At 60.1% G+C, this 183,068-nt stretch carries 167 protein-coding genes, 1 tRNA gene and 1 pseudogene; 93 read left to right on the top strand and 76 right to left on the bottom strand.

Annotation, left to right across the window (positions count from 1 at the left end; all coding sequences use genetic code 11):
* A partial coding sequence (locus JJQ76_RS12510; protein WP_210397199.1) for a hypothetical protein occupies positions 1-183 on the top strand: 183 nt, incomplete at its 5' end.
* Positions 184-397: 214 nt separating this feature from the next.
* On the opposite strand, the gene JJQ76_RS12515 is transcribed toward JJQ76_RS12510, so the two are convergent.
* From JJQ76_RS12515 to hexR, 5 genes are all read right to left on the bottom strand, one after another.
* Positions 398-1,036, bottom strand: a complete 639-nt coding sequence (locus JJQ76_RS12515) for a hypothetical protein (protein ID WP_210397200.1) — start codon at positions 1,034-1,036, stop codon at positions 398-400.
* Positions 1,037-1,880: 844 nt separating this feature from the next.
* Positions 1,881-2,678, bottom strand: a complete 798-nt coding sequence (locus JJQ76_RS12520; RefSeq protein ID WP_210397201.1) for a phosphotransferase family protein — start codon at positions 2,676-2,678, stop codon at positions 1,881-1,883.
* On the bottom strand, positions 2,675-3,694 hold the full coding sequence (locus JJQ76_RS12525) for a hypothetical protein (RefSeq protein WP_210397202.1): 1,020 nt from the start codon (positions 3,692-3,694) through the stop codon (positions 2,675-2,677). Before JJQ76_RS12525 ends, JJQ76_RS12520 begins: the two co-directional genes overlap by 4 nt.
* An 85-nt stretch (positions 3,695-3,779) precedes the next feature.
* A complete protein-coding gene (locus tag JJQ76_RS12530; RefSeq protein WP_210397203.1) occupies positions 3,780-3,974 on the bottom strand; it encodes a PA3496 family putative envelope integrity protein in 195 nt (64 codons plus the stop codon).
* 141 nt (positions 3,975-4,115) lie between these two features.
* Positions 4,116-4,991 (bottom strand): transcriptional regulator HexR, encoded by an 876-nt coding sequence (gene hexR, locus JJQ76_RS12535; protein WP_210397204.1) that lies wholly within the window; start codon positions 4,989-4,991, stop codon positions 4,116-4,118.
* A 218-nt stretch (positions 4,992-5,209) separates the two neighbouring features.
* Between hexR and JJQ76_RS12540 the strand changes: the two genes are divergently transcribed.
* Entirely contained in the window at positions 5,210-6,313 is a 1,104-nt protein-coding gene (locus tag JJQ76_RS12540) for a TRAP transporter substrate-binding protein (protein ID WP_343232534.1), read from the top strand.
* 57 nt (positions 6,314-6,370) lie between these two features.
* Here JJQ76_RS12540 and JJQ76_RS12545 read toward each other — a convergent pair whose 3' ends face one another.
* The 6 genes from JJQ76_RS12545 to elbB form a co-directional block, all read right to left on the bottom strand.
* Positions 6,371-9,028 (bottom strand): ATP-binding protein, encoded by a 2,658-nt coding sequence (locus JJQ76_RS12545; protein ID WP_210397205.1) that lies wholly within the window; start codon positions 9,026-9,028, stop codon positions 6,371-6,373.
* A complete protein-coding gene (locus JJQ76_RS12550; protein WP_210397206.1) occupies positions 9,025-9,990 on the bottom strand; it encodes a hypothetical protein in 966 nt (321 codons plus the stop codon). The genes JJQ76_RS12545 and JJQ76_RS12550 overlap by 4 nt, the downstream gene beginning before the upstream one ends.
* 32 nt (positions 9,991-10,022) lie before the next feature.
* A complete protein-coding gene (locus JJQ76_RS12555) occupies positions 10,023-12,077 on the bottom strand; it encodes a TonB-dependent receptor plug domain-containing protein (protein ID WP_210397207.1) in 2,055 nt (684 codons plus the stop codon).
* 146 nt (positions 12,078-12,223) lie between these two features.
* Complete coding sequence (locus JJQ76_RS12560; protein WP_210397208.1) at positions 12,224-14,356, bottom strand: TonB-dependent receptor plug domain-containing protein; 2,133 nt, start codon at positions 14,354-14,356, stop codon at positions 12,224-12,226.
* A 51-nt stretch (positions 14,357-14,407) separates the two neighbouring features.
* A complete protein-coding gene (locus JJQ76_RS12565; protein ID WP_210397209.1) occupies positions 14,408-16,474 on the bottom strand; it encodes a TonB-dependent receptor plug domain-containing protein in 2,067 nt (688 codons plus the stop codon).
* Between the two features lie 74 nt (positions 16,475-16,548).
* Positions 16,549-17,202 (bottom strand): isoprenoid biosynthesis glyoxalase ElbB, encoded by a 654-nt coding sequence (gene elbB / locus JJQ76_RS12570; protein ID WP_210397210.1) that lies wholly within the window; start codon positions 17,200-17,202, stop codon positions 16,549-16,551.
* Positions 17,203-17,353: 151 nt separating this feature from the next.
* Here elbB and hemB point away from each other — a divergent pair, with 151 nt between their 5' ends.
* Complete coding sequence (hemB, locus tag JJQ76_RS12575; protein WP_210397211.1) at positions 17,354-18,361, top strand: porphobilinogen synthase; 1,008 nt, start codon at positions 17,354-17,356, stop codon at positions 18,359-18,361.
* 43 nt (positions 18,362-18,404) lie between these two features.
* Here hemB and JJQ76_RS12580 read toward each other — a convergent pair whose 3' ends face one another.
* Positions 18,405-19,271 carry an SDR family oxidoreductase gene (locus tag JJQ76_RS12580; RefSeq protein ID WP_210397212.1) on the bottom strand — a complete coding sequence of 289 codons (867 nt, stop codon included), beginning with the start codon at positions 19,269-19,271 and terminating at the stop codon, positions 18,405-18,407.
* 80 nt (positions 19,272-19,351) lie between these two features.
* Here JJQ76_RS12580 and JJQ76_RS12585 point away from each other — a divergent pair, with 80 nt between their 5' ends.
* The 3 genes from JJQ76_RS12585 (at position 19,352) to JJQ76_RS12595 (ending at position 22,953) form a co-directional block, all read left to right on the top strand.
* Positions 19,352-20,263, top strand: coding sequence for a hydrogen peroxide-inducible genes activator (locus JJQ76_RS12585; RefSeq protein WP_210397213.1), 912 nt, complete (start codon positions 19,352-19,354; stop codon positions 20,261-20,263).
* Between the two features lies 1 nt (position 20,264).
* Positions 20,265-22,355, top strand: coding sequence for an ATP-dependent DNA helicase RecG (gene recG / locus JJQ76_RS12590; RefSeq protein WP_246480710.1), 2,091 nt, complete (start codon positions 20,265-20,267; stop codon positions 22,353-22,355).
* An 82-nt stretch (positions 22,356-22,437) separates the two neighbouring features.
* The gene (locus JJQ76_RS12595; RefSeq protein ID WP_343232535.1) at positions 22,438-22,953 is read left to right on the top strand and encodes a DUF501 domain-containing protein; all 516 of its coding nucleotides are present in this window, start codon (positions 22,438-22,440) and stop codon (positions 22,951-22,953) included.
* 53 nt (positions 22,954-23,006) lie between these two features.
* Here JJQ76_RS12595 and JJQ76_RS12600 read toward each other — a convergent pair whose 3' ends face one another.
* Entirely contained in the window at positions 23,007-23,771 is a 765-nt protein-coding gene (locus tag JJQ76_RS12600) for an HNH endonuclease (protein ID WP_210397214.1), read from the bottom strand.
* Positions 23,772-24,569: 798 nt separating this feature from the next.
* Here JJQ76_RS12600 and JJQ76_RS12605 point away from each other — a divergent pair.
* Positions 24,570-24,905, top strand: a complete 336-nt coding sequence (locus JJQ76_RS12605) for a DUF2956 domain-containing protein (RefSeq protein WP_210397215.1) — start codon at positions 24,570-24,572, stop codon at positions 24,903-24,905.
* 117 nt (positions 24,906-25,022) lie between these two features.
* Here JJQ76_RS12605 and JJQ76_RS12610 read toward each other — a convergent pair whose 3' ends face one another.
* Positions 25,023-25,268, bottom strand: a complete 246-nt coding sequence (locus tag JJQ76_RS12610; protein ID WP_210397216.1) for a YfhL family 4Fe-4S dicluster ferredoxin — start codon at positions 25,266-25,268, stop codon at positions 25,023-25,025.
* A gap of 24 nt (positions 25,269-25,292) precedes the next feature.
* Complete coding sequence (coaD, locus tag JJQ76_RS12615) at positions 25,293-25,781, bottom strand: pantetheine-phosphate adenylyltransferase (protein ID WP_210397217.1); 489 nt, start codon at positions 25,779-25,781, stop codon at positions 25,293-25,295.
* A gap of 140 nt (positions 25,782-25,921) precedes the next feature.
* Between coaD and JJQ76_RS12620 the strand changes: the two genes are divergently transcribed.
* Complete coding sequence (locus JJQ76_RS12620) at positions 25,922-27,202, top strand: M48 family metallopeptidase (protein WP_210397218.1); 1,281 nt, start codon at positions 25,922-25,924, stop codon at positions 27,200-27,202.
* A gap of 793 nt (positions 27,203-27,995) precedes the next feature.
* On the opposite strand, the gene rsmD is transcribed toward JJQ76_RS12620, so the two are convergent.
* Together rsmD and JJQ76_RS12630 are read right to left on the bottom strand one after the other, a co-directional pair.
* A complete protein-coding gene (gene rsmD / locus JJQ76_RS12625) occupies positions 27,996-28,601 on the bottom strand; it encodes a 16S rRNA (guanine(966)-N(2))-methyltransferase RsmD (RefSeq protein WP_210397219.1) in 606 nt (201 codons plus the stop codon).
* Between the two features lie 4 nt (positions 28,602-28,605).
* Complete coding sequence (locus JJQ76_RS12630) at positions 28,606-29,769, bottom strand: hypothetical protein (RefSeq protein WP_210397220.1); 1,164 nt, start codon at positions 29,767-29,769, stop codon at positions 28,606-28,608.
* A 158-nt stretch (positions 29,770-29,927) separates the two neighbouring features.
* Here JJQ76_RS12630 and ftsY point away from each other — a divergent pair, with 158 nt between their 5' ends.
* The 10 genes and pseudogenes from ftsY (at position 29,928) to gshA (ending at position 38,271) form a co-directional block, all read left to right on the top strand.
* Complete coding sequence (gene ftsY, locus JJQ76_RS12635) at positions 29,928-31,331, top strand: signal recognition particle-docking protein FtsY (RefSeq protein ID WP_246480733.1); 1,404 nt, start codon at positions 29,928-29,930, stop codon at positions 31,329-31,331.
* Between the two features lie 17 nt (positions 31,332-31,348).
* A complete protein-coding gene (gene ftsE, locus JJQ76_RS12640) occupies positions 31,349-32,008 on the top strand; it encodes a cell division ATP-binding protein FtsE (protein ID WP_210397221.1) in 660 nt (219 codons plus the stop codon).
* Positions 32,001-32,987, top strand: coding sequence for a permease-like cell division protein FtsX (gene ftsX, locus JJQ76_RS12645; RefSeq protein WP_210397222.1), 987 nt, complete (start codon positions 32,001-32,003; stop codon positions 32,985-32,987). Before ftsE ends, ftsX begins: the two co-directional genes overlap by 8 nt.
* Before the next feature lie 459 nt (positions 32,988-33,446).
* Positions 33,447-33,698: pseudogene (locus JJQ76_RS18340) on the top strand (methyl-accepting chemotaxis protein); the annotation flags it as partial.
* A gap of 45 nt (positions 33,699-33,743) precedes the next feature.
* Positions 33,744-34,124 (top strand): CZB domain-containing protein, encoded by a 381-nt coding sequence (locus JJQ76_RS18345; protein ID WP_425515235.1) that lies wholly within the window; start codon positions 33,744-33,746, stop codon positions 34,122-34,124.
* Positions 34,125-34,260: 136 nt separating this feature from the next.
* On the top strand, positions 34,261-35,115 hold the full coding sequence (gene rpoH / locus JJQ76_RS12655; protein WP_210397224.1) for an RNA polymerase sigma factor RpoH: 855 nt from the start codon (positions 34,261-34,263) through the stop codon (positions 35,113-35,115).
* Positions 35,116-35,207: 92 nt separating this feature from the next.
* Complete coding sequence (locus JJQ76_RS12660; RefSeq protein ID WP_210397225.1) at positions 35,208-35,594, top strand: DUF423 domain-containing protein; 387 nt, start codon at positions 35,208-35,210, stop codon at positions 35,592-35,594.
* Between the two features lie 2 nt (positions 35,595-35,596).
* Complete coding sequence (thiS, locus tag JJQ76_RS12665) at positions 35,597-35,800, top strand: sulfur carrier protein ThiS (RefSeq protein WP_343232536.1); 204 nt, start codon at positions 35,597-35,599, stop codon at positions 35,798-35,800.
* Positions 35,801-35,830: 30 nt separating this feature from the next.
* Positions 35,831-36,625: a thiazole synthase gene (locus tag JJQ76_RS12670; protein WP_210397226.1), complete on the top strand. Its 795-nt coding sequence runs from the start codon at positions 35,831-35,833 to the stop codon at positions 36,623-36,625.
* Positions 36,626-36,705: 80 nt separating this feature from the next.
* A complete protein-coding gene (gene gshA, locus JJQ76_RS12675; protein WP_210397227.1) occupies positions 36,706-38,271 on the top strand; it encodes a glutamate--cysteine ligase in 1,566 nt (521 codons plus the stop codon).
* 10 nt (positions 38,272-38,281) lie between these two features.
* On the opposite strand, the gene JJQ76_RS12680 is transcribed toward gshA, so the two are convergent.
* On the bottom strand, positions 38,282-38,701 hold the full coding sequence (locus tag JJQ76_RS12680; RefSeq protein WP_210397228.1) for a flagellar basal body-associated FliL family protein: 420 nt from the start codon (positions 38,699-38,701) through the stop codon (positions 38,282-38,284).
* 159 nt (positions 38,702-38,860) lie between these two features.
* Between JJQ76_RS12680 and rsd the strand changes: the two genes are divergently transcribed.
* Together rsd and JJQ76_RS12690 are read left to right on the top strand one after the other, a co-directional pair.
* Positions 38,861-39,325: a sigma D regulator gene (gene rsd, locus JJQ76_RS12685; RefSeq protein ID WP_210397229.1), complete on the top strand. Its 465-nt coding sequence runs from the start codon at positions 38,861-38,863 to the stop codon at positions 39,323-39,325.
* A gap of 19 nt (positions 39,326-39,344) precedes the next feature.
* On the top strand, positions 39,345-40,319 hold the full coding sequence (locus JJQ76_RS12690) for a WD40 repeat domain-containing protein (RefSeq protein WP_210397230.1): 975 nt from the start codon (positions 39,345-39,347) through the stop codon (positions 40,317-40,319).
* A gap of 59 nt (positions 40,320-40,378) precedes the next feature.
* On the opposite strand, the gene bamJ is transcribed toward JJQ76_RS12690, so the two are convergent.
* Positions 40,379-41,068 (bottom strand): BamJ family beta-barrel-assembly machinery protein, encoded by a 690-nt coding sequence (gene bamJ, locus JJQ76_RS12695; protein ID WP_210397231.1) that lies wholly within the window; start codon positions 41,066-41,068, stop codon positions 40,379-40,381.
* Positions 41,069-41,226: 158 nt separating this feature from the next.
* Here bamJ and JJQ76_RS12700 point away from each other — a divergent pair, with 158 nt between their 5' ends.
* Complete coding sequence (locus JJQ76_RS12700; protein WP_210397232.1) at positions 41,227-43,155, top strand: ATP-binding cassette domain-containing protein; 1,929 nt, start codon at positions 41,227-41,229, stop codon at positions 43,153-43,155.
* Positions 43,156-43,167: 12 nt separating this feature from the next.
* Here the strand turns inward: JJQ76_RS12700 and JJQ76_RS12705 are convergent, their stop codons facing one another.
* Complete coding sequence (locus tag JJQ76_RS12705) at positions 43,168-44,442, bottom strand: HDOD domain-containing protein (RefSeq protein WP_210397233.1); 1,275 nt, start codon at positions 44,440-44,442, stop codon at positions 43,168-43,170.
* A gap of 175 nt (positions 44,443-44,617) precedes the next feature.
* Here JJQ76_RS12705 and ggt point away from each other — a divergent pair, with 175 nt between their 5' ends.
* The gene (ggt, locus tag JJQ76_RS12710) at positions 44,618-46,348 is read left to right on the top strand and encodes a gamma-glutamyltransferase (RefSeq protein ID WP_210397234.1); all 1,731 of its coding nucleotides are present in this window, start codon (positions 44,618-44,620) and stop codon (positions 46,346-46,348) included.
* Between the two features lie 6 nt (positions 46,349-46,354).
* Here ggt and JJQ76_RS12715 read toward each other — a convergent pair whose 3' ends face one another.
* From JJQ76_RS12715 to JJQ76_RS12735, 5 genes are all read right to left on the bottom strand, one after another.
* The gene (locus JJQ76_RS12715) at positions 46,355-46,741 is read right to left on the bottom strand and encodes a RidA family protein (RefSeq protein ID WP_210397235.1); all 387 of its coding nucleotides are present in this window, start codon (positions 46,739-46,741) and stop codon (positions 46,355-46,357) included.
* Between the two features lie 38 nt (positions 46,742-46,779).
* A complete protein-coding gene (gene spoT / locus JJQ76_RS12720) occupies positions 46,780-48,900 on the bottom strand; it encodes a bifunctional GTP diphosphokinase/guanosine-3',5'-bis pyrophosphate 3'-pyrophosphohydrolase (protein ID WP_210397236.1) in 2,121 nt (706 codons plus the stop codon).
* A gap of 79 nt (positions 48,901-48,979) precedes the next feature.
* Positions 48,980-49,231, bottom strand: a complete 252-nt coding sequence (gene rpoZ, locus JJQ76_RS12725; protein ID WP_210397237.1) for a DNA-directed RNA polymerase subunit omega — start codon at positions 49,229-49,231, stop codon at positions 48,980-48,982.
* Between the two features lie 50 nt (positions 49,232-49,281).
* Positions 49,282-49,914 carry a guanylate kinase gene (gene gmk / locus JJQ76_RS12730; RefSeq protein WP_210397238.1) on the bottom strand — a complete coding sequence of 211 codons (633 nt, stop codon included), beginning with the start codon at positions 49,912-49,914 and terminating at the stop codon, positions 49,282-49,284.
* Positions 49,915-49,922: 8 nt separating this feature from the next.
* Positions 49,923-50,789 (bottom strand): YicC/YloC family endoribonuclease, encoded by an 867-nt coding sequence (locus JJQ76_RS12735; protein ID WP_210397239.1) that lies wholly within the window; start codon positions 50,787-50,789, stop codon positions 49,923-49,925.
* Positions 50,790-50,877: 88 nt separating this feature from the next.
* On the opposite strand from JJQ76_RS12735, the gene rph reads away from it, so the two are divergent.
* A complete protein-coding gene (gene rph, locus JJQ76_RS12740; protein ID WP_281412003.1) occupies positions 50,878-51,648 on the top strand; it encodes a ribonuclease PH in 771 nt (256 codons plus the stop codon).
* Positions 51,649-51,712: 64 nt separating this feature from the next.
* Here the strand turns inward: rph and JJQ76_RS12745 are convergent, their stop codons facing one another.
* On the bottom strand, positions 51,713-52,486 hold the full coding sequence (locus JJQ76_RS12745; RefSeq protein WP_210397240.1) for an exodeoxyribonuclease III: 774 nt from the start codon (positions 52,484-52,486) through the stop codon (positions 51,713-51,715).
* A 180-nt stretch (positions 52,487-52,666) separates the two neighbouring features.
* On the opposite strand from JJQ76_RS12745, the gene pyrE reads away from it, so the two are divergent.
* A complete protein-coding gene (pyrE, locus tag JJQ76_RS12750) occupies positions 52,667-53,314 on the top strand; it encodes an orotate phosphoribosyltransferase (RefSeq protein ID WP_210397241.1) in 648 nt (215 codons plus the stop codon).
* Between the two features lie 69 nt (positions 53,315-53,383).
* On the top strand, positions 53,384-53,752 hold the full coding sequence (locus JJQ76_RS12755; protein WP_210397242.1) for a hypothetical protein: 369 nt from the start codon (positions 53,384-53,386) through the stop codon (positions 53,750-53,752).
* A gap of 7 nt (positions 53,753-53,759) precedes the next feature.
* Here the strand turns inward: JJQ76_RS12755 and JJQ76_RS12760 are convergent, their stop codons facing one another.
* From JJQ76_RS12760 to hisB, 4 genes are read right to left on the bottom strand one after another with little or no spacing between them, the layout of a single operon-like run.
* Entirely contained in the window at positions 53,760-54,890 is a 1,131-nt protein-coding gene (locus JJQ76_RS12760) for a beta-ketoacyl-ACP synthase III (protein WP_210397243.1), read from the bottom strand.
* 37 nt (positions 54,891-54,927) lie between these two features.
* Positions 54,928-55,701, bottom strand: coding sequence for an imidazole glycerol phosphate synthase subunit HisF (gene hisF / locus JJQ76_RS12765; RefSeq protein WP_210397244.1), 774 nt, complete (start codon positions 55,699-55,701; stop codon positions 54,928-54,930).
* A 14-nt stretch (positions 55,702-55,715) separates the two neighbouring features.
* Complete coding sequence (gene hisH, locus JJQ76_RS12770; RefSeq protein ID WP_210397245.1) at positions 55,716-56,366, bottom strand: imidazole glycerol phosphate synthase subunit HisH; 651 nt, start codon at positions 56,364-56,366, stop codon at positions 55,716-55,718.
* Positions 56,367-56,383: 17 nt separating this feature from the next.
* Positions 56,384-56,977: an imidazoleglycerol-phosphate dehydratase HisB gene (hisB, locus tag JJQ76_RS12775; protein WP_210397246.1), complete on the bottom strand. Its 594-nt coding sequence runs from the start codon at positions 56,975-56,977 to the stop codon at positions 56,384-56,386.
* Between the two features lie 177 nt (positions 56,978-57,154).
* Between hisB and JJQ76_RS12780 the strand changes: the two genes are divergently transcribed.
* The 18 genes from JJQ76_RS12780 (at position 57,155) to JJQ76_RS12865 (ending at position 78,628) form a co-directional block, all read left to right on the top strand.
* A complete protein-coding gene (locus tag JJQ76_RS12780) occupies positions 57,155-59,362 on the top strand; it encodes an AsmA family protein (protein WP_210397247.1) in 2,208 nt (735 codons plus the stop codon).
* 2 nt (positions 59,363-59,364) lie between these two features.
* Positions 59,365-60,438, top strand: coding sequence for an A/G-specific adenine glycosylase (gene mutY / locus JJQ76_RS12785; protein ID WP_210397248.1), 1,074 nt, complete (start codon positions 59,365-59,367; stop codon positions 60,436-60,438).
* A 69-nt stretch (positions 60,439-60,507) separates the two neighbouring features.
* Positions 60,508-60,780, top strand: coding sequence for an oxidative damage protection protein (locus tag JJQ76_RS12790; protein WP_210397249.1), 273 nt, complete (start codon positions 60,508-60,510; stop codon positions 60,778-60,780).
* Positions 60,781-60,878: 98 nt separating this feature from the next.
* On the top strand, positions 60,879-63,134 hold the full coding sequence (locus tag JJQ76_RS12795) for an ATP-binding protein (RefSeq protein ID WP_210397250.1): 2,256 nt from the start codon (positions 60,879-60,881) through the stop codon (positions 63,132-63,134).
* 176 nt (positions 63,135-63,310) lie between these two features.
* A complete protein-coding gene (locus JJQ76_RS12800; protein WP_210397251.1) occupies positions 63,311-64,471 on the top strand; it encodes a methyl-accepting chemotaxis protein in 1,161 nt (386 codons plus the stop codon).
* Between the two features lie 10 nt (positions 64,472-64,481).
* The gene (locus tag JJQ76_RS12805; RefSeq protein ID WP_210397252.1) at positions 64,482-64,853 is read left to right on the top strand and encodes a response regulator; all 372 of its coding nucleotides are present in this window, start codon (positions 64,482-64,484) and stop codon (positions 64,851-64,853) included.
* A 27-nt stretch (positions 64,854-64,880) separates the two neighbouring features.
* Positions 64,881-65,201 carry an STAS domain-containing protein gene (locus JJQ76_RS12810; RefSeq protein WP_210397253.1) on the top strand — a complete coding sequence of 107 codons (321 nt, stop codon included), beginning with the start codon at positions 64,881-64,883 and terminating at the stop codon, positions 65,199-65,201.
* A gap of 24 nt (positions 65,202-65,225) precedes the next feature.
* Positions 65,226-67,415: a chemotaxis protein CheA gene (locus tag JJQ76_RS12815; RefSeq protein WP_210397254.1), complete on the top strand. Its 2,190-nt coding sequence runs from the start codon at positions 65,226-65,228 to the stop codon at positions 67,413-67,415.
* 42 nt (positions 67,416-67,457) lie between these two features.
* Positions 67,458-69,602, top strand: a complete 2,145-nt coding sequence (locus JJQ76_RS12820; protein ID WP_210397255.1) for a methyl-accepting chemotaxis protein — start codon at positions 67,458-67,460, stop codon at positions 69,600-69,602.
* Positions 69,603-69,613: 11 nt separating this feature from the next.
* Positions 69,614-70,165 (top strand): chemotaxis protein CheW, encoded by a 552-nt coding sequence (locus tag JJQ76_RS12825; protein ID WP_210397256.1) that lies wholly within the window; start codon positions 69,614-69,616, stop codon positions 70,163-70,165.
* Between the two features lie 17 nt (positions 70,166-70,182).
* Positions 70,183-71,013 carry a CheR family methyltransferase gene (locus JJQ76_RS12830; protein ID WP_210397257.1) on the top strand — a complete coding sequence of 277 codons (831 nt, stop codon included), beginning with the start codon at positions 70,183-70,185 and terminating at the stop codon, positions 71,011-71,013.
* A gap of 1 nt (position 71,014) precedes the next feature.
* Positions 71,015-71,467 (top strand): chemotaxis protein CheD, encoded by a 453-nt coding sequence (locus JJQ76_RS12835; RefSeq protein ID WP_210397258.1) that lies wholly within the window; start codon positions 71,015-71,017, stop codon positions 71,465-71,467.
* Between the two features lie 10 nt (positions 71,468-71,477).
* A complete protein-coding gene (locus JJQ76_RS12840) occupies positions 71,478-72,578 on the top strand; it encodes a protein-glutamate methylesterase/protein-glutamine glutaminase (protein ID WP_210397259.1) in 1,101 nt (366 codons plus the stop codon).
* 132 nt (positions 72,579-72,710) lie between these two features.
* Positions 72,711-73,694 (top strand): HD-GYP domain-containing protein, encoded by a 984-nt coding sequence (locus JJQ76_RS12845; RefSeq protein WP_210397260.1) that lies wholly within the window; start codon positions 72,711-72,713, stop codon positions 73,692-73,694.
* 75 nt (positions 73,695-73,769) lie between these two features.
* Positions 73,770-75,131: a sigma-54-dependent transcriptional regulator gene (locus JJQ76_RS12850; protein WP_210397261.1), complete on the top strand. Its 1,362-nt coding sequence runs from the start codon at positions 73,770-73,772 to the stop codon at positions 75,129-75,131.
* A gap of 360 nt (positions 75,132-75,491) precedes the next feature.
* Positions 75,492-76,475: a TRAP transporter substrate-binding protein gene (locus tag JJQ76_RS12855; protein WP_210397262.1), complete on the top strand. Its 984-nt coding sequence runs from the start codon at positions 75,492-75,494 to the stop codon at positions 76,473-76,475.
* Between the two features lie 189 nt (positions 76,476-76,664).
* A complete protein-coding gene (locus JJQ76_RS12860; RefSeq protein WP_210397263.1) occupies positions 76,665-77,231 on the top strand; it encodes a TRAP transporter small permease in 567 nt (188 codons plus the stop codon).
* The gene (locus JJQ76_RS12865) at positions 77,231-78,628 is read left to right on the top strand and encodes a TRAP transporter large permease (protein WP_210397264.1); all 1,398 of its coding nucleotides are present in this window, start codon (positions 77,231-77,233) and stop codon (positions 78,626-78,628) included. Before JJQ76_RS12860 ends, JJQ76_RS12865 begins: the two co-directional genes overlap by 1 nt.
* A gap of 415 nt (positions 78,629-79,043) precedes the next feature.
* On the opposite strand, the gene JJQ76_RS12870 is transcribed toward JJQ76_RS12865, so the two are convergent.
* A complete protein-coding gene (locus tag JJQ76_RS12870; RefSeq protein ID WP_210397265.1) occupies positions 79,044-81,449 on the bottom strand; it encodes a penicillin-binding protein 1A in 2,406 nt (801 codons plus the stop codon).
* Positions 81,450-81,593: 144 nt separating this feature from the next.
* On the opposite strand from JJQ76_RS12870, the gene pilM reads away from it, so the two are divergent.
* The 13 genes from pilM to JJQ76_RS12935 all read left to right on the top strand — a co-directional run bounded on the left by pilM (position 81,594) and on the right by JJQ76_RS12935 (position 98,371).
* A complete protein-coding gene (pilM, locus tag JJQ76_RS12875) occupies positions 81,594-82,655 on the top strand; it encodes a type IV pilus assembly protein PilM (RefSeq protein WP_210397266.1) in 1,062 nt (353 codons plus the stop codon).
* A gap of 2 nt (positions 82,656-82,657) precedes the next feature.
* Positions 82,658-83,215: a PilN domain-containing protein gene (locus tag JJQ76_RS12880; protein ID WP_210397267.1), complete on the top strand. Its 558-nt coding sequence runs from the start codon at positions 82,658-82,660 to the stop codon at positions 83,213-83,215.
* On the top strand, positions 83,215-83,820 hold the full coding sequence (locus tag JJQ76_RS12885; RefSeq protein ID WP_210397268.1) for a type IV pilus inner membrane component PilO: 606 nt from the start codon (positions 83,215-83,217) through the stop codon (positions 83,818-83,820). The genes JJQ76_RS12880 and JJQ76_RS12885 overlap by 1 nt, the downstream gene beginning before the upstream one ends.
* Complete coding sequence (locus JJQ76_RS12890; RefSeq protein WP_210397269.1) at positions 83,804-84,352, top strand: pilus assembly protein PilP; 549 nt, start codon at positions 83,804-83,806, stop codon at positions 84,350-84,352. Before JJQ76_RS12885 ends, JJQ76_RS12890 begins: the two co-directional genes overlap by 17 nt.
* Positions 84,353-84,384: 32 nt before the next feature.
* Entirely contained in the window at positions 84,385-86,478 is a 2,094-nt protein-coding gene (locus tag JJQ76_RS12895; RefSeq protein WP_246480735.1) for a type IV pilus secretin PilQ, read from the top strand.
* Positions 86,479-86,495: 17 nt separating this feature from the next.
* Positions 86,496-87,014 (top strand): shikimate kinase AroK, encoded by a 519-nt coding sequence (gene aroK / locus JJQ76_RS12900; RefSeq protein WP_281412004.1) that lies wholly within the window; start codon positions 86,496-86,498, stop codon positions 87,012-87,014.
* Between the two features lie 9 nt (positions 87,015-87,023).
* Positions 87,024-88,112: a 3-dehydroquinate synthase gene (aroB, locus tag JJQ76_RS12905; protein WP_210397270.1), complete on the top strand. Its 1,089-nt coding sequence runs from the start codon at positions 87,024-87,026 to the stop codon at positions 88,110-88,112.
* The gene (locus tag JJQ76_RS12910) at positions 88,112-89,689 is read left to right on the top strand and encodes an AAA family ATPase (RefSeq protein WP_210397271.1); all 1,578 of its coding nucleotides are present in this window, start codon (positions 88,112-88,114) and stop codon (positions 89,687-89,689) included. The genes aroB and JJQ76_RS12910 overlap by 1 nt, the downstream gene beginning before the upstream one ends.
* 179 nt (positions 89,690-89,868) lie before the next feature.
* Positions 89,869-94,317 carry a glutamate synthase large subunit gene (gene gltB, locus JJQ76_RS12915; protein ID WP_210397272.1) on the top strand — a complete coding sequence of 1,483 codons (4,449 nt, stop codon included), beginning with the start codon at positions 89,869-89,871 and terminating at the stop codon, positions 94,315-94,317.
* Positions 94,318-94,402: 85 nt separating this feature from the next.
* Complete coding sequence (locus tag JJQ76_RS12920) at positions 94,403-95,827, top strand: FAD-dependent oxidoreductase (protein WP_210397273.1); 1,425 nt, start codon at positions 94,403-94,405, stop codon at positions 95,825-95,827.
* 116 nt (positions 95,828-95,943) lie between these two features.
* Complete coding sequence (gene hemE / locus JJQ76_RS12925) at positions 95,944-97,008, top strand: uroporphyrinogen decarboxylase (RefSeq protein WP_210397274.1); 1,065 nt, start codon at positions 95,944-95,946, stop codon at positions 97,006-97,008.
* Between the two features lie 41 nt (positions 97,009-97,049).
* Complete coding sequence (locus tag JJQ76_RS12930; RefSeq protein WP_210397275.1) at positions 97,050-97,667, top strand: transglycosylase SLT domain-containing protein; 618 nt, start codon at positions 97,050-97,052, stop codon at positions 97,665-97,667.
* A 104-nt stretch (positions 97,668-97,771) separates the two neighbouring features.
* Entirely contained in the window at positions 97,772-98,371 is a 600-nt protein-coding gene (locus JJQ76_RS12935) for a YjaG family protein (RefSeq protein WP_210397276.1), read from the top strand.
* A 6-nt stretch (positions 98,372-98,377) separates the two neighbouring features.
* Here JJQ76_RS12935 and JJQ76_RS12940 read toward each other — a convergent pair whose 3' ends face one another.
* A complete protein-coding gene (locus JJQ76_RS12940) occupies positions 98,378-99,316 on the bottom strand; it encodes an NADP-dependent oxidoreductase (protein WP_210397277.1) in 939 nt (312 codons plus the stop codon).
* Positions 99,317-99,444: 128 nt separating this feature from the next.
* On the opposite strand from JJQ76_RS12940, the gene cysZ reads away from it, so the two are divergent.
* Positions 99,445-100,206 (top strand): sulfate transporter CysZ, encoded by a 762-nt coding sequence (cysZ, locus tag JJQ76_RS12945; RefSeq protein WP_210397278.1) that lies wholly within the window; start codon positions 99,445-99,447, stop codon positions 100,204-100,206.
* Here cysZ and phoR read toward each other — a convergent pair.
* The 4 genes from phoR to JJQ76_RS12965 form a co-directional block, all read right to left on the bottom strand.
* Positions 100,193-101,497 (bottom strand): phosphate regulon sensor histidine kinase PhoR, encoded by a 1,305-nt coding sequence (gene phoR / locus JJQ76_RS12950; RefSeq protein ID WP_343232537.1) that lies wholly within the window; start codon positions 101,495-101,497, stop codon positions 100,193-100,195. The genes cysZ and phoR overlap by 14 nt on opposite strands.
* Before the next feature lie 12 nt (positions 101,498-101,509).
* Positions 101,510-102,202: a phosphate regulon transcriptional regulator PhoB gene (gene phoB, locus JJQ76_RS12955; protein WP_210397279.1), complete on the bottom strand. Its 693-nt coding sequence runs from the start codon at positions 102,200-102,202 to the stop codon at positions 101,510-101,512.
* Between the two features lie 79 nt (positions 102,203-102,281).
* Positions 102,282-103,163 (bottom strand): 4-hydroxybenzoate octaprenyltransferase, encoded by an 882-nt coding sequence (ubiA, locus tag JJQ76_RS12960; RefSeq protein WP_210397280.1) that lies wholly within the window; start codon positions 103,161-103,163, stop codon positions 102,282-102,284.
* A gap of 30 nt (positions 103,164-103,193) precedes the next feature.
* Positions 103,194-103,733, bottom strand: coding sequence for a chorismate--pyruvate lyase family protein (locus JJQ76_RS12965; protein WP_210397281.1), 540 nt, complete (start codon positions 103,731-103,733; stop codon positions 103,194-103,196).
* 165 nt (positions 103,734-103,898) lie between these two features.
* On the opposite strand from JJQ76_RS12965, the gene JJQ76_RS12970 reads away from it, so the two are divergent.
* Complete coding sequence (locus tag JJQ76_RS12970; protein ID WP_210397282.1) at positions 103,899-104,171, top strand: HU family DNA-binding protein; 273 nt, start codon at positions 103,899-103,901, stop codon at positions 104,169-104,171.
* 67 nt (positions 104,172-104,238) lie between these two features.
* Here JJQ76_RS12970 and phoU read toward each other — a convergent pair whose 3' ends face one another.
* From phoU to JJQ76_RS12995, 5 genes are all read right to left on the bottom strand, one after another.
* Complete coding sequence (gene phoU / locus JJQ76_RS12975) at positions 104,239-104,958, bottom strand: phosphate signaling complex protein PhoU (RefSeq protein WP_210397283.1); 720 nt, start codon at positions 104,956-104,958, stop codon at positions 104,239-104,241.
* 14 nt (positions 104,959-104,972) lie between these two features.
* Positions 104,973-105,737, bottom strand: a complete 765-nt coding sequence (pstB, locus tag JJQ76_RS12980) for a phosphate ABC transporter ATP-binding protein PstB (RefSeq protein WP_246480801.1) — start codon at positions 105,735-105,737, stop codon at positions 104,973-104,975.
* Positions 105,738-105,881: 144 nt separating this feature from the next.
* Positions 105,882-107,570: a phosphate ABC transporter permease PstA gene (gene pstA, locus JJQ76_RS12985; RefSeq protein ID WP_210397285.1), complete on the bottom strand. Its 1,689-nt coding sequence runs from the start codon at positions 107,568-107,570 to the stop codon at positions 105,882-105,884.
* An 18-nt stretch (positions 107,571-107,588) separates the two neighbouring features.
* The gene (locus tag JJQ76_RS12990; RefSeq protein WP_210397286.1) at positions 107,589-109,883 is read right to left on the bottom strand and encodes an ABC transporter permease subunit; all 2,295 of its coding nucleotides are present in this window, start codon (positions 109,881-109,883) and stop codon (positions 107,589-107,591) included.
* Between the two features lie 173 nt (positions 109,884-110,056).
* Positions 110,057-111,031 carry a PstS family phosphate ABC transporter substrate-binding protein gene (locus tag JJQ76_RS12995; protein WP_210397287.1) on the bottom strand — a complete coding sequence of 325 codons (975 nt, stop codon included), beginning with the start codon at positions 111,029-111,031 and terminating at the stop codon, positions 110,057-110,059.
* 198 nt (positions 111,032-111,229) lie between these two features.
* Here JJQ76_RS12995 and JJQ76_RS13000 point away from each other — a divergent pair, with 198 nt between their 5' ends.
* Positions 111,230-111,631 carry an acyl-CoA thioesterase gene (locus tag JJQ76_RS13000; RefSeq protein ID WP_210397288.1) on the top strand — a complete coding sequence of 134 codons (402 nt, stop codon included), beginning with the start codon at positions 111,230-111,232 and terminating at the stop codon, positions 111,629-111,631.
* A gap of 855 nt (positions 111,632-112,486) precedes the next feature.
* Here the strand turns inward: JJQ76_RS13000 and JJQ76_RS13005 are convergent.
* Both JJQ76_RS13005 and JJQ76_RS13010 read right to left on the bottom strand, forming a co-directional pair.
* Positions 112,487-113,140, bottom strand: a complete 654-nt coding sequence (locus JJQ76_RS13005) for a TorF family putative porin (RefSeq protein ID WP_210397289.1) — start codon at positions 113,138-113,140, stop codon at positions 112,487-112,489.
* A 257-nt stretch (positions 113,141-113,397) separates the two neighbouring features.
* Entirely contained in the window at positions 113,398-113,958 is a 561-nt protein-coding gene (locus JJQ76_RS13010; RefSeq protein WP_210397290.1) for a Tll0287-like domain-containing protein, read from the bottom strand.
* 161 nt (positions 113,959-114,119) lie between these two features.
* On the opposite strand from JJQ76_RS13010, the gene JJQ76_RS13015 reads away from it, so the two are divergent.
* Positions 114,120-114,764: a hypothetical protein gene (locus tag JJQ76_RS13015; protein ID WP_210397291.1), complete on the top strand. Its 645-nt coding sequence runs from the start codon at positions 114,120-114,122 to the stop codon at positions 114,762-114,764.
* Positions 114,765-116,069, top strand: coding sequence for a phage exclusion protein Lit family protein (locus JJQ76_RS13020; RefSeq protein WP_210397292.1), 1,305 nt, complete (start codon positions 114,765-114,767; stop codon positions 116,067-116,069).
* Positions 116,070-116,117: 48 nt separating this feature from the next.
* Here the strand turns inward: JJQ76_RS13020 and uvrD are convergent, their stop codons facing one another.
* The 3 genes from uvrD to JJQ76_RS13035 form a co-directional block, all read right to left on the bottom strand.
* Complete coding sequence (gene uvrD, locus JJQ76_RS13025) at positions 116,118-118,310, bottom strand: DNA helicase II (RefSeq protein WP_210397293.1); 2,193 nt, start codon at positions 118,308-118,310, stop codon at positions 116,118-116,120.
* Between the two features lie 63 nt (positions 118,311-118,373).
* On the bottom strand, positions 118,374-119,339 hold the full coding sequence (locus tag JJQ76_RS13030; RefSeq protein ID WP_210397294.1) for a homoserine kinase: 966 nt from the start codon (positions 119,337-119,339) through the stop codon (positions 118,374-118,376).
* A gap of 3 nt (positions 119,340-119,342) precedes the next feature.
* Complete coding sequence (locus JJQ76_RS13035; RefSeq protein WP_210397295.1) at positions 119,343-119,627, bottom strand: DUF2782 domain-containing protein; 285 nt, start codon at positions 119,625-119,627, stop codon at positions 119,343-119,345.
* Between the two features lie 137 nt (positions 119,628-119,764).
* On the opposite strand from JJQ76_RS13035, the gene polA reads away from it, so the two are divergent.
* Positions 119,765-122,503 (top strand): DNA polymerase I, encoded by a 2,739-nt coding sequence (gene polA / locus JJQ76_RS13040; RefSeq protein ID WP_210397296.1) that lies wholly within the window; start codon positions 119,765-119,767, stop codon positions 122,501-122,503.
* Positions 122,504-122,728: 225 nt separating this feature from the next.
* Here the strand turns inward: polA and JJQ76_RS13045 are convergent, their stop codons facing one another.
* Positions 122,729-122,941 carry a hypothetical protein gene (locus JJQ76_RS13045; protein ID WP_210397297.1) on the bottom strand — a complete coding sequence of 71 codons (213 nt, stop codon included), beginning with the start codon at positions 122,939-122,941 and terminating at the stop codon, positions 122,729-122,731.
* Complete coding sequence (yihA, locus tag JJQ76_RS13050) at positions 122,938-123,597, bottom strand: ribosome biogenesis GTP-binding protein YihA/YsxC (protein WP_210397298.1); 660 nt, start codon at positions 123,595-123,597, stop codon at positions 122,938-122,940. The genes JJQ76_RS13045 and yihA overlap by 4 nt, the downstream gene beginning before the upstream one ends.
* A 209-nt stretch (positions 123,598-123,806) precedes the next feature.
* Here yihA and JJQ76_RS13055 point away from each other — a divergent pair, with 209 nt between their 5' ends.
* Both JJQ76_RS13055 and JJQ76_RS13060 read left to right on the top strand, forming a co-directional pair.
* On the top strand, positions 123,807-124,409 hold the full coding sequence (locus JJQ76_RS13055) for a c-type cytochrome (protein WP_210397299.1): 603 nt from the start codon (positions 123,807-123,809) through the stop codon (positions 124,407-124,409).
* Between the two features lie 125 nt (positions 124,410-124,534).
* Positions 124,535-125,788: a hypothetical protein gene (locus tag JJQ76_RS13060; protein ID WP_210397300.1), complete on the top strand. Its 1,254-nt coding sequence runs from the start codon at positions 124,535-124,537 to the stop codon at positions 125,786-125,788.
* A 6-nt stretch (positions 125,789-125,794) separates the two neighbouring features.
* On the opposite strand, the gene JJQ76_RS13065 is transcribed toward JJQ76_RS13060, so the two are convergent.
* Positions 125,795-126,196, bottom strand: coding sequence for a bacteriohemerythrin (locus JJQ76_RS13065; protein WP_210397301.1), 402 nt, complete (start codon positions 126,194-126,196; stop codon positions 125,795-125,797).
* Positions 126,197-126,385: 189 nt separating this feature from the next.
* Here JJQ76_RS13065 and JJQ76_RS13070 point away from each other — a divergent pair, with 189 nt between their 5' ends.
* The 6 genes from JJQ76_RS13070 (at position 126,386) to JJQ76_RS13095 (ending at position 132,115) form a co-directional block, all read left to right on the top strand.
* Positions 126,386-126,979: a hypothetical protein gene (locus JJQ76_RS13070; protein WP_210397302.1), complete on the top strand. Its 594-nt coding sequence runs from the start codon at positions 126,386-126,388 to the stop codon at positions 126,977-126,979.
* 503 nt (positions 126,980-127,482) lie between these two features.
* Complete coding sequence (locus JJQ76_RS13075; RefSeq protein WP_210397303.1) at positions 127,483-128,592, top strand: acyltransferase family protein; 1,110 nt, start codon at positions 127,483-127,485, stop codon at positions 128,590-128,592.
* A 110-nt stretch (positions 128,593-128,702) separates the two neighbouring features.
* Positions 128,703-129,494, top strand: coding sequence for a hypothetical protein (locus JJQ76_RS13080; protein WP_210397304.1), 792 nt, complete (start codon positions 128,703-128,705; stop codon positions 129,492-129,494).
* A gap of 264 nt (positions 129,495-129,758) precedes the next feature.
* Entirely contained in the window at positions 129,759-130,868 is a 1,110-nt protein-coding gene (locus JJQ76_RS13085; RefSeq protein WP_210397305.1) for a hypothetical protein, read from the top strand.
* Positions 130,869-130,871: 3 nt separating this feature from the next.
* The gene (locus tag JJQ76_RS13090; protein WP_210397306.1) at positions 130,872-131,180 is read left to right on the top strand and encodes a helix-turn-helix domain-containing protein; all 309 of its coding nucleotides are present in this window, start codon (positions 130,872-130,874) and stop codon (positions 131,178-131,180) included.
* Positions 131,181-131,227: 47 nt separating this feature from the next.
* Complete coding sequence (locus JJQ76_RS13095; RefSeq protein ID WP_210397307.1) at positions 131,228-132,115, top strand: tyrosine-type recombinase/integrase; 888 nt, start codon at positions 131,228-131,230, stop codon at positions 132,113-132,115.
* 6 nt (positions 132,116-132,121) lie between these two features.
* Here the strand turns inward: JJQ76_RS13095 and JJQ76_RS13100 are convergent.
* Positions 132,122-132,197, bottom strand: a tRNA-Phe gene (locus JJQ76_RS13100).
* Between the two features lie 125 nt (positions 132,198-132,322).
* Here JJQ76_RS13100 and JJQ76_RS13105 point away from each other — a divergent pair.
* From JJQ76_RS13105 to waaF, 4 genes are read left to right on the top strand one after another with little or no spacing between them, the layout of a single operon-like run.
* Positions 132,323-132,895, top strand: coding sequence for a D-sedoheptulose-7-phosphate isomerase (locus JJQ76_RS13105; RefSeq protein WP_210397308.1), 573 nt, complete (start codon positions 132,323-132,325; stop codon positions 132,893-132,895).
* 5 nt (positions 132,896-132,900) lie between these two features.
* On the top strand, positions 132,901-134,352 hold the full coding sequence (gene hldE / locus JJQ76_RS13110) for a bifunctional D-glycero-beta-D-manno-heptose-7-phosphate kinase/D-glycero-beta-D-manno-heptose 1-phosphate adenylyltransferase HldE (protein WP_210397309.1): 1,452 nt from the start codon (positions 132,901-132,903) through the stop codon (positions 134,350-134,352).
* The gene (gene rfaD / locus JJQ76_RS13115) at positions 134,349-135,302 is read left to right on the top strand and encodes an ADP-glyceromanno-heptose 6-epimerase (protein ID WP_210397310.1); all 954 of its coding nucleotides are present in this window, start codon (positions 134,349-134,351) and stop codon (positions 135,300-135,302) included. The genes hldE and rfaD overlap by 4 nt, the downstream gene beginning before the upstream one ends.
* A 3-nt stretch (positions 135,303-135,305) precedes the next feature.
* Positions 135,306-136,316, top strand: a complete 1,011-nt coding sequence (gene waaF, locus JJQ76_RS13120; protein ID WP_343232539.1) for a lipopolysaccharide heptosyltransferase II — start codon at positions 135,306-135,308, stop codon at positions 136,314-136,316.
* Here the strand turns inward: waaF and JJQ76_RS13125 are convergent.
* On the bottom strand, positions 136,313-137,353 hold the full coding sequence (locus JJQ76_RS13125; RefSeq protein WP_210397311.1) for a glycosyltransferase family 4 protein: 1,041 nt from the start codon (positions 137,351-137,353) through the stop codon (positions 136,313-136,315). The two genes, waaF and JJQ76_RS13125, sit on opposite strands and share 4 nt — an antisense overlap.
* A gap of 117 nt (positions 137,354-137,470) precedes the next feature.
* On the opposite strand from JJQ76_RS13125, the gene JJQ76_RS13130 reads away from it, so the two are divergent.
* The 5 genes from JJQ76_RS13130 to JJQ76_RS13150 are packed head-to-tail and all read left to right on the top strand — an operon-like array spanning position 137,471 to position 142,299.
* Positions 137,471-138,565, top strand: coding sequence for a glycosyltransferase family 4 protein (locus tag JJQ76_RS13130; RefSeq protein WP_210397312.1), 1,095 nt, complete (start codon positions 137,471-137,473; stop codon positions 138,563-138,565).
* Positions 138,566-138,583: 18 nt separating this feature from the next.
* Positions 138,584-138,976: an HAD hydrolase family protein gene (locus JJQ76_RS13135; protein ID WP_210397313.1), complete on the top strand. Its 393-nt coding sequence runs from the start codon at positions 138,584-138,586 to the stop codon at positions 138,974-138,976.
* 1 nt (position 138,977) lies between these two features.
* Positions 138,978-140,561, top strand: a complete 1,584-nt coding sequence (locus JJQ76_RS13140; RefSeq protein ID WP_210397314.1) for a hypothetical protein — start codon at positions 138,978-138,980, stop codon at positions 140,559-140,561.
* The gene (locus tag JJQ76_RS13145; RefSeq protein ID WP_246480752.1) at positions 140,561-141,280 is read left to right on the top strand and encodes a glycosyltransferase family 2 protein; all 720 of its coding nucleotides are present in this window, start codon (positions 140,561-140,563) and stop codon (positions 141,278-141,280) included. Before JJQ76_RS13140 ends, JJQ76_RS13145 begins: the two co-directional genes overlap by 1 nt.
* Positions 141,281-141,294: 14 nt before the next feature.
* Positions 141,295-142,299 (top strand): WavE lipopolysaccharide synthesis family protein, encoded by a 1,005-nt coding sequence (locus JJQ76_RS13150; protein ID WP_210397315.1) that lies wholly within the window; start codon positions 141,295-141,297, stop codon positions 142,297-142,299.
* Here the strand turns inward: JJQ76_RS13150 and JJQ76_RS13155 are convergent.
* The 5 genes from JJQ76_RS13155 to JJQ76_RS13175 form a co-directional block, all read right to left on the bottom strand.
* Entirely contained in the window at positions 142,296-143,075 is a 780-nt protein-coding gene (locus JJQ76_RS13155) for a glycosyltransferase family 2 protein (RefSeq protein WP_210397316.1), read from the bottom strand. The genes JJQ76_RS13150 and JJQ76_RS13155 overlap by 4 nt on opposite strands.
* A 46-nt stretch (positions 143,076-143,121) precedes the next feature.
* On the bottom strand, positions 143,122-144,027 hold the full coding sequence (gene lpxL, locus JJQ76_RS13160; protein WP_210397317.1) for an LpxL/LpxP family Kdo(2)-lipid IV(A) lauroyl/palmitoleoyl acyltransferase: 906 nt from the start codon (positions 144,025-144,027) through the stop codon (positions 143,122-143,124).
* Positions 144,027-145,751 carry a lipid A export permease/ATP-binding protein MsbA gene (gene msbA / locus JJQ76_RS13165; RefSeq protein WP_210397318.1) on the bottom strand — a complete coding sequence of 575 codons (1,725 nt, stop codon included), beginning with the start codon at positions 145,749-145,751 and terminating at the stop codon, positions 144,027-144,029. The genes lpxL and msbA overlap by 1 nt, the downstream gene beginning before the upstream one ends.
* A gap of 110 nt (positions 145,752-145,861) precedes the next feature.
* The gene (locus JJQ76_RS13170) at positions 145,862-147,127 is read right to left on the bottom strand and encodes a 3-deoxy-D-manno-octulosonic acid transferase (RefSeq protein WP_210397319.1); all 1,266 of its coding nucleotides are present in this window, start codon (positions 147,125-147,127) and stop codon (positions 145,862-145,864) included.
* Entirely contained in the window at positions 147,124-148,197 is a 1,074-nt protein-coding gene (locus JJQ76_RS13175) for a glycosyltransferase family 9 protein (RefSeq protein WP_210397320.1), read from the bottom strand. The genes JJQ76_RS13170 and JJQ76_RS13175 overlap by 4 nt, the downstream gene beginning before the upstream one ends.
* Positions 148,198-148,202: 5 nt before the next feature.
* Between JJQ76_RS13175 and JJQ76_RS13180 the strand changes: the two genes are divergently transcribed.
* Both JJQ76_RS13180 and JJQ76_RS13185 read left to right on the top strand, forming a co-directional pair.
* Entirely contained in the window at positions 148,203-148,898 is a 696-nt protein-coding gene (locus JJQ76_RS13180) for a 3-deoxy-D-manno-octulosonic acid kinase (protein ID WP_210397321.1), read from the top strand.
* Between the two features lie 196 nt (positions 148,899-149,094).
* Positions 149,095-150,087 (top strand): branched-chain amino acid aminotransferase, encoded by a 993-nt coding sequence (locus JJQ76_RS13185; protein WP_210397322.1) that lies wholly within the window; start codon positions 149,095-149,097, stop codon positions 150,085-150,087.
* A gap of 318 nt (positions 150,088-150,405) precedes the next feature.
* Here JJQ76_RS13185 and glnE read toward each other — a convergent pair whose 3' ends face one another.
* Positions 150,406-153,315: a bifunctional [glutamate--ammonia ligase]-adenylyl-L-tyrosine phosphorylase/[glutamate--ammonia-ligase] adenylyltransferase gene (gene glnE / locus JJQ76_RS13190; protein ID WP_210397323.1), complete on the bottom strand. Its 2,910-nt coding sequence runs from the start codon at positions 153,313-153,315 to the stop codon at positions 150,406-150,408.
* A 56-nt stretch (positions 153,316-153,371) separates the two neighbouring features.
* On the bottom strand, positions 153,372-154,439 hold the full coding sequence (locus tag JJQ76_RS13195) for a CYTH domain-containing protein (RefSeq protein WP_210397324.1): 1,068 nt from the start codon (positions 154,437-154,439) through the stop codon (positions 153,372-153,374).
* A gap of 176 nt (positions 154,440-154,615) precedes the next feature.
* Between JJQ76_RS13195 and JJQ76_RS13200 the strand changes: the two genes are divergently transcribed.
* The 3 genes from JJQ76_RS13200 (at position 154,616) to argA (ending at position 158,081) form a co-directional block, all read left to right on the top strand.
* Positions 154,616-155,296, top strand: a complete 681-nt coding sequence (locus JJQ76_RS13200) for a TIGR00153 family protein (protein ID WP_210397325.1) — start codon at positions 154,616-154,618, stop codon at positions 155,294-155,296.
* A gap of 24 nt (positions 155,297-155,320) precedes the next feature.
* Positions 155,321-156,586 (top strand): inorganic phosphate transporter, encoded by a 1,266-nt coding sequence (locus JJQ76_RS13205; RefSeq protein ID WP_210397326.1) that lies wholly within the window; start codon positions 155,321-155,323, stop codon positions 156,584-156,586.
* Positions 156,587-156,743: 157 nt separating this feature from the next.
* On the top strand, positions 156,744-158,081 hold the full coding sequence (gene argA / locus JJQ76_RS13210) for an amino-acid N-acetyltransferase (protein ID WP_210397327.1): 1,338 nt from the start codon (positions 156,744-156,746) through the stop codon (positions 158,079-158,081).
* A gap of 9 nt (positions 158,082-158,090) precedes the next feature.
* Here the strand turns inward: argA and JJQ76_RS13215 are convergent, their stop codons facing one another.
* The 12 genes from JJQ76_RS13215 to JJQ76_RS13270 all read right to left on the bottom strand — a co-directional run bounded on the left by JJQ76_RS13215 (position 158,091) and on the right by JJQ76_RS13270 (position 168,785).
* Positions 158,091-159,461: an NAD-dependent succinate-semialdehyde dehydrogenase gene (locus tag JJQ76_RS13215; RefSeq protein WP_210397328.1), complete on the bottom strand. Its 1,371-nt coding sequence runs from the start codon at positions 159,459-159,461 to the stop codon at positions 158,091-158,093.
* The gene (gene doeA, locus JJQ76_RS13220) at positions 159,455-160,723 is read right to left on the bottom strand and encodes an ectoine hydrolase (RefSeq protein ID WP_210397329.1); all 1,269 of its coding nucleotides are present in this window, start codon (positions 160,721-160,723) and stop codon (positions 159,455-159,457) included. Before doeA ends, JJQ76_RS13215 begins: the two co-directional genes overlap by 7 nt.
* A 3-nt stretch (positions 160,724-160,726) precedes the next feature.
* Positions 160,727-161,974, bottom strand: coding sequence for an aspartate aminotransferase family protein (locus tag JJQ76_RS13225; RefSeq protein ID WP_210397330.1), 1,248 nt, complete (start codon positions 161,972-161,974; stop codon positions 160,727-160,729).
* Positions 161,975-162,168: 194 nt separating this feature from the next.
* Positions 162,169-163,335, bottom strand: a complete 1,167-nt coding sequence (gene doeB2, locus JJQ76_RS13230; RefSeq protein WP_210397331.1) for a N(2)-acetyl-L-2,4-diaminobutanoate deacetylase DoeB2 — start codon at positions 163,333-163,335, stop codon at positions 162,169-162,171.
* Between the two features lie 72 nt (positions 163,336-163,407).
* The gene (locus JJQ76_RS13235; RefSeq protein ID WP_210397332.1) at positions 163,408-164,751 is read right to left on the bottom strand and encodes an ATP-binding protein; all 1,344 of its coding nucleotides are present in this window, start codon (positions 164,749-164,751) and stop codon (positions 163,408-163,410) included.
* A 30-nt stretch (positions 164,752-164,781) separates the two neighbouring features.
* Positions 164,782-165,462 (bottom strand): response regulator transcription factor, encoded by a 681-nt coding sequence (locus tag JJQ76_RS13240; protein WP_210397333.1) that lies wholly within the window; start codon positions 165,460-165,462, stop codon positions 164,782-164,784.
* The gene (locus JJQ76_RS13245; protein ID WP_210397334.1) at positions 165,462-165,764 is read right to left on the bottom strand and encodes a PepSY domain-containing protein; all 303 of its coding nucleotides are present in this window, start codon (positions 165,762-165,764) and stop codon (positions 165,462-165,464) included. The genes JJQ76_RS13240 and JJQ76_RS13245 overlap by 1 nt, the downstream gene beginning before the upstream one ends.
* 58 nt (positions 165,765-165,822) lie before the next feature.
* Positions 165,823-166,389: a glycine zipper 2TM domain-containing protein gene (locus tag JJQ76_RS13250; protein WP_210397335.1), complete on the bottom strand. Its 567-nt coding sequence runs from the start codon at positions 166,387-166,389 to the stop codon at positions 165,823-165,825.
* A gap of 176 nt (positions 166,390-166,565) precedes the next feature.
* Positions 166,566-166,760 (bottom strand): YgaP family membrane protein, encoded by a 195-nt coding sequence (locus JJQ76_RS13255; RefSeq protein ID WP_210397336.1) that lies wholly within the window; start codon positions 166,758-166,760, stop codon positions 166,566-166,568.
* Positions 166,761-166,917: 157 nt separating this feature from the next.
* Complete coding sequence (locus tag JJQ76_RS13260; RefSeq protein ID WP_210397337.1) at positions 166,918-167,715, bottom strand: PEP-CTERM sorting domain-containing protein; 798 nt, start codon at positions 167,713-167,715, stop codon at positions 166,918-166,920.
* 156 nt (positions 167,716-167,871) lie between these two features.
* A complete protein-coding gene (locus tag JJQ76_RS13265) occupies positions 167,872-168,540 on the bottom strand; it encodes a Crp/Fnr family transcriptional regulator (RefSeq protein ID WP_210397338.1) in 669 nt (222 codons plus the stop codon).
* 2 nt (positions 168,541-168,542) lie between these two features.
* Positions 168,543-168,785 carry a hypothetical protein gene (locus JJQ76_RS13270; protein WP_210397339.1) on the bottom strand — a complete coding sequence of 81 codons (243 nt, stop codon included), beginning with the start codon at positions 168,783-168,785 and terminating at the stop codon, positions 168,543-168,545.
* Positions 168,786-168,939: 154 nt separating this feature from the next.
* Here JJQ76_RS13270 and ilvD point away from each other — a divergent pair, with 154 nt between their 5' ends.
* Together ilvD and trmB are read left to right on the top strand one after the other, a co-directional pair.
* Positions 168,940-170,778, top strand: a complete 1,839-nt coding sequence (gene ilvD / locus JJQ76_RS13275; protein WP_210397340.1) for a dihydroxy-acid dehydratase — start codon at positions 168,940-168,942, stop codon at positions 170,776-170,778.
* Positions 170,779-170,880: 102 nt separating this feature from the next.
* Positions 170,881-171,573, top strand: a complete 693-nt coding sequence (gene trmB, locus JJQ76_RS13280; protein ID WP_246480757.1) for a tRNA (guanosine(46)-N7)-methyltransferase TrmB — start codon at positions 170,881-170,883, stop codon at positions 171,571-171,573.
* A gap of 97 nt (positions 171,574-171,670) precedes the next feature.
* Here the strand turns inward: trmB and JJQ76_RS13285 are convergent, their stop codons facing one another.
* The 6 genes from JJQ76_RS13285 to JJQ76_RS13310 form a co-directional block, all read right to left on the bottom strand.
* A complete protein-coding gene (locus JJQ76_RS13285) occupies positions 171,671-171,910 on the bottom strand; it encodes an HP1242/YdcH family protein (RefSeq protein WP_210397342.1) in 240 nt (79 codons plus the stop codon).
* Between the two features lie 101 nt (positions 171,911-172,011).
* Complete coding sequence (locus JJQ76_RS13290; RefSeq protein WP_210397343.1) at positions 172,012-172,509, bottom strand: NfeD family protein; 498 nt, start codon at positions 172,507-172,509, stop codon at positions 172,012-172,014.
* A gap of 55 nt (positions 172,510-172,564) precedes the next feature.
* Positions 172,565-173,524 (bottom strand): SPFH domain-containing protein, encoded by a 960-nt coding sequence (locus JJQ76_RS13295; RefSeq protein ID WP_210397344.1) that lies wholly within the window; start codon positions 173,522-173,524, stop codon positions 172,565-172,567.
* A 240-nt stretch (positions 173,525-173,764) separates the two neighbouring features.
* Complete coding sequence (locus JJQ76_RS13300; RefSeq protein ID WP_210397345.1) at positions 173,765-174,550, bottom strand: TSUP family transporter; 786 nt, start codon at positions 174,548-174,550, stop codon at positions 173,765-173,767.
* Between the two features lie 150 nt (positions 174,551-174,700).
* Positions 174,701-174,904 (bottom strand): hypothetical protein, encoded by a 204-nt coding sequence (locus JJQ76_RS13305; RefSeq protein WP_210397346.1) that lies wholly within the window; start codon positions 174,902-174,904, stop codon positions 174,701-174,703.
* Positions 174,905-175,132: 228 nt separating this feature from the next.
* On the bottom strand, positions 175,133-176,443 hold the full coding sequence (locus JJQ76_RS13310; RefSeq protein ID WP_210397347.1) for an MFS transporter: 1,311 nt from the start codon (positions 176,441-176,443) through the stop codon (positions 175,133-175,135).
* Positions 176,444-176,613: 170 nt separating this feature from the next.
* On the opposite strand from JJQ76_RS13310, the gene JJQ76_RS13315 reads away from it, so the two are divergent.
* Genes JJQ76_RS13315 through JJQ76_RS13345 form a run of 7 tightly spaced genes read left to right on the top strand, consistent with a single transcriptional unit; the run spans position 176,614 to position 182,852 of the window.
* On the top strand, positions 176,614-176,823 hold the full coding sequence (locus tag JJQ76_RS13315; protein ID WP_210397348.1) for a hypothetical protein: 210 nt from the start codon (positions 176,614-176,616) through the stop codon (positions 176,821-176,823).
* A gap of 2 nt (positions 176,824-176,825) precedes the next feature.
* Positions 176,826-177,080 carry a hypothetical protein gene (locus JJQ76_RS13320; RefSeq protein WP_210397349.1) on the top strand — a complete coding sequence of 85 codons (255 nt, stop codon included), beginning with the start codon at positions 176,826-176,828 and terminating at the stop codon, positions 177,078-177,080.
* Positions 177,064-177,651, top strand: coding sequence for a sigma-70 family RNA polymerase sigma factor (locus JJQ76_RS13325; RefSeq protein WP_210397350.1), 588 nt, complete (start codon positions 177,064-177,066; stop codon positions 177,649-177,651). Before JJQ76_RS13320 ends, JJQ76_RS13325 begins: the two co-directional genes overlap by 17 nt.
* Positions 177,648-178,301, top strand: a complete 654-nt coding sequence (locus JJQ76_RS13330) for an anti-sigma factor family protein (RefSeq protein WP_210397351.1) — start codon at positions 177,648-177,650, stop codon at positions 178,299-178,301. The genes JJQ76_RS13325 and JJQ76_RS13330 overlap by 4 nt, the downstream gene beginning before the upstream one ends.
* Positions 178,298-179,863: a S8 family peptidase gene (locus tag JJQ76_RS13335; protein ID WP_210397352.1), complete on the top strand. Its 1,566-nt coding sequence runs from the start codon at positions 178,298-178,300 to the stop codon at positions 179,861-179,863. Before JJQ76_RS13330 ends, JJQ76_RS13335 begins: the two co-directional genes overlap by 4 nt.
* Entirely contained in the window at positions 179,860-181,590 is a 1,731-nt protein-coding gene (locus JJQ76_RS13340) for a S8 family peptidase (RefSeq protein ID WP_210397353.1), read from the top strand. The genes JJQ76_RS13335 and JJQ76_RS13340 overlap by 4 nt, the downstream gene beginning before the upstream one ends.
* Positions 181,587-182,852, top strand: a complete 1,266-nt coding sequence (locus JJQ76_RS13345; RefSeq protein ID WP_210397354.1) for a hypothetical protein — start codon at positions 181,587-181,589, stop codon at positions 182,850-182,852. Before JJQ76_RS13340 ends, JJQ76_RS13345 begins: the two co-directional genes overlap by 4 nt.
* The last annotated feature ends 216 nt before the right edge of the window (positions 182,853-183,068 follow it).

The following is a 183,068-nucleotide window of genomic DNA, read 5'->3' on the forward strand; positions in this document are numbered from 1 at the left end:
AATCTCCTTTACCGGAATCCCGGCATCACCTTCTTTCAGGATGTTGATGATCTGTTCGTCAGTGAACCGCTTTTTCATATCCGCTTTCCTCTGCTAAAGCGGACTTTACTAGATTCGGAATGGACCGGAAATCGGGGAGCAGGTCATACCCATTATACTGAGCCAATATTAAAAGAACCTTAAAAAGACAATACCGGTACAGACGCCAATTGGGCTCTCGGGCGAGTAGATACTCTGTGCCACGGGGGCTTTGCTAAAAGCCGCTACCGTCATCGGAGGTATCCTGATAGTTTCAGTTGAAGGGCCAATCCAACTTCCATAACGACCTATCTGCTGTATCCGAACAGGACAAAGCCCCCAACCGGGGGCTTTGTCGTTTCTAGCAGCTGAATTCCACTTACTTAGCCACGTTGTTGCTCACTACATCAGAGCTGGCGACCGCAGAGGTCGCATCCTGCGCCTGGGTGTTCTGCTGCAGGTTGGTCACATCACCCACCTGCATACCAGACTGAATACCGCCGATCTGGCTACCGCTCATATTGCCCTTGGCCACGTCACCGCTGTGGATGCTGTAGCTCGGAGAGAGCACACGGTGGCCGCGGTTGTTGCTGGTGGCGGTGTCGCTAACCAGGCTGCCGACGCTGGTACTGCCCTGGCTTTGGTTCATGCTGTGACCGGTGGCGGCGCCGGCATTGAACGCGTTCTGGTTTACCCCGCTGGAGTAGTTGCGGAAGGAGTTCAGGTCCTGCTTGGCGTTCAGGCGATCGTTGCGGATGTCGTACTTGAGGTCGATACGGGTGTCGGTATCGATCTTGGTGCGACGGCTGTTATCCAGCTTGTAGTCCAGGCGGTAGTCGCGCTTGAAGCGCTGGCTGTTATCGACCCGGGTGTCGATGTTGTTGGTGTTGTTGTAGCTGTTGGTATAGCCGATCTTGTTGCCTTTGTAGCCGACCCAGGGGTTGGCTTCAGCCACGGATACGTTGAGGGCGAACAGGGTAACGGCGGTGGCCAGTGCGGCTTTGTTGAAAATTTTCATGGTCAGATCCTCGATTTCGTTTGGGGGGTTCGGGGTGTTACAGCCGGTAGGTAACGCCCCCGCGAGGATCGGTTCTAAAAAAATGAAAAAATAGGTTAGGGCTGGAAACGGCGCGGAGCGGACGTTTTTGCTCGGCTGAGAAGCGACTCAATCAATGGCGTTTGAAGCTCATTTGCTGTGTTGCTTGAAAGCCTTTGTTCCGCCCACCCGGGCGGCCCTATTCTTTGGCAAACGTTCCAAAGAACAGGGGAAGAAAGAACTACTTGTGCCTTATGCTCCCCTGGTTCCGCCGCCCTACGGGTCCACTGCACGCGGCAACGGTGATTCTGGCGGATCGGACGGCACATGCCTGTGCCGCAATCCGGCTCGGCGTCCATGCCTCGCCCCGCGCTTTGCGCGGGCCTGATCGAATCCCCGTCGCCGTGCTCGTCGGCTCCAAAGGGGTTAAGTCGCAGCCGGATTACCGCATTCTTACTCAAGCGCGAAAAACAGGTAAGGGCACCCGGAGTGCGGCTGGCACCCCCGGCCCTCCGAAAGCCGACGAGCACTGGACGCCCTTGAGGGTTTCAGCCCGTTAGGGGCAAGGCCCGGATGGCCGCCGCCACAACAGTATGGCCAGGGACGGCCATTCTGTTGTGCCCCTCAAGGGTGTTCAGCGCGCAGGTCCCGTAGGGCGGCTTTTGCGGGCGAGTGCTTTCTTGCCTACTTCTTTATCACGACTGATAAAGAAGTAGGTCGCCGGGAGGCGAAACAGGGAATATCAAACCACCATGAAAACGAGCTTTGAAGCACCGACTTGCCGCAGCTAAGTATGTCCGCTCCGCGCCGATATGAGTCATGCTCTCTAACCCGCGAAGAACTCGATAACTGGCGTTTCCAGCAGCCAGCGCCGCAGGGTCAGCGGCGGCGTGTCTGGCTGCGCGGCGCGCTGCTTGAGGTAGCGGCGCAGCAGACAGATCTGGCCACAATAAGCCAGCCGTTGCTGATTCACATGCCGGCCACCGGCTTGCTGGTAGGCGGCGCTGACACGGGTCAACAGCTGCTGGTAGCGCTCGGGGTTAAAGGTGGTGGCGGCGGTCGCCAGATGGGCGGCAAAGTTGCCCAGATCAAACTCGGGTGGGCCCGAGGCGCAATCTTCCAGATCGATCAGTTGCACACCGTGCCGGGGCGGCTGCAGGAGCAGCAGTTGGCCCAGATGAAAGTCGCCGTGCACCACGGCATCGACCCAGGGCTGCCACGCCGCACGTAATCTTTGCCAGCAGCGATCTAACTCGTCGTCGCGGGTGTCTGCCAGCCGCTCGTCGATGCGCCATCCCGGATCCAGCAGTGGCGGCGCAGGATCGGTGCGGGCGCGGTGCAGCGCCACCAGCGGCGGCAATAGTTCGGCCAGGGTCGCTGATGGTGGCCAGTGGAGATCACCACCAGCGACCTCATCGCTATACTCTGTCCGGGCCGACACCGCATCAATCCAGCGGTAGCGTAGCCGCCGCTCTCCATCGGCGTGACAGCGCGGTGTGGGTACGCCCTCGGCCTGCAGTTGTGCGCTGAGCCGGGCCAGGGAGGGTGCGTCCAGGCGTGATTCAGGGCGCAGCTGTTTGCGGGCCTCGCCATGCTGCCGCTGTAGTCGTGGCGCGTCGTTCACGGGCCAGCCTGCAGCAGTTCCAGCAGCGCTTTGGCGGCGACCGGCGCGCCGCTCTCGGCCAGCGCCACCGGGGGGCGCCGCCGGCGCTGGTGCAGGGTATCGATCAGCCAATTGAGCGCCGCCTCGGGCGGGTGCAGATCGTAGGCCCAGCCGACGCGTCCGTGCCAGCGGGCGGCGCGGGCCTGTTGATCATCGTAGGTGGTGGGCTTGGCCATCATCAGTACCGGCACATCGCTGGCGGCCAGCTCCAGTGCGGAGTTGTAGCCCATGGTGCTGATCACCAGATCAGCCTGGGGGAACAGTTCGTTGAGGCGCGGGCCGGGCTGAATCCGCCGGTCAGCAAGGGCCAGATGCTCGGCAGGGGTGGCACGCGGACCGATCACCTGAATTACCTCAAGCCCTTGGGATAGCCCTTGTCTGACCGCAGGTATCAGCTGGGTCAGGGCCTGATTGAATGCTTCCCAGCGGTCACCGCCGCCGCCGGCACCGGCGGCGATCAGCAGCTGGGGCATACCGGCCGCGGGCGGTGCACCCAGAGGGAGCGGATCAGTGGTCCTGTCCTCGCGGCGGTAGATCCACCCCACCGAGCGTTGCTGCCGACAGGCGATGGTCGCGGCGGGTGGGCGCCAGTCATCGGCGGCGTGAGGGAGCAGCAGCAGGTCCCAGGGACGCTCGGGCAGGACGAAATCGCTGAGTTTGTCGGCACGGGTCTCGCGCAGGATCAGGGCCAGGCGTGAAGGCAGCTGCTCCAGCTCGGGTACGACCGCGGTGTCCACTACCACCAGCGAGGGGGGCTGCGGCTGCAGCAGACTCGCCATTTGGGAACGCTCGGCGTGAACAATGCGGCGGTAGAGTTGCCGTTCGTCATCGCCCAGTCCTTCAACGCTGGCGTTGGTCAGCAACTGGAGGTCGACATCGGGGGCGCACTGACGGAGTGCGGAGGCGATATTGGTGACTCGGCGCAGGTGTCCAAGGCCGGTCTTTCCGGTAGCGCAGAAGCAGAGTGATGGGCGCATAAGCGTCTGTCGGCGATGAGTTCAGCCGAAGTATAGCTTCTGCACGGGCCCGCACTGGCGAGCCGTTCGGGGGCTGATCCGACGACTATTCGAAGTCGAATTCGGTCAGCTCACGTTGCAGCCGTTTTTTCTCGAAGTGATCTTCGATCCCGCGACGTGCGCGCAGCGAGCGGGCGCTTGCGGCTTGCCGTTCGGCTTGCTGGTCTTCTGAACTCAGTTCCATGAAAACATCGAAGATCTGAGTCTGAAGTTCGTTCAGTTCCTGATCGTTTTGCATCATGGGCGACGCTCCCTTCGACAGACAATCCGGTCAGGGCCGCATGTTATGGACCCTGGATGACAGCTTGGTGACAGTGGAACCCACCTGTTTTTTTTCGCACAGGTCGAAGGGGATTGCAACTTTTGCTGCCGGATCGGCGAATCAGGAGCGCCGCAGAGGGGGGCGTTTTTCGTTCTGGCGCAGCGAGCGCAGGCCGCGTTTGATCGACTTGAGGTGATCGATCACGCCGGGGCCCAGTTTCATCGCCAGGCCGACGGCAAGCACATCGATCACCACCAGATGCACCACGCGGGAGGACATCAATGCGCTGAGGTCCTTGTCCTCGTCGAGGTCGATATGGATCGGAATGGTGGCCAGCTCCGCCAGCGGGGTGTTGCTGGGACAGAGGGCGATCACCTGTGCGTTCTGCTCTTTAGCCAGGCGGACCGAGTGCAACAGGTCTTTGGTACGGCCGGTCTGGGAGATCGCCACCACCACGTCGTTCTCGGACAGGGTGAGGGCCGCGATGGCCTGCAGGTGGGGATCGGAATAGGCTACCGCGGTCACCTTGAGGCGATAGAATTTGTGCTGTGCGTCGGTACACACCGCTGACGACGCGCCAAAGCCGTAGAACTCGATCCGCTTGGCTTTGGACAGTGCATCGATGGCGTGTTCCAGGGTATCGGCATCCAGCACCTCGCGGACCTTGATCAGGTTGCCGACGGTGGAGTCGAAGATCTTCTGCTTGAAGTCGTTAACGCTATCCTTGCGGTCGATGGCGAACTGTTCAAAGTTGGGACTGGTGGCCAGTACTTGCGCCAGCTTGAGTTTAAAATCCTGGAACCCGTCGTATTCGAGTGCGCGACAGAAGCGTACCACGGTGGGTTCGCTGACCTGTGCCTCACTGGCCAGATCGACGATGCGCATATGGATTACGTCGTGGGGCTGAGCCAGCACAAAGTCCGCCACCTTCTGCTCCGATTTACGTAGCGTAGGGAGTGCGTCGGAGATCGCTTTGAGCAGATTGGGCGTGTTCAAGCGTGAACTTCTCGTGGTGGCGGAGTGAACCAGAGCAGAGAATATTCAAATTTGCCTACCTAAGCCAGCTTTTTGCCGATTTTGGGCGCTAATTGGCCAACATTAGTAAAAATATAGGTTGTTGATTCAGGCCACCTTTTTAGACTATAAACAGGGGTTGGGACCGCCCGTGGGCCGGTTAAAGCGCACCCAAGAGAGACCTCCAAGGGGAACTGTCCGTGAAACGCCGTCAGGTCATACAAGCACTCGGGATGGGTGCGTTGACAGCCGGCACGCTGGGCGCCTGTAGTGGCGAGCGTGCCGGAACTGCTAATGGACAGCAGCGCCGTGAAGTTATTGATTGGACCATGGTGACCACCTGGCCGAAGAATTTCCCCGGACTGGGTACGGGCGCCAATTTTCTTGCCCAGCTGATCAACGACATGAGTGGTGGCCGCCTGCGGGTCAAGGTTTATGGCGCCAATGAGCGGGTGGCGCCGCTGGAGGCCTTTGATACGGTTGCCCGTGGCGATGCGCAGATGGGGCACGGAGCGGCGTACTACTGGCGTGAGAAAAGCCGGGCCGCGTCATTCTTTGCCGCCGTGCCCTTCGGCCTTACCGCGCAGGAGATGAATGCCTGGCTATACCACGGCGGTGGTATGGCGCTGTGGCGGGAGGTTTACGCGCCCTTTGGGCTGATCCCCTTTGCAGCCGGCAATACCGGGGTGCAGATGGGGGGCTGGTTCAATCGCGAAATCAACCGCATCGACGACCTTATCGGACTGAAGATGCGTATTCCCGGCTTGGGGGGCGAGGTGCTCAAGCGCGCCGGCGGTGAGCCGGTGTTGTTGCCCGGCGGCGAGATCTTCCCGGCTTTACAGTCGGGTGCCATCGACGCCTCCGAGTGGGTCGGTCCCTACAACGATCTGGCATTCGGGCTGCACAAGGCGGCCAAATACTACTATTCGCCCGGTTGGCATGAGCCGGGCACGACACTGGAATGTTTTATCAACCAGCAGGCGTTTGACGCCCTGCCGACGGAACTGCAACGGATTGTCGAGGCTGCCTGCCGGGTTGCCAATCAGGATATGCTGGCCAACTTTACCGCCCGTAACAATGCAGCTCTCAAGCAACTGGTGGACGAGCAGCGGGTGGAGCTGCGGCAGTTTCCGGACGAGGTACTCGCATACCTACGCCGCTTGTCCGACGAAGTGGTCGCCGCCGAGGGGGCTGCTGATCCGCAGGCGGCCAAGGTGTACGAGTCGTTTTCCCGTTTCCGCGCTCAGGCCAGCAGCTGGCATGCGCTGTCGGAGCAGGCCTATCTGCGGGCACGTACGCTCTAGCGCCGGCGAGGCGTTCCCCACGCTACGATCGGTCAAGCCCGACAGGCTGCCCGCCGACTATCCGGCGAGCGCTTGCTTGATCAGCTCCGCCATCTGTTGCAGTTCTGTGGCCATCTGTTGCCGCTGTTCCGCCTTGACTGCGCGGTTAAATCGCTCTGCGGCGGCGTCCAGTTCACTCATTCCCAGCAGCCCGGCCAGCCCCATCAGTTGATGAGAATGGTCGCGCATGGTGGTGCTGTCGTGGTTGTCATAGGCGGCTTGCATCGCCGCTAGCTGGTGCTTGAGCTCGTGCCCCAGCTCACCGGCGGCGATGCCGTAGCGGCTGAGGCGCGGGCGTTGGAGCACGGGCTCCGCTGCGCTGTCGCTGGGCAGATGACAGGCGCTGTTGATAGCGTTGATCAGTTGCGGCTCATTGATCGGTTTGCCCAGCGCCGCGGCGATATTCAGCCCCCGCAGGGCTCGGGCCTCCTGTTCCGCCTGGCCGGCAGTCAGGGTAATAATCGGGATTCCGGACTCCGGTCCGGGCAGGGCGCGGATCGCGCGGGTGGCTTCGATGCCATCCATCTCCGGCATGTGGATATCCATCAGAATCAGGTCGACAGCCTCATCCTGAAGCCGCTGCAGCGCTTCCCGGCCGGTGGCCGCGATCAGGGGGTGGGCGCCGTGCAGCTCCAGCATGCGGCTGATCAGCAACTGGTTGAAGTGGTTGTCTTCGGCGACCAGCACGGTGATGCCCTCAAGGTCGCGGCTGGTTGGCGCGGTGGTGCTGACGGTAATCGGCTGCGCGCTGGCAAGCGATTGCGCCAGTGCCGCGCCGGTGAACGGTTTGCTTAGTAAGCGCAGTGGCGCCAGTTCGCGTTTCAGTTCCTCCGCCAGGTCATCGCGGTTGAGATTGGCGATCAGCACCACCGGGTGGGGGTAGCGAGCCCGGATCGGTTGCAGAAACTCGGCGCCTTTAAGGGCTTTCAGTTCACGCCGCGAGAGGCTGAGCAACAGGCGCTGGTAATGGTCGCCCCGTTCCGCCAGCTCGCTCAGCAGCTGGCGTCGATTGCGCATCAGCGTGACCTCGCAGCCCAGATATTCCAGCCGCCGCATCAGCGCCCGGCGGGACAGCGGGCGGCGATCGTACAGCAGCACCGGAAGTTGCGGGTAAAGGCGCGCCGCCGGGGGAGCGGCGACCGCTTCGAAGCTCAGCTCAAGGCATACACTGGTGCCCACTCCTGCGGTACTTTCAAGGCGTAACTGGCCGCCCATCAGCTCGGTCAGGCGACGGCTGATGACCAGCCCCAGACCGGTACCGCCGAAGCGGCGGGTGATGCTGGAGTCCGCTTGCGAAAAGGGCTGGAACAGATGCTGTTGCTGCTGTTCGCTAATGCCGATCCCGGTGTCACGCACCTCCAGTTGGATATCCACCCGGCTCTGTGCACAGCGGGCACTGAGGGTGACCGCAACCTCCCCCTGCTGGGTGAACTTGATCGCGTTACCGACCAGGTTGGAGAGCACCTGACTCAGACGGGTGGGGTCGCCGATCACCCGCTCCGGCAGTGCCGGGTCGGGGACGAACACCAGATCAATCCCCTTCTGGCGGGCGCTGGGCAGGTGCAGCTCCAGAATCTCCTCGATACAGGCATCGAGATTGAACGGCAACTGCTCCAGCCGAATGGCGTTGGAGGACAACTTGGAGAAGTCCAGCAGGTCGTCGATCAGACTCAGCAGCAGTTTGGAGGTGCGGCCGATAACTTTGGTGTATTCCTGCTGGGTGTTGTCCAGCATGGTCTTGCGCAGCAGGTCGACAAAGCCCAGTACCGAGGTCAGCGGTGTGCGTAACTCATGGCTCATGCGCGCCAGAAATTCGTCCTTGGTTCGGTTGGCCTGTTCCGCTTTGTTGCGCGCCAGCTCCAACTGGTTGTTTTGTGCCTCCAGCGCGTCGAGGGTGATCTGCAGGTCGCGGGTGGCTTTGTTGACCTCCGCTTCGAGGTGATCCTGAGTCTGCTGCACCTGGAACGCCAGATTGTTGATGCCGCGGGCCAGCTCACCCAATTCGCCACTATCGCTGACTTCAGTGCGGGCACCCAGCTGGCCCTGATGCAGCTGATCCACGGTGGCACTGATGCGGCGGATCGGCAGGGTGATGGTACGGCCGATCGCCAGCGCCAGCAGAATGGCGATCAACGCGCCACCACAGGCGATCAGCAGGCCCACCATCCAGATGGTTCGCTCGCGTTGCTGGAGCTCCGTATCGTCCAGCTGGAGCAGCACCCAGCCCAATATTACCGGCTGGTTGGTGTCGGCATTGGCGGTGGAGAAATCCTCCACGGTGACCGCAGTCAGGTGGATCGGTGTGGCCAGCATCAACGACCGCGGATCGGCTCGGGCAGCATCGATCTGCTCCGCTGCCAGCAGCTGTTCACCCACCAGCGGCTGGCCTTCCGCATCGACGAACGCGACCCTGTCAATCCATGGATTGGTCAGCGCCGGCTGGGCCAGTTGGCGCAGGGCATCGCGGTTGCCGGAGAGCAGACCGTACTCGGCGCTGGCGGCGAGATAACTGGCCAGCAATTCGCCGTCATGACGAAGGTCCTCGCGGGCGTCGATGAGGCGCTCCTGGGTATAGAACGCGAACATCAGCAGCGTGGCCAGCAGGGTAGGAATCAGTGCCAGTAACAGAACCCGCTGGTTAATGCCGGCGCGGCGTAAAAAGCCTGGCAGCTTCATGGCGCGTCCTCCTGCTGCAGGGCCTGCTCAAGGGATGTGGGCGATGGCAGATCCAGTCCCAGTCGTGCCGCGATGCCGGGGTTGAGGCTGATATCGAAGCGCTGCGGGAAGGCTGGCGGCGGCAGCCGGCGGGCTTCGTCCTGCAGCCAGGCTGCTGCGATGGCGGCCGTTTCGGCGGCGATAGTCGCGGGGCTGCTGAAGACCGACGCGGTTGCGCCCGCCTCGACATAGCGGCGTGAGAATCCGATCAGCGGTATGCGTTCGCGCAGCGACAGGGTGAGCAGCCAGCGCGCGGTGTTGCGGTTAAAGTCGGCCCGGTCGGGGATCGCCAGCAGCAGGTCGTTGGCGCTCACCAGCTGCCGGATCACCGCGAGCGGGTTGTCGTTCTCGCCCAGCGGATAAAGCTTCGGGGTCCAGCCGCTGCGGTTGAGCTGGTCCGCCAGCCTGGCCTGATGGGGGCTGTGGTGTGGTCCGAGCAGCACGCCCAGGTGCTGCCCCGCAGGGGCGATCAACCGGGCCAGTTTGAGCTGCCGCCAGTAGGGCTGCTCCAGATACAGCGCGCTTAACTGGCGCCGCTCGATGGCGGTGCTTTGCTCCGGCAGGCCGCGGGTGAGGGTCTGAAAGCTTTCGCGCGGGACCATGGCGGCGAGCACCGCGGTGCGGGTTTCCAGGCTGAGGACCTGATCAAGAGCGTCTACCCCCAGCGGAATCACCAGCTGCGCCTGCTGTAGCCGCTGCCGGCTGAGGGCCGCTGCCGGCATGATGTCGATCTCAAAGGCGCTATCCTGCAGTGCTCCTACGAGGCGATCGATGACCTCCAGATAGGGCTGCGCGCTCTGGCTGGGAACGATCAACAGCCCGGCGGCAAAGGTGCGCAGGGGCAGCAGCAGCGTCGCCACCAACAGCCACAGTCGCACGCGGCGGTGGTGTTTCTGTCGGCCGATGTTCCTTATCCTGATCACCTGTTTCTGCGGTCCTTCGCCGGGTGGCTGGTTTAGTCGAGCGTGAGGTTAAAGGTTAGCAAGGTCCGGGTATCAAACAGGTTGCGCTGCTGATACTCGCGGTAGCTGCTTCCCAGGTTCTGAACCACCAGTGCCAGGGTGGCCGCCTGTCCCCCCAGGTCAAATTGGCGTGCCAGGCGCAGATCCAGGCGGGTGTACCCCGGCAGTGCCGAACCACTGATCCAGTGGGATTCTGACTGGTGATACGCTACTCCGCTGAGCTGATAGCCCCGCGCAAAGCGGTGACTGGCCAACAGGCTGGCGGTATGGCGCGGACCAAAGAGATCAAGGTTCAGATAGTCGGCGTCTGGCGCGTCCCGGTCACCGCCGTTCATGGCCCCATCAATATCCAGATAACTATAGTTGAGGGCGATCAGCGAGCGATGGCTGGGCTGAAAGCGCAGCTCCGCTTCCAGCCCTTGACCCACCCAGTTGGCATTATTGGTGTTGGTGGTGCGCAGCTGGGGCGGCAGTGCCTGCGGCTCGCTGAAACTGTTGCGCTGACGACCGATACCGTTGCGAATATCTTCGCGATAGAGGCGCAGGTCCAGCTCGGAGCGCTGGCGCGGGAACTCCGCCAGGTAGCCTATTTCAAGGGTGCGGTTCTCTTCGCTCTCGATGTCGGGGTCGGTGTTCTTGGCCCACAGAATCAGACTGCCGTTGCTGTGCATCAGGCGGGTATCCTGATGGGCTTCCAGCAATGATGGCGTGTGGTAGGTCAGGCTGTAGCCGCCCCGCAGGGTATGCCCCGGCGCGAGCTGGTGGCTTAGGGTCAGGCGGGGTGAGGTATGGGTACCGGCGATGCTGTTATGGTCCAGCAGCGCGCCTGCGTTCAGGGTCCAGCCCGCGGCCGGCTTCCATTCGCTGTTGGCGAACAGCCGCCAGAAGTTTTCTGTCAGGGTATCGCTGCGGTTAAGCAGTAACGGCGAATAGCCGTCTTCCTGGCGAGCGCCCAGGCCCCAGAGTATCCGCCAGCCGGAGCCGGTTTCGATCTGGTGCTGCAGTTCGAGGTCGTAGCGATGGGTGGTGACCTCTTCAAAGTAGGCCGGAATCGGTTCGTCGGGAATACCCAGCGCGCTCAGGTCGGCGACGGTCAAGCCAAACTGTTGCCCGAACAGTTCCGACATCAGGCGCCGCTCCATCCGGTAATCGAGATAATTGTGGTAGGCGCGCAGCTGCAGTTCGTTGCCGCTGGAAAGGCTGCGGGTCCAGGTCAGCGACTGAAAGTGGCTACGAAAGTCGCGCCGGGCAACGCTGGCGACACTCTCTTCGCCCACGCCGCCGTAGCCATCGCTGAAACCGAGCTGCACCTCGATCCGGTCTGCAAGGGTGGGCGTGCTGATGCTGCGCAGGTTGGCATAGCCGGCACTGCCCTGGTCGTTATCGGAAAACCCATCCTGGCGCCGATAGCCCATGCCGCCGCGCAGCAGCGACTCGCCCAGCAGTGTTTCGGCGCTGGCTTCGATCCGCCGCGACCCGGGGTCGCCGGCTGCGGCGTCAAGAGTCGCTCGCGTCAGCCCGGTGGGCGCGCGGGTGATGAGGTTGATCGTGCCCTGGAAGGCGTTGGCGCCCCAACTGGAGGCGCTCGGAGCGCGCACCACCTCGATCCGTTCGATATCGCTGAGGCCGATGCCGAGTGCGCGCCAATCGGGGCTGGAGAAACCCAGCATATAGACCGAGCGGCCATCCATCAGCACTTCAAAGCGGCCGGGAAAGGGATTGCCCATGCCGTGCGCGGCGACGCCAAACTTGTTGCCGTTGACGTGGAATGCCTGCAATCCGGGCACCAGCCGGAACAGGTCCGCGATCTCCTGCGCACCGGAGGCCTCGATCATGGTGCGGTCGATCAGGGTCATGGCCACGCCGGCCTCGGCTCGGGTCTGGTCCATGCGCGCGGCGGTGCTGATCAGTGGCACACTGGTGAGCAGGTCGCCTTCGTCGAGCACGCCGGCGGCGTCGTTGGCCAGCGCCTGTGAGGGCGTCAACAACAACCATGTGGCTAGAGCGGCGCCGCAGTAGCGGTTATGGCAACCGGAGCTTATCTGCAATGTCCTTTGTCCTCCAGGACCTGGCTTTTTGAACGACGGCCTGATGCCGTTTGGCGCCATCATATCATCCCCGCCGACCGCGAAGTACGGCTAATAAACGCTCGTTTGATCCGGGGCAAATAAGGCGTTCCGATAGCGCCGAAAGATTACTGATGCTCGAGCCTGAAGCGGAGGAACAGGCGGGTATCGAAGGTGCCGTTTCGTTCGAACTCCAGATAGTCGTCGAGCAGGTTTTGCGCGATCAGCTCAACCCGGAGCCGGTGGGCGCCGAGCTGCTGGGTATTGGCCAGACGCAGATCGAGGCGGCTGTAATCGAGCTCGTCGCCGCGGAAATACTGTGCCTTGCTGATCCGGTAAAAGGTGCCGCTGAGGGCCCAGCCCTGCGGCAGGGTTTTACTGGCCAGCAGCGCCAGGGTGTGGCGCGGGGCCAGCGCATGGGGTTGTTCAATGGTGGTGTCCAGGCCGCGATCAAAGCTGCCATCGGTGGAGAGATAGCTGTAGGCCAGATGCAGGCGGGTGGTGGTGGTGGGGCGGAGCTGCCACTGCATATCCACGCCGCGATTGCGCCACTCCATGGAGTTGGCGTTGACGAAGATATCCTGATCCGGGCTGACTTCGCTGAGGCCGAACTCACTGACGGTGCGTTTCTGGTCCGCCAGCGCGTCGTCGATATCTTCGTAGAACAGGCGCAGGTCAAAGGCGGAACGCCAGGCCGGCCACTGGTAGAGCAGCCCCAGATCCAGGCTGCGCACCCGCTCCGGTTTGAGTTCGTCGAGGGTGGCGGAAATGATGTCCAGGGTAGCGCCGTTACTGGGCAGCACAATCTGCTCGTACTGATTCCAGTCCAGCAGCGACGGCGTGCGGTAGGCCTGCGCAGCACTGGTGCGCAGGGTGGTATAGCGGCTCAGATGCCAGTTGGCCCCCAGCCGCGGCGACAGCCGACCGCCAACCAGATCGTTGTACTCCAGCATGGCACCGCCGTTGAAGGTCCAGCGATCACTGGGTTGCCACTCCAGGTTGCCGTAGCTGCGGTAGAAGGGTTCGCTGATGTAGTCGGGGCGATTGAGCTGTGGCTGCGACTTGATCCGGTCGAGGCGCCAGCCAGCCCCCAGAATGGCTCGCGTGGTCGGAGTCAGCCGTCCGCTGTACTCCGCCGACAGGTCATAGCGGTGGGTGCTGCCCTCTTCGCTGTCGAGGCTGACCTGCTGGGTGGCCGATTCGCCGGCGATGCTGTCGGTCAGGCCGGGAATCAAGGGTACCGTGGTCAAGGCCAGCAGGTTGGGGTCGTCGAAGGCATCGGCGAACAGATAGGCCATGCTGCGGCTGACATCCTGACTGTAACGGGTGTAGTTGTGGTAACCCTGCAAGCGCAGTTGGTTGCCATCCTGAAGGGTGTGAGTCCAGCTCAGGTTCTGAAAGTGAGTGTCCACTTCGCGGTCGGCCATCTCCAGCGGGTGAAGCATATTACCCATGCCGAACTGGCCCCGCCCGATCCCCAGATGAAAGTCGAGGGTGTCGTTGAGGTTGGGGGTGTAGAGCCCGCGGGCTGACAGCTGGCTCATCTCGCCGCCATCGGGAATGGTGAGGGTGACCGGTGCTTGAGTAACGGGGTCGGTATCAGCGCCGACCCCGGTGCCGTCGTTGGTCATGAAGTTGGCGTTGAGGCGGATCGCCAGATCACCCCAGCTGGTAGTGCCCGCGAGGGCATAATCGCGCGTTTGCAGGTCACCACCCAACAGCCGCAGCTCTCCCTTGGGAGCTTCCAGCGGATTACGGGTGATGATGTTGACCGCCCCCAGAAAGGCGTTGGACCCGTGGCTCACGACGCTGGGACCGCGGGCCACTTCGATATGGTCAATATCCTCAAGGGTGATCCCCATTGTCCGCCAGTCCACAGTAGAGACCACGGCGGAATAGACCGAGCGGCCGTCGATCATCACCTCCAGTCGCCCCGGGTGCAGCTCTCCCTGGCCGTGGCTGACTACGCCATGCTTGTTTGCCAGCGGGTGGTAGGACTGAAAACCGGGCACCAGCCGCAGGATATCGGCGATGTTAATCGCCCCCGAGGCTTCGATCAGCTCCCGGTCGATCAGGGTCACCGCGGCTGGCAGGTCGCGCTGCTGCTGTTCCAGCCGGGTGGCGGCGGTGACGGTGGGTAGCGACTGAAAGTACTCCTCTTCACTGAGCAGGTTGTCGGCAGCGGCAGCGGGGCTGCCCAGCAGCGCGGTCAGCAGTAGCTGTGACGACAGACTACTGAATCGGGTGGGACAAGATGGCAAAGGTAACTTCCTGTTCAGGCTCGAATAATAAGCTAAAACCTAGCGTTGTGGTCAGATAAAGTCCAGCCGAAAGCGCAGATAGGCTCGGGTTTCAAACTCGTTGTTCTGTTCGAACTCGGTGTAATCGTCACCGATGTTCTGCAGGATCAGTTCGACCTGGCCGCGACGGTCGCCCTCAAACAGGCGATAGGCGGCGCGCAGGTCCAGGCGGTTGTAATGGGGCAGACGGCTGCCGCTGCGCCAAACCATGCCGCTCAGGTGATAGTAGGCCGCACCGACATGGAGGCGCGCGGTGAGGGCGTAGTCGGTTAAAGCGGACAGCGTGTGTTGCGGGGTCAGGTCATCGCGTTCAAAGGTGCCACGGCCAAAACCGCGATCAAAGCTGCCGTCGGTGTCGGCATAGGCATAGGCCAGATGGCTCCACCAGCGCTCGGTGATGGCGTAGCGCCACTGCAGTTCGGCACCCTTGGTGCGCCAGCCGTCGACGTTGCGGTTCTCAAAGGCAATATTGTCAGCCAGATCGAAACCGGCACCGTAATTGACCCGCACATCATCTACCACGTGCTCCAGCTCCTCGACATAGAGGCGCAGATCGAGGCTGGCGTTGCCGCTATCCGAGCGGATCAGCCACCCGGCCTCGTAGTTTGTCGCCTGCTCCTCTTGCAGCGCCGCGGGGCTGTACTTGGTGATGTCATAAGGCAGGCTGGTGAAGGGCGGGCCGTTGAAGGGGGCGATATCCGGCAGCTCCACCTGGATCCACATATTCTGCTCCAGCAGCGAAGGGGTCCGGTACGCCTTGCTGGCGGCCAGCCGCAGGCTGTGGTGCCGGTCAAGGTGATGGTTGAGCGCCAGCCGCGGCGACAGGTGGCTGCCGGAGATCTGGTCCGACTCCCACATGGCGCCGGCATTAAGCGTCCAGCGTGCTGACGGGCGCCACTCCAGATTGCCGAAGGCGCGCAGGGTTTCTTTGTCCAGAGTATCGTTGTTGCGCAGCAGGGGATCGCTCTGCAGGCTTTCCCAGCGGTAGCCGAGCCCGGAAACCAGCCGCACCTGGTCGCTGGCTTGCAGGCTGTGCTCCAGCTCGATGTCATAGCGTTCGGTCCTGCCCTCCTGCACGCCGATATCGAGCTCGAAGCCGGGATGGGCAAATCCCAGCCCATTGGCGGGTACCTCGAACGGGAAGTTGTGATCCCAGCGCAGGTAGTTGTGATAGGCGTTCAGTTTCAACCGCTGGTTGTCGCTGGTGCGCGTCCACACCAGCTGTTGAAAGTGGCTGCGCAGCGCCTGCGGGTGGATCTCATCCGGCTCGGCGGCGTTGCCGACACCGAAGCGCCCGTCGCTATAACCGGCCAACAGCTCCAGCGAATCATTCAGGCTGGGGGTGAAATCGGCCCGCCAGTTGAAGCTGCCGACCTGACCGCCGTCGTTCATGGGCTGCGGGCCTGCGGGGTCGCTGGGGTCACTGCCGGCATAGCCCTGCTTGAAGCCGTCATTCTCGCGGTACTGCAGCGACAGGCGCTGCTGCAGCGGTCCCAGTTCGCCATGATGGCGCAGGTGGATAAGGCGGTGCTGGCGGTCGCCGGTTTCTGCAGTGAGGGTGGTGCCGCGCTCCGCCAGCGGTTCCCGGGTATGGATATGCACCGAGCCGAGAAAGGCGTTGGAGCCGTGGGTGGGTACGTTGGGGCCGCGGACCACCTCGATGAAGGCGATGTCGTCAAGGTCGATGCCGAGGCTGTTCCAGTCCACCGACGACAGCAGCGGCGAGTAGACCGAGCGCCCGTCGAGGGTCACCTCTAGTCGTCCCGGGTGTTCGTCGCCCTGGCCGTGACTGACTACACCGAACTTGTTGCCGTTGACATGGTAGACCTGAAATCCGGGCACCAGCCGCAGCAGATCGGCGATATTGACCGCGCCGGAGGCTTCGATCATGGCACGATCGATCAGGGTGACCGGCGCCGGCAGATCGCGCTGTTGCTGCTCCAGCCGGGTGGCCGCGGTGACGCTCGGCAGCGGGTGGAAAAATGCGCCTTCGCCCAGCAGGGCGAGTTCGGTCGCATGCGCCAGAGGGGTTGCCAGCAGGGCAAGGGGTAACGCGCAATAAGGGGCAGAGGGCTGCATGGATTTTCCATCACTCGAAGTTGCCGCCTGCCGCCGGGACCACACCACTCCGGCGGCGCTTGATTAACCGGCGCTCAGGCCATCCGCACCACTTCGGCGACCAGTTTGCTGATGCCGCTGTCCGCTTCGCTGATAGAACCGGCGAGCATATAGGCCGGGGTGGTGACGATCTTGCGATCGGTATCGATCACCACTTCATCCACGTCGCAGCGCTCGTGCTGGCCGCCCATGGCACTGATGGCCGCGGCGGTATCCTGATCATGGCCGATGGTGCAGATGGTACCCTCACCGAACAGCCGTGGGGTCATCGCCGGTGCAATACAGATCAGCCCCACCGGTTTGTCCGCTGCTGCCATGGCGCGGGCGAAGCTCGCCACCTGGGCGTTCACCTGACACGCGCTGCCCTCGAGAGCAAAGTCGGACAGGTTCTTGGCGGCGCCAAACCCGCCGGGGATAATCAGCGCGTCGTAGTCGTCGGGATTGGCGTCGGCCAGATCAATGATGTTGCCGCGCGCCAGACGGGCGGCTTCGGTGAGTACGTTACGGGTTTCGCCCTCCGCGACCTCGCCGGTACGGTGGTCGATCACGTGCAGTTGATCGATGTTGGGAGCCATGCACTGGTAGCTGGCCCCCTGCTGTTCGAGATTGAACAGGGTGAGGACAGACTCGTAGATCTCCGAGCCGTCGTAGACGCCGCATCCTGCCAATATGACCGCGACCTTTTTCATCGGTTTGCTCCTGTGGTTCTGTACCCTTCTTCCTTGCTGCGGGACTTTGGCGGCCCGCCTCCGGTTGCGCTAAGATGCGCCGATACCGCTATAACTGCCATAGTCGGCCATTACCCTTACGAGGGCAAGGGCTACCTCAGAGGAAGGATACGTGACCTTTATTAACAACCGCCTGTTTCCCGAAACCCGCATGCGCCGCATGCGCCGTGACGATTTCTCCCGCCGTCTGATGCGTGAAAACGTGCTCACCCCTAACGACCTGATTTTCCCGGTGTTCGTGCTTGAAGGTGAAAACCAGCGCGAAGCGGTTCCCTCCATGCCGGGGGTGGAGCGGTTGAGTATCGACCTGCTGCTGAAAGAGGCCGGCGAGCTGGTCAGCCTGGGAGTGCCGGCGGTGGCGCTGTTCCCGGTAACCCCGCTGTCGGCCAAGTCACTGCTGGCTGAAGAGGCCTATAATCCGGACGGCCTGGCACAGCGTGCGGTCAAGGCGCTCAAGGATGCCTACCCCGAGCTTGGTGTGATCACCGACGTGGCGCTGGATCCGTTCACCACCCACGGCCAGGACGGCATCATCGACGAGCAGGGCTATGTGCTCAATGACATCACGGTCGAGACGCTGGTCAAGCAGGCGCTGTCCCATGCCGAAGCCGGTGCCGATGTGGTGGCTCCGAGCGACATGATGGACGGCCGTATCGGCGCGGTGCGCGATATTCTTGAGGATGGCGGCCATATCAACACCCGCATTCTGGCTTACGCCGCCAAGTATGCCTCCAGTTACTACGGCCCCTTCCGTGACGCGGTGGGCTCGGCCGGCAATCTCGGCAAGGGCAACAAATTCAGCTACCAGATGGATCCGGCCAACAGCGACGAAGCACTGCACGAAGTGGCGATGGATCTGGCTGAAGGCGCCGACATGGTGATGGTCAAACCGGGGATGCCCTACCTCGACATCGTGCGGCGGGTGAAGAGCGAGCTGATGGTGCCCACCTTTGTCTATCAGGTTAGCGGCGAGTACGCCATGCACATGGCGGCGGCACAGAACGGCTGGCTGGACGAAGAGGCGGTGATGATGGAATCACTGCTCTGCATCAAGCGCGCGGGTGCTGACGGCATTCTGACCTACTTTGCCAAGCGCGCGGCGCAGGTGCTGAATCGCTAGCAGTTGCCTTCATCGGGCCGGCTGGTAGCCGGCCCGCTACGTCCTAGTTGTTGCTCCCTTCCGCCTCCAGCATCGCCGCGAAGCCTTCGCGGTAACTCGGATACTTGAAGCGATAGCCCTCCACCAGCAAACGCGCCGGCTGGCAGCGTTTGCTGCCGGTGCGCAGCCGCAGACTGAAATCCTCACGCTGGGTGGGCTCGGGTAGCTCCAGCTGCTGTCGCAGCCACTCCAGTACCTCGTGGTAGGGCGCGGGGTTGGGGTCGGAGGCCAGATAGAGATCGGCGACCGGTTCGCCGGCCAGATCGCGGTCGATTAGAAACTTGAGTACCCCGATGCAATCCTCGCGGTGGATGCGATTGCCGTAATGGCAGGGCGATTCGCTGGCACCAACGCCGGCCTTGACCCAGTTGATGATCCGCTCCCGCCCGGGGCCGTAAATACCGGAAAAGCGGACCGCGGTGGACGGGTATCCCCCCGCATGCAGCACCCGCTCCGCCGCCAGCATCGCTTTGCCGGAGAAACTCTGCGGCGTGGTGTCTGAAGCTTCGTTAACCCATTCCCCCTGCTGCTGGTGGTAGACCGCACTGCTGGAGATGAACAGCACCCGCTTGAGGGCGGCGTCCTGAACGTTCAATGCCGTGAGCAGGTGGCGCAGGCCGTCAACGTAGGCGGCCTGATAGGTGGCGGCGTCAAAGGCACCGGCGGCCACCGCGTAGACCAGATAATCGATACCCGCGGGCAGCCCTTTGAGCTGTTCCGGTTGCGACAGGTCGGCGGCAATCCCTTGGATTGGCGCAGGCAGTTGACTAATATCTCGTTTTAACCCGTAACAACGGTGGCCGTCGGCGCACAGCGCCAGTGCCAGCCCGCTGCCGATATCACCGCAACCGGCGATCAGAAAGGTAGCCATGGAGGCCCTCCGTCAGAGGTGTCGTTGTTGCAGTGTAACAGCGGATGCGCCCGAAGGGGCCGCCGCCGGCAGGAGCCCGCATGACCCTTACCGAACTGCGTTACATCGTCACCCTCGCCCAGGAGCGCCATTTCGGCCGTGCCGCCGAACGCTGCTTTGTCAGCCAGCCCACCCTCAGCATCGCGGTCAAAAAGCTGGAGGGGGAGCTGGGGGTGGCGCTGTTCGAACGCAGCAAGAGCGCGGTGCAACTGACTCCGGTGGGCGAGCGGGTGGTGGCGCAGGCGCAGAAGGTGCTGGAGGAAGCGCGCGCGGTGGAGGAGTTGGCCCACGAGGGGCGTGACCAGCTGAAAAGCCCGCTGCGCCTCGGCGCCATCTACACCGTCGGCCCCTATCTGTTCCCCCATCTGGTGCCCCGGATTCGCGACTTTGCCCCGGATATGCCGCTCTATCTGGAGGAAAACTTCACCGAAGTGCTGCGCGGCAAGCTGCGCCGCGGCGAGCTGGACGCCATCGTCATTGCGCTGCCCTTCAGCGAGCCGGACGTACTGACCCGGGCACTGTTCGATGAACCTTTCATGCTGCTGCTGCCTAGGGATCACCCCTGGGCGGATCTGCCCCAAGTGGCGCCCGCCGAGGTCAAGGAGACCCGCCTGCTGATGTTGGGCGAGGGGCACTGCTTCCGCGATCAGGTGTTGGAATCCTGCCCCGGCCTCGGCACCGCCCGCGAGGGCAATCATCTGGTGACCGAGGGCAGCTCGCTGGAAACCATTCGGCTGATGGTGGCCTCCGGCCTCGGTGCCAGCGTGGTACCGCTGTCGGCGGTGGAGCATATGCCTGCTGATGGCCCGGTGCAGGTTAAACCGTTCAGCGCCCCGCAGCCGATGCGCACCCTGGCGATCGCCTGGCGCGCCAGCTTCCCGCGTCCCAAGGCGATCGACGTGCTGATCGACAGCATCCGCCTCTGTCAGGTGCGCGCAGAGGGGGCCGCCTGAGTTGAATAGCCAGCAGCTGCGCGGCCTCGACCAGATTGCCGTCACCCGCCTCAAGGGGGTGGGGGCGGCGCTGGAGGAAAAACTCACACGCCTTGGCCTTGCCACCCTGCAGGACCTGCTGTTTCACCTGCCGCTGCGCTATCAGGACCGCACCCGCATTCAGCCCATCGGCACCCTGCGCCCCGGCGACGAATGCGTGATTCAGGGCTTTGTGGTCAGCGCCGATATCGTCCCCGGCAAGCGCCGCAGTCTGGCGGTCAGGCTCCGCGACGGCAGTGGCCAGGTGACCCTGCGTTTCTACCATTTCAGCGCGGCGCAGAAGAACGCCCTCAAGCCCGGTACCGAACTGCGCTGCTTTGGCGAGGCCCGTGCGGGGCGCACCGGGCTGGAGTTCTACCACCCGGAATACCGCGCCGTGGCCGACCCGGAGGCACCGGTGGAGGAGCGGCTGACACCAATCTACCCCGCCACTGAGGGGCTGACCCAGACCCGCATCCGCGGCCTCTGTGAACAGGCGGTGGAGATTCTGGCCCAGCAGGGCGGGCTGCGCGACTGGCTGCCGGAGGGGTTGCAGCAGCGCTACCAGTTGATGCCCCTTAACGATGCGGTGCTCTACCTGCACCGGCCACCTACCGACGCCGACCTGCACCAGTTGAGCGAAAGCCGCCACCCCGCCCAGCAGCGGCTGGCGTTTGAGGAGTTGCTGGCTCATCACCTCAGCCTGCAGCGCCTGCGTCATCTACAGCAGCGTCAGGGCGCGCCGGCCCTTAAGGGCGACGGCAAGCTGATCCGGCGATTTATGGAACAACTGCCCTTTGCCCTCACCGGGGCCCAGCAGCGGGTGGTGGACGAAGTGGCGCGGGATATCCACCAACCCACGCCGATGCTGCGGCTGGTGCAGGGCGATGTCGGCTCCGGCAAGACGGTGGTGGCGGCGCTGGCGGCGCTGCAGGCGATCGAAGCCGGCTACCAGGCGGCGGTGATGGCACCCACCGAAATCCTGGCCGAGCAGCACCTGATCAACTTCGGCAACTGGCTGGAACCGCTCGGAATCGAGATCGAATGGCTGGCCGGACGGGTCAAGGGCAAGAAGCGCGACGAAGCGCTGGCACGGATCGGTGATGGCAGCGCGCGGCTGGTGGTGGGCACCCACGCCCTGTTTCAGGACGACGTGCATTTTGCCGAGCTGGGGCTGGTGGTGGTGGACGAACAGCACCGCTTCGGCGTCCACCAGCGCTTGGCGCTGCGTGAAAAGGGCCGCCACGACGGCCGCCTGCCACACCAGCTGATCATGACCGCCACCCCGATCCCACGCACCCTCACCATGAGCGCCTACGCCGACCTCGACTGCTCGGTGATTGACGAACTGCCACCGGGGCGCACCCCGGTCAACACCGTGCTGGTGGCCGACAGCCGCCGTCCGGAGGTGGTGGAGCGGGTGCGCGCCGCCTGCGGCGAGGGCCGGCAGGCCTACTGGGTCTGCACCCTGATCGAGGAATCCGAGGCGCTGCAGTGTCAGGCCGCCGAGGGCACCGCCGCCGAGCTGGCCGAACAGCTGCCGGAGCTCAAGGTGGGGCTGGTGCACGGGCGGATGAAGCCGAAAGAGAAAGCGGCGGTAATGGAGGCCTTCAAGGCCCACCAGTTGGACCTGCTGGTGGCCACCACCGTGATCGAGGTGGGGGTGGATGTGCCCAACGCCAGTCTGATGATCATCGAAAACCCGGAACGGCTGGGGCTGGCGCAACTGCACCAGCTGCGCGGTCGGGTTGGGCGTGGCACCGCGGTCAGCCACTGCGTGCTGATGTACCAGAACCCGCTGGGCCAGCAGAGCAAGGAGCGCCTGCGGGTGATGCGCGAAACCACCGACGGTTTCAGGATCGCCGAAAAGGATCTGGAGATCCGCGGCCCCGGCGAGGTGCTTGGCACCCGCCAGACCGGTATGATGCAGTTCCGCGTGGCCGATCTGGAACGCGACGCCGACCTGCTCTACCCGATCCGCGGCGTCGCCAGCGAGATGCAGAGCCACACCGAGGCCTGCGATGCCATCATCCGCCGCTGGCTCGGCCACGGGGTGCAGTACGGTTCAGTTTGATCTGTCAAAAATAGATATTGACAGATCAATAGTATTCTTAGTGTTTTCTTCTTAGTAATCTGATTCTTCTTTTTGGTGATTTGTGTCCTCAGAAATATCCCCGCAGCAGCTTGAGATCATCCAGTCCCAGTTGGGTCGCACTCCGCGCGGCATCGTCCGCATCGCCCACCAGACCAGCGACGGCGTGCCGGTGGTGCTGCAGATGCGCTCGCTGGTGGATGACCAACCCTTCCCCACCCTCTACTGGCTCTGCTCGCAGGATCTCTATCAGGCCATCGCCCGCATCGAAACGGTTGGCTGGGTCAAGGAGATCGAGGCGGATCTGCAGGCCGACGAGGCGCTACGGGAACGCTATCTCGAGGACCAACGGGGTTACGTGGCTCAGCGCTGGCAGTTGATGGCGGACGCAGATCGCGCCCGCATCGCCGAATTGGGGTTCACCGAGCTGTTTGAGCAGTACGGGATCGGCGGGATACGCCACTGGGATAAGGTGCGTTGTCTGCATATGCAGTACGCGCATCACCTGTGTGGGCGGAATGTGATTGGGGAGAGGATGGATGCGGAGTTTGGGTTGGATAAGGTGGTGATTGGGTGGTAACGCTCCGGTTCGCGCATAGCAAAGCTTACTGCACGGATATTCTGTTGGGTCGCTTATTCGAAATTTTTCAGCATGCCGCGAAGTTGCTCTACATCATAGGGCGGATTTCTGCGATGTAACATCGCATGGCAGTTTGGACAAACTGGCACTAAGTCCTTTTGGGGATTTACCTTGTATTCATCGCCCAACACAGATAGCGGCCGCTTGTGGTGCACATGGATAAACCCGCGGCCGATTTCCCCGTAACGGTCTTCGAAATTAAGGCGACAAACAGCACAGACTGTTCCGTGATGCCTTATGCATGCATCCCTCGCTCGGGGATCTCTCTCATACGCATTTACTGTAATTTTGCATACTCGGCCCTCCAGAAATTCGAGAGCTTCTTCGTCAATGTCAGAAGATGGAGTTTTTAGCTTCGGGAACGCTTCTTCATTTACGGAACTCAAGCGATCCTTGGCCACTTCAAGTTCTTGCTTGGTGAATAGGTGCGAGAATCTTGGCTCCAGTGCGATGCTCTCTACTGAGAGATCCATCCTTTTCGCTTCAATCAATCTGTCAAAACCGGCGCTAACCTTCCCTGGCCCTAAAAGCTTTTTGGCAACAGATAACCCCCCTTCAGTGCGAACGGTGCGTAAGAAATAGTTGGGCCAATAATTTGTGGCCTCACCAGTACGTCGGTATAGGCTTAATAGCTCTTCATGCAGATCTTTCTCTGACGCCACAACTATCTCCATATGTTCAAAAATCATTATCGTGCTCAATGTTAATGACGCTTTCACCAGCGGAGCAATAGTTAATCGACTTTGTTGCCTTGCCATCTGTATTGCGCCCCTCGGCGCGTCACTTTTCTTTGAGCGCTCAAAGAAAAGTAACCAAAAGAAAACCGCCCCTGGTTACTTGCCGGCTGCGCCGATTCCCTGCGCGTGGAACGAAGAATCCGGGGCCGTCAGAATGGCCGTCCCTGGCCATACTGCCGCCGCGTCGCGCATCCAGCGCTCGCCCCTGCGGGCCTTAATCGGATTCTCCGCTCCATGCTCGGCTGCGTAAAAGGGGAATGAGCGTGGCCGGCGTGTTGGGTAGTAATCGGCTGCTTTTTCTCGGGTTTGTTTAGCTGGGTGCAGGGACATCGGTAACAGTGTTGTCCTCGCTCAGTGGTTACACCGGTCTGTGGATAACTATTCCAGAGGTGCGGCTGGCACCCCTGGCCCTTCGAAAGCCGACGAGCACTGGGCTCCCTTGAGGGTTTAAGCCCGCAGGGGCAAGGCCGGGATGGCCGCCGCCGCAACAGCATGGCCAAGGATGGCCATTCTGTTGTGCCCCTCAAGGGCGTTCAGCGCGCAGGTCCCGAAGGCCGCTTTTGTGGGCGAGTGTTTTTTGGTTACTTTTTGTCACGACGGACAAAAAGTGACCCGTCTGGGTGGGCGGAACAGAAGCTATCCAGCAATATCGATAGGCAGATGCCGCCACTCAGCGACCATCAAGCCACGAAGCCACGAAGCCACGAAGCCACGAAGCCACGAAGCCACGAAGCCACGAAGCCACGAAGCAAGCCCGCGGTTTGCCAGCGGCTCAACGACCGGCGAGAATACCCCCACTCCACCACCCGAGAATCCCCCATGGCCCGCTACAACAAATCCAATCCTCCCTCCGAACAAACCCAGGCCGAGGCGATGGCCATCGCCCGCAGCACCCAGAAACCGGGGCAAACCAAAGAGCAGACCAAACTGATCGCACAGGGGATTGAGAAAGGGATCGCGGCGTATAAAAAGCAGCAGAAGGCGGTCGCCCGCGAGCGGGATAAACAGCGGAAACGCGAGGCCTCACCGGCCGCGGAGAGCGCCATCACCGCCGATACCACCACGGATGACCGCGTGCGTTCCGGGCGGCTGCCCTGGCTGCTGCTGGTGATTTCCTGGGGCCTGTTCGCGGCCTACGTTGCCGTCAACGGATAAGCCGTACCAGCAATCAATCGCTCGTCTGCCCAAAACAAAACCGGCCGCTAGATGCGGCCGGTCGGTGGTTACTCGCAGACGAGTAACGGGCTGTGGATAACCACGGGTCAGATGGGCTTAGCCCTGCAGACGGTGGTACTTCTCCATCAGCTGCTCTTCGGTCTCTTCGTGATCCGGATCCTTGGGGATACAGTCTACCGGACACACTTCCACGCACTGCGGGGTGTCGTAGTGGCCCACACACTCGGTGCACTTGGCCGGGTCGATCTCGTAGATTTCGTCGCCGGGAGCGATCGCTTCGTTAGGACACTCCGGCTCACACACGTCGCAGTTGATGCATTCGTCGGTAATAATCAAAGCCATGCTCGGCTACCTCTTTTCTATCGCTTAGCTGGCGCTGGACGCCAGATGTGTTTTCAACGCGTTTTCCACCAGCGGGTGGACAAACTGGGATACGTCTCCGCCCAGCGTCGCGATTTCGCGGATCAGGGTGGAGCTGATAAAACTGTGCTTCTCGGCCGGGGTCAGAAACAGGGTTTCCAGATCCGGCGACTGGGCCCGGTTCATGTTGGCCAGCTGGAACTCGTACTCAAAGTCCGACACCGCGCGCAGGCCGCGTAGCAGATAGCGGGCGTTGTTGTCGGCCATAAACTGAGTCATCAGTCCGGTAAAACCGACCACTTCAACCTGCGGCAGGTGGCTGAGCACATCGCGGCAGAGTTGCTCACGGATTGCCAGCGGCAGCATCGGCGCCTTGTTGGGGCTGGCGGCGATGGCCACGATCACCTTGTCGAACAGCCGCGCGGCGCGCTCCACCAGGTCGGTGTGGCCGTTGGTAATCGGGTCAAAGGTGCCCGGATAAACGACGATGTTCACGGTTTTCGCTCCAGGCCGCTCGGCGGCGACGGTGCTACAGCTCGAAATGGCCGCCATACTAACGGAATCGCCCTAGCGGCACAAATAGAATCAGGTACTATGGATATAGCCCGATGCCTGCACGTTCGAAGGATATCCCCATGTTTTCTCTGCTTAAGATTCCCTTTTTCCGTTTTGGTTCGATTGTCCCGCTAGCCTTGCTGGCGCTGCTCGGTGGTTGTTCGGTGATGCAGGACGTTGACCGCGGTCTCTACCAACTGGCGGATCAGGTTTCCGAGACCGACCGTGTCACCGGCGAGCGCAGCCTCAGTCTGGCCTCGCGCAGTGAGCAGATCGCCACCGGCAACCGGGTGGTGGAGCAGCTGCTGGCGGCCGAAAAGGAAGCCGGCCGCCCCGTGGACCTGGCCCTGGACCGGGTGCAGTACCAGCGCCTGATCCGCATCTTCGACCGGGTTCACAGCGTCAGCCATCTGCGCAATGAACGCTGGAATGCGGTGCTGATCGACCGTGACAGCTTCAACGCCTTTACCACCGGGGGCACCTATATCGTGGTGCATCTGGGGTTGATGCAGCAGCTCAGTGACGACAGTGAGGTGGCCGCGGTGGTGGCGCACGAGATCGCCCATACCGTGGCCAACCATGTGTTCGAGGCGCAGAGTCTGACCCAGGCCGCGACTCTGGCCAACTCGGGCTCGGTCAAGCGTGACGGTTACCGCGCCGCCTTTACCCACGAGAACGAGCGTGAGGCGGACCGGGTCGGCATTCTGTATATGGCGCTGGCCGGCTATGACCCGATGGCTGCCAGCCGCATCTGGCAACGGCAGTACCAGGCGGAGGGCAACCGCCGGGCGCTGTTCGCCCACTCCCACCCGGTCAACAGCGAACGTGAAGCCGAAACTCGGGCTGTTGGCGAGAAAGTAACTGCTTACTATCAGCAGGGGCGCATCAATCCAGAGGCTGCAGCGTTACTGGCCAACAATGTGCTGTGGCAAAAGCGTTCCAGCGAGGGCGTGGCTGCGGCCGGTGAAGGCGGCGGTCTGCAGGCGTTGGGCAGCACCTTGTTAGGCGCTTTGGTACAGCATGAGCAGGCCAAAACCGAGGAGCGTCGGCAGCAGCAGCACGCGGCGTTTGTGCGTTATGTGCAGGCGCAGTTGAATCTGGTCAGTGACGAGCGACCGGCCTCGGATCGTTGGCGGTTGCGGTTCGAATACATGGGCGAGGTAGAGCTGGCGTCGCTCTCTCTGGGCGGCCAGGTAAAGCAGACCGATGGCGCGCCGGCGACACTGGTGGCGCACATCAAGGGGCCGATTCGCCGGGGGCAGAGTTTTGTGATCGAGCTGCGCGGTGACATTCTCAAGCCGCTGGATAACCCACGCCAGCAGGTGCAGCTCTATCTGGATGATGCGCTGCCGGTGCAGTAGGGCCTGAATTTGGTTGTGTGCGGGTCCATGGGATGGCTTAGATCGGCGCGAAGCGGACGTTTTTGCTCGGCTGAGAAGCGACTCAATCAATGGCGTTTGAAGCTCATTTGCTGTGTTGCTTGAAAGCCTTTGTTCCGCCCACTCGGGCGGCCCTATTCTTTGGCAAACGTTCCAAAGAACAGGGGAAGAAAGAACTACTTGTGCCTTATGTTCCCCTGGTTCCGCCGCCCAACGGGTCCACTGCGCGCGGCAACGGTGATTCTGGCGGATCGGACGGCACATACCTGTGCCGCAATCCGGCTCGGCGTCCATGCCTCGCCCCGCGCTTTGCGCGGGCCTGATCGAATCCCCGTCACCGTGCTCATCGGCTCCAAAGGGGCTAACTCGCAGCCGGATTACCGCATTCTTACTCGAGCCCGAAAAGCAGCTAACGGCACCCGGAGTGCGGCTGGCACCCCCGGCCCTCCGAAAGACGACGAGCACTGGGCGCTCTTGAGGGTTTCAGCCCGTCAGGGGCAAGGCCCGGATGGCCGCAGCCACAACAGTATGGCCAGGGACGGCCATTCTGTTGTGCCCCTCAAGGGCGTTCAGCGCGCCGGTCCCGTAGGGCGGCTTTTGTGGGCGAGTGTTTTTTGGTTACTTTTTGTCACGACGGACAAAAAGTGACCCGCCCGGGTGGGCGGAACAAAGACCATCTGATTGCAGTGGAAGGAGATTGAAACACCGTTTATAGAAGCAATCTCAGATGTCCGCTCCGCGCCGATATGAGCCATTCCACCTGTCGGCACAAACCTTAACCGTCAACCTCTCCGCCGCGGCGATAGAGATAGCAGCTGACCTGACCCGCGCTCTTCTGCCGATGCTGGATCCAGTTGGCCGGCACAGGCAGCTGGCGCAGCTCTTTTTCCGCTTCGATATAGATCATCGCGTTATCACTGAGCAGACCACCTTGCTCCAGCAACGCACAGCAGGGCTCCAGCATCCCCTGCCGGAACGGCGGATCGAGAAACACCAGATCGAATTGAGTACCGCTCTGCTGGTGGCGCTCCAGCCAGCGCTGGGCTGCATCTTGCTCCACGCGAACCCGCTTCGCTTTCAGCAGTGCCAGATTGACTTCCAGCTGCCGCACCACCTCCCCCGAGCGATCCACCAACACCGTTTCGCCAGCTCCGCGTGACAGCGCTTCCAGCCCCAGTGCGCCGCTGCCGCTGAACAGGTCGAGGCAGCGGGCACCGGGCAGATCCAGTTGCAGCCAGTTGAACAGGGTCTCGCGGATCCGGTCCGGGGTCGGGCGCAGGCCGTCGATGGTGGGAAAGCTCAGCTTTCTGCCGCGCCATTCGCCACCGATGATACGCAGTTGATTGCTGGCGGCGGGTCGGCGGGCGGGTTTACGGGGCATGATTCTATGGCTCCTGGGACAGCGGGCTGAGTCGATAGGTTTGATACGCCGCCGGGTTCAGCAGTTCACCGAGTTGGCGTTGAAGGCTGGCGTCGTCGAAGCGTTCTATTGTAGCGGCAAAGCGCGGTAGTGCGTCCAATGGCAGTTCGTAGGTGGCGATGGTTTCCAGCAGGTCGAGATAGCCCAGCGGCTGGCTGAGACTGGCATGCAGACGCTGCTGCAGTTTGTCGGTCATCGCTGCAACGTCGCTGTCGTTACTCCGGGCGACCTGTGCCAGCTGTTGCAGCAGCCGGTCAGGTTCGATGGCGGTGTCGCCGCGATAGCTCAGGGTCAGGCGGCTGCGCTCGCGCCGGGGCTGCCAATCCAGTGTCACCCCCGCACGGGCGGCGTGCTGCTGCAACCACTGTACTGCCAGCAGGGTCGGATCGTAGTCCGGCGCATGGCGGCCCGGCAGGTCACGCTGCACTTGCAGCAGGTGTTCGGTTTGCGGCGCGCTACGCTGGGTTGATGCTGGCAGGCGTGGTGGGGTTGACGGCCAGGGGGTACCGATCGCCAGTCGCTGCAGCCCCTGTTGCCAGTGGTTGCGCTCCTGTTCTGTCAGCGGGCGTGCCGCGATCAGGCGTAGCTGGGCGCGGCTGATCCAGTTGCCGTAGAGTTGCTCCAGGCTGTCCTCGTTGGCCGGGTGATCAGGCCAGGCGCCGGGCAGTGGCTGGTGGTCGGCCAGACGGCGGGCGGCGGTCAGCCGGCGCTGCGCCTCGGCCAGGGTGGCGGGATCGGGGCGGCGGGCCAGCGCGTCGAGCAGGGCATCGATTGCGTTGTCCGGTTGCAGCCGCAGGGTCAGGCGCAGCCGATCCGGCAGCCGGTGGCGCTGGATCAGTCCCGGCAGCGGCTGGGCGCTTAGTTGCGTGGCCAGCAGCTGTTCGAGGCTGGCGGCCAGCGGTGCGTCGGCGTCGAGATAGGGGGGCAGCAGCAGAACCAGCCGCAGCAGATCCGGATGTTCGGCGGGTTCGGCCGGACTCAGTAGCGGCACCTCCGCCAGCGTCTGGCGCTGCAGGGTCGGCCAGCTGACTGACGGCGAGGAGAGCGACAGCAGGGCGATGACGATGGTCAGGATGATGATGATCCAGTTCAGTTGTTGGCGGCTGAACAGGGGCTTGCGCGAACTCATGGGGGTGACTCCTTGGTTGGCCAGAGTGTAACCCTCAAGGGCCCCTTCATGCTAAGATCTGCGGCTGTTTTGTCGGTGTGGCCATGGAGCGTTGGCGCGATCCCTTTGGCCACCGGTCGCCGGCGTTAATGCAATTTCAGTAACGGATTCTTGAGTCGATGAATGAGCTGATTCAGGCCCTCGGCGGGCCCGAAGTGTTTCCCTACGTGATGGGCGGTCTGGCCCTGTTGATTGTGCTGCTGGGTGGCTGGTGGCTGACCTCGGGCGGCAAGGCCGATACCGAGCTCTCCGAGCAACCGGAGTCTCAGCCTGAAACGCCCAAGGCCGACGCTTCGTCCGCGGCAAGGCCCGCGGCTGAGCCCGCGCCGGAAACCCCGCAATCACTAGCTGAAGCCGAACCGCAGCCCGAACCTGCGAAGGACACAGAGGCCGACGCTGAGCCGGAATCCGAACCGACCGCTGAGCCGGTCGCCGAGGTTGCCGAACAACCGGCGGTGGAGCAGGCTACTATAGAGCCTGAGCCTGAGCCTGAGCCTGAGCCTGAGCCTGAGCCTGAGCCTGAGCCTGAGCCTGAGCCTGAGCCTGAGCCTGAGCCTGAGCCTGAGCCTGAGCCTGAGCCGGCAGAGGCGCCGGAGGAGCGCAAAGTGCGGCTGTTCGGGCGGATCAAGCAGGGGCTTAGCCGGACCAAGGCCAACCTGACCGGTGGACTGGCGGAACTGTTCGGGGTCAGCAAAGCGATCGACGAAGACCTGCTGGAAGAGATCGAAACCCAGTTGCTGATGGCTGACGTGGGTGTCGACGCTACCACCGCCATCATCGACAGTCTCACCGAACGCTTGCAGCGTAACCAGCTCAAGGACGGTGAAGCGCTCAAAGCGGCGCTGAAAGAGGAGCTGGCCAATCTGCTCGACGGTCGCAGCGGTGCGCTGGAGATCGACGGTAGCAAACAGCCCTACGTGATTCTGATGGTCGGCGTGAACGGCGTTGGCAAGACCACCACCATCGGCAAGCTGGCCAAGCGCTTCCAGGCCGAGGGTCGCTCAGTGATGCTGGCCGCCGGCGATACCTTCCGTGCGGCAGCGGTGGAGCAGTTGCAGGTGTGGGGTGAGCGTAACCAGGTGCCGGTGGTGGCCCAGCACACCGGTGCCGACAGCGCCTCGGTGATCTTTGACGCGGTGCAGTCGGCGCAGGCCAAAGGGATCGATGTGGTGATCGCCGACACCGCCGGCCGGCTGCAGAACAAGGCCAACCTGATGGCGGAACTGGAAAAGGTGGTGCGGGTGATGCAAAAGCTCGACGCGACCGCCCCCCACGAGGTGATGCTGGTGCTGGATGCCGGCACCGGTCAGAACGCCCTCAGCCAGGCGCAGCTGTTCCGCGAATCGGTAGGTGTTACCGGCATCAGCCTGACCAAGCTGGACGGTACCGCCAAGGGCGGCATCATCTTTGCGATCGCCAAGTCGCAGGGGATTCCGATCCGCTTCATCGGCGTGGGTGAGCAGATCGACGATCTGCGTCCGTTCGACGCAGGCGAGTTTATCGAAGCGCTGTTCGCCGACTAGGCGAACGGGGAGGCCGCATGATCAGCTTCGACAACGTCAGCATGCGTTACCACACCGGATTCGAGGCGCTGAAGCAGGTCAGCTTCCGCCTCGGTGCGGGCGAGATGGCGTTCCTGACCGGTCACTCGGGGGCCGGTAAAAGCACGCTGCTGAAACTGATCATCCTGATGGAGCGTGCCAGTCAGGGCCAGGTGTGGGTCGACGAACAGAACCTCAATCGCATGGTCTCGCGCCAGATCCCCTTTCACCGGCGCAAGATCGGGGTGGTGTTTCAGAACCACCAGTTGCTGTTTGACCGCTCGGTATACGAAAACGTGGCACTGCCGCTGAAGATCGGTGGCTTCGATGGTGACGATATCGGCCGCCGGGTGCGTGCCGCACTGGATAAGGTGGGGCTGTTGAGCAAAGAGAAGCTCAACCCGATTCGGCTCTCCAGCGGTGAGCAGCAGCGGGTGGGTATCGCCCGCGCCATCGTCAACAAACCCAAGCTGTTGCTGGCCGACGAGCCTACCGGCAACCTCGACCCGGAGTTGTCGGCCGACATCATGGGGCTGTTTCATCAGTTCAATCAGGTGGGGGTGTCGGTGTTGGTGGCCAGCCACGATCTCGACCTGATATCGCGGCTACCCTACCGCCGTCTGGTGCTGGACCAGGGGAGGTTGCTGACCCATGGCTAAGCAACCGCTACGCAACTCTGGCCGGGGCAGCGCCGAACGTCACAAGGTGGCCGTGGGTGACCGCGGACGTGGCTATCTGGCTCACCATCGCGAGGTGCTGGTCAGTTCGCTGCAGCGACTGCTGGCGGAGCCGCTGGCCACGCTAATGACACTGATGGTGATGGCGATTGCGCTGACCCTGCCGTCGGTGATGCTGGTGGGGCTGCAGGACGCCCAGGGGCTGAGCGAGCAATGGCGTGGGGCCGGTGAAATGACGCTGTTTCTCGATGCCGGCCTGAGTGAGGCCGAGGGTCAGGCGTTGTCGGCGCAGCTGGTGGATAATTCGCAGATAGCGTCCACGCTGTACCTGTCCAAGGCCGACGCGCTGGCGGAGTTCAAGCAGTACTCGGGCCTCGGCGATACCCTTGGCCTGCTTGATCACAATCCGTTGCCTGCGGTGATTCTGGTGGAGCCGGACGCCGGTTACCGCCAGCCACAGCAGTTGCAGCAACTGGCGACCTTGCTGGAAGCGGTCGATGGCGTTGCCGAGGTGGTGCTGGACCTTGCCTGGGTGGATCGTCTGCGCGCAATCATCGCCTTTGCCCGCAGTCTGGCCTGGGTACTGGGCGGGCTGCTGGGTCTGGGGATGCTGCTGGTGGTGGGTAATACCATTCGGCTTGAGATCGAGAACCGTCGCGACGAGATCGTGGTGGTCAAACTGGTGGGCGCCACCGACGCTTTTGTACGCCGGCCTTTCCTTTATACCGGCTTCTGGTACGGGCTGGGCGCAGGCTTGCTGGCATGGTGCTTAATTCAGTTGATTCTGTTATATCTCGGCACTACTCTGAGTGAATTGATCGGTCTCTATCCCGGCAGCTTCGAACTGTCGGGACTAGGGATAGCAGGGGCGTTGTCGATGCTGCTGTTCGCCATTCTGCTCGGGGTTGCTGGTGCCTGGCTGGCGGTGGTGCGTCATCTGGCGGCCATTGAGCCCCGCTAACATCTCTCTTTTCATTTGTTGTCAGCTACCAAGGAGCTTGCTGTGTTCGGAACGTCGAAGTTGAAGCAGGAGATCGCCGAACTACGTGACCGGCTGGCCGCCGCGGAACAGGAGAATGCCGCCAGAAGCGCTGAAATAGCGCGTCTGGAGCAACAGGCGTTGACCCAACAGGCGCAACTTGACGCCGACCATGAGACACGCCAGAGACGGGTGCACAAACTCTGGTTTTCCGGTTCAGAGGCGGTGTTCGACGTGCGCGAAAGCATGGCACATACCGCCGGCGAGCTGCAGGAGGAACGCCACCAGCTCAAGGATGCCCAGGCGATGTTCGACCGCAGCTCCACGGTGCTCTCCACCATCGAGGGCAGCCTGCAGGGAATTGCAGCGGACGCCGAGCGTAATAGCGAACATCTGCAGCAGCTGCAGGGACCGGCCGGGGAAATTTCACGCTTCGTCGGAGTGATTTCGGAGATCTCCGAGCAGACCAATCTACTGGCTCTGAATGCGGCAATTGAAGCCGCCCGCGCCGGTGAGCAGGGGCGCGGTTTTGCGGTGGTGGCGGATGAGGTTCGATCATTGGCGCAGAAAGCGAGCAGCGCCAGCGCCGAGATCTCACGTCTGGTCACCAGCATCAGCGAACGCACCACCGTGGCCAACTCGGATATCAGCGGCATGGCCGAACAGAGCGCGGAGCTGGTTAAATCCACCGCCGAGGTCAACCAGACCGTTGACCAGGTACTGGAGCTGTCGCGCCGGATGCACGCCATCGTCGGCCGCAGCGCGGCCAACTCCTTTATTGAAACCGTCAAGCTGGACCACGTGGTGTGGAAGACCGAGGTCTACAAGGTGCTGATGGACGAGAGCCAGAAGAGCATCAGCGACTTTGCCGACCACACCCAGTGTCGCCTGGGCAAATGGTATTTCGACGGCGACGGCGGTGCGCTGTATGCCGATATCGCCGCGTTCCAGTCCCTCGACGAGCCTCACCGGATGGTGCATCAGCACGGTTTGGAGGCGCTGCGCCTGATGGCGGACAACGATGCGAACGGTGCGGTGGACGCGTTGTCGCGCATGGAGGATGCCAGCCGGGTGGTGATCGATCTGTTGGGCAGACTGGAGGCTGAAATCAGTCGCTAAAACCGAGTGGTTGCCTGGGGTAAGTTAGGTCGCTAAACTATTCGGTCCGATGCAGCAGCCGGATCGTTGAATGGAACTCGGAATCGTGCCGACGGTCCATATCATCGGTCCACAAAGTGAGTAATACGGAGAGACGATGGGTACCTCGTTACAACCTGTAGATCTGATGAGTCCTGGCCGTAACCTTGAAGGTTACATCCAAACTGTCAGTGCTATTCCGGTGCTTACCGTTGAGCAGGAGCGCGAACTGGCTGAGCGGCTGTTTTATCAGGAAGACCTGGAGGCAGCGCGGCAGCTGGTTATGGCGCACCTGCGTTTTGTCGTGCATATCGCCAAGAGCTACTCCGGCTATGGCCTGTCCCAGGCAGACCTGATTCAGGAGGGCAACGTGGGCCTGATGAAGGCGGTCAAGCGCTTTGACCCCCGAGTCGGCGTGCGGCTGGTCTCCTTTGCGGTGCACTGGATCAAGGCCGAAATGCACGAGTTTATTCTGCGCAACTGGCGGATCGTCAAGGTGGCGACCACCAAGGCCCAGCGCAAGATGTTCTTCAACCTGCGCAGCGCCAAGAAAACCCTGGGCTGGTTCACCAACGACGAAGTGCATGCAGTGGCCGAAGATCTCGGCGTCGAGCCCAAGGTGGTGCGCGAGATGGAACGCCGTCTGAGTGCGCAGGATGCCGCCTTCGACGCGGGTGTTGACGACGACAGCGACGAAGCTTACAAGGCGCCGGCTTACTATCTGGAAGATCAGCGCGCCGACCCGGCACGACTGCTGGAAGACGCCCAATGGGGTCAGCAGTCCAACGACAAGCTGCAAAGCGCGATCGAAACCCTCGATGACCGCAGCCGCAATATTCTGGTTCAGCGCTGGTTGTCGGAAGAGAAGGCAACCCTGCATGAACTGGCGGCGGAGTACCAGGTGTCTGCCGAGCGGATCCGCCAGTTGGAGAAAAGCGCGATGAAGAAAGTGAAAGCGCTGATGGTGATCTGATCACCCCTACCCTGATCCACGCCGGGCTTGTCCCGGCGTGTTTGTTTTTGCACCGGCTCTTCCCTGCCGGCGATGCAGCGAGCAGCCAGCTGATGACCACCCCCGTTACCCCGTTCCGTTTCGCCCTGATAGCCGGTGCCTTGATGGCGGCGCTGTCGGTGGGGCTGGGGGCGTTTGGCGCCCATGCCCTCAAGGGCGTGCTGTCGCCCAGCGAGGCCACCACCTTTGCCACCGCGACCCGCTATCTGGGTTATCACGGACTGGGGCTGCTGCTGGTGGCGACACTGACCCGGCAATGGGTGTCGCTGTGCGCGGTGACGCTTTTGTTGACTGTGGGAGTCGGTATTTTTAGTGGCAGTTTGTATATACTCTGCCTGACCGAGCTGCGCTGGGTGGCGTGGCTCACTCCGCTGGGCGGTTTGTTGATGCTGGCGGGATGGTTGTGGTTGGCCTGGATCGGCTTCAGGCAGGCGAGGTGAACGTGATCAAGATTGAACTGAACGGCGAGCCCTACGAGGCCGAAGCAGGGCTGACCATCAGCGCCCTGCTGGTGGATCTGGGGCTGGCCGACAAGCGGGTAGCGGTGGAGTACAACCTGGAAATTCTGCCCAAGAGTGAGCATCCGCAAACCGAATTAAGAGCGGCCGACCGGGTGGAAATCGTCCATGCCATCGGCGGTGGTTGAGTATTTAGTACGGACAGAGTGACCTGATTGATGACTGAGCAGCGACAAGACTCTCCGCTGGTAATTGCCGGCACAACCTATTCTTCCCGACTGTTGGTGGGTACCGGTAAATACAAGGACCTGGATGAGACCCGCGAGGCGATCGAAACCAGTGGGGCGGAAATCGTCACCGTGGCGGTGCGTCGAACCAACATCGGCCAGAATCCGGACGAGCCCAACCTGCTTGACGTGATTTCACCCGACAAGTACACCATCCTGCCCAATACTGCAGGCTGCTTTAATGCTAAGGATGCGGTACGTACCTGTAAGCTGGCCCGCGAGCTGATGGATGGTCATGATCTGGTCAAGCTGGAGGTTCTGGCTGACCAGAAAACCCTGTTTCCCCATGTGACCGAAACCCTGAAGGCGGCGCGTGAGTTGATCGATGACGGCTTCAAGGTGATGGTCTACACCAGTGATGATCCGGTGATCGCCAAAGAGCTGGAAGATATGGGCTGCGTAGCGGTGATGCCCCTGGGATCGTTGATCGGCTCCGGGCTGGGTATTCGTAATCCCTATAACCTGATGTTGATACTCGAAAACGCCAGAGTGCCGATTCTGGTGGATGCCGGGGTGGGTACAGCCTCCGATGCCGCCATCGCCATGGAGCTCGGTTGTGACGCGATATTGATGAATACGGCGATTGCGGCGGCAGGGAACCCGGTGTTGATGGCCTCGGCGATGAAAAAAGCGGTGGAGGCGGGTCGTGAGGCCTATCTGGCCGGGCGGATGCCGCGCAAGCTTTATGCCAGCGCTTCCTCTCCCATTGACGGCACCATTGTTTGAGCCGTTGAATTTGATCGCGGCCTGCTGCAGTGCCGCCCAACCGGCCCCTTTGCGGGCCGGTGTTGATTAAGTGGTAGCTTATGTCTCAACAGTTGCAACGCAGCCTGCAGCATCTGGCCGATAGTGGCCAGATCGATCTGTTGGCCTCGATCCGGCATGGGGTCGAGAAAGAGGGATTACGGGTGTCGCCGGAGGGGCGCATCTCATCTCAGCCCCATCCGCAGGCGTTGGGTTCGGCACTGACCCATCCGCGGATCACGACCGATTATTCCGAGGCGTTGCTGGAGTTCATTACCCCGGTTTATCGCGATATCGATGCGATGCTGAACTACCTTGACGACCTCCACCGCTATACCTATCAGCACCTGGGCAGCGAAACCATCTGGGGTGGCAGCATGCCCTGTCGGATCGATGACCCGGCCGAGGTGACTATCGCCGACTACGGCCGCTCCCATATCGGCAGACTCAAGCATATCTACCGCGTGGGGCTGGAGTATCGTTATGGCCGGGTGATGCAATCGATCGCCGGGATCCACTACAATTTTTCCGCCCCCGAAGAGTTATGGCCGCTGCTGAAGCAGATGGATGGTAGTCCGCTTAGCAATCAGGCATACCGCTCGGCGCGGTACTTCGGCCTGATTCGTAACTTTCGCCGCCACTCCTGGCTGCTGATCTATCTGTTCGGTGCCTCGCCGGCACTGGATCGCCGTTTTGTCGCTGATCGCCCCCATGGGCTGGAGCAGTTTGACGACGATACCCTGTACGGCCCCTACGCTACCAGTTTGCGGATGAGCGACCTGGGCTATTCGAACCGTGCCCAGTCGACCCTGAACGTCTGTTACAACACTCTGGATAATTACGTTCACACCCTGTCCGATGCCATCGCACGGCCCTACCCCCAGTATCAGCAGATCGGGGTCAAGGTGGATGGCCACTATCGCCAGTTGAACACCAATCTGTTGCAGATCGAAAACGAGTACTACAGCGATATTCGCCCCAAGCGGGTGGCCGCCAGCGGCGAGCGCCCGTTGCAGGCGATCCGTGCCCGCGGGGTGGAATACGTGGAAGTGCGCAACGTCGATATCAACCCGTTCATTGCCGGAGGCATCGACGCCGCCCAGGCACGTTTCACCGATTGCTTTCTGCTGCATTGCCTGCTGACTGACGCCCCCTACATCGAAGGTGAGGAGTGCGATCAGGTCAAGGACAACCTGCTGCGGGTGGTGCGCCGGGGCCGGGAACCCGGTCTGACGCTGATGCGGGGGGCGGGCACCGAGCCGATGCAGCAATGGGCGCACCGACTGCTGGAGGAGATGGTGCCTGTGGCTGAAGCCCTGGATGCGGCTCACGGAGGCGGTGCCTACCGTGACGCACTGACGGTTCAGCGGGCCAAGGTAGACGACAGCGCGCTGACGCCATCGGCGCGCCTGCTGGCTTACATGCGCGAGCATGGCCAGAGCTATAACCAAGCGATGCTGGATCTGTCACGGCAGCACCGCGAACGACTCGAGGGGGCTGCGCTGGGGGATGAGGTTGCCGCCGAGTTGACCCAGATGGCGGCCGAGTCGCTGGCCGAACAGAGAGCCCTCGAACAAGAGTCCGAGGGCGACTTCGACCAGTTTCTGGCCGCGTATATCAGTCGTTGACGCGGTCGACTCAGTTCTGGATCACGAAGCTGGTGAACAGCAGATCGCCGATCATGTCGTAACCGGTTTCACCGTACTCCTGCACCATGATCTGGCGCACGGCTTCCAGCGCTTGAATACGAATGCGCTCGCGCCCGGCGGCGGTGGATACCGTATCGTCGGTTTGTGAGCTCAGCAGCATCACGATGGCGTTGCGGATCTGCGCCTGATGATGCTTGGTGTTGACCTCACCGTCACGGCTGACCACTTTGATCGACACCTCGGCCTTGACGTACTTGAGTGGCCCGGGCCCGCCGTAATTGGCGATAAAGGGCGGGTTGAGCTCAACATATTCCACATAACGGTCAGGTGCGCTTTCTGCGGCCAGTGCCTGAGCGGCCCCTGTCAGCAGAGCCAGCGTCAGAAAAAGATGTTGTAACGCGCGATTCATCGATCGGTTTCCTTGCTGTTGATTCGATGGAAACTCAGTATATAGCGGCGTAACTGCTTGTCCATGATACGTGTTCGGTTGCTAACGCATTTGTGATGGCGCTAGTATTGGGCTTCAGCCACCGTCCTTCGTCGGGGCGCAAACCATGGAGCTGTAATCATGCTGGAAAAATGCTTGGATGCCCGCGAGCGCTGGGGCGGCGTCAGTGAATTGATCGACCGCTGGTTGCACGAACGTCAGGACCTGCTGAGTCGGTTCATTGGCTTGCCACAGCTCACTCTGGATAAGGATGTTGCTCCGTCGTTACAGGGCTTTTGCGAAGTGCTGGTGGACTATGTGTCGTCCTGGCACTTTGGGGTGTATGAACACCTGCTGGCAGAAGCCGACAGTTTTAATGATGGCGGCATCGAGCTGGCCCGCGAGCTCGATCCGAAACTGCAGGCAACCACCGACGAGGTGCTGAGCTTTAACGACCAGTTCTCCGAGGTTGACTCACTGACGCTGCAGGATGCTTCTCACCTTGGCGAGCGCCTTTCCCGCCTTGGAGAGGTGCTGGCCGAGCGTTTCGAACTGGAAGACAACCTGATCGAGCGCCTTCACACCGCGCACAAGGATCGCCTCTAACCCCACCGGAGATGCGTTGATGCGGGCATGGAGTGCACTGCTGTTCTCACCGCTGCTGTTGGCCGGCTGTGGTCAGGGCGATGACCCGCTCGGCTATGCCGAATACGCGGTGCAGGGTACTTATACCGCCGCCCTTTCGCCCGATGCCAGTTACGGCGTAGTGGGCTCGATCCAGCATGGCGGCAGCCTCTGGGACATCAATCGGAACGAACGACTCTACAACTGGAACCATCAGCAGGGCGATTACACCAATCTGGTGGCGACAGCGTTCTCACCCGAAGGTGACTTTGCTGTGACTGCCGGCCCCCAGGACCTGGTGCTGTGGCAGGTCAACGATGGTCAGCCGGTGTGGTACTGGAATGCGCCGGCGGAGATACTGGCGGCGGATCTGGGCCCTGGCGGCAATCTGGCGCTGTTGGGGCTTGCCGACCATACGGCGGTGTTGTTCGACATTAAAAATGGCGGCGTACGCCAGACGGTTCGCCATCAGGGTCGGGTGCGTGCAGTGGCGATCAGCGATGACGGCACCCTGGCGTTGACTGGTGGCGACGACAACCATGCGCGGTTATGGAGTCTGGCCAGCGGCGAGATGCTCCAGCAGCAGCCTCATGGCAACGGGGTGAATACGGTGGCGCTCTCTCCCAGCGGTGATTACGCCTTCAGCGCGGGTCAGCTGGACAAGGCGTTGATCTGGCGTACCGACAGTGGCCAGATAACCCAGACCCTGACTACCGACGAGTCACTGCTGCCGCAACGGATTACCTACACCGCGGCTGTATTTTCGCCCAACAGTGATCGCCTGCTTACCGGCACCAGCGCCGGACTGGTGCAGTTGTGGAATGTCAGTGACGGGCGTGAGCTCAAGCGCTGGACACTGCACAAACGCGATCCCTTCCGACCTACCAGTGCCACCGTCTATGCGGTTGGCTTCGGCGGCGGCAATCGCTATTTTGCGCTGGGGTCCAATGGCTTTGTGAATCAGCTAGGTAACTGAATCTGGGATATGGCGGGAACAGACCCGGTTCAGGCGGCGCTGAACCGGGATCGCAGATCTTACTGGGCCGGATTGATTTCCAGCAGTTCAACTTCAAAGATCAGGGTAGCGTTAGGACCGATCAGTTGCCCCATGCCGTGATTGCCGTAGGCCAGTTCGGCCGGAATATAGAACTCTGCCTTGGAGCCCTGTTTGATCAGCTGAAGGCCCTCGGTCCAGCCGGGGATGACGCCGTTCAGCGGGAAGGTGGCCGGGCCGCCGTGCTTGTATGAGCTGTCGAACTCGGTGCCGTCCACCAGCGTGCCGCGGTAGTGAACCCGCACGGTGTCGGTCGCTGCCGGCATCGGCCCGCTGCCTTCACTGATTACCTTGTACTGCAGGCCGCTGTCCGTGGTGACGACACCCTCTTTGCTGGCATTGCTGGCCAGGAACTCGGCGCCGAGTTTCTGGTTAGCCTCAGCGCGTTCCAGCACCATTGCCTGCTGGCGCTCCTGATAACGCTCCTGGGCTGCCTGCATCGCCTGCTGAATGATGTCATCAGACAGGCTGCGATCACCGTCCAGTTCTTTCAGGCCCTGCTTGAATGCGTCAATGTCGAGATTAAAGCCGATGCCGTCCATACGTGTGGCAACGTCAAGGCCCATGATGTAGCTGATTTTCTGATCGAGAGTGTCCAGCTCGGCAGCCTGGACCAGAGGAGAGGAAAGCAGAGCACCGGTGATGGCGCCTACCAACAGATGTTTTTTCATTGGAGGTCCTTAATTGCATGCATTTGATGCCTCAACTGCCGCTAACGGCAGCGAACTCATTACCTTAGAGTTGAGGCCAGTGTAACCGTAAAGTTCCGTTGAGGGCCAGCCTGCAAAGCCGCGCTGAGGGCCATTGCACTGTGGTAGACTTGCGCGCCATGATCGAACTCATTCAACTCTCGTTACAACGGGGCAAGAACCTATTGCTGGAACGGGTGGACTTGCGTGTTCACCCGGGGCAGAAGGTTGGCCTCATCGGCGCCAACGGTTGTGGTAAGTCGAGCCTGTTTCAACTGCTGCTGAGCGGTTTGCACGTCGATGGCGGCGACCTGCGCATTCCGGCAGGCTGGCAGATCGCCCATATGGCCCAGGAAGTCGCCGTGCTCGATCGCTCGGCGGTGGATTACGTGCTCGACGGCGATGCGGAACTGCGTCAGCTGCAGCAGGCGATCAGCGTGGCCGAACAAAGCGATGATCCGGCCCGGCTGGGGGAGCTGCATGCCCAACTGGATAATATCGGCGGCTACAGTGCCGATGCCCGCGCGCGCCAGCTTCTGCACGGGCTCGGGTTCAGTGATGCGGAGCTGGGCCGGCCGGTGGCCGATTTTTCCGGTGGCTGGCGGATTCGCCTGAATCTGGCTCAGGCGCTGATGTGCCGCTCCGACCTGCTGTTGCTGGATGAACCGACTAACCACCTCGACCTTGACGCCACCTTGTGGCTGGAGCAGTGGCTGATCAGCTATCCCGGCACTCTGATGCTGATCTCTCACGATCGGGATTTCCTCGATCGGGTGGTGACCCACATCGCCCACCTGGAGCAGCGCCAGCTGACTCTCTATCGGGGTAACTACAGCGCCTTTGAGCGCGCGCGGGCCGAGCGGTTGGCGCAGCAGCAATCGGCGTTTCAGAAGCAGCAGCAGCGAGTCGCCGAGATCGAGTCTTTCGTCCGCCGGTTCAAGGCCAAGGCCTCCAAGGCGAAGCAGGCGCAGAGCCGGATCAAGGAGCTGGAGCGGATGGAGCTGATTGCGCCGGCTCACGTTGATTCGCCGTTCAGCTTCCGTTTTAGTGCTGCCGACAAGGTGTCAACGCCGCTGCTCAGTTTGCGTCATGCAGCACTGGGATACGCGGGTGCGACGGTGATCGACAGCTGCACCCTTAGCTTGCAGCCGGATCAGCGAATTGGCTTGCTGGGCCCGAACGGTGCCGGCAAATCGACGCTGATCAAGACCTTGATGGGGGAACTGGCGCTGCTGAGCGGCGAGCGCAACGAAGGGGCCAATCTGCGGGTCGGTTACTTTGCCCAGCACCAGTTGGAGGCGCTCGATCTGGACGCCTCGCCGCTGCTGCATTTGCAGCGCATGGCACCAAATGTCAGTGATCAGCAGCTGCGGGATTTCGTCGGCAGTTTCGGTTTTCATGGTGATGATGCGCTGGATCCGGTGCGCCATTTCTCCGGCGGAGAGAAGGCGCGTCTTGCGTTAGCCCTGATCGCCTGGCAGAAGCCGAACCTGCTGTTGATGGACGAACCCACCAACCACCTGGATCTGGAGGTCCGCCACGCGTTGACGCTGGCGCTGCAAGGGTTCCCCGGCACGCTGATTCTGGTGTCCCACGATCGCCACCTGTTGCGCAACTGTGTCGACGAGTTTCTGCTGGTATGCGACGGTCAGGTACAGCCCTTTGACGGTGATCTGGATGATTATGCCCGCTGGTTGAGTGAGCGTAATCGCCAACTGGATGCAGCCAGTGCTTCGGATAACGGAGAGGAGCAGCGTCAGGGGGAATCGGCGCAGGCACGCAAAGAGCGTAAACGTCAGGATGCGGAACGGCGTAAACAACTCAGTCCGCTACGCAAGCGGGTGACCACACTGGAATCCCGGCTGGACCAATTGCATCAACAGCAGTCGGCGTTGGAGCAGCGATTGGCAGATAGCGCGTTGTACAGTGACGAGCAAAAACACACCCTGCGTCAGCTACTCGACGAACAAACCCGGCTAAGCCGTGAGGCCGAGCAGGTTGAGGAGCAGTGGCTGGCGGGTTGCGAGGAGTTGGAACTGCTGGAGGCGGCGCTCAAGGAATCGCCCTGAGCGCTGCCCGTATCAGCTGACTTTCATCAGCTGGGTGATCTCTTTCAGTTCGTCGCCCCGGTTGTGGATCTGGTCAAATGCCGCCTGCAGCTGTTGCGGCTCAAGACTCAGCTCTTCCAGCAACTGGGGCGGAATCTCACCGACCGGGCCGTCACCGATACCGTTCTGACGCATCACCCGTTGGGCCAGGTTGACGATCATTGCATACTGGCGGTGCTCGCCGGTGTAGCTGAGATCGCTCTGATAGCGAATGGCGCGGCAGACTTCGTCCGGCAACTTCCAGATCTCCATCAGCCAGGCACCGACCTGCTCCCGGGTCACGTTGATCACCTGCTTCTCCACGTATTCATGAGGCAGGTGGGGATTGGCTTCCACGTAGCGAGATACCAGCGAGAAATGGGGTGGGAAGATGTGTGCCAGCGCCAGATAGCCGAAGTTGTGCAGCAAGCCTGACAGGTAGGCCAGACCACCGCGAGGGCGGATATCGACCGGCATCATTTTGACCAGTCGTTCCGACAGAGTGGCGCAGTACACCGCCTGAACCCAGTAAGGCGTAGCACCGCGGGGTGTATCCTCCGGTATTTTGAGGGTTTTGCCCATGGCGATACCGAGCGCCAGATTGACTACCAGGTCGAATCCCAGCACCCGCACGATGGCATCCTGGATCGAATTGATCCCGCCGGGTGCGGCGTAGAAGGGCGATGCCGCCCAGCTCATTACCTGTGCCGACAGACTGGGATCGAACTTGACGATCGGGATCAGATCATCGACTCCGCTGTTGGGGTCGCTGCGCAGCATGATCACCTTTTGCGCGGTCGGCGGCAGTGTTGGCAGGCCGAGAGTGTCCTCCAGTCGCTGTTTGATCCGCAGTGCGGTGAACTTTTCTACCGCGCGGGTGATAACGGTGACGTCGTCGCCCTCGGGCTGTTTGGCATCAATGCTTTCGGTGGTCAGTCCCAGGCGCAGGGTTTCGGCGTGATCGATCAGTTCTACCGGAATCTCCGCTTCCCAACCGCTGGATGATTCCCAGATATGCAGCGACTGACCCACTTGGGAGTCGGCATCCAGAAAGACCGGCAGGCCGAACAGTTTCTTCAGGCCGCTGTCGGTGTTGAGCCCGCTCTGGGCAAAGAACTTCTGCGCGTCATGCGCGGACAGTGGGTGCAGGTGGCGGTTGCTGTGCTTCCAGATGCTCGCAAGGTTGAGCAGGCGATCACGGGGCAGCAAAACCAGCACCCGGCCTTCGTTGTCGCTAAGCATTGCCAGACGAAAGGAGTGGTCTGCCATGATGGGGCTCTCGGTTAAATCGGGTTGAGCTTATGTAGCAATCCTAGTTGCTGCTGATTTGCAGCGTCAAGTTAGCCTCGGCGTTCGGGGCTGACTATGCTACATCGGTTGCGATTCAGGTCATGGTACAAGATATCGGCGACGCTGTCGCAAGCTTGAGTGGAGAGGTCGGACAATGAAGTGGTTGGTTGGACTGTGGCTACTGATGTGGGCGCTGCGCGCGACGGCGGTGGTAGAGGATCTGGCACCGGAGGGTGGCAGCGGCGTGTTCCGGCCGGCCGAAGTGGTGGCGGATAAGATGCTGGTGGTGAGCGCGCATCCGCTCGCTTCGGATGCGGGGTTGCGGGTGCTGGAAGCCGGTGGCAGTGCGCTCGATGCGGCGGTTGCGGTGCAGGCGATGCTGACCCTGGTGGAGCCGCAATCATCGGGGTTGGGCGGCGGCGCGTTTTTACTTTACTGGGACGCCAGGCAGCGCCGTGCTCACGCTTATGATGGTCGCGAGACCGCGCCCATGGCTGCGAACGAAGCACTGTTCGTGCGAGGGGACGGCGAGCCGATGGATTTTTGGCAGGCGCTGGTCGGTGGTCGTGCGGTGGGGGTCCCCGGGGTGGTGCGTATGCTGGAGGTGGCTCAGCGGCAGTTTGGCCGCTTACCCTGGGAGTCCTTGTTCGCCGATGCCATTGAGCGCTCGCGGCTGGGTTTCGAAGTGACACCCCGGCTGCACCAGTCGATTGCCAGCGGTATCAATCCGGGGCTGGCGAACACCCCCTCCAGCCGCAACTATTTTTTTCTCGACAATGGCGAGCCGCTACCGGTCGGTCACCTGCTGCGCAATGAGGCGTTGGCGAGAACGCTGGAGTTGATCGCCCGTGAAGGCGCGGACGCTTTTTATACCGGCCCTCTGGCTGAAGATATGGTCGCAGCGGTGCGATCGGCGGAGAATCCCGGCCTGCTCAGTCTGGCTGATCTGGCCGCCTATGAGGCGCGTGAGCGCGAACCGTTGTGCCGTGATTTTCGCCAGTACGAAGTGTGCAGTATGCCGCCACCGACCTCTGGCGGCGTCGCGCTGCTGCAGATGCTGGGGCTCCTCAGCCGGTTTGGCCTCATCGATCTGGCGCCCGAGAGTGCGGCCTATGCCCACCTGCTGACCCAGGCCGCACGGCTGGCCTATGCCGACCGGGCCCGCTACCTGGCCGATCGGGATCATGTGCGGGTGCCGGTAACGGCACTGTTGGACAGCGCCTATCTGCGCGAGCGGGGGCGGTTGATCAACCGTGAGCGTGATATGGGCACCGCAGTGGCCGGAGAACTGCCGGGGCTGGCCGGGCAAGTTGGCCGTTCGCCGGAGCGGCCCTCCACCACCCATCTGGTGATCGTAGACGCTGAAGGAAATGCGCTATCGATGACCAGCAGTATCGAGATGGCGTTTGGTTCAACCCTGATGGTTGGCGGCTTTCTGCTCAACAACCAACTGACCGATTTTAGCTTCGTAGCTGAGCGCGATGGCGCACCGGTGGCCAACCGGGTGCAGCCGGGTAAGCGGCCGCGCAGCTCAATGACACCAGTGATTGTGCTCGATAGTGATCGCCGTCTGAAGCTGTTGCTGGGCTCTCCCGGGGGTAGTCGGATCATCAACTACGTGACCCAGGCCCTGCTGGCCAATCTGGTGGCCGGGGAGTCGGTTCAGGATGCGGTGTCGCTCCCGCACGTCAGCAACCGCAACGGCGTCACCGAGCTGGAACAGGGAACGGCGGCCGAAGGGTTGGCCGATGCCCTGCAGGCGCGTGGGCATGAGATCAAAGTGCGCGACCTCAACAGCGGTCTGCACGGCATTGAGCGGCTGCGTGACGGGCGCTTTCGCAGCGGGGTAGACCCGCGCCGGGAGGGCGCGGCGCGGGGGCGGTAGCGGGCGTTACTGGGTCACCAGTACGCCGTCCATCTCGACGGCGGCTCCGCGGGGTAACTCAGCCACGCCGATGGCGGCGCGGGCGGGGTAGGGTTGGGTGAAGTAGCGTGACATCACCTCGTTGACAGTGCCGAAGTGGCTGAGATCGGTGAGGAAAATGTTCAGTTTGACGATCTGCTGCAGCGTGCCGCCGGCAGCTTCACACACCGCGGCAAGGTTCTCGAATACCTGTACCACCTGGGCCTCAAAATCGCCTTCGACCATCTCCATGGTGCTCGGCACCAGCGGGATCTGCCCCGACAGGTAGGTGGTTTCGCCGATTTTGACCGCTTGGGAATAGGTACCGATCGCTTGCGGCGCCTGTTCGGTTTGGATAATGGCGCGATTGCTCATGATGATCCTCTGTAACCAGTGGTGGATAGGGCGCGCGATCAGGCGCGCAGAATGCGGTTGACCGATTTGATGGCGCGAATGCGCTTCATCACCCGGGCCAGGTGGACCCGGCTGCGCACCGAAATGTCCAGATGAACGGTGCTGAGGCGGGCTTCTTTCTCGTCAATGTCGATGCGACGGATGTTAGCCCCCGCCGCTGATACCTTGGTGGCCAACGAGGCGATGATGCCGCGCTGGCTGGCCAGCTCGATCCGCAGGCTGACCTCAAAGTCGTCGTCAACGTCACGGTCCCAGTCCAGGTACACGCATTTTTTTGGATCTTGGCGGAATTCGTGAATATTGCGGCAGTCTTCCCGGTGAACCACGATGCCGCGGCCGGAACTGATATGCCCCAGAATGTGATCGCCCGGAATCGGGTGGCAGCAGCGGGCATAGGTCATCACCACCCCTTCGCTGCCACTGATGGAGAGCGGACGTTTGGGCGACTCGGCGTCCTGTTCCGCTTCCTCTTCGTTGGCTGGCTGCAACCGCTGGGCGACCATGAACGCCATCCGGTTACCGAGGCCGATCTCCATCAACAGCTCGTCGAGGTCATGCAGGCTGTTTTCCTCGAGATAGCTGGCCAGCGACTGAGCGCGGATCTCCTCCACTGAGCTACCGAAGCTAGCCATGAATTGGTTCAGTAGCCGGCGTCCGAGGGCGATCGATTCGTCGCGCTGCTTGTTCTTGAGGAAGTGGCGAATGTTGGTGCGGGCCTTGCCGGTAATAACGAAGTTCAGCCAGGCGGTATTGGGCTGCGCGCCGGGGGCAGTGATGATCTCCACCGTCTGTCCACTCTCCAGGGGGGTGCTCAGGGGGGCCAGGCGGCGGTTGATGCGACAGGATACGCAGCTGTTGCCGATATCGGTGTGCACTGCATAGGCGAAGTCCACCGGGGTGGCTCCCTTAGGTAGCTCAAAAATGCGTCCTTTGGGAGTGAACAGGTAGACTTCGTCGGGGAACAGGTCGATCTTGACGTTCTCAATAAACTCCATTGAACTGCCGGCCTGTTTCTGCATCTCCAGCAGTCCCTGCACCCATTGGCGGGCGCGGTTGTAACTGCCTTCGATCCGCGATGCCTTGTTATCGCTGGCCTTGTAGCTGCTGTGTGAGGCGATGCCGGCGTTGGCGATTTCGTCCATCTCCTGGGTGCGGATCTGTACCTCGATGGTGATATCACGGGCACCAAACAGATCGGTGTGCAACGACTGATAGCCGTTAGCCTTGGGGATCGCGATATAATCCTTGAAGCGGCCGGGAACAGGCTTGTATATGTTATGAACGGCGCCCAAAATCCGATAGCAGGTGTCGATCTTGTCGGTCACGATGCGGAACGCGAACACATCCATGATCTCTGCGAACGACTTCTTCTGGGTCACCATCTTGCGGTAGATGCTGTACAGGTGCTTTTGGCGCCCACTGACCTTGGCTGGCAGTCCCTCCCGCTCGAGGGCTTCGGTCAGTGTGTTCTCGATCCGTTCAATCATGTCGCGCCGGTTGCCGCGCGCCTGTTTTACCGCCCGTCCGATATGCTTGTAGCGCATCGGGTAGTACGCGCGGAAGGCGAGATCTTCGAGTTCGACATGCACGTCGTGCATCCCCAGGCGGCTGGCGATGGGGGCGTAGATATCCAAAGTTTCACGGGCGATACGGCGCTGTTTTTCCGGTGCCATAACGCCGAGGGTGCGCATGTTGTGCAGCCGGTCGCCGAGTTTGACCAGGATGACGCGGATATCCTCCGCCATCGCCATCACCATTTTCTGGAAGTTTTCTGCCTGGGCTTCGGCCTTGGTTTCAAAGTGCAGGTGGGTCAGCTTGCTGACCCCGTCGACAATACCGGTAACGGTGTCACCGAACTGGTCGCTGAGAGCCTGCTTGTCAACCAGAGTATCTTCGATCACATCATGGAGCATCGCCGCCATCAGGCTTTGATAGTCCATGTTCATCTCGGCCAGAATTGAGGCAACGGCTAGCGGGTGGGTGACATAGGGCTCACCGCTTTTGCGCCGCTGACCATCGTGCGCTTGCTCGGCATAAAAGTAGGCGCGGCGGACCTGGTTGATCTGCTCTTCGCCGAGATAGTCGGTCAGACGTTCGGCCAATTCACGAATGGCGGCCATCAGGTCTTACCGTAGTGCGGGTGTGAGAAAGCCGGCCCGAAGGTTGGGGTGGGCCGGCGGTACTGCAGGAGTGCCGAGATTAAGCTTCAACCTCAAGCGTCTCCTCCATCAGCTCATCCAGATCGGCAGGGCGCTCGATCAGGATGCTGGCGTCGACGTGGCCTTCAGCGATTTCGCGCAGTGCGACTACGGTCGGCTTGTCGTTCTCCCAGCCAACGTGGGGCTCTTTGCCGCCAGTGGCCAATTGGCGAGCACGTTTGGCGGATACCATGATCAGCTCAAAGCGGTTCTCAACGTTTTCCAGACAATCTTCAACGGTAACGCGGGCCATGAATAACCTCAGTCAATTGCAGTTCGGGGGATTCGGAGTAGCACGACAGTTTACTCGCTCTTACCGCTACTGCACAAGAGCGCGTCGATCATTTGCTGGTGGCGTGGGCGCTGCACTTCCAGCCGTTGGCGCCGCGCCAGAAACACGGCGGCCAGCTCCTGCAGCGACTGCTCGAACTGATCATTGATGATCAGAAAATCGTATTCGGCGTAGTGGGACATTTCGCTGATTGCCTGGCTCATGCGCTGGGCAATGATCTCGTCGCTGTCCTGGCCGCGGTTTTGCAGTCGCTGCTCCAGCGCCTCCCGCGATGGCGGCAGGATAAAGACCGATACCGATTCCGGCATCAGTTGGCGTACCTGCTGTGCGCCTTGCCAGTCGATCTCGAGAATCACGTCCCGCCCCTGGGCCAGCGTGTTCTCCACCCAGGCGCGAGAGGTGCCGTAGCAGTTGGTGAATACCTCGGCGTGTTCGAGAAAGGCATTGTCGGCCACCATCTGGTCGAAGCTTTGGCGGTCGATAAAGTTGTAATCCCAGCCGTCCACTTCGCCGGGACGGGGCGCGCGGGTGGTGTGTGATACCGACACGCAGACCTGCTTGTCGCGGTCGAGCAACGCCTTGACCAGACTGGTTTTGCCGGCACCGGAGGGGGCGGAGATGATGTAAAGGGTTCCTTGGCTCATGGGGTTCGTTACTCGATATTCTGGATCTGTTCGCGCATCTGTTCGATCAGGACTTTCAGTTCGACCGCGCATTGGGTGGTGTCGGCGACCACCGACTTGGATGACAGGGTGTTGGCTTCGCGGTTGAGTTCCTGCATCAGGAAGTCCAGCCGGCGGCCAACGGCGCCGCTCTGCCCCAGCACCCGGCGTACTTCGTTGACGTGGGTGTGAAGGCGATCCAGCTCTTCGTCGACATCGGCTTTCTGGGCCAGCAGCACCAGTTCCTGTTCTACCCGACCGGGGTCGAGTTCGCCCTGGATCTCGTTGAGTCTGGCTTGGAGGTTGTCACGTTGGCGCTGCAGGATCTCCGGCATCCGTCCGCGCACCTGCACCACCACCGCGTCGATCGCGTCCAGGCGCTGGTTGATCAGTGCTGCCAGCTCCTGACCTTCGCGGGCGCGGCTGTCGATCAGTTCATCTACGGCGGTATCGAAGGTCTGGAGTGCCGCGGCGAGCAGGGCTTTCATGTCGATGCTGGGCTCGCTGAGCACGCCCGGCCAGCGGAGTAGTTCGAGTGGGTTGATCGAGGCCGGGTTGCTGAGCATGGCTGCAACCTGCTCGGCTGCAGTTTTTAATTGCGCCACCAGTGCGGTATTGACGCTCAGGTCGCCGCTCTGCTGCTCCGCAGGCTGAAAGCGCAGGGTGCACTCTACTTTGCCGCGCTGCAGTTTGCTGCGTAACCGTTCCCGCACGGTGCCCTCCAGTTCCCGGAAACTTTCCGGCAGGCGCAGGTGGGGCTCGAGGTAGCGGTGGTTGACCGAGCGGATCTCCCATACCAGGGTACCCCAGGGGTGTTCGCTCTGCTGACGCGCGAAGGCGGTCATACTGCGTGTCATAGGCTTGGATCTCGATTAAAATGGGCGGCTGAAAGGCGTTATTCTATCAGACCGTCACCGAATTGATCTTCCAGCAACAGGAATCCTCATGAATTCAACCATCGCTGATCAGCTTAAGAATCTCGGCGTGGACGCGATGCGTCCCAGCGGCCGCGAGCCGAACCAGCTGCGCGACGTTCGCATTGCCCGCCACTATACCAAGCATGCCGAAGGTTCGGTGCTGGTGGAGTTTGGCGACACCAAGGTGCTGTGCACCGCATCGGTAGAGCGTGGCGTACCCCGGTTTCTGCGCGGTAGCGGTACCGGCTGGGTGACGGCGGAGTACGGTATGTTGCCCCGCTCTACCGGTAGTCGTATGGCGCGGGAAGCAGCGCGTGGCGGTCAGGGCGGACGGACGGTGGAGATTCAGCGTCTGATCGGCCGTTCGTTGCGGGCGATCATGGATCTGGAGCGGCTGGGCGAGAATACCATCACCATTGATTGCGATGTGTTGCAGGCCGACGGCGGTACCCGCACCGCGGCGATCACCGGGGCCTGCGTAGCGCTGCGTGACGCGGTCAGCCAGCTGGCCAAGAACGGCAATGGTGCGATGAAGGGCAATCCGTTCAAGGAGTTGTTGGCGGCGGTTTCGGTGGGCGTCTACAAGGGGATGCCGGTGCTGGACCTCGACTATGCCGAGGATTCCAAGGCGGAAACCGATATGAACGTGGTGATGACTGCGAGCGGTGGCCTGGTTGAAGTTCAGGGCACCGCCGAGGGCGCGCCGTTCAGTCGTGACGAACTGAATAAAATGCTGGATCTGGCGGGCACCGGTATCGCCGAGCTGGTGAAGTTGCAGCAGGCCGCGCTGGACGCCTGACCGTCATCGCCAGAGCGAATCAAAAAGCCCCTCGCTGAGGGGCTTTTTTGTGCCGGGCTGGTTGTTACAGCGGCTGGTTGTAGTCGATCAGCAGTGGCGCGTGTTCGGAAAAACGCACGCCTTTCAGAATGCGGGCGTCGCGTATGGTCTTGCGCAGCCCGGGTGTGGTGACCTGATAATCGATGCGGGCGCCTTCGTTGAGGGAGTAGGCGCGATTATACGGCGGCCACCAGGTGTACTGATGATCAGCGTGGTTCACTTCGCGGAAGGCGTCGATATAACCCAGTTCGCCAAAAACCACGTCCAGCCACTGACGCTCTTCCGGCAGGAAGCCGGAATTCTTCTGGTTAACGTACCAGTTGCTGAGGTCCAGGGTCTTGTGGGCGATGCTCCAGGTGCCACAGAAGATAAACTGGCGCCGCTTGCGCAGGGTCTTTTTCAGATGACCCAGCACGTTCTCCATGTAGTGGAATTTCTGCGACTGGGCGGCATCGTCCTTGAGCCCCGAGGGGATCACCATGGAGGCGATGCTGACCTTGTCGTAGTCGGCCTGGATAAAGCGCCCATGAAAATCGCACTCTTCAAAGCCGAGGCCGGTCATGATCGCCTTGGGGGGCTGCTTGCAGTAGATCGCCACACCGCTGTAGCCGTCTTCAAAGGCATCGAAGAAATAGGGGTAATAACCGTTGGGATGGTAGAGGGCGTCGTCCAGCTCGTACTCTTTAGCCCGCAGATCCTGCAGGCAGTAGACGTCGGCGTCTTCGGCGATCATCCAGTCGAACAAGCCCTTCTCGGCAGCTTCTTTAATGCCTTGTACGTTGAGCGTGATTACGCGCATCCGGGACTACCTTCATACCATTCTTATTAGGTGGCTACCTGAACGAGCAGGCAGGCGCCGATTGTATCGCTTTGATAAGGAAACTGAAACATACAGGCCGCCTTTGCCGTGGGAGCGGTGGGCGGTTCGTTGTATTATAGGCAGCCATTTTTCATCGGTTAGAGTTGCAGGGGAGTCGGCATGCAGGCGTATCAACGTGAATTTATCGAGTTTGCCATCGAACGGGGCGTCCTTCGCTTTGGCGAGTTCACGTTAAAGTCGGGTCGGATCAGCCCCTACTTTTTCAATGCGGGCCTGTTTAACAGCGGCGAAGCGTTGGCCCGCCTGGGGCGCTATTATGCGGCGGCAATCGAGAACGCTGGGGTTGAGTTTGACGTGATGTTGGGCCCCGCCTACAAAGGGATCCCGCTGGCAACCACCACCTGTGTGGCGCTGGCCAACGATCACGGTCGCGATGTCCCCTATGTGTTCAACCGCAAAGAAGCCAAAGACCACGGTGAAGGCGGTAATCTGGTGGGAGCCGAGCTCAAGGGCCGGGTGCTGATCGTCGATGACGTGATCTCTGCCGGTACCGCCATTCGTGAGGTCATGACTCTGATTGAGCAAGCCGGGGCCACTCCGGCGGGAGTGGTAATCGCGCTCAATCGGCAGGAGCGAGGCCAGGGTGAACTGTCGGCGATTCAGGAAGTGGAGCGCGACTACGCCATGCCTGTTATCAGTATCATTAATCTGGATGATCTGGTGACTTTCCTCGAAGAAAAGGGCGGCTCTGAGGCAGAACTGGCGGCGATTCGCAGCTATCGTGATAGCTACGGCGTCACTGCTTGAGGCCGGGAGCACGGAACTAACCGCCGTGGCTACGTCCTAATGCTGTTGTAACTCACGGAGGTGCTCAGCATGAGAACGCTCGCGATGGCGGCCCTTGGGGTCTGCCTAATGGTACCGGGGTTGGCCGCAGCAGACGGTACCTACCGACTCTATCAAGGTCAGCCGTTCAGTGGCCTGACCACCAAAGACGGACATCAGGTTCGTTCCAATGATACGGTCTGCCGCGACCGCGACTGTTATCAGGTCTATCGTTCCCAGCCGGTCGATCGCAGCACCCTGCGTCAGTTGGGGATTGAAAGCTACAGTTTCGATGCGGTGGCCAGTGCCGATGGCGTGAGCCAGGATGGCAAGGCGCTGCTGTTGCCGGCAGCGTTCGGTTGGGAGCTTTATCGCAACGCCCGTAACGACGAGTGGGCGACCAAGACCCCCAACAGTTGATTCCGGCTCAGATCTTTTGCAGCAGTACGCTACCGACTGAATAGCCGGCGCCGAAGGAACTCAGAAGGCCGCGGTCGCCACTGCTGAGGTCGTCGCTGTGCAAGTGAAAGGCGATAATCGACCCCGCCGAGCTGGTATTCGCGTAGCGGTCCAGCACGATCGGCACCTCGGCGGCGCTCGGCTCCCTTCCCAACAGCTTCTTGGCCGCGAACATGTTCATGGTCAGGTTGGCTTGATGGAGCCAGAAGCGCTTGAAGTCTGAAGCCTGCAGTCCGCTCTGGTCCAGATGCTCACCGATGGTATTGGTCACCAGCGGCAGCAGTTCCTTGAACACTTTGCGTCCTTCCTGGCGGAACAGCTTGTCGCGCGCGTCGCGACTTTGTGGCGCGGTGCGATTGAGAAAGCCGAAGTTGTTGCGGATGTTGTTGGAGAACCGGGTCTTGAAGTGAGTGCCAAGCACCCGAAAAGCGGAGGCTGAGCGGCTCTGTTCTTCGGGCTCTAGCAGCACTGCGGTGGCCACATCGCCGAAGATGAAGTGACAGTCACGGTCGCGGAATTCCAGGTGTCCGGAGCAGATCTCCGGGTTGATCACCAGTGCACGACTGGCGCTGCCGGAGCGGATGGCATCGGCGGCGGCGCCGATACCAAAGGTAGCCGAGGAGCAGGCGACGTTCATGTCGTAACCAAACCCCTGGCAGCCCAGCGCCTGCTGAATCTCGATGGCGATGGCGGGGTAGGCGCGCTGCAGGTTGGAACAGGCGACGATCACCAGGTCGACCTCGCCGGCGCTGCGGCCGGCGCGTTCCAGTGCCTGACGGGCGGCTTTGACGCCCATTTCGGCGAGGATGGAGAGCTCGTCATCGGCCCGCTCCGGCAGCTGTGGCGCCATCACTTCGGGGTCAAGTATCCCCTGTTTGTCGATCACGTAGCGACTGTGAATACCTGAAGCCTTGACAATAAACTCGCTGCTGGACGGCTGCAGCGGCTCCAGGGTTCCGGCTTCAATCTCGGCCGCGTGAGCTTGGTTGTATCGCTCCACGTAGGCGTTGAAGGCTTTGACCAGTTCGTCGTTGCTGATGCTCTGCTCAGGGGTAAACAGTCCGCTGCCGCTGATCACCACATTGATGGGCGCGTTCATATCTGCTCCGTGATTGAAAAGGGGAGTTGGCCGGGGGTCAGAGGCGAACCTCGACCCCCTTGCTCTGCATGTAGGCCTTGGCTTCGGGAATCGAGTATTCGCCGAAGTGGAAAATGCTGGCGGCCAGTACGGCGTCGGCTTTGCCGAGGGTGACGCCGTCCACCAGGTGGTCAAGGTTGCCGGCCCCGCCGGAGGCGATTACCGGTACCGACACCGCTTCTGAGATGGCGCGGGTAACCCCCAGATCGTAGCCGTTCTTGACGCCGTCCTGATCCATGCTGGTGAGCAGGATCTCGCCGGCGCCCAGTTCGACCATCTTCCGGGCCCACTCGACCGCATCCAGCCCGGTCGGCTTGCGCCCGCCGTGGGTGAAGATCTCCCAGCGGTCGGGCTCGCCGGGTTGGCTGACTTTCTTGGCGTCGATGGCGACCACGATGCACTGGCTACCGAAGCGCTCGGCCGCCTCGCGCACGAACTCGGGGTTGAACACCGCCGCGGTGTTGATGCTGACCTTGTCGGCACCAGCGTTGAGCATGGTGCGGATATCGTCGCAGGTACGGATGCCGCCACCTACGGTCAGAGGAATAAATACCTGGCTGGCCATCTTTTCGACCGTGTGCACCATGGTGTCGCGGTCTTCATGGCTGGCGGTGATGTCGAGGAAGGTGATCTCGTCGGCACCCTGTTCGTCGTAGCGCTTGGCCACTTCGACCGGGTCGCCGGCGTCACGGATATCAACAAACTGAACGCCCTTGACGACGCGGCCATTGTCCACGTCCAGGCAGGGAATGATGCGTTTGGCCAGTGCCATGCTGAAAGCCTCTGTTAGTGTGCCTGACCGTTCCAGTTCAGGAAGTTCTTGAGCAGCTGCAGCCCCGGCTTTTGGCTCTTTTCCGGGTGGAACTGCACCGCGAAGACGTTGTTGTCCGCCAGTGCCACATCAAAGCCGACACCGTAGTCAGAGCGGGCCGCGACCTGGCCCTGCTGCTCCGCTTTAACGTAATAGCTGTGGACAAAATAGAACCGGGCGCCGTCGTCGATATCGGCCCACAGCGGGTGGGACTTTGCCTGCCACACCTGGTTCCAGCCCATGTGCGGTACCTTAAGCTTGGCGCCCTGCTCGTCGATGAGGCTTGTGCCGAAGAACAGGGCGTTGCCGGCAAAGTGGCCGATGCAATCGACGCCGCCATTCTCTTCGCTATGGTTCATCAACGCCTGGATGCCGACGCAGATCGCCAGAAAAGGTTTGCCGGAGGCGATGGCGTCACGCACTACGGTGTCGATACCCAGTCGGCGGATCTCGCCCATGCAATCACGGATGGCGCCGACGCCGGGCAGGATCACCCGGTCGGCGCTGGCGATCAGGGTCGGATCGGCGGTGACTCGCACCTCGATGCCAGGCACCACGTGCTCCAGCGCCTTGGCAACCGAGTGCAGGTTGCCCATGCCGTAGTCGATGACCGCTACACTACTCATCGTTTCTCTCCGTCCGCTTACAGGCAGCCTTTGGTAGACGGCATCTGGCCGGCCATCCGCGGGTCCTCTTCCAGCGCCATGCGCAGCGCGCGACCAAAGGCTTTGAATACGGTCTCTGCCTGGTGATGAGCGTTCTTGCCCTTGAGGTTGTCGATGTGCAGGGTCACTCCAGCGTGGTTGACAAAACCCTGGAAAAATTCACCAAACAGCTCGACGTCAAAGCGCCCGATGTTGCCGCGGGTAAAGGGAATATCCATGGCCAGCCCCGGGCGACCGGAAAAGTCCACCACCACCCGTGACAAGGCTTCGTCCAGCGGCACATAGGCGTGGCCGTAGCGGCGAATGCCCTTCTTGTCGCCGACCGCTTGAGCGAATGCCTGGCCGAGAGTAATGCCGATATCTTCCACCGTGTGGTGGTCGTCGATATGGAGATCACCCTTAGCCTGGATATCCAAATCGATCAGCCCGTGACGGGCGATCTGGTCCATCATGTGCTCCAGAAAGGGAACGCCGGTGTCGGCGTTGAAACTGCCACTACCATCCAGATTCACGCTGACGGTGATCTGGGTTTCCAGAGTGTTGCGGGTAACGCTGGCTTGGCGGTCGGCCATGGTGTTCTCCGATAGACAAAAGCAAGCTCGCGATTATAGCGCCAAAGGCGGAATCATTGCATCCGAGGCGGGTCAATAGCCTGACAACAAACGGATTGTGCCGGGTTGGCTGTTTCTGGCCGCTAGGGGCAGCTAAGCTTGGCACTATAGATCCACGGCATCGGAATGGAGATAACGATGAAGATCCTGCTCAAGGTGGTGTTGGCGCTGGTTTTTTTGCTGGTGTTAGCGGTCGGAGCGTTACTGCTGTTTTTCGATCCCAATGCCTACAAAGAGGAGCTGGTGACTCTTGCTCGGGACAAGGGGCAGGTGGTGCTGACTCTGGATGGCGACATCGGTTGGTCGCTCTACCCCAATCTGGCGTTGGCGCTGCCGACCTTGAGTGTCGACGACCTTGAGGGTAAGCGCATGGCTGCGGTGGATAGTGCCGAGGTGTCGGTGGCATTGCTGCCGTTACTCGGCGGTCGGCTGGAAATGAGCGGTCTTACCTTGAGTGGCTTGACGCTTGAACTGAGCGCGGCTGACGCGGATCCATCTGCTGCACCGGCGGGGGCTGCGGCTAGCGGTGCCGCTTCAACTTCCGCGGGAGCGGCCACCGCGCCTGCCAACCAGGGCGATGCTTCCCAGCCCGCGGCCAAACCGCTGGAGCTGGATATCGCACGCATCACGATCCGCGATGCCAATATTCGCTACCGTTTGCCGGATCAGACTCTGGAACTGTCCCGGTTCAATTTCGAGGGCACCAATATCGTTAGCGGACAGGCGTTCCCGGCCAGCAGCGACTTTGCCCTGCGGGTGCTGAGTCCGCGCGGCGATACCCAACTGAGCGTTGATGCCGCGCTGACCGCCGAGGTGCTGCTCGATCTTGCCGCCCAGCGCTACGGCGCCAGTGGTTTGGCGATGAAGCTCAATCTAGGCGGCGCGGCTTTCGGCGGTAATACCCTACCGCTGCTGCTGGGTGGTGACCTGTTGGCGGAACTGGCTGGCGACCAGGCCAGCGTTCGCAAGCTGCAACTGGACCTGGCCGGGATGCAGCTGCGTGGTGAACTCGAAGTGACGCAGTTGAGTGGTCAACCGGTTATTGCAGGTATGTTGCGTGCGGCCCCCTTTGATTTAAATCAGTTGCTGCAGGCGTTGGGTCAACCCGCGGTGGTGACCAGTGATTCGCAGGCGTTGAGCCGGGTTGGGTTTGAGGCGACGCTGTCAGGGCCTGCAAACACGGTTGGCCTGAAACCGCTGAAACTGCAGTTGGATGATACCCGCTTCGAGGGTGAGCTGGCGTTGGATCTGGCTACCGGTCGTCAGCGCGTACGTTTGCAGGGGGATAGCCTAAACGTTGATCGTTATCTGCCACCCCCGGCAGCCGCAGAGGGTGATAATAACCAACCGGCCAAGAGTTCCACTGCGCAGTCGGGCAGCACTAATGGCGGCAGCACCGGTGGCGTAGCTGGCGGTAACCAGGCCGCTAGCGCTCCCAGCCCGTACTCCAAGGAGCCGCTGCTGCCGCTGGAGGTGCTACGGGCGCTTAACTTTGACCTGGGTATCGGTCTCAAGGAGATGATCGTTGCCGGCATCAAGGTGACCCAGTTGAAGGCCAGCGCCACCGCACGCGACGGGCTGATTCGTGCCGACAAGCTGCAGGGCCAGTTGTATGGCGGTGGCTTTGATAACAGTGCGGTTATCGATGCCAGCACGGCACCGTTGCGCACGGATGTGCGCAAGAAGATCAGCGGCATCCAGCTGGGAGGGCTACTTAAGGATCTGGCCCAGATCGATAACTTCAGTGGTAGTTTCTCGATGGAGGGACGCTACCAGACAAGTGGCAATTCGGTTCACGCGGTGGTCAACAGCCTGACAGGCAACAGCGTGATTAGCCTCAAGGATGGCCGTGTCAGCGGCGTCAATCTGATCGACAACCTGTGCCAGGGCATCCGCCAGGTAAAAGGGCTGCCGGACAGTGGCGACACCGCTGCGGATTACACCGAGTTCAGCAATCTGGGCGCGACGCTCAAGGTTACAAACGGGGTGGTCGATACCCGCGATCTCAACGCCAGTCTGGTGGCGGTAGGATTGGGTGGTGCCGGTCAGGTGAACTTGCCGCAGCAGAGTCTCGATATGGCGTTGGATCTCACCGTACTGCAGCAGCTGCAGGGCGAAAGTTGCCAGATCGAAGAGAAACTTCATAATCTCGCCTTCCCGGTGCGCTGCAAGGGCGGTTTCTTTGACGAGCCCACCAAGCTGTGTCGACCCGATACGGCGCGGATGAAGAAAGTGCTGTCGGAGCTGACCAAACGTGAAGCGGGCGACAAGCTGCAGAAGAAGCTAGACGAAAAATTGAAAGACAATGACGAAGTGAAAAGCCTGATTAAGGGGTTGTTCAAGTAACGATGACCCCCACGCAGTTTCAGCAGGCGGTACTGGCTTGGTTTGATCACCACGGTCGCAAAAATCTGCCCTGGCAGCACAACCCCACGCCCTACCGGGTATGGGTGTCCGAGGTGATGCTGCAGCAGACCCAGGTGGCAACGGTGATCCCTTACTACCAGCGCTTTATGGCGGCATTTCCTGATGTGGTGAGCTTGGCTGCGGCACCGATTGATCAGGTGCTGCATCTCTGGACAGGGCTTGGCTACTACGCGCGTGCGCGCAATTTGCACCGGGCAGCGCAGCAACTGGTGGCGGATCATGGTGGCGAATTTCCTCGCTCGGTGGCAGAGCTTGAAACGCTTCCCGGCATCGGCCGCTCTACCGCCGGCGCCATCGTGGCGCTCTCCACCGGGCAATGGGCGCCGATACTCGATGGCAACGTCAAGCGGGTGCTGAGCCGCTGTTTCGCGGTCGACGGCTGGCCGGGGCAGAGTGCGGTGTTGAAGCGGCTTTGGGCGCTGGCCGAAACCCATACGCCGGCGCAGCGAGTGGCGGATTATACCCAGGCGATGATGGACCTCGGGGCTACGCTCTGTACCCGTTCGCGCCCTGACTGCCCGCGTTGTCCGTTGCAGCAAGCCTGTAAAGCCAATGCTGTTGGCGAGCCGCAGCGGTTTCCGGGAGCCAAACCGCGCAAAGTCCTGCCGCGGCGGCAGGGGTGGTTGTTGGTGGCGACGGACAGCGAGGGCGGGGTTTTGATCGAGCAACGCCCGCCCGCCGGCATCTGGGGAGGGCTGTGGTCGTTACCCCAGTACGAGTCCGAAGCGGCGCTGCGTCAGGCATGGGGACTGTCGGAATCCAGCGGTGAACCGCTGGAGCCGATCCGCCACACCTTCAGTCACTTTCAGCTGGAACTGTTTCCGCTGCGGGTTGCGTCCACTCAGCTGGCCCCGGGCGAGGTGCGGGAAGCATCGCAGTGCTGGTATCGCGTCGATCAACCTGCGGCGATAGGCCTGGCTGCGCCGATCAAAGCTTTCCTTGAGCGCACCCAGGCGACGCTCGCGGCTGGTGAGTGCGCGACTGAAGTGGTATAACCCAGCCCAGCAGTCTGACATCGGCCCCGTGCCTGTCGGTGAAATGTTCCATCCGCCGAGGAGAGACCCGTGACACGTAGCGTATTCTGCAAAAAGTATCAGCAAGAGATGGAAGGTCTGGCGCGTCCGCCCTACCCCGGACCGCGTGGACAAGAGGTGTTTGATAACGTCTCCAGGCAGGCGTGGGAGGAGTGGCTGCAGCACCAGACCCGGTTGATCAACGAAAAACACCTCAACATGATGGATGCCGACGCGCGCAAGTATCTGGCCGAGCAGATGGACAAGTTCTTCAGCGGCGATGACTACGACAAAGCCGAAGGTTATGTGCCGGAGAAAAGCTGATCCAGGCGGGCGCCGCCGAGGTGCATGCGCGTGCCCAAGGCTGTAATTTGTGCCCCGGCGGCATAGAATCAGGGAATAGCTAGCTGGATTCCCGCACCATGTCCGATTATTCCGATAACAAGCATCTGCGCCTGCCGGTAACTCTGGTGTTGCTGGTAGGGCTGCTGTTGCTGCTGTGGCAGGTGGCTGCGTTCACCCGCTCTTCGGAGATGGATAAGCTGCAGGCGCATATCGATACCAACCTTGCCCGCTATACCCTGAGCCTTAAAAACGAACTGGAAAAGTATCGCAGCCTGCCAGCGCTGCTGGCGACCAACGACTCGATGCAGCAAGTGCTGGCTGCCCCGGACGATCTTCTGATCCGGCACCACCTGAACACTTACCTGGAGCGTGTCAGCTTGCTGACGGGGGCCTCCGATATCTACCTGATGGCACCTACGGGGGATACGTTGGCTGCCAGTAACTGGCAGCAGGCCAACTCGTTCGTCGGGCGGAACTTCCACTACCGTCCCTACTTTCAGCAAGCGATGGGGGGCGAAGCCGGCCATTACTTTGCCTTGGGTACCACGTCGCGCAAGCGCGGTTACTACTTCAGCCATCCGGTCGTTCGCAACGACGAGATCATCGGTGTCATCGTGGTCAAGATCGATCTCAACGATATAGAGGATCAGTGGAACGATCCGCTGATGGATCTGCTGGTGACTGACATCGATGACATTATCTTTATCAGCACCCGCAGCGAGTGGAAGTTCAAGTCGCTGCAGCCGCTGTCACAGACTGATCTGCAGCGAATCGAAGAGAGTCTGCGCTATGTCGACCAGAAGCTGGTATCGCTGCCGGTGGTCAAACGTCAACCGCTGGAAGGCGGCGCCGAGCTGATCACCCTGCTGGAAAACGGTGAAGCCTCCGGTGTTGGCCGCACCCTGTCGGCCAGTCAGTACCTGGCGTTGCGCCAACGGCTGCCGGAAGCGGAGTTGAATATCGTCGCTCTCGCTACCCTGTCGCCGGTACAGCAACAGGTTTGGAAGGCAGTGATCGGTACCGCGATAACCTTTGTGGTGGTGGTGTTGGGAGTGCTGTTTCTGCTGTTACGGCGGCGTATCCACCATGAGCGCCAGCGGTTCAAGTTGCAGGCCACTCGCGCGCTGGAAGCCAACGAAGCGCGTGTTCGTGCAATCATAGACAACACTCAGGCAGGCCTCATTACCCTCGATGCCCAGGGACGGATCGAGACGGTCAATCCCACCGCGCTGATGCAGTTCGGCTACCCTGCCGAGCAGCTGGTGGGGCGGTACTTCAGCATGCTGGTGTGTGACCGTGACCGGCCATTGTGCTGGCGGATGATCACCGAGCCGGCAGATCCGGTCGCCGGCCAGCAGGTGCCGGTGATCGAAGCCCAGGGTAAGCGGGTGGCCGGTGCTCTGTTTCCGATTGAGTTGACCATCGTACAGATGTCACCTCAGGGAGAGCGCAAGTTTCTGGTGACGGTGCACGACATCACCGTGCGCAAGGAGTACGAAGAACATCTGCGTCAGGCGCGTGACCTGCTGGAAACGCGGGTGACCGAGCGGACCCAGGATCTGCAGCATGCCAACGATCGCCTGCGGGAGGAGATCGAAGAGCACCATCGCACCCAGGAGGAGCTGATCCAGACCGCTAAGCTGGCCGTATTGGGGCAGTTGTCAGCGGGGATCAACCACGAGTTGAACCAGCCGCTGACTGCCATTCGCGCCTATGCCGACAACGCGCGCTCGTTTTTGGAGCGCGAGCGGTACCAGCGTGTCGGCGAGAATCTGGAAGAGATCTCCGGGCTGACGGCGCGAATGGCCAAGATTATTTCGCCATTGAAGGTGTTTTCGCGCAAAACCTCGGGACAGGCTGAACCGGTATCACTGCGCTCGGTGCGTGATGGCGCCATGTCGATACTCTATGGCCGCCTGCAGGGTGAGCAGGTTGAAGTACAGTGGCCCTCGCACCTCGATGAGTTGTACGTGATGGGCGATATGGTGCGGCTGGAGCAGGTAGTGGTTAATCTGATCAGCAATGCGATCCAGGCGATGCAGAGCAGTCCCGAGCGCCGTATCGAAATCACGGCTGAGTGCGAGGGTGCGGAGGTTGTACTGCGTTTTCGCGATACCGGGCCCGGCATCGCCGCAGCCGATCTCAAGAAAGTGTTCGAACCTTTCTACACCACCAAAACGGCGGATGAAGGATTGGGTCTTGGCTTGTCTATCTCCCACCGGATTGTCGAGAGTCTGGGGGGCGCGCTGGTGGCCGGCAATGCGCCTGATGGTGGTGCTCTGTTTACCTTGCGGCTGCGCGCGGTGGCGCAGGTAGTAGGGGCTGATGCCTGAGAATCAGGCAAATTCCTATAGACCTTTCCGAACCTCATTTTTAGTATAAAAGTCAATTTTTGCGCGAGCGTATTCTTCTGATACAGGTCAAACGGCCGTATGGCGATTTTGAGCTATATTAGAAGCCTATTGAGATGGACAGAACCGTCTCGTCGTAAGGTCTAAAGGATTAGTAGATGCGTTTGACACCCTTTGTTATAGCCCCCACTGTGCTTGGTTTCTGTGCTGGCCTGTTGCTGGTGTTGGTCGGCGGTTTCTCATTGTTAGCCGTTGTGGTTGCGCTGTTGTTGCCGCTGGCCGGACTGATAGCCGGGCGTTATATCGAACAACAGCATCAGTCGGAACTGGCAGCTGCTCGCCAGCAGTTTGTCGCGGAGAGTCAGGCCACGGAGTCCCGGATCGAGCACATGGGGCAGGTGCGCGAGCTGATGTCGCGGGCACTACCGATCCTCAATCGACACGTTGGCACTGTGCGTACCCAGACCGAGACCGAAGTTGTGTCCATGAGCGAGCGCTTTGCTGACATGTCGCAGCAGCTGACTGACTCGGTCGCACTGGCGCAGGGTAGTGATCATCAACAGCTGCTTAGTGTTATCAGCCGCAGTGAAGAGCGCCTTAACGACGTGGTTGCCAACCTGCGCGAGATGATGGATACCAAGGACCAGGTGCTAACCCAGGTCAATACCCTGACCAGCTACACCGCTGAGCTCGATCGCATGGCTCAGGATGTGGCCAAGATAGCCGAACAAACCAACCTGCTGGCCCTGAACGCGGCGATCGAGGCGGCGCGAGCCGGCGAGCAGGGGCGCGGTTTCGCGGTGGTTGCGGACGAGGTGCGAAACCTCTCGCAGATGTCCGGCCAGACCGCCCAGCAGATTCGCGCCACCGTCGAAGAGGTCGCGTCAGCCATGGGGCAGGCCCGCACTATTGCCGAGACCAGCAGCGAGAAAGAAGCCGTTGCGGAGGAGCAGTCGCGCAGCAACATCAACGGTGTTCTCAGCGAATTCCAGCAAACTGCCGCCAGTTTGCATGAAGGCAGCGAGCTACTGCAGCAGCGCAGCATGGAGGTCCAGCAAAGTATCGGCGAGGTGATCATGGCCTTGCAGTTCCAGGATCGTACCAGTCAGATCCTGACCCAGGTCGAACAGAGTCTGGAGCGGTTGTCGAATGAGGTCGAGCATTGCAACGAGCGGCTGGCCGCCGGCGAAGCACCGATTGATATCGAGGCTTGGCTGAAAGAGATGGAAGTGATCTACGTGACCCGCGAGCAACGGCAGAATCACGGTTCGCAGGGTACCGAAGAAGAGATGGCTGACGGCGAAATTACTTTTTTCTGAGGATGTAGTTATGTCAGGAAAGACAATTCTGGTAGTAGACGATTCGGCATCGATTCGTCAGGTGATCGGAATGACCCTCAAGGGGGCTGGCTACGACGTGATCGAAGCCTGTGATGGCAAGGATGCGTTGTCCAAGCTCAATGGCGACAAACTCAACCTGATTATCACTGACGTCAACATGCCCAACATGGACGGCATCACCTTTATCAAAGAGGCTAAAAAGCTGCCGCGCTACAAGTTTACCCCGATCATGGTACTGACCACCGAGTCGCAGGATACGAAGAAGAAAGAGGGGCAGGCAGCGGGGGCCAAGGCGTGGGTGGTTAAACCTTTCCAGCCCCCACAGTTACTGGCTGCAGTATCGAAGCTGGTGCTGCCCTAATCGATTGCTGTTTAACAGGGAGGAGCCATGGACGCTACCCTCACGAGCGAACGCGACGGTGATACCTGCCGGCTGAAGATCAGCGGCGAACTGAGTATCTATTGCGCGGCGGAGCTGAAACCGCAGTTACTGGGATTGCTGGGCGGTTGTCAGGAGCTGGAGATCAATTTGGCGGAGGTGGCGGAGCTCGATTCCGCCGGATTCCAGTTGCTCTATCTTCTCAAGCGCGAAGCCCGCCAGGCGGGTAAGGAGCTGCGGCTGGTGGCACATAGTTCAGCGACGCTGGAAGTGCTCGAGATGCTCCGTATGGAAGCGTATTTTGGTGATCCGGTGGTACTGGCATCGTAAGCGAATAGCAAGGAGGCTGCGGCCATGACAGATTTTATGGAACAGGCGCAGGAGACTTTCGTCAACGAGAGCCTCGACCTGCTCCAGGATATGGAGAGTTCGCTCAATCAGCTGGTGGATGATCCCGCTAATGACGAACTGATCAATTCTGTTTTTCGCGCTGCGCACACCATCAAGGGCTCGGCCGGCTTGTTTGGCCAGGATGCCATCGTTGCTTTTACCCACAAAGTCGAGAACGTACTCGATCGCGTCCGCGATGGCGAGGTGGCTATCACGGCGCCGCTGGTAGAGGTGTTGCTGGAATGCCGTGACCATATCGAAGTGCTGATCGAAGCGCTGGGCGAAGAGCCCGACCCCACGCTGCATCAGCAGGGAGAGGCATTGTTGGCTGCACTGATGCAGCAGGCAGGCGGAGACGGCGCTGCTACCGCGGTTGAGTCCACCACCCAGCTTGCGCAAACCGACGACAGCGTCGTGGTCAGCCGCGAGGAAGGTCCACAGGTCGAGAACGATAATTGGCACATCTCGCTGCGGTTTCATGCGGACGTGCTTCGCAACGGCATGGATCCCCTCGCCTTCCTGCGCTACCTCGCCACTCTGGGAGAGATCGTCAATGTGGCGACCTTGGTGGATCAGATGCCAAATGTCGAGGAGATGGACCCGGAAAGCTGCTACCTGGGGATGGAGGTCTCGTTCCGCAGCGAAGCCGACAAGCAGACCATCATGGATGTGTTCGAATTCGTGATGGAAGATTCCTCCGTGGTAGTGCTGCCACCGCGCTCGAAACTGTCCGAATACACCGACCTGATCGAAACCCTGAGTGAATCCGAAGACGAGCGGCGCCTGGGTGAGCTGCTGGTGTCGGTTGGGGCGTTATCGACTCATGAACTCGAAAAAGCACTCAGCCGCCAACAGCTCGACCAGCTGCAGCATCCTGAACAGCATCCGCGGCTGGGTGAAATTCTGGTGGAGCAGCATGCGGTCGACTCCAACACCGTGACCGCAGCGCTGAAAAAACAGCAGGCCCAGCACGAGCGCAAGATGAAAGAGAGCCGCTCGATCCGGGTCGATGCCGAGCGCCTGGACCAGCTGATCAACCTGGTGGGGGAACTGGTAATTGCCGGTGCCGGTACCGGGCTGAAAGCACAGCAACTGGGCGATGAAGACCTGCTGGAGTCGGTCTCGCTTATCTCGCGTCTGGTGGAAGAGATTCGCGACCGTTCGTTGCGGCTACGCATGGTGCAGATCGGTGAGACCTTCAATCGTTTCAATCGGGTGGTACGCGATGTATCCAAGGAGTTGGGCAAGTCGATCAAGCTGGTGATCGAAGGCGCCGATACCGAGCTGGATAAAAGCGTGGTCGAGAAGATCGGCGACCCTCTGACCCACTTGGTGCGCAACAGTATTGATCACGGTATCGAGAGTGCTGAAGAGCGATTAGCCAAGGGCAAGCCTGAGCAGGGTACGGTTACTCTCAATGCCTATCATGACTCCGGCAACATCGTGATTGAAGTATCTGATGATGGTGGCGGGATTGATCCTGACAAAGTGCTGGCCAAGGCTCGCGCCAACGGACTGGTCGCGCCCGAACAGCACCTCAGCCGTGCCGAGGTGTTGCGTCTGATTCTGGAGGCGGGGCTCAGTACCAAAGAGGCGGTCAGCAATCTGTCAGGGCGCGGCGTCGGTATGGATGTGGTCAAGCGTAACGTTGAGTCGTTGCGGGGGCAGATTGAGGTCGACAGCGAGCTGGGTGCGGGTACCTCTATTCGGGTGCGATTGCCGCTGACCCTTTCCATTATCGATGGTTTTCTGGTCGGCGTTGGCGATGCCTCCTACGTTATTCCCCTCGACTCGGTCGAGGAGTGTATCGAGTACGAACAACTGGAAAAGGTCCGTGATCACGGCGGCGATTACATCAGCCTGCGCGGTGAGGTGCTGCCGTTCCTTGATCTGCGCACCCTGTTTGGTGAGCGCAAGGATCGCGATAACCGCGAGAATATCGTGGTGGTGCGAAGCGGAGGTGCCAAGGCGGGCTTGGTGGTGGACGAGCTGCTGGGCGAATATCAGACGGTTATCAAGCCGCTCAGCCAGATCTTTTCCAAACTCAGCGGCATCAGCGGTTCTACCATCCTCGGCTCCGGCGAGGTGGCAATGATTCTGGAAGTGAATTCACTGGTCTCTGAAGCGGAGCAGCGCACACTGCATCTCAGCTGACCCTAACGGTTTAAATGGCGAAATACCCAAAAGGAGAGAGTCATGAAATGGCGTGACTTATTGATCGGACGGAAGCTGGCGATCGGTTTCGGTAGCATGTTGGTGCTTATGGTTGTGGCCAGTGTGGTGGGATATGTGGGGATCAACTCGGTATCCCATGAGCTGCATGTGATCGGCAACGAAGAAGCACCGGTTGTCGAAGCTGCCAACGAGATGAAAATCAGCTTGTTGGTGGCGCGCAACGCGATGGAGGAGTTCAAGGGGGCTACATCGGTATTGGCCACCGATGACGAATCCCAGCTGGATGCTATCACCGCTGCCTATCAGCAGTCGCTGCAGGACTTTGATCTGCTCAACGGCGCCATTGTCGATGGGGGAACGCTTGACGACGGCACCGTGGTGATCAAGACCGACAACGCTGAGCTGGCCGGTCTGGTGGCAGAATCCGATCGCATTCACAATGAACGCTTTCAGAGCGCAGCCGCCAACATGATGGCCAGTGGCAAGAACATGCTGGCGTTGAAGGCCAAGGCTGATGCGGCCATGGAAGAGATGGAAGCGGCCTTCGACAAGGTTGTTGCCGATGCCGATAAGGCCGAGACCGTAGTCAAGGAGGCCACCGAGGCCGGCCTTGCCAACGCGCGCTCGATGGCGGCACTGAAGCGGGTCCTGACCCACGAGGTGCCGATGATTGACGCCGCCATGGAGGTCAAACTGAGCATCCAGTCGGCGCGGGTGGCGCTGGAAGAGGTGGCGCAGCAGACTGATAAAGCGGTGGTTGAAGAGCTGGCGGCGGAATATCGGGGCACCATTGTTGAATTTGATGAGCTGGTGACTGCCATGCTCAACGGGGGGGAAATCGATGGTACCCAGGCTTTTGCGCTGGAAGCTCCGGCCGCGCGCCAAGCGGTAGCGGATCTTGATAAGGCCCACGGCGCCTTCCAGCAGGCAGCCGACAAGGTAATTGAAGAGCGTTTGCTGCTGATCGCTGCGATGGCTACCGCGGAACAGGCGATGGCCAATCTCGACGCCGCCGGCGAAGAAGCTGCTGCTAAGCTGGGGCAGGTTGAAGCGATGGCGGGTGCCGAAATGGACGCCGCCAAGCTGAACGGTGCCGCCGCACAGCAACAGGCGGTTATGGTGCTGGTGGTGGTAGCGCTGGTGGCACTGGCAATCGGTTTGTTCCTGGGAATGGTTATTACCCGCTCCATAGCGATGCCGCTCAAAATTGCAGTCAATGCGTGCAACGCGATCGCCGAGGGGGATTTGACCAAGGAGGTTAGGTCCGACAGTCGCGATGAACCGGGTCAACTGCTGCAGGCGATGGCTGAAATGAGTCAGCGTCTTTCCGATGTGGTCGGTGATGTGCGCAGTGGTGCCGACGCCCTGGCCAGCGCCGCAGAAGAGGTAAGTGCGACCTCGCAGTCGCTGAGTCAGGCTTCCAGCGAGCAAGCCGCCAGTGTTGAGGAAACCAGCGCCTCGCTGGAGCAGATTACCGCCTCAATTCGCCAGAATGCGGAGAACGCCCAGGTGACCGACGATATGGCCACCAAAGCGGCATCCCAGGGCAAAGAGGGTGGCGTTGCGGTCGAGAACACCGTCGATGCGATGAAGAATATCGCTGAGAAGATCGCCATCATCGAAGATATCGCCTATCAAACCAACCTGCTGGCTCTCAACGCGGCTATCGAGGCGGCGAGGGCCGGTGAGCATGGTAAGGGCTTTGCGGTTGTGGCTGCTGAAGTGCGCAAGCTGGCCGAGCGCAGCCAGAAGTCTTCGCAAGAGATCAGTGATCTGGCCTCGCGCAGTGTGAGCGTGGCGGAGACCGCGGGCAAGCTGATCGATGATATTGTTCCCAGTATTGCCAAGACTGCTGATCTGGTTCAGGAGATCGCCGCGGCATCCGGTGAGCAGTCCACCGGTGTTGGCCAGATCAACGCCGCGGTCAGTCAGATGGATCAGGTCACCCAGCAGAACGCGTCAGCATCGGAAGAGCTGGCGGCGACCGCAGAAGAGATGAGCGGTCAGGCGGTGCAACTGCAGGAGCGGATGGCGTACTTCCGTATTCGCGGTGGGGCAGACAGCGTTCCATCCAGTGTACGCGCACCCCAGGCTGCAGTGCGCCGGGCTCCGGCCAAGAGCGTGGACGCGGATGCACCGCTTGAAAGCGACTTCGAGCGCTTCTAGGAGGCAATGTCATGGGGCAGCTCGTGAAAGCACAGGGTGGCCAGCAACCAGCCACCAAAGAGGAGCCAGTGATCCAGCAATTTCTCACCTTCGATCTGCAAGGCGAGATGTTCGGGATCAACATTCTGCCGATCAAGGAGATCATCGAGTACGGCAAGATTACTGCCGTACCGATGGTGCCGTCCTATGTTCGCGGGGTGATCAACCTGCGTGGCAATGTGGTGCCGGTGATCGACCTTCCGGTTCGCTTCGGGTGGCAGAGTTCCGCAGTGAATAAACGCACCTGTATCGTGATCATCGAGGTTGAACATGGTGACGAAGCGATGGATATCGGGGTGGTGATCGACAGCGTCAGCGAGGTACTGGATATCGAAGAGAAGGATATCGGTGCCTCACCCAGCTTTGGCGCCAAAATCCGGACCGACTTTATCGCCGGCATGGGGCGGGTACATGATGACTTTATTGTGTTGCTGAACCCGTCCAAGGTGCTGTCGGTGGAGGAGTTGGCTGATCTGCAACAGATGCCGCAACGCCAAGCTGCGGATGGTGGGGCTGAGCCCTGATTGAATAGGCGCGGTTAATGCAGCACTCACCGACAGATGGTGTGATCACGGCGGCGGAATTCGAGCAATTCCGCCGTTTTATCTTTGAACGCGCCGGGATTACCCTGTCCGATGCCAAGCAGCGCCTGGTCACCGGAAGATTAGCCAAGCGGTTGCGTCATTTCGGTATTAGCCGCTACGGCGACTACTTTGAGCGGATGATGCGCGGCGAGCTCGGCGGCGATGAGTTGCAGGTGGTAGTCGATCTGCTGACTACCAACGAAACTCACTTCTTCCGTGAGCCCGCCCATTTCGACTTTCTGCGCCAGACGGTGCTGCCCCAGGTCCGCAGTGGTTGCACCTTCCGGGTGTGGAGTGCTGCCAGCTCTACCGGTGAAGAGGCGTACAGTACGGCAATGTGCTGTGCTGATCTGTTGGGAGACGGGCCGTGGGAGGTGTTCGGGTCGGATATCAACACTCAGGTGCTGAACAAGGCTCGCAACGGTCACTACAGCATGGATGTCGCGCATGAGATCCCCAAGGAGTATCTCAGGGCCTATTGTCTCAAGGGCAAGGGCTCTCAGGAGGGGACGTTTCTGATCGGGCCGGAGCTGCGCCGGCGGGTGCGTTTCAATCAGGTCAACCTGAACGCGCCGCTGCCTGATCTGGGCGCATTTGATCTGATATTCCTGCGCAACGTAATGATCTATTTTTCGCTGGAAACCAAACGCTCGGTGGTGGCGCGGATGCTTCCGCTGCTCAAGCCCGGTGGCTATTTTGTGGTTGGCCATTCGGAAAGCTTGAACGGCGTGACCTCGCGGCTTCAACTGTTACGCTCGACCATTTACCGTAAGCCTCTGGATGACTGACATGGTGGTGTTGAAGCCGGGCGAATTTTTCTTCGGAACCGACAACGAGCGCATTCGCACGCTGTTGGGTTCCTGCATTGCGATCACCATCTGGCACCCGCAGCGATCCATCGGTGGCATGTGCCACTATCTGCTGCCGGCGAGTCCCCGAGGTGCGGAGCCGCCTTATGACGGCCGGTATGCCGACCACGCGATGGCCATGTTTCGCCAGGCTCTGGCCCGCACCAAAACTCAGGCGGCTGATTACGAGGTTAAACTGTTCGGCGGCGCCAATATGTTTCCTCATCTGCCCGCCAGTGGCGGCGACGTGGGGCGACGTAATATTGAGGCGGCCCACGAGTTATTGGAATTAAACGGCTTTCGGGTTAAAGATCAGCATGTTGGATTGACCGGCCACCGGACCGTCATTCTTGAGCTGGCGACGGGCCACACCTGGATTAAGTGGCAGGGCTGAGGGAAAACAGATGTCGTCTGGAAAAATTAAAGTGATGGTTGTCGATGATTCAGCCGTGGTGCGACAAGTGGTGAGCGAAGTCTTGTCGAAAGATCCCGGAATCGAAATCATTGCGGTGGCTTCCGATCCTATTTTTGCCATGAGCCGTATGGAAAAGCAGTGGCCCGATGTCATTTTGCTCGACATCGAAATGCCGCGCATGGACGGGATAAGCTTTCTTGCCAAGATCATGGCTGAGCGTCCGACGCCGGTGGTGATCTGCTCATCGTTGGCCGAGAGTAATAGCGAAACCATGCAGCGGGCGCTGGCTGCCGGTGCGGTAGAGATCATCACCAAGCCCAAGGTTGGGCTCAAGGGGTTTTTGCACGAGTCCGCCAAGGTGATGATCGACGCGGTAAAGGCCGCCGGCCAAGCGCGCCTGAGGACGGGAGCCCGGCCCCTTCGCCCCGCGAAACCAGTACAGGTGAGCCCGAAGTTGAGCGCTGATGCGGTGATCAGCGCCGGACAGGCTCTTGGTGGGGTTAAAACGACCGAGGTGATAATCGCCATCGGTACTTCTACCGGCGGTACTCAGGCTCTGGAAGCGGTGCTGACCAAGTTGCCCCGGGTGACCCCCGGGATCGTCATTGTGCAGCATATGCCGGAAAAGTTTACCGAAGCCTTTGCCCAGCGGCTGGACAGTCTGTGTGAGATCAACGTTCGTGAGGCGCGCAACCAGGATCGGGTGCTGCCCGGTCAGGCGCTGATCGCTCCGGGCGGCAAGCATATGCTGGTCAAGCGCAACGGTGCCCAGTTTCATGTCGAGGTGGTGGATGGTCCGCTGGTGAACCGCCATCGGCCCTCGGTGGATGTGTTGTTTCGTTCGGTGGCTAAATGCGCCGGCCCGAGTGCGCTTGGCATCATTATGACCGGCATGGGTGACGACGGCGCGCGGGGATTGCTGGAGATGCGTCACGCCGGCGGCCAGACTCTGGGACAGGATGAGCAAAGCTGTGTGGTTTTTGGCATGCCCAAAGAGGCGATCAAACTGGGCGCCGTAGAGAAGACGGTGTCGCTAGAGGGGATTCCTGCGGCTATCGCTGATTTTCAGCGCCGTTCCAGTAGCATTTAAACCATCAATCAATAGGTTAAGTGTTTGCTGCCGGCGTGTGATTCCGCTATCGTGGGCTGGTAGAGATATCACTACAAGCTTATATGATCAGAGGCTATCCAGGGGATCAGGGCCCCTATGCCGGAGAGCTGAATGAATCCAGAATCCCCTCGGCCCGCCGCAGATGGCGGTGCGCAGTCCGAGTCAGTTTCGGTGTTAACCTGGGCGGATGAGCAACATCTCTTTCTGACCCAGACCTTCGACGCCCTTTTGGTCAGTCCTGACCGAAAGCACGTTTCTCGCTGTCTTTATCTCGCCCACAAGATCCAGAGTGGCTGCAAGCATAGCCCGGAGGGCGTGCTGGCAGCACTGCATCTGAATCGTACCGCCCGTTATCAGCATGTTAAGGAACTGTTTGCCGGCGTGCTGTGTGAGCTGCTGGGGCAAAAGGTGGGGATGACGCCCTCCGCTCGTTTGCTGCTGATCTGCGCAGCGTTGACCCAGGATATCGGAATGCTCGACCTGCAGGACGAGAAACTCGATAAACAGGTGACCGCGCTTACGGATCAGCAAAAAAGGATTATCACCAAGCATCCCCATAATGGCCGCCAGATTCTGGAGCGCGCCGGGGTCAAAGACAGCGTCTGGTTGAGTGCGGTTGAGCAGCACCACGAGCGCCCGGACGGCAACGGCTACCCGCAAGCGTTGACCGCTGAGGCCATATCGCAGCCGGCCAAGTTGTTGTCTGTCGCCGATATTTATGTGGCGATGATGCGACCACGCGGTGATCGGCCGGCGATGTTTCCCCGCGAGGCGATGAAACAGGTGTTTTTGGCTCGAGGCCACCAGGTTGATAATGACATTGCGCGCCAGCTCATCGAGGTGATCGGCATGCACCCGCCGGGAATCTGGGTAAAGCTGATTAATGGCGAGGTCGGGGTGGTGGTGGCTCAGGGGTCGACACCTGCTTTTCCCCGGGTGGCCACGGTGTTATCCCACGACGGCGAACATCTCGGCGCCGCCGTTATCCGTGACACCAGCCAGCGAAGCTATACCTTGGTCGAGGCGGTAACCGCTCCCTTCCATTTCAATTTGTCCGCCATATTGGCTGATCTCTGGCCTCGTCTGCCGGCCTGAAGGTGTCGCGGGTGAGCACCGGCGCTGATTGGGCTATCATAGGTCAGCTTTATCCCCACTGACGGAATCCTAGTTATGGTTGACGCCGTTCGCCCGGTCATCTTAGTCGACGACGAAAAACATATTCGTACCGCCGGTAGCCAAACGCTGGAACTGGCCGGCTACGACGTCGTTGCGCTGGACCATGCGGATCGCGTGCTGCCGTTATTGACTCCGGCCTGGCCCGGGGTGGTGGTGACCGATATCAATATGCCGGGCACTGACGGCCTGGAACTGATGAAGCAGGTGATGAGTATCGATCCGGATATCCCGGTGATTCTGATTACCGGTCACGGTGACATTTCCATGGCGGTGAATGCCATGCGTAGCGGCGCCTATGACTTTATTGAAAAGCCATTTCCCGCCGATCTGCTGACCGATGTGGTGCGTCGTGGTATGGAAAAACGGGCGCTGACACTGGAGGTCAGGGACCTGCGCCATGAGCTGCAGGTGCAAAGTGCGCCGGGCCCGCGGATTATCGGACGAACCCCGGCCATCCAGCGGATGCGCCAGTTGCTCTCTCAGGTGGCGGATACGCCGGCTGATATTTTGATCATGGGGGAAACCGGAACCGGCAAGGATCTGGTGGCGCGCTATATCCACGAGACCAGCCGCCGCAAGGATCGTAACTTTGTTGCGATCAACTGCGGTGGGGTGCCGGAAAACCTGATCGAAAGCGAGCTGTTCGGGCATGAAAAAGGTGCGTTCACCGATGCCAAGGCGCAGCGCATCGGCAAGCTGGAACACGCCAATGGCGGCACTTTGTTTCTCGATGAGATCGAGAGTATGCCGATGTCGCTGCAGATCAAGTTGCTGCGTGTACTGGAAGAGCGCTGTATCGAGCGTCTGGGCGCCAACGACTCCATACCGCTGGACCTGCGAATCATCGCTGCCTCCAAGGCCGATCTCAAAGAGCTCAGCGCAGAGGGGCAGTTTCGCGAGGATCTTTATTATCGTCTCAACGTGGTGCGGGTGGATATTCCGGCGTTGCGTGAGCGGCGGGATGATGTGCCGCTGCTGTTCCAGCATTTTGCGTTGATCGCGTCGGCTCAATATCAACGCGAAGTCCCCGCCCTGAGTCCGGAGCGTGTGCACAGCCTGATGAGCTACGACTGGCCCGGTAACGTGCGGGAACTGCGAAATGTGGCTGAGCGCTACGTGCTGTTGGGCGAGGCCTGCACCTTTGAGTTCGACCAGTTGATTCCCCAGTTTGATGCTGTTGCCGGTGAGACTTTGCCAGACAAGGTCGATCGCTTCGAGAAAATGCTGATCGAAGAGGAGTTAGCGCGCCATCAGGGGCGGATCAAGGATACGCTGGCAAGCCTGGGTCTGCCGCGTAAAACCCTGTATGACAAAATGCGCAAATACAACCTCGACAAGCGTGACTTCAAAGCCTGAGTTGATACTGACCGGCATCGTTGGCTGCAGGCCGCGTCGGTTCAATTGCTCTGGCCCACCCGATGCCGGCGTTCAGCCTGGCTCATGCCGTACGCCGGCCTTCTCGCGATCCCCGCAGCGACCTAAAGTGGCGGATTTTCAGCCATGCTGATGGTGAAAATGGGTGGAAATCCGCCAGTTTTGGTTTGGTAAAGAGCCCGCGCTCCTTGTCTAAACCTTCAACTTTTTGAATTAAAAGTAATTTTCCTATTTCTGGGCTTTTTGGCACGGTACCTGCTACATGTGGTCGCCCGGCCCGAAAGAGAAGCACGGGCCATGGATAACAATTACACAACGAGAAAAATCACGAGGAAAAAGCATATGCGTCTTATCTCTGCGGCAGTTGCCACTCTCGCTCTGACTGTTGGTGCCCAAGTTGCCACCGCAGCCCCCGTCGAGCTGAAGTTCTCTCACGTAGTAGCGGAAAACACCCCCAAGGGGCAGATGGCCACTAAGTTCCGTGATCTGGTTGCCGAGCGTCTGGGCGGCAAGGTTGAGGTGAAGGTCTACCCCAACTCGCAGCTGTTCGGGGACAACAAGGTTCTGGAAGCGATGCTGCTGGGTGACGTGCAGATGGCTGCACCTTCTCTGTCCAAGTTCAACAAGTACACCACTGCGCTGCAGATCTTCGACCTGCCCTTCCTGTTCAAGGATATGGCGGCGGTAGAAAAGTTCCAGCAGGGCCCTGCGGGTCAGAAGCTGCTGGGCTCTCTCGAGAAGAAAGGTCTGGTTGGTCTGGGTTACCTGCATAACGGTATGAAGCAGCTGTCCGCCAGCGATCCGCTGCGTGTACCTGCAGATGCTGCGGGTAAGAAGTTCCGTATCATGGCATCCGACGTGCTGTCCGCTCAATTTGAAGCACTCGATGCAGTTCCGCTGAAGAAACCGTTCTCTGAAGTATTTACCCTGCTGCAGACCCGCGCCATCGACGGTCAGGAAAACACTTGGTCCAACATCTACTCCAAGAAGTTCTTCGAAGTTCAGCCTTTCATCACCGAGTCTAACCACGGTGTGCTGGACTACCTGGTGGTAACCTCCAAGGAGTTCTGGATGGGTCTGGACGACAGCACCCGTACCGAGCTGAAGAAAGCGCTGGATGAAGCCATCGCCTACGGCAACAAGGTTGCTGGCGACAAGGCCGAAGAAGACAAGAAAGCGATCGCCGAATCTGGCCGTTCTGAAGTGCTGTCCCTGACCGACGCCGAGCGTCAGCAGTGGGTTGAAGCGATGAAGCCGGTTTGGAAGCAGTTTGAAGGCGAAATCGGTGCCGACCTGATCGAAGCCGCGGTTCAGTCTAACAACTAAGCGCTTCGCCGATGGGGCTTTGGCCCCGTTATCTGACAGGGGCTTCGGCCCCTGTTCTATCCTTCTACAGCAAACATAAGGTTCCAGAGGAGAGTGCGCTCGGGTGGCTTCTCCTGTGGGACGGCTTTGTGCGACTACAGACCATATCGTGCAGTAGGCGGGCTGCTGCGCAATCAGGGGTTGTGAGACATGATTGTCAAACTGACGAATAAGATAGAAGAAGCGATTCTGTCGCTGCTGCTGGTGTCGATGACACTGCTGGTTTTTGTCGAGGTGGTATTGCGCTTCGGCTTCAATACCGGCATCCACTGGGCTCAGGAGGTCACCTTGACTCTGGCGGCCTGGTTTGTGCTTTTTGGTGCCTCCTACGGGGTGAAGGTCGGCTGTCACATCGGTGTTGATGTGTTCGTCAAGCTGCTACCCCGCAATATTCACCGCGGATTCACCATCCTGGCGGTGTTGCTCTGCCTCACCTACTGCGGTCTGATTCTTTACGGATCGCTGATCTATCTCGACAAGATGATGATGATCGGCATTGAGATGGAAGACCTACCGGTGCCGAAGTGGATTCCCATGAGTATCTTGGTGGTCGGTTTTGTGTTGTTGATCATTCGCTTTTTGCAGCTGCTGTGGAAAGTGGTCACCGGCCAGGAGGAGGGCTTCCATCTGGCGGATGAAGCGGAAGAGAGCATGCATATCGCCAAGGAGCTTGAAGAAGCAATGCACAACAAAGAGAACAAGGGGGATAACCACTAATGGCTACAGCAACGCTTTTTATCCTGCTGTTTGCGTGCATGTTCATGGGCATGCCGATCGCCATCGCGCTCGGTTTCTCCAGTGTCAGCACCATCCTGTTGTTCTCTAACGACTCGGTCGCCTCTATCGCGCTGAAGCTGTTTGAAGCAACATCCGAGCACTACACCCTGATGGCGATACCGTTCTTCATCCTGTCCTCGGCTTTCTTGTCCACGGGCGGTGTGGCGCGGCGCTTGATCGATTTCGCTATCGATACCGTTGGCCACGTTAAAGGTGGCCTGGCGATGGCGTCGGTCATGGCCTGTATGCTGTTTGCGGCGGTGTCTGGTTCGTCACCGGCGACGGTGGCGGCCATCGGCACTATCGTTATCGCCGGTATGGTGCGTTCCGGTTACCCGCAGAGCTTTGCGGCCGGTGTCATCACCACCTCCGGCACTCTGGGTATCCTGATCCCGCCATCAATCGTGATGCTGGTTTACGCAGCGGCCACTGAAGTGTCCGCTTCGCGCATGTTCATGGCCGGTTTTATCCCGGGGCTGATGATGGGTGGTCTGCTGATGCTGGCAATCTATATTGTCGCGCGGATCAAAAACCTGCCGGCACAGCCGTTCCCGGGCTTTGGCGCATTGTCACGCTCGTTCATTATCGCCATGGGCGGTCTGATGCTGATCGTGATCGTACTGGGTTCCATTTACGGCGGTATCGCCAGCCCCACCGAAGCGGCCGCTGCAGCGGCGGTTTATGCCTATCTGGTATCGGTGATGGGCTATCGCGATATCGGTCCGCTTAAAGGCATTCCCTGGCGCAAAGAGGGTGAAAACCCGGGATCCGTGCTGGTGCGAAACAGCTATCAGATCTTGCTCGCATTCCCCCGTACCATCTGGTGCAAGGATGTACAGAAGGTGATTCTGGACGCGGCCAAGGTGAGCATGATGCTGCTGTTCATCATCGCCAACGCCATGCTGTTTGCCCATGTACTGACCACTGAGCGTATTCCGCACGCGATTGCTGAGGTGATCATTGACTGGGGTCTGCCGGCATGGGGCTTCCTGATCGTGGTGAACATTCTGCTGCTGATCGCCGGTAACTTCATGGAGCCGTCGGCGATTCTGCTGATCATGGCGCCGATCCTGTTCCCGATCGCCACCCAGCTGGGGATCGATCCTATCCATCTGGGTATCATCATGGTGGTGAATATGGAGATCGGCATGTTGACCCCGCCGGTGGGGCTCAACCTGTTTGTGACGGCGGGGATAACCGGTCAGAACATGATCTGGGTAATCCGCTCGGTACTGCCCTGGTTGGTACTGATGCTGTTCTTCCTGCTGTTGATCACCTACATTCCGCAGATCTCGCTGTTCCTGCCGGAGTATATTGATCACCTGAAAGGCTACTAAGCCTCGCTGGACATGACCAAGCCGCCCCACGGGGCGGCTTTTTTGTGTTTGACCCCTTTGCCGTTGACGCTTGTCGATAGCCAATAGCCAATAGCCAATAGCCAATAGCCAATAGCCAATAGCCAATAGCCAATAGCCAATAGCCAATAGCCAATGGTCAATGGTCAAAGCAACGGGTGTTGATGGTGCATTCCTGGCACTCCCCTCCCCGTGGTGGGTAATGCGTCCTTGACCGCTTGAGCCTTTGGTCGACGACTGCAGGGATGATTGGCGCCGGCAATGATGGGGGCTGTGTGCGGCCAGATCCGGTCAGCGCGGCGCGGGTTCGCATCGCGATATGGCTCAGGGCTGTGTCACAACAACCGCTGCGGCTAGCGTAGGCGTGAGCCGCAGCAGGGGGCGGGCGGTATGCGGGTTAGAACAGCTCTTCCGGCGTTATGCTGTCGGTTGTCGCTGCGGGTCCAGCCATCTGCGCCATGTCGGTGGGCACATCCTCCTGGCGGAAGAACTCAAAGATGGCGTCGGCCTGGCCGGGATATGCAAGGAGCCCGGTTTTGGGGTCGATGCGCACGCTGACGATGCCTTGCGGCGGAATCAATGGTGTTTCCGGAACATCCGCCAGTGCTTCGCTCATAAAGTCGATCCAGATCGGGAGGGCTGCGGTGCTGCCATACTCCCTGCGGCCAAGGGTTTGTGGTTGGTCGAAGCCGACCCATACCGACGCCACCAGAGCCTGGTTGAAGCCCGAGAACCAGGCGTCTTTCTGGTCGTTGGTGGTGCCTGTTTTGCCGGCCAGGTCGGTACGCCCCAGTTTTTTGGCTTTGGCGCCGGTACCGCGCTTGATGACGTCCTGCATGATGTTGTTAATCAGATAGACCGAACGCTGGTCGATAATCTGCTCCGCAAGAGGCAAGCTGGTAAGGGGACCTTCGGTGTTCTCTGCCGGTAGGGGCGTATCGGCCTCCATGTAGATGCAGTCGGGGCAGACGGTGGCCGGTTGGGCTTCGAACAGGATGTCGTCGTCGGGACCGATGACGCGGCTCACCAGATAGGGGGTTATTTTGTAGCCCTGGTTGGCGAACGCAGCGTAGCCGGTGGCGAGCTCGAGCGGGGTGACATCCGCAGTGCCAAGGGCCAGAGACAGGTTGTTGGGCAGGCGTTCGGGGGCAAAGCCAAAGCGTTTGACGTACTCCAGTGTCGGGCGTACACCGAGTTGGCGCAGAATCCGGATCGATACCAGGTTGCGCGAGGTGTAGAGAGCCTCGCGCAGTCGGGTGGGGCCATAGAACTTACGGCTGTAGTTCTCCGGTCGCCAGTTGCTCTCCAGATTGCTGTCCTCAAACACCACCGGTGCATCGTTAATCACGCTGGCCGGAGTGAAGCCGCGTTCCAGGGCGGCGGTGTAGACGAAGGGTTTGAAGTTGGAGCCGGGTTGGCGGGTGCCTTGTGCCACACGGTTGAACTTGCTCTGGGCGAAGCTGAAACCGCCCACCAGTGCGCGTATGGCACCGTCTTGTGGGTCAAGCGCCACCAGTGCGCCCTGTACTTCCGGTATCTGGTTGAGCTGCCAGCTGCCGTCCTGCAGTTCTACAACGCGCACCTGATCCCCCGGCTGCAGTATATCGGCCGGACGCTCGGGCTTGGGCCCCTGGTTGTTGGCGTCGATGTAGGGCCAGGCCCATTTCATCTGCTCCCAGTCAACCCTGATGGACTGGCCGCTGATGTGCAGCAGTTCGGCGCCAAGTTCGTCGACGGCAAGCACTACCGCCGGTTCAAGATTGGCGTATTTCGTCGTACCGCGCATGGCATCGATCAGCAGATCGGGGTCGTCAATGCGGTCAAATCGGCGTTCCGGTCCCCGGTATCCGTGGCGGCGATCATAGGTCAACAGGCCGTCGACGACAGCGCGGTTGGCCGCGTCCTGCTCGCCACTGTTGATGGTGGTGTAGGCGCTGAAGCCGTCCGTGTAGATGCGGTCGCCATAGCTCTGCTGTAGTTCAGCTCTGACCATCTCTGCCACGTAGGGAGCACCAAGCTCGATATCGGAGCCATGATACTTAGCGGTGATGGGGGCTTGCAGGGCGGCGGTGAACGCCGCATCGCTGATGTAATTCAGGCCGCGCATACGCGACAGAATCCAGTTTCGGCGCTCCAGCGCGCGGCTCGGATTGGCGAGCGGGTTGTAGGCTGATGGTGCTTTGGGAAGGCCGGCGATCATCGCCAGTTCGGCAAGGGTGAGCTGATCGATATCGCGCCCGTAGTAGACATTGGCAGCAGCTTGGATCCCGTAAGCTCGGTTGCCAAGGTAGATTTTGTTGACGTAGAGCTCAAGAATCTCCTCTTTGCTGAGCTCCTGCTCGATCTGCAGCGCCAGCAGTATCTCGTTAAACTTGCGAATAAAGGTCCGCTCGCGGGTCAGGAAGTAGTTTTTGGCTACCTGCATGGTGATGGTACTGCCACCGGTTTGAATGCGGCCGCTGGTAGCCAGTTGGAATGCGGCACGTGCCAGACCCTTAAAATCGATTCCGATATGTTCTTGGAAGCGACTGTCTTCCGCAGACAGTATTGCCTGGACGAACTGTTCCGGTATCTGTTCGTAGCTAATCGGCGTGCGTCGCATTTCACCGAATTCGGCGATCAATTTATGGTCACGGGAATAAATTCGAAGCGGTGTTTGTAGGCGGACGTCGCGTAATTGGTCGACCTCCGGCAGCCCGGGCTTGAGATAGAGATATGCGCCGCCGAGAGCGGCGGCTCCGATAAATGCACAGATAATCGCGGTTTTAACGCAAAAGCCGAGCAGAGTTTTGACTTTGATCATGTTAACCTAAAGCCGGAATGATAAGTGGCGATATATAATGATGCCGTTTTTAGAACGAAATCGAAATGGGCGGTAATTAATTCTATACTTGCGGCAATCGACAAAAGTTCGGTGCTTATGTTCACCTGGTTCAAGGACTAATCAGTGATAAGTCTCTTTAAGACAAAATCCAAAGCGTTGCTCGGTGTGGACATTGGGTCCTCGTACGTCAAGCTTCTGGGTTTATCGCAGCAAGCCGGTGGTTACAAAGTTGATGCCTTTTCTGTTGTTCACCTGCCCGAAGGCGCAGTAATCGACAATAACGTACAAGACGTACCCGTCGTTGCTGAGGCTTTGGAAAAGGCCCTTCGCCTTTCCGGGGCCCGGGTTAAGAGCGCTGCGACTTCCGTACCCACATCCTTGGTCATCTTGAAAACGCTAGAGTTCAGTACGGCGTTTACGGAAGATGAGCTGGAAGACCAGATCAAGGTCGAAGCAGATCAATTCATCCCCTACCCCCTCGACGAAGTTTCTATCGATTTCCATATTCAAGGGCCATCGGATAGCAATCCCGACCTGAACGAGGTGTTGCTGGTTGCCTGTCGCCAAGACAGCGTCCAGTCCCGTGAAGATGCAGTTAACGGTGCGGGCATGATCTGTGATGTGATTGATGTGGATACCTACGCGATTGAGCGGGCATGTGAGGTTCTGACCCCTATTCATGAACTCGAGGGACGCACTGTTGGGTTGGTGGATATCGGTGCCAGCAGCATGACGCTGTACGTGCTTGAGGATGGTCAGGTGGTCTACAGCCGGGAACAGGCGTTCGGCGGCAACGATCTGACCCACAATCTCAGCCAGGTGGCCGATATGTCCGCCGACGACGTTGAGCGTGCCAAAAAGAGTGGCGAGCTGCCGGACGATCTGGTGCGCGACTACATCGAGCCGTTTAAGCAGACAACGGCGCAGCAGATTTCGCGCTCCCTGCAGTTTTACTATTCATCCGGTGCCCACGGAGAGTTGGAGAAACTGCTGCTGATGGGGGGCGTGGCAGCATTGCCGGGTATTGCCGACACCGTGGCTCAGGAACTTGGCATCAGCACTGAGGTGGCGGATCCATTTAGTGCAATGGCTATCGACGCCAAAATCAATCGAACCAAATTCGATATCGAGGCGGCATCTTTGGTGCTCGCCTGCGGTCTCGCACTGCGGGGCTTTGCGGGGTAACTATGGCTACAACCTTGATCAACCTCAGAGCCTGGCGTGACGATCGACGTCGTGACCGCCAGCAGCGATTTGTGGCTACCAGTCTGGCCATGGCGATTCTGGCCGGCGCTCTGGTCTGGGGGGCGGGATTCTATATCGAGACCCAGATAAAGAATCAGCAGCAGCGTAACGAATATCTGCGCCAGGAGATGACCAAACTGGATAGCAAAATAGCCGAGATTCGCGAGTTGCGCGCCAAGCGGGAGCGTCTGCTGGAGCGTCTGCGTGCGATTCAGGACCTGCAGGGTAACCGGCCGGTAATCGTGCGGGTGTTTGACGAGCTGGTGCGGGTGTTGCCGGACGACGTTTACTACAACAGCCTGACCCGCACCGGGGAATCGATGCATATCACCGGTAATGCTCGTGGCAACCGTGATGTGTCGATGCTGATGCGTAATATGGATCGCTCGGCATGGTTCAAGGAGCCGAATCTTAGCACGGTTAATCGGGCCGAAAACTCGCGCAGTTTCGACATGCGTGTCGAGCTCTCGCGGCCGAAACCGACGGAGGAGGGATCCTGATGTTGGACAAGTTTAAAGGCGCGTTTCGTGGCTTTGATATCAATAACCTGGATTTCAATACCGCCGGCTCATGGCCTATTGGCGTCAAGGCGGTGTTCTATCTTATCGTCGTGATCGCCCTGTCGGCCGCCGGTTATCATTTCTATATCAAAGATCTGCAAACCAAGTTCGAGCAGGAAGTTGCCAAGGAACCTGACTTGAAGCAGCAGTATCAGGTCAAGGCGTTCCAGGTCGCGAACCTGGAGGCGCTGAAGCGCCAGATGGAAGATGTAGAGGAAACCTTCTCCGAACTGCTCAAGCAGCTGCCAACCGACACAGAGGTGCCGGGATTGCTGGAAGATATTACCGAGATCGGCCAGAACAGCGGTTTGTCGTTTGACCTGATCTCACTGGCGGCCGAAAAGAAGGTGAAGTTCTATATCGAGCTGCCGATCAATATTCAGGTCAAGGGTAGTTACCACCAGCTCGGGGAGTTCGTCAGCGGGATGGCCGCTCTGCCCCGGATTGTGACGGTGCACGATTTTGCGATCAAACCGCTTAGTGCGACGGGTGATCTCAGTATGACGTTATCAGCAAGGACCTATCGCTATGACGATACCAACTAAAGCCGGCCTGATTGCCGTCGGGTTGGCGGCGATGGGGTTGCAGGGCTGCATGCAGGTTGAAGGTACTGCGGACCTGCAACGCTATGTTCAGGAAACCCAGTCCCGCCCGGTGGGTAAGATTGACCCGCTGCCGGAGTTTGAACCCTACGAAAGCTTTCTTTATCGGGCGACCAGTCTGCGCGGACCGTTTCAGCCTTTGGTTCGGGTAGAGCTGACCGAAGAGGAAGAGGCCGGTCCAAGAAATGACCTGAAGCCCGATTTTGAGCGCCCCAAAGAACCGCTTGAAGCTTTCAAGCTGGAAAGCCTGAGCATGGTCGGCACCATTCATATGCTGGATTTCGGCTCGCTGACCGCGCTTATTCGTGACGCTAACGGAGAAATCCACCGTATTCATGCCGGGAACTTTATCGGTCGCAACTACGGTGAGATTATCGATGTGAGTGAAACACAGATCGATATTGTAGAAATCGTTCCCAACGGCAGAGACGGCTGGATGAAGCGTCCCCGCAACTTGGTGTTGGTGGAAAATTGATGAAGACGTTTATGGATATGACGGTGATTGCTATGCCAAGAGTTAAGCGGACTACCAGCCGATGGACCGGGGCCTTGATGGCGATGGTGGCTTCGATGCTGTTGAGCGTTGTGGCGCATGCTGAGGTCAAGATCGTCGATACTTCCTTCGTCAGTCTGCCCGGAAACCGGATGGAAGTGCGGATCGATTTTGATCAGCCGCCACCCTTGCCGCGCACCTACATGATCGAGAACCCCGCACGTGTTGTGCTTGACCTGTTTGATGTGGTCAATGGCCTCAGTACCAAAAGCGTGGATATCAAGAGTGGGCAGGTGGACAGCCTCAATATCGCCGAGGTTAAGGGGCGCGTGAGAATGATCGCCAACCTCTACGAGTCCGCCGAGTATGATACCTATGTTGAGGGTAACAGCCTGTTTGTGGTCTTCGGCTCCGGGGCGACCGCGGCAATGGCGTCAGTCCATCCTCAGGTCGAAGAAGCCGCTCCGGCTGCGCCGATGGGTGCGCCCAAACGTACTCAGGTTCAGGGGATCGATTTTCGCCGCATTGAAGGTGATTTGGGGCGGGTGATCATCTCGATGACCGATGCCAAAGCCGGTGTCGATATCGTTGAGGAGGGTGCCAATGTTGTCGTCAATCTGATCGGTGCACAGCTGCCGGTCGACCTGGAGCAGCGGATCGACGTCCAGGACTTTTCCACCCCGGTGCTGTTTGTTGATGCTCTCGGCGATGGCAACAACGCCAGTATCTTGATCAAACCGACGGCACAGCCCTACGATTACCTGGCTTATCAGTCCGATAACCAGCTGGTGGTGGACTTCAAGCCGGTGAGCGATTTTGATGCCGCCGAGCGTCAGCGTGAGCGCTTCCCCTATACCGGCGAGAAGCTGAGCCTCAACTTCCAGGATATTGATATTCGGTCGGTGCTGCAGATTATCGCTGACGTAACCGATATGAACCTGGTGGTCAGTGATACCGTCGCCGGCAATATTACCCTGCGACTCAAGAATGTCCCTTGGGACCAGGCGTTGGAGCTGGTGCTCAAAACCAAGAGTCTGGACAAGCGCGTTGTCGGTAACGTGATGATGGTCGCGCCAGCCTCGGAGATTGCGGAGCGCGAGCGGTTCGAGATCGAAACCAACAAGCAGGTCCAGGAGTTGGCGCCGCTGCAGACCGAATTCCTGCAGGTCAACTACGCCAAAGCGTCTGACATCGTGGCGATGCTGGGGGCGGAGCAGGGGCTGCTGTCAGAGCGCGGGTCGGTCAAGGCGGATCCGCGGACCAACCTGCTGTTGATCAAGGACACCGATAACAACATCTCCAAAGTGCGCCGCGCGTTGAAGAAGCTGGACGTGGCGGTCCGCCAGGTGATGATCGAAGCGCGTATCGTTACCATCAACTCCGACTTCACCAAGGATCTAGGGGTGAAATGGGGCGCGGGCTATATCAATGATCGCAGCAATAACCGTAGCTTGGTTATTGGTGGTAACGCGCCCGGTGACACTGCCCAGGCGGGCGGTGGCGGTGCGTTGACCCTGCCTGCAGGTTTGAATGTGGATCTGGGTGCGACTACGGTTGGAGCGTCCAACTTTGCTATCGGCATCGGCACCAACTCGGCGCTGCTGCAGATGGAGTTGTCAGCGCTGGAAAGCGACGGCAAGGGTGAGGTTGTTTCCCAGCCCAAGATTATTACCGCCAATGGCAAGCAGGCACGGATCCAGTCGGGTGAGGAGATTCCTTTCCAGACGGTTGAGGATGGTGAGGTTAACGTTGAGTTCAAGGAGGTGGTACTGGCGCTCGATGTGACGCCGCAGATCACCCCGGATAACCGCTTGATTCTGGATCTCAAGGTGAATCAGGACACCCGTGGCGAGGCGTTGCCCAACGGTGAGGTGGGGATAAACACCAACGAGCTGGAAACCCAGGTGCTGGTGGATAACGGCGAAACCGTAGTGTTGGGTGGCGTGTTCGAAAAAACGTCCACCAGCCAGGTGACCAAAGTGCCGCTCCTCGGTGATATCCCGTTCATCGGTAAGCTGTTCCGTCGCACGCTGAATATCGATAGTAAGGACGAACTGCTGATCTTCATTACTCCCCGTATTATTGAGGAGTCGGTTACCGCACGGTAAGCGAGAGAGCTGTTCGTTTGAATGTTTTTCTGATCGGGCCTATGGGCGCTGGCAAGAGCACCATAGGCCGTCTTCTTTCTCAAGAGCTCAAGCTTGAGTTTGTCGATTCCGACAAGGAGATCGAATCTCGTGCCGGGGCGGACATTCCTTGGATTTTCGACGTCGAGGGCGAGGCCGGTTTTCGTAAGCGTGAAGCGGCCATGATCGCGGACCTTACCCAGCGTGATGATATCGTCCTCGCCACCGGTGGGGGGGCGGTACTGGATCCGGCCAACCAGCGTTGTTTGCAAGCTCATGGTGTGGTGGTCTATTTGCATGCCACCCTGGAGCAGCAGGTAGAACGGACCGCAAAAGACCGCAATCGGCCTTTGCTTCAGGCTGAGAATCCCTCTAAAGTGTTGGCGGACCTGATGGAGGTGCGCGATCCCATTTACCGTCACTGCTGCGATCATATGGTGGAAACTGATGGTCGCCGCCCAAAGGCGGTAGCGAAGGAGATTGTGGCTTACCTTCATGATGCTGGCATTTTGAGGTAAGCGGATACAATGCACAGGCTTGACGTTGCGCTGGGCGCGCGATCCTATCCCATTTTCATCGGTGCCGGGCTGCTCGATCAGCCGGAGATCTGGCGTGATCATATTCATGGCCAGCAGCTGATGGTGGTGAGCAACGAGACGGTTGCGCCAATCTACCTTGAACGTCTGCAGCGCAGCCTTGCCGCGTCAGGGAGTGATAGCGTTGTGCTTCCCGACGGCGAACGCTTCAAAAACCTCGACACGCTCAATCTTATCTTTGATCAGCTACTGGCTCAGCGGCACAACCGGACGACGACCTTGGTTGCCCTTGGCGGTGGGGTTGTTGGCGATATGACCGGTTTTGCGGCCGCCTGTTACCAGCGCGGAGTCGACTTTGTCCAGGTGCCTACCACGCTGTTGTCCCAGGTCGACTCCTCGGTGGGTGGCAAGACCGGTGTTAACCATCCCCTGGGGAAAAACATGATCGGTGCGTTCCATCAGCCCCAGGTGGTGATCATTGATACTGATACCCTGTCTACCCTGCCAGACAATGAATTGTCCGCGGGAATGGCTGAGGTGATCAAGTACGGCCTTATTCTGGACCTTGAATTTCTGGACTGGTTGGAGCTGCATATTGAGGCTCTGATGGCTCGCGATGCTGACCTTTTGGCCGAGGCGATTCGCCGTTGTTGTACCATCAAGGCGGAGGTGGTGGCGGCGGATGAGCGAGAGTCCGGCCAGCGTGCTCTGCTGAATCTGGGGCACACCTTTGGCCATGCGATTGAATCACACCAGGGCTACGGAAGCTGGCTGCACGGAGAGGCTGTAGCGGTAGGCACGGTGTTGGCGGCCGATCTGTCGCGGCGCTTGGGCTGGCTTGACAGCGCCGATGTAAGCCGGGTGCGAACGCTGCTGGAAAGAGCCGGGCTACCGGTACAGGTGCCTGCAGGTATGGATGAGGACGCATTCATGCAGCTGATGGCGGTGGACAAAAAGGTGATCGACGGTCAGCTGCGACTGGTGCTTCTACGGCAATTGGGTGACGCCGTCGTCACCGCCGACTTCTCTCCGGGTCTGCTACAGGAAACGCTGCAGGATGCGGTCGCGCGGGGGCGCTGATGGAGCGCGATAGCTTCGAATCACTATTGGATGAGGCGCCAGTGCTGCAGGAGCCAACCACTCGTGGTGAGCTTTTTCTGCCTGCTTCCCATATGCGGCTGCTGGAGAAGCTTGAGCACCTGAGCCGCTACAGTCACTTCGTCCAGGTTGTCGTGGGCCTCCCGGGAAGCGGCAAAAGCACCCTGATCAAGCAGTTTCTCCCTAGTGCTGACGATTCCGATATTCAGGCATGTTTGGTTTCAGCCAAAGACGGACTGACCGTTGCCGCCCTGCTGCGCCAGTTGGGTGAGCAGCTGCATCTTGAGCAGGCGGCCGCTGGCGGCAACGCGGAGCTGTTCAAGGCGTTGGTCGCGCGTGCCAGAGAGCTGGCCCAGATTCCCCGCTTGTTTCTGATCGTGGTTGACGACGCCGACGAGCTGTCTGACGCAGCGCTGGCGTTGTTGTTCAAGCTGCAGGAGCAGTTTGCCGATCCCGATGCCCGTCCTCATCTGGTGATGTTTGGTGGCCCCCGACTGAAAGACCAGCTCAAGGCCGAGGTGTTTAAAGAGGTCATGGCGCAATCCGCCCATGTGATGGAGTTGGAGCCACTAAGCTTCGATGAGATGCAGGGGTTTGTTGTGCATCGCTTCGGCGCTGATGCCGAAGCCTTGGGCGAGCGGGAGCTGAAGCAGCTCTATAACGATACGTTCGGATTGCCGGGGAGGATTCCGGCGGTGCTTGAGCAGATGCTAGAGCAGGAGTTGGCGGAAAAGCCGCCGGCCTCTGAGCGCTCGGCCGGCTCGCTGCCGGTGCGGTTGCTTTTGATCGGTGTGGTGCTAATGCTGCCGATGGTTGGCGGCTGGTTCTGGCTGACTCAGCAAGCGGGTAGCAGCGGGGAGCGATTGAGAGTGGAGCTGCCTGCACCGGCGTTGGCGGAACGCCCGGTCGTGCCCGAGCCTGAAGTAGTTGAGGAGACGTTGGAGCAGCGTCTGGAGAAAGTGCGCCAGGCGTTGGAGCAGGAACGCATCGCTCAGGCGTTAGCGGAACGCGCCGAAGCGCCGTCAGCGGCCGCGGCTTCGAATGTCACTGACGAGCCCACTGCAGTGGCGGCGCAGCTGCCTTTGGCGCCGGTCAAAATGGAGTCGGTGCCAGACGCCCCCCCTAAGCGAGTGTTGACCTTGCCGCCACCTGATGCCACGCCAGAGGGGGAAGCTGCTGTGGCCGCGGTATCGCCACCGGCTTCGACCCCGATCCTCGCTGCACCGGCGGCCAAGAGTCTTGCGCCGCAGACCCATGAGTTGTTACGAGAGCGCGAGCTGCTGGCGTGGGATCCTGCGGGCTATACCCTGCAAGTCCTCGGAGCGCGTCGCGAGTCCAGCGTTGCGGGGTTCATCCGTCAGCAGCGCAACCCCGAACAGTTCTTTTACTTCAGCACTCTGTTCAAGGATAAGCCTTGGTTCGTGGTGGTTTACGGTAACTACCCCGATCGTGCTGCCGCGATCGCCGCGATCGCTGATCTGCCGGTTGAGCTGCGCAAGCGCCGCCCTTGGGCGCGCAGCATTGAGGGCGTCCATAAGGATATTCGGCGTAAAGAATAATCAACGCAAAAAGCGTGCCTGATTGCCCCGAAATCATCTCATTGCAGCGCAACATTTGTTCTTGCCCCCGTTCGCGGGTAAAATGCTTGTCCCTTTTTCTCAGACGTTAGTCGATGGCACGCGGGTGGTGTCTTTCTATTTGTCTGATTTCAAAGCAATTTTTTGAGCGGGATTTGTGTATGAAGACAGGACTGTATCGCCCTGGCGAGTTCAAAGACAACTGCGGCTTCGGCTTAATGGCGCACATTAAGGGAGAAAGCAGTCACGACCTGTTGCTGAAGGCGATTGAGTCCCTGACCTGCATGACCCACCGCGGCGGCATTGCGGCGGATGGAAAAACCGGTGACGGTTGCGGTCTGTTGTTGCAAAAACCTGACAGTTTTCTACGCACTCTGGCTAAAGAGCTGTTTGCCAGCGAGCTGGCGCCGCAGTACGGCGTTGGCATGGTGTTCCTGTCCCGCGACGATGCTAAAGCGGATGCGGCGCGTGACCGCCTCAGTGCCGAACTCAACGCCCAGGGGCTGGATGTACTGGGCTGGCGCGTGGTTCCCACCGATCCGTCCTCGTGCGGCCCTATCGCGCTGGAAACTCTGCCGCAGATTGAGCAGGTGTTTGTAAATGCGCCGGCTGATCTGCAACCGGAACAGTTGGCGGTCAAGCTCTACGTTGCCCGTCGCAAGGCAGAGATCGCGCTGGCCGACGACGCCGACTTCTATGTCTGTAGCCTGTCCAGCACGGTCCTGTCCTACAAGGGTCTGGTGATGCCGGCGGACCTCACCAGCTTCTACAAGGACCTGGCTGACGAGCGGCTGGAAACGGCCATCTGCGTATTTCATCAGCGCTTCTCCACCAATACGGCACCGCGCTGGCCGCTGGCCCAGCCGTTCCGCAATATCGCCCATAACGGCGAGATCAACACCATTGAAGGTAACCGTAACTGGGCCAACGCGCGGGCCAGCAAGTTCGAGACCGAACTGCTGCCGAACCTGCAGGAGCTGCAGCCGATCGTCAACACCACCGGCTCCGACTCCTCCAGTCTCGACAACATGGTGGAGCTGATGCTGACCGGCGGCATGGAGCTGTATCGGGCCGTGCGGATGTTGATTCCGCCGGCGTGGCAGAACGTCGAGACCATGGACCCGGATCTGCGCGCGTTCTACGAGTACAACTCGATGCATATGGAGCCTTGGGACGGCCCTGCCGGCCTGGTTATGACCGATGGTCGCACCGCGGTTTGTATGCTTGATCGTAACGGTTTACGTCCGTCACGCTGGGTGATGACCAAAGACGGCATTATCTGCACTGCGTCCGAGATCGGTACCTACGATTACAAGCCGGAAGATGTGGTCGCCAAGGGGCGTGTCGGTCCGGGCCAGATTCTGGCAATTGATACCGCCACCGGTGAGGTGCTGCACACGGACGATGTGGATAACCGGCTCAAGAGCGCGTTCCCCTACAAGCAGTGGTTGAAAGAGAAGTCCTACCGCCTGGAAGCGCAGCTGCGTGACCATGATCTGGAGTTCAAGGAGTTCTCGCCGGATCAGCTCAAGACCCACCAGAAGCTCTATCAGGTCTCCTTTGAAGAGCGTGATCAGGTCATCCGTCCGTTGGCAGAAACCGCACAGGAAGCGGTCGGTTCCATGGGTGACGATACCCCGATGGCGGTGTTGTCGCAGCGGGTTCGTCCGCTGTATGACTACTTCCGCCAGCAGTTTGCCCAAGTCACCAATCCGCCGATCGATCCCCTGCGCGAAGCGATCGTGATGTCGCTGGAAACCTGTCTCGGGAACGAGCGCAATGTGTTCGAAGACACCGCCGGCCATGCCGAGCGGATTATTCTGGCGTCGCCGGTACTGGCACCGCGGATGTATCAGAAGCTGTGGGCCAACGAGATTCCGGGATTCGAGTCTCACTACATCAATCTCAACTACGATCCGCAGCTGGGACTGGAAGGTGCCATCAACGCGGTCTGTGACAACGCCGAGCAGGCGGTCCGTGACGGCAAGGTGCTGATCATCCTCTCCGATCGCGGCATCAAGGAAGGCCTGTTGCCGATTCATGCAGCGATGGCGACCGGTGCTGTTCACCACCGCCTGGTGCAGCAGGGTATCCGGACCAACTGCAACATCGTGGTCGATACTGGCACCGCGCGCGATTCGCATCAACTGGCGGTGCTGTTTGGCTTCGGTGCTACCGCTGTTTACCCTTATCTGGCTTACCGGGTGATCAACGACATGATCGCCACTGGCGAGATTCAGGACGACCAGATCACCTGCCACAGCAACTACCGCAAAGGGGTCAACAAGGGGCTGTTGAAGATCCTGTCAAAGATGGGGATCTCCACTATCGCCTCCTATCGCGGCGCGCAACTGTTCGAAGCGGTCGGTCTCGGTTCCGATGTGGTTGACCTCTGCTTCCGTGGCGTCGCCAGCCGCATAGAGGGCGCATCCTTCTATGACTTCCAGCGCGAGCAGGAGCTGCTGGCGAACCACGCCTGGAAGCTGCGCAAGCCGATCGATCAGGGCGGGATGCTGAAGTTCGTCCATGGCAAGGAGTATCACGCCTACAACCCCGACGTTGTTGGCACCGTGCAGCAGGCGGTCAAAGGTGGCGGTTACGGAGTGTATAAAGAGTACGCGGCGCTGGTTAACGAGCGCCCGGTCGCGACTCTGCGTGATCTGTTCAAGCTCAAGGATGTGGCCCCCGTCGCGCTGGACGAAGTGGAACCGATTGAGGCGATCTTCCCGCGCTTTGACTCGGCAGCTATGTCGCTCGGCGCCCTGTCGCCGGAGGCGCACGAGGCGCTGGCGATGGCGATGAACGAGCTGGGCGGGCGCTCCAACTCCGGTGAGGGTGGTGAAGATCCGGCCCGTTACGGTACCAATCGCCGCTCCAAGATCAAGCAGATCGCCTCCGGCCGCTTTGGGGTGACGCCGCACTATCTGGCCAACGCCGATGTATTGCAGATCAAGGTCGCTCAGGGTGCCAAGCCGGGCGAGGGTGGTCAGCTGCCGGGTGGCAAGGTCAATGGCCTGATCGCCAAGCTGCGCTACTCGGTGCCGGGAGTAACCCTGATCTCGCCGCCGCCGCACCACGATATCTATTCCATCGAGGATCTGGCGCAGCTGATTTTCGACCTCAAGCAGGTCAACCCGCAGGCGCTGGTATCAGTCAAGCTGGTGTCCCGTCCGGGTGTGGGGACCATCGCTGCCGGTGTGGCCAAGGCCTACGCGGACCTGATCACCATCTCCGGCTATGACGGCGGCACCGCAGCCAGTCCGATCACCTCGATTCGCCATGCCGGATCACCTTGGGAGATCGGTCTGTCCGAGGCGCATCAGGCGCTGCGCATCAATCACCTGCGCGACAAGGTTCGCCTGCAAACGGACGGCGGCCTGAAGACCGGTCTGGATGTGGTGAAGGCGGCCATTCTGGGTGCCGAGAGTTTCGGCTTTGGTACCCTGCCGATGGTGGCGCTGGGTTGTAAGTACTTGCGTATCTGTCACCTCAACAACTGTGCTACCGGTGTCGCTACCCAGCAGGACTATCTGCGCTCCAAGCACTTCATCGGTACCGTGGAGATGGTGAAGAACCTGTTCACCTTCATCGCCATGGAAACCCGTGAGTGGATGGCCAAACTGGGAGTTCGCACCCTGGAAGAACTGGTGGGTCGTACCGACCTGCTGGAGATTCTGCCGGGTGAAACCGACAAGCAGAAGCGACTGGATCTGACGCCTATCCTCAGCAACGATTTTGTGGAAGCGGATGCGCCGCAGACTTGCCAGAGTGCCCGCAACGAGCCCTATGATCGTGGCGACCTCAATCTGCAACTGCTGGCGGCGGCACGTGACGCGGTCAAGAACAAGTCCGGTATCGAGCTCAACTTCGGGATCACTAACTGTGACCGCTCCGTGGGCGCGACCCTCTCCGGCGAGATCGCCAAGCAATACGGCAACCTCGGTATGGAAGACAGCCCGGTGCGCGTGAACCTGACCGGTGTCGCCGGCCAGAGCTTCGGGGTCTGGAACGCCGGCGGTCTGGAACTGTATCTTGAAGGTGATGCTAACGACTATGTCGGTAAAGGCATGGCCGGTGGCAAGATCGTTATCCGCCCGCCTGCCGGCAGCGAGTTTGAAACCCAGAAAACCTCCATTGTCGGTAACACCTGTCTGTACGGTGCGACCGGAGGGCGGTTGTTCGCCGCCGGCTGTGCCGGTGAGCGTTTCGGGGTGCGTAACTCCGGTGCTCATGCGGTGATTGAAGGCGCGGGTGACCACTGCTGTGAATACATGACCGGCGGCTTGATCACCGTGCTGGGTAACACCGGCTACAACTTCGGTGCCGGTATGACCGGTGGCTTTGCCTATGTGCTGGATATCGACCGTACCTTCGTGGACAAGTACAACCACGAGCTGGTCGAGATCCACCGTATCAGCAACTACCACATGGAGGAGTACCGTAACCACCTCCGCTCCGTGATAACCGAGTACGTGGATGAAACCCAGAGCGCCTGGGGTCAGCAGATTCTCGATAACTTCGACGACTACATCACCAAGTTCTGGCTGGTGAAGCCGAAAGCGGCGAGCCTTGGCGAGATGCTGGAAAGCATGCGCAAGAGCCCTGAATAAGCGGTGAGCTTGTAACGGTTATCAAGGTGTTATGGACCCTTGTCCCCCAAGGTGGCAAGGGTCGATTGAAAGAGGATTAGGTGTAATGAGTGATCGCCTGCAAAACGACTTTCAGTTCGTCGAGGTCAAGCGTCAAGACCCCAAGAAGGTGCCCGCACGCATTCGCAAGAAAGAGTTTGCCGAGATTTACGGCTCGTTCGAACCGGAAACCGCGGCTTCTCAGGCTCATCGCTGCCTGGAGTGCGGTAACCCCTACTGCGAGTGGAAGTGCCCGGTTCACAACTATATTCCCAACTGGCTGAAGCTGGTTTCCGAGGGCAATATCCTTGAAGCGGTCGAGCTGTCGCACCAGACCAATTCGCTGCCGGAAGTGTGCGGCCGGGTCTGCCCGCAGGACCGCCTCTGTGAAGGCTCCTGTACCCTCAATCAGGGCGGATTTGGTGCGGTTACCATCGGTTCGGTGGAGAAGTACATTACCGACACCGCCATCGCCATGGGCTGGAAGCCGGACCTCTCCAACGTGGTACCGACCGGCAAACGGGTAGCGGTGATCGGAGCCGGCCCCGCAGGCATCGCCTGTGCCGATGTGCTGGCGCGCAACGGCGTCAGCGCGGTGGTGTTTGACCGTCATCCGGAGATCGGCGGCCTGCTGACCTTTGGTATTCCCGAGTTCAAGCTGGAGAAGAGCGTTATCAAGCGTCGCCGCGAACTGCTGGAAGGGATGGGGATCGAATTCCGCCTCAACACCGAGGTGGGCAAGGACGTCAGCTTCGATAGTCTGCTGGCCGAATACGATGCCGTGTTCCTGGGAATGGGCACCTACACCTACATGAAGGGCGGCTTCCCCGGTGAAGACCTTGATGGCGTCTATGACGCGCTGCCGTTCCTGATCTCCAACGTCAACCACTGCCTGGGTTACGAGAAAGATCCGGCCGATTTTGTTGATATGAAGGGTAAGCGGGTCGTGGTTCTGGGTGGTGGTGACACCGCCATGGACTGTAACCGCACCTCTATCCGTCAGGGCGCCAAGAGCGTCCACTGTGCCTATCGTCGTGACGAGGCCAACATGCCCGGCTCGCGCAAGGAAGTGGCCAACTCCAAAGAGGAGGGGGTCAAGTTCCTGTTTAACCGTCAGCCGGTTGAGGTGGTGGGTGAAAACGGCAAGGTGACCGGTATCAAACTGGTGACCACCGCGCTGGGCGAGCCGGATGCCAATGGCCGCCGTCGCCCAGAAGTGGTTGAAGGCAGCGAAGAGGTCGTGCCCGCCGATGCGGTACTGGTGGCGTTCGGATTCCGCCCCAGCCCTGCGCCCTGGTTTGAACAGTTTGATATCAAGCTTGACGAGGGTGGCCGCGTGATCGCGCCGGAAGATGGCGCCTGCGCCTTCCAGACCAGCAATCCCAAGGTGTTTGCCGGTGGCGATATGGTGCGCGGGTCTGACCTGGTGGTGACCGCGATTGACGAGGGCCGTCGGGCGGCCGACGGGATCATGGATTACCTCGAGGTCTAACCGCAGCAGTGCGAATAGCCCTGCAATTTCTACCCCTGAGGCACGGCTAACCGTGCCTTTTTTTTGGCAGTGCCTTTATACTGGGCGCTGATTTGATCTGAGCGACCGAGTACATCATGTCTGAACTGAAGAATGATCGTTTTCTACGAGCCCTGCTGCGCCAACCGGTAGATGTCACCCCCGTATGGATGATGCGTCAGGCTGGCCGTTACCTGCCGGAATACCGGGCTACCCGCGCTACCGCTGGCGACTTCATGAGCCTGTGCAAGAACGCCGACTTTGCCTGTGAAGTGACTATCCAGCCGCTGGAGCGCTATGCGCTGGACGCGGCGATTCTGTTCTCCGACATTCTCACCATTCCTGATGCCATGGGTCTGGGGCTTTACTTCGAGACTGGCGAAGGGCCCAAGTTCAAGAAGATTATTCGCAGCGAGCAGGATGTGGATGCGCTGCCGATTCCGGATGTAAGCAGTGATCTCGACTACGTGATGAACGCGGTCAAAACCATTCGCCGCGAACTTAACGGTCGGGTGCCGCTGATCGGCTTCTCCGGTAGTCCCTGGACGCTGGCCACCTACATGGTTGAGGGCGGCTCCACCAAGGACTTCCGCCATATCAAGCGGATGATGTATGAAACCCCGGCGGTGATGCACCAGCTGCTCGACAAGCTGGCGCAGACGGTTACCGCTTACCTGAATGAGCAGATCAAGAGCGGCGCCCAGGCGGTACAGATCTTTGATACCTGGGGTGGTGTGCTGAGTGGCCCCTGCTACGAGGAGTTCTCGCTCAAGTACATGAACCAGATCGTCAAAGGGCTAATCCGCGAACATGAGGGCCGTCAGGTGCCGGTGATTCTGTTCACCAAGAACGGCGGTCAGTGGTTGGAGAAGATCGCTGCGACCGGCACCGACGCACTGGGCCTCGACTGGACCACCAACATCGACGACGCCCGTGCGCGGGTAGGTGGCCAGGTGGCCATTCAGGGCAATATGGACCCCAGCGTGCTCTACGCCGGTGCTGACCGTATCCGCGCCGAGGTGGCCGATATCCTGGCACGCTTTGGTAGCAACCCCGGTCACGTGTTCAACCTGGGCCACGGTATCCACCAGTTTGTCGACCCAGAGAACGCCGGCATCTTCGTTGACGCGGTGCATGAGCTTAGCGCTCAGTACCACCAGTAACCGAGTGGACAACGGGGGCCCGTCGGGCCCTCAATCCTCTGATGAGACTGCCACCAGCTCTTTTTGCCGCCCTGATTGCCGTCACACTGCTGCTGAGCGGTTGTGCGACTGCGCCGCCCAGTAATATCAGCAACAGCTGCGAGATTTTCTACGACAAGGACGATTGGTACGAGGCAACCAAGGACAGCTTCGAGAAGTGGGGCGTGCCGATTCACGTCCAGCTCGCGATCGTGCATCAGGAGTCCAAGTTCCAGTACGACGCCCGTCCGCCGAAAGACTATCTGCTCGGCTTTATTCCCTGGGGGCGTAAATCCTCCGCTTACGGGTACGCTCAGGTGAAAGATGAAACCTGGGACTGGTACCGCCAGAAAACCGGTAACTGGGGCGCCGACCGCGACGACTTTGCTGACGCGGTGGACTTTATCGGCTGGTACGGCTCCATGAGCTACCAGATGTTGGGCATCAGCAAGTGGGACGCCCGCAACCAGTATCTGGCCTATCATGAAGGCCACGGTGGTTTTAAGCGCAAGACCTACAATCAGAAAGCTTGGTTGGTTCAGGTGGCGAAGAAGGTCGACAACAACGCTGCGCGTTACCGCGCCCAGTTGGGCAAATGCCGCGAACGACTGGAAAGCGGCTGGTCTCTCTGGCCTTTTTAAGCGCCGCTGCGCTGGCGAGCTGAAAGCGCTCGCGCCGCTCAGTTTGCTGACGCCATCCCTTTGATTGACGTAGAATAGCCGCAACCATCAACCGGGAGCACTCCGTGGAACTGAGCGAACTCTGTAATCGTCTGGAAAGTCTGGACCCGTGGCAACTGACGCTGTTTACCACGGCGCTGGCGGAACGGCAGTACCCCAACTACCAGCTGTTCACCGAAGTTACCGATTGGGGCGACGCGGACCAAGCACGGCGCCAGCTCGATAAACTGTGGGAGCGGCTTGCCAATCGCACCGGTTCGCTGAACGTCGAAACCCAGCTGGAAAAGCTGGAAACCATCACCCCGGACCCGGACGATTTCGATTTCTATGGCGTTCAGCCGGCGCTGGATTTCTGTGTCTGCCTGCACGCGGCGTTTGCCCAGCAGGAGGAGCCGTCGTTTGAAGAAGCGGGCGGCGTTGCGCAGGTGTCCATGGCTTGCGTCGATACCTTTCTGGAGCTGACCGCCGAGCCGGAGCTGTCCGACGAAGAGCTGGTGCGTTACATCAACACCCACGAGTTGATGGTGCAGGAGGAAGCGCTGCAGCAGCAGTTGCTGGAGCAGCTGCTGGCCGGCACCAGCGGCGATGCAGCGCTGGTTGACCAGCTTCGGCAGTTGGCCGCCAACGATGGCGTCAGCAATATCGGTATCAGTATCGACGACTGATCCGGCTCAGGGGGTCAGCAGCAGTTTACCCTGGGCGTGGCCGCTTTGGCTCAGCGCATGGGCCTTGGCCACCTGATCCAGCTCGAAACAGCACTCCACCCGCAGCTTCAACCGGTCCTCGGCCGCCAGCTGTGCCAGTTGTTCCAACTGCTTCGCATCCGGCCTGACCCGCATTCCCGTTACCTGAAGCCCCTGCTCGATGCCGGCGGCTATCACCTGATCCGCGGTGATGGTCGGCAAGGTCACTACACGGCCTCCGGCAGCCACGGCTGTCAGCGCGGCAATGGCGCTGTCGCCGCCGACACAGTCGATCAGCACCGCCACCGGCTCAAGCTGTGACAGCGCATCGGGCTGATGGTAATCGATGCATTGCTGGCAACCCAGCTCGGTCAGCCAGGGGTGGTTAGTGGCCGAGGCGGTGCCGATAGGTATGGCGCCGTGGGCGCGTGCCAATTGCAGCGCCAGGTGGCCCACGCCGCCCGCGGCGGCCAGAATCAGGACACGCTCACCGGGCTGCAGCCCGGCCTGTTCGAATAGCGCCTGCCATGCGGTCAGCCCGGCCAGCGGCAGGCCGCCGGCGTCAACCAGGCTCACGGGGGGCGGCACTTCGGCCCACTGGTCGGCGGGTGCGCAGACCTGCTCGGCATAACAGTTGCCGGCTTGGGGGAAGTTCAGCAGTCCCATAGCCCGGTCTCCCCGCTGCCAGCCACTGACACCTTCGCCAACGGCGTCGACGACTCCGGCGCACTCCCAGCCTGGGATCCAGGGCAGCTCTCCAATAAAGGGGGCGGCACCACCGCCGGCGCAGGTTTTCCAATCGATGGGGTTAACTCCGGCGGCCGCTATCCGCACCCGCAGCTCGCCTGGGCCCGGCAGGGTTTCCGCGAGCTGCTCGACGCGGAGCGCGTCCTGCAAGGCAAACTGGTGCAAACGAACCGCTTTCATCGGGGGCCTCCATCAGTGGCAGAGAGTTGTCAGGATAGATCGCTGCGCGCCGGCTCGCCAGCCTGAAGTCGTCGCTGACACCTGCTACACTCTGGCGCTGGTTTTGTGGCCAAGGAGTCGCTGTTTTTATGGGTGGTAATCCGTTTCGCGGCGCAGCTTATCTGCTGCGTGGTTTTTCCCTGCTGACCGAGCCGGGGCTGAGGCCTTTTGTGATCGTGCCGCTACTGATCAACATTTCGCTGTTTACCGGTGCCATCTGGTTACTGACTGAGCAGTTTGGCCAGTGGGTTGATTACTGGCTCAGCCTGATACCGGACTGGCTCTCGTTTCTGGACTGGCTGCTTTGGCCGCTGTTTGCGCTGCTGGTGTTGGTGCTGGTCTACTTCAGTTTTGGCCTGGTGGCGAACTTCATCGCCGCGCCGTTCAACGGGTTGCTGGCGGAGAAGGTGGAGGAGCGCCGCCGGGGCGCAATCAATAGTGACAGCGGTTGGCGTGCGGTGCTGGCTTTGGTGCCGCGCACATTGGCGCGGGAGGCGGCCAAGCTGGCCTACTATCTGCCGCGGCTGCTGGTGCTGCTGCTGATCACCCTGATTCCCGGCGTACAGCTGCTGGCACCCTTGCTGTGGTTTCTGTTCGGTGCCTGGATGATGGCGATTCAGTATTGCGACTATCCGATGGATAACAATCAGGTCAGCTTTGGCCGCATGCGTCAACTGCTGAAAAGCCGCCGGTTGGGGGCATTGGGCTTTGGTGGCCTGGTGTCGGCCGGATTGATGGTGCCGGTGGTGAATCTGCTGATCATGCCGGCAGCTGTTGCCGGTGCGACCCTGTTCTGGGTCGAGGAGTATGCGGCCAGCGAGAGCGCCGGGACCGACATCAGCCGGCGCTAGACTGCTCCAGTGGTCGTAGCTGGTGTGCGGGGAAGTGGCAGCTGAAGGTGCTGCCGACGTTGGGAGTGCTGTCGACCTCCAGTCGTGCGGCATGGCGGATCAGCACGTGCTTGACGATGGCAAGGCCGAGCCCGGTCCCCCCTTGCGCCCGCGAGCGGCCATCGTCGACGCGGTAAAAGCGTTCGGTCAAGCGGCTGATGTGGTGGGCGTCGATTCCGATGCCCGAGTCACTGACGCTGAAATGCCCCCCCTGATCATCTACCCACCAATTGACTCTGATGGTGCCGGCGTCCGGAGTGTACTTGATGGCGTTCATGACCAGATTGGAAAAGGCGCTGAACAGCTCCCGCTCCTGACCCATCAGCAGGTAGCGCTCGTCGATCTCCAGCGTGATCTGGTGGCCGCGCTCCTGCGCCAGCAGTTGCGCTTCGCCATGAACTTCTCGCAGTAGCTGGCCCACATCGACAGGCGAAGAATCCAGCAGGCTGTCGGTGGTTTCCAGCCGGGTCAGCATCAGCATATCGTTCACCAGACTGCCCATGCGTTTGGCCTGCCCCTCCATCTGCAACAATGCTCGCTTGAACAACGGCAGCTCATCGCACTGGTCTTGCAGGGTTTCAAGATAGCCGCGGATCACCGTTAACGGGGTGCGCAGCTCGTGGGAGGCGTTGCCGACGAAGTCGCGGCGCATCCGTTCCAGTGCGTGCAGGCGGCTGACATCGCGGATCAGCATCAAACGTTCGGAGCGGCCGAATTCGGTCAGGGTAAACTGCAGTTGCAGCTGCCGGTTGGCGGTGGCTGGAAGTTCGAGCGGATCGGTGTAATCGCGTTGGTCAAAGTAGCGGATGAAGCGCGGATCACGAATCAGGTTGGTGATCGCCTGGCCGACGTCATCGGGGCGTTTCAGCCCCAGCATGCGAGTGGCGGCGCGGTTCCACCAGTCGATTTCGCCATTGGAATCGATCATTACTACGCCGTCGCGCAGCGCCTGGGTGGATTCCTGGATACGATCGATGACCGATTTAAGCTGGGCTTCTCGCTGGCGGTGGCCCTTGAGCCGGTGATAGAGGCTGTCGTAGATATCTTCCCAGCTACCGCTGGCCTCCGGCACTTCACTGCCGTCATCTTTCTTCAGCCAGTGCAGCAGGCGCTGCTGCTGATAGATCGATTTGGCCAGCAGGGTCAGCAGGGCCAGTGACAGCGCGACGAAGGGATAACCGAGCAACCACCCCAGGGCCATAGCGGCAGTAACGAGCAGCGCCAGGCGCTTCAGCTGCTGGGACAGATACACGGAATGTAAGACCTATGCGGTTTGACTGGAAAAACGGTAACCCATGCCGCGAACAGTCTGAACCAAGGGCGCGTGATTGTCACCTAGCGCCTTGCGCAAACGCCGGATATGTACGTCTACGGTGCGCTCTTCAACGTAGACATTGCCGCCCCAGACGTAATCCAGCAGTTGGCTGCGGGAGAAGGCGCGGTCTTGATGCGTCATAAAGAAGCTCAATAGCTTGAATTCGGTCGGCCCCATCTCCAGTGGTTCGCCGTTGGCGTTTACTCGGTGGGAAACGGGATCCAGCACCAGGCCGTTGACCTCAATGCGGGCATCATCACCCTCGGGGGCGGTCCGCCGCAGCACCGCCTTCAGGCGTGCCACCAGCTCACGGGGAGAAAAGGGTTTGGTGATGTAGTCGTCGGCACCGGCTTCCAGCCCCAGTACCTTGTTATCCTCGTCACCCTTGGCGGTCAGCATGATGATGGGGATGGAGGCCGTCAGCTCGTCACGTTTCAGCCGGCGTGCCAGCTCGATTCCGCTGGTGCCCGGCATCATCCAGTCGAGCAGGATCAGATCGGGGCGGTCATCCACCACCGCCGCGTGGCCTTGCTGGGCGTTTTCCGCCTCAATGCATTGATAGCCGGCCATCTCTAACGCCAGGCTGAGCATCTCTCGAATCGGTGCTTCGTCGTCGACGATCAGTACGCGCTTTCCGGTCATCGAAACCCTATCCTCTGTGTCTTTTCCATTAAGACTGTATTACAACCTTAGATTGTTACAGTTGGGTGACAAGAGGGGGTCAGATCCGAAACAGGGTATCCATGAACAGGCCGGCGAAGATGGCGCTGCCGACCCAGTGGTTGTTAAGAAAGGCGCTGAAACAGGCGTCGCGATCACGCTGACGGATCTGCCACTGTTGCCAGCCGAACAGGCCCGCGGCAGCGGCAAGACCCGCATAATAGGCCAAGCCGGCGTCGAGCTGGTTGCCGAGCAGGATCAGTGTCACCAGGGTCAGCCCCTGGAGCACGCCGACCGCCAGCCGGTCGGCATCGCCGAGCAGTACGGCGGTGGACTTGATCCCGATCTTGAGGTCATCGTCCCGGTCAACCATCGCATAAAGGGTATCGTAAGCCACAGTCCAGAGCAGGTTGGCGATGTAGATCAGCCAGGCGTGACGCGGCAGTTCGCCGGTGGTGGCAGTGAACGCCATCAATATACCCCAGGAAAACGCGGCTCCCAGTACCACTTGAGGGTAGTGGGTATAGCGCTTCATGAACGGGTAGCTGGCGGCCAGTGCGACCCCGCCGAAGGAGAGCAACACTGTCGTGGTATTGGTAAACAGCACCAGCACAAAGGCGATCGCGACCAGCCCGGCAAACAGGGTCAGCGCCTCGCGTTCGCTAACCCGTCCGGCCGGTAACGGGCGTTGCTGAGTCCGTTTTACGTGGCCATCAAAGTGACGGTCGGCGTAGTCATTGATCACGCAGCCTGCGGCACGCATCACCACCACGCCGGCGACGAAGATAACTAGCAGATGCAGCGGCGGAAAGCCCTCCGCGGCGACCCACAATGCCCACAGGGTCGGCCATAACAGCAAATAGACGCCGATCGGTTTGTCGAGGCGGGTTAACTGCAGATAGGCGTGTAAACGATCGCTGTCGAGGCGGCGGATGAACTCCATCGAATCAGAAACCCTGAGCAAGCAAAGGGGTTATTGTACCCGCAGCAGGTGCGGCAGGAAAACCTCGCTCACCAGCAGCGGCTTGCCGCCCAGAAGGAACACCGACCGCCGCGCGCAGGCGCGCTGGCCAAGACCGGGCAGTTGCAGTTCGGTGGTTTCGATCGGTCCACGCCGCATGCGCGGGTCGTTGAATAGCAGTGAGCCGAGCGATTGGTTGCCCAGTTGGCGAAGTTTGCGCTGAGGGCCGGTGAGAGTGCTGGCGGGGATAATGCTGCGCGCGTAGACCCAGTCCTGCTCACAGCCGATCAGGCGCACTTCGCGCACCAGCGCTTGCTGGCGCGGGTCCAGTTTCAGCGCCCGCGCTTCCGACAGGGTTGGCTTGGCCCAGCCCTGAAACTGCAGTTCAACCCGAAAACAGCCCGCGCTTTTGTCGACCAGACGCTGGGTCAGAGAACCGGGGTCCAGCAGCCAGCCGCGCCAGCGTCGTGGCAGGCGGGTACTGGGTACGCGGCGGTAACTGCGCCAGCGGGTGTTGAGAGGGCTCGCGGTGAGCGATTGTCTAACCGGCACGAACAGGCTCCTCGGGATTCAGAGGCGGCAAGGATGCGATATTCACCTGCGGGTTGCAACCGGGGAGTCGCGGGTAAATAAACGGACCAAGCGCTTTATTTTAGCCGGTGGGGCTGATTTAATGGCTCGACCCAGCCGAGGACCCATAAGGATAAAGGAGTGACTATGCAGAAGGCAGAACTGGTGGCGGCGATCGCCGAATCCGCATCCCTGACCAAACGTGAAGCGCAGGATGCATTGAATGCCCTCACCGACAGCGTGACTGATGCGTTGTCCCGAGGTGAATCTGTTTCGTTGATCGGATTTGGTACCTTCAGCCAGCGCCATCGCGCGGCGCGCAAGGGCAAGAACCCGCAGACCGGCGCAGTGATGGATATCCCGGCCAGCAACAGCGTGGCTTTCAAACCGGGTAAGGCGCTTAAAGACGCCTGCAATTAAGCCCGTAAACGGTTACAAAAAAGGAGCCAAAAGGCTCCTTTTTTTGTGGCTCTGATCTGCCGCCGGGTTACTGCTCGATGGTGCTTTTCAGCTGCTTGAGGGTACTGTGGCTGACGTTAACCCCTTTGACCAGATAGATCAGGTGCTGGCAGATATTGCGCGAGTGGTCACCCACCCGCTCCAAGCTGCGCAGCACCCAGATCACGTTGAGAGTGCGGGTAATGGCACGGGGATCTTCCATCATGTAAGTCGCCAGGGAACGCATGGCGCTGGTGTACTCTTCATCGACCTCTTTGTCCTTGGACGCCACCTGATAGGCCAGATCGGTATCGTAGCGGGTAAAGGCGTTGAGGGAGTCATGCAGCATGCCGCGCACCAGTGAGCTGATGTGACGAACTTCGGAATAGCCACGCTGGGTTTCGCCGGATTCAGACAGTGATACCGCCAGCTTGCCGATCCTGGCTGCTTCGTCGCCAATCCGCTCCAGATCGTTGACCGCGCGGCTGATGGCGATGATCAGGCGCAGGTCGCTGGCCGCCGGCTGGCGACGGGCGATGATGTTGGTGCACTGCTCTTCGATATTCAGTTCCCATTCGTTGGTCACCTTATCGTTCTTGCGTGCCTGCTCACCCAGTTCGCTGTTGCCCTCCAGTAGTCCCTGAATGGCGTCAGAGAGTTGCTTTTCGACCAAGCCGCCCATGGTCATCATGTGGGTCTTGATCGCTTCCAGCTCCTGATTGAACTGTTGCGAAATGTGGTCGCTGTGGGCGTCCTTGTTGAAAGCCATGATCAATCGTCCTCTTAGCCGTAACGACCGGTGATGTAGTCTTCGGTCTGCTTCTTACTGGGGGTGGTAAACAGCGTATCGGTGGCGCCATGTTCGATCAGGTCGCCCATGTACATGAACGCGGTGTAGTCGGACACCCGCGCGGCCTGTTGCATGTTGTGGGTCACGATCACGATGGTGAAGTCGTTCTTGAGCTCGTGGATCAGCTCCTCGATCTTGAGGGTCGAGATCGGGTCCAGCGCCGAAGCAGGCTCGTCCAGCAGCAGCACTTCGGGCTTCACCGCCACGGTGCGTGCGATCACCAGACGCTGCTGCTGACCGCCGGACATCCCCAGCGCGCTTTCGTGCAGACGGTCCTTGACCTCATCCCACAGTGCCGCGGAGCGGAGCGCCCACTCGACGGTTTCATCCAGTACCCGCTTCTTTTTTACTCCCTGAATTCGTAAGCCGTAGGCCACGTTTTCGTAAATGCTTTTGGGGAAGGGGTTGGGCTTCTGGAACACCATGCCTACGCGCCGGCGCAGGTCAGCAACCTCTACGTTGCGGTCGTAGATGTTGTTGTCGTCGAGCAGGATCTTGCCCTCGATGCGGCAGCCGTCGACCAGATCGTTCATGCGGTTGAAGCAGCGCAGCAGGGTGGATTTACCGCAACCGGACGGGCCGATGAAGGCGGTGACGCGGTTCTGCGGTATATCCATGTTGATCTTGTTGAGGGCGCGCTTGTCACCGTAGTAAAGATCAAGGTCGCGCACCTGCAGGGCGATGGTCTCGTTGGCCATGTCGCGTTTTTCCTGCCCCTGGGGCAGAGCGTTCAGGCTGACACCCTGGGTCGGCTTTGCAGAGCTGTTTTCAGTGTCGGAGGCTACCAATGTCATGTTGAGCTACCTATCAGTTTGAGCGTGGCTTGAGCGGATCGAAGGCGATCAGTGCTCAAGCGCTTTGTACTTTTCCCGCAGGCGATTACGAATCGCCACCGCGGAGAGGTTGAGCAGGGCGATCACTGCCACCAGCAGCAGCGCGGTGGCGTAGACCAGCGGCCGTGCGGCTTCGACGTTGGGGCTCTGGAAGCCGACGTCGTAGATGTGGAAGCCCAGATGCATAAATTTCTGGTCCAGGTGCAGGAAGGGGTAGTTCCCATCCAGCGGCAGCGAGGGGGCCAGCTTGACCACACCCACCAGCATCAACGGCGCTACTTCACCCGCGGCACGGGCGATAGCCAGAATCACCCCGGTCATCATCGCCGGACTGGCCATCGGCAGCACCACCTTCCACAGGGTTTCCGCCTTAGTGGCGCCCAGCGCCAGGCTGCCCTCGCGCACCGAGCGCGGTATCCGCGCCAACCCCTCTTCGGTGGCCACGATCACCACCGGCACCGTCAGCAGCGCCAGGGTGATGGATGCCCACATCAGGCCGGGGGTACCAAAGGTTGGTGCCGGCAGTGCCTCGGGGAAGAACAGCTGGTCGATGTTGCTACCCAGAAAGTAGATAAAGAAGCCGAGACCGAACACCCCGTACACAATAGAGGGTACCCCGGCCAGATTGTTCACTGCGATGCGAATCAGGCGGGTCAACGGCCCCTGCTTGGCGTACTCACGCAGGTAGACCGCCGCCACCACGCCGAACGGGGTTACCAGAATCGACATCAGGATCACCATCAGCACGGTACCGAATATCGCCGGGAACACCCCGCCTTCGGTGTTCGCCTCGCGCGGCTCGTCGGTCATGAACTCCCAGATCTTGCCGAAGTAGAACCCGATCTTTTCGAGCAGGCTCATGGTGTTGGGGCGATAGGCATGGACGATATTCTTGAGCGGGATCTCCAGCGTGCGCCCTCCCGCCACCTCGGCCACCAGCGCATCGCGGCTGATCAGGCCGTAGAGCTCGACCAGGCGATTCTCCAGCACCTTGTAATCGGCGGCAAGCTGGTCACGTTCGGCCGCGATGTCGGCCTGGGCCGCCGCATCGAGTTCATCCTTAAGCTGCAGCGCCCGTTCGCGCAAGCGCAGCCGTTCGATATCGTAGTTGATGGCACCGATATCGTGCTTCTCGATCCGGGCGATCTGGGCGTGGATATCCAGCGCCCGCTCGATCCGTTGCTCCAGGTCGGCCCAGAGTCGCTCGTAAGCGCGCTCGTCACGGCCGTCCACCTGACCGACCAATACGCCGCCCTGCTTCAGTTCGCGCAGGTAACCGTAGAAGTTGCCCCACTCGCGGCGCTCGGCCACGAACAGCTGCCCCGGGTGTTGAATATCCGCCAGCTTGTCTTCCAGCACCCAGCGGAAGTCGCTGCCATAGACGTCGCGGTTACCGACCTTGAGCAGCAGACGGGTCACGCTGTCGACGCCGTCGGCAACTTCGATACCGGCACCACGCAGTTGCTCGGCGGGGGCTTCGGCGCTGTCGGCGATTTCGCCCGCAATGATCTGACGGGAGCCGTCGCGTTCGAAGTAACTGGCCTCAATAATCGGATGGGGCCAGAAGTGGCCCAGTCCACGCACTGCGATCAGCAACAACAGGCCGACCACCATGATGACGTTGATGGCCACCGCCGCACCGGTCAGCCAGACCCAGGGTGCACCGGATTTAAACCACTCTGATACAGAAAGCTTCATTGTCTCGAGCGCCCTTGATTAAAGCGAACCGTACTTGCGCCGCAGGCGCTGACGGACAATTTCGGCCAGGGTGTTGACCACGAAGGTAAAGGCAAACAGCACCAGTGCTGCCAGGAACAGGATGCGGTAGTGGGAGCTGGCGACTTCGGCCTCCGGCATCTCCACCGCAATGTTGGCGGCCAGGGTACGCATCCCCTCGAAGATGTTCATATCCATGATCGGGGTGTTGCCGGTGGCCATCAGTACGATCATGGTTTCGCCCACGGCCCGGCCCATGCCGATCATCACCGCCGAGAAAATACCGGGGCTGGCGGTGGGCATGACCACCCGTGACAGGGTTTGCCAGGGGGTTGCGCCAAGTGCCAGCGAACCGTTGCTGAGGTGCTTGGGGACGCTGAAAATCGCATCTTCGGTGATCGAGAAGATGGTCGGAATGACGGCGAAGCCCATCGCCAGACCCACCACCAGCGCGTTGCGCTGATCGAAGTCGATCCCCAGCTCGTCGGTGATAAACACTTTCATGTCGCCGCCGAACGCCAGTACTTCGATACCATCGGCGAGGCCGATGGCCAGCATCGACAGCAGAATCACCACCGGAATCAGCAGCGCTGCATCCCAGCCATCTGGAACCAGGTAGCGCACCGATTTGGGCAGGTTCTGCCAGAGGTAAGCGAACAGCAGTACCCCCACCGGCACCATTACCAGCAGCGCGAAGATGCTGGTCAGGTTGGCCTCGATGAAGGGCGCCAGCCACAAGCCGGCAAGGAACCCGAGGATCACTGTCGGCAGCGCTTCCATCAGCTCGATCATCGGTTTGATCTTGCGGCGCAGCGCCGGTGCCATGAAGTAGGCGGTGTAGATGGCGCCGCAGATGGCCAGCGGAGTGGCCAGCAGCATGGCGTAGAAGGCCGCTTTGAGGGTACCGAAAGCCAGCGGTGCCAGGCTGTATTTGGGTTCGAAGTCATCGTTGGAGGCAGAGGACTGCCACAGGAACTTGGGTTCTTCATGACCCTCGTACCAGACCTCTTGCCACAGCGAACTCCAGGATACCTCCGGGTGCTCGTTGTTGACCTGCCAGAAGCTGATGTTGCCTTCGCCGTCTTCCAGTAGCAGACGGTTGGCACGCGGGGTCAGCGCCACATAGGCAATCCCCCGCTCCGACAGCTGTTCACTCAACACCTGATTTTCAGCGGTAGCGTTGTAAAAGCTGATCTGGCCATTGGCTTCGGCAGTGATAAAGCCTTTACGGCGCTGCTCGATGTTGACCTGTACGATACCGTCGGTGCCGACGTGGCTGAACTCGCGAATGCGTTGCAGCTCATAGTCGTTGTTGGCGTCGCGTACCAGGAACCACTGACTGACGATGCCCTTGTCGTCGGCGATCAGCAACGAACTACCGCCCAGCAGGAAGCTGAAGCTGGTGATCTGGCCGCTGGTGGCTTTCTTGACCGCGCCGACCAGCGGTGAATCGGGGTCACGCAGGTCGATGGTGTGCACCCGCCCCTGGAAGTCGGCGATAAACAGCCAGCGCTGATCGGGACTGATCAGCAGGCCGGTAACGTCGGCGCCGATGTCGGGCAGGTTGTAATGTTCGCTGGAGAGCTCTACTTCTTCGGTGATGAAGTTGACCTCTTTGTCGAAGCGGGTGAGGCGCAGGCGTCCTTCAGCATCCGCCGCCACGACCGAGAAGCGGTTTTCACCGTTGCGCACCGCCAGATGTTCGATCTCTTCCAGCTCCGGTGACAGCTCCAGCGGTTCCTCGCCCAGCGGGTAAACCAGGCTGGGGGTGATCACCCGACCGCCTTCCAGTGGATAGGTGGTCTTGTAGCTGTGCTTGACGAAGCTGAGACTGTTATCGGCATGGGCCAGTGCAAAGGTGTCGTTGGCTTCGCTTTCCAGTGCATAGGCGGCCAGACTGGCGCTGCTCAAGCCCGCCTGTTGTTGCTGAATCAGCTGTCCGGTGCGGGTATCAAAGAAGGTGGCTTGGCCATCCTGGCTGAGGCGCAAGCCAACCTCGCCCTGCTCTTCAGCGGTCATGTAGAGCGTGGCCGCATCGCTACCGGGGCGGCTGTAGGGCGCCGTGGGCTGGCCGTTGTGCTCATAGGGGTGCACTTCAGCTGCTTCAAACAGCGGTGCCACCTCGTACAGCAGGTAGATGAAGATCAGCAGAATCGCAACGATCACGCTGATACCACCTACGGCAACGGTGCCGGTGGTGAACTGGTCCTTGAACTTTCGCACCTTGCGCAGACGCTTGGAGGCCGCGCTATCGAACTCAAGGTCGGGGGGAGTGAGGGTAACTGGCTTATTCATGCCGCAAGCGTACTCGGGTCATATGACACTATTGTTACAGGCTGTCATAAAACGGACACCTAAGTGTCACTATTTCAGCCCTGTGACGACGCGCCGTGCGCGTTCCTTTTCGTTCCGAAAAAGAAAAAGGGAAGCATCCTGCTTCCCCGAGATCTTCCATGATTAAAGCGGTATTAGTTAATACCCAGACCTGCCAGTGCTTTGGAGGTTACAGCGGTCGGCAGCGGGATGTAGCCATCCTTGACCACAACTTCCTGACCGACTTTGGACAGAACCATCTTCACGAATTCACGCTCCAGCGGTGCCAGCTCCTTGTTCGGTGCCTTGTTGATGTAAACGTACAGGAAGCGTGACAGCGGGTACTTGCCGGAAGCCGCCATTTCAGGAGACGCGTCGATAAAGTCGGAGCCCTTCTTGGCCAGCGGTACGGCGCGAACGCTGGAGGTCTTGTAACCGATGCCGGAGTAGCCGATGCCGTTTACAGAGGTCGATACCGACTGCACTACAGAGGCAGAACCGGGCTGCTCGTTCACGCTGTTCTTGAAGTCACCCTTACACAGCGCCTTGGACTTGAAGTAGCCATAGGTGCCGGATACGGAGTTACGACCGTAGATCTGGATGCCCTGATTGCCCAGGCTGCCGGTAACGCCAAGATCAGCCCACTTGGTTGCGTCGGCAGCGCCGCCGCACTTGCGGGTGCTGGAGAATACCGCGTCAACGTCAGCAATGGTCATGCCTTTGATGGGGTTGTCCTTGTGGACAAAGACCGCCAGTGCGTCGATGGCGACCGGAATCGCAGTCGGCTTGTAGCCGTGCTTCTTCTCGAACGCTTCCAGCTCCTTGTCCTTCATCTTGCGGCTCATCGGGCCCAGATTGGAGGTGCCTTCAGTCAGTGCCGGCGGAGCGGTAGAAGAACCTGCGGCCTGAATCTGGATGTTGACGTTGGGGTAGTTGCGCTTGAACTCTTCCGCCCACAGGGTCATCAGGTTAGCCAGGGTGTCGGAACCTACGCTGGACAGGTTACCGGAAACGCCGCTTGCTTTGGTGTAGCCCGGCAGTTTCGGGTCCAGCAGGTCGGCGGCTTGGGCACCGGTGGTGAGACCGGTGGCGGCCAGCGTCAGTGCGGCCAACAACTTCTTTGCTTTCATCGATTGCTCCTAAGGTCGTCAATCAGTTCGTCAGTAAGTGTTGAGAGCCACTGTACCCAGCAAATGTGACACTTCTGTTAAAGAACAGGTAACAATTGGTTACGGATCTGGCATGGCATCTACATCGAAAGTCTAATGAGCGCTATGTTAAGATGCCGATTTTGCGCCCCGGTGGCGATTTGGCAGAGAACAAAAATAATGTGCAATCAAGAAGATGCTCAGGCACCTGAAGGACGTCTGACGCTCCAGTTACCCGCCAGTCCGCGGGATACCAATGTGTTCGGGGATATATACGGTGGCTTTATCGCCGCCCAGGTGGTGACCGCCGCCGAAACCCGCGCCGCGCAGATCGCCCGTGGTCGGGTGGCAACGGTTTCGATCGGTTCGCTGGAGTTCTTTGCGCCGGTGCTGGTGGGTGCTTTGCTGAGCTTTTATACCCGGGTGGTGGAAACCGGCACCAGTTCGATTCGACTTTGTGTGGAGGTCTGGGGGCAGCAAACCGATGGCTCGAGCCTCAGCAAGATTACCGAATGTGAAACCGTGCAGGTAGCCATTGATGCGCAAGGGCGCATCCGCGAACTGCCTGCGATCCAAGGCTAGACTTCATTGTAGCCGTGATAGCCGTGATAGCCGTGATAGCCGTTTACGGCGCGGAGCGGACATCTGAGATTGCTTCTATAAACGGTGTTTCAATCTCCTTCCACTGCAATCAGATAGTCTTTGTTCCGCCCACCCGGGCGGGTCACTTTTTGTCCGTCGTGACAAAAAGTAACCAAAAAACACTCGCCCACAAAAGCCGCCCTACGGGACCTGCGCGCTGAACGCCCTTGAGGGGCACAACAGAATGGCCGTCCCTGGCCATACTGTTGCGGCGGCGGCCATCCGGGCCTTGCCCCTGCGGGCTGAAACCCTCAAGGGCATTCAGTGCTCGTCGTCTTTCGAAGGGCCGGGGGTGCCAGCCGCTCTCAGGGTGCCGTTATCTATATGCTTTTCTGGCTTGAGTAAGAATGCGGTAACCCGGCTGCGACTTAACCCCTTTGGAGCCGACGAGCACGGCGACGGGGATTCGATCAGGCCCGCGCAAAGCGCGGGGCGAGGCATGGACGCCGAGCCGGATTGCGGCACAGGCAGGTGCCGTCCGATCCGCCAGAATCACCGTTGCCGCGCGCAGTGGACCCGTTGGGCGGCGGAACCAGGGGAACATAAGGCACAAGTAGTTCTTTCTTCCCCTGTTCTTTGGAACGTTTGCCAAAGAATAGGGCCGCCCGGGTGGGCGGAAGAGAGGCTTTCAATCAGCGCAGATAAATAGCTTAAAATCCATACTGACCGGCCCTGAACTAAAGACCGCTTCGCGCCGTTTCCTGTCCTCACAATCCGTTAATTTACCGTTGGTACGTTGAAGAAATAAAAAAGCCCGCCGGTTGGCGGGCTAACGATCACTGAAGGGGACAGTGATTACATGGACTTGGAGATAGTGAACACAACTCCGTCATCGTCGGCAGCATCGTTATCGCTATCCAGGTCGTAGTAAGACAGCTCGAAGCCTACACCCTGATATTCGCGGGAAACGGCGATTTTCCAATCAACGTTGTCGGAGTCAGGCGTGTCGATGTCGTAGTAACCGGCGCTGACGGCCAGACCGATCTGCATCGGCAGTTCGGCTTCGTAAGAGGCGGAGTAGTAGGTGGCGTCGATAGTATCGTTACCGCCGTACTCGTCAGTGAAGGCGACGCCAACAGAGGCGCCCATGTAGCTGACGCTACCGTAGTACTCGGTCCAGTTGATAGAACCTTCACTCGGGTACATGTAGCGGATGGCGCCAACGTCGATGCCGACGCCGCTGATTTCGGTGGCGTAGCCGCCGTAGAGGTCGAACTCCATGCTGGAGGTTGAACCGAAGTCGATGTTGGAGCCCCAGACACCAACATAGGCGCCACTCTCATGGCCGTAGTCGAAACCGCCGGAAACCGCAGCTTCGCCATCGGTCTGGGTCATGCCGCGCCAGATATAGTCGGTGGACATGGCAACGTTGGCAGAAACCTCTGCCTGGGCTGATGTCGCACTCAGGGCCAGAACGCATGAACTCAGAACAAGACTCAGTTTTTTCATAAAGATAGCTCCTCAAAGCGAAGTAAACCCTCCACCGTGGTGAAGGAGATTGGCTGATGAATGCTTATCAGGAACTGTGCCAATTATTAAAACTGTAATAAAAACATAACACTGTGTGTTGGTATGCGGGGTTGGCTGGTTGCCGCTGTATTGTGCGGCGCACCATTTTGCTGCCTGTCAGGCACTGTTATGGCGCAAAGTTATGATTTAAAGGCGGTAAAAGAGGCGGCGGAGCGGACGCCCGCCGCCGGGAGAGATTACATAACGCGACGGATACTGAAGGCTCCACGGAGTTCGCCGGCTTTGAATCCGCGTGCTTTATCCTCCGGGTAGAGGCCGTCGATCTTGTCCGCCACTTTGGGATCGAGTTGGTCGCCGTGGCAGCCCAGGCACTGGGTCTGGGTCGGAATCGCCTGCAGCATCCGGAACACCTTGCGGCCTTCCTCTTCGACGATTTCGCTATGGGTCATCCCTTTCAGTGGTTCGCCCGCCTGCTGACGTTCGAGAAAGCGTTGCAGGACCTGCGCTTCCCAGGCATCGGGCTGGTTCTCCGGGTTGCGCACGCGCAGCGCAGTGCGGCTGATCTCCAGCCCCTGCTCCTGGCTGATCTGTTCGGTCAACGGGAGAGCCCGGGTGTTGCAGGCATGAATCGCCTGTACCGGCCCGCCTTCTTGCATCGCGCTTTTCATTTCGGTTTGCAGCCGTCCGGCCAGCGCCTGGACCGCTTGCCGGGCTTCGGACTGCAACAGGGGCGCGGGAGAGGCCCAGCTGAGCGATGAGGCGAGTGCACCAAAAAGGAGAGGCAAAATAGGTTTCATAGCGATTCCCTGCGATTACGGTTCGGGTCCTATTATTAGGCAGATCTAATTGATTGGCAACGCCCGTGGCTGGAGGAGCCCCACCGGGCTGCAGCTGGTCGCGCTTGTCGCCAACCTCTTCTATGCTCGAAGAATCGTTCGCGTCCATCGGGAGGCGGGTTATGGAACTGCTTGACGGTCATGCACTGCTCCTTTGGCGCGCGCTGGAGCGCCTGCTGGCGCTGTTGGTTGCCGCGGGCTGCATCTATCTGGGTTATCGGCTGTTCTGGTCGGTCCGTGAGTTCAAGGCCGATGGTGAAGGGAAGCTGGAGCTGCCCGGCGGTATTTCTCTTTATGTTACCCGGGTAGGCCCCGGCGTTTTTTTTGCCCTCTTTGGTACGGCCATCGTCGCCCTCAGCGTCACCCGGCCGCTGATGATCACTGACCCTAACACCGCTGCGGCACCCGCTTCCGGGGAAACGCCTTCGGCACGCCGTATCTCCTATATGGCGGCGTCGCTGGACCAGGCTGGGTTTGATCAGCAGCGGGCGGCGTTGCGGCGTCATCTGCGCGCGCTGGAACCGCTGGAGCAACATCTGGAGAGCATCGTGGCGGGCAAGCCGGTTGAGGCGCTGCCGGCGCCAGCGGCGCAGCAGGTATTGGTAGCGCTTCCCCAGACCCGCCTGGCGCTGCTGCGGCAGCATTGGCACCAAGCAGCCTGGGGAGATCCGGTCGTGTTTGAGCGCTGGTTGCGCGAAGGGGATCCTGCGCAGCCGCCGGCAGCGCTGGCTGAGCCGGCGCGCTGGTACCTGGGGCAGGTGGACTAGATGCGCAAGGGCCTGCGGCTGGGCGTGCTGGGGCTGTGGTTGCTGAGCGCGCCGCTGTGGGCGTCCAGTTGGTATGACGATGACCTGCTGCGCTACTGGCAGGGGCGGTACGCAGCCAATCTGCAATGGAACTTTGATAACCTGGTGATCGGCTCACTGACCCGCAGTGAACGCCATCAGCTCGGCGCGGTGCGGCTGGATACGCCGTTGCGCGCTGCGGGGGAGCTGGCGCAAGACCCGCTGCTGTTTTATGCCCACAACGGGCGTGTAGTGATGCCGGTGCAGTCGGTCAAGTTCTTTGACGACCTCTCGCTGGCCTGGGCCTATGCCTGGGCCAATCAGTTGCCCCTCGATAATGTTACCGACTACATGGCGATGCTGAAGTACCGGCAAGCGCCGCCGGAGGGCTGGCCCGCGCCCTTGGTCGCGCTGGGCGTGCCAGAGCAGGCCTGGAAGCAGGATCCGCGGGTGGACGACGTGTCGCAGAAAATTTTGAAGTCGGCGCTGGTATGGATCATGGCTCACGAGGTGGCGCACCTGCTCTATCGCCATCCTGGTTATGGACCGGGAGTATCGCCGGCCGAGGCCCAGGCCAATGAGGCCGCGGCGGATCAGTTCGCCAATGAGATCATGCGTCGCATCGGGGTGGCTCCTGGCGGCATGGCCAACTTTTTCATGTTGTTGGCTCACTGGTCTCCCAGCCGTGGCGATTTTGACAGTGATGAGGCGTGGCAGCGGTTCTTGGCCGAGCGGGCGACCCATCCCCTGACCGCAGCGCGCATTCGCGCGATAGCTGCCGACCTGATGGCGGACCCGGAGGCGTTCAGTGTCGAGGAGGCCGACCGGGAGCGGGGTGCCGCCAACGTGCGCTTTATTGGCCAGCAGCTAAACCAGATCGCCGACATCCTGGGCGACACCGGTGTTCAGCGCGCCATTGCGGCCCGGGCCAAGGCACCGGCGCGGCTCAGCTATCAGCCCGGTAACCGGCCGGTGGCCGCTGACGGCGATTTTGGCGGTTTGTTTCGCGGCCAGTTTATCCACTATCTGCCGGGTGGTGAGCAGGAATCGCTGGCGTTGACGGTGGAGCTGCAGCAGCGTGGCAAGTTGGTCCGGGGGCGGTTCGACTTCGGTCTTGGCAGCGGCGAGATCGAGGGCCGTGTGATCGACCGGGAGCTGGTGTTTCAGTGGGTTTGGGCGGAGGCCTATGGCCAGGGGCGGCTGGTGGCGAGTGATGCTGGGCTCACCGGGCTGCTCGGCTATGAAGAGCGTGATCGCGGCGCCGGTGAGTGGCACTTGCAGCGCTAACGGCCTGTCGGTTTTCCACAGTGGATGAGTGCCAAGTCAGACTCTCTGCTAGAGCGCTTCCAGCTTGGCGTAACCCATCACCAGCCACTTGCTGCCTTCGTTGTCGAAGTTCACCTGCACCCGCGCGTTGTCACCCTGCCCCTCGTAGTTCAATACCAAACCGTCACCAAACACCGGATGGCGTACCCGCTGCCCCAGGGTGAGGCCGGTCTGGGGGATCTCGCTACCGCTGAACAGGGATGAGGTGCTTGCCCGGTTGCCGAAGCTGGCCGGCATCTTGTATTGGCTCTTGAGGCGCACCTCCTGCAGCAGCTCAGCGGGAATTTCGCGGATAAAGCGCGACGGGCTGTTATAGGTGTCCTGGCCATGCAGGCGGCGTGATTCGGCGTAGGTAAGATAAAGCCGCTCCATGGCGCGGGTGATGCCGACGTAGCAGAGGCGGCGCTCCTCTTCGAGCCGGCCCGGTTCTTCCAGCGACATCTTGTGGGGGAACAGTCCCTCTTCAACCCCGGCCAGAAACACCAGCGGGAACTCCAGCCCCTTGGCCGAGTGCAGAGTCATCAACTGGACGCTGTCTTCGAATTCGTCGGCCTGGGCGTCACCTGCATCCAGTGCGGCTTGGTCAATAAAGGCCGCGAGTTCGGGGATATCTTCTGATTCCGGCTGTTTCTCCCACTGCTGGGCGAACTGGCGCGCAGCGCTGACCAGTTCCTGCAGGTTTTCGATCCGCGTCTGGGCTTTCTCTTTACCCTCTTTAAGGTGGTGTTCTACCAATCCACAGTGGCGAATCACATGCTCGGTCTGCTCGTGTAGTGGCAAGCCCTCGGTCTCATCATCTAGGCGGTTGATCAGCTCGACGAAGCCCAGGAGGGCGTTGGCGGCGCGGGTGGGCAGCAGTTTGAGACCGACCACCTCGTTGGCCGCCTGCCACAGGTTGAGGCCCTGATCGCGGGCGTGCTGGCGCAGAATTTCGACTGTGCGCGGGCCGACGGCACGGGCGGGGACGTTGATCACCCGCTCCATCGCGGTATCGTCCAGGCGGTTGTGTACCAAGCGCAGATAGGCCAGTGCGTTTTTGATCTCCAGCCGTTCGTAGAAACGTTGACCACCATAGATGCGGTAAGGCGTGCCGGCGCGGATCAGCGCTTCTTCCAGCACCCGTGATTGGGCGTTGGAGCGATAGAGAATGGCGCTGCTGGCGCGAGGGTTGCCGTCATCGACCCAGCTGTTGATGGTGTCGACGATAAAGCGCGCTTCATCCTGTTCATTGAAGCCGGCATAGAGCGAGATCGGCTCGCCCTCGTTGCCTTGGGTCCACAGCTCTTTACCCAGCCGCCCCTGATTGTTGGCGATCAAGGCGTTGGCGGCGCCGAGAATGGTGCCGGTGGAGCGATAGTTCTGCTCCAGTCGCACGGTCTGTACGTCCGGGTAGTCGCGGCTGAACTGCTGGATGTTCTCGATCTTGGCGCCGCGCCAGCCGTAGATCGACTGGTCGTCGTCGCCGACCACCATCAGCTTACCCTGCTGGCCGGCCAACACCCGCAGCCAGGCATACTGGATGCTGTTGGTGTCCTGGAATTCGTCCACCAGGATATGCTGAAAACGTTGTTGGTAATGTTCCAGCAATGCCGGCTGGTTGAGCCATAGTTCGTGGGCGCGCAGCAGCAGTTCGCCGAAGTCCACCAGGCTGCCCTGTTCGCAGGCCTGCTCGTAGCTGTGGTAGAAATCGACCATCACCCGCTGGTGCGGGTTGACGCCGGCATGGACGTGACGGGCACGCAGGCCTTCGTCTTTCTGGCTGTTGATAAACCATTGCAGCTGGCGTGGCTGCCAGCGGCTGTCGTCGAGGTTCTGCTCCTTCATCAGCCGCTTGATCAGCCGTAACTGGTCGTCGCTATCGAGAATCTGGAAGCTTTCCTGCAACCCTGCATCCTGCCAGTGACTGCGCAGCAGCCGGTGGGCGAGGCCGTGAAAGGTGCCGATCCACATACCGAACGGATTGATACCGAGCATCTCCTCGATCCGTCCGCGCATCTCCTTGGCCGCCTTGTTGGTGAAGGTGACCGCCAGAATACCGCTGGGATGCACCTGCTCCGCCTGCATCAGCCAGGCGATCCGGTGCACCAGCACCCGGGTCTTGCCCGAGCCGGCACCCGCGAGCACCAGCAGATGGCCGGGGGGGGCCGCTACCGCGTCGCGTTGGGCCTGATTGAGCGGATCAAGAATCGGGGAAACATCCATAGCTAAAGCGAACCTGATGCTGGTGATCGACAGGTGCGAGAGTATATCAGACCGGACTGCCGCTCAGGGCAGCTGGGCGGGGTTGGCGATCCGCTGCAGCAGCACTTGTCGCAACGGCTCCGGATCTTTGACCACCTGGTCGCCCTCATAGCCGGTCGCTTCCAGGCCATGCAGGCTGATCAGGCGTGACAACCAGAAGCGCATGGCGGCGGTGCGCAGCAGTATCGGCCAGGCGCGACGTTCATCGTCGGTGTAGGGGCGGATTGCGGCGTAGTTGTCAAGCAGGGCGGCGCTGCGCTGCGGGTCCAGGCTGCCGTCGCTGCGGCTGCACCAGTCGTTGGTGACGATGGCCAGATCGTAGAGCAGATAGCCGGTACAGGCGTTGTAGAGATCGATGATGCCGCTCAGCTGGTCGCCGTCGAACAGGGCGTTGTCGGCAAACAGGTCGCCGTGAATAACCCCAGCAGGCAGATTGCCGGGATCGGCGCGCAGCGCGTCGAACAGCGCCACCTCCTGCTTCAGCAGCGCGGCGTCATAGCTGCTCAGTACGGACGCAACCCGGCTGGATTCCCGCCGCCACCAGAACACGCCGCGGTGAGCCTGGCGGGTCATAAAAAAATCCTGTCCGGCGAGGTGGAAGCGCGCCAGCGCGGTGCCGATCTGGCCGCAGTGTTCGACCCTCGGGGCCTCCATCGGCTTGCCGCGAAAGCGCGGTAGCAGCAGCGCCGGGCGATTGGCCAGGGTTTTTAGGGCGATGCCGTAACGGTCCTTGAACGGTGCCGGTACCGGCACGCCGCGTTCGGCCAGATAGGCGGTCAGCTCGACAAAAAAGGGCATCTCGTCGTACGGCAGTTCTTCGAACAGGGTCAGCACGAACTGACGCCGCTGGCCTTGCTGGTCGAGGTCGACGAAGTAGTTGGTGTTCTCGATCCCGCCGTCAATGCCCTGATATCCGACCAGGCGGCCAAGGTCAAAGTCGGCCAGAAAGTCGTTAAGTGCAGCGTCACTCAGCCGGGTATAAACCGCCATCAGTTACCACCTGAACAGTATCCATTTGGGAATCAGCAGCTGGGAACGGTCAAGACGGATATAGCCCTCGCCCCCTTCTGCGGGGACGAGATAGTACGGTTTGCCGATTTTGGGTACAACCTTGATCTCGATGATCTGGCCGTTGATCCGGTACTCGTGCAGCACCTCGCCGCTATCACCGGGGCGTATGGTGACTTCGGCATCCTTGGGGTTGGCTGGGTCTGCCGCCAGCAGCGGCAAGGGGGCCAGCGCGAGGAGCGTAAGCAGCAGAGCGTGAATGGCCTTCATGATCGGTCCTTTGATAAGAGGGGTGTAGAGTCATTCTAAACCGCAGTCGGCGGGTTCGATAGCGCCGGCTCCGGTGCCGCTGGATAAATGGCGCTGTTTCTTTATCATGGAGCGCAAATCTTCCTTGGATGGTGCCCATGACCAGCAACGCTACTTCGTCTCCCCTGATACTCGTCGACGGCTCCTCATACCTGTACCGCGCCTTTTTTGCCTCCCAGCAGGCCGACATGCGCACCGACGCCGGTTTTCCCACCGGGGCGATTCGGGTCGTCACCAGCATGCTGCGCAGTCTGATCAAGTTGTATCCCGAGAGTCCGGTGGTGGTGGTGTTCGACGCCAAGGGTAAAACCTTCCGCGATGATATCTACCCCGAGTACAAGGCCCAGCGCCCCTCAATGCCGGATGACCTGCGTCTGCAAATCGAGCCGATTCACGCCATCGTGCGCGCCATGGGGTTGCCGCTGCTGGCGGTTGAAGGGGTCGAGGCCGACGACGTTATCGGCACCCTGGCGCGCCAGGCCAGCGCGGCCGGGCTCGACACCATCATCTCCACCGGTGACAAGGATATGGCACAACTGGTGGACCAGCATGTGATGGTGATGGATACCATGAAGAACGTCACCCTTGATCGTGCCGGGGTGATCGACAAGTTTGGAATTCCGCCGGAGCTGATCATCGACTATCTGGCGTTGATGGGCGACAAGGTGGACAACATTCCGGGCGTGCCCGGTGTCGGTGAAAAAACGGCGTTGGCGCTGCTGCAGGGGATTGGCGGAATCGATGCGCTCTATGCCAATCTCGACCAGATCGCCACGCTCGATTTTCGGGGTGCCAAGTCGATGGCGAAAAAGCTGGAGGACAATCGGGCCAATGCAGAACTCTCCTACACCCTGGCGACCATCAAAACCGATGTTGAGCTGGCACTGGCGCCGACCGATTTCCCCAAGCCTGCGCCGAATAACGACGCCCTGCTGGAACTCTTTAGTGAATACCAGTTCCGTACTTGGGTAGCGGAGCTGCAGGGCAGCGCGCCCGATCCGGTTGCCAGCACACCTGCGGCCCCGGCAGATCTGGACTATCAGGTCATTACCGGGCAGGCAGAGCTGGATCGTTGGCTAGAACGGCTGACCAACGCGCCGCTGTTTGCGTTCGATACGGAAACCACCAGCCTTGATTACATGGAAGCAGAAATAGTTGGTGTTTCCTTCGCGCTGGAGCCGGGTGAAGCCGCCTATGTGCCGCTGGCGCACGATTACGTCGGAGCACCGCCACAGCTGGACCGCAACCGGGTGCTGGCCCAGCTCAAGCCGCTGCTGGAGGATCCATCCCGTCTCAAGGTGGGGCAGCATCTCAAGTACGACATGAATGTGCTGGCGAACTACGATATCGCCCTGCGCGGCGTCGGCTATGACACCATGCTTGAATCCTACGTGCTCAACTCCACCGCCAGCCGTCACGATATGGACAGCCTGGCCGCTCACTATCTGGGCGTCGAGACCACCCACTTTGAAGATATCGCCGGCAAGGGCAAAAAGCAGCTGAGCTTCAACCAGATTGCGCTGGAGCAGGCGGCCCCTTATGCCGCAGAGGATGCGGATATCACCCTGCGGTTGCACCATTGTCTCAATGACAAACTGGCTGCAGAGCCGCGGTTGCAGGCGCTGCACGATGAACTCGAAAAACCGCTGCTGTCGGTACTCTCGATGATGGAGCGCCAAGGCGCGCTGGTGGACCCCAAACGTCTTGGCGAGCAGAGCCAGCAGTTGGAGAAACGGCTGGCTGAACTGGAGCTGGAAGCCCATGAGGTGGCGGGCAAACCGTTCAATCTGGGTTCGCCCAAGCAGTTGCAGGAGATTCTGTTTGAAGAGCAGAAACTGCCGGTGGTGAAGAAAACTCCCAAGGGGGCGCCCTCTACCGCCGAGGAGGTACTGGTGGAGCTGGCGCTGGACTATCCGTTGCCCAAACTGATTCTGGAACACCGCAGCCTCAGCAAGCTCAAGTCGACCTACACCGACAAGCTGCCGCAGATGATCAACCCGCGTACGGGCCGTATTCACACCTCTTATCATCAGGCGGTGACCGCCACCGGGCGCCTCTCCTCTACCGATCCGAACCTGCAGAACATACCCATCCGTACCGCCGAAGGACGGCGGGTGCGGCAGGCCTTTGTCGCGCCGGAGGGCTACCGGCTGGTGGCCGCGGATTACTCCCAGATTGAGCTGCGGATCATGGCGCATCTGTCCGGTGATGAGGGTCTGCTAGAGGCTTTTGCCGCCGGTGAGGATATTCATAAAGCCACCGCCGCGGAGGTGTTCAAAACACCTCTGGCCGAGGTGAGCACCGAACAGCGCCGCAGCGCCAAGGCGATCAACTTCGGCCTGATCTACGGCATGTCGGCCTTTGGGCTGGCCAAGCAGCTGGGTATCGCCCGTAAAGACGCGGCGCGTTATATCGACCACTATTTCGAGACCTACCCCGGCGTGCAGTGCTACATGGACACTATTCGCGAACAGGCCCGTGAGCAGGGCTATGTTGAAACCCTGCGCGGGCGCCGACTCTATCTGCCGGAGATCAACACTCGCAATGCGATGCGACGCCAGGCTGCGGAACGCACCGCCATCAACGCGCCAATGCAGGGAACGGCGGCCGATATCATCAAACAGGCGATGCTCAATGTGGCGCAATGGATGGCGGCGGAGCCCTGTGGTGCACGCATGATCATGCAGGTGCATGACGAACTGGTGTTTGAGGTGCCGGACGATCAGGTGGATTCGTTCAAGGCCCGGCTAGTCGAGGTGATGGCCGGTGCGGCCAAGCTCGACGTGCCGTTGCTGGTGGAAGCCGGGGTCGGTGCCAACTGGGATGAAGCGCACTAGGTGAGCAAAGGGCGAACAAAAAATCACCAGTGGGTGAACTTTTACTGGCGAGCCCAGTCAACCGTTTGAGGGCTCGTCATTCTCGAATGGTTTGCCATCCCATGGGCTCTCAATAATGATACAAACCGACATTAGGCCCTAACCTCGCCCCCCTTCCGATGCTAGGGTCTTTTTTTGGCCGCAGTGCGTGCAGGATGCCCGCGCTGCGGTTTTCCTTCTGCTCCGTTAACCGCCAAAGATATCCCGCAACTCCGCCTTATAGTAACGACCGAACGAACAGTCGACTACGTCCAGTTCGGGCAGAATCTCGGCGAGTTTGCCGCTGGCTTCCTTGGCCAGCGAACGCTCGCACTGGCCGGCATCTTGCCAGGCATTCCAGGCCAGCGGTGCCTGAAACAGCACCAATGCGACAAGCAGTGCGCCAACCAGCCACTTCATTGCTCCGACTCCGCAGATGAGCCCTCTTCGGCTTCGATCGCCAGGCCTTCCTGCAGCCAGCTCGACAGGCGTTGCTGTAGCTGATCGACACCGCTGCGCTTCAGTGCGGAGAAGGTCTGCACCGTGACCATGTCACCCAGCTCCGCAGTCAGCTGCTTGCGGAGTTGCAGCAGCGTGCTCTGCGCCGGCCCCTTCTTCAGTTTGTCCGCTTTGGTCAGCAGCACGTGCAGCGGCATCTGGGCCTGACGGCACCACTCGACCATCATCTGGTCGAACTCCTTCATCGGATGGCGGATGTCGCTGACCAGAACCAGCCCGCGCAGGCACTGACGGTTCTGCAGGTAGTTGTCGAGGTGACGCTGCCACTGCTGTTTCATCGCCACCGGCACCTTGGCGTAGCCGTATCCGGGTAGGTCCACTAAGCGGGCATTATCCAGGTTGAGGGTAAAAAAGTTGATCAGCTGGGTGCGCCCCGGGGTCTTGGAGATCCGGGCCAGCTTGGAGTTCTGGGTCAGAGTGTTGATGGCGCTCGATTTGCCCGCGTTGGAGCGACCGGCAAAGGCGACTTCGGCGCCGCGATCATCGGGACACTGATCCAGACGACTGGCACTGGTAAGAAATTGGGCACTGTGAAAATTGACGGGTGTATCCGACATAAACTTTGGTCTGCTTTGGTGCGGTGCGGAAGGGTTTCGTTCCCGTTACGGAACGGATTGGTATATAATGCCCGAAATTTTGCCCAGTGGACAGCGATCGGGCTGGCCTCGCCGGGGCGACGGCGCGCGAGAAAAACGGCGTGATTCGGACCGAATCACCGGTGTGCCGGTACTCGATTTTATCTTTAAACCTTGGATTGGATTGGTCGATGAACAAACTACTTATTAGCCTGTTAGTTTCCTTTGGTATCTCTGGTTTTGCCTTCGCCGAAGGCGATGCGGCAGCGGGTCAGGACAAAGCGGCAGTGTGCTTCGGCTGTCACGGTGCTGACGGCAACAGCACTGCGCCTACCTTCCCCAAGCTGGCGGGTCAGAGTGCCGGTTACATTGTTAAGCAGCTGTCGGACATCAAGGGCGGCGTGCGTCAAAGCCCTCTGATGATGGGCTTTGCTGCCGGCCTTTCCGATCAGGATATGCAGGATCTGGCTGCGTTTTTCTCCGGCCTGGACGTTAAAGCGGGCGAAACCGATCCGGCTAAGGCCGAGCTGGGTAAAGAGATCTACGTATCCGGTCTGCAGGACAAAGGTGTTGCAGCATGCGCAGCATGTCACGGCCCGGCGGGAGAGGGTAATGCCCTGGCTAACTTCCCTGCACTGAAAGGCCAATACGCGGCTTACGTTGACTCCCAGTTGAAAGCTTTTGCCAGCGGTGCGCGTGCCAACGATCCGAACGGTATGATGCGCGACCTGGCCAAGAAGCTGAGCGATGCTGAGATGGCCGCCGTGGCCAGCTACATTGAAGGCCTGAAGTAAGCGCTTCTATTCCCTGAATATCAGCAAGGGGCAGCGTTCGCTGCCCCTTTTTTGTTGCCTCTCTCGTTATGCCCGTCAACAAAGCCTCCGCTTTATCTGCTGCTGCCTCTGGCCTGGCCGGGGTTATGCTGCTGCTGGCGATTCTCTGTTCCCTGCTGGTGGGAGTCGGATTGCCGGTGTCACCTTTTTGGCCGGGGGTGCTGTTCTGGATCGCCGGGGGCGTGCTTTTTGCGCGCCTGTCGCTGATTCAGCGCAGCCAGACTCTGGTTATGTTCGGTTTGGGTGGGCTGGCCGCTGTGGCTGGTTTGGTTCGTGATGCTGATCCGGCGCTGCTCTGGCGTGCCCTGTACGCTAACCAGAGCCTGATCGCGATGTTGGGAGCGGTAGCCTTTCTGCGTTTGGTGACTCGCGTTGATGCTGAGGTCAGGCCGCTGCCGCGGGGGCGCCCCGCCCTCTGGCGAACGCTGCTGGGGGTGCACCTCTTTGGCGCGGTAATCAATATGTCGGCACTGGTGATCGTTGGTGATCGTCTGGCGCGACGTGGGCGTCTAAACCGGTTGCAAGCGCAGTTGCTGTCCCGCGGATTCAGCCTGGCGGCGCACTGGTCGCCGTTTTTTGTCGCCATGGGGGTGGCGTTGACCCAAGCGCCCGGCAGCCGTCTGGCTACACTGTCACTGGTTGGCTTGGTCCCGGCGGGTCTGGGTTTGCTGATTGCCGGGTGGGGATTGTCCAGGCAGCGCGGTGCTGAGCGTCTGCGCGGTTATCCGGTCGCGTTTGGCGCGCTTTGGGTGCCGTTGCTGTTGGCAGCAGGCGTGCTGGTGTTGCGTTACCCCTGGCCTGATATCAGTGTGATTACGCTGGTGTCTCTGCTCAGTTTGCTGGTGACTGTGGTGCTGTTGTTCTGGCGGTTGGGGCTGGCTGCATGGGCTACGCTGCGCCAGCAGATTGTGGTGGAGCTGCCGCGCATGGCTGGCGAACTGGTGCTGTTTCTCTCCGCTGGCGTGCTGAGCGTGGGTATTGCGGTGCTTGTCGACGGCTGGCAGCTGCAGCTGGATATGATCCGGTTTGATGCTCCGGCGGCAGCGATGTTGCTATGGCTAATGGTGGGGCTGGCGGTGCTCGGGGTACATCCGTTGATCAGTATTGCCACGGCCAGCGGGTTGCTGGGCCCCGTTCCTGATCCCAACCTGCTGGCGCTGGTTTTCCTGATGGCCTGGGCGCTGGGCGTGGCAGCGTCGCCGCTGTCGGGGATGCATATGGCGCTGCAGGGGCGCTACGGCATCCCTGCGCATCGTTTTGTCGGCTGGAACGGGCGCTATATCCTGGCGATGTTGCTGCTCGATAGCGCAGTGCTGTTTGGTTATCAGGCGCTGTTCTAACCCGGGCTACCAAGCTTCCATCAGCTCGCGCAGCTTCATGTCTTCACTCAGAATATGATCGGATAGCCAGTTCTTGACCAGACTCAGCAGCTCGTAAAGCAGCACCGGCTGACCATCAGCGAAGTCTGCCGCCAGAGCGCTGACTTCAGTGATAAGGCGGCGGTGTTCGCGGCGGTGTGTGATGATGTGGCGGCAGCCCAGGCGCTCCATCAGGGCCTCTTCCTCGGCAAAATGGTAGCGGGTATACGCCACCAGTTCCCGCAGGGCTGGAGCCACCACCTCGTGGCCAAGCCCGGCACTGAAGGCTTCGGCAATCATATTGTACAGCTCGAACAGCTTGGCGTGCTGCTGGTCGATTACCGGGTGTCCGATTTCGTACTCTTGGGACCAAGTCAGTTCGAAGTTCACGCGTGCATCCATGGGATTGATCTAATGTCAATTTGTGGTCGGGCTACGTTAGTTGTAATACGCTCGACAAACATTGATATGTGGCAAGTTTTGATCGCTTTGTATCAAGGGTGAAGGCTGATGCGCGTTCAGTGGGGGTTCATTTTGCCTGGATAGGCTAGCAGCATTCTTTTAAAAGGGTGCCTGGCTATGCGCAGATTCGCTTCATTGATATCGCTGATGGTGCTGCCGATCGTCGCTCAAGCAGAGGGGGTTTATCTCTACGGTGCTGTGGGCGGGGCTGAATATGGTTTTTCCCAGAATGATGCTCATGCTATTGCCCAGTCGCTGGTTGAAGCAGGTGCTCGGTCGGCGAGTGTTTATCAGGAAGCTGCTGCAGGGATGTTCAAACTGGGTATTGGTGTGCCGATTACGCGTTTCTTCGCGGTGGAGGGCGGGTACACTGATCTGGGGAGCTTGCACCTCAGCGGCATGACCACCGGGCCGGCATCTGCGTTCGATGCCAAGCAGGCCACGTCCGGCTATGAGCTGGCACTGATCGGTATCCATTCTTTGAGCTCTGCAACCTCCTTTTTTGCGCGAGTGGGTGCTTACGCCTGGGAAACGGCGGTGGATGCTCGTATCTCGGATGGGCTGGCGGTGGTTGATGCGCGCAGGGCTGTCGACGGTGCTGATCTGACGTTTGGGTTCGGCCTGCAATATGCGGATTGGCGGTTGGAGTATCAGCGCTACTCGCTAGACCGGCTGGACGTCGATACTTTCCAGATCGGCTACCGTTTTTAACTTAGTATGCGTATGGATTCGGCGGCGTGCTTGCCGTAAAAAGTGCCAGAAACAACAAAGGCCTGCGGTTAATCGCAAGCCTTTGAAGTAAGTGGTGCCCGGACGCGGAATCGAACCACGGACACGAGGATTTTCAATTTTTGTTGGGAATCTGAGCACTTAGATAATTCAATCACTTGTGGTGCTTGCCATTCCCTTACGGCGTAGCAAACGCACGGAAAGCCTTACCAATGAGACTCGAGGTGTCACAGTTGCGGCACAATAATATTTGGCTCTGGCCCCAAGGCAGACTGTCACGAGCTTCCGTTGCAGCATTTCTTAACGTAGGAGTCAACGCCAGGTGTTTGCCCTGCTCGAATCAACCTTGTTTGCAGATACTTTTAGCGATCTGATAGTCTCGCTTGAACAAGCCTTAGGCGCTACCTAGTCTTTTTAGTGTTGCATTCGTGTGTAAAATTAATTGTTGGAATCCTTATTTTAATTGATTTGAGACAAGCCTATATATGACTGAATTGATTTCTGTTAGCAGAGATAATCACTTTAATTTCCTTAGGCTGTTGTTCGCCTTACAGGTTTTGATCTTGCACGCTCAGCATTGGATGAATCTTCCAATAGGCGATTTTTTGTATAAAATTCTATCAATTTTCCCAGGGGTTCCTCTTTTTTTTGTGGTCTCAGGATTCTTGGTTTCGGATTCGTATTTTAAGTCTTCAAGCATAAAAGAGTTCTTCTTCAAAAGAGGGCTTAGAATATACCCTGCTTTGGCTGTTAATATTATAATTTTAGAGCTGGCGATGCTGTTTGGTGGAAATTTTTACGGAATTGATATTTCTGTTTATGAATACACTGCGTATTTAGTTACATATATTGCTTCTGCCTCTAGTGGTATTGCTAGTTCGTTAATAGGATCTAGTTATTTAGCGATATATAATCAGTCGGCTTTTTTTTCCGACTATCCAAGTGGAGTTCTGTGGACTCTAACTGTAGAGCTGACATTTTATCTATCCGTGCCGTTATTTTTATGGAAAAGAAATATTGTCGCCACAAAGATAATACTTTTCATCTTGTTTTTTGTTTCTATTGTAATCTCATCAATTTCATATGGAGGTTTCTATGATAAATCCATTCTTCATAAATTGCTTGGCATATCAGTCCTTCCTTACTTATGGATGTTTATAATTGGAATCTATGTTAGATTGGAATGGAAAAGTATTTTAGAAAAGGTTAGAAATAGGGCGCATATTTACTTTGCCTGTTATGTTTTTTTTGGCCTGTTTTTTTATGATTATCTTGGTAATTACAAGAGTGATCTTGGCTTTTTTACAGTTTTACAGACACTGCTTATGGCCAGTGTTGTATTTAGCTGTGCATATAGCTTTACCCATATCAGAATTCTAAGGAAAGCAGATTTGTCCTATGCGACATATTTGTATCACATGCTTGTGGTTCATACGCTTATTGGCTTGGGTTATGGAAGTGGTGCTGAGAATTATTATGTTATAGTAGCTATCACTCTTGCGATAGCCTTCACTTCTTGGTGCTACATTGAGAAGCCAGCTTTGGCACTAAAAATAAGTTACGGGGCATTGAGGGAAGTACAGAGGAGTAGATAACGGGTTTAAGTTAATGAATCTGTAAACAATCCTCTAAGACTTAGTAGCATTTAGTTATCTAAGCACTGTGTTCAATCACGTATGCTCTGTAGTTTTGCAAGGAGTTACCTGTGGAGCTCAAACTTCTACATGTTAAGGATCTTAAAAAGATCCTTAACATGTTGTGGGAGATCCATTCTTACAGATCGGAGTTGACCGAGTACTTTTTCGAGGATGGAAAGGGCTTTCTCGATAGCGCCCCGACACCGTTTGGTTGGGCTGAACTTTATTCTGAGCCATTGATTAATCTTATTTGGTATCTGTTGGCGACAATTGATACGGATGGTGAGTTAATAAAGGAGCTTAAATCTAAAGCATCTCTGGCTGAGGTTGAGGCCATATTCGAAAGCATTGATGATCCCGAGCTGGTTGATTTCGGCGAAGGTGTGGAGCACACCAAATATTTGTTCTTGTGTATCTGGATTGCATTGATGCGCTCACTTGAAAGCGTTCAGGTCTACGGACGCTCTCTAAACCGGCTCATGGAAGATGTTGCTCAAGGCAACGATAAAGCGTTATTTGATGCGGTGAAACTGGACCACTCGATCACCGCGAATGAGCATGTACAACGCCGGATAGCCATTGCTGAGTTGAAGAAGGACCAAAGCTTTTTCAAGCGCCTAGCCAATTGCACAAAATCACGCCCGGAAAAACACAGCCCTAAGCTCTATCCGCTTAGGTATATGTTGGCGGTGACGCATGAGATAGGGCTTCTGGAAAAGCTCTCCATGGAAGAGGCCTACGAACTGTTCTGCCTTGAGCTAAAGGTCTATGACGGTAACGGCTCAGACCCTGCCGGTAGCCTGTGGCAGTTCATCGGGCGCTGGAAAAAAGACAACCTCAAACCCTACTACTCGACATGAAATGACGTTTTCGTGTCCTGTGCTTCGCCCCGTAATGTGAATATTTATATCGACCGTGTTTAACGATCCCAGGAGGGAAACAACATGGTCGATCATTCCGATCTTCAAAAGGTAGCCGCCGACAAGGGCGTTTCGCCGCAGTCGTCGCGCAGCGACGCCGCGGAAAACGCGTGCGAAGGTGGCACTTCAGGGCAGGCAGCGGGGGCGCCTCCTAGTAACACAGCACCCCCAAATTACACCGGACTCAGAATATTGCGCTGTGGCGTGGATAGCCTGTACCTGAGTTACGCGGGAAGCCTGACCGAAAACTACGAAACCCAACTCGAATGCCTGAAGGCCCTGGCGCAGTCGCAGGAGGGCACGGATCAGGCCGACGCCTACCTGTTCCTAGCGGATCACTCCTTCGCAGTGCGGGGTAAAGGGCGGGGCCGCTTCCCGTTCCTGCTGGTGGATAACTGGTACCAACTGCAACTCAGTCGGCGTAAGGCGGAACGTCTACCGTTGGCCTACGCGCAGGTCGCCAGTGAATTACTCACCTTCTGCGGTGTGGATGGCGCGGTAGGGCCGCTGACCAACATCGTTAGCATCTTTGCGGGGCAGGTGATTCACCCCACCGTCAGCCGGGTCGACCTCTGCGTGGACTTCACCACCGACCTCGACCTGGAAGCGATTCCGCAAAACCATTGGATCAGTCGCGCCAACAACTTCGCCCGTTACTACGTGCAGAACCGCTTCAGTGGTTACACCTTCGGCCAGGGTGGGCCGATCTCCTGCCGCCTCTACGACAAGACCCTCGAAATAGAAAAGTCCCAAAAGACCTTTCTCTACCCGTTGTGGGCCGCGCAAGGTTGGGATGGTGAGTCGCCGGTGTGGCGGTTGGAGTTCCAGTTCCAGCGTGAGGTATTAGGCGAATGTGCGATCCGCACCGTTCCGGAACTGAAGCAGGCCCTGAATCCCCTGTGGACCTACGCCACTCACCAGTGGCTGCAACTCAAGTACCCCCAGGGCGACAGCAATCAGTCCCGCTGGCCGGTCTATCCCGAATGGCAATCTTTGCTCGGTGCCGAGTTCAACGACAGTGCCCGCGAGTCGGTCCTGCGGGTACGCAAAGATACCGCCCCCTCGGACCGTTACCTGTTCGTGAATGGCCTCGGTGGCCTGACCTCGTTCATGGCCCGTGAAGGGATCCAGTCGATTGATGAGGCGCTGGAGACCTATCTGGTCAAAGCCCACGAGTACCACCGGCAGCAAAGCCAACGAACCGGCAAAACCCTCCCCACCTATGTCCGTGAGAAGGTCGAGCAAAAACGCACCCGCTACGCGGCGCGTAAGGCGACGGAGAGCCGCGAGCAACGCGAGCGGGGGCGCTCATGAACCATGCACGCACTAGGACTCAAGGAGGCGGCTGCTTTCCTGCATCTGTCGCCCTCAACGCTGGGGATGCTTGCTCGTTCCGGCAAGATCAAAGCCGCCAAACCGGGCAAGCGTTGGGTGTTCCTCGAACGCGATCTTGTGGCCTACCTGGACCGGCTTTATGCTGGTCGTGGGCAAGCGCCGCAACGTGATTGTGAAGAGGAGACTTCACAATGGCAGTTTATAAACGCGGCACCACGTGGTGGGTTAGCTTCACAACGCCCGGCGGGCAAAGAGTACGCCGCTCTGCTGGGACTGACGACAAGAGGCTAGCGCAGGAGTACCACGACCGCCTCAAGCACGAGGCATGGCGTATTCACATGCTGGGGGAAAAACCCCGGCGCACCTGGCAGGAGGCTGTGGTGCGGTGGCTGGCCGATACGCAGGAGAAAGCGGATCACCAGAAAGACGTGGGCAAATTGAAGTGGCTGGATACCTACCTTCGGGACAGGTATCTGGACCAGATTGATCGGGACTTGATCGACGAGATCGGCCGGATCAAACGGGCCGAAAGCAGCCCTTCAACCGCCAATCGTTATCTGGCGCTGATGCGAGCGATTCTGCGAATGGCGCGCAATGAGTGGGACTGGATCGACAAGGTGCCCCATTTCCGCCTCTATCGGGAGCCACAAAAACGAGTGCGTTGGCTACGCCCCAAGGAGGCCGACCGGTTATTGAAGGAGTTGCCGCCCCATCTGGAAGTGATGGCGCGGTTCTCCCTGGCAACGGGTCTGCGGCAACGGAATGTGTCGTACCTCCGGTGGGAGCAGGTGAACTTGGCCACCGGTATGGCGTGGATTCATGCTGATCAGTCCAAGTCGCGCAAAGCCTTTGCGGTGCCGCTCAATCAGGACGCCCTTCAGGTTCTGATCGGACAGCAGGGGCAGCATCCGGAATACTGCTTCACCTACCACGGTGAACCGGTGGACCGGACCACCACCAAGGCGTGGTACAAGGCACTCAAACGAGCCGGTATCTCGGACTTTCGCTGGCACGATCTCAGGCATACCTGGGCATCCTGGCACGTGCAGAACGGGACCAGCTTATACGAGTTGATGGAATTGGGTGGATGGTCGTCGTTTGAGATGGTTTTACGCTACGCGCACATGGCGGGCGAACACCTCAGAAAAGCGGCGGGACACGTGGACGGTACGGTTTTGACACACCCCAGAAACAACAAAGGCCTGCGGTTAATCGCAAGCCTTTGAAGTAAGTGGTGCCCGGACGCGGAATCGAACCACGGACACGAGGATTTTCAATCCTCTGCTCTACCAACTGAGCTATCCGGGCAGCAAGAGGCGCGTATTTAATCCCGAAACTTGGAGGGTGTCAATAGCCTTCGGCAAGGTCGTGGTTTCGGCTTGCTGGCCTCTGCTATAATGGCGCCCTTCTCAGGGTTTACGGGTGGATAGAGCGTGAAAAGTAGTTTTGACGCGGCGCTGAAGCGCCATCGCCAGTTGTTCGATAAGCTGGACGCATTGCAGCCGCAAGTAGAGCAGTTGGCTGAGGCGGTTATCCAGTGTCTGCGCGCCGGCGGTAAGGTGCTGTGGGCCGGCAACGGTGGCAGCGCGGCGGACGCCCAGCACCTGGCGGCCGAATTTATGGTGCGCTATAAAGCCGAGCGGGGGCCGCTGGCCTCCATCGCCCTGACCACCGACTCCTCTATCCTCACCGCGCACAGCAACGACTACAGCTTTGACTCCCTGTTTGCGCGCCAGGTTGAAGGGCTGGCTCGCCCCGGTGACCTGTTTATTGGTATCAGTACCTCCGGCAATAGTATCAACGTGATTCAGGCGGTTGATAAGGCGCGCGAACGGGGCATTCAATCGGCTGTATTGCTGGGTCGTGATGGCGGTCAGTTGGCAGGTCTGGCGGACCTTTCCGTGATCGTGCCGGATGATGAAACGGCGCGGATCCAGGAAGCGCACATCTTTATCGGCCACTGGTTGTGTGAAGTGGTCGATGCTCAGTTGGCGAGCAAGGATTAATACGGATGCAGCATTTTATTCCCGATTTTGGCCGTAGCCGGGTTCTGGTAGTCGGTGACCTGATGCTCGACCGCTACTGGCACGGTGCCACCCAGCGTATCTCTCCGGAAGCACCGGTGCCAGTGGTGCATATCAAGGATCATGAAGGGCGTGTCGGTGGTGCCGGTAACGTGGCGGTTAACATTGCCGCGCTTGGCGGTCAGGCGACACTGTTATCACTGGTGGGCAAGGATGAGGCGGCGGATACGTTGCGGCTGCAGCTGGCAGAGGCGGGTGTGGCCTGCGAATTCGAAGTAGTCGAGGGTTCGGATACCATCACCAAGCTGCGGGTGATGAGTCGCAATCAGCAACTGATCCGGCTCGACTTCGAGGACGGCTTTGCCGATTACGATCATGCTCACCTGCTCAGCCGTTTTGATCGGGTACTGGACAGCGCTGATGTGGTGGTGTTTTCCGACTACGGCAAGGGTTGTCTGGACGAAATTCGTGCCATGATCAGCCGCGCGCGGGCGGCCGGTAAACAGGTACTGGTGGACCCCAAGGGCACCGACTTCAGCCGCTACAGCGGCGCCACCCTGATCACTCCCAACGAGTCCGAGTTTGCCGCCGTTGCCGGAGAGTGGCGGGATGACGACGAGCTGGTGGCCAAAGCGCACCAACTGATCGACGGTTGTCAGCTGGGTGGTTTATTGATTACCCGCAGCGAACGCGGTATGGCGCTGGTCCGCTGTGATGACGAGCTGCATATCCCCACCGTCGCCCGGGAGGTGTATGACGTCACCGGTGCCGGTGATACGGTGATCGCCACGCTGGCGGCGGCCCTTGCGGCCGGTGAGAGCGCAGCCGATGCTACCCGTCTGGCAAATCTGGCCGCCGGCATTGTGGTCGGTAAATTAGGCACGGCGACGGTGTCGGCGGAGGAACTCAATCGGGCGGTGTTGGGTGATTCGGCGGAGGAAACCGGCGTGCTGGGGCTGCACGCGCTGCAGCGCCAACTGAACGCGGCACGTGCTCGGGGCGAAAAGATCGTGATGACCAACGGCTGTTTCGATATTTTGCACGCCGGCCACGTGCAGTATCTGGAACAGGCGCGCTCGCTGGGGGACCGGCTGGTGGTGGCGGTCAATACCGATGATTCCGTGAATCGGCTGAAAGGCCCGGAGCGCCCCATCAATACCTTGGAGCAGCGAATGGCAGTGCTGTCCGGTCTGGCCAGTGTGGATTGGGTGATCGCCTTTGGCAAGGATTCCCCCGACGACACGCCGGCGGAGCTGATCCGCGAACTCCTGCCCGATATTCTGGTCAAGGGGGGAGACTACAAGGCGGAAGATGTCGCCGGCGGCGAGGCGGTAATCAATAATGGCGGCGAAGTGATTATTCTGGGCTTTCTGGATGGTTGTTCGACCACCAATATCGTTCGCCGTATCCGCACCAGTGAGGAGAACAAAGGCTCATGATTATTGTCACCGGCGGTGCCGGCATGATCGGCAGCAACATCGTCAAGGGGCTGAACCAGCGCGGTGTCACTGACATTCTGGTGGTGGATAACCTCACCAACGGTCACAAGTTCTGGAATCTGCAGGACTGTCAGATTCTCGACTACCTCGACAAGGACGACTTTATCCAGCGGATCCGTTCCGGTGAGCGTTTTGACAGCGTGACCGCGGTCTTTCATGAGGGCGCTTGCTCGGCGACCACCGAGTGGAACGGCAAATACATGATGGATAACAACTACGAGTACTCCAAGTCGCTGCTGAACTGGTGTGTTGAGCGCCAGGTGCCCTTCATTTATGCATCATCAGCCGCCACCTATGGCAAAACCGAGACCTTCCGTGAAGAGCTGGGCTGTGAAGGCCCGCTGAATGTTTACGGCTACTCGAAGTGGCAGTTCGACCAGTATGTCCGCGCTCACCAGGCGCGCTTCAAAAGCCTGGTGGTAGGGCTGCGCTATTTCAACGTCTATGGCCCGCGCGAGCAGCACAAGGGCAGCATGGCCAGCGTTGCGTTTCATCTCAACAACCAGATTCATGCCGGCGAGAACCCCAAACTGTTCGGGGGCTACGATCACTATCAGGCCGGTGAGCAGAAACGTGATTTTGTTTATGTGGGTGACGTGGTCAAGGTGAATCTGTGGTTCCTTGATCATCCCCGTGTTGAGCTCAGTGGTATCTATAACCTCGGTAGCGGTCGTTGTCAGTCATTCAACGATGTCGCCAATGCGGTGATCGCTTATCACGGTCACGGTGAGATCGAATATATTCCCTTTCCGGATCATCTCAAGGGGGCGTACCAGAGCTTTACCGAAGCCGACATCAGCAAGCTGCGCGGCGTCGGCTATGCCGAACCCTTCAGGAGTGTTGAAGAGGGTGTGGGCGAATATATGCAGTGGTTGCACAGGGAACAGTAGCGGGTGATAAATCGGTGGTTGATAGTCGGCCCCTCCTGGGTCGGCGACATGGTAATGGCGCAGTCGTTATTCAAGGCGCTTAAACGGGCCGAGCCCGAGTGCCGGATTGATGTGGTTGCACCGGCGTGGTCACACCCGATCCTAGCGCGGATGCCGGAGGTTAACGAGGCGATTAACCTTGACGTCAAACACGGTGAATGGGGCTTTCGAAAGCGACTGCAGCTAGGGCGTCAGTTGGAGGCCAATCGTTACTCCCGCAGCATCGTGATCCCGCGTTCGCTGAAGGCGGCGCTGGTGCCGTTCTTTGCGTCCATCCCGGTGCGAACCGGCTTTCGCGGTGAGATGCGTTACGGTTTGCTGAATGATATGCGCCTGTTGGATAAAAGGCGTCTGCCGCTGGCGGTGCAGCGTTTTGTGGCGTTGGGGCTGGAACCCTCCGTTAGCGCCCCGGAAATCATTAATCCGTCGCTGCATGTCGATGCCGGCAATCAACAGCGTCTGATCGCCGAGCTGGCGTTGCAGCTTGAGCGTCCGGTAGCGGCGCTGCTGCCGGGAGCTGAGTTCGGCCCCGCCAAACAGTGGCCGGAGCAACACTGGGCGCAACTGGCGGAGCAGCTGACCGAGCAGGGCTATCAGGTATGGTGTCTGGGTTCTCCCAAGGACGAGGCTGTGGCCACCCGGATTCAGGCGCAGACTAACGCCCCGATTCTTAACCTGTGCGGCAAAACTCGCCTTGAAGATGCCGTCGATCTGCTGGCGCTGGCCGATGTGGCGATCAGCAACGATTCGGGGCTGATGCATGTGGCCGCTGCGGTTGATTGTCATGTGATTGCGATCTACCGCACTACGACCCCGGACTACACCCCGCCGCTGACCGACAAGACCGACATCCTGCGAGCTGATCTTGGCGGCCGCAGCGAGCTGATGGGGGTGCGGGAGTTGCCTGAAGGGCACGGCATCAAGGATGTGACGGTTGCGGAAGTGGTTGGTTGTATGCAGCGTCGAGACCTTTAGGTCTGCCACAGCTGCTCATACAGCTCCCAGCACTGGCTAAAGACCACTTCGGGTGCATACATCCTGACCGTTCCGGCTCCGCCTGCGGTCAGTTGCTGGTTCAGGTTCGGGGACTCGATCAGCTGTAACAGCGCCTGGCGCAGCGCATCGCTGTTCGCTGCCGGGACCAGCAGGCCGTTTTTGCCGCTTTGAATAATATCGGGTATCCCGCCGACCTCGGAGGCGATTACCGGCACATGGTGATGCATCGCTTCCAGAATGGTGGAGCCGAACCCCTCTTTGAGTGACGGCATCAGCAGCACCTCCATGCAGGCGAGGTAGCTGCCGATGCCTTGAACTTGTCCTTCGAAGGTTACATTGGACAATCCTTCGGCCTGTTCCCGTAGCGCTTCCTGATTCGGCCCCGAGCCGAGAAACAGGAAATGCAGCTCGGGATGGGTTTGCGCCATTTTGCGTGCCACCTCCAGAGTGAACTGCTGCCCTTTCAGGTCGATCAGGGCGCCGATCTGCCCTATCAGGCGTTTGCCGGCGAAACGTTTCCGTAGCGTAGTTACCGTGGCTTGGTCCGCCGGGACCGGAAAACAGGCGGAAGGAATCAGCGGTCGTTGCTGCTCGGGAGCGATCTTCTGCACTTGCGCCTGAATCGCGCGACTGAGGCAGATAACTGCGCTGGCGTTACGATAGGTCTGCCGGGTTAGCCAGCGGCTGGATAGCGCGTGTTCAACGCGTCGAGTGATGACATAGGGCGTTCCGGTCAACCTACGATGTAGCCATCCCCAATAGACGGAGCGGCCATCATGGCAGTGCACCAAGTCGGCGCCACCGCAGGCCTGGTTGAAATGGACCTGCAACTGATTGCTGGCACTGACAACCTGACATCCTGCGGCGCGGCCAAGGTCGGCCAGCGGATTGCCCGGCTTGGTGATCAGGGTTTGCTGAAGGCCGGGTTGCTTGCTGAGATAGCTGAGCAGGTTGGCGGTCTGGCGTTCACCGCCCCCGAATGCGCTCGACAGGTTGATATGTACGATATGCGGCATGATGTCATCTTGTTTCGGTTTGCGCAGAGTATACCCTGTCTGTGTCGTGGTGCGGTTTATGCCATCGAGCGGCACGGGTGATAGAATGCCCTTTTTTCGCACAGAGCCTCACATCCCATGAAACTACTGGTCATCAGCTCCTATACCGATACTTGGAACAGCGTCCGCCCGGAAGCCGAAATGATCATCGGCCTCAAGCACGCTGGAGTCGATGTGACCCTGATGACCCAGGGCGATGCCGAGTACGTACCGCGGTTTCGCGACCAGGGCGTCGAGGTGATTGATTTTCACCCGCGTAAGAAGTTTAGTTGGAGCGCAATCGAGCGGATTCGTGCTGAGCTGAAGCGTGGGCGCTACGACGTGCTTTACCTGTTTAACAATAAGGCGATTACCAGCGGCTTGCTGGCTGCCGTCGGGCTGCCGGTCAAGGTGGTTAACTATCGGGGCCAGACCGGTAATATCTACCGCCATGATCCGGCCAGTTATCTGACTCACTTGAACCCCCGTGTAGACGGCATTATCGGCGTTGCCAATGCGGTACGCGATGACTTGCGTCCCCGCGTTTTTCTGCCGGAGGAGCGGGTGATCACTGTTTACAAGGGCCATGATCTGGCCTGGTATGAAAATACCCAGCCTGCCGACCTTACCCAGGAGTTCGGCATTCCGGCGGAGGCGGTGAAGGTGATCTGCGTCGCCAATGCCCGCCCACGCAAGGGGATGCCGCTTTTGATCGAGGCGTTTGGGCAGCTGCAGTCAGCTCAGGAGGTACACCTGATCCTGGTTGGTGGCGGTATGGACGCGCCGGAATTTCAGCAGTTGGTGAGCACTTCGCCCGCCAGTCAGCGGATCCATGTGGCGGGCTTTCGCAAAGATGTACCGCAACTGGTCAGTGCCTGTGATATCTCGGTGCTGCCGTCGCTCAAGCGTGAAGGCCTTCCGAAAACGGTTATTGAGGCGATGGCCTACGGGGTTGCACCTATCGTCAGTGATACCGGTGGTAGCGCCGAGTTGGTTGAGCCTGATGTCAGCGGCATCGTGGTCGAGCCCGGTAAAGCTGAGCAATTGACCGCAGCGATGCAACGTTTGGTAGATGATGCCGATAGTCGCCAGAAGATGGGGGCGGCGGCGAGAGTGCGCTTGGGCGAGCTGTTCACGGTGGATCGCGCGGTGGCGGACACCCACGCGTTCTTTATCCGCCTCACGCAAAGCTGATCGTCAGGGAGTGGTGTTATGAAAAAGCTGGTAATTGATCTCGACGGCACGCTGACTATCGATGCCCCCGGCCCCTATCCCGATAAGGAGCCCAACGCAGCGGTGGTCGAGAAGTTACGGCAGTACCAGCGCCTGGGCTTTCAGATCGTCATTTACACCGCCCGCAATATGCGGACCTATGAAGGTAATGTGGGGCAGATTAACGTCCACACACTGCCGGTGATTCTGGATTGGCTTGCGCAGCACCGGATTCCCTTTGACGAGGTGATCGTCGGCAAGCCCTGGTGTGGTACCGAGGGTTTTTATGTCGACGACAAAGCGCTGCGGCCGTCGGAGTTTGCTGCGTTGTCGCCGGCGGAAGTGAAAGCGCTGCTGGATACCGAAGCGACCGCACACTCGGGGGCCAAGTGAGATGTTTCTGATTACCTCGGGCGCTTATATTGATCAGGAGTTTGTCAGCGAGATCGGACTGCTGCCACCCAGCTTTCTGCCCGTTGGTAATCGCTGCCTCTATGAGTATCAGATCGAGCTGGCTGAGCGCTTTGGCCAGCCCATCTACCTGTCGATTCCTGCCAGCTTCGAGCTCAGTGAATACGAACAGCAATACATAGAGGCTCATCAGGTGGAGTTGATCCGGGTTCCGGAAGGTTTGAGTCTGGGGCAATCGGTCCTTTACTGTTTGAACATGACCGGTGTCGATCAGGGCGAGCTGCGCATCCTTCACGGTGACACCCTTTACCCAGCGCTACCCGAAGGCCTTGACCTGGTCAGCGTCTCACCGAACACCGGCTATTACCGCCGGGCGATGGTTAACCCGGACGAGGTGCCGTTTCTGCTGGAGCGGATGGCGGTCGACGATGAAGAGGTCCTGAGCGGGTTCTTTGCTTTCAGTTGTGCCCGTTCTCTGGTCCGATACCTGGCGATGAACCAGGGCGGCTTTGTGCCCGCGCTTAGCGACTACCACCTTGAGCAAACGCTGACGCCACTGCCGGTGCTGGGTTGGTATGATTTCGGCCATATCAATGCCTACTTTGGCTCACGCGCCGGATTTACCACTCAACGCAGTTTTAACGCGTTGCAGATTGATGGCCGGACGGTGGTCAAGAGCAGTGATAACCACGCCAAGGTGCGGGGTGAGATTCACTGGTTTTCCGAGGTACCGCCGAGCTTGTCGGTGTTTGCGCCCAAGTTGCTATCGTCGGAGGTCGCCGAGGGGCGTTCCCGTTATACCCTGGAGTATGTATATAACCTGCCGTTAAGCGATCTGTTTGTATTCGGGCGGCTGGCCAAAGAGACCTGGCGCAGTATCTTTCACTCCTGTCGTCACTTCATGAGCCTGGGGCGTTTGGCCGCTGAGTCGGCGACGTTGGCGCCGGACTCGCTGGAAGGGCTTTACCTACCCAAAACCCTGGCGCGTTTGCGCCAGTTTGGTGCAGCCAGCGGATGGGATATTGACAGTCCGGTTAGCTTCAACGGCCGTCGGTTCCCCTCTCCGCTGGAGATGGCGGAGAAGAGCAGCCAGTGGATTGGGCCTGCCGGTGTTGCCGATGTTGCGGTTGTCCATGGTGATTTCTGCTTCAGCAACATTCTCTACGATTTCCGTACGCGGCGAATCAAGGTGGTTGATCCGCGTGGTATTGATCTTGACGGCAAGCCCTCCATTTTTGGGGATCAGCGCTATGACTACGCCAAGTTGTATCACTCGGTGCACGGTCTCTATGATCTGATCGTCGCTGGGCGGCTTGAGGCATCCGGCAATCAGACTGAGCAGCTGCTGGAATTGAGAGATGACTGGTTTGATTATCACCAGTCGATCAAGCAAGTGTTTGAAGAGGTGTTCTTCGGCGGACAACCCGAAAAAATGGCCAGTATTCGGGCGATCAACGTGCACCTGTTTCTGTCGATGCTGCCACTGCATGCCGACCGGCCTGACCGCCAGCTTACCATGCTGGCTAACGCCTACCGGCTCTATGCCGAATTGGAGAAGGAAAGCTGATGTTCGTGATTCCGATGGCAGGGCTGTCGTCGCGCTTTTTCAAAGCCGGCTATACCCAACCGAAATACATGCTCAAGGCCCGGGATGAGACCCTTTTTGCCCATGCGGTGAACAGCTTTGCCGACTATTTCGAGCAGGACCGTTTTCTGTTTGTGGTGCGCAGCGACTACGATACCCCGGCCTTTGTTGCTGCCGAAGCAGAGCGTCTCGGAATAACCGATTTTGAACTGGTGGTGCTTGATCGTGAAACTGCAGGCCAGGCGGAAACAGTCGCCTTGGCGTTGAATGGTTATTCCGGTGAGCCGCTGTACATCTTCAATATCGATACCTTCCGACCCGGCTACCGCAAACCGTCGTTTTGCGATCTTGCGGACGGCTATCTGGAAACCTTCATCGGCAGCGGTAAAAACTGGAGTAATATCGAGCCGCAGCAGCCGGGCTCGGATCGCGTGATCCGCACCGCCGAGAAGCAGGAGATCTCGGAGTACTGCTGTACTGGCTTGTACCATTGGGGCAGCGCCGATCTGTATCGCCGTTACTACGATCAATACGCGCGGTTGGATAAGAGCCAGTTGGACGCCGGTGAGCAGTACGTGGCGCCGATGTACAATCTGGCGATTCGCGACGGCTGCGATATTCGCTTCTCGGTTATCGAGCGCGAAGAGGTAATCTTCTGCGGTACTCCAGATGAATACACCGCTTACCTCGGCGAGCAGTGATTGGGGACGGAACCATGATCGACAACCGTGATATCAGCGTGGTGGTCCAGGGACCGGTGCAGGCATTGGCCGATCGACCGATGGATGAAGGCATCACCTATCGCAGTCTTAAAAGTGTGCGCCAGTACCTGCCGGGGGCGCACATTATCTTGTCTACCTGGCATGAACAAAACCTGGATGGGCTCGACTTTGACGAGCTGGTGCTCTGTGACGACCCCGGTCCCAATATCTACCGCTATCTCGCTGACGGCGAGCCGGGCAAGCTGAACAATAATCGTCAGATCGTGTCGTCGCGCGAAGGGCTCAAGCGAGTCAAAACCCGCTACGCGATGAAGCTGCGCTCGGATAACTTTCTGGTCGGCGACCAGTTCAAGGCGCTGCAGCAGCGATTCGATAAGCGCCATCCCGAGTATGCGTTTCTGCAGCAGCGGGTGGTGGTTAATAACACTTTCACTCGTGAGTACGCCAAGGGAATGCCGGTGGTATTTCACGCCTGCGATTTCTTCTATTTTGGTCTCACCGAGGATCTGCTGGCGCTCTGGGATCTGCCGTTGTTCGAGGATTATCCGTTTGATCCTGAAAAACTGGGCAAGGTGCAGGGACTGGGCAGCCCCTACTTTCCGCCGGACTGCACCCAGAAGTTCTGGTTGGCGGCGCTGCAGCGGTTTGATGATTCGATCCGCATTGATCATCTGCACCACTGCAACCCGGAACTAAAGCGTACCAGCGATCTTTGCTACGCCAACAATCTGGTGGTGGGGGAGCCCGCGGTTATCGGGTTGGGGCTGAACAGCAAGTTTTCGGGTGACGAGCGTGCCAATCGCCTCAGCGGCACTATCACCTATCTCTCCCATTTGGGCTGGCAGCGGCTGTACCGCAAATACTGTGATCCGGACTGGCGCATCGAAGGCAATCTGGCCGACTGGCTGCGACAGACCAGCCTGCGTGCTGTGTTGCTGCCTGGCAAATGGGTCGAGGGGCAGTTGCGGTTGCGTAAATGGGTGGCAAAAAACCGTTAGTCTTGCCGCTGTTTCTGGGCCAGTACCCACAAGGCGAAGTACTTGTTAAAGGTATAGTGAGTGGACTGAACCGCCAGCAGCAGGCCGTGTTTGCCGTCGAGAATGCCCCGCTGCAGCAGGTACTTGCGCACAAACATCCAGAACGAGCGTAACAGTACGCCGGCTACGCTGACCCGCTTGCCGCGGCTGTAGCGGTCGCGGGCCCAGTCGTCGGCATAACGCACCGATTTGGTCATATAGGCGGCAAAGGACTCGGTGGTGTAGTGATGCAGGTCGCCGGCAAGTTCCCGTACCCGATCACGCGGGCAGTCGATCGCTTCATGGACCTGGGCGTCGTTGTAGCCATAGTCGGCGGCGCGGTGCAGGCGCACCACCTGGTCGGGATACCAGCCACTGTGACGAATGAAACGGCCAAAGTAATCGGTGAGGCGGGCACAGCGATAAGCGCAGCCTCGCTCCGGTGCTCTCAGGACTTGCTCAATAGACTGGCGCAGTTCGGGGGATATCACCTCATCACTATCCAGCCAGAACAGCCATTCGCCCCGAGCGTGCTCCTGCGCCTTCTGACGTTGGCGCCCGAACCCCTGCCAATCGGTGTCGGTTACGACCCGGGCGCCCAGCTCTTGGGCGATGGTGAGGGTCTCATCACTGCTGCCGCTGTCATAGACCAACAGCTCGTCCGCCCAAGCAGCGCTTTCGAGGCAGCGACGGAGCAGGTTGCCGGAGTTCTTGGTCAGGACAACGACGGTCAGCTGGATGGTTTGCTCCACGGTCATAGGGGAAGCCTCGTTGCGGCGTTGGTTGCAAGCATCGCCAAGCGGATCAGTATTCAAAGCCGGGCGCGCCCTTGAATCGTTTATGGACCCAGAGATACTGCGCCGGCGTCTGGCGCACCTGCAATTCGATCAGGTCCATATAGCGCTGGGTGTCCGCCACCGGGTCCTTAGACGGGTACTCCTCCAGCGGCGGCAGAATCTTGAGCTCGTAACCCGAGCCTTTGCGCGCCACCATAAAGGGCAACACTTTGGCCTTGCCCGTTCGGGCAAGGGTTGAGACCACGGTGGCTGTGGGTGCGAGCTGGCCGAAGAAGTTGACCAGCGCGCTGTGCTTGCGGCGGTAGCTCTGGTCGGCGGCAAACCAGATCGAGGTGCCCTTGCGCAGTAGCTGTACCATCCGCTTGATATTGTCTTTGGGGATCGCCTCGTCGGAGTGGCCGCCGCGGCCGCGGGCCGTGAGGTACTCCTGCACCGGGTTGTTCATGCGCCGGTAAACCACCGCAAAACGGGCATGGGGCAGCAGCAGTTTGGCACCGATCTCAAGGCCGGTGAAATGAGCGCAGAGCAGGATGGCGCCCTGATTGTCCGCTTGCACCGCTTGCAGGTGCTCAAGCCCCTCCAGTTTGGTCAGCAACGGTTGCAGCTTGCGTTCGCTGCCCCACCAGCTGAGGGCGGTTTCGAACAGGGTGATGCCAAGAGATTCGAAATGCTCGACCACCAGCCGCTCTTGCGCCTCGCTGTCCAACTCGCGGAAGCAATGGCGAATATTGGTACGCGCTACGGCTGCTCGTTTGGGTGCAACCTTGTACATCAGTCGCCCTATCATTCGACCCAGTGCCAGTTGGGCTGAAAACGGCAGCATGATCAGCAGACGCAGCAGACCAACGCCCAGCCAGAGGAGCCAGAACCGTGGGCCCAGCAGGTCTCGCAGGGTAGGGTTTTCTATCCGCATTAATGCATTTCCCGGTAGAGCTGTCGGTAGATGCCATCCAGAGCCAGCAGCTCCTGGTGTGAGCCGGTTTCTTTTACTTCGCCCTGGTCCATCACCAGAATCCGGTCGGCGTGTTCGATGGTCGACAGCCGGTGGGCGATGATGATGGTGGTGCGGCCTTCACAGATCTCTTGCAATGCGGCCTGCACCTGACGTTCTGACTCGTTGTCCAGCGCCGAGGTGGCTTCGTCGAGGATCAGTAACGGTGCATCCTTGTAAAAGGCGCGTGCCAGTGCCAGCCGCTGGCGCTGACCGCCGGAGAGCATTCCGCCCTGTTCGCCGACATCGGCATAAATGCCGCCCTCCATGGCGTTGACGAAATCCTCAGCATGGGCGTGGCGCAGGGCGTCGCGTACCCGCTGCTCGTCGATGCCATTGGGGTCACCATAAGCGACGTTGGCTGCGACGCTGTCGTTGAACAGGAACACTTCCTGATCAACATAGGCAATCTGGCCGCGTACCGCGGGCAGGCTGAGCTGCTGAATATCCTCGCCATCGAACAGAATACTGCCGCCAGTGGGTTGATAAAAACGGGCAATAAGCTGAGTCAGGGTGGATTTGCCGCTGCCGGAGCTGCCCACCAGGGCCAGCGTCTCGCCGGGTTGCAGTTCGACGTTAATTCCCCGCAGTACCGGCTGCTCTTCGCCGTAGCTGAACTCCAGATCCCGAATGGTCACCCGGCCACTGAAGGGGGCAGGCAGCTCGCGGCCGCTGCTGGGCTCGGCCGGTTGGTCGAGCAGATTGAACAGGGTTTCGGCGGCGGCCATGCCGCGCTGCAGCGGCTCGTTGACGCTGGTCAGGGAGCGCATGGGCGCGAACAGCATCCCCATGGCGGTAAAGAAGGAGACGAACTGTCCCGGGCTCATGGCGGCGTCGCCCTCCAGGGTGGCGGCAAAATAGATCACGCTGGCCAGTGCAATAGCGATTACAAACTGCACCACGGGTGAGTTGGCAGCACCCAGTACCACCAGTTTCAGGGTGTTCTGACGCAGGTTGTTCACCACCCCGTGGAACTTGCTCTCTTCGTACTGCTCTGCCAGGAATAGCTTTACCAGCCGATGGCCCTTAAGGTTTTCTTCCAGCCGATGGGTCAGGCTACCCATGTTCTCCTGTAGCAGGCGGCTGGACTTGCGCATCCGCTTGCTGACCAGTTTGATGATGATGGCGATCACCGGGGCGGTGATCAGCACCAGCATCGACAGTTTCCAGTTGATGTAGAACATGTAGCCCAGCAGGCCGACGATAATCAGTGAGTCGCGGACCAGAATTAACCACACCTTACTGGCTGTCGAGGATAGCTGCTCGACGTCGTAAGTCACCCGCGACAGCAAGCGACCGGTGGTGGTAGCGTCCATGTAGCTCTGGGGCAGGTGCTGGATGTGATTGAACAGGTCAACGCGTAGCTGCATGACCACCCGGGTAGCAACGGCGGTTACGCCCAGCGTGGCAACAATCCGCCCCACGCCGCGAACAAAAAACAGGCCCACGAACATCAGTGGCACCATCACGATAGCGTTGGGGTCTTTGTCGATAAAGGTGCCGTCGATCAGCGGTTGCATCATCGCCGCCACCGCCGGTTCGGTACTGGCAACGACGGCCATGGCGGCTACCGCGACCAGAAATTTGGCCCAGTGCGGTTTAACGTAAGCGGCCACTCGGCCCAGCAGCTCTCTGTTAGTTTTCAATCGGGATTACCTGGTTGGCAGCACGATAGCGGGCGCATACCGCACCCGGTCTGGCGCGGGATTCTACCACAGTTTAGTCGGGGCTAGGGCTGCCCGTCAGTGGCATGGAATCAGCCCAGCAGAGCACGAATGGCATCAGCCTGCTGACTTGCCGCGTTGGCATAGCCCTGCAGTTGCATGGCAGCCTGTTGTGACAGTTCCCTGCGTGACTGTGGTTGCATCAGCAGGCTGGCAATGGCGTGCTTCAGTGCATCCGGCGTGGTTACCTGATGCAGCGCCTTGGCCGCCAGAAATTCCGCCGTGATCGCCTCAAAATTACGCATGTCCGGCCCCACGATCATCGGGCAGTTGCAGGCTGCGGGTTCGAGGATGTTGTGCCCGCCCACATCGACGAAACTGCCCGCCACCCAGCAGAGATCGGCGGCGCAGTAGAGCGCCAGCAGTTCACCGAGCGTATCGGCGAGATAGACCTGGCAGTCAGCTGCGACCGGTGTGTTGCCATCGTCGCTGCGCCGTTGCCAGCGGAGGCCGCTGGCAGCGCATTGCTGCGCTACCTCGTTAAAGCGCTGTGGATGACGCGGCACCAGGACCAGCAGCAGCTCGGGGTGCTTGGCCAGCAGCTGGCGTTGGGTGTCGAGGGCGATGGCTTCCTCTCCCGGGTGGGTGCTGGCGGCAAGCCAGACGGGACGTTCGCTGCCCAGCAGTTGACGCAGCCTCTCGCCGGCAGTCTGAACCGCGCTGTCGATGCTGAGGCTGAATTTGAGATTGCCACTGACCTGCAGTCTGGCATCGTTAACGCCGAGAGCACGAAAGCGCGCTGCAATGGTGTCGCTCTGAGCCAGGATCATGTCGGCCTGTTGCAGGGTATGGCTCCATACCGCGGGCAGCTTGTTCTGGTAGCGCGCCAGCGAGCTGTCCGATAGGCGGGCGTTGGCAAGTACTACCGGAATAGCGCGTGCTTTGCAGGCGCTCCACAGGTTGGGCCAGATCTCTACTTCCATTACTACCAACGCACGCGGAGCGATCTGCGCCAGTGCCCGGTTGACCGCGCGGGGGTTATCCAGTGGCGCATAGAGTTGCATATCACCGGGTCGCAGCACCGCTCGAATGGTGTCGCCGCCGGTGCGGGTGGTGGTGGTGACCACAAAGGGGCCGGGTTCCCCGGCATCCCTCAGGGCATCGATCAGCAGCGCGGCAGCCTTGGCCTCACCGACCGAGGCGGCATGGATCCAAAGCGGTGCTTGGGGCAGTTGTGACGGGTAGTAACCCAGCCGTTCTCTCCAGCGGACAGGGTCCTGTTTACGCCCCAGCGCCAGACCCACCGGTGTCAGCAGCTGGATCAGGCCGTGGTACACCGCGCGCTGCAGGCGGCTCATGCGGGGTTACCTTCGCCGAGCAGGCGGTCGACCATGGCGATGACCTCATCGACTTTGATGCTGTCCATGACGTCGGGGTCGCGAACGCGCTTGCCCCAACTGACCTCACTCACATCGGCGTCAAAGGCTTTACGAACCTGATCCGGGTAGCGGTTGATGACCCAGTCGCGGCTGAGATAGGGGCCGGTGCGGTCCGGGTTGGAGCTGGCGTAAAGCCCCAGCGCCGGGGTGCGGGTGGTGGTGGCCATATGCATCGGGCCGGAGTCGGGACCGATGACGCCAGCGGCGTTGCCGATCAGTGCCAGCAGTTCCTTGAGCGTGGTCTGGCCGATCAGATTGGTGACCGGGCTTTGGGCCAGGCGGCTGATGTCGGTGCCATATTGCTGCTCCAGTTCGCTATTGCCGCCGGTGAGTACGGTATAGACGCCGTAGTTCTGGTAAGCGTAATCGATAACCGCGGCGTAGCCTCCGGCGGACCAGTTACGGAAGTTGCGGATGCGCTGGCTGGAGCAGGGGCTGATCACCAAGTACCGGCCCTCGGGCGCGCGCTCTTTGGCGCGGGTGCGGTCAGCATCCGGAATAGGGATGTTCCACTCCAGCGGTTGCGGATCGGCCCCGAGGGCACGCACAAATCCCTGGAATCCTTCCAGTACGTGGCTGTGGGGTTGGGCGGCGATCCGGGCGTTGGTAAACAGGTACTGCCGATCTTTGGCCCGCTCACGGTCAAAGCCCAAGCGGATGCGGGCGGGAATCGCCAGCGACACCAGACTGGCGCGCAGAGCGGCCTGCATGTGCAGCAAAATATCGAAGCGGCGACCGGCCAGCTGTTGGCGCAGAGCCAGCACCCCCTTAAGCCCGCTGGACTTGTCGTAGGTGATGAACTCGACCCCTTCCAGGCCGTCGAGCAGCATCCGTTCGACCTTGCCAATGATCCAGGTTATGCGACAATCTGGCCACTGTCGTTGCAGGGCGCGTATCGCCGGCACGGCGTTACACACATCTCCAAGCGCAGACAGGCGAAGCACGCAGATCGATTGGGGCGGCTCGCGAAGCGGCAGGTCGACTGACATTGACGATGAAATTCCAGGCCTTTGAACGGGATGGCGCGCTCCTTATGGCAGCGCCGGAACTGGTTGAGCATATTACTCCTTCCTGGTTCGATCTCAACTGGTGGCGCTCCCGCGGGCAACAGGTGGACTCCGCCCCGGGCCGTGGCGAGAGCTATTTTGTCAGTTATCAGGGCTGGCAGCTGGTCTGGCGCCATTACCGCCGCGGCGGTATGGCCGCCAAGCTCTCCGCTGACCGCTATCTCTGGACCGGGCTGGAGCAGACCCGGGCCTATGCGGAATTCGTGCTGACGCAGCAACTTTTTGATCAGGGCTTGCCGGTGCCGCGCCCGCTGGCGGGCTGTGTCGTGCGCCAAGGACTGACTTACCGGGCCGACCTGATGACGGCGCGCATCGATGGTGCCCGGTCGCTGGCGGATCAACTGGACGCCGGGGGCGCTATTCCCTGGGCTGAGGTTGGCGCTACCATTGCCCGCTTCCACGCGGCCGGACTGGACCACGTCGATCTCAACCTGCGCAACATACTGGTGGATACCGAACAGCAGATCTACCTGATCGACTTTGATCGCTGCCGTCTACGCGCGGCGGGCCGCTGGGCGGAGGGGAATCTGGATCGGCTGCGCCGGTCGCTGGATAAACTGTTCCCCGGCGGTGGCCATGATGCGGGGTGGCATAAGTTGCGGGAGGGATACCGGTCCGCCTGACCGCGGCTGCTTTCATCCGTTGCGAGGCCTTCCCAAGGGGCAATTCCCTTTTGCCGGATTGCTGATTACAATCCTCTTTCTCAGGGATTTGGCCAACCGCACGGAAACGTCCGGCGCCGGCAACTCGCGTCTTTCTGCGCCGGCAACGCCCCAGGATTCCATTGAACAATAACAGGCTCAATATTGAGGTAGCTTCATGTCTGCATTCGGTACCGTGTTCATGCCAGAGATGGCGATCGCGTGGTTTGATGGTTCAAGCTGGAGTCAGCCGGAAGTGGTGGCCAGCGACAGCATTCAACTGCATCCCGGTGCCCATGTGTTGCATTATTCCAGTACCTGCTTTGAAGGCCTGAAGGCGTTCCGTCATGCCGACGGTTCGATCAAGGTGTTCCGTATCGATCGCAACATGGCGCGCTTTGCCCAAAGTAGCGAGCTGCTGTCCTTGCCGGCTATCGATAGCGCCATGTCGACCAAGATGGTGCTGGATCTCGTGGCGCGGTTTGCCAGCGATGTGCCCGAGCCGCCCGGCTCCATGTATATCCGTCCGACCCACTTCGGAACCGAAGCGGCCATCGGCAAGGCGGCGGCGCCGTCGATGAGCTCCTGCCAGTACGTACTGCTGTCACCGGTGGGCGATTATTTCGCCGGTGGTGATGCCTGCCTGCGCCTGCTGCTGGAAGACGACATGCGTTGCGCCGCGCACATGGGCCGGGTGAAGAGTGGTGGCAACTATGCCAGCGCACTGGGTCCGATCCTGCGTGCGCGCAAAGAGCATCAGGCCGATCAGGTGCTGTTCTGTCCCAACGGCGATGTACAGGAAACCGGCGCTGCCAACTTTCTGCTGATCGATGGCGACGAGATCATCACCAAGGCGCTGGATGACAGCTTCCTGCACGGCGTTACCCGTGACTCTATTCTGACCATCGCCCGTGATCTGGGAATGACCGTTTCCGAGCGCTCTCTGAGTGTCGACGAACTGATCGAACGCGCGGCCAAGCCCGGTTGTGAGGCGGCTCTGTCGGGGACCGCAGCGGTATTGACGCCAGTGGGTACGCTGATTCATCAGGGCAAAGAGATAACCGTCGGCAGCGGCAAGCCGGGCGCGACCACGATCAAGCTGCGCCAAACACTCAACGACATTCAGTGGGGCAAGGCGGAAGATCGCCACGGCTGGCTGACCAGCCTCTGAGCCCCCTTAGGTGATAAAAAAACCTGGCCTCTGCCAGGTTTTTTTATGGCTCATCACGCTATTTGGTGAAATGGCGGAGAACGGCGCAAAGCAATCTTTAGCCTCGGGCCGGCGGGTTTTAGTTTCAGGCTCACTATCGGCATCGTTCGAAAACTTCTGTTCCGTCCACCCGGGCGCAACCAAGGCCTTACAAGCACCATCAGGAAGGAGCCTTGAACACCGTGCGGCCTAAGCAACATCAATGACCGCTCGGCGCCGATTCGAACCATCTTCCCCAACCCGTGCAGGCCCTTGTTTATGGTCGTTGACGAGGGCTTATTAGGCTTCCATCTCCCGGTCCCAGATGGTCGCGACCCGGTCCCGCAGCTCCGTTACCTCGGCGGCGCTGATGGTGTTGTCCTCCTCCTGCAAGGCCTGTCGATGGCCCATGGAGCGATAGGCGATGTAGGTGTCGCGCAGCTTCTGGGCGTCGTCACCGGTGAGCAGGCCACAGGCTTCGATAGCATCGAGAATGCGGATGTTATCGGTGTAGGTAATCAGGTCCGGCTTGTCGCAGGCGTGAGCCAGGGCGAAATACTGCACCAGAAACTCGATATCGACGATGCCGCCGCGATCCTGCTTGAGATTGAACTTGGGATCAGTGTCTGACGGGGCGTTCTTGCTGCCCAGATGCTCACGCATCTTGTGGCGCATATCGCGCACTTCGCCCCGCAGCTTGTCCCCTTCACGCGGCTGACTCAACACCTCGGCTCGCACCGCCTCGAACCGCTGCTGCAGCGCTTTGCTGCCAGCCACTACGCGGGCGCGGACCAGTGCCTGATGTTCCCAGGTCCAGGCCTCATTGAGCTGGTAGTCGCGGAACGCTTTTAACGAACTGACCAGCAGCCCGGAGTTGCCGGAGGGGCGCAGGCGCATATCCACCTCGTACAGTTGGCCGGAAGTGGTAGCGGTGTTGAGCAGATGGATGATCTTCTGGCCCAGACGGGTGAAGAACACCTGATTATCCACCGGCTTGGTGCCGTCAGTTTCCAGATTTGCGCCAGCATCGTGAATAAACACCAGATCGAGGTCGGAACCGTAGCTGAGCTCGATCCCCCCCACCTTGCCGTAGCCAACGACGATAAAGTCGGGGTCGCAAGGCACGCCCGGTTCGCGCTGCGGCACACCGTGCTTGTCGGTCAGCATGCGCCAGGCGATGCTGAGCGCACCGTCCAGTATGACTTCGGCGATGTAAGTTAAGTAATCACTTACTTTCATCAAAGGTAGTGCCCCGCTTATCTCTGCTGCGGCAACGCGCAGGGCATGGGCGTTCTTGAAATAGCGCAGCGTGTTCATCAGTTGTTCGACATCATCTTCCGGAACCCGCAGCAGCTGCTGGCGCAGTTCATCCTCCAGCGCGCTCTTGTCGGGCGGGTTGTAAAGCGAGCGGACGTCGATCAGTTCGTCCAGCAGAATCGGTTGCAGCGCCAACTGGTGGGCGAACCAGGGGCTGGCGGAGCAGAGCGTCACCAACTGAGTTAGTGCCCCCGGGTTCTCGATCAGCAATACCAGGTAGGCGCTGCGGCGCAATACCGATTCAATCAGCTGCAGGCAGCGCTCCAGCGTGCGGGTGGGGTTGTCCTGACTGCACACCTCAGCCAGCAGCAATGGCATCGCCTTGTCGAGTCGTTCGCGGCCGATCTGCTGTAGTGACTCTACCCGCCGGCTGCTGCGCAGATTGGCCAGCAGGCGCAGCGATTCAGTCGGTTTTTCGTGGCCCTGCTGTTGCAGCAGCTCCAGTGCGGCGTCGTCATCCAGGGCGCCGCTCCAGAGCGGCAGCCAGAGGTTGCCATCGTCCTCGTCACGCTCTTCGTCGTCGCTGGCAATCACCTCGGCAAAGTGGTGGCGTACCCGCTGGCGATGCTGGTCGAGCGAGGACATGAAGCTTTCCCAGCTGCCGTATCCCATGCTGTACGCCAGTCGCAGTTGGCCGCTGTCATCGGTTGGCAGCTCCTGGGTCTGCTGGTCGGCGACCGCCTGAATAGCGTGCTCTGCGTTGCGCAGAAAACGGTAGGCGTGCAACAGCTCGTCAACAGCGCTTTCCGGCATCCCCACTGCTTCCGGTAGCAGCGGCAGCACCTGACGCAGTTCGCGCTGCTGCAGGCGACTGTCGCGGCCGCCGCGGATCAGTTGAAAGGCCTGGGCGATGAACTCTACTTCGCGAATGCCGCCCGGCCCCAGTTTGACGTTGCCCTCCAGCTGGCGCCGGCGCACCTCGCGGTTGATCATCGCTTTCATCTCCCGTAGCGATTCGAAGGCGCTGTAATCGAGGTACTTGCGATAGACGAAGGGGCGCAGGCTGGTCATCAGTTGTGCACCGGCGGTCTGGTCACCGGCGATCACCCGCGCCTTGATCATGGCGTAGCGCTCCCATTCACGCCCCTGATCCTGATAGTACTCCTCCATCGCGGCGAAACTGGGGCAGAGGATGCCGCTCTGGCCGTAAGGGCGCAGGCGCATGTCTACGCGGAACACGAAGCCGTCGGCGGTGGTGTTGTCGAGCACCTGAATCAGGCGCTGCCCGAGCCGATTGAAGAACGCCTGATTGTCGGCGCAGCGACGACCGTCCCGGGTTTCGCCGCCCTCGGGGAAGGCGAACATCAGGTCGATGTCGGAGGATAGGTTGAGCTCTCCGGCACCGAGCTTGCCCATGCCGATCACCACCATCTGCAGCGGACGTGCCGGCCGGCCCTCACGTTCGCGGGAATAGGGGGTACCCCAGTCGTTACAGAAACGCGGATAGAGCCAGTTGAGGGCCTGGTCAACGCAGGCATCAGCCAGGCTGCTGAGATCGCGCGTGGTCTCCTCCAGCTCTGCCAGGCGGCAGAGGTCGCGCCAGATGATTCTAACCATCTGCTGGTGACGATAACGGCGCAGAGTCTGTTCCAGGGCGCTGTCGGCGATGATGTCGCTCAGGGCTCGCTCCAGCTCGCTGGCAAACTGATGGTCTGCAACGCTGCCGTTACGACTGTCGAGCAGTTCGACCAACAGCTCCGGCCGGGATCGACACTGTTCGGCGACATAATCGCTGCCGGCCCAGACCCGTGCCAGCTGGTCCCAGAAGCCTGCATCGGCAGTCTCTAAGGCGGCGGTAACGGCGTCATCGGCTTGGTCGCAAAAATGCTGCCAGTGGCGCTCAACGCTGCTGCGAAGTGGCTGGGGAAGGGAGTCGAGCTGTGGGCCCTGCATGACAACATCCTGATTCAAGTAGAGAGCGTTGATTAGAGGTAATTTTGGCCGTTGCTTCAAGGTTGTGGATCAAAGAAAGGCTCGACCGGTTGGTTCCAGGGACGACGGTGCAACAGGTCGCTCAGTGCCAGCAGTTGTTGCCCCAGGGCTTGGCTGTTGAGCCAGCTTTCGAGCTCTGCCCCCAGTTTGGCTTGCTGCCGTTCGCGGATGGCGGCCCCCTGATAACGGTTGAGAAGCAGCGGGGCCAGCAGCCGACGCAGCTCTCGCTCAAGGTCCGCCAGCGGTGACACCAGCTCTGCGGCCGTCGCCGCATCCGCATGGCAGTCCAGCAGGGTAAGCAGCTGGCTGAGTTCCTCGGCGAGGGCCGGCAGCATGCTGTCATCGGCCAGAAACTCGTAGCCCTCGATGGCACTCTGGAGTCGCTCCAGTCGCGCTTCCAGCAGCAGGTAGAAGGCTTGCTCGATGCTGCTGTCTGTCGCAGGCGTTGGCACTGTCGGGAGTTGGCGAGCACGTTCCGGTGCCGCCAGACGGTAGCCCCGTTCCGCCTTGCTGATGCGGCAGATCCGTAACGGTAGAGTTGCTGCCAGCGCCCGGGCGAAGGAGATCAGCGTGCCGGCATCTCCCTGTTTTAGCTCCAGTTCAACTTCGTAGATCGGGTCGCGCTGGGAACCGTTACTGACCCAGCCATCGTCCAGCACCAGCTCTATCAGCGCCTGTTTGCCGGCCGCTGCATAGTTGAGAATCCAGCTGGTGCGCTGAAAGTCGGTGGTAAAAGCGGCGGCCAGCAGGGCGGTGTTAATCGTCGCTGGAAAGGCTTCGGCGGGCAACAGCTTCAGGTCCAGTTGGTCGGACGGCAGCGGCCACTCCCATTCCTGACGCTGATGCAAGCCGCCCTGACTGCTGCCGCGGGTTTTCAGGGTCTGGATATAGGTCTGCCCCTGGCGTCGGATTCGCAAGGCGATGGCGTGGTGGTTGAGGTCTTGATCAGGGGTGTCAAAGTAGCGGTTGTAGAGTGCCTGCCGCCGGGGCGCGGCTTGCTGGTGGCGCTCTATCAGAGGGTGTCGGGCGAGGGCATTAGCCGGGTCGCGGGGCAGAGAGAGTTTGAGTTCTATTTCGGCTGCCATGGGATGTTTCTCTGTATGAGGAGCGAGATTGTTCGGTGTTCAAGATCTCGCCAAATGTTACATTTTTATGACAATTTGACGTAAAAAGCGTAAAAATAATGTGTCAAAAAGGCTACAAAGCGGTGACAGGGGCCTTTATACTTCGCGCAAATTTTCTGTCCAAAAGGTGAGCAACCATGGTCGCAAACAGTTCATTTATGCAAATGTTTGCCAAGTCGCCGGTTAAGCCTATGCAGCAGCATATTGAAAAGGCCCACGCCTGCGCAATGGAACTCATTCCCTTCTTTGAAGCGGTACTGGCCAAGGATTGGCAGCAAGCAGAAGCGATCCAGCTGCGTATCAGCCAACTGGAACACGAAGCCGACGACCTTAAACGTGGCGTTCGCAGCCACCTGCCCAAGAGCCTGTTCATGCCGGTGCCACGCACCGATTTGCTGGAACTGTTGCGGATGCAGGACCGGATCGCCAACAAGGCTAAGGATGTCGCCGGCATTATGCTGGGGCGGCGGATGGAGATCCCGGCGGCGATTGCGGAGCTGATGACAGCCCATGTTAAAGGTGCCATCGCGGTAAGCGAACAGGCGGTGACCGCGCTGAATGAACTGGACGAACTGGTTGCTGCGGGCTTCCGCGGCCGTGAAGTGGACGTGGTCGAGAAGATGATCGCCGAACTTGATCAGTTGGAGCATGAAGCGGACGTGCGTGAGAAAGAGCTGCGTCACGCGCTGTTTGCTCTGGAAAAAGAGCTGCCCCCCATCGACGTGATGTTCCTGTACAAGGTCATCGACTGGGTCGGCGAAGTCGCGGACCGCGCGCAACAGGTAGGCAGTCGCCTGCAGCTGTTGCTGGCTCACTAATTCTCCTCCAACGGGAACAATTTCATGGATATCATCGCTAACTACGGCACAGTGCTGATCGCACTGGCCTGTATCTTTGGATTTTTCATGGCCTGGGGTGTGGGCGCCAACGACGTTGCCAACGCTATGGGTACGTCGGTTGGTTCCAAGGCGCTGACCATCAAACAGGCGATCATGATCGCCATCGTGTTCGAATTTGCCGGTGCCTATCTGGCCGGCGGTGCGGTGACCGCAACCATCCGCAAGGGGATTATCGATCCCGGCATCATGGCCGCAACCCCCGAGCTGCTGGTGTTTGGCATGCTGGCCGCGCTATTGGCGGCAGGTGTCTGGCTGTTGGTGGCCACCCACTTCGGCTGGCCGGTATCGACGACCCACTCGATTGTTGGTGCCATCGTCGGTTTTGCGGCGGTGGGTATCTCCGTTGATGCGGTGGCCTGGGGCAAAGTTGGCAAAATCGTCGCCAGTTGGGTGGTGTCGCCGGTACTGGCGGGCAGCGTCGCTTTCATGCTCTATCGCAGCGTGCAGCGGCTGGTGATGGACAGCCCCGATCCCTTCGAAAGTGCCAAGAAGTACGTGCCTATCTATAGCTTTATGGTGGGTTTCGTGATTGCCATGGTCACTTTCACCAAGGGGCTCAAGCATATCGGCCTGGGGCTATCTTTCGCGGAGAGTGCGGTTTACTCGCTGGTTGCCGGTGTGTTGGTGTTCTTCCTCGCCAAATACCTGCAACGAAATATCACCCAGACCAAGGAAGAGAACGCCGAGTACCACTTTACCGGGGTCGAAAAGGTGTTTGGCGTACTGATGATGTTTACCGCCTGCGCCATGGCCTTTGCCCACGGCTCCAATGACGTAGCCAATGCGGTGGGTCCGCTGGCGGCCGTGGTCAGCATCGTTGGTGCCGGTGGTGAAGTGGCGCAGAAGTCGGCCATGCCGCACTGGATTCTGCTGCTGGGTGGCGGCGGTATCGTTGTCGGCCTGGTGATGTACGGCCACAAGGTCATCGCCACCGTAGGTACTGGAATCACCGAGTTGACACCGAGCCGTGGTTTTGCCGCGACTCTGGCCGCGGCCACCACCGTGGTTATCGCATCCGGTACCGGTCTGCCGATCTCTACCACTCACACCCTGGTGGGCGCGGTTCTGGGTGTCGGTATCGCCCGCGGCCTGGGTGCGCTCAACCTGCAGGTGGTGGGTACCATTTTCATGTCCTGGATTGTGACCCTGCCGGCGGGTGCCGGTCTGGCGATCTTGTTCTTCTTCATCCTCAAGGGGGTGTTCGCCTGATCGCCTGACGGCAAGCGAAACGGCGACCTCGAGGTCGCCGTTTTTGTTTTTAGCCTCAGAAGGTTGCACAATACCGCAAGCGGTCGCGATGATACTGTCGAGCGACCATACTGGAACTCAGGGCGCCGCAGGGCGGCGCGTTTAAGGAAACCGTGCTTTGAGTATCAGCAGCCAGGACTACGTCGACTTCTTCCGTCACTCCTCGCCGTATATCAACGCGCATCGGGGCAAAACCTTTGTGCTGATGCTGGATGGCGATGCGCTGGCCGACCCCAATTTCGCCAACATCGTGCACGATATCGCGCTGCTCAATAGCCTCGGTGTGCGGCTGGTTCTGGTCCATGGCGCCCGGCCCCAGATTGAGGCGCGTCTGGCCGAACGGGGCGCGGCGTCCCAGTTCCATCAGGGCTTGCGGGTCACTGATGGGGCGGCTCTGGTCTGCGTCAAAGAGGCGGTGGGTAGTCTGCGCACCGACATCGAGGCCCAGCTATCCATGGGACTGCCCAACTCGCCGATGCACGGCGCGCGAGTCAAGGTGTGCGGTGGCAACTTTGTCATCGCCAAGCCTCTGGGGGTGGTGGATGGCATCGACTTCTGTCACACCGGCGAGGTGCGACGGGTCGATGGCAAGGCGCTGCGCTGGCTGCTCAATGACGGTGCGCTGGTACTGCTCTCCAATCTGGGTTTCTCGCCGACCGGAGAGGTGTTCAACCTGTCGGTCGAAGATGTTGCGGCGCAGGTGGCGGTGGCGATCGAGGCCGACAAGCTGATCTGCTTTGGTCAGGAAGCAGGGATCACCAACCAACGTGGCGAACGCCATTCAGAGCTACTTACCCGCGGTGCCGAGCGCTTGCTGCACCAGTACCTCGAGAACCTCGATCCGGCTTCGGCGCTGCCGCGCAGTCAGCTGTCGCGGCAACTGACCGCTATTACCCAGGCTTGCCGCGGTGGGGTTTCACGGGGACACCTGATTAGCTTTCAGCAAGATGGTGCCTTGCTGATGGAGCTGTTTACCCGCGATGGCGCGGGAACCATGATCAGCCAGGAGAGCTACGAACAGGTGCGCGAGGCGAGCATCGAAGATGTGGGCGGTATTCTGGAGCTGATCCGGCCGCTGGAGGAGAACGGGGTGCTGGTGCGTCGCTCACGCGAGGTACTGGAAACCGAGATCGAGCGCTTTACTCTGATCGAACGTGATGGCGCCATTATCGGTTGTGCAGCGCTCTATCCCTTTGGCGATGGTTCGGCGGAGTTGGCGTGCGTGGCGGTTCACCCCGATTATCGCGGCGGCGACCGTGGCGACCATTTGCTCGATGCGCTGCAGCGGCGTGCGCTGGAGCAAGGCGTGCGGCGGCTGTTCGTGCTCACTACCCGCACCGCGCACTGGTTTATGGAGCGGGGCTTTGTAGAGGTACCGCGGGAGCAGTTGCCGGATGCACGCCAGTCGCTCTATAACCTGCAGCGCAATTCCAAGGTGTTCGCCAAGGCGCTCTGAGTCTGGCGCTTATTCCGTTTTAGGGCCGATCCATACCTGCTGCACGTTGACGAAGGCCAGAATCCCGTGGGGGCCCAGTTCACGCCCCAGCCCCGAACGCTTGATCCCGCCGCTGGGCAGGCGCGGATCGGTTTTCACCAGACCGTTGACCACTACCTGCCCGGCTTCCAGATCCTGCGCCAGCGCCTCGCCTCGTTCACTGGTGGTCCAGATCGAAGCGGCCAGACCGTAGTCGGTGTCGTTGGCCAGTGCCAGCGCGTGGTCGGCATCACGGGCACGCAGCACCACGGCCACCGGGCCGAAGGTCTCCTCGCGGCATGCCGGCATCTGGTTGTGCGCTTCGGTGAGCAGGGTGACCGGGTAGAAAAAGCCAGGTCCGACCGGCATCTGGCCACCGAGCAGGCAGCGGGCACCGGCAGCGATACTCTCCTCGACCTGGCGCGCCAGGTTATCGCGCAGGTCGGCTCTCGCCAGGGGGCCCACCTGAGTGTTCGGATCATCCGGATCCCCTAACCTGAGCGCCGCCAGCGCAGCGTGCAGACGTTCGACAAAGGTATCGTGCACCGCGTCCTCGACGATGATACGTTTGGCCGCGATGCAGGACTGGCCGGCATTGATGATCCGCGACAGAGCGATCGCCTCTACCGCCGCATCCAGATCAGCGTCGGCGAGCACGATGGCGGGGTCCGAGCCGCCAAGTTCCAGCACCACCGGTTTCAGTGCCCCCGTCGCGGTCGCGGCAACCTGGGCACCGGCAGCGCTGGAGCCGGTAAAGGAGACCGCTCGAACCTGCGGATGGATGATGGCGGTGGCTATGTGCTGATTGTGTAGCGGTAGGTTCTGGAAGATGCCGGACGGTGCATTGACCGCCTCAAAACAGCGGCTGATCGCTTCTGCACAGGCGGGAACGTGAGGGTCGTGTTTCATCAGGCAGGTGTTGCCTGCCATGAGCGCCGGTGCACAGAAGCGGAATGCCAGCCAGAAGGGGGCATTCCAGGGCAGAATGCCCAGCACCGGCCCCAGTGGCGGGTGCTGCACATAGCTGCGGGTAGCGTCGGAGCCCAGATGCTGGGGTGCAAGATAGGCTTCGGCATGGTCGGCGTAATGCTCTGCGCACCAGGCCGCTTTGAGTACTTCGCCACGGGCTTCGTGGGCCGGTTTGCCCATCTCCAGAGTCATGGGGCGGCCGAGTTCGTCAGCGTGGTCGCGCATATAATCGGCCACGGCGCGCAGCACACGGGCCCGCTCGGCAAAACCCTGCTGGCGCCAGAAGTTGAACGCGCTGTGAGCCTGATCGATACGCGTCGCCATTTGCTCCATGGTCAGCGCCGGATAGTCATGAAGATGTTCACCGGTGGCCGGGTTGGTGGCAGTCAGCATGAGGCCTCCTTGTTGTCATCGCCGTTCTTCTTGGCTTTGCGGCTGGCCTTGGGGCTTATCAGCTCCAGTTCGCGCCGCGCGGGTTCATCGAGGGGATCGGGACGTAACGCGAAGTCCTGCTCGAAATCGGCAAAGAACGAGCCGCAGCCATCGTCGGTGATGTAGAAAGTGTCGGAGATGCCGGCAGTCTTGTCGCCGTCGATTCCCCACATCCAGGGAATGATATGAAAGGTCATGCCCGGTTCCAGCACCGATGAGTCGCCCTGCTTGAGGCTGATGATATAGCCCTCGTCCCAGCTGGGAGGAAAGGCGATACCGATGGAGTAGCCGGAGCGGGTGATCAGGCGGGCGCCGACGCTGTTGTCGGTGATAATCTTGCGGACCAGATTGTCTACGTCGGAGACCGTCATACCGGGTCGCATAAACTGGTGAACTTGCCGCAGGGCTTCTTTCATCACCTCCTGCGCTTGCAGCATGCTGTCGCTGGCTTCACCGCAGATCACGGTACGCATCATCGCGGTATGGTAGCGACGAAAGCAGCCGCCGACCTCCAGAAACACATGCTCGCCCGGCTCCACTCGACGCCCCTCAAAGGTGGCGTGGCCGATCATGGTGCGGGGGCCGGAGGTAACGTAGGGCATCACTGCCGGGGTTTCACCTCCGGCGCTGAACATGCCGCTGGAGATTGCGGCGGCGATCTCGTTCTCGGTTACCCCGGCGCGGCAGGCGTCGATACCCGCCTGCATACCGGCACGGGTGGCGATCGCCGCTTTGTGCATGATCTCCAGCTCCAGCGCCGATTTGCGCCGTCGCCCCTGCTCGACAATACCGAAACAGTCCATCAGCCGACCGTCGGTCAGCGCGGTGTGGATGTAGTCCTGATGATAGGCGGGGAAAAAGTAACTGTTACGCTCATAGCCCAGAATCTTGTTGGACAGACCAAACTCGCGCAGCGATTCGATCAACATCTGAATGGCGTCGCCGCTGTCGGAGTAGGGCCGGGTCAGCTCTACCCAGGTACGGGCGTGAACGTTAGATTCCTCCAGCATCCGGGTGATCATGAACGGCTCGTCGTTGACCGGCACCACCAGCGCCTGAAAGAAGGAGTAACCGGTGGTCTGGTAATCCGTCAGGTACATCAGGTTTTCCGGATCGGTGATGATTACCGCATCGAGCAGCCGCTCAGCCATGTGCTGGCGCAGCTCGTTGAGGCGACGCTGATACTCGCTGAACGGAAAGGTCATGTCATCGCGTTCGCGCATGGTTTACCCCTCCATGTTGGCATCGACTGCGGCGGCGAAACGTTCCAGCCCCGTGGTCAGGGTGTCAGTCTCGATCGTCAGCGGCGGAATCAGCTTGAGCACTCGCCCACCCTCGCCACAGGGACCGATCAGCAGGCCGGCGTCGAAGCAGCTTTTGGCGATCGCCTTGGCCAGCGCACCGTCGTTGACGTCCAGCCCCTGGATCATCCCCTTACCGCGCACTGCAAACTGCGGATAGCGTCGCTGGATCTGATGCAGTGTGGTTGCGATCTGTTCGCCATGAGCCTGAACCTGGCGCATCAATTGATCGTCTTCAAAGTAACGCAGCGCCTCGCGACCGGCGACGAACGACAGCCCTTGACCACGAAAGGTGCCGGTGTGTTCGCCCGGGTTCCAGTGGGCGTCATGTTCCGGCTTGACCAGGTTCATCGCCAGCGGCGTACCGAAGCCGCCGATACCTTTGGCCAGACAGATGATGTCGGGATCTAGGTCCATGCCGTCGAAGCTGAAATAGCTGCCGGTGCGGCCGCAGCCCACTTGGATCTCGTCGATGATCAGCAACGCATCTAGGGCGCGCGCCAGGTCCTGCAGCTGCTGCAGCCACTCGCGGCTGGCAAGGTTGACCCCGCCCTCGGCCTGAATCACCTCGACCAGAAAAGCAGCGGGCGGCTCGTAGCCACTGGAGCTGTTGGCGTAGGCGCGCTCCAGAGTATCGAGACAGCCCTTGCCGCAGCCAACGCTGTTCTCGAACGGTGCGCGGGTGACGTGGTTGAGAGGCACGCCGGCAGCATTACGGAATACCTGGTTGGCGGTACAGGCCAGCGAGCCCAGCGTCATGCCATGAAAACCCTGACTGAAGGCTACGATTTCGGTGCGTCCGGTGACGCGACGCGCCAGCTTCAGCGCCGCTTCCACGGCGTTGGTCCCGGTAGGACCCATAAACTGCAGCTTATGGGTCATCTGCCGCGGTTTGAGCACGGTGTCGACGAAGGCGCGGATAAACTCCCGTTTTGGGGTGGTATACATGTCGAGGCTGTGCGCCACCCCATCGGCTTCGATGAAGTCGATCAGGGCACGCTTCATCCCGGGATTGTTATGGCCGAAGTTGAGCACGCCGGCGCCGGCGAAGAAATCGATGTAAGCGTGGTCCTGCTCATCGTATTGAATTGCATTACTAGCACGGTTGAATACCGTCGGATAGGCGCGGCAGTAACCGCGGATATTGGATTCCCACTGTTCAAACAGCTCCATCTAGCCCTCCTGCCGGGTGTTGGCTGGTTATCGTCGATGGTTGTTGAAGCGATCCGGATAGAACCGGGATGCAAGCTTGCGCTTTTGTGATGGCGAGGCGGCGCTTATCTCCGTCTCGTACTGGCAACGTAGAAGAGAACCGGGGATGGGGCAAGCGAGGGCGTTACTTTTCCCTCCCCGGTTTATGGCTGCAGCTAGCGCTTTGAGTCCGGCAGCGGTGCGCCCACCAGACGTGCGAATACCCGCACCATGGGCTCCAGCAGGGCGTCGTTAAACTGGTAGCTGGGGCTGTGGCAACTGTGTTGAAACGATGAGCCCGCCGACATGCCGATCAGCGCGAAAGCCCCGGGAATCTGGTTGAGGTAATAACTGAAATCTTCGGAGGCCATGATCGGCACCGGTTGCTGCCCCGCGTGCCAGGATTCGCCGAACTCGGCTGCCAGCGCTTCGCGGTAGCGGGCGGCGGCGTCGGCATGGTTGACCGTGGCCTCGTAGCGGGGGGTAAGCACCACCTCGGCCTCGACCCCGTAGCTCAGGGCGGTCTGGGTGGCGATCTCGTCGATCGCATCGTTAATAATCTGGCGCAGTTCGGGGCGCTCCAGGCGGATACCGCCACCCAAGGTGACCGTTTCCGGAATCACGTTTTCGGGGTTGAGCGCATCGATGCTGGTGACGCTGACCACCGCGGCGGTCTGGGGCGGCAGGCGCCGGCTTATGATCTGCTGCAGATTGAGTGTGATAGCCGCTGCTGCCAGCACCGGATCGCGGCAGAGGTCCGGTTGGCTGGCGTGGCCGCCGCGCCCATGCAGGGTGATCTTGAAGCTGCCGTTGCCCGACATCACCGGGCCGTCGGGGCAGACGGCTTGGCCAAAGGGAATGGCCGGCCAATTGTGCCAGCCGTAAATGCAGTCGATGCCCTCAAGGGCTCCTTCAGCGATCATTTCGCGGGCGCCGTGACCGCCCTCTTCCGCGGGCTGGAACAATAGAGTAACCGGGCCCGGCAGTTCGTCTTCATGTGCTTTCAGCCAGGCCGCGGTAGCCCACAATGCCGCCGTATGGCCATCGTGGCCGCAGGCGTGCATGCAGCCATCATGGGTCGAGCGGTAGGCCACGTCGGCCTTTTCCCTGATCGGCAGCGCATCGATGTCGCCACGCAAGCCGATATGTGGACCGCTGGCGTCGCTGGCCAGGGTCGCCACGGTGCCGTGGGTGGCACAGGGGCGCCAGCGGATTTGCAGCTGATCGAGGCGTTGGCGGATGCGGCCGGCGGTCATCTCCTCCTGCCAGCTGAGTTCGGGGTGTTGGTGCAGTTCATGACGAAAGGCGATGGCTGATTCGAGAATGCGTGACCACGAGGTCATAAGTGGCTCCTACAGCAAGCAGTGTGGCGATGCCGATGATTATCAGTGTATCAGAGAGCGCGAGCGGTGAGGTTAGTTGGTGACGGCAGCACGCCGGGGGAATCGCAGGGTAAAAGCCGCGCCGCCCAGTTCAGCACTGCTGCCTATGCTGAGTTCGCCGTTGTAGCTGGTGACGATATCCTTAACCACCGCCAGCCCGATGCCCTGTCCACGAGGCAGGCTGTCGGCGCGGGTGCCGCGCTCCAGAATCGTCTGATGCAGCGAATCATCGATGCCCAAGCCGTTGTCCTCGATCAGGATTTGCTGCTGCGTTGGCGTCTCTGTCAGAGTGACCTGAACCTCTCCCCGACCGTATTTGAACGCGTTGTCGAGCAGATTACCCAGCACCTCCATAAGGTCGCGTTCATCCCCCCGGAAATGCAGCTCGTCGCCGATGATGCGCAAGTTACGGTGGCTATCGCGGTAGACCTTGCCAAGGGCCGTTCCGATACGCTCCGCCGCCGCGCGCACAGAAACCGCCTGCAGTAGTTGATGGTTGGCTGCGGTCGACGCGCGCCCCAGCTGGTGGCTGATGATCTGATCCATGCGGTCCACTTGCTCCTTCAGCGCACTCAGGTCCTCAACTCGGCCCGGATCGATGTTGCGGATCACCGCCAGTGGGGTTTTGAGGCTATGCGCCAGATCGGCGAGGGTGTTGCGGTAACGCTCGCGCTGGCGGTGTTCACCGGCTAACAGCAGGTTAAGGTTCTCAGTTACCGGGGCCACTTCGCGCGGGTAGTCGCCGCTGAGCTGCTCCGCCTCACCGCTTTCAATCGCCTTGATGTCGGCCGCCAGGCCGCTCAACGGGCGCAGTCCCCAGCGCAACAGCACACCTTGGGCAATGAGCAGTAGCAGCGCCAACAGGCCGAGACCCGACCACAGCAGGGTGCGAAAGCCGCGGCGTTCGGCCAGGTAGGTGGCGGGTTGTTCAATACTGACAAAGCGCAGCGGCGTCTCGCGGCCATCCTCGGTTTCCCAGGTAACCCGATAGCTGTAAAAAAACAGCCCCTGGGTGCTTTGGCCGAACTGCTGCCGACGGTCGGCGCGGGGCAGGCTGAGCGGCTCGCCCAGGGCGGAGGGGGAGCGCCACAGCACCTGATCGTTACCGTCAGCAACGATGCCATATAGGCCGGAGCCGGGCTGGCCGAAACGGGGTTCCTGCAGCTGCGGAGGCATCCACAACTGGCCGCCACCCGCTTCGGCGGCACCCAACAGCACATAGGTTTGCAGTTTGAGTCGCTCCTCCATCGCTACCCGCAGGCTGCGGTCAAAGGCGCGGTCCAGCACCAGCGCGGTGAGGCCCAGCATCAGCGGTAGCAGCAGGCAGGAGGCCAGTCGCAGGCGGCCGGTCAGGGTGCGGGGGCGGAGCCAGCTCATCGGACTGAGGATGCCCTGCGGGTTAGCCTGCTAGCCATTGCGCTCCAGCACAAAGCGGTAGCCGCGGCCGCGCTCAGTGGCGATCGGTTTGAGCGTGCCCGCGGGATCGAGTTTTTTGCGCAGACGGGTGACGAATACTTCGATCACGTTGCTGTCGCGATCAAAATCCTGGTCGTAGAGGTGTTCGGTCAGCCGGGTTTTGGAGATCACCTTGCCAGCGTTGTGGATCAGATACTCCAGCGTGGAATACTCGTAGGCGGTCAGCTCCACCGGATCACCGCTGAGGCGTACCTGCTTGGCGGTGGTGTCCAGCTCGATCGGACCGTATTGCAGCAGGGGTGAGGCATGGCCGGCTACCCGGCGCAGCAGTGCGTTGAGGCGGGCCAGCAACTCCTGTTCATGGAAGGGTTTGGTGAGGTAATCGTCGGCGCCGGCTTCCAGCCCTTCGACCTTGTCCTGCCAGTCAGAGCGGGCGGTGAGGATCAGAATTGGGAACTCCAGCTTCTTCTCACGCAACTGGCGGATCACCTCCATGCCGCTGAGGTCAGGCAGTCCCAGATCAATGATGGCCAGATCGTACTGCCATTCAGCCGCCAGGTAGAGTGCCTCACGTCCGTCGGGTGCCAGGTCGGCGGCGTATTGGGCGGCCTGCAGTTGTGCCAGCAGCTGTTCGCCCAGCCGCGGTTCATCTTCGACAATCAGTATCCGCATCAGTCGTCTCCACCCCGACCGCGGCCGCGGCCCCTGCCACGACCCTTGCCGCCATTGTCGTCGTTGTCGCGAAAGTTTTGCGAGGCACCGTCGCTGGCATCGATCACCAGCAGTTTGACCCGACCGGAAGGTTGCAGCAGTTTGATGCGATAGCCTTTGCCATCGCCGGTGCGTACCGACTGGATGTCGAGCACCTGACCGCCGTAGCGGCTTTCGGCGGTGCGTGCCGCCTGATCCGGGCTGAGGTCGCTATAGGCGGGGGCGGCGAATGCCAGAGCCGCGCTGAGGAGCAGAACACTCATGATGCCGTTAGTCGATGTCGCTAGGCGCAAGGTGCCGGAAACCTCCCTGTGAGGCCGGTTACATCACCGGCCGTACGTTAACTTTGACCTTCAGTTTGTTGCCCGGATCATAGTCCATCCGGGTGTGGTATGTCTCGCCCTGGAAGCGGTAGGTCACATCGTAGCCGACGATCCGCTCTTCGTAGCGGGTGTCGTAGCTGACCTCGCAGCGTTCTTCGTTACGGTACTCCACCCGGGTGCCCTGCTGGGAATGCCGACGCCCGATATCGTTACCGATAGACGCGCCGATCAGGCCGCCCGCCACGGTTTTAATGTTGCGGTTGGTCTTGTGGTGCGAGTTACCCAGGCTGTTGCCGATGGCTGCGCCGATAATGGTCCCCAGAATCGCCGGAGTAGCGGACTGATAACCGCCATTGACCGGTACTTCGTAGCGCACCTGCTCCTGCCAGCAGGATTCTTGCGGAATCCGTTGGGTATAGGTCTTGGTGATCGGCTCGACGTTGACCACCTTGGCAAAGGTGGTGTGACCCTGCCCCCGGTCGAACTTGCCCCCACGGTGGTCGGCCAGCGCGGTACCGGTCATCATACCGGCGATGATCATTCCTGAAACCAGCTGCTTGAACATGACGATTTCCTCGCGTTGCTGTCACTGTTGGGTACAGCTTACGAGGGGCTGGCTGAATCCAATCTGAACGACCGGGAAAACTTTTCGACCCCGGATAGTCGTCCAGTCGTCCATAGGGTAGATACAAAAACACCCGCCGAAGCGGGTGTTTTTAAGGGGATTTGCTGATCAGTAGTTCAGGATGCGCACTTTTTGCAGGTGCTGATACCCAGGATCTTGTACAGCGGGCACATGCCCACCAGCGCGATCAGAATGACCGCAACGCCGATCCAGCCCCAGGGAGTTTGCGGGCCAACGAAGACCATGGCGATCAGCGCCAGGCCAACCAGAATACGAAGCGCTTTGTCGACGGTGCCGATGTTCTGCTGCATGTTGAGTTCTCCTATCTGCTTGGAACGTCCGGCGGGGTGCCGGTGGTAGGTTAACTCTACGCCGCCGGGCAGGGGAGTTCAGTGACAAGGTCACACAAGCGAGTTGCCATAAAAAAGCCGGCACAGGGGCCGGCTTTTGATAATCATGAACCTTCAGTCATGCGGCTTGCTTGCGCCGTGACGCGCCGACTGCTGCCAGCCCCAGTAGGGCGAGGGCCAGCGTGGCCGGTGCCGGGACTTCAGCGGTGACCACCGCGTTGGCCGCGTAGGCGAGGATGTTTTGGCGCAGAATAGCGGCACCTGGTTGCGGACTGTGGAAGTTGGTGGTGGTCATGCCGCCAAACAGCGCCAGACCGTTACCCACGGCCAATTCGCCGAGCAGGGTGTTACCACTGAGATCTTCAATCAGGCTGCTAACCGCACCGGTAATGATGGCATGCGAGAATGAGGTTCCCCCAAATGAAGTTCCCGGGAGACCAAAGCCAAGGTCGGTAAAGATATCGTGCGGGCCGGTGGCGTTGCAGTCGCTGCCGCAAAAAGGACCGGGGCCATACACAAGGTCTACGCCCGGCAGCAGGTTCATGCCGTTGCCTTCATTGGGGGCCGCGTTAAAGAAGATGCTGCCACCGGCATTGAGGAAGCTGCCGATGCTGGCTGAGTTGGCGGTGATGAAGGCCTCCATCTCATTCGCGGTGCCGTCACCGCCTTCCATGAAGATAAAGTCGGTACCGCTGAACAACGCGCCGGTATCGACGGTTTCATAACGGAAATCGTTCCAGCTGCCTGCACCGAACACACTGTCCATGGCGGCTTCATTGGTCGATTGGCCCCAAGGCGCTGCGACGGTTGAGCGAAGGTAAGTCGGGGTGGCGTGCGCCAGACTCATGCCGAACAGCATTAGCGCTAAGGTGGTTAGCGCCCGGAACGCGGTGCGACTTGATTTGAGTAAGCTCATGGCGATGTCCCTGATTAGCTTTGTTTTCTCCAGCTAAAGCAAAGGTCAGGCCGTAATTGTCAATATGTTGATTAGAAAGGATATCGCTTGTAATTGTTGAGATGATTATGAGCTCAGTGTAAAGAAAACTGACGTTTAATAAGGCTATGTAGGGGGCTAGGGCTGGAATGCGTCGGCAAAGCGGCGCAGCTCGTCGATGGCATCGACGCGGATGGTCCCTCGTCCCAGCTGAATCCAGCCGCGGCGCTCGAACTCTTTCAGTTGGCGGCTGACCACTTCACGGGCGGAGCCCAGTTCGGTGGCCAGCTCCTGATGGGTGGCGCGAACCTCGACCCGGGTTTCGGACTGACTGACCAGATAACGCGCCAGACGCAGGTCAATGCGTTCGAACGCAACCTCCTGCACCAGCGAGATCATGGCGCTGAGGCGCTGGCCGTAGGCACCAAAGATAAAATCGCGCAGCTCGGCACTGATCGCCAGCGCCTGTTGAAACAGCGGTTGGGGCAGCGCAAATGCCAGTACCGGGGTCTCGCTGACCCCCTCGGCGGGGTAGCGCTCGCGGCTGAGCAGGCAGGCCGTGGTGAGCACGCAGGTACCGCAGCCTTCGATGCGATAGAGCACGATTTCTCGCCCGGAGGGTGACCGTCCGGTCACCTTGACCCGCCCGTTAACCACCATCAGGTAGTTCTGGCAGGGGTCTCCGGGGCGGAAGATCACCTGCCCCGCGGGCACCTCCACCGCTTGCGCCTGGGCCAGTATGGCCAGCGCGGCCGGATCGTTGATCGACGCAAGGGCGGGGAAGCCGTTCAGCAGGCGGGGATCCATGGTTACTGCTTGTCCTGTTTGCGGGCGCGATTGGCAAGGATCATAAAGCGGATGTTGTACGCCAGCCCCAGTGCCAGCGCGGCAGGCATGGCGACCAGAAACAACATGCCCAATGCGGGCGAGCCAATGGTACGTCCCAGCCACAGACTGCCGACAGCGATGATGGCGATTGGGATGCCGGCGTGCATCATCCAGCGCAGGTGACGGTCCTGGCGAATCTGCGGCTTATTGATTATTTTTTTCATCTTTAATCCTCCGGCGCTCACGATAGCAAATTGACAGTCCCCCGCAAGCACCGCGAAGGTCGCAGCCGCGCCCGCGGTAGCGGCGTTTCCCCGGCGCGCCGTGCTTGCTATAGTATCCGCCCTGCAATGTCAGCCAGTTTGAGGAATTCGCACCATGCCAGCCTACCGTTCCAGTACCACTACTCAGGGCCGCAATATGGCCGGTGCCCGTGCCCTGTGGCGCGCCACCGGTATGAAGGATGGCGATTTTGACAAGCCGATCATCGCGGTTGCCAACTCTTTCACCCAGTTTGTTCCCGGTCACGTCCACCTCAAGGATATGGGTCAGCTGGTGGCGCGCGAAATTGAAAAAGCCGGCGGCGTGGCCAAGGAGTTCAACACCATCGCGGTGGACGACGGTATCGCCATGGGCCATGACGGTATGCTCTACTCGCTGCCCTCGCGTGACCTGATCGCCGACTCGGTGGAGTATATGGTCAATGCCCACTGTGCTGATGCGCTGGTGTGTATCTCCAACTGCGACAAGATCACCCCCGGGATGCTGATGGCCGCCATGCGCCTCAATATTCCGGTGATTTTTGTGTCCGGCGGACCGATGGAAGCGGGCAAGACCAAACTGGTTGATCACGGTCTGGATCTGGTTGACGCCATGGTGCTGGCCGCCGATGACAGCGCCAGTGACGAACTGGTCAACGAGGTGGAGCGCTCCGCCTGCCCCACCTGCGGTTCCTGCTCCGGCATGTTCACCGCCAACTCCATGAACTGCCTGACCGAAGCTTTGGGCTTGTCGCTGCCGGGCAACGGCACCGTGGTCGCCACCCACGCCGACCGTGAAGAGTTGTTCCTGGAAGCGGGCCGCCGCATCGTCGATCTGGCCAAGCGCTACTACCACGACGACGACGCCAGCGTGCTGCCTCGCGGTATTGCTACCAAGGCCGCATTTGCCAACGCCATGACTCTGGATATCGCCATGGGCGGTTCCACCAACACCATTCTCCACCTGCTGGCGGTGGCTCAGGAAGCGGGTGTCGATTTCACCATGGCGGATATGGACCGGCTCTCCCGCCAGGTTCCGTACCTGTGCAAAGTGGCGCCCAACGCACAGAAGTACCATATCGAAGATGTTCACCGTGCCGGAGGCATTCTGGGAATTCTGGCCGAACTGGCCCGTGGTGGCTTGCTCGACACCAGCGTCAGCACCGTCCACAGTGAAACGCTGCAGGACGCGCTGGATCAGTGGGATGTGATGACCACCAGCGATGACGCGGTTAAAAAGTTCTACCGTGCTGGCCCCGGCGGTATTCCGACCCAGGTGGCGTTCTCCCAGAGTGGACGCTGGAGCAGTCTCGATACCGACCGCGTTGAGGGGTGTATCCGTAGCATCGAGCACGCTTACAGCCAAGAGGGCGGGCTGGCCGTGTTGTACGGTAATATCGCCGAAGACGGCTGCGTGGTAAAAACCTCCGGCGTTGACGAGAGCATCTGGGTGTTCGAAGGTTCCGCCTACATCTGTGAAAGCCAGGATCAGGCGGTGGCCGACATTCTGGCCGACAAGGTCAAAGCCGGGGATGTGGTGGTGATCCGCTATGAAGGACCGCGCGGTGGTCCCGGAATGCAGGAGATGCTCTACCCCACCAGTTACCTCAAGTCCAAGGGGCTGGGGAAAGAGTGCGCCTTGCTGACGGATGGCCGCTTCTCCGGCGGCACCTCCGGCCTCTCTATCGGTCACGTGTCACCCGAAGCCGCCGCTGGTGGCGCTATCGGTCTGGTGCAGCAGGGCGACAAGATTCGTATCGATATCCCCAACCGGACCATTAAAGTGCTGGTCAGCGACGAAGAGCTTGCCCATCGTCGCGCCAAGCAGGATGCCGCGGGCTGGAAACCGGCCGAGGAGCGACCGCGCAAGGTCTCAACGGCGCTCAAGGTGTACGCCAAGATGGCCACCAGCGCCGACAAGGGCGCGGTGCGGGATCTCAGCCAACTGGACAATTAACGGCAGCCGCCAAACAAAGGCCGGGAGCTGCTCCCGGCCTTTGTTATTTGTGGGTTCCTGTATTCAATTACGATCATTCAAAACCGATTTTTGACGACAACCATGACCGAAGAGAACAAGCACCACCGCTCTATCCGTACCTTTGTTATGCGCACCGGTCGCATGACTCCTTCGCAGCAGAAAGCGCTGGAGCAGCAGTGGCCGCTGTTGGGGCTGAACCGCGAAGCCGGGGTGATCGACTTTGCCGAGGTATTCGGGCGCCAGGCGCCGACCATTCTGGAGATCGGCTTCGGCATGGGTGATTCATTACTGGCGATGGCGGAAGCCGCGCCGGAAGCCAACTACATCGGCATCGAGGTCCACAAGCCCGGCGTCGGCCGCCTGCTCAACAACGCTTCCAAGGCGGGGCTGACCAACCTCAAGGTCTACAACGATGACGCTTTGCTGGTACTGGCCGAATGCATCCCTGACGGCTCGCTTGACGGCATCCAGCTGTTCTTTCCCGATCCCTGGCACAAGAAAAAGCACCACAAGCGTCGCATGGTTCAGCCGGAGATCGCCCAGACTTTCCGCCAGAAGCTCAAGATCGGCGGTTGCTTCCACATGGCCACCGACTGGGAGCCCTACGCCGAGCATATGATGGAAGTGATGAGCGCTGCCGAGGGCTATCGCAATCATGCTGGCGACGGACAGTACTCCCCCCAGCCGGAGCATCGTCCCGACACCAAGTTCCAGCGCCGCGGCGAAAAACTGGGCCACGGGGTCTGGGATCTGGTGTTTGAACGCATCGCGTAAACGCCTTTGGCGCGGTTAAACGCAGTTGCAGAAAAGCAAAAAGCGGGCACCGAGGTTTACCCTCAACACCCGCTTTTTCGTTGCCGGTGTCGCCTGCTCAGGCGTTTTTCAGTTGTTGATACAGGTCGTCTTTCGATTCCGCACGCTGATTCTTGAGTGCCAGCATTTCGTCATCCGCGATCGGGGAGTCCCGCAGCTCCAGTTTGCGGATCTCGGCATCCAGCAGGTCGTAGCGCTTCACCTCGTCCGCAAAGGCGGAATTGGACTGCTTGAGTGACTCAATGGTGTCGTTGAACTCAGGGAACTCATTCAGTAACGAGTGGTTCTCGCCCAGCATGGTTATCACCTCCTGTTAGTCGTTCGCTTCTCGCTGCCAGCATAGTTTTTGTGCGCCGGGTTAACCAACCCCGTGGCAAATTTTTCCATGTCGGGGGCGGCTCATGGGGAGGCTCCATCTGTGGCAATCGGTTTCACCGTAAAGCAGCCCACGCGAACACGCACCACTTCCAGTCGTTGGCCGGCCGGAACTGGTTTGGTGGTCGAGGCATCCAGCTCGACCTTCCAGTCGATGCCCGAATAGGAATGAACGCCGGGGCTCTGGTGGGAGAGTTCAGTGGGCAGGCTGAACTTGAGGCCGACGAAGTCGCTGTTGTTTTCCTGATACATCTCACCCTTGCGGTTTTGCAGCGCTTTAAGTGGTCGCCACAGCAGTAGTGCCAGTAGGCCGGAACCGATTCCCGTTACTGCCAGTGGGGCGATACCGAAAGCGTGGCCATCCAGAACGCCTGCCGTAAACAGCGCGCCGGTGAGCAGTGCCGCGAGGCCGCCGAACAGCAGCAAACCGGAGGACAGGCCGAGGACAAAGGCCTCGACCGCGAGGGCGATAAAACCGATCAAGAACCAGATGCTTGACGGCTCGCTGAAGAAGTTACCCATGCTGTGACTCCATCCCAGGGGGAGGGGCGCAGCCCGCCCCGATTTGACCGCTCGCTCAGGCCGAGAAAGCGTCACTCTTGTTCATCGCTGCGACGATACTGATCGCCTCGGCAACGGTGGCGCCAGCTTCGCTTTTGGCACCATCCAGCAGCACCACGGTGCCCTCTTTGGCGATCGCTTGCTTGGCTTCAATGGCCTTGGTGGCAAGATCCAGTTGCACCGCTTTCTGGCCTTCGGGACTGTTGGCCGCCTCGCCGATCTGGCGGATTGCCTGGGCTTTGGCTTCCGCGACCGCCAGAATCGCCGCGGCCTCCCCTTGGGCGCGCAGTTCCTGTTCCTGCTTGTCTGCCTCCGCCGCTTTGATCGCCGCCTGCTTTTCACCTTCAGCGCGGTTGATGGCGGCCTGTTTTTCGCCCTCGGATTCCAGAATCTTGGCGCGCTTCTCCCGTTCCGCCTTCATCTGCTGCTCCATCGCCGACATCACCGAGGCGGGCGGATCGATGTCACGGATCTCGTAGCGCATGGCGGTGACCCCCCAGGGCTCCGCCGCCTTGTTGATGGAGGCGACAATGTTGGTGTTGAGCATGTCGCGCTCCTCGAAGGTTTTGTCCAGTTCCAGCTTGCCGATTTCGGCGCGCATGGTGGTCTGGGCCAGGTTGCTGAGGGCGAAGACGTAGTTATCGACCCCGTAGGTGGCCCGTTCAGGGTCGATCACCTTGAAGTACAGCACGCCGTCGATGCTGAGGGTGATATTGTCGGCGGTGATGGCGGTTTGCGGGTCGACGTTTACCGCTTGCTCCTTCAGCAGACGCTTGTCGGCGATGCGATCGATCAGCGGGATAATGAAGTTGAGACCGGCGTTGAGGGTTTTGTTGTATTTGCCGAAGCGTTCGACAATGTAGGCGTAACCCTGGGGCACCTGGTAGATCGATTTGGAAACCAGTATGGCGAAAAAAATCGCCAGTCCGATCCAGAAATTGAACACGTAATTGAGAATTTCATTGGCAATTGACATCTAGGGTCATCCTCGAAGGTTTACGGTCTGGTCCGGCTCGTTGGCTGCGAAAGTGGGCCCTCGAGGCTGACTGAGCGCTTGGCCATTCCGCCTGCTATTCCATGGATAGTTGATCTGCTTTCCGTAAGACGTGTTTGAGTGTAACCCAAAGTGATGACAAATCGCGTGTTCTCTCCATTCGCGGAAAATGCCTTAACTTCATGATACTTATGCCCGCCTTCTGTGGCCGCCACGGCGATGCTACCACGCCTGCCACAGCAGCCGGGTGGCCAGCGCCAGTGTGGCGATAATGATCATCGGTTTAACCAGCCCCGCGCCGCGCCGGACGACCAGATTAGAGCCCAGTCGTGCGCCCACTATCTGGCCGGCGGCCATGCACAGCCCCAGAGTCCATATGACCTCTCCGGCGCCGATAAACAGCAGCAGCGAGCTGAGGTTGGTGGCAAACACCAACACCTTGGTGTGGGCGGTGGCGCGCACCAGGTTATAGCCACGCAGACTGACGAACGCTACGGCGAACAGCGAGCCGATACCCGGGCCGAAGAAGCCGCCGTAAAAGCCGATCGTCGAGGCCGTTGTGAGGGCAAAGGCGGTATGGCCCAGGCGAGGGCGGGCGTCGAGGTCGCCAACCCGGGGTGACAGCGAGAAGTAGAGCGCAACCAGAATCAGCAGCAGGGGGAGTAGCTGTGCCAACTGCGTGGCGTCCAGTTGCTGCACGCAGAAGGTGCCGATGGCCGATCCCAGCAGGGCGCAGAGGATTGCGGGCAGCATGCCGGTCAGTTCGATCTGGCCTTTAGCAAAGTAGTTGAGCATCGACGAGGCGGTGCCGAACACGTTCTGCAGTTTGTTGGTGGCGAGTGCGGCTATGGGTGGCACGCCAAGCATCAACAGGGCCGGCAACACCAGTAGCCCGCCGGCACCTGCGATGGCACTGATAAAGCCCGCCAGAGCGCCCAGCAAAACCAATGCAGCAAGCAACAACAGACTGGGACTCTCTAGTACAGCAGAGCTCAACAGCGCGCTCATAGGGTGGGCCATGACTCGAACGACGGCGGGATGATGATGCTAAGGGAGGCCGGGACGGCACGCAATGCAATGCAATGCGTGCAGCGTGCTTGGCTAATTAATAATCCCCGGACGGCCAGGGATTATTAATGGATGGGGCGTAATCAGCGATTACGCGGCAACGCAGACCATCAGGCCGATGGACGCCGCCTCTTTACGGAATTCGCTGATCAGTTCGTCGGGCAGGTTGTCGGTTGGGAATGCCAGTTCGATCCGGGCCGGCTTGTCGAGACCGCTGTCTCTGAAATGGGTTAAACGCTCTACCGCTTCGTCGAACGATTCGACCAGAAAGCGTTCCAGTGTCAGGTCGGGCATCACAGTCGCCTTATTTTTATTGTTGGTGTTATCAGTGGCACCTTCTAAGAGTGCCTGCTGTTGGCAATTGGTACAAGCCATGGGTGGCCAAACTCCTTGTAAAACTTCGCTACCGGGCAGGGTCACGGTAGGCCCCTGTGCTCCTCAAGGGCGGGCGCATAATGCACTATTTGCATAAGGTTATAAATAGGACAAAGTATTATTCTTAATATTAAACAACTGTTGGCCTTACTGTTGCGCGTTACGGAGTGCCAGTGACGCGAGCGCGCCCAGCAGTGTGATGAGTGACAGGGTGGCGATTGCGGTGACCAGCCCCAGCCCCACCAGCGCTGCCGTCAAGCCGCCGGCAAGCAGCAACAGGATGCCGATCAGGGTGTTGCTGAGCGCCACGTACTCGGCCTTCAGATCGCCGGCGGCCATGTCGATGATGTGAGTTTTGCGGCCAATCCTGAAGCCCGCATGGGCGACCCCCAGCACAAACAGCACCAGCGCGTAAAAGGCGACGTGGCCGGTGACCGTTGGCAGCCACCAGTAGCAGGCAGCCACCCCGGCGCCCAACAGGGCTGACAGTAACGCCGCCAGCGCCATGGTGAGTTTGCTGGAATAGTCGGCCAGCGCCCCCCACACCAGCGAACTGCAGGCACCGGCGAGCCCTGAAGCAACGATCAGCCAACCCAGACTGTCGAGCGCGCTGCCCAACTGCTGCTGGGCCAATAGCACGTAAAGTGGGCCGACCAGTGCGGTGGCCAGCAACAGGGCGCGGGCGAGCAGGAACAACTGCAACTGTGGGTCATGCAGCAGCAGGTGCCACTGGTCTCGCATCAGATCGCCTAGCTGGCGGCCACCGTCGGTGGCGCCCGGGTATTCGCGGGTGAGGTTGAAGCAGCCGGCGGCGATCAGCCAGCAACAGCCGGCACCGAACAGCAGCCAAGGTAGCCAGTTGGCCGAATCGCCACCGTGTTGAGCCAGGGTCAGCCCGAGTCCGACCGTCGCCACGCTGATGCCGGCGATGGTGGCGGAGTAGCCGTTGACCCGCCCCCGTCGCCCCTTGGTGATAGTCTTGCCCAGGGTATCCTTGGCGGCGATAGATGCCACCCCGCGCGCGGCACTGAAGACCACCAGCAGCATCAGAATCAGGGTGCCGGCTAGCGCACCGGACAGGTTTGCCAGCGCCACCATCGCCATCAGCATTACACAGCCCCCCTCAACCACGCTGCTGCCGACCCAGAATACCTTGCGTACCGGATAGCGCCGGATCAGCGCGCCAAACAGGATCTGGGGCAGCAGGGATAGCGCTTCGCGGATCGGTACCAGCAGGGTCGACATGAATGCCGGTGCACCCACCGCCGCCAGCAGCCAGGGCAGTACCACTTTGGTGTCGGCCAGCGCGTCGCCGGTTTTGCTGAACGCCTGCGCACTCACCTGGCTGATCAGATTTCGTGGTTGTTCGTGGCACTGGCGCTCAGGAATATCCCGGCACAGGCGGGCTTCGTCATCGTTATTGGCGAACTCAAAAAGCGTGCGAAAAGGAAACCGCATGGCTGCTGACAGTAATGGAGGGTGTAGGGCTAAGTATAGGATTCGCAACACGCACTTTGTCCAGTGGGTCGATGATGTCGCGGGCTTGAAAGTAATTTGAACCCGGAACGATCTGGCCGTTACCTACCGGACAAGAGACACAGCAACGCGCATCGCGCCCGGAGTCCATCATGATCAGCACCGCCCTCAACGAACTGGTCCATCGTTTTCGCAGTCAAGGTCGGACCCACGAAGCGCTGCTGGTAAACCGCAGCGATTTTGAAACCCTCAAGCGTGAACTTCTGGCGATGAACTGCCGCCGCGCGCTGGCCGCCCTGACTCAGGCAGAGCCCCGTTACTACGGCGTGCCGGTGGCGATTCAGGAAAACTGGGTGATCTGAACATGACGCATCCCGAGCAGATCACCGCTCTTGCTTTTACGGCCAATCCCGACGCTGACAGTTGGGATTGGCAAAAGCCCAGCGCGCTTCCTAAGCTGTTAGGTGCGCGCCATCGCCCCGGCCAGCGTCATCCGGTCGGCTTTCGGTTTTCGGTTCACGGCGACAATGCGCATACCGTCATCTCTGCATCGCCCGGTGCCAACACGGCTTTCGAGCCGCCCGCTGACGGAGGTTCCCGCAATGGACACTGCCAGTGAACGCGTCGCTGAAGAGATCGCCTGGATTCATCGAATCGGCCAGGGCGACCGGGTGGCGCTGGGTCAGCTCTATCGCCGTTATGCGCCGCGTATCTTTCGTTTCGTCACCCGCATGATCAAGGATGAGGCCAAGGCGGAGGAGCTGGTCAACGATGTGATGATGGAGATCTGGAAAGGCGCGGTGCAATACGAGCGCCGTTCATCCCCCTCCACCTGGATTCTCGGCATGGCCCGCTTCCGCACCCTCAACGCGATTCGCGGCAAGCAGCTCGACACGGTGGAGTACAGCCAGGCCCCGGAGGCGGAAGATGAGGCTGGCGATGCCAGCAGCGGTTGCACCCAGGATGAGCTGCGTCAGTTACTGCGCAACACGGTGGCGCGCTTGTCGGCGGAACACCGCGAAGTGGTGGAGCTGGCGTTCTTTCATGACTGCTCCTACAAAGAGGTTGCCGAAATTTTGCAATGCCCTGAAAACACGGTGAAAACCCGTATGTACCACGCCAAGGCCAAGCTCAAACCCTGGCTGACCAATCTGGGCTTGAGTCTGTCAGAAACAGGAGGTGTCACATGAGCGAGCAACGGATGGAAGAGATGCTGGCCTGGTATGTTAACGGCACCCTCGACGCGGCGGAACGGCAGCAGGTTGAGGCGTGGCTGGCAGATAACCCGGAGGCCCAGATGCAGCTGGCCGAATACGAATTCATGCGCGACAGCGTGGCCGAAACCGGCAGCGAGGAAAGTGCTTTTGATACTGAAGCGGGGCTGGATGCGCTGATGGCCCGTATCGACCAAGACGAGGCTGCCAATCAGCCCCAGCTGGACGCCTCAGGCGGTTCCTTGTGGCAGCGATTCCGACAGTCGTTGCAATGGAACCTGACCCCGGCGTTTGCCAGGGTGGCGATGGTGTCTCAGCTAGGGGTAGTGATGGTGCTGGGTGCACTGCTGATGCTGCCGGCCGAAACCGAGGAGCCCGGCTATCAGGTGCTGTCCGGTCCACCGGCGGTGGTGGCCGGCGGCGTGGTACTGACGCTGGGCCTGGCTCCCGACACCCGCGCCGATGCGCTGCAGGCGCTGCTGCGTTCGCAGCAGGCTGAAATCATCGCCGGCCCCAGCGCCCTCGGAACCTACCGGATTCGACTGCCGGACGATGATCAGCAGGCCGCGCGGACCGCCGCCCTCAAGGCTCACCCGGCTGTCACCTATCTGGAGCCGGCGCAGTGAAATCCCCGTGGCTGGCGTGTGGCCTGCTAGTGGTTGCTACGCTGGCTGAGGCAGAGGTCGGCCCGCCGGGCGGTGTTGGCGCTGGCGCTGAACCCGCGTCCGCGGCCATATCCGGGGTTATGCCGGACACCCGCAGCAGTAGCTTGCCGGATACCGGTGGTGCCATGGTCAGTGCGGCGCTGAGTTCGACCCTGCCAGCGTCAGCCGCGGTACCACCGGTGGTGGTCATCAATGATCCGCTGCTGCAAAGTGCCGGCAGTTGGGGCCAATCACGCCCGGACCAGTGGGGGCTGTACCAGATCGGTCTCTATCGCGATGGCGGCCAGCCGCTCAGCCGTTATCCGCTGCAACTGGAGCCGGTGCGGGTGGCGCTGATCGACAGTGGGCTGGACTACACCCACCCCGACCTCGGCATCGAGCCGCTGTGGCGCAATCCTGATGAGAAGCCCAACGGCCGCGACGATGACGGCAACGGCTACATCGACGATCTGATTGGCTGGAACTTCGTCGATAACAACAACAATCCCTGGGACGACCAGGGCCACGGTACCCACGTAGCCGGCATTATTTCCGCACGACGGGATAACGGCATTGGCATCAGTGGTATCGCCCCCAATGCGCGACTGATGGTGCTCAAAGTGGTTGACGCCAGCGGCCACGCGGCAGGCCCCGATATTGCCGCAGCGCTGCGTTATGCGGTGGACAAAGGTGCACAGTTGATCCAGTTGAGCCTTGGCGGTGCCGAGCCGGGACCCGAGGAGCTGGACGCCCTGCGTTATGCCCTGGAACGAGAAGCGGTGGTAGTAATCGCCGCCGGTAACCGTGCCAGTGGCGACCTCAGTCTGGGTTATGAACGTCTGACCGGTCCGCTGGTGGTGGGGGCGGCAACCCCGCAAGGCGAGCGGGCGCCGTTCAGTGACTGGGGGCCGGCGCTGGATCTGCTCGCCCCCGGGGTGGATATCCTCTCGCTCAGAGCACGCGGCAGTGATTTTCTGCGCACTATAGGCGCCCCTGATTACCAACCGGGCAGTGCGGTGGTGCAGCAGGATTACTACCGCGCCACCGGCACCTCCTTCGCCGCGCCGTTTGTCACCGGAGTGGCGGCGCTGATTCTCGGTCGCGATCCCTGGCTGGAACCGCCCCAGCTGCAGCGGATGCTGCTGCAGTCCGCCGCCGATCGTGGGCCTACAGGAATCGACCAGCTCAGCGGCTATGGCCTGCTCGACGCCGACGCCGCGTTGGTGGCCTCACCGCAACGCTTTGTCGACGCGCGTCTGCTCAGTGTGCAGGTCAGCCGTGAGCGGCAGTTGGAGCTGCTGGGGGTGGCTGACGCTGATCGTTTTGCCCGCGCGGAACTCAGTTACGGTCTGGGGGAGGCGCCGCCAAACTGGCAGTTGATCGATACCCTGACCCAACCCTCGGACAGCGGCGTTATCGCGCGGGTTGATCCCGCTACCCTGCCGAAGGGGCGCACACTGACGCTGCGGCTGCAGGTCTGGCATCAGGATGGCACCCGGCGTGAAAGCTGGCTGCAGCTGGCGTTGCCGGGAGCGTCGCAATGAGGTCCGTTATAGGCAGCTGCTGCTACGGGCGATGGATGCTGGCCCTGTTTCTGCTCGCCGCGGCCAGTGCCAGTTGGGGCTGGGAGTCGCTGCCGACCCTCAAGGCCACCAGTGAACCGCTGCGCACCCTGTCGCTGCCCGCCGGGCAAGATCCAGCGCGCTGGGCCCAGGCTAACGGGCTGACTGACTGGCGTCGCCTGCCGGCGGCCAACGGCCGCCAGTTTGTCAGTTTTCGCGCTGATGATGCGCGCTGGTCGGCGTTGCAGGCGCAGTGCGACAACAGCAATCCGGCGGCGCCCGCCTGCCTCAACGCCAGTTGCCAGAGTGTACAGAGCAGCCATCAAGGCAAGCCCTCCAACACTTGGCTGCTGCCACGGGCTCCCGATCTTAATGCGGCGCTGGCGGGGCGACCCGATGGTTGCAGCGCCGGGCTTGAGGGAATGCCCTGGCGGGGCGTGCTGCCAGACGATGCCGATCCCGCCTGCTGGGTGGTGCGCCAGCTTAACCCCTGCCAGAGTGAGCAGACCCCGGCCGAGTACCTCAAACCCCATGCGCGCCCCGACCAACTGGTGGTGCTGATTCCCGAGGATGGCCGAGACCTGTTGCTGTGGGCGCAGAATCTGGGCCTGCAGGTACTGGAAGAGGTTACCCTCAACAGCACGGGTGAACGGCTGGTGCGGCTGCTGCGCCCGCGCGGCAGCGCCAGCTCACTGGACGGCTGGGTTTCATTGCTCGGCGGAATGGCCGGCGTCAGCGCGGTGCAGAAAGATGTCGCCTACTTCACTCTGGTCGATGACCATGCTGTTGCCAGCGCCGCCAGTGCCTCTCTGGCGGTGGCCTCGATTCCCGATCCGCTGGCGGCGTTCAATTACGCGCCGGCCTTGAGTCGCGCCGAGCCGCTGATGGCACGCTGGGACGGCAGCCCGATCGATGTGGCGGTGATCGATACCGGGGTCGATCGGGAGCATCCCGAACTGCAGGGGCGGGTGGTCAGCGCAGTGGATTTCAGCGGCCGTGGTTATTCGGCCGACCCTCACGGTACCGGGGTGGCTGCCATCATCGCTGCTAGCCGTGGCAACGGTATCGGCGCTTACGGGGTGGCCCCCGGCGTGCGGCTACACAGTTACAAAGCCTGCCAGCCGCGCGACCCCGGCAGTCTGGCAGCGCGTTGCTGGAGCAGCAGCCTGATCAAGGCGCTGGATGCGGCGATCATGGCGGAAACCCCGCTGATCAATATGAGCCTGGGCGGACCGCCATCGCCGCTGCTTGAGCGCTTGGTGCGGGAGGCAACCCGACGCGGGTTGATGGTGATCGCCGCCGCCGGCAACGGTGGCCCCAACGCCCAGCCGCTGTTCCCCGCCGCCTGGCCGGAGGCGCTGGCGGTGACCGCGGTGGACGCCGCCGGGCAACTTTACCCACAGGCCAATCGCGGGGCCTACATCGAGCTGTCCGCTCCCGGTGTGGATATCATCACCGCCGGCCCCAGCGCTGGTCAGCCGTTATTGTCCGGCACCTCCATGGCCACCGCTCACGCCACCGGGGTGGCCGCGCTGCTACTGCAGTTGGCACCGCAAACCCGCGGCGAGCAACTGCACAGCGCACTGGTGCAGTTCGGCCGTGACCTCGGTGGCCCCGGCCCCGATGCTGACTATGGTGCTGGCCTGCTGGACGCCTGCGCTACCGCCGCTGCGCTCAGTGGCCAACCGCAATGCGGAGAGCAGCCATGAAGCGGCGCGGCGATCTTTCCCTAAGCCCGTTAGCCGTGGCGCTGGGCTTGGTGCTGATTGGCGGCTGCCAGAGCGCGCCGCCACCGGCGCCTACCGCCAACCCCGTACCGGCAAAAGAGGGGGTAAACGCGGCGCCAACCGAGCAACAAAACAGCGCCAGCGGCGCCACCCTCAGTATCACCCAACCACCGTCGACCCCGGCGGGACCGACGCCTGCCACCGCGGCATCGGCAGCGCCTAAGGTGCAGGCTCCCCAGTACGACAACGCCAAGGCCGATTTTGCCTACGGTAGCGGTCAGCCCTGGCCACGGCTGACCTTGCCAGCGCTGTTGCTGCCGGGGCCGCTGCCAGCCGCGCCGGGAGCACCCACCTTGCCCCTGCCGCCGATTGCCAGTGCGGATGACGATGCTCAGGGCCAAGTGCTGGCGGGCGCACCGGCCCCCGATCCCGCCGCCCGGGTTCAGTCTCCTTGCGCTGGCCCCTGGGCAGCACAGTCGCTGGTGATCGGCCCCAAGGAGGGTTGGTTCAGCGGCGCGGTCCAATCGATGGGTAATGCGTTGATCGGCAAGGTGCTCGGGGGCTTTGGTCCCTTTGATGGCGTTGAGGATGAGCCGGATGCGCCGCCCACGGTCAAAGACCCGATCCCCAAGTCAGCGCGGCAGCACTTTGAAGATGACCTCAGTGATATCGAACTGAGCCTTGCCGGTCGCCTTGACGACGACGGCCTGCTGATCAGCGCGCACATTGATGACGCCCCGGATGACTCCACCTTTCATGCCATCTATCTGGAAGATAAAAGCTGCCAGCGCCAATTCCCCGACCGCTACCTCAACTACCGCATCTGGCTGGAGTGGTCGCTGTCGGTCAGTTGGAGCAAGACCGAACGCCATTACGAAAACGACCAACTGGTATCGGAGAAAACCACCAGCGGCAGCTCTTTTGACAGCGGCGTGATCGACCTGGCCGAAGGTAGCACCAATCTGAACGCCGCCGATATGGCGGAGCTGGATCAGTACCAGCGCGACCTGCTGCAACAATTGCCACCGCCGATCTGGCAGCAGCTGGGCTTTTCTGGCCCCACCGCCGGGGTGCGCGGGCTGGGCACCCAGTTCAACCGGGTAGACCCGGAGGCGCTGTTCCGCGGCGACAATATCGCCGTGCTGCATCTGACCCGGGTGGTAGGGGACCGCTACGTCACCCGCGCATTGCCGTTCCGCCTTAGTCGCGGTGCAGGCAACCTGGTCAGCTTCACCCGGCTGTGATTTCTGGCGGCGTGTAGGTATTTACTGTTTGGGCGACAGCTTCAACGGATTTCTGGTTAGAGGTGGCTGATTAATGCCGGGGCTGCTTTCGGCGCGGAGCGGTCATGTTAGGTGGCCGACTAAATCTGCGTTTCAAGCTCCTTCCACTGCAATCAGATAGTCTTTGTTCCGCCCACCCGGGCGGGTCACTTTTTGTCCGTCGTGACAAAAAGTAAC

Origin of the sequence: Motiliproteus sediminis (assembly GCF_017912535.1) — a bacterium.
GTDB lineage: Bacteria > Pseudomonadota > Gammaproteobacteria > Pseudomonadales > Balneatricaceae > Motiliproteus > Motiliproteus sediminis.

What these genes read in the sequence shown, in the direction of transcription:
- JJQ76_RS12525 (WP_210397202.1), bottom strand. Translation starts at nt 3,694, where the DNA reads ATGCGCCCATCACTCTGCTTCTGCGCTACCGGAAAGACCGGCCTTGGA.
- ftsX (WP_210397222.1), top strand. Translation starts at nt 32,001, where the DNA reads ATGGCTAAGCAACCGCTACGCAACTCTGGCCGGGGCAGCGCCGAACGT.
- JJQ76_RS12890 (WP_210397269.1), top strand. Translation starts at nt 83,804, where the DNA reads ATGACGATACCAACTAAAGCCGGCCTGATTGCCGTCGGGTTGGCGGCG.
- JJQ76_RS13205 (WP_210397326.1), top strand. Translation starts at nt 155,321, where the DNA reads ATGGATATCATCGCTAACTACGGCACAGTGCTGATCGCACTGGCCTGT.
- JJQ76_RS13255 (WP_210397336.1), bottom strand. Translation starts at nt 166,760, where the DNA reads ATGCAGCAGAACATCGGCACCGTCGACAAAGCGCTTCGTATTCTGGTT.
- JJQ76_RS12715 (WP_210397235.1), bottom strand. Translation starts at nt 46,741, where the DNA reads ATGAGCAATCGCGCCATTATCCAAACCGAACAGGCGCCGCAAGCGATC.
- JJQ76_RS13340 (WP_210397353.1), top strand. Translation starts at nt 179,860, where the DNA reads ATGAGGTCCGTTATAGGCAGCTGCTGCTACGGGCGATGGATGCTGGCC.
- lpxL (WP_210397317.1), bottom strand. Translation starts at nt 144,027, where the DNA reads ATGCGGATAGAAAACCCTACCCTGCGAGACCTGCTGGGCCCACGGTTC.
- rfaD (WP_210397310.1), top strand. Translation starts at nt 134,349, where the DNA reads ATGATTATTGTCACCGGCGGTGCCGGCATGATCGGCAGCAACATCGTC.
- yihA (WP_210397298.1), bottom strand. Translation starts at nt 123,597, where the DNA reads ATGTCGGATACACCCGTCAATTTTCACAGTGCCCAATTTCTTACCAGT.
- JJQ76_RS13345 (WP_210397354.1), top strand. Translation starts at nt 181,587, where the DNA reads ATGAAGCGGCGCGGCGATCTTTCCCTAAGCCCGTTAGCCGTGGCGCTG.
- JJQ76_RS12745 (WP_210397240.1), bottom strand. Translation starts at nt 52,486, where the DNA reads ATGCGCGTAATCACGCTCAACGTACAAGGCATTAAAGAAGCTGCCGAG.
- JJQ76_RS12800 (WP_210397251.1), top strand. Translation starts at nt 63,311, where the DNA reads ATGCGTTTGACACCCTTTGTTATAGCCCCCACTGTGCTTGGTTTCTGT.
- JJQ76_RS13200 (WP_210397325.1), top strand. Translation starts at nt 154,616, where the DNA reads ATGGTCGCAAACAGTTCATTTATGCAAATGTTTGCCAAGTCGCCGGTT.
- pyrE (WP_210397241.1), top strand. Translation starts at nt 52,667, where the DNA reads ATGCAGGCGTATCAACGTGAATTTATCGAGTTTGCCATCGAACGGGGC.
- JJQ76_RS13245 (WP_210397334.1), bottom strand. Translation starts at nt 165,764, where the DNA reads ATGAGTGTTCTGCTCCTCAGCGCGGCTCTGGCATTCGCCGCCCCCGCC.
- JJQ76_RS13295 (WP_210397344.1), bottom strand. Translation starts at nt 173,524, where the DNA reads ATGTCAATTGCCAATGAAATTCTCAATTACGTGTTCAATTTCTGGATC.
- JJQ76_RS12840 (WP_210397259.1), top strand. Translation starts at nt 71,478, where the DNA reads ATGTCGTCTGGAAAAATTAAAGTGATGGTTGTCGATGATTCAGCCGTG.
- phoB (WP_210397279.1), bottom strand. Translation starts at nt 102,202, where the DNA reads ATGACCGGAAAGCGCGTACTGATCGTCGACGACGAAGCACCGATTCGA.
- hemE (WP_210397274.1), top strand. Translation starts at nt 95,944, where the DNA reads ATGTCTGAACTGAAGAATGATCGTTTTCTACGAGCCCTGCTGCGCCAA.
- JJQ76_RS12630 (WP_210397220.1), bottom strand. Translation starts at nt 29,769, where the DNA reads ATGAGTTCGCGCAAGCCCCTGTTCAGCCGCCAACAACTGAACTGGATC.
- JJQ76_RS12820 (WP_210397255.1), top strand. Translation starts at nt 67,458, where the DNA reads ATGAAATGGCGTGACTTATTGATCGGACGGAAGCTGGCGATCGGTTTC.
- JJQ76_RS13140 (WP_210397314.1), top strand. Translation starts at nt 138,978, where the DNA reads ATGTTTCTGATTACCTCGGGCGCTTATATTGATCAGGAGTTTGTCAGC.
- JJQ76_RS12850 (WP_210397261.1), top strand. Translation starts at nt 73,770, where the DNA reads ATGGTTGACGCCGTTCGCCCGGTCATCTTAGTCGACGACGAAAAACAT.
- JJQ76_RS13330 (WP_210397351.1), top strand. Translation starts at nt 177,648, where the DNA reads ATGAGCGAGCAACGGATGGAAGAGATGCTGGCCTGGTATGTTAACGGC.
- mutY (WP_210397248.1), top strand. Translation starts at nt 59,365, where the DNA reads ATGACCCCCACGCAGTTTCAGCAGGCGGTACTGGCTTGGTTTGATCAC.
- uvrD (WP_210397293.1), bottom strand. Translation starts at nt 118,310, where the DNA reads ATGGATGTTTCCCCGATTCTTGATCCGCTCAATCAGGCCCAACGCGAC.
- JJQ76_RS13060 (WP_210397300.1), top strand. Translation starts at nt 124,535, where the DNA reads ATGCTGCTGCTGGCGATTCTCTGTTCCCTGCTGGTGGGAGTCGGATTG.
- JJQ76_RS13095 (WP_210397307.1), top strand. Translation starts at nt 131,228, where the DNA reads ATGCTGGGGGAAAAACCCCGGCGCACCTGGCAGGAGGCTGTGGTGCGG.
- pstB (WP_246480801.1), bottom strand. Translation starts at nt 105,737, where the DNA reads ATGGCCAACGAGACCATCGCCCTGCAGGTGCGCGACCTTGATCTTTAC.
- JJQ76_RS12795 (WP_210397250.1), top strand. Translation starts at nt 60,879, where the DNA reads ATGTCCGATTATTCCGATAACAAGCATCTGCGCCTGCCGGTAACTCTG.
- ilvD (WP_210397340.1), top strand. Translation starts at nt 168,940, where the DNA reads ATGCCAGCCTACCGTTCCAGTACCACTACTCAGGGCCGCAATATGGCC.
- JJQ76_RS12670 (WP_210397226.1), top strand. Translation starts at nt 35,831, where the DNA reads ATGACTGAGCAGCGACAAGACTCTCCGCTGGTAATTGCCGGCACAACC.
- JJQ76_RS13055 (WP_210397299.1), top strand. Translation starts at nt 123,807, where the DNA reads ATGAACAAACTACTTATTAGCCTGTTAGTTTCCTTTGGTATCTCTGGT.
- pstA (WP_210397285.1), bottom strand. Translation starts at nt 107,570, where the DNA reads ATGAAGCTTTCTGTATCAGAGTGGTTTAAATCCGGTGCACCCTGGGTC.
- rph (WP_281412003.1), top strand. Translation starts at nt 50,878, where the DNA reads ATGAATTCAACCATCGCTGATCAGCTTAAGAATCTCGGCGTGGACGCG.
- polA (WP_210397296.1), top strand. Translation starts at nt 119,765, where the DNA reads ATGACCAGCAACGCTACTTCGTCTCCCCTGATACTCGTCGACGGCTCC.
- rpoZ (WP_210397237.1), bottom strand. Translation starts at nt 49,231, where the DNA reads ATGGCCCGCGTTACCGTTGAAGATTGTCTGGAAAACGTTGAGAACCGC.
- JJQ76_RS13270 (WP_210397339.1), bottom strand. Translation starts at nt 168,785, where the DNA reads ATGAAAAAAATAATCAATAAGCCGCAGATTCGCCAGGACCGTCACCTG.
- JJQ76_RS13320 (WP_210397349.1), top strand. Translation starts at nt 176,826, where the DNA reads ATGACGCATCCCGAGCAGATCACCGCTCTTGCTTTTACGGCCAATCCC.
- JJQ76_RS12700 (WP_210397232.1), top strand. Translation starts at nt 41,227, where the DNA reads ATGATCGAACTCATTCAACTCTCGTTACAACGGGGCAAGAACCTATTG.
- JJQ76_RS12990 (WP_210397286.1), bottom strand. Translation starts at nt 109,883, where the DNA reads ATGAATAAGCCAGTTACCCTCACTCCCCCCGACCTTGAGTTCGATAGC.
- JJQ76_RS12690 (WP_210397230.1), top strand. Translation starts at nt 39,345, where the DNA reads ATGCGGGCATGGAGTGCACTGCTGTTCTCACCGCTGCTGTTGGCCGGC.
- JJQ76_RS12705 (WP_210397233.1), bottom strand. Translation starts at nt 44,442, where the DNA reads ATGGCAGACCACTCCTTTCGTCTGGCAATGCTTAGCGACAACGAAGGC.
- ftsY (WP_246480733.1), top strand. Translation starts at nt 29,928, where the DNA reads ATGAATGAGCTGATTCAGGCCCTCGGCGGGCCCGAAGTGTTTCCCTAC.
- JJQ76_RS13290 (WP_210397343.1), bottom strand. Translation starts at nt 172,509, where the DNA reads ATGGGTAACTTCTTCAGCGAGCCGTCAAGCATCTGGTTCTTGATCGGT.
- JJQ76_RS12600 (WP_210397214.1), bottom strand. Translation starts at nt 23,771, where the DNA reads ATGGCAAGGCAACAAAGTCGATTAACTATTGCTCCGCTGGTGAAAGCG.
- JJQ76_RS12580 (WP_210397212.1), bottom strand. Translation starts at nt 19,271, where the DNA reads ATGGCTACCTTTCTGATCGCCGGTTGCGGTGATATCGGCAGCGGGCTG.
- JJQ76_RS13170 (WP_210397319.1), bottom strand. Translation starts at nt 147,127, where the DNA reads ATGAGCCGCCTGCAGCGCGCGGTGTACCACGGCCTGATCCAGCTGCTG.
- gmk (WP_210397238.1), bottom strand. Translation starts at nt 49,914, where the DNA reads ATGAGCCAAGGAACCCTTTACATCATCTCCGCCCCCTCCGGTGCCGGC.
- JJQ76_RS12855 (WP_210397262.1), top strand. Translation starts at nt 75,492, where the DNA reads ATGCGTCTTATCTCTGCGGCAGTTGCCACTCTCGCTCTGACTGTTGGT.
- rsd (WP_210397229.1), top strand. Translation starts at nt 38,861, where the DNA reads ATGCTGGAAAAATGCTTGGATGCCCGCGAGCGCTGGGGCGGCGTCAGT.
- hisH (WP_210397245.1), bottom strand. Translation starts at nt 56,366, where the DNA reads ATGAGTAGTGTAGCGGTCATCGACTACGGCATGGGCAACCTGCACTCG.
- glnE (WP_210397323.1), bottom strand. Translation starts at nt 153,315, where the DNA reads ATGCAGGGCCCACAGCTCGACTCCCTTCCCCAGCCACTTCGCAGCAGC.
- JJQ76_RS12545 (WP_210397205.1), bottom strand. Translation starts at nt 9,028, where the DNA reads ATGAAGCTGCCAGGCTTTTTACGCCGCGCCGGCATTAACCAGCGGGTT.
- JJQ76_RS13030 (WP_210397294.1), bottom strand. Translation starts at nt 119,339, where the DNA reads ATGGCGGTTTATACCCGGCTGAGTGACGCTGCACTTAACGACTTTCTG.
- phoU (WP_210397283.1), bottom strand. Translation starts at nt 104,958, where the DNA reads ATGGCTTTCAACAAGGACGCCCACAGCGACCACATTTCGCAACAGTTC.
- JJQ76_RS13285 (WP_210397342.1), bottom strand. Translation starts at nt 171,910, where the DNA reads ATGCTGGGCGAGAACCACTCGTTACTGAATGAGTTCCCTGAGTTCAAC.
- doeB2 (WP_210397331.1), bottom strand. Translation starts at nt 163,335, where the DNA reads ATGACCTCGTGGTCACGCATTCTCGAATCAGCCATCGCCTTTCGTCAT.
- elbB (WP_210397210.1), bottom strand. Translation starts at nt 17,202, where the DNA reads ATGAAAAAGGTCGCGGTCATATTGGCAGGATGCGGCGTCTACGACGGC.
- JJQ76_RS13300 (WP_210397345.1), bottom strand. Translation starts at nt 174,550, where the DNA reads ATGAGCGCGCTGTTGAGCTCTGCTGTACTAGAGAGTCCCAGTCTGTTG.
- JJQ76_RS12870 (WP_210397265.1), bottom strand. Translation starts at nt 81,449, where the DNA reads ATGATCAAAGTCAAAACTCTGCTCGGCTTTTGCGTTAAAACCGCGATT.
- JJQ76_RS13240 (WP_210397333.1), bottom strand. Translation starts at nt 165,462, where the DNA reads ATGCGGATACTGATTGTCGAAGATGAACCGCGGCTGGGCGAACAGCTG.
- JJQ76_RS12845 (WP_210397260.1), top strand. Translation starts at nt 72,711, where the DNA reads ATGAATCCAGAATCCCCTCGGCCCGCCGCAGATGGCGGTGCGCAGTCC.
- JJQ76_RS12860 (WP_210397263.1), top strand. Translation starts at nt 76,665, where the DNA reads ATGATTGTCAAACTGACGAATAAGATAGAAGAAGCGATTCTGTCGCTG.
- JJQ76_RS13260 (WP_210397337.1), bottom strand. Translation starts at nt 167,715, where the DNA reads ATGAGCTTACTCAAATCAAGTCGCACCGCGTTCCGGGCGCTAACCACC.
- ftsE (WP_210397221.1), top strand. Translation starts at nt 31,349, where the DNA reads ATGATCAGCTTCGACAACGTCAGCATGCGTTACCACACCGGATTCGAG.
- JJQ76_RS13045 (WP_210397297.1), bottom strand. Translation starts at nt 122,941, where the DNA reads ATGAAGTGGCTGGTTGGCGCACTGCTTGTCGCATTGGTGCTGTTTCAG.
- JJQ76_RS12805 (WP_210397252.1), top strand. Translation starts at nt 64,482, where the DNA reads ATGTCAGGAAAGACAATTCTGGTAGTAGACGATTCGGCATCGATTCGT.
- hisF (WP_210397244.1), bottom strand. Translation starts at nt 55,701, where the DNA reads ATGGCACTGGCCAAACGCATCATTCCCTGCCTGGACGTGGACAATGGC.
- JJQ76_RS18345 (WP_425515235.1), top strand. Translation starts at nt 33,744, where the DNA reads ATGCACGCCATCGTCGGCCGCAGCGCGGCCAACTCCTTTATTGAAACC.
- JJQ76_RS13175 (WP_210397320.1), bottom strand. Translation starts at nt 148,197, where the DNA reads ATGTCAGTCGACCTGCCGCTTCGCGAGCCGCCCCAATCGATCTGCGTG.
- JJQ76_RS12810 (WP_210397253.1), top strand. Translation starts at nt 64,881, where the DNA reads ATGGACGCTACCCTCACGAGCGAACGCGACGGTGATACCTGCCGGCTG.
- JJQ76_RS13090 (WP_210397306.1), top strand. Translation starts at nt 130,872, where the DNA reads ATGCACGCACTAGGACTCAAGGAGGCGGCTGCTTTCCTGCATCTGTCG.
- JJQ76_RS13070 (WP_210397302.1), top strand. Translation starts at nt 126,386, where the DNA reads ATGCGCAGATTCGCTTCATTGATATCGCTGATGGTGCTGCCGATCGTC.
- JJQ76_RS12970 (WP_210397282.1), top strand. Translation starts at nt 103,899, where the DNA reads ATGCAGAAGGCAGAACTGGTGGCGGCGATCGCCGAATCCGCATCCCTG.
- JJQ76_RS12895 (WP_246480735.1), top strand. Translation starts at nt 84,385, where the DNA reads ATGCCAAGAGTTAAGCGGACTACCAGCCGATGGACCGGGGCCTTGATG.
- rpoH (WP_210397224.1), top strand. Translation starts at nt 34,261, where the DNA reads ATGGGTACCTCGTTACAACCTGTAGATCTGATGAGTCCTGGCCGTAAC.
- JJQ76_RS12605 (WP_210397215.1), top strand. Translation starts at nt 24,570, where the DNA reads ATGGCCCGCTACAACAAATCCAATCCTCCCTCCGAACAAACCCAGGCC.
- hldE (WP_210397309.1), top strand. Translation starts at nt 132,901, where the DNA reads ATGCAGCATTTTATTCCCGATTTTGGCCGTAGCCGGGTTCTGGTAGTC.
- JJQ76_RS12660 (WP_210397225.1), top strand. Translation starts at nt 35,208, where the DNA reads ATGACCACCCCCGTTACCCCGTTCCGTTTCGCCCTGATAGCCGGTGCC.
- JJQ76_RS12530 (WP_210397203.1), bottom strand. Translation starts at nt 3,974, where the DNA reads ATGATGCAAAACGATCAGGAACTGAACGAACTTCAGACTCAGATCTTC.
- JJQ76_RS12565 (WP_210397209.1), bottom strand. Translation starts at nt 16,474, where the DNA reads ATGCAGCCCTCTGCCCCTTATTGCGCGTTACCCCTTGCCCTGCTGGCA.
- JJQ76_RS13215 (WP_210397328.1), bottom strand. Translation starts at nt 159,461, where the DNA reads ATGCTGACTGCCACCAACCCGGCCACCGGTGAACATCTTCATGACTAT.
- gshA (WP_210397227.1), top strand. Translation starts at nt 36,706, where the DNA reads ATGTCTCAACAGTTGCAACGCAGCCTGCAGCATCTGGCCGATAGTGGC.
- JJQ76_RS12880 (WP_210397267.1), top strand. Translation starts at nt 82,658, where the DNA reads ATGGCTACAACCTTGATCAACCTCAGAGCCTGGCGTGACGATCGACGT.
- JJQ76_RS12910 (WP_210397271.1), top strand. Translation starts at nt 88,112, where the DNA reads ATGGAGCGCGATAGCTTCGAATCACTATTGGATGAGGCGCCAGTGCTG.
- JJQ76_RS12930 (WP_210397275.1), top strand. Translation starts at nt 97,050, where the DNA reads ATGAGACTGCCACCAGCTCTTTTTGCCGCCCTGATTGCCGTCACACTG.
- JJQ76_RS13130 (WP_210397312.1), top strand. Translation starts at nt 137,471, where the DNA reads ATGAAACTACTGGTCATCAGCTCCTATACCGATACTTGGAACAGCGTC.
- ggt (WP_210397234.1), top strand. Translation starts at nt 44,618, where the DNA reads ATGAAGTGGTTGGTTGGACTGTGGCTACTGATGTGGGCGCTGCGCGCG.
- doeA (WP_210397329.1), bottom strand. Translation starts at nt 160,723, where the DNA reads ATGCGCGAACGCGATGACATGACCTTTCCGTTCAGCGAGTATCAGCGT.
- JJQ76_RS13250 (WP_210397335.1), bottom strand. Translation starts at nt 166,389, where the DNA reads ATGTTCAAGCAGCTGGTTTCAGGAATGATCATCGCCGGTATGATGACC.
- JJQ76_RS12585 (WP_210397213.1), top strand. Translation starts at nt 19,352, where the DNA reads ATGACCCTTACCGAACTGCGTTACATCGTCACCCTCGCCCAGGAGCGC.
- JJQ76_RS12920 (WP_210397273.1), top strand. Translation starts at nt 94,403, where the DNA reads ATGAGTGATCGCCTGCAAAACGACTTTCAGTTCGTCGAGGTCAAGCGT.
- aroB (WP_210397270.1), top strand. Translation starts at nt 87,024, where the DNA reads ATGCACAGGCTTGACGTTGCGCTGGGCGCGCGATCCTATCCCATTTTC.
- JJQ76_RS13315 (WP_210397348.1), top strand. Translation starts at nt 176,614, where the DNA reads ATGATCAGCACCGCCCTCAACGAACTGGTCCATCGTTTTCGCAGTCAA.
- bamJ (WP_210397231.1), bottom strand. Translation starts at nt 41,068, where the DNA reads ATGAAAAAACATCTGTTGGTAGGCGCCATCACCGGTGCTCTGCTTTCC.
- JJQ76_RS12760 (WP_210397243.1), bottom strand. Translation starts at nt 54,890, where the DNA reads ATGAACGCGCCCATCAATGTGGTGATCAGCGGCAGCGGACTGTTTACC.
- JJQ76_RS12830 (WP_210397257.1), top strand. Translation starts at nt 70,183, where the DNA reads ATGCAGCACTCACCGACAGATGGTGTGATCACGGCGGCGGAATTCGAG.
- spoT (WP_210397236.1), bottom strand. Translation starts at nt 48,900, where the DNA reads ATGGCCGCCATTCGTGAATTGGCCGAACGTCTGACCGACTATCTCGGC.
- JJQ76_RS12940 (WP_210397277.1), bottom strand. Translation starts at nt 99,316, where the DNA reads ATGAAAGCGGTTCGTTTGCACCAGTTTGCCTTGCAGGACGCGCTCCGC.
- JJQ76_RS12735 (WP_210397239.1), bottom strand. Translation starts at nt 50,789, where the DNA reads ATGACACGCAGTATGACCGCCTTCGCGCGTCAGCAGAGCGAACACCCC.
- cysZ (WP_210397278.1), top strand. Translation starts at nt 99,445, where the DNA reads ATGGGTGGTAATCCGTTTCGCGGCGCAGCTTATCTGCTGCGTGGTTTT.
- JJQ76_RS12815 (WP_210397254.1), top strand. Translation starts at nt 65,226, where the DNA reads ATGACAGATTTTATGGAACAGGCGCAGGAGACTTTCGTCAACGAGAGC.
- JJQ76_RS13010 (WP_210397290.1), bottom strand. Translation starts at nt 113,958, where the DNA reads ATGAAACCTATTTTGCCTCTCCTTTTTGGTGCACTCGCCTCATCGCTC.
- JJQ76_RS13145 (WP_246480752.1), top strand. Translation starts at nt 140,561, where the DNA reads ATGTTCGTGATTCCGATGGCAGGGCTGTCGTCGCGCTTTTTCAAAGCC.
- JJQ76_RS13225 (WP_210397330.1), bottom strand. Translation starts at nt 161,974, where the DNA reads ATGGAGCTGTTTGAACAGTGGGAATCCAATATCCGCGGTTACTGCCGC.
- trmB (WP_246480757.1), top strand. Translation starts at nt 170,881, where the DNA reads ATGACCGAAGAGAACAAGCACCACCGCTCTATCCGTACCTTTGTTATG.
- JJQ76_RS13035 (WP_210397295.1), bottom strand. Translation starts at nt 119,627, where the DNA reads ATGAAGGCCATTCACGCTCTGCTGCTTACGCTCCTCGCGCTGGCCCCC.
- JJQ76_RS13020 (WP_210397292.1), top strand. Translation starts at nt 114,765, where the DNA reads ATGCGCAAGGGCCTGCGGCTGGGCGTGCTGGGGCTGTGGTTGCTGAGC.
- JJQ76_RS13005 (WP_210397289.1), bottom strand. Translation starts at nt 113,140, where the DNA reads ATGAAAAAACTGAGTCTTGTTCTGAGTTCATGCGTTCTGGCCCTGAGT.
- JJQ76_RS13265 (WP_210397338.1), bottom strand. Translation starts at nt 168,540, where the DNA reads ATGGATCCCCGCCTGCTGAACGGCTTCCCCGCCCTTGCGTCGATCAAC.
- JJQ76_RS13135 (WP_210397313.1), top strand. Translation starts at nt 138,584, where the DNA reads ATGAAAAAGCTGGTAATTGATCTCGACGGCACGCTGACTATCGATGCC.
- JJQ76_RS12885 (WP_210397268.1), top strand. Translation starts at nt 83,215, where the DNA reads ATGTTGGACAAGTTTAAAGGCGCGTTTCGTGGCTTTGATATCAATAAC.
- JJQ76_RS13155 (WP_210397316.1), bottom strand. Translation starts at nt 143,075, where the DNA reads ATGACCGTGGAGCAAACCATCCAGCTGACCGTCGTTGTCCTGACCAAG.
- JJQ76_RS13235 (WP_210397332.1), bottom strand. Translation starts at nt 164,751, where the DNA reads ATGAGCTGGCTCCGCCCCCGCACCCTGACCGGCCGCCTGCGACTGGCC.
- JJQ76_RS13015 (WP_210397291.1), top strand. Translation starts at nt 114,120, where the DNA reads ATGGAACTGCTTGACGGTCATGCACTGCTCCTTTGGCGCGCGCTGGAG.
- JJQ76_RS12755 (WP_210397242.1), top strand. Translation starts at nt 53,384, where the DNA reads ATGAGAACGCTCGCGATGGCGGCCCTTGGGGTCTGCCTAATGGTACCG.
- JJQ76_RS13195 (WP_210397324.1), bottom strand. Translation starts at nt 154,439, where the DNA reads ATGGCAGCCGAAATAGAACTCAAACTCTCTCTGCCCCGCGACCCGGCT.
- JJQ76_RS12620 (WP_210397218.1), top strand. Translation starts at nt 25,922, where the DNA reads ATGTTTTCTCTGCTTAAGATTCCCTTTTTCCGTTTTGGTTCGATTGTC.
- JJQ76_RS12680 (WP_210397228.1), bottom strand. Translation starts at nt 38,701, where the DNA reads ATGAATCGCGCGTTACAACATCTTTTTCTGACGCTGGCTCTGCTGACA.
- rsmD (WP_210397219.1), bottom strand. Translation starts at nt 28,601, where the DNA reads ATGCCCCGTAAACCCGCCCGCCGACCCGCCGCCAGCAATCAACTGCGT.
- JJQ76_RS13000 (WP_210397288.1), top strand. Translation starts at nt 111,230, where the DNA reads ATGTGCAATCAAGAAGATGCTCAGGCACCTGAAGGACGTCTGACGCTC.
- JJQ76_RS13125 (WP_210397311.1), bottom strand. Translation starts at nt 137,353, where the DNA reads ATGCCGCATATCGTACATATCAACCTGTCGAGCGCATTCGGGGGCGGT.
- JJQ76_RS13305 (WP_210397346.1), bottom strand. Translation starts at nt 174,904, where the DNA reads ATGCCCGACCTGACACTGGAACGCTTTCTGGTCGAATCGTTCGACGAA.
- gltB (WP_210397272.1), top strand. Translation starts at nt 89,869, where the DNA reads ATGAAGACAGGACTGTATCGCCCTGGCGAGTTCAAAGACAACTGCGGC.
- JJQ76_RS13310 (WP_210397347.1), bottom strand. Translation starts at nt 176,443, where the DNA reads ATGCGGTTTCCTTTTCGCACGCTTTTTGAGTTCGCCAATAACGATGAC.
- JJQ76_RS12515 (WP_210397200.1), bottom strand. Translation starts at nt 1,036, where the DNA reads ATGAAAATTTTCAACAAAGCCGCACTGGCCACCGCCGTTACCCTGTTC.
- hisB (WP_210397246.1), bottom strand. Translation starts at nt 56,977, where the DNA reads ATGGCCGACCGCCAAGCCAGCGTTACCCGCAACACTCTGGAAACCCAG.
- JJQ76_RS12995 (WP_210397287.1), bottom strand. Translation starts at nt 111,031, where the DNA reads ATGAAAGCAAAGAAGTTGTTGGCCGCACTGACGCTGGCCGCCACCGGT.
- JJQ76_RS13180 (WP_210397321.1), top strand. Translation starts at nt 148,203, where the DNA reads ATGAAATTCCAGGCCTTTGAACGGGATGGCGCGCTCCTTATGGCAGCG.
- JJQ76_RS13185 (WP_210397322.1), top strand. Translation starts at nt 149,095, where the DNA reads ATGTCTGCATTCGGTACCGTGTTCATGCCAGAGATGGCGATCGCGTGG.
- JJQ76_RS12610 (WP_210397216.1), bottom strand. Translation starts at nt 25,268, where the DNA reads ATGGCTTTGATTATTACCGACGAATGCATCAACTGCGACGTGTGTGAG.
- JJQ76_RS12825 (WP_210397256.1), top strand. Translation starts at nt 69,614, where the DNA reads ATGGGGCAGCTCGTGAAAGCACAGGGTGGCCAGCAACCAGCCACCAAA.
- ubiA (WP_210397280.1), bottom strand. Translation starts at nt 103,163, where the DNA reads ATGGAGTTCATCCGCCGCCTCGACAGCGATCGTTTACACGCCTATCTG.
- JJQ76_RS12865 (WP_210397264.1), top strand. Translation starts at nt 77,231, where the DNA reads ATGGCTACAGCAACGCTTTTTATCCTGCTGTTTGCGTGCATGTTCATG.
- JJQ76_RS12780 (WP_210397247.1), top strand. Translation starts at nt 57,155, where the DNA reads ATGAAGATCCTGCTCAAGGTGGTGTTGGCGCTGGTTTTTTTGCTGGTG.
- JJQ76_RS13325 (WP_210397350.1), top strand. Translation starts at nt 177,064, where the DNA reads ATGGACACTGCCAGTGAACGCGTCGCTGAAGAGATCGCCTGGATTCAT.
- JJQ76_RS13150 (WP_210397315.1), top strand. Translation starts at nt 141,295, where the DNA reads ATGATCGACAACCGTGATATCAGCGTGGTGGTCCAGGGACCGGTGCAG.
- JJQ76_RS13075 (WP_210397303.1), top strand. Translation starts at nt 127,483, where the DNA reads ATGACTGAATTGATTTCTGTTAGCAGAGATAATCACTTTAATTTCCTT.
- JJQ76_RS12835 (WP_210397258.1), top strand. Translation starts at nt 71,015, where the DNA reads ATGGTGGTGTTGAAGCCGGGCGAATTTTTCTTCGGAACCGACAACGAG.